General features: G+C 52.6%; 200 protein-coding genes, 3 tRNA genes, 1 other RNA gene and 2 pseudogenes (2 of these 206 cut by a window edge). 76 read left to right on the top strand and 130 right to left on the bottom strand.

The features are described from left to right. From NHAL_RS02730 to NHAL_RS02715, 4 genes are all read left to right on the top strand, one after another. On the top strand, positions 1–1100 hold the 3' portion of the coding sequence (locus NHAL_RS02730; protein ID WP_013031635.1) for a GldG family protein. The gene continues 289 nt to the left of window position 1, outside the view; only the last 1100 of its 1389 coding nucleotides appear in the window; the start codon falls outside the window, past its left edge; it ends in the stop codon at positions 1098–1100. 12 nt (positions 1101–1112) lie between these two features. Next, the gene (locus tag NHAL_RS02725; protein ID WP_013031634.1) at positions 1113–1997 is read left to right on the top strand and encodes a DUF4340 domain-containing protein; all 885 of its coding nucleotides are present in this window, start codon (positions 1113–1115) and stop codon (positions 1995–1997) included. Between the two features lie 29 nt (positions 1998–2026). Continuing rightward, the gene (gene mutM / locus NHAL_RS02720; RefSeq protein WP_013031633.1) at positions 2027–2842 is read left to right on the top strand and encodes a bifunctional DNA-formamidopyrimidine glycosylase/DNA-(apurinic or apyrimidinic site) lyase; all 816 of its coding nucleotides are present in this window, start codon (positions 2027–2029) and stop codon (positions 2840–2842) included. Positions 2843–3051: 209 nt separating this feature from the next. Continuing rightward, a complete protein-coding gene (locus tag NHAL_RS02715) occupies positions 3052–3246 on the top strand; it encodes a hypothetical protein (RefSeq protein WP_013031632.1) in 195 nt (64 codons plus the stop codon). Positions 3247–3289: 43 nt separating this feature from the next. Here NHAL_RS02715 and NHAL_RS02710 read toward each other — a convergent pair whose 3' ends face one another. The 18 genes from NHAL_RS02710 to ilvA form a co-directional block, all read right to left on the bottom strand. After that, a complete protein-coding gene (locus tag NHAL_RS02710; RefSeq protein ID WP_013031631.1) occupies positions 3290–3910 on the bottom strand; it encodes a DUF4124 domain-containing protein in 621 nt (206 codons plus the stop codon). A 192-nt stretch (positions 3911–4102) separates the two neighbouring features. Beyond that, positions 4103–5512 carry a glutamate--ammonia ligase gene (glnA, locus tag NHAL_RS02705; protein WP_013031630.1) on the bottom strand — a complete coding sequence of 470 codons (1410 nt, stop codon included), beginning with the start codon at positions 5510–5512 and terminating at the stop codon, positions 4103–4105. Between the two features lie 72 nt (positions 5513–5584). Beyond that, a complete protein-coding gene (locus NHAL_RS02700; protein WP_013031629.1) occupies positions 5585–5821 on the bottom strand; it encodes a sulfurtransferase TusA family protein in 237 nt (78 codons plus the stop codon). A 54-nt stretch (positions 5822–5875) separates the two neighbouring features. Next, positions 5876–6919 carry a tRNA (5-methylaminomethyl-2-thiouridylate)-methyltransferase gene (locus NHAL_RS02695; protein ID WP_013031628.1) on the bottom strand — a complete coding sequence of 348 codons (1044 nt, stop codon included), beginning with the start codon at positions 6917–6919 and terminating at the stop codon, positions 5876–5878. A gap of 20 nt (positions 6920–6939) precedes the next feature. Continuing rightward, positions 6940–8379, bottom strand: coding sequence for a metalloprotease TldD (tldD, locus tag NHAL_RS02690; protein ID WP_013031627.1), 1440 nt, complete (start codon positions 8377–8379; stop codon positions 6940–6942). A gap of 13 nt (positions 8380–8392) precedes the next feature. Next, positions 8393–8569, bottom strand: a complete 177-nt coding sequence (locus NHAL_RS20895) for a hypothetical protein (RefSeq protein ID WP_157862471.1) — start codon at positions 8567–8569, stop codon at positions 8393–8395. A 39-nt stretch (positions 8570–8608) separates the two neighbouring features. Beyond that, positions 8609–9436 carry a carbon-nitrogen hydrolase family protein gene (locus NHAL_RS02685; RefSeq protein WP_013031626.1) on the bottom strand — a complete coding sequence of 276 codons (828 nt, stop codon included), beginning with the start codon at positions 9434–9436 and terminating at the stop codon, positions 8609–8611. Positions 9437–9561: 125 nt separating this feature from the next. Beyond that, positions 9562–13422, bottom strand: coding sequence for a YhdP family protein (locus NHAL_RS02680; protein WP_013031625.1), 3861 nt, complete (start codon positions 13420–13422; stop codon positions 9562–9564). Between the two features lie 23 nt (positions 13423–13445). After that, positions 13446–14918, bottom strand: coding sequence for a ribonuclease G (gene rng, locus NHAL_RS02675; RefSeq protein WP_013031624.1), 1473 nt, complete (start codon positions 14916–14918; stop codon positions 13446–13448). After that, positions 14911–15519 carry a Maf family protein gene (locus tag NHAL_RS02670; protein ID WP_013031623.1) on the bottom strand — a complete coding sequence of 203 codons (609 nt, stop codon included), beginning with the start codon at positions 15517–15519 and terminating at the stop codon, positions 14911–14913. The genes rng and NHAL_RS02670 overlap by 8 nt, the downstream gene beginning before the upstream one ends. A gap of 108 nt (positions 15520–15627) precedes the next feature. Next, positions 15628–16101, bottom strand: coding sequence for a 23S rRNA (pseudouridine(1915)-N(3))-methyltransferase RlmH (gene rlmH / locus NHAL_RS02665; RefSeq protein ID WP_013031622.1), 474 nt, complete (start codon positions 16099–16101; stop codon positions 15628–15630). Between the two features lie 6 nt (positions 16102–16107). Next, positions 16108–16458 (bottom strand): ribosome silencing factor, encoded by a 351-nt coding sequence (gene rsfS / locus NHAL_RS02660; RefSeq protein WP_013031621.1) that lies wholly within the window; start codon positions 16456–16458, stop codon positions 16108–16110. After that, positions 16458–17159 carry a nicotinate-nucleotide adenylyltransferase gene (gene nadD / locus NHAL_RS02655; RefSeq protein WP_013031620.1) on the bottom strand — a complete coding sequence of 234 codons (702 nt, stop codon included), beginning with the start codon at positions 17157–17159 and terminating at the stop codon, positions 16458–16460. The genes rsfS and nadD overlap by 1 nt, the downstream gene beginning before the upstream one ends. Before the next feature lie 6 nt (positions 17160–17165). After that, the gene (locus NHAL_RS02650; protein WP_013031619.1) at positions 17166–18422 is read right to left on the bottom strand and encodes a glutamate-5-semialdehyde dehydrogenase; all 1257 of its coding nucleotides are present in this window, start codon (positions 18420–18422) and stop codon (positions 17166–17168) included. A gap of 70 nt (positions 18423–18492) precedes the next feature. Further along, a complete protein-coding gene (gene holA / locus NHAL_RS02645; RefSeq protein ID WP_013031618.1) occupies positions 18493–19548 on the bottom strand; it encodes a DNA polymerase III subunit delta in 1056 nt (351 codons plus the stop codon). Next, complete coding sequence (locus NHAL_RS02640; RefSeq protein WP_013031617.1) at positions 19545–20054, bottom strand: LPS-assembly lipoprotein LptE; 510 nt, start codon at positions 20052–20054, stop codon at positions 19545–19547. Before NHAL_RS02640 ends, holA begins: the two co-directional genes overlap by 4 nt. A gap of 19 nt (positions 20055–20073) precedes the next feature. Then, on the bottom strand, positions 20074–22533 hold the full coding sequence (gene leuS, locus NHAL_RS02635; protein WP_013031616.1) for a leucine--tRNA ligase: 2460 nt from the start codon (positions 22531–22533) through the stop codon (positions 20074–20076). A 72-nt stretch (positions 22534–22605) separates the two neighbouring features. Beyond that, a complete protein-coding gene (gene ilvA / locus NHAL_RS02630) occupies positions 22606–24135 on the bottom strand; it encodes a threonine ammonia-lyase, biosynthetic (RefSeq protein WP_013031615.1) in 1530 nt (509 codons plus the stop codon). Between the two features lie 100 nt (positions 24136–24235). Between ilvA and rpiA the strand changes: the two genes are divergently transcribed. Continuing rightward, positions 24236–24898 (top strand): ribose-5-phosphate isomerase RpiA, encoded by a 663-nt coding sequence (gene rpiA, locus NHAL_RS02625; protein WP_013031614.1) that lies wholly within the window; start codon positions 24236–24238, stop codon positions 24896–24898. 28 nt (positions 24899–24926) lie between these two features. Here rpiA and NHAL_RS02620 read toward each other — a convergent pair whose 3' ends face one another. Beyond that, positions 24927–25202: a PilZ domain-containing protein gene (locus NHAL_RS02620; RefSeq protein ID WP_013031613.1), complete on the bottom strand. Its 276-nt coding sequence runs from the start codon at positions 25200–25202 to the stop codon at positions 24927–24929. 147 nt (positions 25203–25349) lie between these two features. On the opposite strand from NHAL_RS02620, the gene NHAL_RS02615 reads away from it, so the two are divergent. Both NHAL_RS02615 and lolD read left to right on the top strand, forming a co-directional pair. After that, positions 25350–26597, top strand: a complete 1248-nt coding sequence (locus tag NHAL_RS02615; RefSeq protein ID WP_013031612.1) for a lipoprotein-releasing ABC transporter permease subunit — start codon at positions 25350–25352, stop codon at positions 26595–26597. Beyond that, a complete protein-coding gene (gene lolD, locus NHAL_RS02610; protein ID WP_013031611.1) occupies positions 26590–27291 on the top strand; it encodes a lipoprotein-releasing ABC transporter ATP-binding protein LolD in 702 nt (233 codons plus the stop codon). Before NHAL_RS02615 ends, lolD begins: the two co-directional genes overlap by 8 nt. A 13-nt stretch (positions 27292–27304) precedes the next feature. Here the strand turns inward: lolD and NHAL_RS02605 are convergent, their stop codons facing one another. Further along, positions 27305–27850 (bottom strand): DUF2062 domain-containing protein, encoded by a 546-nt coding sequence (locus tag NHAL_RS02605; protein ID WP_013031610.1) that lies wholly within the window; start codon positions 27848–27850, stop codon positions 27305–27307. A gap of 69 nt (positions 27851–27919) precedes the next feature. Here NHAL_RS02605 and NHAL_RS02600 point away from each other — a divergent pair, with 69 nt between their 5' ends. From NHAL_RS02600 to metF, 9 genes are all read left to right on the top strand, one after another. After that, positions 27920–30292 carry a DNA internalization-related competence protein ComEC/Rec2 gene (locus tag NHAL_RS02600; protein WP_013031609.1) on the top strand — a complete coding sequence of 791 codons (2373 nt, stop codon included), beginning with the start codon at positions 27920–27922 and terminating at the stop codon, positions 30290–30292. Positions 30293–30408: 116 nt separating this feature from the next. Beyond that, positions 30409–31044: a MotA/TolQ/ExbB proton channel family protein gene (locus tag NHAL_RS02595; protein WP_013031608.1), complete on the top strand. Its 636-nt coding sequence runs from the start codon at positions 30409–30411 to the stop codon at positions 31042–31044. 47 nt (positions 31045–31091) lie between these two features. Continuing rightward, a complete protein-coding gene (locus NHAL_RS02590; RefSeq protein ID WP_013031607.1) occupies positions 31092–31514 on the top strand; it encodes an ExbD/TolR family protein in 423 nt (140 codons plus the stop codon). 16 nt (positions 31515–31530) lie between these two features. Continuing rightward, a complete protein-coding gene (gene msbA / locus NHAL_RS02585; RefSeq protein WP_013031606.1) occupies positions 31531–33324 on the top strand; it encodes a lipid A export permease/ATP-binding protein MsbA in 1794 nt (597 codons plus the stop codon). Then, positions 33311–34327: a tetraacyldisaccharide 4'-kinase gene (gene lpxK / locus NHAL_RS02580; protein WP_013031605.1), complete on the top strand. Its 1017-nt coding sequence runs from the start codon at positions 33311–33313 to the stop codon at positions 34325–34327. Before msbA ends, lpxK begins: the two co-directional genes overlap by 14 nt. A gap of 3 nt (positions 34328–34330) precedes the next feature. After that, the gene (locus tag NHAL_RS02575) at positions 34331–34510 is read left to right on the top strand and encodes a Trm112 family protein (RefSeq protein ID WP_013031604.1); all 180 of its coding nucleotides are present in this window, start codon (positions 34331–34333) and stop codon (positions 34508–34510) included. Positions 34511–34820: 310 nt separating this feature from the next. Next, entirely contained in the window at positions 34821–36032 is a 1212-nt protein-coding gene (metK, locus tag NHAL_RS02570; RefSeq protein ID WP_041355357.1) for a methionine adenosyltransferase, read from the top strand. 80 nt (positions 36033–36112) lie between these two features. Next, positions 36113–37426, top strand: a complete 1314-nt coding sequence (gene ahcY / locus NHAL_RS02565; RefSeq protein ID WP_013031602.1) for an adenosylhomocysteinase — start codon at positions 36113–36115, stop codon at positions 37424–37426. 139 nt (positions 37427–37565) lie between these two features. Continuing rightward, positions 37566–38459 (top strand): methylenetetrahydrofolate reductase [NAD(P)H], encoded by an 894-nt coding sequence (gene metF, locus NHAL_RS02560; RefSeq protein ID WP_013031601.1) that lies wholly within the window; start codon positions 37566–37568, stop codon positions 38457–38459. Between the two features lie 20 nt (positions 38460–38479). On the opposite strand, the gene NHAL_RS02555 is transcribed toward metF, so the two are convergent. From NHAL_RS02555 to moaD, 3 genes are read right to left on the bottom strand one after another with little or no spacing between them, the layout of a single operon-like run. Next, positions 38480–41206, bottom strand: a complete 2727-nt coding sequence (locus tag NHAL_RS02555) for an EAL domain-containing protein (RefSeq protein ID WP_013031600.1) — start codon at positions 41204–41206, stop codon at positions 38480–38482. Positions 41207–41258: 52 nt separating this feature from the next. Further along, entirely contained in the window at positions 41259–41696 is a 438-nt protein-coding gene (locus NHAL_RS02550) for a molybdenum cofactor biosynthesis protein MoaE (RefSeq protein ID WP_013031599.1), read from the bottom strand. Continuing rightward, complete coding sequence (moaD, locus tag NHAL_RS02545) at positions 41693–41935, bottom strand: molybdopterin converting factor subunit 1 (RefSeq protein ID WP_013031598.1); 243 nt, start codon at positions 41933–41935, stop codon at positions 41693–41695. Before moaD ends, NHAL_RS02550 begins: the two co-directional genes overlap by 4 nt. A gap of 134 nt (positions 41936–42069) precedes the next feature. Here moaD and moaC point away from each other — a divergent pair, with 134 nt between their 5' ends. From moaC to NHAL_RS02510, 7 genes are all read left to right on the top strand, one after another. Next, positions 42070–42585 (top strand): cyclic pyranopterin monophosphate synthase MoaC, encoded by a 516-nt coding sequence (moaC, locus tag NHAL_RS02540; protein ID WP_013031597.1) that lies wholly within the window; start codon positions 42070–42072, stop codon positions 42583–42585. Between the two features lie 82 nt (positions 42586–42667). Next, complete coding sequence (gene flgA / locus NHAL_RS02535; RefSeq protein ID WP_238985419.1) at positions 42668–43399, top strand: flagellar basal body P-ring formation chaperone FlgA; 732 nt, start codon at positions 42668–42670, stop codon at positions 43397–43399. A gap of 71 nt (positions 43400–43470) precedes the next feature. Further along, positions 43471–43785 (top strand): flagellar biosynthesis anti-sigma factor FlgM, encoded by a 315-nt coding sequence (gene flgM, locus NHAL_RS02530; protein ID WP_013031595.1) that lies wholly within the window; start codon positions 43471–43473, stop codon positions 43783–43785. Positions 43786–43795: 10 nt separating this feature from the next. Beyond that, a complete protein-coding gene (locus tag NHAL_RS02525; protein WP_013031594.1) occupies positions 43796–44278 on the top strand; it encodes a flagellar protein FlgN in 483 nt (160 codons plus the stop codon). Between the two features lie 467 nt (positions 44279–44745). Next, positions 44746–44821: transfer RNA gene (locus tag NHAL_RS02520), tRNA-Ala, on the top strand. A 996-nt stretch (positions 44822–45817) separates the two neighbouring features. Further along, positions 45818–46129: a hypothetical protein gene (locus NHAL_RS02515; protein WP_013031593.1), complete on the top strand. Its 312-nt coding sequence runs from the start codon at positions 45818–45820 to the stop codon at positions 46127–46129. 166 nt (positions 46130–46295) lie between these two features. Continuing rightward, a tRNA-Arg gene (locus NHAL_RS02510) sits at positions 46296–46372 on the top strand. Positions 46373–46388: 16 nt separating this feature from the next. Here NHAL_RS02510 and NHAL_RS02505 read toward each other — a convergent pair. Next, positions 46389–46631, bottom strand: a complete 243-nt coding sequence (locus NHAL_RS02505) for a hypothetical protein (RefSeq protein ID WP_041354593.1) — start codon at positions 46629–46631, stop codon at positions 46389–46391. A gap of 86 nt (positions 46632–46717) precedes the next feature. On the opposite strand from NHAL_RS02505, the gene NHAL_RS19595 reads away from it, so the two are divergent. The 6 genes from NHAL_RS19595 (at position 46718) to sppA (ending at position 51673) form a co-directional block, all read left to right on the top strand. Continuing rightward, positions 46718–47119 carry a Uma2 family endonuclease gene (locus NHAL_RS19595; RefSeq protein WP_049780572.1) on the top strand — a complete coding sequence of 134 codons (402 nt, stop codon included), beginning with the start codon at positions 46718–46720 and terminating at the stop codon, positions 47117–47119. A gap of 189 nt (positions 47120–47308) precedes the next feature. Beyond that, complete coding sequence (locus NHAL_RS02495) at positions 47309–48013, top strand: ABC transporter permease (protein ID WP_013031592.1); 705 nt, start codon at positions 47309–47311, stop codon at positions 48011–48013. A 30-nt stretch (positions 48014–48043) separates the two neighbouring features. Continuing rightward, positions 48044–48742, top strand: a complete 699-nt coding sequence (locus tag NHAL_RS02490; RefSeq protein WP_203434352.1) for an ABC transporter ATP-binding protein — start codon at positions 48044–48046, stop codon at positions 48740–48742. After that, positions 48733–49560, top strand: coding sequence for an ABC transporter substrate-binding protein (locus NHAL_RS02485; protein ID WP_013031590.1), 828 nt, complete (start codon positions 48733–48735; stop codon positions 49558–49560). Before NHAL_RS02490 ends, NHAL_RS02485 begins: the two co-directional genes overlap by 10 nt. A 73-nt stretch (positions 49561–49633) precedes the next feature. Further along, a complete protein-coding gene (gene rluC, locus NHAL_RS02480; RefSeq protein ID WP_013031589.1) occupies positions 49634–50611 on the top strand; it encodes a 23S rRNA pseudouridine(955/2504/2580) synthase RluC in 978 nt (325 codons plus the stop codon). 84 nt (positions 50612–50695) lie between these two features. After that, positions 50696–51673: a signal peptide peptidase SppA gene (sppA, locus tag NHAL_RS02475; protein WP_013031588.1), complete on the top strand. Its 978-nt coding sequence runs from the start codon at positions 50696–50698 to the stop codon at positions 51671–51673. 150 nt (positions 51674–51823) lie between these two features. Here sppA and NHAL_RS02470 read toward each other — a convergent pair whose 3' ends face one another. Beyond that, positions 51824–53089: a 6-phosphofructokinase gene (locus NHAL_RS02470; RefSeq protein WP_013031587.1), complete on the bottom strand. Its 1266-nt coding sequence runs from the start codon at positions 53087–53089 to the stop codon at positions 51824–51826. Positions 53090–53355: 266 nt separating this feature from the next. Here NHAL_RS02470 and NHAL_RS02465 point away from each other — a divergent pair, with 266 nt between their 5' ends. The 3 genes from NHAL_RS02465 to NHAL_RS02455 are packed head-to-tail and all read left to right on the top strand — an operon-like array spanning position 53356 to position 55248. Beyond that, the gene (locus NHAL_RS02465) at positions 53356–54009 is read left to right on the top strand and encodes an adenylate kinase (RefSeq protein ID WP_013031586.1); all 654 of its coding nucleotides are present in this window, start codon (positions 53356–53358) and stop codon (positions 54007–54009) included. A gap of 10 nt (positions 54010–54019) precedes the next feature. Further along, positions 54020–54901 carry a PfkB family carbohydrate kinase gene (locus NHAL_RS02460; protein WP_013031585.1) on the top strand — a complete coding sequence of 294 codons (882 nt, stop codon included), beginning with the start codon at positions 54020–54022 and terminating at the stop codon, positions 54899–54901. Next, a complete protein-coding gene (locus NHAL_RS02455) occupies positions 54898–55248 on the top strand; it encodes a Rieske (2Fe-2S) protein (protein ID WP_041354591.1) in 351 nt (116 codons plus the stop codon). The genes NHAL_RS02460 and NHAL_RS02455 overlap by 4 nt, the downstream gene beginning before the upstream one ends. 15 nt (positions 55249–55263) lie before the next feature. On the opposite strand, the gene argJ is transcribed toward NHAL_RS02455, so the two are convergent. The 4 genes from argJ to NHAL_RS02435 form a co-directional block, all read right to left on the bottom strand. Beyond that, complete coding sequence (gene argJ / locus NHAL_RS02450; protein WP_013031583.1) at positions 55264–56481, bottom strand: bifunctional glutamate N-acetyltransferase/amino-acid acetyltransferase ArgJ; 1218 nt, start codon at positions 56479–56481, stop codon at positions 55264–55266. 56 nt (positions 56482–56537) lie between these two features. Next, on the bottom strand, positions 56538–56888 hold the full coding sequence (locus tag NHAL_RS02445; RefSeq protein ID WP_013031582.1) for a hypothetical protein: 351 nt from the start codon (positions 56886–56888) through the stop codon (positions 56538–56540). A 115-nt stretch (positions 56889–57003) separates the two neighbouring features. After that, a complete protein-coding gene (gene secA, locus NHAL_RS02440) occupies positions 57004–59730 on the bottom strand; it encodes a preprotein translocase subunit SecA (RefSeq protein ID WP_013031581.1) in 2727 nt (908 codons plus the stop codon). Positions 59731–59914: 184 nt separating this feature from the next. Further along, on the bottom strand, positions 59915–60778 hold the full coding sequence (locus NHAL_RS02435) for a M23 family metallopeptidase (protein ID WP_013031580.1): 864 nt from the start codon (positions 60776–60778) through the stop codon (positions 59915–59917). Positions 60779–60814: 36 nt separating this feature from the next. On the opposite strand from NHAL_RS02435, the gene NHAL_RS02430 reads away from it, so the two are divergent. Continuing rightward, on the top strand, positions 60815–61345 hold the full coding sequence (locus NHAL_RS02430; protein ID WP_013031579.1) for a DUF721 domain-containing protein: 531 nt from the start codon (positions 60815–60817) through the stop codon (positions 61343–61345). Positions 61346–61382: 37 nt separating this feature from the next. Here the strand turns inward: NHAL_RS02430 and lpxC are convergent, their stop codons facing one another. From lpxC to NHAL_RS02340, 19 genes are all read right to left on the bottom strand, one after another. Beyond that, positions 61383–62294: a UDP-3-O-acyl-N-acetylglucosamine deacetylase gene (lpxC, locus tag NHAL_RS02425; protein WP_013031578.1), complete on the bottom strand. Its 912-nt coding sequence runs from the start codon at positions 62292–62294 to the stop codon at positions 61383–61385. 134 nt (positions 62295–62428) lie between these two features. Continuing rightward, positions 62429–63586, bottom strand: a complete 1158-nt coding sequence (gene ftsZ / locus NHAL_RS02420; RefSeq protein ID WP_013031577.1) for a cell division protein FtsZ — start codon at positions 63584–63586, stop codon at positions 62429–62431. 64 nt (positions 63587–63650) lie between these two features. Beyond that, positions 63651–64886 (bottom strand): cell division protein FtsA, encoded by a 1236-nt coding sequence (gene ftsA / locus NHAL_RS02415; RefSeq protein WP_013031576.1) that lies wholly within the window; start codon positions 64884–64886, stop codon positions 63651–63653. Beyond that, the gene (locus NHAL_RS02410) at positions 64879–65679 is read right to left on the bottom strand and encodes a cell division protein FtsQ/DivIB (protein WP_013031575.1); all 801 of its coding nucleotides are present in this window, start codon (positions 65677–65679) and stop codon (positions 64879–64881) included. The genes ftsA and NHAL_RS02410 overlap by 8 nt, the downstream gene beginning before the upstream one ends. Then, positions 65669–66607, bottom strand: a complete 939-nt coding sequence (locus tag NHAL_RS02405; RefSeq protein WP_041354587.1) for a D-alanine--D-alanine ligase — start codon at positions 66605–66607, stop codon at positions 65669–65671. The genes NHAL_RS02410 and NHAL_RS02405 overlap by 11 nt, the downstream gene beginning before the upstream one ends. An 8-nt stretch (positions 66608–66615) precedes the next feature. Next, complete coding sequence (gene murB / locus NHAL_RS02400) at positions 66616–67512, bottom strand: UDP-N-acetylmuramate dehydrogenase (protein ID WP_013031573.1); 897 nt, start codon at positions 67510–67512, stop codon at positions 66616–66618. Next, on the bottom strand, positions 67512–68906 hold the full coding sequence (gene murC / locus NHAL_RS02395; protein WP_086009274.1) for a UDP-N-acetylmuramate--L-alanine ligase: 1395 nt from the start codon (positions 68904–68906) through the stop codon (positions 67512–67514). The genes murB and murC overlap by 1 nt, the downstream gene beginning before the upstream one ends. A gap of 28 nt (positions 68907–68934) precedes the next feature. Continuing rightward, a complete protein-coding gene (murG, locus tag NHAL_RS02390; RefSeq protein WP_013031571.1) occupies positions 68935–70017 on the bottom strand; it encodes an undecaprenyldiphospho-muramoylpentapeptide beta-N-acetylglucosaminyltransferase in 1083 nt (360 codons plus the stop codon). Beyond that, positions 70014–71177 carry a putative lipid II flippase FtsW gene (gene ftsW, locus NHAL_RS02385; protein WP_013031570.1) on the bottom strand — a complete coding sequence of 388 codons (1164 nt, stop codon included), beginning with the start codon at positions 71175–71177 and terminating at the stop codon, positions 70014–70016. Before ftsW ends, murG begins: the two co-directional genes overlap by 4 nt. Beyond that, positions 71174–72532, bottom strand: coding sequence for a UDP-N-acetylmuramoyl-L-alanine--D-glutamate ligase (gene murD / locus NHAL_RS02380; RefSeq protein WP_013031569.1), 1359 nt, complete (start codon positions 72530–72532; stop codon positions 71174–71176). Before murD ends, ftsW begins: the two co-directional genes overlap by 4 nt. 80 nt (positions 72533–72612) lie before the next feature. Further along, complete coding sequence (gene mraY, locus NHAL_RS02375; RefSeq protein ID WP_013031568.1) at positions 72613–73689, bottom strand: phospho-N-acetylmuramoyl-pentapeptide-transferase; 1077 nt, start codon at positions 73687–73689, stop codon at positions 72613–72615. A 4-nt stretch (positions 73690–73693) separates the two neighbouring features. Then, a complete protein-coding gene (locus tag NHAL_RS02370) occupies positions 73694–75058 on the bottom strand; it encodes a UDP-N-acetylmuramoyl-tripeptide--D-alanyl-D-alanine ligase (protein WP_041354585.1) in 1365 nt (454 codons plus the stop codon). Then, entirely contained in the window at positions 75058–76629 is a 1572-nt protein-coding gene (locus NHAL_RS02365; protein ID WP_013031566.1) for a UDP-N-acetylmuramoyl-L-alanyl-D-glutamate--2,6-diaminopimelate ligase, read from the bottom strand. The genes NHAL_RS02370 and NHAL_RS02365 overlap by 1 nt, the downstream gene beginning before the upstream one ends. An 8-nt stretch (positions 76630–76637) precedes the next feature. Continuing rightward, complete coding sequence (locus NHAL_RS02360) at positions 76638–78341, bottom strand: peptidoglycan D,D-transpeptidase FtsI family protein (RefSeq protein WP_013031565.1); 1704 nt, start codon at positions 78339–78341, stop codon at positions 76638–76640. Between the two features lie 4 nt (positions 78342–78345). Continuing rightward, on the bottom strand, positions 78346–78618 hold the full coding sequence (gene ftsL / locus NHAL_RS02355) for a cell division protein FtsL (RefSeq protein ID WP_013031564.1): 273 nt from the start codon (positions 78616–78618) through the stop codon (positions 78346–78348). Between the two features lie 16 nt (positions 78619–78634). Further along, the gene (rsmH, locus tag NHAL_RS02350; RefSeq protein ID WP_041354583.1) at positions 78635–79579 is read right to left on the bottom strand and encodes a 16S rRNA (cytosine(1402)-N(4))-methyltransferase RsmH; all 945 of its coding nucleotides are present in this window, start codon (positions 79577–79579) and stop codon (positions 78635–78637) included. Between the two features lie 18 nt (positions 79580–79597). Then, positions 79598–80047 (bottom strand): division/cell wall cluster transcriptional repressor MraZ, encoded by a 450-nt coding sequence (gene mraZ / locus NHAL_RS02345; RefSeq protein WP_013031562.1) that lies wholly within the window; start codon positions 80045–80047, stop codon positions 79598–79600. 220 nt (positions 80048–80267) lie between these two features. Then, positions 80268–80618: RNase P RNA component class A (gene rnpB, locus NHAL_RS19990), an RNA gene on the bottom strand. Between the two features lie 46 nt (positions 80619–80664). Then, on the bottom strand, positions 80665–81588 hold the full coding sequence (locus NHAL_RS02340; RefSeq protein ID WP_013031561.1) for a cation diffusion facilitator family transporter: 924 nt from the start codon (positions 81586–81588) through the stop codon (positions 80665–80667). A gap of 216 nt (positions 81589–81804) precedes the next feature. On the opposite strand from NHAL_RS02340, the gene NHAL_RS02335 reads away from it, so the two are divergent. The 3 genes from NHAL_RS02335 (at position 81805) to NHAL_RS02325 (ending at position 84438) form a co-directional block, all read left to right on the top strand. After that, the gene (locus NHAL_RS02335; RefSeq protein WP_013031560.1) at positions 81805–82125 is read left to right on the top strand and encodes a PepSY domain-containing protein; all 321 of its coding nucleotides are present in this window, start codon (positions 81805–81807) and stop codon (positions 82123–82125) included. Positions 82126–82310: 185 nt separating this feature from the next. Then, positions 82311–82982: a response regulator transcription factor gene (locus NHAL_RS02330; protein WP_013031559.1), complete on the top strand. Its 672-nt coding sequence runs from the start codon at positions 82311–82313 to the stop codon at positions 82980–82982. Further along, positions 82960–84438, top strand: a complete 1479-nt coding sequence (locus tag NHAL_RS02325) for a sensor histidine kinase (RefSeq protein WP_157862469.1) — start codon at positions 82960–82962, stop codon at positions 84436–84438. Before NHAL_RS02330 ends, NHAL_RS02325 begins: the two co-directional genes overlap by 23 nt. A gap of 1 nt (position 84439) precedes the next feature. Here the strand turns inward: NHAL_RS02325 and rsmI are convergent, their stop codons facing one another. Further along, complete coding sequence (gene rsmI / locus NHAL_RS02320; protein ID WP_013031557.1) at positions 84440–85297, bottom strand: 16S rRNA (cytidine(1402)-2'-O)-methyltransferase; 858 nt, start codon at positions 85295–85297, stop codon at positions 84440–84442. A gap of 114 nt (positions 85298–85411) precedes the next feature. On the opposite strand from rsmI, the gene NHAL_RS02315 reads away from it, so the two are divergent. The 11 genes from NHAL_RS02315 (at position 85412) to NHAL_RS02265 (ending at position 95517) form a co-directional block, all read left to right on the top strand. Further along, entirely contained in the window at positions 85412–87268 is a 1857-nt protein-coding gene (locus NHAL_RS02315) for a penicillin-binding protein activator (protein ID WP_238985418.1), read from the top strand. Then, a complete protein-coding gene (locus NHAL_RS02310; protein ID WP_013031555.1) occupies positions 87265–87636 on the top strand; it encodes a YraN family protein in 372 nt (123 codons plus the stop codon). Before NHAL_RS02315 ends, NHAL_RS02310 begins: the two co-directional genes overlap by 4 nt. 128 nt (positions 87637–87764) lie before the next feature. Next, positions 87765–88355 carry a phosphoheptose isomerase gene (locus NHAL_RS02305; protein ID WP_013031554.1) on the top strand — a complete coding sequence of 197 codons (591 nt, stop codon included), beginning with the start codon at positions 87765–87767 and terminating at the stop codon, positions 88353–88355. A gap of 3 nt (positions 88356–88358) precedes the next feature. Continuing rightward, positions 88359–88958: a division/outer membrane stress-associated lipid-binding lipoprotein gene (gene dolP / locus NHAL_RS02300; RefSeq protein ID WP_013031553.1), complete on the top strand. Its 600-nt coding sequence runs from the start codon at positions 88359–88361 to the stop codon at positions 88956–88958. Continuing rightward, positions 88951–90357 carry an FAD-binding oxidoreductase gene (locus tag NHAL_RS02295; protein WP_420804789.1) on the top strand — a complete coding sequence of 469 codons (1407 nt, stop codon included), beginning with the start codon at positions 88951–88953 and terminating at the stop codon, positions 90355–90357. Before dolP ends, NHAL_RS02295 begins: the two co-directional genes overlap by 8 nt. Before the next feature lie 273 nt (positions 90358–90630). Then, a complete protein-coding gene (locus NHAL_RS02290) occupies positions 90631–90933 on the top strand; it encodes a putative signal transducing protein (protein WP_013031551.1) in 303 nt (100 codons plus the stop codon). A gap of 104 nt (positions 90934–91037) precedes the next feature. Then, entirely contained in the window at positions 91038–92165 is a 1128-nt protein-coding gene (locus NHAL_RS02285; RefSeq protein ID WP_203434351.1) for an ABC transporter permease, read from the top strand. Position 92166: 1 nt separating this feature from the next. Beyond that, positions 92167–92952, top strand: coding sequence for an ABC transporter ATP-binding protein (locus NHAL_RS02280; RefSeq protein WP_013031549.1), 786 nt, complete (start codon positions 92167–92169; stop codon positions 92950–92952). Next, on the top strand, positions 92937–93941 hold the full coding sequence (locus tag NHAL_RS02275; RefSeq protein WP_013031548.1) for an MlaD family protein: 1005 nt from the start codon (positions 92937–92939) through the stop codon (positions 93939–93941). The genes NHAL_RS02280 and NHAL_RS02275 overlap by 16 nt, the downstream gene beginning before the upstream one ends. Before the next feature lie 3 nt (positions 93942–93944). After that, a complete protein-coding gene (locus NHAL_RS02270) occupies positions 93945–94571 on the top strand; it encodes an ABC-type transport auxiliary lipoprotein family protein (RefSeq protein WP_013031547.1) in 627 nt (208 codons plus the stop codon). A gap of 184 nt (positions 94572–94755) precedes the next feature. Continuing rightward, positions 94756–95517, top strand: coding sequence for a TIGR01458 family HAD-type hydrolase (locus tag NHAL_RS02265; RefSeq protein WP_013031546.1), 762 nt, complete (start codon positions 94756–94758; stop codon positions 95515–95517). 28 nt (positions 95518–95545) lie between these two features. On the opposite strand, the gene NHAL_RS02260 is transcribed toward NHAL_RS02265, so the two are convergent. Beyond that, positions 95546–96010, bottom strand: coding sequence for a hypothetical protein (locus NHAL_RS02260; RefSeq protein WP_013031545.1), 465 nt, complete (start codon positions 96008–96010; stop codon positions 95546–95548). Between the two features lie 164 nt (positions 96011–96174). On the opposite strand from NHAL_RS02260, the gene NHAL_RS02255 reads away from it, so the two are divergent. Both NHAL_RS02255 and NHAL_RS02250 read left to right on the top strand, forming a co-directional pair. Further along, entirely contained in the window at positions 96175–97464 is a 1290-nt protein-coding gene (locus NHAL_RS02255) for an amylo-alpha-1,6-glucosidase (RefSeq protein ID WP_013031544.1), read from the top strand. Between the two features lie 33 nt (positions 97465–97497). Further along, complete coding sequence (locus tag NHAL_RS02250; protein WP_013031543.1) at positions 97498–97743, top strand: aldehyde dehydrogenase family protein; 246 nt, start codon at positions 97498–97500, stop codon at positions 97741–97743. Positions 97744–97841: 98 nt separating this feature from the next. Here NHAL_RS02250 and NHAL_RS02245 read toward each other — a convergent pair whose 3' ends face one another. From NHAL_RS02245 to NHAL_RS02205, 9 genes are all read right to left on the bottom strand, one after another. Next, a complete protein-coding gene (locus NHAL_RS02245) occupies positions 97842–98129 on the bottom strand; it encodes a PilZ domain-containing protein (RefSeq protein WP_049780571.1) in 288 nt (95 codons plus the stop codon). Positions 98130–98271: 142 nt separating this feature from the next. Further along, positions 98272–98892, bottom strand: a complete 621-nt coding sequence (locus tag NHAL_RS02240) for a CDP-alcohol phosphatidyltransferase family protein (protein ID WP_013031541.1) — start codon at positions 98890–98892, stop codon at positions 98272–98274. 271 nt (positions 98893–99163) lie between these two features. Then, entirely contained in the window at positions 99164–100627 is a 1464-nt protein-coding gene (ubiD, locus tag NHAL_RS02235; protein ID WP_013031539.1) for a 4-hydroxy-3-polyprenylbenzoate decarboxylase, read from the bottom strand. Between the two features lie 40 nt (positions 100628–100667). After that, positions 100668–102479: a tetratricopeptide repeat protein gene (locus tag NHAL_RS02230; RefSeq protein ID WP_013031538.1), complete on the bottom strand. Its 1812-nt coding sequence runs from the start codon at positions 102477–102479 to the stop codon at positions 100668–100670. Positions 102480–102531: 52 nt separating this feature from the next. After that, positions 102532–103296 carry an exodeoxyribonuclease III gene (xth, locus tag NHAL_RS02225; RefSeq protein ID WP_041355339.1) on the bottom strand — a complete coding sequence of 255 codons (765 nt, stop codon included), beginning with the start codon at positions 103294–103296 and terminating at the stop codon, positions 102532–102534. Positions 103297–103304: 8 nt separating this feature from the next. After that, positions 103305–105344 carry an oligopeptidase A gene (gene prlC / locus NHAL_RS02220; RefSeq protein ID WP_013031536.1) on the bottom strand — a complete coding sequence of 680 codons (2040 nt, stop codon included), beginning with the start codon at positions 105342–105344 and terminating at the stop codon, positions 103305–103307. 71 nt (positions 105345–105415) lie between these two features. Beyond that, positions 105416–107470, bottom strand: coding sequence for a SpoIIE family protein phosphatase (locus NHAL_RS02215; protein ID WP_013031535.1), 2055 nt, complete (start codon positions 107468–107470; stop codon positions 105416–105418). A 356-nt stretch (positions 107471–107826) separates the two neighbouring features. Next, positions 107827–108102 (bottom strand): hypothetical protein, encoded by a 276-nt coding sequence (locus tag NHAL_RS02210; protein ID WP_013031534.1) that lies wholly within the window; start codon positions 108100–108102, stop codon positions 107827–107829. A gap of 229 nt (positions 108103–108331) precedes the next feature. Continuing rightward, a complete protein-coding gene (locus NHAL_RS02205) occupies positions 108332–109471 on the bottom strand; it encodes an IS4 family transposase (RefSeq protein ID WP_238985334.1) in 1140 nt (379 codons plus the stop codon). A gap of 380 nt (positions 109472–109851) precedes the next feature. Between NHAL_RS02205 and NHAL_RS20105 the strand changes: the two genes are divergently transcribed. Then, positions 109852–110211 (top strand): PP2C family protein-serine/threonine phosphatase, encoded by a 360-nt coding sequence (locus NHAL_RS20105; protein ID WP_238985539.1) that lies wholly within the window; start codon positions 109852–109854, stop codon positions 110209–110211. A 119-nt stretch (positions 110212–110330) separates the two neighbouring features. Here the strand turns inward: NHAL_RS20105 and NHAL_RS02195 are convergent, their stop codons facing one another. From NHAL_RS02195 to gspE, 11 genes are all read right to left on the bottom strand, one after another. Further along, the gene (locus NHAL_RS02195; RefSeq protein WP_013031532.1) at positions 110331–111206 is read right to left on the bottom strand and encodes a sterol desaturase family protein; all 876 of its coding nucleotides are present in this window, start codon (positions 111204–111206) and stop codon (positions 110331–110333) included. Positions 111207–111551: 345 nt separating this feature from the next. Next, entirely contained in the window at positions 111552–112334 is a 783-nt protein-coding gene (locus NHAL_RS02190) for a hypothetical protein (RefSeq protein WP_013031531.1), read from the bottom strand. Between the two features lie 46 nt (positions 112335–112380). Then, positions 112381–112839, bottom strand: a complete 459-nt coding sequence (locus NHAL_RS02185) for a hypothetical protein (protein WP_013031530.1) — start codon at positions 112837–112839, stop codon at positions 112381–112383. Positions 112840–113447: 608 nt separating this feature from the next. Next, entirely contained in the window at positions 113448–113918 is a 471-nt protein-coding gene (locus tag NHAL_RS02180; RefSeq protein ID WP_013031529.1) for an SRPBCC family protein, read from the bottom strand. 934 nt (positions 113919–114852) lie between these two features. Continuing rightward, positions 114853–116022 (bottom strand): glycosyltransferase, encoded by a 1170-nt coding sequence (locus NHAL_RS02175; RefSeq protein ID WP_013031528.1) that lies wholly within the window; start codon positions 116020–116022, stop codon positions 114853–114855. Positions 116023–116077: 55 nt separating this feature from the next. Next, positions 116078–117295 carry a hypothetical protein gene (locus NHAL_RS02170; RefSeq protein WP_013031527.1) on the bottom strand — a complete coding sequence of 406 codons (1218 nt, stop codon included), beginning with the start codon at positions 117293–117295 and terminating at the stop codon, positions 116078–116080. Positions 117296–117407: 112 nt separating this feature from the next. Further along, a complete protein-coding gene (locus NHAL_RS02165) occupies positions 117408–117851 on the bottom strand; it encodes a type IV pilus modification PilV family protein (protein ID WP_013031526.1) in 444 nt (147 codons plus the stop codon). Beyond that, a complete protein-coding gene (locus NHAL_RS02160) occupies positions 117844–118347 on the bottom strand; it encodes a GspH/FimT family pseudopilin (protein WP_049780700.1) in 504 nt (167 codons plus the stop codon). Before NHAL_RS02160 ends, NHAL_RS02165 begins: the two co-directional genes overlap by 8 nt. A gap of 75 nt (positions 118348–118422) precedes the next feature. Further along, positions 118423–118857 (bottom strand): type II secretion system major pseudopilin GspG, encoded by a 435-nt coding sequence (gene gspG, locus NHAL_RS02155; RefSeq protein ID WP_013031524.1) that lies wholly within the window; start codon positions 118855–118857, stop codon positions 118423–118425. Between the two features lie 15 nt (positions 118858–118872). Beyond that, entirely contained in the window at positions 118873–120105 is a 1233-nt protein-coding gene (locus tag NHAL_RS02150) for a type II secretion system F family protein (protein WP_013031523.1), read from the bottom strand. Positions 120106–120107: 2 nt separating this feature from the next. Beyond that, complete coding sequence (gene gspE / locus NHAL_RS02145; RefSeq protein ID WP_013031522.1) at positions 120108–121850, bottom strand: type II secretion system ATPase GspE; 1743 nt, start codon at positions 121848–121850, stop codon at positions 120108–120110. Positions 121851–122085: 235 nt separating this feature from the next. Here gspE and asd point away from each other — a divergent pair, with 235 nt between their 5' ends. Further along, positions 122086–123006, top strand: coding sequence for an archaetidylserine decarboxylase (gene asd / locus NHAL_RS02140; RefSeq protein ID WP_013031521.1), 921 nt, complete (start codon positions 122086–122088; stop codon positions 123004–123006). 174 nt (positions 123007–123180) lie between these two features. Then, entirely contained in the window at positions 123181–124764 is a 1584-nt protein-coding gene (locus NHAL_RS02135) for a multicopper oxidase family protein (RefSeq protein ID WP_013031520.1), read from the top strand. 167 nt (positions 124765–124931) lie between these two features. Here the strand turns inward: NHAL_RS02135 and rnr are convergent, their stop codons facing one another. Then, entirely contained in the window at positions 124932–127103 is a 2172-nt protein-coding gene (gene rnr, locus NHAL_RS02130; RefSeq protein ID WP_013031519.1) for a ribonuclease R, read from the bottom strand. 80 nt (positions 127104–127183) lie between these two features. Between rnr and NHAL_RS02125 the strand changes: the two genes are divergently transcribed. Further along, a tRNA-Leu gene (locus tag NHAL_RS02125) sits at positions 127184–127270 on the top strand. A gap of 379 nt (positions 127271–127649) precedes the next feature. Here the strand turns inward: NHAL_RS02125 and NHAL_RS02120 are convergent. Beyond that, a complete protein-coding gene (locus NHAL_RS02120; RefSeq protein WP_157862467.1) occupies positions 127650–127829 on the bottom strand; it encodes a hypothetical protein in 180 nt (59 codons plus the stop codon). Between the two features lie 318 nt (positions 127830–128147). Between NHAL_RS02120 and NHAL_RS19585 the strand changes: the two genes are divergently transcribed. Next, the gene (locus NHAL_RS19585; protein ID WP_049780569.1) at positions 128148–128657 is read left to right on the top strand and encodes an MBL fold metallo-hydrolase; all 510 of its coding nucleotides are present in this window, start codon (positions 128148–128150) and stop codon (positions 128655–128657) included. After that, positions 128635–129267, top strand: coding sequence for a class I SAM-dependent methyltransferase (locus NHAL_RS02105; RefSeq protein WP_013031517.1), 633 nt, complete (start codon positions 128635–128637; stop codon positions 129265–129267). Before NHAL_RS19585 ends, NHAL_RS02105 begins: the two co-directional genes overlap by 23 nt. Positions 129268–129359: 92 nt before the next feature. Here NHAL_RS02105 and NHAL_RS20100 read toward each other — a convergent pair whose 3' ends face one another. The 4 genes from NHAL_RS20100 to NHAL_RS02085 are packed head-to-tail and all read right to left on the bottom strand — an operon-like array spanning position 129360 to position 132404. Further along, positions 129360–130091 carry an MBL fold metallo-hydrolase gene (locus tag NHAL_RS20100; protein ID WP_083761432.1) on the bottom strand — a complete coding sequence of 244 codons (732 nt, stop codon included), beginning with the start codon at positions 130089–130091 and terminating at the stop codon, positions 129360–129362. Positions 130092–130137: 46 nt separating this feature from the next. Further along, positions 130138–131292, bottom strand: a complete 1155-nt coding sequence (locus tag NHAL_RS02095) for an RNA-guided endonuclease InsQ/TnpB family protein (RefSeq protein ID WP_013031515.1) — start codon at positions 131290–131292, stop codon at positions 130138–130140. Beyond that, positions 131270–131884 carry an IS607 family transposase gene (locus tag NHAL_RS02090; RefSeq protein WP_041355331.1) on the bottom strand — a complete coding sequence of 205 codons (615 nt, stop codon included), beginning with the start codon at positions 131882–131884 and terminating at the stop codon, positions 131270–131272. The genes NHAL_RS02095 and NHAL_RS02090 overlap by 23 nt, the downstream gene beginning before the upstream one ends. 31 nt (positions 131885–131915) lie before the next feature. Further along, positions 131916–132404: a ZIP family metal transporter gene (locus tag NHAL_RS02085; RefSeq protein WP_013031513.1), complete on the bottom strand. Its 489-nt coding sequence runs from the start codon at positions 132402–132404 to the stop codon at positions 131916–131918. Positions 132405–132510: 106 nt separating this feature from the next. On the opposite strand from NHAL_RS02085, the gene NHAL_RS02080 reads away from it, so the two are divergent. Together NHAL_RS02080 and NHAL_RS19575 are read left to right on the top strand one after the other, a co-directional pair. After that, a complete protein-coding gene (locus NHAL_RS02080) occupies positions 132511–133734 on the top strand; it encodes an IS256 family transposase (protein WP_013031487.1) in 1224 nt (407 codons plus the stop codon). Positions 133735–134057: 323 nt separating this feature from the next. After that, positions 134058–134888 carry a GGDEF domain-containing protein gene (locus tag NHAL_RS19575; RefSeq protein WP_049780568.1) on the top strand — a complete coding sequence of 277 codons (831 nt, stop codon included), beginning with the start codon at positions 134058–134060 and terminating at the stop codon, positions 134886–134888. Positions 134889–135042: 154 nt separating this feature from the next. On the opposite strand, the gene NHAL_RS02070 is transcribed toward NHAL_RS19575, so the two are convergent. From NHAL_RS02070 to NHAL_RS02060, 3 genes are all read right to left on the bottom strand, one after another. Further along, a complete protein-coding gene (locus NHAL_RS02070; RefSeq protein WP_013031511.1) occupies positions 135043–135471 on the bottom strand; it encodes a hypothetical protein in 429 nt (142 codons plus the stop codon). Positions 135472–135747: 276 nt separating this feature from the next. Further along, positions 135748–136032, bottom strand: a complete 285-nt coding sequence (locus NHAL_RS02065) for an HU family DNA-binding protein (RefSeq protein WP_013031510.1) — start codon at positions 136030–136032, stop codon at positions 135748–135750. Positions 136033–136649: 617 nt separating this feature from the next. Next, the gene (locus NHAL_RS02060; protein WP_013031509.1) at positions 136650–137807 is read right to left on the bottom strand and encodes an RNA-guided endonuclease InsQ/TnpB family protein; all 1158 of its coding nucleotides are present in this window, start codon (positions 137805–137807) and stop codon (positions 136650–136652) included. A gap of 241 nt (positions 137808–138048) precedes the next feature. Here NHAL_RS02060 and NHAL_RS02055 point away from each other — a divergent pair, with 241 nt between their 5' ends. Then, complete coding sequence (locus NHAL_RS02055) at positions 138049–141711, top strand: hydantoinase B/oxoprolinase family protein (protein ID WP_013031508.1); 3663 nt, start codon at positions 138049–138051, stop codon at positions 141709–141711. A 116-nt stretch (positions 141712–141827) separates the two neighbouring features. Beyond that, positions 141828–142289, top strand: a complete 462-nt coding sequence (locus NHAL_RS02050; RefSeq protein WP_013031507.1) for an RrF2 family transcriptional regulator — start codon at positions 141828–141830, stop codon at positions 142287–142289. Positions 142290–142366: 77 nt separating this feature from the next. Here NHAL_RS02050 and NHAL_RS02045 read toward each other — a convergent pair whose 3' ends face one another. The 7 genes from NHAL_RS02045 to NHAL_RS02015 all read right to left on the bottom strand — a co-directional run bounded on the left by NHAL_RS02045 (position 142367) and on the right by NHAL_RS02015 (position 149013). Further along, positions 142367–142975, bottom strand: a complete 609-nt coding sequence (locus NHAL_RS02045; RefSeq protein WP_013031506.1) for a hypothetical protein — start codon at positions 142973–142975, stop codon at positions 142367–142369. Beyond that, entirely contained in the window at positions 142965–143591 is a 627-nt protein-coding gene (locus NHAL_RS02040; RefSeq protein ID WP_013031505.1) for an SCO family protein, read from the bottom strand. The genes NHAL_RS02045 and NHAL_RS02040 overlap by 11 nt, the downstream gene beginning before the upstream one ends. Before the next feature lie 269 nt (positions 143592–143860). Then, entirely contained in the window at positions 143861–145336 is a 1476-nt protein-coding gene (locus tag NHAL_RS02035) for a cbb3-type cytochrome c oxidase subunit I (protein WP_013031504.1), read from the bottom strand. 40 nt (positions 145337–145376) lie between these two features. Then, a complete protein-coding gene (locus tag NHAL_RS02030) occupies positions 145377–145907 on the bottom strand; it encodes a cupredoxin domain-containing protein (RefSeq protein ID WP_013031503.1) in 531 nt (176 codons plus the stop codon). Positions 145908–145977: 70 nt separating this feature from the next. Continuing rightward, entirely contained in the window at positions 145978–146958 is a 981-nt protein-coding gene (locus NHAL_RS02025) for a hypothetical protein (protein WP_013031502.1), read from the bottom strand. Then, positions 146958–147512 (bottom strand): FMN-binding protein, encoded by a 555-nt coding sequence (locus NHAL_RS02020; RefSeq protein ID WP_238985417.1) that lies wholly within the window; start codon positions 147510–147512, stop codon positions 146958–146960. Before NHAL_RS02020 ends, NHAL_RS02025 begins: the two co-directional genes overlap by 1 nt. A 73-nt stretch (positions 147513–147585) precedes the next feature. Next, positions 147586–149013, bottom strand: coding sequence for a tropomyosin (locus tag NHAL_RS02015; protein ID WP_013031500.1), 1428 nt, complete (start codon positions 149011–149013; stop codon positions 147586–147588). Between the two features lie 485 nt (positions 149014–149498). On the opposite strand from NHAL_RS02015, the gene NHAL_RS02010 reads away from it, so the two are divergent. Continuing rightward, entirely contained in the window at positions 149499–149960 is a 462-nt protein-coding gene (locus tag NHAL_RS02010) for a DUF4124 domain-containing protein (RefSeq protein ID WP_013031499.1), read from the top strand. 88 nt (positions 149961–150048) lie between these two features. Here NHAL_RS02010 and NHAL_RS02005 read toward each other — a convergent pair whose 3' ends face one another. Then, the gene (locus NHAL_RS02005) at positions 150049–153897 is read right to left on the bottom strand and encodes a DUF3683 domain-containing protein (RefSeq protein ID WP_041355321.1); all 3849 of its coding nucleotides are present in this window, start codon (positions 153895–153897) and stop codon (positions 150049–150051) included. 328 nt (positions 153898–154225) lie between these two features. Between NHAL_RS02005 and NHAL_RS19570 the strand changes: the two genes are divergently transcribed. Continuing rightward, positions 154226–155155, top strand: a complete 930-nt coding sequence (locus NHAL_RS19570; RefSeq protein WP_083761350.1) for a DUF2914 domain-containing protein — start codon at positions 154226–154228, stop codon at positions 155153–155155. Between the two features lie 264 nt (positions 155156–155419). Here the strand turns inward: NHAL_RS19570 and NHAL_RS01995 are convergent, their stop codons facing one another. Further along, complete coding sequence (locus tag NHAL_RS01995) at positions 155420–158581, bottom strand: TIM-barrel domain-containing protein (RefSeq protein ID WP_013031496.1); 3162 nt, start codon at positions 158579–158581, stop codon at positions 155420–155422. Between the two features lie 169 nt (positions 158582–158750). Here NHAL_RS01995 and NHAL_RS01990 point away from each other — a divergent pair, with 169 nt between their 5' ends. Next, positions 158751–159152: a DoxX family protein gene (locus NHAL_RS01990; RefSeq protein ID WP_013031495.1), complete on the top strand. Its 402-nt coding sequence runs from the start codon at positions 158751–158753 to the stop codon at positions 159150–159152. 44 nt (positions 159153–159196) lie between these two features. Here NHAL_RS01990 and NHAL_RS01985 read toward each other — a convergent pair whose 3' ends face one another. Further along, positions 159197–160699: a R3H domain-containing nucleic acid-binding protein gene (locus NHAL_RS01985; protein ID WP_013031494.1), complete on the bottom strand. Its 1503-nt coding sequence runs from the start codon at positions 160697–160699 to the stop codon at positions 159197–159199. 221 nt (positions 160700–160920) lie between these two features. On the opposite strand from NHAL_RS01985, the gene NHAL_RS01980 reads away from it, so the two are divergent. The 3 genes from NHAL_RS01980 to NHAL_RS01970 all read left to right on the top strand — a co-directional run bounded on the left by NHAL_RS01980 (position 160921) and on the right by NHAL_RS01970 (position 166741). Further along, positions 160921–161229 (top strand): STAS domain-containing protein, encoded by a 309-nt coding sequence (locus NHAL_RS01980; RefSeq protein ID WP_238985416.1) that lies wholly within the window; start codon positions 160921–160923, stop codon positions 161227–161229. A 53-nt stretch (positions 161230–161282) separates the two neighbouring features. Beyond that, on the top strand, positions 161283–161708 hold the full coding sequence (locus NHAL_RS01975; protein WP_013031492.1) for an ATP-binding protein: 426 nt from the start codon (positions 161283–161285) through the stop codon (positions 161706–161708). A gap of 254 nt (positions 161709–161962) precedes the next feature. Continuing rightward, a complete protein-coding gene (locus NHAL_RS01970) occupies positions 161963–166741 on the top strand; it encodes an NAD-glutamate dehydrogenase (protein WP_013031491.1) in 4779 nt (1592 codons plus the stop codon). A 42-nt stretch (positions 166742–166783) separates the two neighbouring features. Here the strand turns inward: NHAL_RS01970 and NHAL_RS01965 are convergent, their stop codons facing one another. From NHAL_RS01965 to NHAL_RS01905, 12 genes are all read right to left on the bottom strand, one after another. Continuing rightward, positions 166784–168526 (bottom strand): hypothetical protein, encoded by a 1743-nt coding sequence (locus NHAL_RS01965; protein WP_013031490.1) that lies wholly within the window; start codon positions 168524–168526, stop codon positions 166784–166786. A 333-nt stretch (positions 168527–168859) separates the two neighbouring features. Beyond that, complete coding sequence (locus NHAL_RS01960) at positions 168860–170422, bottom strand: glycosyltransferase (RefSeq protein ID WP_013031489.1); 1563 nt, start codon at positions 170420–170422, stop codon at positions 168860–168862. A 909-nt stretch (positions 170423–171331) separates the two neighbouring features. Continuing rightward, on the bottom strand, positions 171332–172270 hold the full coding sequence (locus NHAL_RS01955) for a heparinase II/III family protein (protein WP_013031488.1): 939 nt from the start codon (positions 172268–172270) through the stop codon (positions 171332–171334). Further along, positions 172267–173490 (bottom strand): IS256 family transposase, encoded by a 1224-nt coding sequence (locus NHAL_RS01950; RefSeq protein WP_013031487.1) that lies wholly within the window; start codon positions 173488–173490, stop codon positions 172267–172269. The genes NHAL_RS01955 and NHAL_RS01950 overlap by 4 nt, the downstream gene beginning before the upstream one ends. A gap of 23 nt (positions 173491–173513) precedes the next feature. Beyond that, positions 173514–174539 (bottom strand): heparinase II/III family protein, encoded by a 1026-nt coding sequence (locus NHAL_RS01945; protein WP_013031486.1) that lies wholly within the window; start codon positions 174537–174539, stop codon positions 173514–173516. A 15-nt stretch (positions 174540–174554) separates the two neighbouring features. Continuing rightward, on the bottom strand, positions 174555–175610 hold the full coding sequence (gene pseI, locus NHAL_RS01940) for a pseudaminic acid synthase (RefSeq protein WP_013031485.1): 1056 nt from the start codon (positions 175608–175610) through the stop codon (positions 174555–174557). Positions 175611–175613: 3 nt separating this feature from the next. Beyond that, positions 175614–177122, bottom strand: coding sequence for a UDP-2,4-diacetamido-2,4,6-trideoxy-beta-L-altropyranose hydrolase (gene pseG / locus NHAL_RS01935; RefSeq protein ID WP_013031484.1), 1509 nt, complete (start codon positions 177120–177122; stop codon positions 175614–175616). Then, positions 177119–177844, bottom strand: coding sequence for a pseudaminic acid cytidylyltransferase (pseF, locus tag NHAL_RS01930; RefSeq protein ID WP_013031483.1), 726 nt, complete (start codon positions 177842–177844; stop codon positions 177119–177121). Before pseF ends, pseG begins: the two co-directional genes overlap by 4 nt. Continuing rightward, a complete protein-coding gene (gene pseC, locus NHAL_RS01925) occupies positions 177841–179001 on the bottom strand; it encodes a UDP-4-amino-4,6-dideoxy-N-acetyl-beta-L-altrosamine transaminase (protein ID WP_013031482.1) in 1161 nt (386 codons plus the stop codon). The genes pseF and pseC overlap by 4 nt, the downstream gene beginning before the upstream one ends. 321 nt (positions 179002–179322) lie before the next feature. After that, positions 179323–180225 (bottom strand): methyltransferase domain-containing protein, encoded by a 903-nt coding sequence (locus tag NHAL_RS01915; protein ID WP_013031480.1) that lies wholly within the window; start codon positions 180223–180225, stop codon positions 179323–179325. A gap of 33 nt (positions 180226–180258) precedes the next feature. Beyond that, positions 180259–181284 (bottom strand): UDP-N-acetylglucosamine 4,6-dehydratase (inverting), encoded by a 1026-nt coding sequence (gene pseB / locus NHAL_RS01910; protein ID WP_013031479.1) that lies wholly within the window; start codon positions 181282–181284, stop codon positions 180259–180261. 33 nt (positions 181285–181317) lie between these two features. Then, the gene (locus tag NHAL_RS01905; protein WP_013031478.1) at positions 181318–183993 is read right to left on the bottom strand and encodes a hypothetical protein; all 2676 of its coding nucleotides are present in this window, start codon (positions 183991–183993) and stop codon (positions 181318–181320) included. 29 nt (positions 183994–184022) lie between these two features. Here NHAL_RS01905 and NHAL_RS01900 point away from each other — a divergent pair, with 29 nt between their 5' ends. Next, on the top strand, positions 184023–184268 hold the full coding sequence (locus tag NHAL_RS01900; protein ID WP_013031477.1) for a hypothetical protein: 246 nt from the start codon (positions 184023–184025) through the stop codon (positions 184266–184268). Positions 184269–184441: 173 nt separating this feature from the next. On the opposite strand, the gene NHAL_RS22385 is transcribed toward NHAL_RS01900, so the two are convergent. Both NHAL_RS22385 and NHAL_RS22380 read right to left on the bottom strand, forming a co-directional pair. After that, positions 184442–184735, bottom strand: coding sequence for a transposase (locus NHAL_RS22385; protein WP_420804799.1), 294 nt, complete (start codon positions 184733–184735; stop codon positions 184442–184444). A 50-nt stretch (positions 184736–184785) separates the two neighbouring features. Then, positions 184786–185064, bottom strand: a pseudogene (locus NHAL_RS22380) (N-acetylneuraminate synthase family protein); the annotation flags it as partial. Positions 185065–185908: 844 nt separating this feature from the next. On the opposite strand from NHAL_RS22380, the gene NHAL_RS01885 reads away from it, so the two are divergent. Next, a complete protein-coding gene (locus NHAL_RS01885; protein ID WP_013031474.1) occupies positions 185909–186796 on the top strand; it encodes a hypothetical protein in 888 nt (295 codons plus the stop codon). On the opposite strand, the gene NHAL_RS01880 is transcribed toward NHAL_RS01885, so the two are convergent. The 12 genes and pseudogenes from NHAL_RS01880 to NHAL_RS01825 form a co-directional block, all read right to left on the bottom strand. Then, complete coding sequence (locus NHAL_RS01880; protein ID WP_238985415.1) at positions 186793–186963, bottom strand: DUF4372 domain-containing protein; 171 nt, start codon at positions 186961–186963, stop codon at positions 186793–186795. The two genes, NHAL_RS01885 and NHAL_RS01880, sit on opposite strands and share 4 nt — an antisense overlap. A 209-nt stretch (positions 186964–187172) precedes the next feature. After that, the gene (locus NHAL_RS01875; RefSeq protein ID WP_013031473.1) at positions 187173–187982 is read right to left on the bottom strand and encodes a class I SAM-dependent methyltransferase; all 810 of its coding nucleotides are present in this window, start codon (positions 187980–187982) and stop codon (positions 187173–187175) included. A gap of 100 nt (positions 187983–188082) precedes the next feature. Beyond that, positions 188083–193113: an FkbM family methyltransferase gene (locus NHAL_RS01870; protein ID WP_049780566.1), complete on the bottom strand. Its 5031-nt coding sequence runs from the start codon at positions 193111–193113 to the stop codon at positions 188083–188085. 249 nt (positions 193114–193362) lie between these two features. Then, a complete protein-coding gene (locus tag NHAL_RS01865) occupies positions 193363–194583 on the bottom strand; it encodes a glycosyltransferase (RefSeq protein ID WP_013031471.1) in 1221 nt (406 codons plus the stop codon). 13 nt (positions 194584–194596) lie between these two features. Then, positions 194597–195616, bottom strand: coding sequence for a glycosyltransferase family 4 protein (locus NHAL_RS01860; RefSeq protein WP_157862464.1), 1020 nt, complete (start codon positions 195614–195616; stop codon positions 194597–194599). A gap of 18 nt (positions 195617–195634) precedes the next feature. Next, complete coding sequence (locus NHAL_RS01855) at positions 195635–196360, bottom strand: class I SAM-dependent methyltransferase (protein ID WP_013031469.1); 726 nt, start codon at positions 196358–196360, stop codon at positions 195635–195637. Then, positions 196357–197622, bottom strand: a complete 1266-nt coding sequence (locus tag NHAL_RS01850) for a glycosyltransferase family 4 protein (protein WP_013031468.1) — start codon at positions 197620–197622, stop codon at positions 196357–196359. The genes NHAL_RS01855 and NHAL_RS01850 overlap by 4 nt, the downstream gene beginning before the upstream one ends. Beyond that, positions 197609–198565 (bottom strand): glycosyltransferase family 2 protein, encoded by a 957-nt coding sequence (locus NHAL_RS01845; protein WP_013031467.1) that lies wholly within the window; start codon positions 198563–198565, stop codon positions 197609–197611. Before NHAL_RS01845 ends, NHAL_RS01850 begins: the two co-directional genes overlap by 14 nt. Before the next feature lie 63 nt (positions 198566–198628). Continuing rightward, positions 198629–200005: an RNA-guided endonuclease IscB gene (gene iscB / locus NHAL_RS01840; RefSeq protein ID WP_013031466.1), complete on the bottom strand. Its 1377-nt coding sequence runs from the start codon at positions 200003–200005 to the stop codon at positions 198629–198631. Positions 200006–200348: 343 nt separating this feature from the next. After that, positions 200349–202577 (bottom strand): STT3 domain-containing protein, encoded by a 2229-nt coding sequence (locus NHAL_RS01835; protein ID WP_013031465.1) that lies wholly within the window; start codon positions 202575–202577, stop codon positions 200349–200351. Between the two features lie 134 nt (positions 202578–202711). Next, a pseudogene (locus NHAL_RS01830) lies at positions 202712–202969 on the bottom strand (zinc ribbon domain-containing protein); the annotation flags it as partial. A 124-nt stretch (positions 202970–203093) separates the two neighbouring features. Then, the gene (locus NHAL_RS01825; RefSeq protein WP_013031464.1) at positions 203094–205046 is read right to left on the bottom strand and encodes a PAS domain S-box protein; all 1953 of its coding nucleotides are present in this window, start codon (positions 205044–205046) and stop codon (positions 203094–203096) included. 146 nt (positions 205047–205192) lie between these two features. Between NHAL_RS01825 and NHAL_RS01820 the strand changes: the two genes are divergently transcribed. Together NHAL_RS01820 and NHAL_RS01815 are read left to right on the top strand one after the other, a co-directional pair. Further along, positions 205193–206401 carry a PQQ-dependent sugar dehydrogenase gene (locus tag NHAL_RS01820; protein WP_013031463.1) on the top strand — a complete coding sequence of 403 codons (1209 nt, stop codon included), beginning with the start codon at positions 205193–205195 and terminating at the stop codon, positions 206399–206401. A gap of 289 nt (positions 206402–206690) precedes the next feature. Further along, a complete protein-coding gene (locus NHAL_RS01815) occupies positions 206691–207854 on the top strand; it encodes an inositol-3-phosphate synthase (protein WP_013031462.1) in 1164 nt (387 codons plus the stop codon). A 269-nt stretch (positions 207855–208123) separates the two neighbouring features. Here the strand turns inward: NHAL_RS01815 and NHAL_RS01810 are convergent, their stop codons facing one another. Beyond that, the gene (locus NHAL_RS01810) at positions 208124–209281 is read right to left on the bottom strand and encodes an RNA-guided endonuclease InsQ/TnpB family protein (RefSeq protein ID WP_013031461.1); all 1158 of its coding nucleotides are present in this window, start codon (positions 209279–209281) and stop codon (positions 208124–208126) included. Positions 209282–209517: 236 nt separating this feature from the next. On the opposite strand from NHAL_RS01810, the gene NHAL_RS01805 reads away from it, so the two are divergent. Further along, the gene (locus NHAL_RS01805; protein ID WP_041354559.1) at positions 209518–210123 is read left to right on the top strand and encodes a CDP-alcohol phosphatidyltransferase family protein; all 606 of its coding nucleotides are present in this window, start codon (positions 209518–209520) and stop codon (positions 210121–210123) included. A 1-nt stretch (position 210124) separates the two neighbouring features. Here NHAL_RS01805 and NHAL_RS01800 read toward each other — a convergent pair whose 3' ends face one another. From NHAL_RS01800 to NHAL_RS01775, 6 genes are all read right to left on the bottom strand, one after another. Continuing rightward, positions 210125–211570 carry a pyridoxal phosphate-dependent decarboxylase family protein gene (locus NHAL_RS01800; RefSeq protein ID WP_013031459.1) on the bottom strand — a complete coding sequence of 482 codons (1446 nt, stop codon included), beginning with the start codon at positions 211568–211570 and terminating at the stop codon, positions 210125–210127. Between the two features lie 87 nt (positions 211571–211657). Further along, positions 211658–211840 (bottom strand): hypothetical protein, encoded by a 183-nt coding sequence (locus NHAL_RS01795; RefSeq protein ID WP_013031458.1) that lies wholly within the window; start codon positions 211838–211840, stop codon positions 211658–211660. Between the two features lie 79 nt (positions 211841–211919). Further along, complete coding sequence (locus NHAL_RS01790; protein ID WP_013031457.1) at positions 211920–212576, bottom strand: hypothetical protein; 657 nt, start codon at positions 212574–212576, stop codon at positions 211920–211922. Between the two features lie 8 nt (positions 212577–212584). After that, on the bottom strand, positions 212585–213208 hold the full coding sequence (locus tag NHAL_RS01785; protein WP_013031456.1) for a hypothetical protein: 624 nt from the start codon (positions 213206–213208) through the stop codon (positions 212585–212587). Between the two features lie 126 nt (positions 213209–213334). Further along, positions 213335–213784 (bottom strand): PAS sensor domain-containing protein, encoded by a 450-nt coding sequence (locus NHAL_RS01780; RefSeq protein WP_013031455.1) that lies wholly within the window; start codon positions 213782–213784, stop codon positions 213335–213337. Positions 213785–213882: 98 nt separating this feature from the next. Beyond that, positions 213883–214350, bottom strand: a complete 468-nt coding sequence (locus tag NHAL_RS01775; protein WP_013031454.1) for an SRPBCC family protein — start codon at positions 214348–214350, stop codon at positions 213883–213885. 336 nt (positions 214351–214686) lie between these two features. Here NHAL_RS01775 and NHAL_RS01770 point away from each other — a divergent pair, with 336 nt between their 5' ends. The 4 genes from NHAL_RS01770 (at position 214687) to NHAL_RS01755 (ending at position 220768) form a co-directional block, all read left to right on the top strand. Then, positions 214687–216873, top strand: coding sequence for a LysM peptidoglycan-binding domain-containing protein (locus NHAL_RS01770; protein WP_083761347.1), 2187 nt, complete (start codon positions 214687–214689; stop codon positions 216871–216873). A gap of 125 nt (positions 216874–216998) precedes the next feature. Continuing rightward, positions 216999–218456 (top strand): amidohydrolase family protein, encoded by a 1458-nt coding sequence (locus tag NHAL_RS01765; protein ID WP_013031452.1) that lies wholly within the window; start codon positions 216999–217001, stop codon positions 218454–218456. 19 nt (positions 218457–218475) lie between these two features. Continuing rightward, the gene (locus NHAL_RS01760; protein WP_013031451.1) at positions 218476–219522 is read left to right on the top strand and encodes an AAA family ATPase; all 1047 of its coding nucleotides are present in this window, start codon (positions 218476–218478) and stop codon (positions 219520–219522) included. Next, entirely contained in the window at positions 219512–220768 is a 1257-nt protein-coding gene (locus NHAL_RS01755) for a vWA domain-containing protein (protein ID WP_013031450.1), read from the top strand. The genes NHAL_RS01760 and NHAL_RS01755 overlap by 11 nt, the downstream gene beginning before the upstream one ends. An 85-nt stretch (positions 220769–220853) precedes the next feature. On the opposite strand, the gene dusA is transcribed toward NHAL_RS01755, so the two are convergent. Both dusA and NHAL_RS01745 read right to left on the bottom strand, forming a co-directional pair. Then, positions 220854–221876 carry a tRNA dihydrouridine(20/20a) synthase DusA gene (gene dusA / locus NHAL_RS01750; RefSeq protein WP_013031449.1) on the bottom strand — a complete coding sequence of 341 codons (1023 nt, stop codon included), beginning with the start codon at positions 221874–221876 and terminating at the stop codon, positions 220854–220856. A gap of 226 nt (positions 221877–222102) precedes the next feature. Further along, the gene (locus tag NHAL_RS01745; protein WP_013031448.1) at positions 222103–223260 is read right to left on the bottom strand and encodes an RNA-guided endonuclease InsQ/TnpB family protein; all 1158 of its coding nucleotides are present in this window, start codon (positions 223258–223260) and stop codon (positions 222103–222105) included. 267 nt (positions 223261–223527) lie between these two features. Here NHAL_RS01745 and NHAL_RS01740 point away from each other — a divergent pair, with 267 nt between their 5' ends. Next, complete coding sequence (locus tag NHAL_RS01740; RefSeq protein WP_013031447.1) at positions 223528–224640, top strand: Glu/Leu/Phe/Val family dehydrogenase; 1113 nt, start codon at positions 223528–223530, stop codon at positions 224638–224640. Positions 224641–224775: 135 nt separating this feature from the next. Here NHAL_RS01740 and NHAL_RS20885 read toward each other — a convergent pair whose 3' ends face one another. Continuing rightward, a complete protein-coding gene (locus NHAL_RS20885) occupies positions 224776–224997 on the bottom strand; it encodes a hypothetical protein (protein WP_013031446.1) in 222 nt (73 codons plus the stop codon). A gap of 550 nt (positions 224998–225547) precedes the next feature. On the opposite strand from NHAL_RS20885, the gene NHAL_RS01730 reads away from it, so the two are divergent. Then, positions 225548–226441, top strand: coding sequence for a formate/nitrite transporter family protein (locus tag NHAL_RS01730; protein ID WP_013031445.1), 894 nt, complete (start codon positions 225548–225550; stop codon positions 226439–226441). Between the two features lie 103 nt (positions 226442–226544). On the opposite strand, the gene NHAL_RS01725 is transcribed toward NHAL_RS01730, so the two are convergent. The 5 genes from NHAL_RS01725 to murA all read right to left on the bottom strand — a co-directional run. Continuing rightward, positions 226545–227303 (bottom strand): Nif3-like dinuclear metal center hexameric protein, encoded by a 759-nt coding sequence (locus tag NHAL_RS01725; protein WP_013031444.1) that lies wholly within the window; start codon positions 227301–227303, stop codon positions 226545–226547. 314 nt (positions 227304–227617) lie between these two features. Continuing rightward, positions 227618–228694 (bottom strand): histidinol-phosphate transaminase, encoded by a 1077-nt coding sequence (gene hisC / locus NHAL_RS01720; RefSeq protein ID WP_013031443.1) that lies wholly within the window; start codon positions 228692–228694, stop codon positions 227618–227620. 2 nt (positions 228695–228696) lie between these two features. After that, entirely contained in the window at positions 228697–229998 is a 1302-nt protein-coding gene (gene hisD, locus NHAL_RS01715; RefSeq protein WP_013031442.1) for a histidinol dehydrogenase, read from the bottom strand. Continuing rightward, the gene (hisG, locus tag NHAL_RS01710; protein WP_013031441.1) at positions 229991–230632 is read right to left on the bottom strand and encodes an ATP phosphoribosyltransferase; all 642 of its coding nucleotides are present in this window, start codon (positions 230630–230632) and stop codon (positions 229991–229993) included. Before hisG ends, hisD begins: the two co-directional genes overlap by 8 nt. Beyond that, positions 230625–230686, bottom strand: partial view of a UDP-N-acetylglucosamine 1-carboxyvinyltransferase gene (gene murA, locus NHAL_RS01705; RefSeq protein ID WP_013031440.1) — the final stretch only. Its footprint extends 1234 nt past the window's final position; the window shows 62 of its 1296 coding nt (coding positions 1235–1296); its start codon lies beyond the right edge, outside the window — the gene reads right to left on this strand; it ends in the stop codon at positions 230625–230627. Before murA ends, hisG begins: the two co-directional genes overlap by 8 nt.

Genomic DNA, 230686 nt, shown 5'->3' with positions numbered 1-230686 from the left:
AGTACATCAATCCGGAAACAGCCCCTGATCAAGTCCGAAAACTCGGGGTTGCCTCTGATACGGAAATAGTAATTAAAAAAGATGGCCGGCAGGAAAAGCTGCAGGATTTGTCCGAGGAAGGCTTAACCAATGCCCTAAACCGGGTTGCCCGTAGTGCGGGAACATTGATTGTTTTCCTGGAGGGCCATGGCGAACGTGGCCCTCAGGGGCGTGCCAATTTTGATCTCGGAAATTTTAGCCATCACCTACAAACCAAGGGCTTCCAGATCCAGTCACTAAATTTATCAACACAGCCTCAGCTCCCAGAGGATACCCAAGTCCTGGTCATAGCCAGCCCTCAGGTTGATCTCCTGCCTGGCGAGGTAACCTTGATCCAACGCTATGTTAACCATGGCGGCCATTTGCTTTGGCTCACCGAACCAGGCCCCCTCCATGGTCTAGACCCCTTGGTAGAAGAACTGGGTATCAAGATCCTAGCTGGGACGATCATCGATCCCAGCGCCCAATTGCTAATGGGCCGCGGCAACACCGCTTTTGCCTTAGTCCCAGAATATGGGGATCACCCCGTCAGTGAACGCCTTACTTCAGCCACGTTATTCCCCCAAGCTGCCGCACTGGAAGCCACAAAAAAGAGCAAATGGCAACCACAACCCATACTCTCTACCTTATCCCGAACCTGGCTCGAAACTTCCAGGCTGGATGGAGACATTGAATTTAATCAAGGGGAAGATGCCGTCGGTCCCTTTACCATCGGTTTTGCCTTAAGCCGAGAACATCCCTCCTCTCAACAGGAAGAGGCCAGGGAAGAGCAAAACAAATCTGGAAGCACGACTCAGCGAATAGCCATTATCAGCGATGGAGATTTTCTCTCCAATGCCTACCTGGGTACTGGCGCCAACCTGGACCTGGGCCTAAGCCTTATTAACTGGCTCGCCCATGAGGATCGCTTTATCACCATTCCAGCGCGAACGCGCCCAGACACCTCTCTCCAACTCTCTTCCATGGCCTCATGGATAATAGGCCTGGGATTTCTCTTGGTATTGCCCGTAATCTTGCTAGGAACAGGGTTGCTTATCTGGTGGCGACGCCGTCAACGCTAAAGCGCAACTCCTATGAATACACGCACCTTGCTTAATCTTGCCCTCGTGGCCATTGCCATCCTCCTAGGGTGGGTCGTCTTTTATAAGCCAGGCATCGCCCCTGAACCACCTTCCCCTCCATTGACCCCATTGGACCCCGAGCATATTCAGGCTATTCGTATAGCCCACAAGTTCCGCGAAGAGATTCAACTGGAGCGCAAGGAAGGAAACTGGTTCATTACCGCCCCCATCCAAGCACCTGCTAACAAAGCCATGGTTGAAACCCTATTAGGTATTGCTCAAACCCCCAGCCTCAGCCGCTATCCGATTGAAGACGTAGCGCTGGCCAACCTAGGTCTAGAACCCCCGGAAGCCCACTTGTCCCTGGATGGCGTAGCTATCGCCTTTGGTACTATTGAGCCCCTCAACCAGCGCCGTTATGCTTTGCGAGAAGACACCATTCACCTCATCAGTGACGACGCCTTTCAAACTGTCGCTTCAAGCACTGCCCGTTTTGTCGATCCAGCACTGCTCCCTGGCAATCACCCTATCACCCAAATTCGCCTCCCCCAGGTCACAGACTACGGGGGCAACCCAAAAGTCAGCCCTAAAGGCACCATCACCTTGCGCCGAAATCAGGACGGCTGGATTGCCGAGGGCAGCAGTGGCGAGGTAGCTAGCGAAGCAATTGCTAAATTGGTGGAGGCATGGCAACAGCATACCGCCCAACAAGTTAAACTAAAAGGAGACAGGGCAACCCTGGCAACTATAGAAATACGGCGAGAAGGGGTTCCCCCGGTCTACTTTGATCTCCAGGCGTCCCTGCCACGCCTCATCCTGGTGCGCTCAGATCTCGGAGTGCAATATCATCTATCTCCCCCCGCCTGGAATACCCTATTCCAATTGCCCCGGAAGTAGCTTAGAAAAACTATCAGCAGGCGAACCACGTGCCCGAATTGCCGGAGGTCGAGACCGTTCGTTGCGGCATTGAGCCCCACCTGGTAGGCTGCCAAGTACGCACAGTCATTGTCCGTGAACCGCGCTTGCGGTGGCCCGTACCCCTATCCTTATCCGAAAATCTTACGGGCCAATCTTTCTTAACCGTGCAACGCCGCGGTAAATACCTCCTTCTGAACTGTCCACGAGGCACCGTGCTCCTCCACCTTGGCATGTCGGGCAGTCTCCGCCTGGTACCAAGCAATTTACCACCCAAGAAACATGACCATCTCGATATCGTATTGAGCAATGGCCGCTGCTTACGCTTCAATGATCCCCGCCGATTTGGATCAGTCCTTTGGACCCAGGAGAATCCCTGGCGCCACCCCCTCTTGAAAACCCTAGGGCCGGAACCCCTGGATCCGTTGTTTGATGGCCCCTATCTTTTTAAACGATCTCGTCATCGGCAAGCCCCAGTCAAAGTTTTTATCATGAACCCTCGGGTAGTGGTCGGCATTGGCAATATCTATGCTAGCGAGGCACTGTTCCAAGCGGGGATCCATCCCCGACGGGCAGCGGGCCGTATCAGTTTGGCCCGCTACCAACGACTAGCCGAAGCTATCAAAACGGTGTTATATCAGGCCATCCAGGCAGGCGGAACAACGCTGCGGGATTTTGTAGCCAGCGATGGCAAACCCGGCTATTTTAGCCACCAACTCCAAATCTATGGCCGTACGGCCCATCCTTGTCCTACTTGTGGGAATCCCATCCACCTTGATCATATTGGTCAACGGGCCAGTTACTACTGCACCCAATGCCAGCATTGATTCGAGCCATCACGATATTCACATATTTTTCATGGGTCGCTCAGGCATAAAGGTAGATTATACCGCCAGTTATGGTAAGATTTTCCTCCTAAGCAGATAAAATCTATATATATCGTTGGCCTTATATTGTGAGTAAAAATATACTCACGAAACATCAACTCAAAACATTTGAAAGACGGACTGGAATTGCACCTTGGAAGTAAAAGCTTATGAGTGTACCTAAAATTCTTATTACTATCGCAGTTATCGTCGCCTTGATTAATCTCATCGGCTGGCTCACCAAACCCGATGATTATAGGCCTGCTCAAAATTATCGCGGTTCCCTTTCTCCCATGCAGCCTTATGCTCAACAGATAAACGACCAAGAAATTCTAGCGCTTGCTGCAAACCGATCAAAATCTTAAGGTCGGGTATCTCAAACAGAAGAAAGGCAGGCTAAGCTACAATCTAAGGAGTGGGCGCGCCGCCAGGATTGGGGGGACCAGGCATTTTGGGCATTTGTGGCGCCCGAGGTGCTCTTTGTACACCCCCTGGCTGGCCATTGTCGTCACCACGAAATAGTATGGATATGCGTCGCATATGAAAGGTGATGGCCTTGGAATGAGCCACTGAAGTCCCTGATGGACCAAGTAATTTTGCCTGTAGTGTATGGGTTCCCCGATCCACATTGGTCAGGGTATATTTGAGGCTGCTGCCTGTCTTACCTACTGGCTGACCGTCGAATAAAAGCTGGAGTGAATAGTTAGAATCGGCTTCAAGGGAGGGAGTGACCTGAAGAGCCACTTCAACCCTACCGGTATTTTCCCGCACGGTAGCATCGTCTTGGGGAGTGATGATGCTAACCTGGTAGGCAGTGGTTGCTTGCGCTTGAGTTTTAGTTTGACCGATCGTTTTCATTTTAGGTAGCGGTGGTGGCGTATATGTTTGCAGTGGCGTTACTTCCACTTCTGCGGCTCCTTCCCGCGGTTGATCGGAGTACTCAACCCGCCCATCCGGAGTGACATACTTGTAGATGCCAGCCGCTACAAGCGCCGGCATTAAACCAAACAATAAAAGAAGTGTTCGCATATTCAATAGCAAGCCAAAAAATAGAAGCCTGCCAATATATTCGGCAACAATCTAGTTTAGTTTAAAAGAATGGTTTATTTTTGCCTGGGCTAGCCCCACTGCTGCAAGCTTGAAAAGAAAGCCAATAGTGCTAAAAAAAAACGCCCCCTTTGCGGGGGCGTTTCCAATCTCCAAATAGTCAGCAGACTCATATTAAAGGCTGTAATACATATCAAACTCGATGGGATGAGTGGTCATCCGCAAGCGGGTAACATCGTCCATCTTTAGCGCAATATAAGCATCAATGGCATCATCAGTGAATACCCCTCCTCCCTTGAGAAAATCCCGATCCCGATCCAAGGCCTCCAGGGCCTGTTCAAGAGAAAAACAAACCGTCGGAATCTCTTTCATCTCCTCGGGGGGTAAGTCATAAAGATTCTTATCCATGGCATCACCAGGATGAATCTGATTTTGAATACCATCAAGCCCGGCCATTAGCATTGCGGTAAAGGCAAAATAGGGGTTAGCCGTTGAATCGGGAAACCGGACCTCTATCCGCCGTGCCTTAGGGCTGGTCACATAAGGCACCCGAATCGACGCAGAGCGATTCCGGGCAGAATAAGCCAACAATACCGGCGCTTCGAAACCCGGTACTAGGCGCTTATAGGAATTAGTCGACGCATTGGTAAAAGCATTAAGCGCCCGGGCATGTTTAATAATACCCCCAATATAGTACAGGGCAGTCTCGGATAGCCCCCCATACTTATCGCCAGCGAAAATATTTTGCCCCTCTTTGGCAAGGGACTGATGGGTATGCATGCCACTGCCATTATCCCCTACTAAGGGCTTAGGCATAAAGGTAGCGGTTTTGCCAAAAGAGTGGGCAACATTGAGCACCACATATTTAAGAATCTGGAGTTCATCGGCTCGCCGCACCAGGGTATTGAATTGGGTCCCAATCTCGCACTGCCCTGCCGTAGCCACTTCGTGATGATGCACCTCAACTGGCAATCCCATTTGCTCCATGATCAGGCACATGGTGGAACGAAGATCCTGGAGGGAATCAACCGGAGGCACGGGGAAATACCCCCCCTTGATGGTGGGCCGATGTCCAATGTTGCCTCTATCATAGACCCGCTCAGAATTCCAATGGGACTCTTCAGCATCAATCTTATAGAAAGCTCCGGAGATATCCGTCCCCCAACGCACATCATCCAACACGAAAAATTCAGGCTCTGGGCCAAAATAAGCCGTATCGGCAATACCCGTGGACTTCAAATAGGCTTCGGCACGCTTTGCAACAGACCGCGGATCCCGCTCATAGCCCTGGAGGGTCGTTGGCTCCACAATGTCGCAGCGGAGCACCAAGGTCTTCTCCTCCATGAAAGGATCGAGCACTGCCGTCTCTGGATCGGGCATCAGAATCATGTCCGATTCTTGAATCGCCTTCCAACCCGCAATGGAAGAACCATCAAACATCTTGCCCTCCCTGAAGGCCTCCTCATCCAAGCGGTAGGCAGGCATGGAAAGATGTTGTTCTTTCCCTCGGCTATCCGTAAAACGGAAATCAACAAATTTTATCTCCTCCTCCTTGATGGTTTTCAACACATCATCAACAGCCATCGAAGTCCCCTCCGGTCAAGATCTATTTAGGTTCAAAAATATCATAGTGCACCATGATAGTGCTTTCAGAATTTAATTTGCTGTTTTACCCACTTCCAAACGTACCACCACTTCCCGGTCACGTTCGGTCGCTTTAAGCACGCGATGGCCATTGACCCGGCACCATGCGGGAATATCGTTCAACGCCCCCGGATCGGTGCTTATGACCTCCAAAACATCCCCTGGTATCAGTTCCTTAACTTTTTGTTGGGTCCGAATCACAGGTAACGGGCAGAGTAAATGGCGAACATCCAATGTTTGCACGTTCATCAACATCTCCTCAGGGTGGCTAATCAAAAGCCAACTACAGCTTAATGAGCACAATCAGACATACCACTCTTTGGGTATATCTTCATTGGAGAGAGGCGCAACCTCCAAGGTCTGTGTCAATCCACTGGGACGGACGACTTTTACCTGTACTTGCTGCGCCTCTCGTCCTTGGCTAAAGCGGGCCACCAATTGGCCAGCCAGGATCATATCTTCTTCTTCCAGAGCACCATCAACCAACGTTAACGGCCCCTTGTGACTGACCGTCCGCAAGTGAATAAACTCTTTGGCATAGCCTTCCAAGTAATTACTTTCCCCCCCATCACGCGCCACAATAAGTTTAAAATGGGGGCGTGGCCGCAGATGTCGCCCGACTTTAAGCAACATAATATCGTCTAAATCGTAGTCTCGGGCACTACGGGCCTGCCATAAATCAGCCAACTTAGCCGAATAGTTCGCATCGGTCAGGAAACAGCAGCCACCCGCCGGCTGGGCGTAATCCTCAATCCCAAAACGGGCCACCAAAGCCATTTGCGGCTTACGCGAGCGCCCACTAAAATCATAAAGTTTATCCCGATCCACCCAACCTTCACGCTCCGGAAGGGTTGGCGGCAGATTCTTAGCGCAAAGAGGCCGCAATAATAAATCATGAGCCCCCGACTCTCGCGCCACAACCGGCATAGTGTCCGCCCGCTGAGACTTGGGCCGCTGGCCCACGACCTCGCCCGTGACGATAAAATCAAAGCCATTCTCTTTCATCCACGCCAACGCCTTAGTCACCATAAAGCACTTACAATCCAGGCAGGGATTAAGATGAGCCCCATAGCCATATTTTGGATTGAGCACAACATCCTTGTATTCATCGATAACCTCTACCATATGCAACTTGATCCCTAGTTGCTCAGCGGCCCATAAGGCATTATTGCGCTTAGCTCGCTTTTTATCCTTGTTTCGAATGGCGTGGGTATGACCTTCTACACAGAAACCAGTAAAAAAATTGATTCCTTCTACGTGGATACCCTGCTCCTGCATCACCTTGGCAGCAAGCATGGAATCTAGCCCTCCTGAAATCAGGGCTACGGCTTTACGCTGTTTTTCCATAACCTCTCTGTTGCTGACTTTTATATCGAAGTCCCACCTATGGTTAAACCATCAATCCGCAAGGTAGGCTGCCCCACACCGACAGGCACCCTTTGGCCTTCTTTGCCACAGGTTCCCACCCCCGGATCGAGCCTTAGATCATTGCCCACCATCGCCACTTGTGCCATCACCTCAGGCCCATTTCCAATTAAAGTCGCTCCCTTAACCGGGCAAGTGACCCTACCATTTTCAATGAGGTAGGCTTCACTGGTGGTAAAAACAAATTTTCCAGAGGTGATATCCACCTGGCCACCCCCAAAATTGACCGCATACAGTCCTTTCTCAACAGAGGCGATGATCTCACCCGGATCATGCTGTCCTGGCAGCAGGTAAGTATTGGTCATGCGCGGCATAGGCAAATGGGCATAGGACTGGCGGCGGCCATTACCGGTCGGTTGGGCGCTGCTAAGCCGGGCATTCAGTTTATCCTGCATATAGCCTCGAAGCACCCCATTCTCGATTAATAAGGTGCAGTGTGCCGGAGTGCCCTCATCATCAACCGTAAGCGAGCCGCGACGGTTAGCCAGGGTACCATCATCCACCACAGTACAATACTTTGAGGCTACTTTTTCCCCGATCCGCCCCGCGTACGTGGAACTGCCCTTACGGTTAAAATCTCCTTCCAAACCATGGCCTACGGCTTCGTGCAACAGCACTCCCGGCCAACCCGCCCCCAATACTACAGTCATGGTTCCAGCAGGCGCTTCCTTGGCCTCTAAGTTGATGAGGGCCTGGCGAGTAGCTTCGCGAGCATAACCCAAGGCCCGCTCCTGTTCCAGGAAATAATCGTAGCCCAAACGGGCACCACCTCCGGCACTGCCCTGCTCCCGCCGTCCTGATTGTTCCACAATAACACTGACGTTAAGCCTCACAAGGGGACGAATATCGGCCGCTAGGGTGCCATCGTTAGCGGCGATTAACACCACGTCCTGGGTTCCCAGCAGGCTGATCACCACCTGCTTGACCCGGGGATCTTGGCGCCGAGCTTCTTGATCAACTTGCTGCAACAAGGACACTTTATCCTCTGTGGATAAAGTGTCCAAAGGATCGATAGACGCATACAACTTTCTCTCCGGCTGAGCACGCCAAGCCTGGAGGCTTCCCTGGGCACCGTGATGGGCGATAGCACGGGCTGCAGCCGCAGCCTGAGTCAAAGCGGGTAATAACACTTCGTCAGAATAAGCAAATCCCGTCTTTTCTCCGCTGATGGCCCGTACGCCAACCCCTTGATCCCGGCTATGACTCCCCTCCTTGACAACCCCATCTTCTAACACCCAACTTTCCTGTCGACTCAATTGAAAGTAAAGGTCAGCGCTATCAACATGCCGACTCATCAATTGCCCTAGCACCCGTTCCAGGTCTGTCTCGCTAAGGCCAGCAGGCGCCAACAACAACGCCTTGGCCGTCTCCTTGAGTTCCATTTGACTCATCCTCCTAGAAACGGCAGTTGGGCGTGCCCAAGGGTGCGGTGAGCCTGCGGGATGGCAAGGTGCGACGACGCCGTGGGGCCATCCTCCACCAGGAGGAGCAACACCGCCAACCGGCCATCAGGCCCGTAGCCGCGCCACCTAAAGGGGGAAGCCGATCAGCGGCCAGAAAGTCAAAATTCATAGAACCTTTCCCGTGCTTCTAAGCAGTCAACTCCCGTTTCTAGGAGGATAACTTACAGCTCAGGCGTCGATGCTCGATAGTTGGAAAATTGCGGCGAGTGCTACGCAGCCGCTCCGGGTCCAACTCCGCGGTGATCACGCCAGAACCGCGGGGCAAACGGGCTAGCACGACACCCCAAGGGTCAACAATCATGCTATCCCCATGAGTGGTTCGCCCGCTGGCATGAAAACCTCCCTGACCCGCCGCCACCACATAGCATAGATTTTCAATCGCCCGTGCCCGCACTAAGGGCTCCCAGTGGGCCCGACCCGTCAATGCGGTAAAAGCCGATGGTAAAGCCAGGATTTCCATCCCTTGCTCCACTAAGCAACGAAACAACTCTGGGAAACGCAGATCATAACAAACAGCAAGCCCTATTTTGCCAAAGGGGGTATCGGCAACGACTACCTCCCGACCAGGCTCAATAGTCAGAGACTCACAGTATCTCTCTCCTCCACCGGGAAGAGAAACATCGAATAAATGAAGTTTATCGTAGCGTGCTACCCGCCGGCCACTGGCATCAAAGAGCAGGCATGCTGCGCGGACCTTGCCCGTTTCAGAAGCCCGCAATGGCACCGTACCCCCCACCAACCAGAGTTTATACCTAGCTGCCTGCTGCGCTAGGAAACTCTGAAGTGGACCTTCTCCCTCCTCCTCAACAATACTCAGCAGAGCATCATCCTTCTCTCCCATGAGGGCAAAATTTTCGGGGAGCACTACCAAATTTGCTCCTTCGGCAGCAGCTTGGGCAATAAGCCGCTCCACCTCGAGCAGGTTGGCCCCTACATTTGGCCCCGATGCCATTTGAATGGCCGCGACAAAACTCACACGCTCTCTCCTATTTATTTATATTTAATCCAATATGGGTAAGGAATATCTATGGATATGGGATAAGCACCGCAACCCCTAAGTTCCCACTCCAGTTAGATTTTCCCTCTCAACCTTGTTTTTTGCTAGTCGTCTTCTTGGGACGGGAGAAGTTTATTGACTCGGGACACGAGCGGTTTGGCCCAAGGGCCAGAAACCGTGTAATAATAAGTCAGCAGCTGTCCCACCTGAGTGCCGAACATCTTATCCACTAATTTATCCGCTAGCATAATGGCAGTACCGACTCCCAGGCCCACTGGCCCACCGGCCACCGCCCCAGCGAGAGGCAAACTTGAAAAGACATTGGGGGTTACCGCTATTATCTGGTCATAGTCTTGAGTTGCCAAGCCAATCCTTCCGCTTGCCTGGACCTGAGCAGTGGGGCCTTCCATAACCAATTGGTTGGAATAAGCATTCCCCTGACGGATGGCGAATGTACCCTGAATTCGGTCAAAGGCAAAGCCCTTACTAAAAATATCGCTGAAATCCAGTGCCAACCGCCGCGGAAGGGTTGAAACACTCAGTAGACCGAATAACCGTCCCGCTCCAGGCTCCACATTCAACAAACGGCCCTTGCCCACTGTCAACCGCATACTGCCGTCTAGCCGCTCAAGGTCGAATAAAGTGGGCGCGCCGGGCCAACCGGCGACAATCTCAACCTCCGTTTTTCCTCCAGCAATATTGGTTTGATAATTAAATTTAGTCAGTAATTGACCCAGATCCGGGCTATGGGCTTTGATATCCAAGTGGGACCATTGGGTCTCCCCGTGCACGGTCCAATCTCCACTGGCCCTAAGTTGCATAACCGGCGAGACCATTTCCAGCTCTTCTAGATGTAAGCCATTGGCATAGGGGCTGGCGTACACTTTAATCACGCCCAAATCATAATTGTTGTATTGGCACTGACGGCAGATCAGATCGAGCGCCGGCCACGACTGGGGATGGGCAAGTTGAAATTCACCCTCCAATGCCCTCGAATGTAAGTGCAAATAATCCAAATCAGCGGTTAAAGGTCCCTTCGAACCTTGAGCAGGTATCGTGATACTCCCTTTCAAAGAAGGCCCCGATACCTGAGTTTGCCAATGGGAGAGTTCCCGGTTGACCTTCACTGTGACCCCCCCAAAATGCCACCCAAACAGCTCCATCTGCTCCACTTGCAAGACCATGTGATCGGGCTGCACCAATTTACTGGAATCCCCTCGGGCAGTTTTCGTGAGTACTTTTCGCCAAGCATCTATTGAAAGTTGAGGCAGGGTGCCCACCAGCCAAATCCCCCGTTCAGGCAGGACAGGCGGACCATTTCCCACCCTTATCTTCCCTTTTAAAAGACGCAATGACTTCCCACTTCCTGTAATCTCGAACACCCCCTGTAGCCCATCGCCATAGGTGAGGGTGATTTGTTTTTTATCTCCATGGGTCCCACGAATCTCCCATAGCAACTTTTGCCCCTGGTCAGCTGGCTTTGCCAACGGCGGCGGCAAAGTCACCTCGATCCCCTTCAGCGCAGAACTCACCCGGACTGTGGTGACCTTGTCTCCACTCGTCTTAGCCTTTCGAAAGATGATATGGGCGGTAAAATCAGCAGCACCCTGAAACCAGGGGGACCAGGAGGGAAACCACTTCTCCGCAAGTCGTAGCGCTTCCAGGTGACCATTGAGACGCAACCGAACCTCTGCCTCCCCCTTCTGGTTAGATAAGCTGCGGAGATCGGCCTTAATCGGCTGTTCTAAGAACTGGGCAGCCAAGCCTTCCGAGTTAAGTCCCGCCTGAGTAAAAGACACGCTGCCGTTAATGGCAGTGAATGTTAAGAAAGGATGAACCCGCTGGCGCAAATGAGCATCTGCAAAAATTAATTCTCCATCCACTTCGGGCCGTTTTTTCTTTTTTCCTAGAGGCATCATCAACTTCAGCTTCAGGCGAGTATCACCGCTCAATTTTATTTCCTCAAGAAATCCTCCATATTTCTTCTGCAAGGGACTGTGCTGAATAAAACGCCTGGCATCTTCAGCATCTCCTTGGGCCCAACCTACCACTGTTAGCGGGATTGTCCTAGCGCCAAGATCAGCAATCCGAACCGCCGCCTCTGTCACTCGGGCATTGAACATCCGGCCTTCAGTCGCCTGGATAGTGATATGCCGACCATCGCTATGGAGATGAGCCTCCACCCCTTCCAATGCCGGCCACCCCCTAGCGTAGTTCAATGTAGGCCCCTGAATGTCCAAGTTCGTAGTAAACCGGCCCTGGTCCTGGGGGGGAGGAAAGCGATCCACGGGACCCTGGAAAACAAGACCGCCTTTCGCGCTCCCTCCCTTGGGAAAAGCTTGATTCAACCACCGTACTAAGCCAGGCTTCATATAGCGTGAAGGGAGATACTGAGATAATGCTGCGAGATCCAGTTTTTCCAACTCCACGGACAGGTCCAAATAGGGGCTATTGGCCTGGGGCGGCTCCTTAAGGCGCAGTGCGGCAGTCAAGGCCAGATCGGAGTTCCGCAATTGGATGTGGTCAGCAAGAACTCGCCAACCCGCCTTCTTCTGCAGCCAGGTGATTCGCCCCCCCAGACTATCCACCATCACCGGCTTCTCCAAGTCGTCACTGAAAAGCTGGACATGGCGACTATTAATATGCAGTTGCCCTTCGCCACCGATTAACTGCACATCAAAGGACAAGCCTTGGCAACCAGGCCAATGTTGCCAAGGTCGAACCCCAAATTGCGCTGTACTAGCAGAAAATTTCCAATTCTTTCCTTGCGCTTCCCCGAGCGGTAAAACCACCTTGACATCCCGCAGTTCTCCCACCGGTTGAACCTCTAGCAGCAAGAGACGCAATTGAGGATCTAGCTGGTCGCTGAGTTGAAAGAGAGCGGCAATATCCTGCAAACGAAGAAACGTAAACTGGCCTTGGAGCTTAAAGGTGGGTTCCCTTTCCATTCTGACCTGTAGCGCCGTGGCTGGCCATGCCTTGTCATTTCGGACTACCACTAACCGGGGGATCTTCAGAGACCATCCCTGTGCCAATGAATGATAGTGGGCCGTGCCGGCCAACTGCTGAAAAGCAATGGGGGGAGGGGCCTCTGCCCCTTGGGCCTTACCGACAATTTGCAGGCTCTTCCAATCAAACTTAACCACTGCCTGACGCAAAGCCGCCTTGCTCCAACGCAAACCCAATTCTAGATTACCCCTGCCCTGGGTGAAATACAGCCCATAAAGGAAGTCATGAGGGTACCAGGGAGCCAATTGTAGGCTTTCCCCCTTAAGGTGAAGGGTCCCTTTACTTTCGAAACCCCGGATGCTTCTGCCGGTAAATTTCGCCTTAATGGCAATTTCTCTACCAAATTCCTCCGGCAAGGTTGCTTTCCCCTCAACCTGATGAAGGTCTCCCTTATTCTTTAGCCACAACTCCTCCACTTTCAGGCTTAAGGGTTTTCTTTCCAAAGCGGGATCGAGCCAGCGGATATCCACATCCACCAGCGTCAACTGGGTGAGCTCAAGCAACCACGCTGGCAAACGGGGAGGATCGGGACAAGGGGCCTCAAGGCTTTGCAAGCCATGGACACGAACACACCCTTCTGGTTTCCGCTCAACGGTAAGCTGCCCTCCCATAATGGTCAGGTGCCGCGGCAACCATTCCCCTTCGATAAGGGAGCGATAGGGCGCGGTTCCCAGATAGGCTTCCCTGAAACTCAGCAACTGCTCCTCGGTTTTGGGGTCCAGAACCCGCACTTCGGTGAGCCGTAATTTAGGCTCAAGCCCCCGCCAACTCAGATCGATGTGCCCAATCTGAACCTCTCGCCCGAGGAAAGTGCTGAGCCAACGGGAGGCTGTGGCCGGCTCCTCTCCCACCGTTGCCCATAGTACCCACAACATCCCCACAATGGACACAGTACAGAATGCGAGTATCCCAAGGGAGAAATAAAACCAACGAAGGGAAAAACGGATAACAGCCATAAATGCCAGTTTTAGGTGAGCGGTTACATCATCACAACATCGAATTGCTCGCGCATATAGAGCAATTCTGCCTGGAATTTGATAGGCTTGCCGATAAAGGCCTCCAGTTCGGCCACACTGGCGGATTCCTCATCCATTAAGCGATCCACAACTTCTTGGGCAGCAATGACCAAGTACTGGCTTGCCTCGAATTGCCGGGCCTCTCGTAAAATCTCGCGCAGGATTTCGTAACAGACAGTCTCTACTGTTTTGACGGTCCCCCGACCGCCACAGGTAGGACAGGTCTCACAGAGGATTTGCTCCAGGCTCTCCCGGGTGCGCTTGCGGGTCATTTCCACTAATCCCAGGGAAGAAACCTCGCTGATATGAGTCTTGGCATGGTCCTTTTCCAATCCCTTTTCTAGAGCCCGCAATACCTGCCGCTTGTGATCCTCTTCCTCCATGTCAATAAAATCAATAATGATAATCCCACCCAGGTTGCGCAATCTCAGCTGCCTACAGATGGCTTGGGCCGCCTCCAGATTTGTCTTAAAAATGGTCTCCTCTAAATTACGGTGACCCACAAAGGCGCCCGTATTCACATCAATGGTCGTCATGGCCTCGGTCTGGTCGATAATAAGATAGCCACCCGACTTAAGTTGCACTTTGCGGCCTAAGGATTTTTGGATTTCATCCTCAATACCATAAAGATCAAAGATCGGGCGCTCTCCCTGATAATATTCCAGGGTAGCAAGCAGCTCAGGGACGAAATGCTCAGCAAAATCAACCAGTTTATGATAAGTTTCGCGGGAATCAACACGAACCCGCTCGACTCTCTCGTGGACAAGATCACGCATCGTCCGCATCACCAAAGACAAATCTTCATGAACGACGCGGCCGGCTTTAACGGTTTGGCTGCGCTCTTTAATAGTGCGCCAGAGTCGATGCAAAAATTCCATGTCCGTCTGGAGTTCGTCTGCAATGGCTCCCTCTGCTACCGTGCGAATGATATACCCCCCCTGGTCGTCTTCGAGCAATATGGAAGCCAATAAATTCTTAAGCCGCTGGCGTTCTTCTTCATCCTCAATTTTCAACGAAACCCCAATGCCAGACATCTCCGGCATATAGACCAAATACCGGGAAGCCACAGAGATCTGAGTCGTCAGGCGGGCCCCTTTGGTCCCAATGGGATCTTTAATCACTTGCACCAATACCTCTTGCCCTTCTGAGAGCAAAGAGGTAATGGAGGGGACCCCCACCTCACTCTCCAAATCTCCCATCTGGCCTGATGGTAATCGAATATCAGAAGCATGGAGGAAGGCCGCTCGCTCCAAACCAATATCCACGAAGGCGGCTTGCATACCAGGTAAAATGCGGCTCACTCGTCCCTTATAGATGCTGCCTACCCAACCCCGGCGACTACTTCGTTCAATATATAATTCCTGCACCACGCCATTTTCAACCACAGCGACCCGGGTCTCACTGGGCGTCACATTAATGAGAATCTCCTCACTCACCAGCGATTTCTTTCCTTGGTAGCAAACTTCTAAGTAATTCTCCCGTCTCGTACAAAGGCAATCCCATAACTCCAGAATAACTCCCTTCAAGATAAGAGATAAACAGCGCCGCCTGGCCTTGGATGGCATAGGCCCCAGCCTTATCCAGCCCTTCACCCGAGGCAAGATAGGCCTGGCGTTCCGCTTTGGTAAGCGGTTTGAAAGTCACGGTACTGACGCTTAATTGACATTGTATGCCGCCATCGATTAGGGCTACGGCTGTCAAAACCTGATGGCTGCGACCCGAGAGACGCGCTAGCATAGCCTCGGCATGAGCTTGATCGGTAGGTTTGCCCAGAATGTTATCATCGATGACCACCGCCGTATCAGCTCCCAAGACAGGCAACTGGTCTGGGGGCAATTGCTGTTTCCAGCCTGCTTGGGCTTTGGCCACCGCCAGACGACGAACATAACTCGCAGGCATCTCCCCCGGTTGAGGGCTTTCATCCACCCTGACATTGAGGCGTTTAAATTCAACCCCAATCTGAGTTAATAGGGCTTGGCGTCGCGGTGAAGCTGAGGCAAGCGCAATAGGAGGAAATGGGCAATATAAGATCTCCAAGGGTCCTCTCAAATATCTCTATCCCAAAATGCCAATAGGCCTTAAACGTTGAAAATTGTATTAGTCCCTTCACCCGGGAGAAAATTCATACTGGAAAAATTTTCAGGATCAGCTAGCTCGATGGTAGGGATGGTGATTAAGAAGACTGAAAGCGCGATAAATCTGCTCTGCCAAGATCACACGCACTAAGCCATGGGGAAGGGTAAGCGCAGACAGGGCCCACTTGCGTGTAGCCCGCTCTAAGCACAAGGGGGCTAAGCCATCTGGCCCGCCCACTAATAGGGCTACGTCCCGGCCTTCATTCATCCATGTCTGTAAGTGTTTGGCCACCTCTTCGGTAGTCCAGGATTCTCCGTGCTCATCACAAGCAATCACCTGACTGTTAGCAGGGATGGCGGCTAGCAAGCGGCGACATTCATCTTGCTGCCACTGAGTGGGATTCCCACTCTTACCACGCCGGGCAGTGGCCACTTCCACTAAATGAAGGGAACATTGTTGCGGCAGGCGCCGAGCATAATCCCGATAACCTTCTCCAATCCAGCTCGGCAGACGTTGCCCCACGGTAATCACATGGATATTCATTCCCGTTTATTGTTGTTCTTTAACCCCCGGAGAAGGGGAGACATTCCAGAGTTTTTCCAGGTTATAAAAAGCACGCACCTGGGGGAGCATAATATGGGCGACGACATCGCCCATATCCACTAACACCCATTCTCCATGCAGCTCGCCCTCCACACCCAAGGGGCGGTACCCTGCCGCCTTACACCTTTCAACGACTTCATTGGCTAATGCCTTGACTTGACGATTGGAGGCCCCACTAGCCACTACCATATAATCGACCACATCGGTAAGCTCTCGCACGTCTAAGACCTGGATATCGCGGCCCTTTAAGGCTTCTAGGGCGGTGACCACTAATTCTTTGAGCTCCACTGCTGACATTATTTCTCCGGCATAAAAAGGGGGGCAGAATACAAGCGTTTTTGTTGAATATCATCCCAAACAGCGTCAGGAAGAAGGTAGCGGGCGCTCCGTCCAGCCCCAATCAAAGTCCGAATGCGGGTGGCAGATATCTCCAACTGAGTGACTTCCAGAGGTAAGATTAATCCCCTAGGTTGTTGCGCCAATTGGGCTGGATCACAGATACAGCGCGATTCTAGAAAGTGCTTCAATTCACCCTCTTGAGGAAGGGGCTCACCCGGGCGTTTCATCACCAGAAGATGGGCCAGTTCCGTAAGCTCCGCCCACCGGTGCCATTTAGGCAGTCCCCGGAAAGCGTCCGTCCCCAAGATCAAACATAAAGGCACACTCCCCTGCTCCGCCCGTAATGAGGCCAGGGTATCCACCATATAAGAGGGACCGGGCCGGAGAAGCTCCCGATCATCCGCGAAAAATCTCGGCTCTCCGGCAATCGCAAGCTCAAGCATCGCTAAACGTTGCCCAGGACTGGCCGCCGGCACTTGGCGGTGGGGGGGTTGGCGGCAAGGAATAAACCGTATCTCGGCCAGGGGAAGCTGCTCAAGCAGTTCCAAAGCAGGACGCAGGTGGCCAAAATGGACAGGGTCAAAGGTACCGCCGAAGATGCCTATGGGGGCCGTAGGGTGAGGAGAGTTAGTGGCAAATGTTTTGGAATGCAGTGTCACAACATCTTATTCCCTGATATGGCCGTTCCCTAATACGATCCACTTCTGCGAAGTCAGCCCTTCCAGACCTACCGGCCCGCGGGCATGAAGTTTATCGGTGGAAATCCCAATTTCAGCACCCAGACCATATTCGAAGCCATCAGCAAAGCGGGTCGATGCATTTACCATCACCGAGCTGGAATCCACTTCCGTGAGAAAACGCCGGGCCTGGGTAAAGTCCTCAGTGACAATCGTTTCAGTATGATGGGACCCATAATGGGTAATATGCTCAATCGCCTCATCCAGCCCAGCCACCACCCGGATAGCAAGAATAGGGGCCAAATACTCAGTGTACCAGTCTTCCTCTGTGGCAGGCTTGACCTGTGGCAATAGGCCTTGGGTTTCCGAGCAGCCCCGCAGTTCCACCTCGGCGGTTCGGTAATGTTCCCCTAAAACCGGCAACACCTTGGCGGCAATCCCGCGGGCCACCAATAAAGTTTCCATGGCATTGCAAACCCCATAGCGCTGGCATTTTGCGTTCACCGCAATAGCCACCGCCTTGTCCAGATCGGCCCGTTCATCAATATAGACATGGCAGATCCCATCCAAGTGCTTAATGACGGGTAGCTTTGCTTCCCGGCTAATACGCTCAATCAGGCCCTTGCCTCCCCGCGGAACAATCACGTCCACATAGGCTTCCTGAGTAATCAGCTCACTGACGGCCGAGCGGTCGGTGGTTTCGACCACTTGCACCGCCTCCCGTGGTAATCCCGCCTGCTCCAGCCCCTGGTGGATACAACGGGCAATAGCTTGATTAGAATGGAGTGCCTCGGACCCCCCCCGAAGGATAACTGCATTCCCTGACTTTAAACATAGACCAGCGGCATCAGCGGTGACATTGGGGCGGGACTCATAAATGATCCCAATCACTCCAAGAGGAACCCGCATCCGCCCTACCTGGATACCCGAAGGCCGGTAGTTGAGGTCGCTAATCGCGCCCACTGGATCAGGCAGGGATGCAATCTGGCGCAATCCCTCGGCCATCGCCTTAATTCTTGCCTCTGTCAGCGTCAGTCGATCCAGCAAAGCCTCATCTAATCCTTTATTCCGGCCTACGGCTAAATCCTTACGATTGGCCTCATCCAAGGCCTGCCCTTCCGCCTCGAGAATAGAAGCCGCTTTTTCCAGGGCTCGGTTTTTGTCTGCGGTGCTGGCCCGGGTCAATATTCGGCTGACGTCACGGGCGCGGCGACCTAGGTTCTGCATGTAATCTTTGATGTCCATATTGATCTAACTACTTCTTAGACTAGTCACGTCTCTATGCGTTGAAGATGCCCCTTGACCAAAGGGGAAATTATGCCCTGTCTAGCTCATAGCCCAAGTTTCCCCGGCACGGAGGGAAGAGCTCAACTCCTGCAATAGCGATACATAATTGCAGAATTGCCTCCCACGGACGGCCCTTCGCCGCGCCCTTAATCATCCGGTCGATGTCGCTCAATCGCTGTAGGAAAATCCGCCAACGGTACGCTGCATGGCGGGACAGGGCCTGCTTGCTCAGGGCCTTGCGTCGCTCCCATACTCGCTCCTCTCTCAAGGCCTGATCTACCGGGGTTCCCTGGGCGCAAGCAGTGGCGACACGAACCAATCGCCGCAGTTCCCAAGCCAAGGCCCCCAAAACCACAGAGGGATCCACACCTTCGGCACGCAGCCCACGCCAGATCCGTGATATCCGAACCACATCGCCTGCTAACGCACTCTCTACAAGGCGAAATGCATCATAACGGGCACTGTCGGCAACGACCTCCTCTACCCCATGGATATCGATGGTCCCTTCCGGACACAACAAGGCCAACTTATCAATCTCTTGGGCACAAGCGAGCAGATTGCCTTCCAAGCGCTCCGCCAACGCGGTTACGGCCTCCGGCGTAGGATGCAGGTTTTTGCTCTGCATCCGGCGCTCAATCCACCGGGGCAGCAAAGAGGGATCGACTTTAAACACCTGGACCACAACCCCCGCTTGCTCAAGCAGGGAAAACCATGAACTCCCCTGGTGCCGGCGCTCCAATTTATTACTAATGATCAGCAAAAGGGTGTCCCGGCTTGGGTCTTTCCCATAAGCTTGCAACGCTTTAGCTCCAGGCTCCCCAACGCCCCCGCCCGACAAGCGTAACTCAAGAAGGCGACGGGAGGCGAACAAAGAGAGACTTTCGGTGGCCAGTTGCAATTGCCCCCAGTCAAACCCACGGTCAACATGCATCACCTCCCGCTCATTAAAGCCTTGAGAGCGGGCTTGGGCACGAATCAGATCAGCCGCTTCTTCTATTAGCAGCGGTTCATCGCCGAAGAGCAAGTAAATGGGAGCAATTTTACGCTCCAGATGGGCGGCGAGCTGTTCTAGCTTAACTCTCATCCATTCAGGGTGGGCGGTAACGCCTCTAAACGCCAGAGAATCTGCTGTACCATTTCTTCCTGCAAGACCTCCCGCAACAGAGCTTCTTGCTCTCCGGCTGAAAGCACACTGCGCTCGTCAAACTGATACTCCCTCATTAACTCCAGCTGCTGGGATGGTAGCAATATTTCCCCCTTAGGATTGGTGACTTGAAACTGCAATACATATTTAAGCGCATATTCTTGCACCTTACCCGTTGCTCCCACAGAAAGCACTTGCCGCTGCAACTGGTTGTAGGTCACGCTTAATATGGCGCTGGCTTCTGCAGGCACTGAGGTGACGGTAACCCCATAGGCCTCAAGGCTACGCTTAAGGCCGACTCCCAAATCACTGTAAGGCACCACTCCTTGCAGGTAGGTGCGTTCCAATAAGGGCGAAAGTTGAGTATCGCCACGCAGATGAAAACCACAGCCTGCCAGCAGCAATAGCGAGAATAAAGCGGCTCTCCCTAGCCATTGCCTAACCATAGCAGAAAAACTCAATGGCTTACCTGACAACCAGGTTGACAAGGCGATGGGGAACGAGAATCACCTTCCGTACCGTCTTCCCTTCAATAAACCGCTGCACATTCGGCTCACTTTGGGCCTGGGCCTCAATCACTTCCCGTGAGGCCTCTGCCGCTACCGTAATTTGCCCACGCCGCTTACCGTTGACTTGGACGACTAAATCAACCGTCTCCTTAACCAGGGCTGCGGGATCGGCTTCTGGCCAGGAGGCATCGATGACGGCCCCCTCATGTCCCAGTTCCCGCCATAGCCGGTGGCAAATGTGGGGGGTAATCGGCGACAGCAACAGCACCACGGTCTCTAGGGTCTCCTGACGTACCGCTTGTCCCTGAGGGGTATCGTCATCAAGCTTTGCCAGGGCATTCATCAACTCCATGACTGCCGCAATTGCGGTATTAAAGGTATAGCGCCGACCGATATCATCACTGGCCTTAACGATGGTTTCGTGGACCTTGGTCCGGAGAAGTTTTTGTTCAGCACTCAGAGTCTTAACCTCCAAGGGCGGGACTGATCCCTGCCTTTGAGCGACATGAGTGGCCACCATCCGCCAGAGTCGTTTAAGAAACCGGTGCGCGCCCTCCACGCCACTCTCGGACCACTCCAGCGACTGCTCCGGCGGCGCGGCAAACATGATAAACAAGCGCGCGGTGTCTGCTCCATATTGTTCAATAAGCGCCTGGGGGTCCACCGTATTGCCCTTGGACTTGGACATCTTAGCGCCGTCTTTGAGCACCATCCCTTGGGTTAGCAGATGGGTAAAAGGCTCATCGCCCCGCACCAAACCCATATCCCGCATCACCTTATGGAAAAAGCGCGCATAGAGCAGATGCAGCACCGCGTGTTCAATGCCGCCAATATACTGATCCACCGGAAGCCAATAATGGCCCCGCTCATCCACCATGGCAGCGTCATTATCTGGGCAACAGTAGCGGGCATAATACCAGGAGGACTCAAAAAAAGTATCGAAGGTATCCGTTTCCCGCTCAGCGTTTTCACCACACCGGGGACAGGTGGTCTGGTAAAACTCAGGCATCTGCTTGAGCGGTGAGCGGACTCCGTCGAAGCGGACCCCTTCAGGCAACACCACCGGCAGCTCTTCCTCGGGTACGGGTACCGCGCCACAGGAGGGACAATTGATCACCGGGATAGGGGCGCCCCAATAACGCTGGCGTGACACGCCCCAGTCCCGCAGCCGATAATTCACTACTCGCTGCCCCTTGCCCTGACCTTCCAAGTGCTGGGCAATGGCGGCAAACGCCTGCTCAAAATCAAGGCCGGTAAATTGGCCCGAGTTTATTAACACCCCTTTCTCTACAAAGGCCGCTTGTTCTAAATGACAAGCACTCTGATCATCCTGGGGGGCAATCACCTGTTGAATAGGCAGCCCATACACCTGGGCAAACTCGTAATCACGTTGGTCATGGGCAGGGACAGCCATCACCGCCCCGGTGCCATAGCTCATGAGAACAAAATTGGCGACCCAGATAGGTATCGTTTCCCCCGTAAGCGGATGAACCGCTTTAAGACCGGTATCCATGCCCTTTTTTTCCAAGGTTTCTAGAACCGCCTCAGAGGTGACCGTATGCTGGCACTCTTCGATGAAAGCCGCCAATGCCGGGTTAGTCTTCGCCGCTTCCCGGGCCAGGGAATGTTCTGCTGCCACTGAAACAAAGGTAACTCCCATCAAAGTATCAGGGCGGGTAGTGAAGACCAACAGGGGCGCTCTCCCCTCCACCTGGAACTGCACTTCCACCCCTTCGGAGCGGCCAATCCAGTTGCGCTGCATGGTCCGCACCTGCTCTGGCCAGCCGCTAAGTTGATCCAAACCGGTGAGCAATTCCTCCGCATAGGCCGTGATCTTCAAAAACCATTGGGGGATCTCGCGCCGCTCCACCACGGCGCCCGAACGCCAACCCCGACCATCGACAACTTGCTCATTAGCTAAAACAGTCTGATCAACGGGGTCCCAGTTAACCAGAGCCGTTTTTTTATAAACCAACCCCTTATCGAATAATTTCGTAAACAACCATTGTTCCCAATGGTAATAGGCAGGATGGCAGGTGGCTAATTCCCGGGACCAGTCATAGGCAAAACCTAACCGCTTCAACTGTCCCCGCATGTAGTCGATGTTTTGATAGGTCCATTGATCCGGTGGCACCCGATTTTGCATTGCCGCGTTCTCGGCGGGTAAACCGAAAGCATCCCAGCCCATGGGTTGGAGCACATTTTTCCCCCCCATGCGCTGATACCGGGCGATGACATCCCCAATGGTGTAATTCCGCACATGCCCCATGTGCAGTCGCCCGCTCGGATAGGGAAACATGGATAAGCAGTAGAATTTCTCCCGGGTCGAGTCTTCGATCACACGAAAGCTTTGGTGTTGTTCCCAATAGGCCTGAGCCTCGGCTTCAATCTGAGTAGCTTGGTAATGTTCTTCCATCGAGGTTTAATGAGTTCACTGACAAAATGACTTAAATCAAAGAGAAAACCGAGAATATCAAGCTCCAGCCACTCACCCGGTGGTCGACGGACCAAGAAACAATCGGTAAGCCGGATTATCGCTTTCCTCTTGGTAATCGTAAGCAAGTTCATCTAAAAAAGTCTGAAACTCCACTTTCTCAGCCGCAGGCACTTGAATGCCGACCAATATTCGGCCATAAGCCGCGCCATGATTGCGGTAATGGAACAAGCTGATATTCCAACGACTCCCCATGCAGGTTAAAAAACGCAACAGGGCGCCCGGGCGCTCGGGAAACTCGAACCGGTACAATACCTCATTCTCCAGCTTTGGCGCCCGCCCACCGACCATATAACGGATGTGGAGCTTAGCCATCTCATTGTCGGTCATATCGACCACAGCATAGTGCTTAGCGCGAAGTTCCTGAAGTAACCGATCCTTGGCATGGCCGCTGTCACACATCTGGACCCCTACAAACACATGGGCCTCGTTGGAATCAGCATAACGATAATTAAACTCGGTGATTCCCCGTTGACCAATCGCCTTACAAAATTCAAGGAAACTGCCCCGCTGCTCGGGAATGGTGACGCAAAATAAAGCTTCCCGCCGTTCCCCTAATTCGGCCCGTTCGGCCACATGGCGCAGACGATCGAAATTGATATTGGCCCCACTGTCAATCGCCACCAAACGCTGACCCTGTAGCCCTTCTCGCTCCACATACCGCTTTAATCCCGCCACCGCAAGGGCACCCGCCGGTTCCGCGATAGAGCGGGTATCCTCGAAAATATCCATAATAGCGGCACAAATGGCATCACTATCCACCAAAATCACCTCATCCACCGTCTCCCGGGCGATACGAAAAGGCTCCTTTCCTACCTGGCGGACAGCGGCCCCATCGGCAAAAATGCCCACATGGTCAAGCACAACCCGCTCTTTTGCTTGCAGGGCCTGATAAAGGCTCGGAGCATCGTCAGGTTCCACGCCGATAATACGGATTTCAGGTGAGAGGGCTTTGACATAAGCGGCCACCCCGGCAATAAGCCCCCCGCCACCGACGGGCACGAATAAGGCCTGCAATGGATCCGGGTGTTGACGCAAAATCTCCATCGCGATGGTTCCCTGTCCCGCGATGACCTCAGGATCGTCATAGGGATGGATAAAGGCACGCCCCTCGCCTTCGGCCAAAGCCAATGCATGTTGGCAGGCTTCATCATAAGTATCCCCCACCAGGTCGATCTCGGCCCCCAGATCACGCACGGCTTCAATCTTAATGGGCGGCGTCGTCCGAGGCATCACAATTCGAGCGCTAACCCCCAGTTTGCGGGCGGAAAGGGCAACCCCCTGGGCGTGATTCCCCGCCGAAGCGGCAATGACCCCTCGAAGGCGCGCCTCTTCTGACAGGTGAGTAAGCTTATTATGGGCACCCCGTAGTTTAAAGGAAAAAACCGGCTGGAGATCTTCCCGCTTCAACAACACAGCATTTTTTAATCGCAGGGAAAGGCGCCGCATGGGCTCCAGCGGTGTCTCCCTTGCGACCTCATAAACACGGGCCTTGAGAATACGTTCTAGGTAACTGTACAGCATTACTATACATTAACAACAATGAGCAACAGTGTCAGCGACTTCCCGTTTCACATATAATTAACACACGCGGGCGATGGACTATACAATAAGGAGCAGGACGATGAGTCCCGATGAAATGAAAAAGCTAGCGGCTAAAGCCGCCCTTGAGTATGTAGAACCTGGCGCTGTTATCGGTATTGGCACCGGTTCTACAGTCAATCACTTTATTGAACTGCTGGGGACGGTCAAAAGCAAGATTGATGGCGCTGTCTCCAGTTCTGAAGCTTCCACTGAGCGGCTTAAAGCCTTAAACATTCCCGTTTATGACTTGAATGCAGTAGGAGAAATCCCACTTTATGTCGATGGCGCCGATGAATCCAATCATTACCTGCAACTGATCAAAGGAGGCGGGGGCGCCCTCACCCGGGAGAAAATCATTGCCTCTGCCAGTAGAAAATTTGTCTGCATCGCAGACCAGTCAAAGTTGGTTGATATATTGGGCGATTTCCCTCTCCCGGTGGAAGTTATCCCTATGGCGCGAAGCCATATCGCACGGCAAATTGTCAAGCTTGGTGGAGAACCCGTTTACCGGGAAGGCTTTGTCACTGATAATGGCAACCAGATTCTGGATATCCACGGGCTTTCGATCATGGAGCCCGCAAAGCTGGAAGGGCAACTCAATAATATTCCAGGCGTTGTCACCAATGGCCTTTTCGCCATAGATCCGGCGGACGTGCTCATCCTGGGCACCCCAGAGGGCGCTAACACCGTTTACTCCAAATGAAATCAGTAAAGTGTCGCCCTTTTTGGAGCTAATTAAGAAACTTGAGGCCAAGTCCTCGGTTATCTTGACGAACGACTTCCGCCTTGAGTAGTGGCGGAGTTTCACCATCGGCAAGAGGATCTTTAAGTCGTACAGTCACCACTTGCCCTACCGGTGGGATAGCCTGACCATCAACGCGGAGCAGGATGCCACTATCGCTCAGATCGCGAGTTTTAAATACGAGCGGACCTGCCGTGGCGGGCGTCCATTCAACCTGAACCTCTACTGTAACCGGCAGGCGTTCTGATTTTCGCCTTTCGACCATAAACACTCCTTCAAATAGAGGCGGAGCAACTTTTTGAACTTCAGATTACTATATCGGCTATTTTCTGACGGCATAAACGACAAGAGTGCTGAGGCGCTTGTGCTTAGCGAAAAGAATTAGCGCTCAGAACTGGCATCATCATTGCGCATGTTTAAACCCCTACCCTTTTATATCGGCCTGCGCTATACGCGGGCTAAACGCCGTAGCCATTTCATCTCATTTATTTCCCTGACCTCTATGCTGGGCGTCTCCCTAGGGGTAGCGGCTTTAATTACCGTGCTCTCGGTAATGAATGGCTTTGAGAAGGAACTACGCACCCGCATCTTGGGAATGGTCTCCCATGTTATCGTCACCGGCCCCGACGGAACCCTTGGGAATTGGCAGGCACTCAAGGCCCAACTAGAAAAAGACTCCAGGCTTGTCGGCATAGCCCCTTTTGTAGAGGGGCAGGGTATGCTGACTCATCGCAGCCAAGTGCGAGGAACATTAGTACGTGGAATTCTGCCTCAGCAGGAAGATCAGGTTGCCGATATCCGCAGCAAGATGGTGGTAGGCAGCCTCGATGTCTTGCACCCTGGGAGCTTCCAAATCGTGTTGGGCATGGATTTGGCCCGTGCCCTTGGGGTCTTTGTCGGCGACAAGATTACCTTGGTCACGCCCCATGCGACCACTACTCCGGCAGGAGTCATCCCTCGCCTTAAGCGGCTTACGGTAGCGGGAGTCTTCCAAGTTGGAATGTATGAGTATGACAGCGCCCTTGCCGTTATGAACCTGGAGGATGCCGCCTTACTCTTTCGCATTCCGGGGAAAATCAGCGGGCTTCGTCTTAAGCTCGATAATTTATTCAAGGCCCCCTACGTTGCCCGTGAGCTGCGGGAAACTTTACCGGGCAGCTACCGGACAGCGGACTGGACTTACCAACATGCCAATTTTTTTCGTGCCTTGAAAACAGAAAAGACGGTCATGTTTGTCATTTTGTTTCTTATTGTGGCCGTTGCCGCCTTTAACATCGTCTCGACCTTAGTAATGGTAGTCACGGATAAGCAGGCGGACATCGCCATCCTCCGCACTTTGGGGGCCACACCCGCAAGTATTATGGGAATCTTTATGGTTCAGGGCACTGCCATCGGCTTTATCGGCACACTCCTGGGGATGATAGGGGGAATTGCCCTGGCCTTTAATGTAGAAACCGTAGTGCCCCAAATAGAAGCCTTGTTTGGCGTGCAATTCCTCCCTGCGGATGTCTATTATATTAGCGATCTTCCCTCAGAATTGAGCTGGCATGATGTGATTACCGTCTGCAGTACCGCCTTCCTACTTTGTGTCCTAGTGACTCTCTATCCCGCGTGGCGAGCTGCTCGTACTCAGCCTGCTGAGGCCCTGCGCTATGAATGACACCGAGAAAGCAGCGGTACTTTGCTGCCGTGATTTAGCCCGGAGTTTCACTGACGGCTACCTTTCTGTAGAGGTGCTGCGGGAGGTCAGTTTATCCATTGCCCCAGGGGAATGCGTGGCTATTGTCGGCGCTTCGGGCTCAGGCAAAAGCACCTTGCTCCACCTGCTAGGAGGTCTAGATCGCCCGACCCACGGCCAAGTTTGGGTTGCTGGTCAAAATCTAGCTCAACTCAGTGATACGGCGTGCGGCCAATTACGTAACCACGCCCTTGGTTTTGTCTATCAACTCCATCACTTACTACCTGAATTTACCGCTCTGGAAAATGTCGCTCTACCCCTGCTTATTGCCGGCGCTAAAACAACCCATGCCCAAGAGAAAGCCACAACACTGCTACAACGGGTTGGCCTAGAGGCACGACTTCATCACAAGCCGGGGGAACTTTCAGGGGGTGAGCGCCAGCGGGCCGCCGTAGCCCGGGCACTAGTGACCGATCCTCGCTGTGTGCTGGCCGACGAACCCACGGGCAACCTAGACCGGAAAAATGCTGAACAGGTCTTCAATCTCATGCTAAAGCTCAACAGCGATTTCAATACCGCGCTAGTAGTGGTGACCCATGATCCGCATTTAGCGGTGCAGATGGATCGGGCGCTCACCCTAGTAGACGGACGCTTAATGTCAGGATTATTACTCTAAGCGGGGTGTTACGTTAAGCACAACGCTTATCCCCCGGTTTCGGTATTATCTTGCGCCGTTTGCGTTCTTTCCAGCGCCGCCCCACCTCCATTCGCCATAAACCAAGGGTTAGCATCCCCCCTGTCAGGCCCACAACCAGGCCTACGACTAAACAACCCAGTAAAAACGGCTCCCAAATAGTCACCAACCGAGTCTGCAACCAATGCCAAGTCAATTCAAACGTCACCTCTTGGACTGAAATGCCTAACAACCAGGTCCCGACCTTGTAGGCAAAGAAAAATATGGGTCCCATTGTCAAGGGATTGGTGACCCAGACCATCAACACAGAAACGGGTAGATTCACCCGCGTCCATACCGCTGCGATGGCAGCCACCAACATCTGGCCAGGTAAGGGGAGAAAGGCAATAAATAGCCCGATGCTTACCGCCCCAGCCACTGAACGGCGGTTGAGGTGCCAAAGGTTGGGCACAGAGAGCCACTCCCCAAGATATTGCAACTGCTTATGCTCTTTGAGTCGGTGAGGGGGGGGTAAATAGCGTCTAAGAAATCGGCGTGGCATAACGTCATAAACTCTACGAAATTCGCATTACGTCCATTAATCTACGATTATGATCTGAATCCTAAAGGCATGGTGTTAAATATCCACGATCAGGATCCTCAACCCATAGTGTTAAATGCGCTCACCTTTCTTGCAGGGATAGTGATTCTGCAGCAATTGCCTCTGCTGCCGAATTCAAAATGGTCCTTACTCCTATGGGGATTCATTCCACTAGCTCTCTCCTACCAACGCCTGAGACCGGTGTTGCTGATTGCCACCGGCTTCCTCTGGGCCCTATTCCGGGCCCACCTATTACTCTCCCAGGAACTCCCTCCAGCATTAGAAGGGCAGGACGTTCTGCTTGAGGGTAGGGTAGTTTCCATCCCAGAAACCCAGGATCACAGCCTACGCTTTGCCTTTGCTATTGAGCGCTTAATTTTCAAAGGCCAACCACGGCACGCTCCCAAACGGGTACGCCTCAGTTGGTATCAAGATCCTCCTTCAGAACTTAGAGTGGGAGATCGCTGGCAGCTGATGGTCCGCCTCAAACGTCCCCGAGGGTTCATGAATCCGGGCGGCTTCGATTATGAAGGCTGGCTCTTCCGCCAAGGCTTTCGGGCTACGGGTTACGTCCGCTCGGCAACAGCCAATCGCTTTATCGAGTCCCACTGGTATCATTCTCCCATCGATCGAGTCCGTCAACATCTGCTTGAGCGTATGACCACCGTCCTTGCTGACAGCCCTCAACAAGGGCTCGTTCAAGCACTCACCTTGGGCGAGCGTGGCGGCATCACCCCCCCACAATGGCAAATCCTAGAGCGTACCGGAACCAATCATCTCGTCGCCATTTCGGGACTGCACATCGGTTTACTCGCAGGATTCGCCTATTTTTTGGGGCGGCGCCTATGGTCCCTGCGAGCAGCCAATACCCTAGCCTTGCCGGCCCATCAGGCGGCGGCTCTGGGGGCTATTATCAGCGCCCTATTCTACGCTGCTCTGGCCGGCTTCTCCATTCCTACCCAACGGGCCCTGATCATGGTCAGCGTGGTCATGTTGGCGGTATTAGTAAAACGCCCTGTCCGTGCCTCCCGTACCCTTGCACTGGCCCTGATATTGGTATTAATCTGGGACCCCCTCTCTGCTCTTGCCCCCGGTTTTTGGCTCTCCTTTGGCGCGGTGGCGGCACTGATGATGGGGATGACCGAATTTCGCCCTTTACCTTCCCCCCAAAGCGCGAGTTTTAACCCTGTCTCTCACCGCCTGGGGCGCCTTTGGCAAGAGTGGGGCAAAGCCCAATGGGTGGTCGCCTTAGGACTGGCCCCCCTGCTCCTCTACCAATTTCAACGTCTTTCCCTGGTGGCCCCGCTGACCAACCTGGTGGCTGTCCCCTGGATGGGGTTGCTCATCGTCCCACCCCTGCTTTTGGGCACCCTCTTATTGATTCCCTTTCCCCTGGTGGGGACAGCCCTCATCAACTTTGCCGACACTCTGCTGGCTCTGCTTTGGGGCTTGCTCAGCGGGTGCGCAACGCTTCCTATGGCCCAATGGGAACAATACCGTCCCCCTCTTTGGGTGCTCCCCCCCGCTATCCTCGGCAGCCTATTGCTGTTAGCCCCCCGGGGGCTACCCGGCCGCTGGCTGGGGCTGGTGGCACTCCTTGTCTTATTCCTCACCCCCCCACCACGTCCAGCCCATGGAACCCTGTGGTTTACGCTCCTCGACGTGGGACAGGGGCTCGCAGCAGTCGCCCGTACTCGCCACCATACCCTAGTCTTCGATGCTGGCCCCCGCTATAGCAGCCGATTTAATACGGGTGAAGCCGTCGTCGCCCCGTTTTTAAGCAGCCAAAATACCAGTGACATCGACACTCTCGTGGTCAGCCATGGAGATAATGATCATCTCGGAGGCGTAGCAGGCCTGCTACGCCATATCCCGGCGCAACAGATCTTGACCAGCGTTCCCGAACAACTACCCTGGGCTCACCCCAAGCCCTGCGTTCATGGCCAACACTGGCGCTGGGACGGCGTTGACTTCCAAATTCTCCATCCCCCAGCCACCCAAGGTCACGGCAATAATCATTCCTGCGTACTACGCATTACAAGTGGAGAACAACGCATCCTCATTGCCGCCGATATTGAGCGCTCTGCAGAACGAACCCTATTGGCGATGAATGCCGATGAACTTGCCGCGACGATTTTAGTCGTCCCCCATCACGGCAGCTTGACTTCTTCAAGCCCCGAATTTGTAGCGGCCGTCAATCCCGAGCACGCCCTGTTTGCGGTAGGCTACCGTAATCGTTGGGGCTTTCCTAAGCCGGCCATTGTACAACGTTATCTCGCCCATGGGGCAAAATCATGGAGCACTGCCCGCCACGGGGCCATTACCTTTCATTTAGGCAATGAACCCCTAGGAAAACCAGAGACTTTTAGGCAATCCAACCGCCATTACTGGACCGGAAACTAAAATTTATGGATTTGGGACTGCCTGCTGGTTGCAGTATTATTGAGGGAGCTTATGTAGGTACCGAGTAAGACTTCTGACTAAAACCCCCAACCACAGCAAAGGAATACTCATAAACCGTGCTTGAAATCATTAAAGCTGGCGGCTGGTTAATGTTACCGATCCTTGTCTGTTCCATCGTCGCCATTGGAATTATCATCGAACGTTTCTGGTCCCTGCGCCGGCAGCGGGTCGCCCCCAAACACCTCGTAGGCCAAATCTGGCAATGGCAATGCTGCAATCAACTCCATGAACTCCAAATTAAACGAGTGCGGGAAAACTCCCCCCTCGGTCGGATATTAGCTGCAGGGCTGGTGAACCGAAATCATTCCCGTGAAATTATGAAAGAGAGCATCGAAGATGTTGGCCGTCATGTCACCCTGGAATTAGAACGTTTCCTCAATACCTTGGGGACGATTGCGGCGATTACGCCATTGCTTGGCTTGCTGGGTACCGTCATTGGAATGATCAAAGTTTTCACCGTCATTAACACCCAGGGCGTTGGCAATCCGGCAGTGCTGGCAGGGGGAATCTCTGAGGCACTCATCACTACCGCCGCAGGCCTTGCAGTGGCCATCCCCAGCTTAATGTTTTACCGTTATTTTCGCGGCAAGGTCATGGCCTTGGTGGTAGACATGGAAGAGCAGGCAATCCAACTGGTGGAGGTCATGCATGGGGACCGGGAACTTGACCCGGTTGAAAATGCAGCCGCCTGAATATCTATTGAATCCTCTTTAGACGCAGAAACCTAGCTTGGAACATCATGAATATACACCCAACCTCCCATAATGAACCAGAAATCAATCTGACCCCGCTGATTGATGTGGTTTTCTTACTCCTTATTTTCTTCATGGTCTCAACCAGCTTTATCCACGAATCGGAGATGAAAGTAGATTTGCCTGAAGCCACCACCCGCCCCATGGAGCAACAGGGCCCCCCTATCCAGGTGACTATTGGCAAAGGGGGGAAGATTGCCATCAATGGAAAGCGTCTCCTTAACAACCAGTCTGCTACCCTCACGGCAGCGATAAAAGAGGCAGCAGGGGATCGTCAACATCCCCACGTGATTATTAGCGCTGACGCCAAAACCGACTACCAATCTGTGGTCACGGTCATGGACGTGGCTCAACAACTAGGGTTTGAACGCCTGAGCCTAGCCACTGCCCAACGTCGCAACGACCCCTAATTTCCTCTACATCCCCATGACGCTGACCCCCTCCTTGGAATCCGGGCTTACAGCTTATCGCCGTCTGCTCAGTTATGTCCGACCTTACCGCTGGATCTTCGCGGTCTCAGTCATCACCATGGCCGTCTACGCAGCCACCGAGACCGGCCTGGCAGCACTCATGAAGCCCTTGATGGACGGAAGCTTTGTGGAACGTGATCCGGCCACCATCAAACTTATTCCCCTTCTCTTAATTGGCCTATTTGTCATCCGTGGTATCGCCAATTTTATTACCAATTATGGCCTCAAGTGGGTCGCTCGCCGGGTCGTAAAGGACCTGCGGAAAGACATGTTCTGCCATCTTCTTACCCTGCCGGCCCGTTACTATGACCAAAATTCTTCTGGTCAACTCCTAGCAAAGCTCATTTATGATGTCGAGCAGGTTTCCAATGCAGCCACCGACGCCATCCTCACCATCGTCCGGGATTCCTTGACCATTCTGGGACTCCTCGCCTGGATGGTCTATTTGAATGGTCTGCTCACCCTCATCATTCTGGTGACCGTGCCTATTATTGCCCTCATTGTTTGGTGGATCAGTCACCGTTTCCGCCGGATTAGCCGAAAGATTCAAAATTCCATGGGTAATGTCAGCCAGGTGGCCCAAGAAGCGCTTGAAGGTCATCGGGAAGTCAAGATTTTTGGCGGGCAAACCTATGAAGCCGAACGTTTCGAGCAAGTTAATGAGCAAAACCGTCAACAAGCCATGAAAATGGTGGCCACTGATGCCATCAGCCAGCCGGTAGTTCAGTTCATTGCCGTGCTAGGATTGGCTGGAGTCATTCATCTCGCCACGCGCGAATCCATGCTCGCCCAAATCAGCATCGGCACCTTTATTTCCTTTGTCACCGCCATGATGATGCTGCTTGGCCCCGTTAAACGCCTCACCAAGATCAATGGGACTTTGCAGCGAGGCATTGCCGCAGCCCAAAGTATCTTCAGCCTATTGGGAGAGCCCCCTGAAACAAATGGTGGACAGCACGCACTGGGGCGCGCCCAAGGGGCAGTCCGCTTTGAGCAGTTGTCTTTCTGCTATGACGCCACCAAAGGCCCAGTGCTCGAAAATATCAGCTTGGAGATCATGCCCTGCCAAACCGTCGCTTTGGTAGGCCATTCAGGCAGTGGCAAATCCACTTTGGTGAACCTGCTCGCCCGTTTCTACGAGATTGATTCTGGGCGTATCTTTTTAGACGGGATTGATATCCAAGAACTCCCCCTCACGGAGCTACGTAGACAGATTGCCTTGGTCAACCAACAGATCGTCTTGTTTAACGACACCATCGCTCATAATATCGCCTATGGAAGCCACCGGCAAGTCAGCAAACAAGACATTATCCGCGCTGCTGAAGCTGCCCATGCCATGGAATTCATCAACCGCTTGCCTAAGGGTTTGGAAACCATCATTGGCGAGAATGGAGTCCTCCTTTCCGGAGGCCAACGGCAACGACTCGCCATTGCCCGGGCCTTGCTTAAGGATGCCCCCATCCTCATCTTAGACGAAGCCACCGCCTCCCTAGACACCGAGGCCGAACGGCATATCCAAGCGGCTTTAGAGACCCTGATGCGCCGCCGGACCACACTGGTCATCGCCCATCGACTGTCCACGGTGGAAAATGCCGATCAGATCATTGTGTTGCATCAAGGCCGGATTCTCGAACGGGGGACCCATCGCCAGCTTCTCGCCCAAGAGGGTCACTATGCCGAACTCTACCGCCTGCAATTCCACAATGGCAACGAACCCACCCTGCCCCTCGCCGCAAATGTTGGATTATAGATCTCTTATTCTCAACTATTGGTATAGCACTCACCCTACACGCTGGTTGCTCACCCCCCTCAGCGCTCTTTTCCAAATGGCGGTAAAAGGGCGTCAATGGGCCTATAGTCAAGGCCTGAGGGCTATCCAAATGCTCCCCGTACCCGTCCTGGTCATTGGCAATCTAACCTTAGGAGGGACAGGAAAAACGCCGCTCATCATTTGGTTAGCACAATTTCTCCGGCGCCACGGTTACCGGCCGGGACTTATCAGCCGCGGCTATGGGGGCCAAGCCCGAAATTATCCCCAGCGCGTCTATCCTGACAGCGACCCGCGTCTTGTCGGTGATGAAGCCATTCTCCTGGCCCGGCGCACTGCCTGTCCTCTCGTGGTGGGGCCCGATCGGGCCGCCGCTGCCCGGACCCTTTTAGCCCACGCTGGCTGTGATGTCTTGCTTTCAGACGACGGGTTGCAGCATTATGCCTTGGGCCGAGATATCGAGATCCTGGTGGTGGACGGAGCACGCCGTTTTGGTAACGGTCATTGTCTACCCGCTGGCCCCTTAAGAGAACCCCTAGATCGCCTGCAAACCGTGGATTTAGTGGTCACCAACGGTTTTCCTCAAGCGGGTGAATTTGCCATGCACTTACAGCTTCAAGCCGCTCGCCGCCTCACTGACGGCACCCCCTGTCCCCTAAAAAATTTTCGTCACTCCAAGGTACATGGAGTCGCCGGAATCGGAAATCCAGAACGCTTTTTTATTCAGTTACAAACCCAGGGTCTCACCGTTCAGCCACATCCTTTTCCGGACCACCACCGTTTCCAGCCTGATGACCTCACCTTTGAGGATCAGCAACCGGTACTCATGACAGAGAAAGATGCGGTAAAATGTACCTATTTTGCCCGCGACAACCATTGGTCTGTTCCCTTGGATGTTTCTCTGCCAACCTCCTTTGGCGATCAGGTGCTTGACTTACTGCAGCAGGCTTCTAGAAAAAAGCTAAACATAGAAACCACAGGATGATCCATGGATAAAAAATTACTTGAGATACTTGCTTGCCCAGTATGCAAAAGCTCCTTGGTCTATCAGAAAGCAAACCAGGAGCTCATCTGTAAGGCATGCCGTTTGGCCTACCCTATCCGGGATGACATTCCGGTCATGCTTGAAGAGGAAGCACGACAACTTGATCCTGAGGAGGAAGTCTAGCCTCTGCAGAAGAACTCAAGTAGCATTGGCAACTCAGAACTAGCGCTCCCTTAAAGAGGTGCCATACTCAAATATTCCAGGGGAGGGGCGTCCTCCCGCCTGAAGACAAAGGCGCAACAATAGCCTGCTAGAACCCAACAAAACGGTTGCTAGATTTAAGATCATGCTTATACTGCTAACTAATCAAATTAATTCATTACAGCACCGAAAAAGGCTTAATTAGACAGCAGCGCCACCTAACCCTCCCTTGTACTCTTACCTTAGTACCGCTAAAGTTTGCCAAAATCCAAAGAAGGGGATAAAGATGTCCATGAAGGAAACTAGACAATTTACTTCAGAATCGGTCTCCGAGGGTCACCCGGATAAAATCGCGGACCAAATCTCGGATGCGATCCTAGATGCCATCTTGGCCGAGGATAGGAAAGCACGGGTGGCCTGTGAGACTTTAGTGAAAACCGGCATGGTGCTGGTAGCAGGAGAAATCACCACCCAAGCCCAAGTGGACTATGAGAAAATCATCCGCGAACTTATCATCAAAATTGGCTACGACAGCTCAGAAATGGGGTTTGATGGGGCGACCTGTGCCGTGTTGAATGCCATCGGCAAGCAATCACCTGATATTGCCCAGGGCGTTGACCGAGAACTGGAAGAAGAGCAAGGTGCAGGCGACCAAGGGATGATGTTTGGCTATGCGAGCGATGAAACCGATGTTTTGATGCCCGCGCCCATTACCTATTCCCATCGCTTGGTGCAGCGCCAGGCCGAGGTACGGCGTAGCGGCGAATTGCCTTGGTTGCGTCCAGACGCTAAAAGCCAAGTCACCTTGCTTTATGAAGATGACATCCCGGTGGGAATCGATGCCATTGTCTTATCTACCCAGCATAGCCCCGAAATAAAGCAAACCACCTTGCGTGAGGCGGTTATCGAGACCATTATCAAACCCGTACTACCCGCCGAATGGCTGGCCCGCTGTAAGTCTGAAAACATCCATGTGAACCCGACCGGCAGTTTCGCTATCGGGGGACCCATGGGCGATTGCGGACTGACTGGACGTAAAATCATTGTCGATACTTATGGTGGAATGGCCCGCCATGGGGGAGGCGCTTTTTCAGGCAAAGATCCCTCCAAAGTAGACCGCTCTGCTGCCTATGCCGGCCGCTATGTCGCTAAAAATCTCGTGGCTGCGGGCTTGGCGGAGCGTTGCGAGGTTCAAATCTCATACGCCATCGGCGTCGCCGAACCCACCTCCGTGAGCGTCAATACCTTCGGTACTGGCAGAGTTGCAGAATCTCGTCTCGTCCAGTTGATCCGAGCACATTTTGATCTGCGACCCGCAGGTCTGCTACGGATGCTAGATCTGCTCCAGCCCATTTATCGAAAGACCGCGGCGTACGGCCACTTTGGCCGGGAAGAGCCCGAATTTACCTGGGAGCAAACCGATAAAGCCGAGGCACTGCGCGATGCAGCGGGCTTGGGCCCTGCTACCGCTGAAGTTGTCAATGTTCGCTCTGAAAGCCACTAATCCTGGAAATTCAAGGGAAATTTAGGCGGTAAATTTTAACTATCGGGCCATACCTGAACAAAACAAATCTGGGAGAATCTATGAGCACACAGACCGCAGAAAATCTGACCTCTGATTATAAGGTTGCAGATATCAGTCTTGCTGACTGGGGCCATAAAGAGATTGCCATTGCTGAAACCGAAATGCCTGGCCTCATGGCCCTGCGGGAAGAATACCAAGGGCAGAAACCCCTGGCTGGCGCCCGTATTGCTGGCTGCCTCCACATGACCATTCAAACGGCTGTTCTTATCGACACGCTAGTGGCCCTCGGCGCTGAAGTGCGTTGGTCCTCATGTAATATTTTTTCCACCCAAGACCACGCCGCCGCAGCCATCGCTGCCAAAGGGATTCCGGTCTTCGCATGGAAAGGAGAAACCGAAGAGGAATACTGGTGGTGCGTTGATCAAACCATCCACGGGCCCAATGGCTGGCAACCCAATATGCTGCTCGATGATGGGGGGGACCTCACCGCCGTCATGCATGAGCGATACCCCGAGATTTTAGAAGGAGTCCGTGGCCTTTCTGAGGAAACCACCACTGGCGTACACCGATTGTACGAAATGATGGAGCAGGGAACCCTGAAAGTCCCCGCCTTTAACGTCAACGATTCGGTCACCAAGTCTAAATTTGATAACCTTTATGGTTGTCGGGAATCTCTCCTTGACGGTATCAAGCGAGCAACCGACGTCATGATTGCGGGTAAAACCACGGTGATATTGGGATATGGCGATGTGGGCAAGGGATGCGCCCAATCCCTCCGTGGTCAAGGAGCCACGGTGTGGGTTACCGAGATTGATCCTATTTGTGCCCTCCAAGCAGCCATGGAAGGTTTTCGCGTTGTCACCATGGAAGAGGCGGCAAGCAAGGGGGATATTTTCATCACAGCCACCGGCAATTATCACGTGATCACCCACGAACATATGCAAGCGATGAAGAATCAGGCCATCGTTTGCAATATCGGTCACTTTGATAGCGAGATCGATGTGGCCAGCCTGCGGCAATATACCTGGGAAAACATTAAACCCCAAGTGGACCACATCATCTTCCCAGATGAGAAGCGTATCATCCTCCTCGCTGAGGGCCGATTAGTCAATTTGGGTTGCGCCACGGGTCATCCAAGCTTTGTCATGTCCAATTCATTTACCAACCAAGTCTTGGCCCAGATCGAATTATGGAACAATCCAGAAAAATATGGGAAGCAGGTTTATGTGCTACCGAAAAAACTGGACGAACAGGTCGCTCAGCTGCACCTAAAGAAGCTCGGTGCTCAATTAACCCCGCTTACCGAAGAACAGGCCAAATATATTGGCGTTCCAGTGGATGGACCCTATAAGCCGGACTATTATCGATATTAAGCTATTTTAAAGATATCTAAAGAAAATATAGGAAGGGAATCGCTCTCTAAGTAGGTGCAATACCCAAGCTAGCCGTCGGCGATTAGCTCAAGCCGTTGCGTCGCCGACGGTTATTTACTCCCACTTTCACCATGACATTATGCACTCTCAACGGAAATATCCTTTAACTTTTAGCTGTGAATTCTTCCCCCCTAAGGGTAATGAAGGCGCCTCTAAACTGCGTCGGACTCGAAAGAAACTTGCCCTACTCCATCCTCGTTACTACTCGGTGACTTTTGGGGCAGGTGGCTCTACCCGTGACCGAACCTTCGAGACGATTTTAGAAATCCAGGCAGAGGCCAAGAAAAGCGGCATTGACGCTGCCCCCCATCTCTCTTGTGTGGGCTCTACCCGTGGGAATATTCGAGAAATTCTAAAGGCTTACCAACAACATGGTGTCAAACGGCTGGTCACTCTCCGGGGCGATCTACCTTCTGGAATGGTTGATCCCGGAGATTTTCATTACGCCAACCAATTGGTGGAGTTCATTCGCGCTGAAACGGATGATTATTTCTACATTGAGGTGGCTGCTTATCCCGAGGTCCACCCCCAAGCGCGCTCTGCCCAGGCTGATCTTATGAATTTCAAACGCAAGGTCGAGGCAGGGGCTAATAGCGCGATTACCCAGTATTTCTACAATATCGACGCTTATCTCCGCTTTGTGGATCGCTGTGAAAGCGTAGGCATCGACCTCCCCATTGTTCCTGGGATCATGCCGATTAACAATTACGTGCAGTTAGCCCGCTTCTCCGACGCCTGCGGCGCAGAAATTCCGCGCTGGCTACGGAAACGATTGGAGGAGTTTCATGATCCGGCGGCCATGAGCGCCTTTGCTCTTGATGTCGTCAGTGATCTCTGTCATCGCTTGCTAGAGGCGGGTGCTCCAGGGTTGCATTTCTATACTTTAAACCGGGCAGGCCCTACCCTTGCCATCTGGGATAACTTAGGGTTGGAAGCTAAGCCTGCTGATCTACCTACTGCTGCCAAGACATAGATCTCCCGCGGGCATTCTTTCTACTCTTTATCAGCCCAAGGCGTTTTATGGAATGGCCGAGGGCCTCCAATAATAAGGCCTTGGACATAATCAACGCCAATGCCTCGTAGCTTCTCGAGGATAGCCTCATTTTCGACAAATTCAGCAATAGTCTTCAAACCCATCACTTTACCTACCTTATGAATGGCCTCCACCATGGCATAATCCACGGGATCATCCACCATGTCTTTGACGAAACTACCATCAATCTTTAGGTAATCGACCGGTAGGTTCTTTAAATAATTGAATGACGATAGGCCGCTGCCGAAGTCATCTAATGCGAAACGACATCCGATCTCCTTCAGTGCTCGAATAAACCGAATAGCACTATCAAAATTGGCCACCGCCGCCGTTTCCGTGATCTCAAAGCAAATCATCCGAGGGTTAACGGGGCTCCGTTGCAGTTGCTCAATCACAAACTTCAGAAACAATTCATCGCAGACCGACTGACCGGAAAGATTAATGCCTATCAGCGCTTGCCCTATGGAGTGCTCCTCCAAGGCAATGAAAGTGTTGCTGATTACCCACCGATCCAGGGCAGACATTAAGCGGTACCGCTCCGCAGCCGGGATAAAAGCCATAGGCGGAATAAGGCTTTCGTCTTCGCCTTTCATTCGCAATAACACCTCACCGTGGCAGAGATGCTCTTCCTTATTTAAGGCACGTATCGGCTGGTAATAAATCAGAAAGCGGCTTTCCTCAAAGGCCTGTTGGATACGGGCCACCCACTGCATTTCGCCATGGTGGCGCTCAACGATGCAGTCATCGAGGCGATAGGTGTGAATACGATCACGTCCTTGGTCCTTGGCCACGTAACAGGCTGTGTCTGCAGCACTCAGCACTTCTTCCAGTCCTCCACTGCCTCGAGCAAGGGGCACCAAACCGATGCTGACACCTAGCTGAAAGGTCTTTCCTTTCCAGTTAAAGCGAAAATCACGGATCAGAATCCGCAGACTCTCTGCAATCCCTTGGGCCTGGTCTAAATGGCATCCCAGCAGGAGTACACCAAACTCATCCCCCCCTAGCCGGCCCAGGCAGTCTGCCTCGCGGATTCGCTCCTGTAACAGGGTGGCCAGTTGACGAAGTAATTTATCGCCGGCTAAATGCCCACAAGTATCATTGACGACCTTAAATTGGTCCAAATCCAAATAACATAGGACATGGTGGGTATTGTTCTGGCAAACATCATCCAATGCCTGCCGCAACCGAACTTCAAATTCACGCCGGTTGATAAGACCAGTTAAAACATCATGAGTCGCTTGATAGCTGAGCTGGCTTGCAAGCGCTCGCAGGGGGGTGATATCCCGTAGTACCAGGACGGCACCAAAAATACGATCTTGGGAGTCACGGAGAGGCGCAATAGAGGTTTGAACAATTAATTCCTGATCCCGCGCGTCCTGCAATAAGGCGGTGCAAGAGCGACTCTCAACAGGCTCCTGCGCCAGCCAAGCCGCAATATCACGGATCACATGAGAGCGACTCTCTTCATCAAGAAGACAGGTGACCTTCTCCAGGGACTTGCCTTGGGCCTGACTTTGGGTAGTGCCAATAAGTTCTTCTGCTAATGGATTGAGATAATCAATCCGGCCTTGAGAATCAATAGTAATCACCGCATCAGCAATCGACTCCAGAGTCACCTGAGCCCGTTGATGGTCTAAAAACAAAGCTTCTTGCGCCCCCTGACTCACCAGGGTTTTCCGAAAGCGGATGAGAGTCTGGGCAAAGGCATCCGCAAAACTCATTGATAGCACTTCATCATCGAGAGTAAAGGTGCGGTGATTGCGTTTATCACAGAGATAAATCCGACCGATGATCTTCCCTTCATTGATGATAGGCGCCATAAGCAATGACTTCAGAGGAAAATCAGGAGGCAGAAAATCCACTAAATCTGGATGTGAATTCAGATCATCAATACGTAGCGCTTGCTCTAGCCGGGCTCCCAAGAACTCTTTACCCCCTGAGAGTTGAGTGATAAGTTCTGCTTTCTCCTCAGAAACACCAGAGAAAACAAAGGCCTCTAACTGACCCTCAGCATTCAGTGTAGTCGCCACAGCATATTCAGGCTGAATTAATGCCTGGAGGATATCCATTCCGCCTCGCAACAAATACTCCTCATCGGTCGCGTGAGCTAATAAATCCAATAATCTCTGCGAGACCTCGTAGAGATTGCTGTGTCGCGTCGATGTATTGAGAATTTCCGTCAAAAATTCCGTAACCGACAAGAATAAGGTCTCCTCCTGCTCACTCCAAAGGCAATTTTGCTGGCTCCGCTGCATCCCAAGCAACCAGGGCTCCCCCTGGTTAGGGTAAAGGGCCATCGCCATGAGGGCTTGAGAAGATAAGGGCTCCTGCTCTAGGAACTGGGCGGGAAGGGGAGAATCAACATTAAAAACGACCGGCGACCGGCTCGCTAAAGCTAAACGGAATAACCTTCCTGTAAACTCATCCACAGGGAGATTCCGATTCAAGGTTTGAACTTGAGGCAACCCTGGCTTTGAGCGTTGGCAACAAATACGATAACTCGTAGCAATGGAACTACAAGGATAAAGCAGCCACACCTGGTCGCAGTTAAAGAGGGAAAAGACAGAATCCACAGCAACAGCAAGTAGTCTGTCTATATCGGCGTGATCACTCGCGGCCTGGGCTATAGGGCGTAAAGCTTGGAGAATAGTTGGCCTCTTGGCCTTAACATCACTTCCCTGTTTCATCGCTTAGTGCCCAATAGCGCCCCGCCCCTATCAAAGAATATGCAAACCCATGCTAGGAGGAGGTATTGCTCTCGACCCAGCGGGTACCCGTTGCAAGCGTTTCCTTTTTCCAAAAAGGAGCGTTGGCTTTTAACTCCTCCACCAGATAATAACAGGCCTTGAAGGCAGCCGCCCGATGGGCAGACCAAACCACCACAAGCACGATGGGCTCGTTGGGCTGTAAATGGCCATAGCGATGAATAATAAGAGAGTCGAGAATAGGCCATTGACGTCTTGCCTCCTCGGTGAGCTTACCGAGGTATTTTTCAGTCATGCCGGGGTAATGTTCTAGCTCCATAGCTTGAACATTCTCCCCTTCATTGAAGTCCCTCATGGTGCCAATAAAGCAGGCAGTCGCGCCAAACCGCCCCGCCCGCTTTAAATAGGCTTGCTGGTAGTTAGCAACTTCTTGCCAAGGATCAAATGGAGCATTAATAATGTGAACAGTCACGGCCCACCCCCACCCGTCACCGGGGGAAAGAAAGCAACTTCGTCCCCGTCCCTTACTACCGTCTCAGCGCCAGCATATTCCATGTTTACGGCTATTAATACATTTTCTGAAATCGGTTGACCATCACCCACAAGAGTCCAAACCTCTGCCACCGTTATTGGCTCACTGAAGTCAATCTGACGTTCCGTACAACCCAAACGTTCGCGCAAGCTAGCAAAAAACTTGACTGTGATTGCCATGACTCATCACTCCACACCTTTATTAAGAGTAGGTAATATATTTTGTCCCAAGAATCACACCCTAATGAGATACTGAAATAAGTGCTAATCGGTACAAACTAGGTTATCAATCCCTCAACGATTGGATCTATTTAATGAAAAAACTATCACATTTGAATGAGTCCGGTGAGGCACATATGGTTGATGTGGGGAATAAAGCCATTACTCAGCGAGTTGCCATCGCTGAGGGCCGGATCCTAATGCAGCCTCAAACCCTGAATATGATTAATGAGGGCCATCATAAGAAAGGCGATGTTTTAGGCATTGCACGAATAGCTGGGATTATGGCGGCAAAAAAAACAGCCGACCTGATCCCCCTATGCCATCCCCTTGCACTCACCCGGGTCGCCATTGAGTTATTCCCCCATCCCGAAATCTCCGCCATTGACTGTCGGGCTACGGTAGAGACTAAGGGGCAAACCGGTGTGGAAATAGAAGCCTTAACCGCCGTCCAGATCACCCTTCTTACCCTCTATGACATGTGTAAGTCTGTGGATCGGGGGATGACCATGACGGATATCCGCCTAGTGGAGAAAACTGGCGGAAAATCGGGAGATTGGAAGAGTAGAGGCACGGCACGCCGTACCCCCACCCACGAAAAACCGAAATAACCGATTAAAAGATACCCCACGGGTGCCGATACGCTATTGTAGGGGCAGGGTGTACCATGCTCCTCTATAATCAATCAATCCATTGAAGTCAGAACTTGCCCGTAACCCTTTTATGCGCCTTCTCTATTGCTTATTTTGGCTTTTCTTAATGCTGCTCTCCCCTAGTCATAGCATGGCCAAGGATAAGCAATCCTTGGCTGAAATCCAGGAGATAGCTCGCAAATTTGTCCTCAAGCAGGCGAAAGCGTTACCGGGGAATATCGAAGTCACCCCAGGAGCATTAGATCGGCGCTTGCGCCTCCCGAAATGTTCTCATCCCTTAAAAGCTTTCTTCCCTAGTGGCAGCCGCCCCACAGGCAACACCACAGTGGGTGTCCGCTGTACTGGGGGCACACCCTGGACGGTGTATCTCTCTGTCAAAGTAGCCGTCTATGGTAAAGTAGTGGTTGCAACCCACCCACTAGTGCCTGGTTCCCCCCTAAGCCTTGCTGATATCCATCTGGAGCGCCGCAATCTAGAGCAACTAAGACAAGGTTATCTAAGGGACCCAGCGCAGGTGGCGGGTAAACGCCTCAAGCGACCCTTGGGCTTGGGGGCAGTCATTACTCCCGAGGTATTGGAAATTCCCAAACTCGTTCGGCGTGGGCAACAGGTCATTTTAATAGCCAAAGTCCCCGGGCTACAGGTCCACATGAAAGGCCAAGCTCTCGAAGATGCCGGCGCGGGAGAGCACATTCGTGTCAGGAACAATTCCTCCCAGCGTATTGTCGAAGGGACGGTAACGGCTGACGGTATAGTACAAGTGCAAATGTAATACCCGCAACCTTAAAGCTGAAACCTTAAACGCCGATAACAATGGGCAAAATATTTGAGGAGAAAGCCGAAATGTCCACAGAAATCAATGGACTATCAGGCTATAGTCATGCCCCCGTGCAAAAATCGCTAGAAACGGCTACTGCTGACCGCTCCAAGTCAGCGGAGGATTCTAGCGCCTTAAGTCATCAGACCGCGGAAACTATCACCTTGACTAACACGGCTGAACAACTTAGGGAGACGGAGGCATCTCTAGCCAGTGTATCCGTCGTAGATAATCAAAAGGTTGAGCAAATCAAACAATCAATCCAAGATGGCAGCTATCAAATCGATTCCGAGCGTATTGCGGACAAACTGATTGCCCTGGAACAGGCCTTGAATAAATAGTCATCCAAGCATGTCGGCGCAAGTTCTAATCAACCTTCTCCAAGAGGAGCTAAGCTGCCTTGAATGCCTGTGGCAAACATTGCAAGATGAACACCTTGCCCTACGCCAGAGGGAGGTGACCGACATGGAGGCCGCAGTCAACAAGAAACAAGACGCCATGATACGCCTGGAGGCTGTCTTTCAAGATCATGAAGAGCGACTTAGAATGTCCGGGCTGCCCTCCACCCCCGAGGGCATTAGCGCTTATGTCCAGGCCAGCACCTCCCAGGAGCAGGGGCAACTCTCAACACTTTGGGAGCAACGGCAAGAGCGGCTACAGCAATGCCGTGACCAAAATCAACTCAATGGCAGCCTGATAAACCGTAACCGTCACCAAGTTCTGCGGGCTCTAACAATACTGAGTGGACAGGAGCTAAAGTCTGCGGCTTATGGCCCTGGAGGTGATCTACTCCCCTCTGCCTCAGCACCCCGCTCCCTCCTGGGGCGGGTTTAAACTTAAAAACAATAAATAACTTTGAAGCCTTACATGGATGTTAGGCGACCCCCCAGCGAGGTCGCGAAGTGAAACGGCGCGCCGAGCGCGAGGGCTAAATAACCCGTTGCTCGCTGCGGTGCGTTTCGGTAACATCGACCCCAGGCTAGAGTGTGGTCTCAATAAGGAGACCTTGGAGTTGTTATCAGAAGACCGGCCATGATGTAAAATCCGACCGGCACATCCATTTTGGCTACCGCAAGGAGCGCGGGAAGTTAGGCCTGTCGAGGGGCACAGCCTCCCAACGATACCGCGCAAGAGCTGGGACAATAGGGGCTTCGATGAAGCAGGAAACGCGCAGAGGGCAACCGGGCAGGGCAGGAGCCCAGTCGGCAAAAGCAGATAAGCCGATAATTGTCACTCATAAGCAGCAAACTCCGAGAGATGACACTTCAAACTTTTCAGGGTAGAATTCAGTTTTAAGTCCTGGGGCCGTAGCTCAGCTGGGAGAGCGTCGCGTTCGCAATGCGAAGGTCGGGAGTTCGATCCTCCTCGGCTCCACCATCTTATCCCAACAAAATCCGAAAAAACTGATATCACCAAGGCTAACGCCTTATTCTCATCCAGAATGGCTCTAGCAAGCCTACTGCAGCCGACAATGTTGGCATCTAGAGGCCAGCCCCTTGTAAAAAATTTTTTATTTATCCCATAAAAAAAGGAACCACGCCCTTAGAGCGTGGTCTATGATATCGGAGCACAAAGGCCCTCGCCTGCCGGTTTTGCCTACCCATAGGGTAATAAGGCACTCAAAGTTGCTTTAAAAGCCCCGGCAAGCGGTGCCTTTTCTTTATTGTTTTTGTTATATTCATTATTTTGCGACGCAGACGCGGGAAGCCACAGTTCCACAACCTACTAATGTGGCTTTCCGTTTTTTTCTGCGCCATCATGAGCGCCTAGGGGTTATAGTAAGCACCTAAATACCCATGAATGTCAAGGTATTTAGTTCATAAATATTGCTGATGGCAATCTTCTCTGCAACGGTGGGCCGATAGAGGGACATTCCCATAGTCTCCACACCGCTTTTAGCACCGCTACTTGAAAGTCTAGCTGCATATCCCGCCTTAGCTCAGTCCAGGTTTCCTAGAGAGTGGCAACAATATCCCCACCTACCGCTTCCACCCCTCTGAGAAGTCTTTTCTCGCTCCCTTTGATGAACGTTTTTCCCTATCCCACAAACCCGGACCTCACTGACCCAAGCCCGGACCACAGCAACCACCGTCCATGACCCCTAGAGGTGTCTCGCTACTCCGACAAACAGAGCCTAAATGAGGTTGGTTTAAAACCCACTTTCAGGGGGAACAGACATAACACATAAAACTTCTTTTAACCACTAAATATCTAAAAATCATAAACTTAAGCAAAAGACAACCTCCCTAAACAAATATTGGCACAATTTATGTCTGTCTAAAAAATTCCATTAGCAGGAAAAACACAAGTATTCCACCGACTGAATCACAGAAATAAATTAAAGGACTTGTCTTTAGAATGGGAGGAGTTGAAATGTCAGTAGCTGCCACAACCCCCACCAAAACTCATACCATCGTTCTGACCATCCGGGACACGCTAGACTTTACCATGAGCCAAGATTCCTGGGAGGTCTCTACCCAGGGCCAGAAAATAAACTTTGTGGTTGATTTAGCAAACATGGAATCAATCAAAGATTCCGGTTATGACTTGCTATGGATGCTCAAGGAATGCGCCGATAGAGAACAAGCTGATATCAGTATAATTCACTGCACTCCCTGCCTTCATAAAGAATTATGCGAGCTAGGCCTGGATCAGTATTTCAGGATTGATGAAACCCAGGACTAATCGGTCTTAAAATAAGGCAGGCTCACTGATTACCCCTTCACTCCCTAAGCCTCATGGGGTAACATGAAAGCGAGTTTTTTGAAATGGAACGCATTGGGCTGAGGTTGGTTTGCAAAGAGAAGCGCATCAAACTCCCCCTGACTAAGTATCCAAAAATACCATTACTGCCCCGGTAGCTCAGCTGGATAGAGCATCCCCCTCCTAAGGGGAAGGTCATACGTTCGAATCGTATCCGGGGCGCCAATTTTAACCCTTTAAATCAATAGCTTGTACACTCTCCTTCCTTGTCCGAAACTTCTCTTTCACCAACAGCATGATCAGATCGTGACACACCTGCTGGCGGGTTTTTATCTGCCTTGAACTTAGCCGCCTTCCGGATCCAGTTCCTAAACGCCGCCTCCCAATTGCTGAACAGGGACCCCTTGGCCTGATGGTAATCGCGGAATTTCTCGCACTCCTGCGCCAGAAAATTAACCACCGTTTTTGCCAGATTAAGCGCCATGAAAATGATCCTGCGGTTAATAAGGGGTCATTGTTCTAGACAGCGAACTCACAGTCCCAGATATCGCAGGCTGGCGAAAAGAACGGATGCCATCGCCCCCGGTGGGACACAAGATCCAGGTCGTACCGGACTGGGTGTGTGAAATTTTCTCGCCATCCACGAAGAGCACCGATCGTGAGGAGAAGATGCCCTTGTACGCCCATTATGGGATCCAACTTGCTTGGCTGGTCGACCCGAAAACCAAGACGCTGGAGGCCTATGAACTTGTCAACAGCCAATGGCAGCCCTTAGGTCTTTTCCGCAACGATGATATTATCTCCGTAAAACCGTTCGATGCCATTGATATTCATGATCGTACTCTTCCAAAGGTTGATACCACCGTCTTTAGACGGTCAGTTTTAACTACGAGACTAAGCGGTGTATACTGTTGGCTTGGCGCGCGTATCCCACGTCGATGTCCAGCCTGCCAGACAGGCGTAAATAAATAACGAGGGATTGCTTTGCTTATCAGCTTAGCAACGGGCGCCCCTGTGGGGTAAGCCGTCCGTATGTGGGGTCTCTTGACTACCATAAATGACCGCTCCTTTTGGGGTTGGGTCTGAAAAAGCCACCTGCTTTAGCAGGTCGGTCGTTTACTTAGCGGATCATTGGGTATAACCGCGCTCGCCCATTCAGTGATGAACACCCTCGGTCTCGCCTTCCAGCAGGCGATCGACATGATTAGTCGCGGCGACCCGGAACTGGTGGAAATCGTTCTGCTGAGCCTGCGGGTAAGCCTAACGGCCACCTTGATCGCCAGCGGGATCGCGCTTCCCATCGGCGCCGCCACTGGGGTGGCCAAGTTCCCCGGTCGGCAGGTACTGATCGTAATATTCAATGCCTTGATGGGATTGCCGCCGGTGGTCATCGGATTGCTGGTGTACTTGCTGCTGTCACGCGCCGGGCCACTTGGCGACTACGGCCTGTTGTTTACGCCTACAGCGATGATCATTGCCCAGACCATTCTTATCGTGCCCATCGTCGCGGCCCTGTCGCGCCAAGTGATCGAGGACGCCTGGAGCGAATACTCGGAGCAACTCCGTTCCCTCGGCGCAGGTCTCACCCAGTCCGCGCTCACCCTGCTGTGGGACACCCGCTTCTCACTGGTGACCGTCGTGCTAGCAGGCTTTGGGCGTGCAGCGGCCGAAGTGGGCGCGGTGATGATTGTCGGCGGAAACATCGCCGGCGTGACCCGGGTCATGACCACCGCCATCGCGCTGGAAACCAGCAAGGGCGATCTGCCCCTGGCACTAGGTTTAGGCATCGTACTGATTTCCCTGGTGCTGCTGCTCAACGCCGTCGCCTACGGTGTCAAGCGAATCGCCCAGCGGCGGTACGGATAGGCCATGGGGTATCCAGGAACGCTACTGCCCTTGCAGCTCGACGGCGTGACCTTCACTGCCGGCGGCCGAACCATCCTCGAAGGCATCACCGCACGCATTGAAGCTGGGCCGCGAACTGTCATCTTGGGCCCCAATGGCGCGGGAAAAAGCGTGCTCATGCGCGTGTGCCACGGGCTACTGGCGCCCACGGCAGGTACGGTAAAATGGAACGTTCCCGACCGACCGGGCAGGCGCCGTCAGGCGATGGTGTTCCAGCGTCCAGTGATGCTACGGCGTTCCGCCTGGGATAATATCACCTATGCACTGAAACTCGCGGGGGTAGCGAGAAAGGACCGGGACCGGCGCGCTCAAGCAGCGCTGGAGCAGGTCGGACTGAGCCGTCTGGCCCAGAGCCAAGCGCGGGTGCTTTCCGTCGGCGAGCAGCAACGGCTGGCGCTAGCCCGGGCGTGGGCAATGCGACCGGAAGTGCTGTTTCTAGACGAGCCGACGGCGGGCCTCGATCCGACGGCGACGGGCGAAGTGCATCGGATCATCCAGGCGATTCACGATGCCGGCACCAAGATCGTTATGACAACCCACAACCTGGGTCTGGCAAAATATTGCGCCGACGAGATATTGTTTCTGAACGAAGGCCGGCTGCTGGAGCAGACGCCGGCCGAACGCTTTTTCACCCAACCGGCTTCGGCCAAAGCCCATGCCTTCCTTTGCGGAGAACTACTATGGCACTGACTGGAAAACTTCTCATCGCAGCGACGTTGCTTCTCTCCCTAACGACCAACGCAGCGGCTGCGGACAAGTTCATCACGGTGGCCTCGACCACCTCCGCTGAGAATTCAGGGCTGTTTAGGGAAATTCTTCCTCAATTCAAGCAGAAGACCGGCATCGCTGTGCGGGTGGTGGCCCAAGGGACGGGACAGGCACTGGACACCGGCCGGCGCTGTGACGCCGACGTGGTGTTCGTCCACGACCCGGCTTCGGAAGAGAAATTCGTCGCCGAAGGCCATGGCGTCAAACGCCACGGGGTAATGTACAATGATTTCGTCTTGGTGGGGCCGAAATCCGATCCGGCCGGTGTTGCCGGCGGCAAGGACATCACCATAGCGCTGAAGAAAATCGCCAATACTAAAACGCCGTTCGCCTCCCGCGGCGACAACAGCGGCACCCACAAGGCGGAGCGGCGCCTGTGGCAGGCGGCCGGAATAGATCTCGAAAAAGCCAAGGGTCCCTGGTACCGGGAGATGGGCTCCGGAATGGGCGCGACACTCAACACCGCAGCACAGATGAACGCCTACCTCCTTACCGATCGGGGAACTTGGCTTTCGTTCAAAAACCCTGTGGAGCTGGCAATTCTGGTGGAGGGGGATACGCGCCTATTCAATCCCTACAGCGTCATCCTGGTGAACCCTACGAAATGCCCCAATGTAAAAAAGGACCTGGGACAAGCGTTCATCGATTGGCTGGTATCACCCGAAGGTCAGAAGGCCATCGGCGCGTACCAGATCGGCGGCAAGCAGCTCTTCTTTCCTAACACGAATGCGAATAGCTGAATTGGGTTTGGAACGCCCCCTCTCACTTATCAACACTTAGGGGCAACTTAGCAAATCTGCGATAAACTTGGATATGAACAGCAAGGAACAATCATCGACGCCCCGCGTTCGCCTCGTGGAAATACAACTGGAACAGGCGGGCCAACGAATCGACAACTTTTTACTTTCCCAACTCAAGGGCGTTCCCAAGAGCCGAATCTACCGTTGCCTGCGCCGAGGAGAAGTTCGGGTCAATAAATCCCGTGTCGCTAGTAGTTACCGCCTAGAGCAGGGGGACCAAGTCAGAATTCCTCCACTGCGGGTGTCTCATCCCAGCGTTAAGGAACCCGTAGCCCCTTCCCTCTTGCACCTCATCGAGAGCAGCTTGTTATATGAGGATAAGCATTTGCTCATTCTCAACAAACCGGCTGGAATCGCGGTCCACAGTGGTAGCAGTATCAGCTATGGGGTTATCGAGACATTACGGCACCTGCGCCCAGAAGCCCCTTTTCTGGAGCTCGTCCATCGTTTAGACCGGGAAACCTCAGGTTGCCTGATGGTCGCCAAAACCCGAAGCACCTTGCTGGCACTCCAGTCGATGCAACGGGAACAACTCATCCATAAGCGCTACCTTGCCCTTGTCAAGGGACGCTGGCCAAGAAATATCGGACAAGTAAACTTGCCCCTGTTAAAAAATATCTTACAGTCTGGAGAACGAGTCGTTAAGGTGAGCGCCACCGGGAAACCGGCTGCCAGTCATTTCCACCCCAAACAGCTCTATAAGGAAGCGACGCTGATGGAGATCACTTTGGAAACCGGTCGCACCCATCAGATCCGGGTGCATGCCGCCCATCTCGGTCATCCCCTTGGGGGCGATGAAAAATATGGTGATCCCGCATTCAACAAGCGGCTACGAAATTTGGGACTGCGCCGGTTGTTTCTCCATGCTGACCAGCTAAGCTTTACACCGCCCGAAGGAAAAAAATTACTCAAGATAACCGCGCCACTGCCCGAGGAATTAAGCGCTGTACTAAAAGCATATGCCAACAAAATTTTAACCCAACAGCCTTAAACTAAAAGGTAGTAGGCCCCACAACCTGCCCTTTAGTAGCGCTGATCCGTTATTATTAGCCAGACCTTTGTTTATGGAGGCCCAATGTCAGAACAAGATCCTTCTACTACCGATCTCGACAAAAAACAGGAAACGCAGCTCAGTTGGGAACGAGAAGTCCTAGAACGTCTGGCTTTTAGCGCCCTCAAAGAGCAGCGGCGGGCACGTCGCTGGAATATCTTTTTTAAGATACTGTTTGCCGGTTATTTATTGGTATTCCTACTACTCTATCTCCCCAATGGGCTCAGCGCCCCCGGAATCACCACACCCCACACTGCCTTAGTAGAGGTTGATGGACTCATTAGCGCCGATTCCTTCGCTAGCGCCGAAAACATTAAAAAAGGATTGCAAACCGCCTTCGAGAGCGAACATAGCAGGGGGGTAATCCTACACATCAATAGTCCTGGCGGCAGCCCGGTACAAACAGGCCGTATCAATGATGAAATTCACCGCTTGCGTCAAGAGCACCCCAATATTCCTCTCTACGCTGTCATCAGCGATGTCTGTGCCTCTGGAGGATATTACATTGCCGTCGCCGCCGATCAAATTTACGCTGACAAAGCAAGTATCGTGGGTTCCATCGGCGCCCTGATCAATGGCTTCGGCTTCGTTGACGCCATGGAGAAACTGGGAGTGGAGCGGCGCCTATTCGCGGCGGGTGACTATAAAGGCTTTCTTGATCCCTTCTCCCCCATCAAAGAATCCGAAGCCCAGCATATCCAAAAAATGCTGGAAAACATCCATAAACAATTCATTCAGATCGTAAAGGATGGTCGCGGAGAGCGTCTCAAGGAGGATCCCTCCCTATTCAGCGGTCTAGTCTGGACGGGCGAACAGGCCCTTACTCTCGGCCTGATCGATGGCTTAGGAAGCAGCGACTATGTGGCCCGCGAGATCGTAGGCGCAGAAAAAATCGTTAACTACACTCCCAAGCCTGGATTTTTGGAACGCTTCTCAGCCCAGATCGGAGCCACCCTCATTGAGATGCTCTCCGACTTCAGCCTCGCTGCTAATATGAGATAGCCCGCAGGAACAGGGGGTAAAAGAAAAGAATACCCAGAGCCACTCTAACCTCAGGGAAAATACCCCAAAAAGAGTTTTCCCATCGAGGCGGTCCCAGTCTACCCGGAAGCTATTCCAAGCCCCGGTGTAGACTGGGGTAACCCTAACCCCTCAGCGTAAGGTGAAGGACTCCTTGAGTTTTTTCTCAACGGGAGCATTTTTGAGTTGGACGTAGACGGGCAACCCATTCTTGTAGGGGGGATAATCTTCACCCTGGATCAAGGGGGTAAGATAGCTCCGGGCCTCTTCTGTAATCCCGAAGCCTTCTGGGGTAATAAAGCTTCGGGGGAGATCTTTCTCCACATTAGCCACGTCCTTAAGGGGCGCTGAACCAATCTCCCACCGATAGGGATCAGAGGACTTTCGGATGATAGTCGGCATCACCGCATTTTCACCCCTGACCGCAAATTCTACCGCCGCCTTACCCACGGCATAGGCCTGTTCCACATCCACCTGGGAAGCAATATGCCGCGCTGCCCGCTGGAGATAGTCGGCGACAGCCCAGTGATACTTATAACCCAATTTTTCCCGCACTATCTGGGCAACCAAGGGGGCTAAACCACCAAGTTGAGCATGGCCAAAGGCATCCCGAGTCCCTGTTTCAGACAGAAATTGGCCTTCCTTATTGCGTACTCCTTCCGAGGCCACAATCACACAGTAGCCATAATCTTTGACACTGGCATCTACCTTTTGAAGGAATTGCTCCTGCTCAAAGGGGATCTCGGGAAACAGAATGATATGGGGCGCATCTCCTTCCTGCTCTGCCGCCACACCTCCCGCAGCGGCGATCCAGCCCGCATGGCGCCCCATGACCTCGAGGATGAAAACTTTGGTCGAAGTCCGCGCCATGGACGCCACATCCAAGGCCGCTTCCCGTACCGAGACCGCCACGTATTTCGCCACGGACCCAAACCCCGGACAATTATCAGTGATAGGCAAGTCATTATCTACGGTCTTGGGAACCCCAATACAGGTGATGGGATATCCCAGCTGATCGCCAAGTTGCGATACCTTATGGGCAGTATCCTGAGAGTCGCCGCCGCCATTGTAGAAGAAATAACCGATATCGTGGGCTTTGAACACTTCAATCAAACGCTCATATTCGGCCTTGTTCTCTTCAAGCCCTTTAAGCTTATAGCGGCAAGACCCAAAAGCGCCCCCTGGAGTATGCCGTAAAGCAGCAATGGCGCTATCACTTTCCTGGCTGGTGTCGATAAGGTCTTCGGTTAAAGCGCCAATAATGCCATTACGCCCCGCATAGACCTTTCCAATAACCTCCGAATGCTGTCGCGCGGTCTCAATGACACCGCAGGCAGAAGCGTTGATAACAGCGGTAACTCCACCCGATTGGGCATAAAATGCATTTTTTTTGGCCATACTATTCTCCATTATTGCTTAAGGAAAGAAAATTTTTACAAGGTTAAGGGGGTGGCAAACACTCACTACCCAGGGCACCCCTATTAGACCCAATGAGCCCTTGACCCCCATCGGGCTGCCGTAATACCAGGGCTAATTGACTCCCTTAGCTTAGCAAGGTAGCGTAACAGCCTTTCGAGCCCTAGCCCGAGTACAGCACCGGGATAGAATAGCAACGGATCACTTCGGTATACACTCGATATAGGTTATTTTGAGGCAAATTCATTATGAGAACAGTGTTACTTGGCGCCCCAGGTTCTGGAAAAGGCACCCAAGGCGAACTCCTATCCCAAAAATATGGGATTCCTCAAATCTCTACCGGAGATTTATTGCGTGCTGCTGTGGCTGCCGGTAGCGAGTTAGGGAAACAAGCCAAGGCGGCCATGGATGCGGGAAAATTAGTCTCTGATGAAATCGTTATCGGCATTATCCGTGAACGGCTCACTCAGCCTGACGCTGCTAAGGGCTATATTCTCGACGGGTTCCCCCGAAATTTGGCCCAGGCCCAAGCCCTTGATGAAATGCTCGCTGCGCTCGAGCAACCCTTACAGGCGGTAATCCTCCTTGATGTGGACTTCGAGGTACTCATGAAACGGCTGACAGGACGCCGCACCTGCCAGGTTTGTGGGGCCATCTATAATATTTATTTTTCACCACCCCAGGAGGACCAGCGTTGCGATAAATGTGGCAGCGACCAACTTATTCAACGCTCCGATGATAACGAAGAGACCATTGCCAATCGCTTACAAGTTTACCAGTCCCAAACCGCGCCGTTGGTGGACTATTATGAGGCTCAAGGCAAACTCCATAAGGTCAATGGAACAGACGAAGTCACAGAAGTTGCCAAGCACATTGGCCAAATCCTAGAAACCGCTATGTAATCACTGCCCTATGGCCAAAATGCTAGGCATTGGGATCGCCACTGTGGACATCATTAATACCGTTGAGGGTTATCCGGCGGAAAATGATGAAATCAGGGCTTTATCACAACGCCGCTGCCGGGGTGGAAATTGCGCCAATACCCTCACCGTCCTCCAACACTTAGGCCATGAGTGTATGTTTGCGGGAATCTTGGCAGAGGAACCGGACGGACAATTCATTACCCAGGAGTTAAAGCAACAGGGCATAAATACGGATAATTGCCGTATCGTAAAAGGAAAGACTCCCACCTCCTATGTCACCTTGAGCCGTGCTACCGGCAGCCGCACTATCGTCCACTATCGGGATCTCCCAGAATTTAGCTTTGCTGATTTTGCCAACATAGATCTCTCTCCCTTCGACTGGCTCCACTTTGAGGGCCGTAATGTGGCAGAAACCGCCCGGATGCTCGCCCTTGTCCGGGAACGATTTCCCTCCCTCCCCTGGTCGGTAGAGATTGAAAAGCCAAGACCCGGGATTGAAAGCCTTTTTGAGGGAGCCGCTGTTTTATTGTTTTCCCGCCACTATGTGACTTACCATGGCTACTCGGAGGCTCAAACTTTTCTTCAGAAATGGCACGCCACCTTACCTGACACCGAAAAAATTTGTGCTTGGGGGGAAGAAGGGGCCTATGCCATCGACGAGGAGGGGAAAATGCATCACGCACCGGCTTTTTTTCCCCCACAAGTGGTGGATACTCTGGGGGCGGGAGATACTTTTAACGCTGGCTTCCTTGACGCCCGTCTTCGCCACCGTTCCCTCTCTGAGAGCCTGACCTTCGGCTGCCAACTGGCCGGCCGCAAATGTGGCCAGCAGGGGTTCGATGGCCTAGGCTCAAGTGACTTGAAACCATGACCAGGACTTCCGCTATGTTTTTATGCCATCTGGAAGAACTGCCAGAATACGGCACCCGCGGCTTTGCTATCGGCCAGCAGGAAATATTCGTCATCCGCCAAGCCACCCAAATCTGGGCCTACATGAACCGCTGCCCCCATACTGGAGTAACCCTCAATTGGGTGCCCGATCAATTTCTCGATTGGGAAGGCCGATACGTCCAATGCGCCACCCATGGAGCTTTATTCCGATTTGAGGATGGCCTCTGTCTTGCCGGTCCCTGCCCTGGAACTCACTTAGAACCGGTGCCCCTTAGCCTGATAGGCGGTGAAATCTATCTCACCAACCCAGGAAAAATACGGTCCTAGGTATATTTTCCCTCATCAACTGCGATATTCGGCGTTAATCTTCACATAATCAAAGGACAGATCGCAGGTCCAGATTTGAGCGCAGAAATTCCCCCGCCCCAACTCCACCCCTATGGTGATTTCATCCCGCTCCATGACGGCTTGGCCTTGTTCCTCGGTGTAATCGGGATGGGGAACTCCCTTATCAATCACACAAACTTCGCTTAAATAAAGAGACACTCCCGTTATTTCAAGATCAGGCACCCCACTACGCCCGATGGCGGCTAGAATCCGGCCCCAATTGGGATCACTGGCAAAGCAGGCCGTTTTAACCAAAGGAGACTGGGCAATGGCATACGCCACTTGCTCACATTCTTGGACATTACCTCCACCGGCCACCTTAACGGCAATCAACTTGGTAGCGCCTTCCCCATCCCGAATAATGGCCTGGGCCAGGTGCAAGCAAACCTCGCTTACCGCCTGCTGCAAGGCGGCAAAATCTGGACCCTCGGCTGCCCTTATGGAAACCCCACTTTGCCCGGTGGCCATAAGGACGCAAGCATCATTGGTAGAGGTATCACCATCGACCGTAATGCGGTTAAAACTCTCCGCCACCGCCTTGGTCAAGCAAAGCTGCAAGACCTCCTTGGGAACCTGGGCATCGGTCGCCAGGAACGCTAGCATGGTGGCCATATCTGGCCGGATCATACCCGACCCCTTGGCAATTCCCGTGACCGTGACTGGGCGCCCCTGGCAAGTAAAGCTCACAGAGAGACCTTTAGGCACGGTATCCGTAGTCATTATGGCCCGAGCCGCCCCCTCCCACCCGGTCGGCGAGCGCGCTTCCCAAGCTTGGGGTAACGCGGTTCGAACAAGAGACACCGGCAGCGGTTCACCAATCACCCCGGTAGAAAAGGGAAGGACGGCCCTTGGCGCCACTCCAGCCAACTCAGCCAGGGTGGTGCAGCAAGCCTCAGCGTCCCTGAGGCCTTGAGCACCGGTACCTGCATTGGCATTGCCCGCATTAATCAGCAGCAGGCGTGGAGAATTCTCGGCCAAATGGCGACGGGCCACAACTACAGGTGCGGCGCAAAAAGCATTGCGGGTAAAAACAGCGGCACAGGTACTGCCCTCAATGGCCTCGATCACCGCCAAGTCGAGACGATCCCGATAGCGAATGCCAGCAGCCACGGTTCCCAGCTTAACGCCCGCTACCGGCAGCAATTCTGGCAAATGCTCAAGACCAACAGCCATCAGTTTTCTTCCTTTTGAAGCTTTTAAAGGAGAGAGTCCCCCTTCCCGCTATAGTATTAAGCTCGAGGGGAATTGAGGGCAACACTCTGGGATCGGGTCGCACGCAGCAGCGCAGCACAAATACAATGGGGCAACCCCAGCACCAGCAACAACGGAAAGACAATACCTGCTTTATTCGCACCAGAAAATGCCATTATGGCTGCAGGTAAAGCGGCACCAAGGGCAACCACAAGGGCCACTTTAAATTCCCGTTCCAGAGCAACCAGCCCTACAATAGCCCCACTCACGTAGGCCAGCAGAGGAAAAAAGAACGCAAAAACCCCCACTAGCCCGGCAACCAAAATTGCCGCCAGGGGATGCTGAATAATAAAGAAGATTATCTTACCGAACGTCAGTGGTAGCTTCACCCATGAGTGATCACCTCCAGAGACCAAGATAGATTGCCTGGCAAAATTAATATCAGGGCTTATACAAAAGGCCCGCAGTCGCCATACCTGCGAGGGCAAGCATCCAGTTTTCGCTTTAATTCAGTTTGCCGTGGCAATGCTTGTATTTCTTTCCTGAGCCGCAAGGGCAAGGCTCGTTACGACCAACTTTCCGACCTTCTCTAACATAGGGAGCTTTGGACTCGGATGCTTCGGATTCCGCCCTTGGGGCCTCCGCTTCGCCAGCGCCACCTGCCATCGCACTGGCAGCCGCATGCTGGTATTCTACCGCGCTGGTAGCACGGCGCTGATGTTCTACCGCTTCCACATCAGACTCGGTACGCACCTGTACTTTGGATAGGAGCGTAATCACATCATATTTGATCCGCTCCAACATCTCTTGAAACAATTCAAAGGCTTCGCGCTTGAACTCCTGCTTAGGGTTCTTTTGGGCATAACCGCGCAAATGAATGCCCTGGCGCAGATGATCCATCATGGCCAGATGCTCCTTCCACTGGGAATCCAGTACCTGCAGCATGGCGGCCTTTTCAAAGTGACGCAGCACTTCGGGGCTGACTAAACTCTCCTTTTCCTTATAGGCACTTTCCATCGCTTCAAGGATACGCTCACGCAAGGTCTCCTCATGAAGGTCTTCATCAGTTTTCAACCAGGCTGCAATATCAAGCTGAAGGCCAAATTCGCTTGCCAATGCTTCCTGCAATCCAGAAATATCCCACTGCTCGTCGATGCTTCCCGGGGGAATATACTGGCTGAACACCGAGCCGATCACGCTCTCGCGAATACCCTGGACCATCTCCGAAATATCGTCCGTCGCCATCAACTCGTTGCGTTGCTCATAGACCACTTTACGTTGGTCATTGGCCACATCATCGAACTCTAGCAATTGCTTACGAATATCGAAGTTATGGCCCTCAACTTTACGTTGCGCATTTTCGATAGCACGGGTGACCCAAGGATGCTCAATAGCCTCGCCTTCTTCCATGCCTAGCTTTTGCATCAAGCCGGAGATCCGTTCTGAGGCGAAAATACGCATCAAGTTATCTTCTAGTGACAGGTAAAAGCGGGTAGAACCCGGGTCTCCTTGGCGCCCGGAGCGTCCTCGAAGCTGATTATCAATACGGCGGGATTCATGGCGTTCAGTACCAATGATATGCAGTCCCCCAGCCGCGACAACCTCTTCGTGACGCTCCTGCCAAATCCGCCGCAGCTCTTCTCTCTTTGCTTTATCTGCATTCTCATCTAGCGCCGCTAATTCCGCTTCCAAGCTACCGCCAAGCACTATATCGGTACCGCGACCCGCCATGTTCGTGGCAATGGTAACCGTACCAGGCCGACCGGCCTGAGAAATAATTTGCGCCTCTTTTTCATGAAATTTAGCATTGAGCACTTGGTGCTCAATTTTCTCTTTTTTGAGTAATTTTGAAAGATGCTCGGAAGCCTCAATGGAAGTGGTCCCGACCAGGACCGGCTGACCACGGGAGCGGCAGTCCTTAATATCTTCAGAAATCGCTTGAAATTTTTCTTCTGTGGTCAAATAGACCTTATCCCCATGGTCAACCCGCACCATGGGAAGGTGGGTAGGGACGACCACCACTTCTAGGCCATAAATCTGCTGAAATTCGTAAGCCTCGGTATCCGCCGTCCCCGTCATCCCAGCCAATTTGTCATAGAGGCGAAAATAATTTTGGAAGGTAATCGAGGCCAGGGTCTGGTTCTCGCTTTGGATCGGCACGCCTTCTTTGGCCTCTACCGCTTGATGGAGACCTTCCGACCACCGTCGACCAGGCATGGTGCGGCCTGTAAACTCATCCACAATCACGACCTGATTATCCTTAATAATATAATCGACATCCCTGTGAAAGAGCACATGGGCCCGTAAGGCAGCATTTAGGTGATGCATCAAACCAATATTAGCGGCATCGTAGAGGCTTTCTCCTTCTTGCATTAAGCCCGATTCGAACATGATCCGCTCCACATGCTCGTGCCCCGCCTCAGTGAGATACACTTGGCGCACCTTTTCATCCACCGTGTAATCCCCCGGCCCCTCTTCCCCTTCTTGCTTGCTAAGTTGAGGGATAAAAGCATTGATGCGCCGATAAAGCTCGGAACTTTGCTCAGCAGCGCCGGAGATAATCAGCGGTGTGCGCGCCTCATCAATTAGAATAGAGTCCACCTCATCCACAATGGCATAGTGCATCTCCCGCTGCACCTTATCTTCCAAACTAAAGGCCATATTGTCGCGCAGGTAATCAAAGCCAAATTCGTTATTGGTCCCATAAGTGATGTCTGCGGCGTAGGCGGCTCTTCGGGCGACGGGATCCATGTTGGCAACGATAGCCCCCGTGGAAAGCCCTAGAAACTGGTATAGCGGTCCCATCCATTGGGCATCACGCTGGGCCAGGTAGTCGTTCACGGTCACCACATGAACGCCTTTACCAGGCAGGGCATTAAGGTAGGCAGCTAGGGTGGCAACGAGGGTCTTACCTTCACCGGTACGCATCTCAGCAATTTTGCCCTCGTGGAGTACCATGCCTCCCAAAAGCTGGACATCAAAGTGACGCATGTTGAGGACTCGCTTGCCTGCTTCTCGGACTACGGCAAAAGCCTCAGGAAGGAGGTCATCCAGATCTTCACCTTCCGCAAGCCGGTTCCGGAACTCGTTGGTTTTAGCCTGCAATTGTTCATCGCTAAGAGCAGCGATATCCTGCTCTAAGACATTAATCTGCGCCACAACTTTGTTCATGCTCCGCAACAAACGATCATTGCGGCTGCCAAATACCTTGCTGAGTAAATTCGTTACCATAACTATTGAGTGGAGTTGATCCTAGGATTGAAGATGGGTATTGAACTTCGATATTAAGTGGCAATGGGGCTTAACACTAACACCGGGCAAAAGAGTGGCCGAGAAACCGCCCTGTTACCCCCATCGTAAAAGTATTTAATTATAACAGACGAAAGAAGGAGGGCTGGTGGTCAATGCTAAAACCTTAACTCTCTTCGGCTGTCCCGACAAATCGGAGGGGATCGACGGTGCGCCCCTCATGTAAAACTTCAAGATGGACATGAGGGCCTGTTGAACGGCCGCTAGAGCCCATAGCTGCAATAGGTTGCCCTTTGACGATACTTTCCCCCACCTGCACCAGATTCTTCTGATTGTGGGCATAGCGAGTCACATAGCCGTTACCGTGATCGATTTCGACCATCTTTCCGTACCCGGAGCGTTCCCCCACCCAGGTCACAATGCCCGCTGCTACCGCCAGAATCTCCGTACCGGCCTTACTGGCAAAATCAACGCCATTATGGAATTCTCTCCGACCATTAAAAGGATCGGTACGATAACCATATTTAGAAGAGAGCCAACCCTGGCGTAAGGGGCGACCCGCCGGCAACGCCGCTTGTCGCATACCCCGTTCCACCAATACCGTCTCTAATAGGCTCAATTGCTGCCGACGATCCGCCACCGCTTGCTCTAATTGCCCCAGCCTCGCTAGAAAATCGTTTAATTTCAACCTTTCTTCTGTCCGGGGTAATTCCGGCCCCCCCATAGCGGGTGGATTGGTAAAATCAAATTCACCTTCCTCCAAGTCCGCATGCACGATAAGACGCTGTCCCAACGCATTCAGACGGACTAAATCTGCTTGAAGGTGTCCAACCCGTTGAGCCAGCGTACCAAGACCCTCTTCAGCCTGGTGCATGGTGGTCGATAACACTACTTGTTGCTGCTCCAGTGTCGCCTGCCAATTCTCGGCCAAGGTCTTCATCTGGGCCAGGGATTGTTGCTGTGCGACAAATTGTGTCTTTATACCTAGGCAGTAGGCCCCGTAGACTACCAATAATATGCATACCAACATCAAACATAGATATGCAGAGAGGGCGCCCCCCCCCAGATGAATACAATTGCGGCTTTTCGAGGCCTTGGGAAGGATGATAATCTCCATGATCTTATCTTTGGTATCAATCTAGGAATCCCCACTATGCAAGTTGCCCAACCAATTGGCAAGTTACTTGACACCACTGAAGGGAACTTGCAACGCTTACTTGCCCGAGCCAAAGCTTTACAACAGCTCACTTCTAAGATTCGCCAATGCCTCCCAGAAACCCTCTCCCCCCATTGCCTCGTCGCAAATATTCGAGATCACCGCCTCATTGTCCATACCGATACCGCAGCCCGGGCCAACCTCCTACGTTATTACACGCCGAGTATTATTAAATATCTACAACAATACCCAGAGTTTCGCAACCTTCGCAAAGTCACAATAAAGGTGCGTCCTCTCTACTGTCTCGCCCCTGCCTCCCAGGCACAACGCCCATTCCTCTCCCCTGGGAATGGAACCTTACTCCGCAATATAGCCAGCGGGATGAAGGATCCTCACCTCAAATCAGCTTTTTTGCGCTTGTCCCGTCGCGCCAATCCTTGAGAACTTCCCGGGAGTCATACGCCGAGGCAGCCCAGTTTTAGACTGCTGTTAAAGGACTTGTAAAAAGTATCGGCACAGCGGCCTCATCTTCAAAGGTAACCACCTCCCAGGCGGATTGGTCCGCCATCAGAGCACAAAGTAATTTGTTATTTAAGGCATGGCCAGATTTATAACCACTAAAAGCTCCGATCAGCGTATGGCCGAGAAGATATAGATCACCGATGGCATCTAAAATTTTATGGCGAGCAAATTCATCCTCATAACGCAAACCATCTTCGTTAATCACTCGATAATCATCCACCACCACAGCATTATTCAGGCTGCCCCCTAACGCCAGATTAGCCTCTCGTAAACGCTCGAGGTCTTTCATAAAGCCAAAGGTCCGGGCACGACTCACTTCTTTCACAAAAGAAGTCGAAGAAAAGTCCACCTCAACTCCCTGGGGACGGTCCTTAAATGCTGGGTGGTCGAAATCAATCACAAAAGAAACTTTAAAACCATCAAAAGGATCAAAGCGGGCCCACTTATCTTCTTCTTTCATAATGAGTGTTTTTTTGATCCGGATAAAGCGCTTGGGCGCCTCTTGGGTGGCGATTCCTGCGGACTGTATCAAAAACACAAAAGGGCCTGCGCTTCCATCCATGATAGGCACTTCAGAGGCATTAAGATCCACGTAAGCATTATCGATACCAAGGCCCGCAAAGGCCGATAGCAAGTGCTCCACGGTCGCAATCCGCACCCCTCCCTTGAGGAGGGTAGAAGAGAGGGTAGTATCCCCGACATTCTCCGCCCGAGCCTCTATTTCAATGGGAGGATCTAAATCAACTCGACGGAAGACAATACCGGTGTCCACTGCAGCCGGCCTTAGCGAGAGATAAACAGTATCGCCAGTATGTAACCCTACCCCGGTAGCGCGAATGACATTTTTGAGCGTGCGTTGTCTTATCATGGTAGATTATTTCCTTTAGCCGATAACCCGTTATTCTAGGGTCAAGCACTTGCCGGGGAGGTAGCGGAGGCCCCATACCCACGCGGGCCTACTCGTGGCGGTGTCCCCTATCAGACTTAAACTTGGTTGCTCCATCAATCAGCCTGTCGGCGCAAAAACGCCGGAACATCCAAATAATCCATACTGGTGTCACTGCCTGCCACCATGCGATCCCGCGACGAACCATGGCGGATCACCGTAGGCTTATCCAACATATGATAATCAATAGGTTCTTCTGACTCAGGTTGCTGGGAGGAACTCTGCACCAGGCTTACCGGCGCCTTCGCTTGGGTCTCTGGCTGCCCTAATCCTGTGGCCACGACAGTCACCCGCAATTCATTTTCCAGATCCGGATCAATCACAGTCCCTACCACAACAGTAGCATTTTCAGCAGCATATTCCTTAACCGTGCTACCCACCTCCTCAAACTCGCCAATGGACATACTCGGTCCACCCGTAATATTGACCAATACCCCACGGGCCCCCTTCAGGCTAATATCTTCCAGCAAAGGGCTGGCAACCGCTGCTTCAGCCGCCAAGCGCGCCCGTTCCTCTCCGGTGGCATTACCCGATCCCATCATGGCCATTCCCATTTCAGACATGACTGTGCGAACGTCAGCAAAATCGACGTTAATAAGTCCAGGCCGGGTAATGAGCTCGGCAATCCCCTGCACGGCACCTAGCAAAACATCATTAGCCGCCTTAAACGCATTTAACAGGCTAATACTCTTGCCCAGCACCGGCATCAGCTTCTCATTGGGGATAGTGATCAAGGAATCAACATACTCGGTTAATTCCTTGATTCCTTGATCCGCGATAGCTGCGCGCTTACGCCCCTCAAAGGAAAAAGGCCGAGTCACCACAGCAACCGTCAGGACTCCTAACTCTTTAGTCACCTGGGCCACCACGGGGACCCCGCCGGTCCCGGTACCGCCGCCCATACCAGCGGTGATAAAAACCATATCCGCGCCACTGACCACTTCCATGATCCGCTCCCGATCCTCTAGGGCAGCTTGGCGACCAATTTCTGGATCCGCTCCCGCTCCTAGACCCTTAGTAATATTGTTACCCAGTTGCAACACGGTGTGGGCGGCGCAATCCTTTAGAGCTTGAGCGTCCGTATTGGCAACAATGAAATCAACCCCTTCAATCTTGGTATCCACCATATGGCGAATAGCGTTGCCACCACCTCCGCCAACACCAATGACCTTGATCACCGCACTCTGGGTATATGAGTCCATCAATTCAAACATGGTCTATTCTCCTCATTATTTGGGTTTCTGCGATTGGTAAGCTGCTCTAAATTCCATTGTTTTTTTAAAAATTCCCCTGAAACCAGCCCCGCATCCGGTCCCATACCCCCCGAATGCTTCCCAGCGGTCGATTCCCTAGGCCCGGCGTGTAGCGATGGTGATGCCCAAAAAGTAAAAGCCCCACGCCAGTGGCATGAACGGGGTTCCTCACCACATCCGCTAATCCAGTCACATGCTGGGGCATGCCGAGTCGTACCGGGGTGTGAAAAACCTCCTCCGCTAACTCCGTTACCCCTTCCATTTTGGCGCTCCCTCCCGTCAACACGACTCCGGCGCCCAACAACTCCTCATACCCACTACGCTGTAGCTCTTCCAAAACGAGTTCCAACAGCTCCCTATAACGGGGCTCAACCACTCCGGCTAGCGTCTGGCGTGATAATCGCCGTGGGGGCCGGTCACCGACGCTGGGAACCTCGATGCTCTCATCGGAATGGGTCAATTGAGTGAGGGCACAGGCATATCTCAGCTTGATATCATCGGCATGCTGGGTCGGCGTCCGCAAAGCCACGGCAATATCATTCGTGACTTGATCGCCCGCAATCGGGATCACCGCCGTGTGGCGAATAGCCCCACCGACGAAAACCGCGATATCCGTGGTCCCTCCCCCAATATCCACTAAACACACGCCTAGTTCCTTCTCATCATCGGTAAGTACCGAATAACTAGAAGCTAACTGTTGCAAAATAATGTCATCCGCCTCCAGGCCACACCGGCGTACACACTTAATAATATTCTGGGCGGCACTCACCGCGCCGGCCACCAAATGCACCTTGGCCTCCAAACGAACGCCGGACATGCCGACCGGGTCCCGGATCCCTTCTTGGCTATCGATAATGAATTCTTGGGGCAACACATGGAGGATCTTCTGGTCAGCAGGAATAGCCACCGCCCTAGCCGCATCAATCACCCGTTCCACATCTTCCGTGGTCACCTCCTTATCACGGATGGCCACGATTCCATGGGAGTTGAGACTGCGGATGTGGCTACCGGCAATACCGGTAAAGACGGAGTGAATCTGGCAACCCGCCATCAACTCCGCTTCCTCCACCGCTCGCTGAATAGAGTGGACTGTAGAATCAATATTCACCACCACCCCTTTTTTCAATCCTCGGGAGGGGTGAGAGCCAATCCCTATCACCTCAATCTCACCTTCAGGGTGAGCCTCGGCCACGATAGCGGCCACCTTAGAGGTGCCGACATCCAGGCCAACAATTAAGTTTTTATCTCCACGCTTAGACATCGAATGCTGCCTCACGAACCCATGCTGGCGCCGTATCACCGCGCCAGGTCACTGCAAAACCATTCGTATAGCGCATATCCACTCGCCTTATATCCTCTCGATGTAACTGCAATAGGCGGGCATAGATCTGCTGAAATCGGGTCAGGCGTTGCTTGCTATGCGCCCGTCCCAAGATTAGCTCCACCCCGTCCTCGAAAACGATATGCCAGTCTCGCCGTTCTCCCATGGTGAGCTGGGCCACCTGCAACTCGAGGGCGCTCAGTTGTGCCTCTATCTCTCCCAAACGACTGACCAGTAACCGTTCACTCCCCAAAGGCCCTTGTAATTTTGGTAAACCCTTAGGAAAACTTTCCCGCGGCGGGGCAAAGATCTCACCCTCAACACTCACCAAGGCCTCCTCGCCCCAGTACGCCAACGGCACTTGCTCCTTAACTTCAATCCTCAAACTATCGGGCCAAACCCGCCGCACACCGGCCTGGGCTACCCAGGGCAACGCCTCCACTGCCGCCCGTATGGTCTCCAGATTCACACTAAAAAAACCGCCGCTCACATGAGGAGCCACCGCCTCATGTAATTTTTCTTGGGTCACCTGCTTAAACTGCCCCTCGATACTGACCTTGCGCAGGGGCAAAGTCTGGGGATCAGCAAGACGACTAATCCCCCAGGCGGCCGCCCCGACAAGGAACAACACCAATAAGCCTTGGCCCATTGCCCGCAAAGGTAACGCCGGGGCCGGCTGAGGACGGCTCGCCCCCTGCCGTATCCGGCGAGGCTTTCTTCTTCTAACGGCCATCTTGAGGCGCACTCCGTTCCAGGCTGCTCTCCAATATCTGCAGGACCAGTTGGTCAAACTCAATACCTGCCGCTTGAGCCGCCATGGGCACTAAACTATGGGCAGTCATCCCGGGTACCGTATTAACCTCAAGTAAACAGGGACGAGCCTGTGCATCGCACCTGAAATCCACTCGCCCCCAACCACTAGCTCCCAGGGCCTGAAAGGCTTGTAGGGCCAATGCCTGGAGGTGCTGCGCCTGCTCCTCGGACAATCCGCACGGACACAAATAACGGGTAGTATCCGTGAGGTATTTCGCTTCAAAATCATAAAAGATGCGGGGTGTTTCCAAACCAATAAGGGGCAAAGCCCGTCCTGTTAGGATAGCGGCCGTGTACTCTGCCCCTGGGAGCCACTGCTCAGCAATCACGGTCCCATCGAAGGCCATCGCCTCCCTATAAGCCGCTCTCAGCGCTTCGATGCTATCCACCTTCCTCATACCTAGACTTGAACCTTCCCGGGCCGGTTTAACCATCAGCGGCAATCCTAAGTTGGCCACCACCAACGCTAGATCGGTTCCCTCGTTTAGCACGGAAAAATCCGCAGTAGGCAACCCCATCCCCCGCCAAAGTTGCTTACTGCGAAGCTTATCCATAGCAAGCGCAGAGCCAAGCACTCCACTACCGGTATAGGGCAAACCTAAAGTCTCCAAAGCCCCTTGAATAACCCCGTCTTCCCCGCCGCGACCGTGAAGCGCAATAAAGGCCCGCTCAAACTGTCCTCTTGACAGCTGTTCTAACACCCTCTCACCTACATCGATTCCCTGGGCGTCAACTCCCTGCCTCAGGAGAGCTTCCAGGACGGCCGTCCCACTCTTGAGAGAAATCTCCCGCTCCGCGGAACGCCCCCCCATCAGCACCGCAACCTTGCCCCAATTTTCAGTGGCCATTCTCCTGGTCACGCCAGATCTCCCACCACGTGAACTTCCGGCACTAGGGTCACTCCCCTTCGCCGGGCCACGGTTTCAGCCACTAGTTGGATTAAATGCTCAATATCAGCAGCGGCAGCATCGCCGGTGTTCACGATAAAGTTGGCGTGCTTTTCCGAGACCTGAGCCCCACCAATAGAAACGCCTTTGAGCCCACAGGATTCAATCAATCGCCCCGCCTTATCATTGGGGGGATTACGGAAAACCGATCCCGCACAGGGCTGCTGAGTGGGCTGACAACTGTTGCGATGCCGCAACAGGTGCCGAATCTGCTGCTGCGCGGCCTGACTATCCCCTTGCGCCAGGCGCAACTCAGCAGCAATAAACCATTCTCCCTTTGGCCGATGAACTTCCCGGTATCCAACCTGATATTCCTGTGGCCGTCGCCGGTGGCGCCTGCCACCTACCCCTACGGTCTCTACCGCCGTCACCAATTCCCAAGTTTCGCGGCCAAAGGCGCCTGCGTTCATGGCTAATGCCCCCCCTACCGTTCCCGGAATGCCCGCCATGAACTCCGCCCCTCGCAACCCTTCACGGGCACAGAACTTGGCCAGTTTGGCACAGGGCACTCCCGCCTCAACCCATACTGTCGTGGCGCTGCGCCGCTCAATCCTATTCAAAGCGCCGGCGATGGCAATGACCGTACCCTCAATCCCGCCATCCCGAACCAGTAAATTACTCCCCAGGCCGAGCCAGGATAACGGCTCATCCTCCGGCAGGGAGCCCAGAAAGGCCATCAGATCATCCACATCCGCAGGGCGATACAGGCATCGCGCGGGTCCACCTACGCGCCAAGAGGTATACCCCCCCATGGACACTTGTTGCTGCAATTGGCCTCGAAAAGAAGCCCCATTGACCACTACCATTAGCGGCATCCTCCCAGGGAGGCGGATAAGCGCCTGGCTAGGGCACCGATATCACCAGCGCCTAAGGTCAATAGCACATCTCCTTCCTGCAAAACCCCTAACAACACTTCCTCAATGGTTTCCATATCCTCCACCCCAATAGGGTCCACGTGCCCATTGGCTCGAATTGCTTGCCCTAGGGTGCGGCTGTCAGCCCCCGCAATGGGCTCTTCTCCGGCAGGATAAACTTCAAGCAAAAGCAACACATCCGCCAGGGAAAGGGCTTCAATAAAATCTTCGAATAAGTCTCGAGTGCGGGTATAGCGATGGGGCTGAAACACCACCACTACCCGCCGGCCAGGCCAACCCGCATGGAGGGCTTCCAGCGTAGCGGTGAGTTCCCGGGGATGGTGCCCATAATCATCCACTAAAAGAACTCTTCCCCTTGGAGTAGCGATCTCCCCATAACATTGGAACCGACGCCCGATGCCAGAAAAACCTTCCAGGGCTCTTTGGATGGCAGCATCCTCGGCCCCGAGTTCATGAGCTACCACCATAGCCGCTAAGGCATTGAGGGCATTGTGGGCGCCAGGCAAATTCAACACCACCGTCAACCAGTTATCATTGCCGGGGCGAGCCACCCGAAATTGAGTCCGACCTTGGACATGTTTCAGTTCCCGTAGCCGGTAATCAGCGTCTTCACAAGTCCCGTAAGTCAATACAGGGCGCCCGATGTCCGGTAACAACTCCCGTAATACGGGGTCATTCAGGCAAACCACCGCCAAGCCATAGAAAGGCAAGTGATGCAAAAACTCCAGGAAAGCGGCTTTCAGCGCAGTAAAGTCTCCCCCGTAGGTGCCCATATGATCGGCATCCACGTTGGTGACGACCGCCAACAAGGGCTGTAAATGCAAAAAGGAGGCATCACTTTCATCTGCTTCCGCCACTAAATACTCACCACTGCCCAAGCGGCCATTGGCACCGATGCTATTGACCCGACCGCCGATGACAAAGGTGGGATCGAAGCCCCCTTCTCCAAGGATTCCAGCAATCAAGCTGGTAGTGGTGGTTTTGCCATGAGTCCCCGCCACCGCGATGCCATAGCGGAAACGCATCAGCTCTGCCAGCATTTCTGCCCTCGGCACCACGGGAATGAGCCGACGACGAGCAGCACTGACCTCTGGGTTGTCTTCACTGACGGCGCTTGAAACCACGACCACATCGCACCCTTCAATATGTTGGGGATCATGGCCAATCCTGACTTCCCCCCCCAAACTGATCAGCCGTTGAGTCAGCTGATTCTGACGCAAATCCGAGCCGGAAACCTGATAACCCAAGTTGAGCAGAACCTCAGCAATCCCTCCCATACCCACTCCGCCGATACCGACAAAATGAATCCGCCGGATCCGGCGCATCATCGGGGGGATGGGAGTCATCTGAGGTTCAACCACGAGCCACCTCCAAGCAACGCTCGGCGACCCGCCGGGCCGCGCCCACCCGATGAAGCTGACGGGCGATTTGAGCCATGGTCATGAGGGTAAAACGATCCCCCCCTAGGCGTTCAATTTCCCCCGCCAATCGTTGCGGGGTCACTTCTTTTTCCGGCAATAACAAGGCGGCCCCCGCATCAACCAGATAGTCCGCATTGGCGCGCTGATGGTCATCAATCGCCAAAGGGAACGGCACCAATAGGGAGCCAATCCCCGCTGCCATTAGCTCCGCTATGGTCAGAGCCCCGGCGCGGCACAGGACCAGATCAGCCCAGGCATAGGCCTCCGCCATTTCATCAATAAAAGGCACCAGTCGGGACTCCACTCCTGCCGCTCGATAGGCAGCAACCGCCTTTTCCCACTGCCGGGGACCACACTGATGCCAAACCTGGGGACGGGCCTCGGGGGGGAGCAAGGCCAGAGCCTGGGGAAGCATTTCATTTAATACCCGTGCGCCTTGGGACCCTCCCAGGACCAGTAGGCGAAAACGATCCCTTCGATCCTGGAAACGGGTTTGGGGTTCGGGAAGTGCCTCAATCCCTTCCCGGACTGGATTGCCGGTGCACTCGGCTTCCATAGCAGCGGGGAAGGTCCCGGGAAATGCTTCCATCACCCGGCAGGCTAAATGAGACAACAACCGGTTGGTCGTCCCTGCAATGGCATTTTGCTCATGAATCAGTAAGGGCCGCCCCAGTAACCAGGCCCCCAAACCCCCTGGCCCAGAAGCAAACCCCCCTAGCCCCAACACCACTGTGGGCTGCTGGCGGCGCAGGGCATTCAAAGCTTGAAATAAGGCAAGCAATAACTTGAACGGTGCCCTTAACCAATTAGCCCAGCCCTTGCCACGCAAACCACCGATTGAAATCCATTCCATGGGATAGCCTGCTTTGGGCACCAGCTCGGCTTCTAACCCCTGGTGTGTCCCCATCCAGACCACCTCTACCCCCCAGGCCCGGAGGGTATCCGCCACTGCCAAGGCGGGAAACACATGCCCCCCCGTGCCGCCAGCCATGATAAGTACCCGCGTCGCCCTCACTTAACGCTCCTCCGGGCAACTTTAGGGAACCGAGTCTCCAAATCCACCCGCAGGATAAGGGCCACTGCAACACAGGTGACAATGCTGCTACTGCCGCCGGCACTCATAAGGGGCAGAGTCAACCCTTTGGTGGGCAGGACTCCCATATTGACCCCCAAATTGATAAAAGCCTGTAGCCCTATCCAAATCCCCAGGCCATAAGCCAGATGGGCACCAAAAGTCCGGCCGGCTCGTTCTGCGGCACGACCAATGAGCAGAACTCGATAGATGAATACCACAAACAAAGCAATTACGGCCAAACTGCCCATCAACCCCAATTCCTCAGCCAAAACCGCATAGAGGAAATCAGTATGGGCCTCGGGTAAATAGAACAACTTCTGAATACTGTTGCCTAACCCCACGCCTAACCATTCGCCCCGACCAAAGGCAATTAAGGCCTGGGTCAACTGGTAGCCACTGTTGAGAGGATCGGCCCAGGGATCGAGGAAGGAGGTGAGTCGCTGCATCCGATAGGGAGAATACCAAGCCAAGGCAGCAAGACTCGCCCCCCCTAAGGCGGCGAGCAGTAAAAAATGCCAAAGGCGGGCGCCTCCCAGGAATAACATCCCTAACAGGGTGGCAAACAACACCACTACGGCACCAAAATCTGGCTCTAGCAGCAACAACAGCCCGGCCATGGCAAATACCCCAACCGGGAAAAGAAAACCCCTGATGGTACGCACCTCGGCACTACGGCGCACTAAGTACCCGGAGAGGTAAATCACCATAAACAATTTGGCCAACTCCGAAGGCTGCAACCTGATAGGCCCGAGAGCCAGCCACCGGCGACTGCCATTGACCTCTACCCCAATGCCCGGAATTAATGTCAACAACAACAATCCCAACCCCAGCAACAGCATTACCGGGCCTAACTTCTCCCAAAATGCCAACCGTATCCGCCAGACTCCAAAAGCCGTCACTAATCCCAACAATAGAAACAACCCCTGGCGCCAAAGATAATAGGTCGGTTGTCCAAAGCGGCTATCGGCGATGGCCACGGAAGCCGATCCCACCATCACCCAACCGAGCCCCATCAAAGCCACTGCGGCCCCTAGCAGGTAGAGATCGGGTTGTGGCGTGCTACCCCCAACGGCTTGCCGAGTAGAGAAGAAGCGGCTCATGACAAGTGCTCCTGAACGGCTTGTATAAAGGCCTGACCACGGGCCTCAAAACCGGAATACATGTCAAAACTGGCACACGCAGGGGACAACAGCACGCTATCACCCGGCTCGGCTAGGGCACTCGCTTTATTTACCGCTTCCCCCATATCATTCACCTGATAGAGGGGGACGCTATTTGCAAGCGCTGCCTCCAACCGGGGAGCATCTTGGCCCATTAAGACGACGGCCCTTGCCCGCCTAGATAAAGGTGCGCATAAAGGAGAAAAATCCGCGCCCTTGCCGACCCCCCCCGCAATGAGCACTAATTTACCTTGGCAGTGAAGTCCCTCAATTGCGGCCACCGTGGCCCCCACGTTAGTCCCCTTGGAATCGTTGTACCAATCCACTCCGTTTGCCTGGGCAACCCATTCACAACGATGGGGCAAACCCCGGAACTCCCGCAAAGCGGATAGCATCGCAAGCTGGGGCAACCCTGCTGCCTCCCCCAGGGCCAACGCCGCCAGGGCATTCGCTAAATTATGGCGTCCCACTAAGGGGAACTGCCGAGCGGGCAGTAATAATTCATGCCCCCGGGCCAGCCAGGTTTCACCCGCCCGCTCCCGCAGACCATATTCATCAGCAGCAGGCGCCCCCAAGGTAAACCGAAGGCAGTGTCGCTCCGGCTGGGCAAGACCTGCTACCTGGACATCATCGGCATTAATTACCATGGCTCCGGTACCGTGATAGACCCGCCCTTTAGCCTGGACATAGGCCTCAAGATTAGGATACCGATCCATATGATCAGGGCTGATATTGAGTATGCAGGCGGCGACGGCATTTAGCGTAGAGGTTGTCTCCAATTGAAAACTGGACAATTCCAACACATAGAGGTCTGGCACCGGCTTTTCCAATAATTCCAAGGCAGGGAGGCCCAGATTGCCGCCTGAGAGAACCTTTTTCCCAGCCTGGCGTGCCATCGCCTCAACGAGCACGGTTACCGTACTTTTACCATTGGAGCCTGTAATCGCGATCACCGGTGCCTGCGCCCAGTAGGCAAACAATTCAATATCCCCCAGCACCGGTATTCCTCTCGCTTGGGCAACTTGAATGGCGGGCTCACTGAGGGCTACCCCTGGGCTTATCACCAACCGTTCGGCCTGCTGCATCAGGGCAACCTCAAAATCACCTAACCGAACCGCTACTCCCGGAACCTGCTCCTGCAACGCAGCAAGCCCTGGCGGCGCCTCGCGACTGTCCACCACAGTCACAGAAAGGCCGCGGTTCGCTAAGAACCGAGCGCAAGATAACCCCGTTTTACCGAGGCCGACGATCACTGCGCTTGCTACCGTCCAGGGTGGTATGGGCTCATTCAGCATTTCATCGTCATACAAACGGATAAAGTTTTGGGATAGATCCTCTTCTAATTACTCAGCACTACTCCAATCACTCAATCGGACTAACGAATCTTCAGGGTGGCTAAACCAATCAACACTAAAATGACGGTAATAATCCAGAACCGAACAATGACCCGAGGCTCTGGCCAGCCCTTAATTTCAAAATGATGATGCAAAGGCGCCATGCGGAAAATACGCCGCCCCGTCAGCTTGTAAGAAACCACCTGCAAGATGACGGACACCGTCTCCACCACAAACACGCCTCCCATGATAAAAAGCACGAGTTCCTGCCGTACCAGCACTGCCAATATGCCCAAGGCAGCGCCTAAAGCTAATGCCCCCATATCCCCCATAAAGACCTGAGCTGGGTAGGCATTGAACCAGAGAAACCCCAATCCTGCGCCCACCAGGGCACCGCAAAACACGACTAATTCCCCTACCCCGGGGATATAGGGAATGGCCAAATAGTGGGCAAACCCACTATGCCCCGTCGCGTAAGCAAAAATTCCCAAGGCTCCCCCCACCAAAACGGTAGGCAACACCGCCAATCCATCTAAACCATCAGTGAGGTTGACTGCATTGCTACTGCCGACCACCACCAAGTAGGTCAGCAAGACATAATAGCCACCCAAATCCACCGCAACGTTCTTAAAGAAGGGAACAATCAATTCGGTCTCGGCCGATACCTGGGCAGTAAAATACAAAAACAGGGCGACTCCCAAGGCGATCACAGACTGCCAAAAATACTTGCGCCAGCCCGACAATCCCCGCGGGTTCTGGGAAACCAGCTTCTTATAGTCATCTATAAAGCCCACCCCCCCAAACAGGAGGGTCACGACTAACACCACCCACACGTAGCGGTTACTCAGGTCTGCCCACAGCAGCGTGGTCGCAGCAATAGCGACCAGGATAAGAGCCCCCCCCATGGTGGGCGTCCCCGCCTTACAAAGATGGGTAACCGGTCCATTGGCGCGCACGGGCTGGCCCACAAATTTCAGGCGACGGATCATGGCCGGGCCGACAACAAAAGAGATGATCAGCGCCGTTAATACCCCCAAGATGGCCCGCAGGGTCAAATATTGAAACACGTAGAAACCGCTATCAAAGCGGGCGAGATAGTCAGTCAAATACAACAACATCGCTCTAATCGTTATCCCTGTCGCTACCCAAGGCCGCGACTATTTGTTCCATGCGCATACATCGAGATCCCTTTACCAGCATAGTCACATTCGGGCGTTGCTCCTCTCGCAAAGCCGCGAGTAATGACTGCTGCTCGAAAAAATGCAGCGCCTCCTGGCCAAAAGCTTCCGCTGCCAAAGCACTCAAATGGCCCAGGGTATAAAGTCGATTCACACCCGCTGCTCGGGCTTGTTTTCCCATCATTCGATGCAATGGAGCAGCTTCCTCCCCTAGCTCGGCAAAATCTCCAAGCACCAGGAAGCGCTCCCCTGGAAATTCAGCCAACAGCTCCAGCGCTGCTTTAAGAGAGGCTGGATTGGCGTTGTAAGTATCATCCAGTAGGCGCATCCCCCCGGCTCCGCGACGGATCTGCAACCGCCCTGGAATCGAGGGCAAAGCCGCCAAAGCCGCGCTAATCTGATCCCGATCCAATCCCAAGGCAATCGCCACGGCGCTGGCCGCGAGGGCATTGAGGACGTTGTGCCGTCCGGGCAGGGATAACTGCACTGGGGTCTTACCTACCGGGGTCACTAGAGTGAAGCGACTGCCCTCAGAATGGGCTGCTAAATGATGGGCCGTCACCTCCGCTGACTGGGTCAATCCAAACCCTATCACTGGCAACTCACCCGCCAAGTCCCGCCAATAGCTAAAATGAGGATCATCGGCGTTAAGTACCGCCACGCCCCCCGGATTCACCCCCTGGAAAATCTCCCCCTTAGCTCGAGCCACCCCCTTGAGATCGCCAAACCCATCTAAATGGGCCGGCCCAGCATTAGTAATCAGGGCCACCTGGGGGCGCACCAAACAACTCAGATAGCCAATCTCGCTAGGCTGGTTAGCGCCCATTTCGATGACGGCAAAACGATGGCTTGGATCGAGTCCTAATAAAGTCAGGGGAACACCGATGTCATTGTTCAAATTGCCTTGGGTTGCCAGTACAGAGCCCGCCCCACCCAAGACCGAGGCTATCATTTCCTTTACCGTCGTCTTGCCGTTACTGCCGGTCACCGCAACGACGGGATGCTCAAAACGTTGGCGCCAATAGGTAGCCAACTGGCCTAGGGCGGTCCGAGCATCCGCAACCTCAACCTGGGGTAGGGAATCTTCTATGGTTTGTTCCAACAAAGCAGCACTAGCGCCCTTCTCTCGCGCTTGGGCAACAAAAGCATGGCCGTCAAAATTCTGCCCCTTTAACGCCACAAACAAGGCCCCTGGTGTCATGGAACGCGTATCGGTACTGACCCCCTGGGCCACCACATCCTCCCCCTGCAACCGTCCCTGGACTACCGGGGTAAGCTCCGCTAGGCCCATGGCAAACCCTCGCCCCATCAGCACAGCCCTCTCCTCCGCTGCTGCAACGCCTGCTGCGCTTGCTCCCGGTCGCTAAAGGGGCGCTGCTCGGTACCGACTTGCTGATATTCCTCGTGCCCTTTTCCCGCAATAAGCACGATATCCTTAGACCCTGCCAATTCCACGGCGCGACTGATCGCCTCAGCCCGGTCCCTGAGCTGGTACACCCTATCCGGCGCCTCCATGCCCGAAAGAATCTCAATAATAATTTGGCGGGGGTCCTCATCCCGGGGATTGTCGTCGGTCAGCATCACAAAATCAGCCCAACGTTCAGCCACTGCCCCCATCAAGGGACGTTTACCCCGATCCCGATTCCCCCCGCAACCGAAGACACACCATAACCGTGCCCCCGGCTCTAAGTGTGCCCGCAAAGAGCACAAAGCCTGCTCTAGGGCATCCGGGGTATGGGCATAGTCCACAACCAATAAAGGCTCCCCTGCCGCCCCCCCCATGGGCTCCATGCGTCCCGCAACTGCCTGGACTTGGGAAAGGCGCTGCAACGCCTCGGTAAACGGCATCCCCGTAGTCAATAAACCACCCAGGGCAGCAAGGAGGTTATAAGCGTTGAAGCGGCCCAGTAAGGGACAAATCAACTCGCCTTCCCCCCAGGGTCCTTGAATGTTCATAACGATGCCGCGGCGATCACAATGGAGTTCATTGACCCGAAGGCTGGCCTGGGGATTGGTCAATCCATAGCTGATAACGGTGACCTCGGCAGGAAGGTGGGCTAAAAACGCCTCCCCTGCGGTATCATCCACATTGATGACGGCATGGCGTAATCCAGGCTGCCCAAAGAGTCGAAACTTGGCAGCCCCATAGCGGGTCATATCGCCATGATAATCAAGATGCTCACGGCTTAAGTTGGTAAAGATAGCGGTATTAAAAATCACCCCATTGACCCGCCCTTGCTCCAGGGCGTGGGAGGTAACCTCCATCACCGCATAACGGCCCCCGGCAGCCCTCGTTACCGCCAATTGTTCCTGCACGGTCACGGCATCTGGAGTGGTCAGTTGGCTAGGTTTAAGGGCACCCATCAAGCCCACACCGAGGGTCCCTATTAGCCCGCAAGGAGCCTCCTGCTGGTGAAGGGCTTGGGCTAAAAAATGGCTGACGGAAGTCTTACCGTTGGTGCCCGTCACCCCCATGACACAGAGCTGTTGCGACGGCCGAAGGTAAAACCGATCAGCAATCACCCCCAGCCTAGCGCCCAAATCAGGCAGGGCAATTAGAGGGACATCTTGGGCTTGTAGCCCCGCGTGAACAACGGAGGAAAGGGGAATGATCGGATCATAGGCGACCGCCACAGCCCCCTTACCCACAGCGGCGCCGATATAGTCGTGGCCCGACTGCCGCGTTCCTCGGCAAGCAAAAAATAGCGTCCCTGGACCGACTCGGCGGCTATCTAGAGACAAGCGATTAATCCGCCGGTCCTGGGCTGTTCCGACAGACACCAGCCCCGCCAGCAAATCGCTTAACCAGCAACTCCGATCGCCAGACTCCGCCATTATCGTCCCCTGTCCTTCTTTTGCCGTTTCCTCCGCCGTTTCCATCCCTGCTCTTATCCCCTATTTTCCCGCTCCGCTAAACGCAGCGGATGCAAGTTGTCTGGCGCAATATTCAGTAACCGCATCGCCCCGACCATGACTCGAGAAAAAACAGGCGCCGCGACTTGTCCCCCATAGTAAATTTTCCCCTGAGGTTCATCGATGAGCACCACGGCGGCCAGACGTGGGCGGCTTGCGGGGATAAGGCCGGCAAATAGGGAGACATACCGCTCATCGGCATACCCTCCTCGAATCGCTTTCTTCACCGTGCCCGTCTTGCCCGCCACCCGGTAGCTGGGAACATGGGCTCGTTCTCCCGTCCCCCCCTCGCTCACCACCTCCTCTAGCATGGATAATAGGGCGGATACCGTACTCTCGGACCATACCTGGCGTCCGCCTGCGGCCTGTTCCCGATGAAGAAAACTGACTGGCTTTAACTCGCCTCCTGCTCCTAGCGCGGCATAGGCTCGCGCCAACTGTAATGTGGTCACCGAAAGACCGTAGCCAAAGGCCAGCGTGGCTTGCTCTATTTGGCGAAAAGAAAAGGGATCGGGCAAGTGACCTTCTGCTTCACCGGGAAAACCACTGGCTGTCGAGGCCCCTAGTCCCGCCTGGGCAAAACCCTGCCAGAGTCGCTGAGAGTCCAGACTAAGGGCAATTTTGCTTGCACCCACGTTACTTGATTTCTTAATAACAGTGCTGACATCCACGCGACCATAGTTGCGAATGTCACGAATAACGTGACGGCCTACACGGAAGTAACCGGGAGTAGTATCGATAGGAGTATGGGGATGGTATTTTCCTGACTCTAGCGCTACCCCTATGGTGAAAGGCTTGATGGTAGAACCGGGTTCAAACAAATCGGTGACCGCACGATTGCGATACAAATGGCTTTTCAACTGGGAACGATCATTGGGGTTATAAGAAGGCCGATTGACCATCGCCAAAACTTCGCCGGTGTCCACATCCAAAATCACCAACGAGCCAGCGCGGGCATTGTGGGTCCGAACTGCCGCTTTAAGCTCCCGATAGGCCAAATACTGGAGCCGCAAATCAATGCTTAAGCGCAAATCCTGCCCCGGTCGCGGGACTCTCAGGTTTTCCACATCCTCCACGACCCGCCCACGGCTGTCCCGAATTACCCGCTTTTTCCCAGGAACCCCTTGCAGGGTCTTGTCAAAAGCCAACTCTAAACCTTCTTGCCCCCGATCATCGATATTCGTAAACCCCACCACATGGGCCGCCACAGACCCGGCAGGATAATAACGCCGATATTCTGATTGGAGATTAACGCCGGGGATATCCAAGGCTTGTACTTGCCGGGCTACATTCGGCTCGACCCAACGCTTTAGGTAAACAAACTCCCGCTCTCCCCCTTCTTTTATTCGGCGACTCAGGTAAGCCGTAGAAACACCGACCGCTTTCGCTAAGGCCGGCCACCGTTCCCTAGCTTCGCGCAACAATTGGGGATTGAACCATACTGAAGCCACGGGCGTACTCACGGCCAAGGGTTCACCGTGGCGATCGGTAATCATGCCCCGATGGGCAGGGACTTCCACAACTCGAAGATGGCGGGCCTCACCCTCTCCCCGCAGGAAATCACGGTTGAATACTTGCAACTCGACCAGGCGCCAGGCAAGTCCTACTGCAGCCACGGCAAAAACAAGGCCGACCACCCCCAAGCGAGCGGGATAACCTTTATTGCGCCCTCGGCTCATCGTCTTATAGTTTGATAATCACGACTTCAGTCGGGCCCGGCACCACCATCTCAAGCCGTTCCCGAGCCAAGCGTTCTACCCGTCCTTGCCCAACTAAGGTGCTTTGTTCCAGCAGCAAGCGTCCCCACTCATCATCCAATCGGTCCCTTGCCTTATAAAGGCCTTGTAATTCCATAAACAATTTGCGGTTCTCATGTTTGACATAAACAACAGATACTCCCGAACCTAAGACCAATACCATCAATCCCCCCAATAGCAGCCACTGCAGCGATGTCATTAGAGCCTGCCCTCTGCTAATGGACCGGTTTTTCCGCCACCCGTAGTCGCGCGCTACGGGCCCGCGGATTTCGAGAAACTTCCTCGGGAGTCGGCCAAATCAGCTTACCCAGCACTTGCAAACTGGCCTGAAAATGGTCCTGCATCACCGGCAAATCTGGAGGTAAATCCTCCCCTCGAGACTTTTGCCTAAAGAAACGTTTGACCATTCGATCTTCCAAAGAATGGAAACTAATGACTACCAAACGCCCCTTTACGGCCAGGACAGTCACCGCCTGCTCAAGGGCAGCGCGTAACTCCTCCAACTCGTTGTTAATAAAAATACGTATTGCTTGGAAAGACCGGGTAGCAGGATGCCTGCCGGGTTCCCAGCTTGGATTGGCCTTGGCCACGACCTCAGCCAGTTGTTTCGTTCGAGTCAGGGGGTTGATTTCCCGGGCTTGAACAATAGCCCGGGCAATGCGCCGACAGAAACGTTCTTCTCCATAAGTTTTGAGAACCGCCGCGATCTCTTTTTCGGTCGCGCTAGCCAGCCATTCGGCTGCACTTTGTCCTACCGCCGGATTCATGCGCATATCCAAAGGTCCATCCTGCAGAAAACTAAAGCCTCGCTTGGCATTCTCAAGCTGAGGAGAGGAGACACCGAGATCAAACAACACCCCGTTTACCCTTTTCAGCCAACCCTGTTCTGCCACTACCCGTGCCAATTCCCCAATGGACGCCTGAACAATGGAAAAACGCCTATCCTGCTGGGCTAAAATACGACCTGCGGCAATCGCCTCGGGATCCTTGTCCACACCCAGCAGACGCCCCTCGCTGGATAATGCATCCAAGATCGCTTGGGCATGCCCACCACGGCCAAAAGTCGCATCCACATACAGGCCATCTCTGCGGATGGCCAAGGCCTGGATAACCTCCCGCAACAGCACGGGCTGATGGGTCAAGGTCTCCTTTTCATCCATCGGGGCCATTTTCTTGCCTCAAAGTGCTAGTAGAGCCAGTTCCCGGGCTAGCTCTTCCCCTGCTAACGTCTCCTCTTCTGCCATCTGCTGCTCCCAAACCCCGGTATCCCAAAGTTCGAACTTATTACCCTGTCCTACTAAGGTAATGTTCTTCTTAAGGTCTGCACGTACTCTTAACTCTGACGGCAACAGAATGCGGCCATGGCTATCGAGCTCACACTCCACCGAATGACCGATAAGTTGACGTTTGATATACCGGGCCTGACGATTGTGGGACGGCAGGGCAATCAATTTCTGCTCTACAGCTTCCCACTCGGGTAGGGGATATAACTGCAAACAGGGATCCAGTAAATCAATCGTCACCACGACTTTGCCATCGCAATAGGTCCCTAAACGCCGACGATGTTTAGCTGGTATGGACAACCGGCCTTTGGCATCCAGGTTGAGTGTGGTAATCCCTCGAAACAATGCCTGCCCCTTGAACGGGCCATTCACCCCACTTTGGCCCACTTCATCCCACCCAGCAACATAGTAGGGGTGCGCGCCACAGGGTGTCAACAGAGACTTAAGAGTTTCCTTTAAGTTTTCTCTATACAGATTAACAAATGCTTTTAAATCAAAACATTAAAGAGGAATGCTAGGAAAGAGGCTGAAGCTAGGTAAAAAGAAAATGGGAAAGAATGCGAAAGGGTTGAGACGACCGATAAGCCGGGTTCTGTCATGGACAGCCATTCATCTAGGATGCACGTCACCGTACATCTCAAGCGGCCTACCCGGGAACGGTGCGGGCCACACCTTGGTTCCTCTATTTGGCCTTGCTCCGAGTGGGGTTTACCCTGCCGCGGAATGTTGCCACCCGCGCGGTGCGCTCTTACCGCACCTTTTCACCCTTACCGGCACCCGCAGGCGCTTAGGCGGTATATTTTCTGCGGCACTTTCCGTAGGCTCACGCCTCCCAGGCGTTACCTGGCACCCTGCCCTGTGGAGCCCGGACTTTCCTCGCTATCCCAAGAGATAACGCGGCTGTCTAGTCGTCTCTAATTCATGATAGTCCTAAATATAGGGCGGGTTCTACATAATTATACTCAAAAATTAATCCTGCCTCCCGAATCCTCTTCGTTTTTGTCCATGGGGTCATGGTGAATAATAATCTCTGCTTGAGGAAAAATGTTAAGTACCTTCGCCTCCACCTCCTTCCCGATCTGGTGAGCCCGCTGCAAACTCAATTGTCCCTCCACACCTAAATGAAATTGAATGAATAAATCCTGACCAGCGGCCCGAGTCCGGAGATCATGGAAGTCAAGCACTTCAGGATGGGATAAGGCCAGTTGGGTAATCTGCGCTCGCTCTTCTTCCGGGAGCTCCCGGTCCATGAGCTGATTCAGGGAGTGGAAAATAATTTGCCAAGCATTCCGCAGAATATAGGCCGCAATAGCTAACGCAAATAAAGGATCGGCGAGAGACCAGCCCCAGAAGGTGCTTAATCCCAAGGCCACAATGACCCCTAGATTGACGAGCACATCCCCTGTGTAATGGAGCGAATCGGCACTAATAGCCAGGGAACCGGTCTTACGTATGACGATGCGCTGATAATAGACTAAAGCCAGCGTCAGGAGGATGGATACCCCCATTACGCCGATACCCAGGGCACCGTTTGTCACCGGCTGCGGCGCCCATAGCAACCTGATGGATTCCACGGCTAGAAAAAGAGCAGATCCCGTGATAAAGGCTGCCTGACCTAACCCGGCCAAGGGTTCAGCCTTGCCATGACCGAAACGATGCTCCCGATCAGCGGGTGTCAGTGCCGCACGCACCGCCAGTAAATTGATAAATGAAGCCGCTACATCTAGCACAGAATCAATCAAAGTAGAGAGCATGGCGACGGAACCTGTCACCCAGTAGGCCCCTAACTTAATCACAACGAGCACCATCGCCACCGCTACGGCGGCATAGGTGGCCTGCCGCATCATCCGGGTGCTGTCATGGTGTGCAACAACGGTTTCTGCCATAGGAATTGTCTTTTTCAGTTTGTTTTCAGCTTGAAAACTTATTCTCATTGTCATTTGCAACAATGAGGATGAAGCACAATATTATGAGACAACATAGAGAAATCAAAGCCATAGACCCATTAGTTCGCATTCTCATCGCCGCCTTTTATGGGGTATTAGGCCTTATTCTATTTAATTTATGCGCTAGTTGAACCCCCATGACTTTAGGAGGAAGCCATGATTAAGTATTTGAAAAATAGACTTTTATTGGTATCAGGAATCCTACTCCTAGGGACTCTCAATAACAGCCTGGCCGAGAATGAAAGTGACCAGGACCGTGCCCGCCAGCTTAGAGAAAATGAGGACATTCTGCCGCTAGAACGAATCCTAGAGCAAGCCAAAACGCAACACCGGGGACGCCTTATTGAAGCGGAGCTGGATCAAGAGGAAAATCGCTGGATCTATGGTGTAGAAATTCTGGATGAAAACGGTATAGTCTGGGATATGGACTACGATGCCACCACAGGCACGTTGCTTGAGACCGACCAGGAAAAATAACGCTAACGGCCAACTCCCAGCAAAAATCTTTAGATATTTTAGCACAATCAGGAGCAATCTTGTGCTAGGGTATTAAAAGAATACGCCAACACTTCTTTGCCAAGGGTGAAGTAAAACATAATGCGATAAACCCCCAGGCCGGAATATCTTCTCTACACAATGCTCTATTCTATATTAAGGTAGCAATGCGGGTATTGCTAGTCGAAGACGATAGGGAACTGCAAAAACGCTTGCATCGGGAACTGACCCAGCAAGGCTTTGTGGTGGATACGGCGGATAATGGGGTTGATGCGGAATTTCTCGGCTTCGAGGAACCCTACGAGGCGGTGATACTTGATTTGGGACTGCCCCAGCGCTCCGGCTTGGATGTCCTTCGCCACTGGCGCGACCATGATAACCGGGTCCCTGTATTAATATTAACCGCACGGGATGCCTGGCATGAAAAAGTGGAGGGTTTTAAGTGCGGAGCTGATGACTATCTTAGTAAACCCTTCCATACTGAAGAGCTACTTGCCCGCCTTCAAGCGCTCATCCGACGCAGCCAAAATCGCCCTCATCAATCCCAGTTGACCAGCCACAGCTTGACGCTGGATGAAGAGCGCCAGTGTGTCCATAAAGACGGCCACCTCATTGAGCTCACTGGCACGGAATTTCGCCTCCTGCGCTATTTTATGCTGCATCCCGGGCGTATCCTTTCCAAGAGTCGACTGACCGAGCAAGTTTATGCCTTGGATGCGGATAAAGACAGTAATGTCATGGAAGTCTACGTCAACCGATTACGCAAAAAAGTGGGCAGCGACCTCATTAAGACTCGACGAGGCCAAGGCTATATCTTTGGAGAAACAGAGCACTCATAAACCAGAGAGTATTTCCTCGGAAACCCCATCCACCACAGGGAAATATGGCTATTTCCGGCATTGGCTGAAAAGTTCCTTGCTGTTCCGACTCAATGCCGGACTAATGGCAAGCTTGCTGGTCGTTCTTGACCTGCAGTTAGCGGCGACCGAAGTTTACGCTAATTATTTAATGGAAAATTATGTCAAGAACCGCCTAATACAGGACAGCGAAAGCTTGCTTGCAGCGCTTTCAATTGCTCCGGATGGAGTCGCGACCTTAGATAAGGGGCATCTCCCACCGCATTTTTTGCGGCCATTTTCAGGCCATTATTACCGGATCACCATCACCGACCCTCTGGGCAGCATAGATCAACCGAATGACCCTCCTCTATCTTTATATTCCCGCTCTCTCTGGGATACGGATCTAAGTTTACCCTCCGTTGTGGTTGGCGAGTCCCTTCACTGGCGGATTCCTGGGCCCGAAGACCAGGATCTGCTGACCTTGGTAACCGGCTACTCTAAACAGAAGCATCGAATTGTCATCGCAGTAGCCGAGGATCTCTCTCCCCTTCACGCCGATGTGCAGTCCTTTCAAGTTCACTTTACCGTTATTTTTCTAGCGGGAATGGCGCTCCTGATCGGATTGCAGACCTGGTTGGTACGTGCCAGTACGCGCACCCTCGCCCAAACCCGAAACGATATTGTTCGGCTGGAGCGGGGGGAAATTGAACATATTAATGAAGATGTCCCCTCTGAAATCGCCCCCCTCGTACAAGAAGTCAACCGCCTGCTGCGCATCCTGCGCCAGCGATTAAAACGCTCCCGAAATGCCTTGGGGAATCTTGCCCACGCCCTCAAAACCCCACTGACCCAGTTGACACAACTGACTGACGATCCCAACCTCAGCAACCACCCTGCTCTGCAAGAGCGTTTCCAGCATCACATTCACACCCTAAGGTTTCTGATAGAGCGAGAGCTCAAGCGGGCTCGCCTTGCCGGTGGTGGTCTAACCCTACAACCAATGGATGTAGCCGAAGCAAGCCGAGACTTGATACCCGTCTTCCAAGCCCTTTACCGGGACAAAGGGGTGACCATCGATTCCCGATTGCCATCTTCAGTGCTTTTCAAAGGCGATCGGGAAGATCTGTTAGAGCTCTTAGGCAACCTGTTAGATAATGCTTGCAAGTGGGCCCATAGCCAAATTCGTCTAGGTGTCATGAATGCAAACACCTCAACCCTCACCCTAATCATTGAAGACGACGGTCCAGGTTGTACTTCAGAAACATTGGAGCACCTCACTCAGCGAGGACTGCGCTTGGACGAGGCAACCCCCGGCCATGGCCTAGGGCTTTCTATTGTGAAAGATATCGTCACCTCCTATGGAGGAGCCATTGATTTTGCCTTATCTTCCGATCTTGGCGGCCTTAAAGTTACTATCCAACTTCCCAATGATTTTAAATCAGCTGCTCTAAAGTAGCCTAATCCTCCTGAGGGGCACGCAACTCCAGTGCTAGCTGATAAAGGCGGTTTTTCTTAAACCCGGTAATTTTAGTAGCGAGGGCCACCGCTTGCTTCAAAGGTAAAGCGGTTACTAGGGGCAGCAATACCTTTAAGGCCTCTTGCCGGGGGGCATCTTGCTTTTTTTCCGCCCCATGCAGCAACAATACCAGTTCCCCTCGACCCGACTCCGGCGCCTGCTTTGCCCAGGTAAGAAGGGTAGAAAGGGAACCCCCACGGACCGTCTCATGGCGCTTAGTCAATTCCCGGGCGACCACCGCCTCCCTGTCCGGGCCAAATGTTTCCACCATCGCCTGGAGCGTTTGCGGTAAACGACGGGGCGCTTCGTAAAAGATCAGGGTGCGAGTTTCATCCACCAGTTGTTCTAATCGAGTCTGTCGCGCTTGACTTTTGGCTGGCAAAAAGCCCTCAAATACAAAGCGATCGGAGGGTAACCCGGCCACAGACAAAGCAGCGACTAAAGCGCAGGGGCCAGGCACAGAAACCACGGCTATGCCTGCTTGCCTTGCCTGCCGGACCACTCGGTAACCGGGATCGCTGATCAGCGGAGTCCCTGCGTCACTGATAAGGGCCACCGAAAGCCCCTCCTGGCAACGGCCAATCAAAAGTTCAGCCTGCTGCCGTTCGTTATATTCATGCAATGAGACCATTGCCGTGGTAATCCCGAAATGGCGCAATAAGCCCCCACTGTGGCGGGTATCCTCGGCAGCGATCAACTCTACCTCCTGCAAGGTCTCCTGAGCCCGGGGACTTAGGTCTCCCAAATTACCAATAGGGGTTGCCACCACATACAAAATACCCCATTTATCGGCCATCATAATGTGCTCTCTCTAGGCTACGCTACAGGTAGCGGTTAATATTATTCATTTTAAATGTATTTCATTATTCCTATGGTGATTTTTCCACGAAGAACAGGTCATTATCTTCCGCTAATGGGGTTTGCCATTATCCTTGGGCTTAGCGCCTGCGCACCCCCTTCCAAGGTACCCCCGAGGGCACCCTCGGCGCTTGCCCAAGCCGAAGCGCTGGCAGCCGAAGGACGCTACCTTGCTGCGGCCACAGAATACATCCGGCTAGCGGCTGAAACCCCACCGCCGCAACGCCAAGACTATCAATTACGCGCCGTTGCCGCTCTCCTCCAAGGCAATCAGTGGCAAGAAGCTCAAGAACTTCTTGAAAGCATTGCACCTGAGAGTTTGGCGCCGGCATTGAGCCTTCGCTACCGCCTTCTGGCTGCCCAACTAGCGGTGGCAAAAGGGGAAGCAAAACGGGCCTTGTCTCTCCTTAAGGACATCGAAGCCCTGGAACCAAGCTTAGAACAGCAAGCCACCCTCCACCGGCTTCGGGCAGAAGCCTATGAGCTTGCAGACAAACCCCTTGCCGCCGCCCATGAGCGGGTCCAGCTAGAACCCCTCCTCTCCGATGCCCAGGCTCTGCAGGAGAATCAGCGCGCCCTTTGGCGCGGCCTGATGGGTCTTTCTCCCGATACCTTTAAACGTCTGCGCAAAGAATCCCTCTCCAATACGCTCCGTGGATGGTTGGAGCTTGCTCAACTTTTTCAGCGCTACCCATTGGACCCCCTCGGCTTACAGCAAGCTATTGAGGATTGGCGGAAGCGCTACCCTGGGCATCCTGCCTCCCTGGCATTGCTCCAAGCCGAAATGCCCACCCTTCCTACCGCCCCTTACCAACCTACGACCATTGCCCTACTACTTCCCACTGAGGGGCGATTTGCGGCTTCTGCTGCAGCGGTACGAGATGGTTTTTTTGCCGCCTACTACAGTGATAACAGTGACTGGACTCCCGTCATTCGTTTTTATGGGGTCAAAATCGACTCTAAAAGCAGCAATAGCAATGCCTATAAGGTTTATCAACAAGCCCAGGCCGAAGGTGCCGATTTTGTGGTAGGACCGCTGACGAAACAGTCACTGGCACAACTTGCCGAAGTCGGTGATTTACCACTCCCCACCCTGGCCCTTAATTACCTAGAAAAATCCCATAAACCCGTGGGAGGCCTGTATCAATTGGCCTTGTCTCCAGAAAATGAAGCCCAAGGGGTGGCTGAGCGAGCCTGGCGCGACGGTCACCACAATGCCCTGGTTCTTATTCCAGATACCCAGTGGGGCCAGCGGGTAAGAGATGCTTTTACTGAACGTTGGGAAAAGCTGGGAGGCTCGCTATTGGAGGTTCAAGCTTATGATCCTGAAAAGGAAGACTACTCCTTTCTGATTCAACGTTTGCTCAACATTGATGAAAGCCAATCCCGCCATCGGGAACTTCGGGATTTGCTTGACCGTCAGCTGGCATTCGAACCCCAGCGGCGTCATGATGCTGATTTTGTCTTCCTTGCCGCCTTCCCGCGGCAGGCGCGCCTATTAATTCCTCAACTTCAATTTTATCGGGCAGAGGACCTGCCAGTCTACAGTTCTTCCCATATTTATACCGGTTCCCCGGATCCAGAGCGGGATCTGGATTTAAACGGGGTAATATTCAGTGACATTCCCTGGGTTCTCAATGGTAACATGCAAGACGAGCCGAGCTATCAGAACCTGGCCGCCGTTTACCCAGAGCATTTTGAGCGGTTGAAGCGTCTCTACGCCCTGGGTTCCGATGCTTATCGAATCATCCCTCATTTAAATGCCCTTTATCGGGTTCCGGATATGACTTTCGAGGGGGCTACAGGCAGACTGCGTATGGACGCTGAGCAGCGCTTGCGGCGTGAGTTGAACTGGGCTCAGTTTAAAAAAGGACGACCCCAACCTACGGCTAACCCTACCTCTCAACCATGACCCGAAGCTCTCGCCACGATCAGGGACAACAGGCAGAACAATTAGCCTGCCATTACCTTCAGACCCAGGGCCTGCGCCTGGCCCAACGCAATTATCGCTGCCGTCTCGGCGAGATCGATCTAGTCATGGAAGACGGAGAACATTTGGTCTTTGTTGAGGTACGCTGCCGCCGCAAGGGGCGCTTTGGGAGTGCCATAGATAGTATTACGCCCACTAAGCAGGCCCGCCTCATTGCAGCCGCACAACACTATTTACAACAAGCCGGAGGAACCCACAATAAGCCCTGCCGCTTTGATGTCGTCGGAATCACTCCTCTGCAGGGAAGCAATGACATTGTTTGGTTGCAGGATGCCTTTCGATTAGAGTAATCAGAAAAATCCAGGGCGGGTGCCGAAGGATAAGGGGTGATTGACTACCCCTTTATTTCATGGACGGAAAATAAACCTGTGCCCCCCAGACTAGCCCACAATACCTGACAACTTCCGCCAAGGCCATGATGAACGCCCGAGAACGCATTGAACAACATTTCTTCAACAGTGCCCAACTTAAATTATCAGCCATGAGCTCCCTAGCTCCCCCTATCGAGCGCGCTGTTCAACACCTATTGGACAGCCTCCAACACCGGCACAAAATCTTAAGTTGTGGTAATGGCGGTAGCGCTGCGGATGCTCAGCACTTTGCTTCGGAACTGATCAACCGCTTTGAGCGGGAACGTCCCGGTTTGCCTGCCATCGCCTTGACCACCGATACTTCTGCGATTACCTCTATTGCTAATGATTATCATTATGATATTGTTTTTGCTCGCCAGGTCGAAGCCTTAGGCAGTAAAGGGGACCTTCTGCTGGCGATAAGCACCAGTGGTCACTCCACCAATGTGGTTCGCGCAATCGAAGCAGCTCATACCCAGGAGATGAAGATCATTGCCTTGACGGGGGGCGACGGCGGTAAAATTGCGCCTTTACTGACAGCACAGGATGTGGAAATCCGCGTACCCGCCCACAATACCGCACGCATCCAGGAGGTACACTTGCTCGTGCTTCACTGTCTATGCGACCTACTTGATCACAGTCTGTGGCCGGAGAAATAATTCATGAAATCCTGTCTCACCGTTTTGCTCTTTTGTTTCGCATTACTTTTTCAAGGCTGTGCTGCCGTCGTCGCTACAGGGGTCGTCGCTGGGGCAGCAACCGGTATTTCTGCCGCTTACGACCGCCGCACTTTCAGTACCGTCATCGATGATCAAAGCATCGAGCTTAAGGCCAGTGCAACGCTTCGGAACGACCAGGTCCTCCATGACAGTGCTCATATCAATGTCACCAGTTATAATGGAATGGTGTTATTAACGGGGGAAGCCCCTAACCAGGAACTCAAAAAAAGAGCCACAGAACTTATCCAGCCGCTTCCCCATATCAAGCAAATCTATAATGAACTAGATATTCTGGCTCCCAGCTCCCTGGTATCCCGTTCTAACGACTCCTGGATCACCACCAAAGTCAAAACCAAAATAGCTGCTGAGAAAGGGCTTGACCCTACTCGAGTTAAAGTGGTTACCGAGCGGGGTACGGTTTACCTCATGGGGCTCGTCACCGCTCGTGAAGCTGAGCTAGCCACTACCGTGGCCAGCCATACCAAGGGGGTGCAACGGGTCGTCAAAATCTTTGAGTATTTACCCGAAACTGATCTTGAATAGCTCTCCTGTCACTCCCCAGGAATTTCTGACGAACCTTGTTCAGATCGTAGATGAACAGCGGGTTCGCTTCGATCCGGCTGACTGTTGGCCCTATGGCTATGACAATAGCCGCCGGCATGCCTTACCCCAATGGGTAGTTTTTGCCCTCACCCCTAAGGAAATCCGCGACATTATCCGCCTATGCAACCATGCCCGGGTCCCCCTTACTCCCCGAGGACGGGGCACCGGGACTACGGGAGCCACAGTTCCAATCAATGGTGGCCTAGTCCTTTCCTTAGAGCGCATGAATCGCATCCACCTTGTCGACCCCGCTAACCGAGCGATGGTCGTGGAACCTGGCGTGACCAACCAAGAGGTCCAAATGGCGGCCGAGCAACGGGGATTTTTCTGGCCTCCTGACCCGACCAGTGCGGCTTTCTGCACTGTGGGCGGCAATCTAGCTTACAATTCAGCAGGTCCACGGGCGGTAAAATATGGGACCCCCCGGGAAAACGTGCTTGGTCTTCGAGCCGTTACCGGTGCCGGAGAGGAGATTCGCTGCGGCGGCTATACCACTAAAGGAGTCGTCGGCTACGATCTCACCCGCCTTCTGATCGGCTCTGAAGGTACCCTTGCCATTATTACCGAGGCAACGCTCAAATTAACGCCCTTAGCCGAAGCGAAACAAACCCTCCGCGCCGCCTACCGGGATACAGAAAGCGCAGGGCAGGCAGTGGCGGCGCTGATGAGTCAACCGCTCACCCCCTGCGCACTGGAATTCATGGACCGCCAAGCCGTAACCTTAGCCCAAGCGCAAGGCGGCGCAACCTTGCCTGGGGGGACGGGCGCACTGCTCATGATTGAAGTGGATGGTCCTGCAGCAGCGATGGAAGAGGCCGTCACTCAACTCAAGAAAGCGGCTGACAATGCTGGACTCTTAGAGATTGTTGCCGCCCACACTCCCCAAGAGGTTGCCCAATTATGGTCCGCCCGCAAAGCCCTTTCGCCTGCTCTGCGGACCCTGGCGCCCAAAAAGATCAATGAAGATGTGGTGGTCCCCGTCTCCCATCTGCCTGCACTGATTGGGGGCCTCGAGCGCCTGGCTAGAGAATTTGCCATCACCATTGTCAATTTTGGCCATGCAGGTAATGGTAATATTCATGTTAATCTGTTGATCAATCCTGATGATCCTCTCGAGATGGAACGGGCGGGAAAATGTCTAGAACGGGTGTTTGAGTTGGTTTTAAGTCTCAATGGCTCCCTTTCTGGGGAACATGGAATAGGGTTGGAAAAGCGGGATTTCGTGGCTCGAGAGATCGATGCCACCACCCTAAACCTGATGGGACGCCTTAAGGCCCAATTCGATCCCCGAGGGATACTCAACCCGGAAAAGACGCTCCCCTTAAAATCATTGACTTAGGTTTTAATGATGGGTATCGATATTTTGGTCTATTGATGTTCAGCTAACTTGAATGCTAAGAAGCTGTTGGAAAATACCTTTATGGGTAGGGTGGGTTGAGCGTAGCGAAACCCACCGCTTCGCCGGGAGCACATTAGGACCTGCGAAGGATGCCCATAGGGAAGGGGCACATCACCGCTGTTCGTTGGTCCCCCTTTCCATGGTGCGCATCGCTGCGCTCTGCACACCCTACGCTGTCCTCAAAGTTTTCCAACAGCTTCTAAGGATGGGGCTTTGAAACTGATTTATAGTGCGCCCAATCTTTTGCTAGTGAGGCATTTCCAAAATTTATTGGAGTCCCACGGCATTGATTGTGTCATCAAAAATGAAAGCCTTAGCGGTGCAGCCGGTGAACTGCCTCCCACGGAATGTTGGCCAGAACTTTGGCTGACTGAGGAGAAACGCTACAGGGAGGCTTCCCGGCTTTTAAAGGGGGCTGAAGAAGATCAACGACCGTGGACTTGTCTCCATTGTGGCGAATTATTGGAAGGGCAGTTTGACCGGTGCTGGAATTGTGGCGAATATCGGGATGACTAAAACACTTTCTAAAATATTAGAGATTAAAGCCCTCAATTAGACAACTGCGCCATGGCCCTTTAGTGCTCTGATAAATCCCATGCTTTTCGATGGGCAATGCCACCATGAAACCTGAAACCGCCGCCAATCCTGCCCGTATCGAATACGATCCAGCTACCTCCACCTTACGTTGTTTGGGCACTTGGACCCTCTATGGCATCAGTCAGCTAGAACAAACCCTGCCTCTCTCCCAATCGCACCCTCCCGTGCACGCGGTAGATGCGAGCGGCATCACCCAAATGGATACAGGCGGCGCTTGGTTGTTGCAACGTCTCCTTGCCGATCTCGAGCAACAAACCCGGCCCATCCCCTGCAAAGGACTGGGACAGGAACAGCAGAAATTGTTGCGCCTCGTTCAAGGCGGCAGCACTAGCCAACAGCTCACCACCGCCCCCCCGCCTGGCATATTGGAGAGAATAGGCCGCTTGAGCTGGGCCCACGTGGAAGAGGCCTTATCATTTTTAGCGTTTATTGGGGAAACCCTCCTCTATTTCCTCCGCAGCATGGCCCACCCTTCCCGGATTCGCTGGCGCCCTTTCCTGAGTAACCTGCAAACTGCGGGAATCAATGCGCTTCCCATTGTGGGTCTTCTGATTTTTCTGGTGGGCGTCGTCCTTGCCTATCAGGGGGGTATCCAACTCCGCGCTTATGGCGCCAATATCTTTATTGTGGAGTTGGTCACCCTCACAATGGTTAGGGAGCTCGCCCCCCTGATGGCTGCCATCATTATTGCCGGCCGGACCGGTTCAGCTTTCACCGCCCAAATCGGGACCATGCAGGTCACCGAAGAGATCGATGCTCTACGCACCCTAGGTATCCCCCCCATGGAACAATTGGTCTTACCCAAGATTTTTGCACTGGTATTGGCCCTGCCCCTATTGACCGTATTTGCTGATATGGTGGGTATCTTTGGTGGAATGGTGATGTCCCAGGCCCTGTTGGAGGTGGAATTCCGGGAATTCGCCCAACGTATCCCGGAGGTGGTTCCCCTCTCCTCCTTTTTAATCGGGGTGGGAAAAGCTCCTGTCTTTGCCGTCATTATAGCGACCGTGGGGTGCTACCAAGGCTTCCGTGTGGGCGGCGGTGCCGAAAGCGTAGGCCGACATACGACTACCAGCGTGGTCCAGGCCATCTTTCTGGTGATTATTGCCGACGCTACGTTTTCCATCCTCTTTAGCTGGCTTGGAATCTAAGATGGCCAAGACCCAAAAAACCGTCATTCAAATCCAAAATCTGGAAACCCGTTTTGGCGAAGCATTGATCCACAAGAAGATTAGCTTGGAGGTCTACCGGGGCGAGATCTTTGCCATTGTAGGGGGAAGCGGCTCCGGCAAATCTACACTGCTGAGGGAAATTATCATGCTAACCTCGCCCTCGGCAGGCTCCATCCGGGTTTTCGGGGAAGAACTGAGAGAGCTGGATGAGGCCCGCGCGGCACGCCTTCAAGCCCGTTTTGGGGTGATGTTTCAGCAAGGAGCCCTCTTTAGCTCCTTCACGGTGTTGGAAAATGTTGCCCTCCCTCTAAAAGAACACACCCAGCTCTCCTCCCGGTTCATTACCGAACTGGCACTGCATAAAATTAAGTTGGTGGGCCTCCCCCTAGAAGCGGCATGCCGATATCCTCGAGAGCTTTCCGGCGGTATGATCAAACGAGTGGCCGTGGCACGGGCACTGGTGTTAGATCCAGAACTGTTATTTCTGGACGAACCCAGCGCTGGTTTAGATCCGGTAAGCGCTGCGGCCTTAGATGAACTCATCCTTGAGCTGAGGGCTTCCCTTGATCTCACTGTGGTGCTCGTTACCCATGATCTGGATTCTTTATGGCGGATCGCCGACCGGGCCGCATTTCTGGGAGAGAAAACACTTCTAGGCCTAGATACTGTGGCGGCACTGGCCCGCTCGGAACATCGCCTGCTCCAGGCCTACTTTAAGGGGCCTCGGGGTCGTACTGCCCAGGAGAGCGCATGGACACAAAAGTAAACTACATTTTAGTTGGCCTCTTTACCATCCTGCTGGCGACTGCCCTGACGGCTATAATTTTCTGGCTCAGCGCGGCGCCCGCAACCAAAAATTACCAAACCTACCTGGCTTATATGCGGGAATCGGTGGCCGGGCTTAACATGAATGCCGCGGTGAAATACCGGGGGGTGGACGTTGGACAAGTTGAGGCCATTGAACTGGATAAACAAAATCCTGAACGGGTCCGCCTAACCCTGGCTATCGAGCAAGGCACTCCCATCAAAGAAGACACCATCGCTATCCTGGCCTCCAATGGCCTCACCGGCATTGCCTATGTGGAACTGACGGGGGGAACTCAAGACTCCCCTACCCTCCAGGCGGAGAAAGGCCAATCGCATCCCGTGATCCAGACGGGACCTTCCCTGCTCATGCGGCTCGATACGGCACTCACCAAATTATTGACTGAACTGACAGGAGTGGCCGGGGACCTGAGCCGCATCGCCCAAAGCGTTAACACCGTACTCATCGAGCAAAACCAGCAAGCCCTTGCTGAAACCCTACGCAACACTGAACGTCTCAGCAAAGTCCTAGCGGATTTAGCGGCTAATCAAGAAAACCAGCAGGCGCTGAGAAAAACACTCCACAATACCGAGCACCTCACGGCACGCCTTGCAGGGCACGGATCCCAGCTAGAAACCGCAGTTGAAGACTTAGTGACCATTCTGGAAGCCGGGGCAAAAGCCAGCAAACAGCTTCCTATTCTGGTAGAACAAGCCTCGCGCAGTTTACGTCCCATCGAGAAAACAGCCGAGGGCTTGGAAACCTTGCTCCGGGACGGAGAGCAAGGGTTTCGACTATTCACTCAAAGTACCTTACCCCGCATCGATCAACTGCTAAATGACTTTGACCGTGTCACCCGCAACCTGGAACGCTTTAGCCAACAAGTGGAACAAAATCCTCGCACCCTATTATTTGGTTCTCCCCCTAATCAACTTGGACCAGGAGAATAACCCATGTTCTCCCCATCAAGGCGCCAACTACCCTACCGAGGGTTGTGCTTAATCATGGTCGTCATCCTTTCTAGCTGTACCTTGTCCCCAAAGCAGCCCGGTCCCGTTCGCACTTACCTCCTAGCGCCCCAACTTCCCCCCCAAACAACCGCTGCTCCCACCCCATTAACCTTGCTAGTCTCCACGCCCCAGGCGGCAGCCGGCTATGGCACCTCCCAGATCGCCTATACCCGCAAACCCTATGAGCTGGATTACTTTAGTCGCAACCAGTGGGTTGACACCCCGGAGCGTATGTTAAAGCCGATTCTCGTTAATGCCTTGGAGGCCAGCGGACATTTCCAAAGTATCGCCCCCGATGACACTCGGATACTGGCTGAACTAAGATTAGATACAGAAATCCTCCGTCTGGTACAAGATTTCTCAGGCCAGCCCAGCCAAAGTCACCTGGTGCTTCGTGCTCGACTCATTGACCTTGCCAAGGGGGAAGAAATTGCTAGTCAGACTTTTGAGGCCCGGGAACCTGCCCCTGAAGAGGGACCCTACGGCGGAGTCATCGCCCTAAACCGGGCTTTAGAGCGCATTCTTAGGGAGTTGGTGACCTTCTGCGCTCGGGCTTATTTGAAGCGCTAACCCGGACAATTCATGAGATCACCACAAAGTCACAAAGAAATCATAAACTTAGATGCATTAGAACAATTTACTTCATTAGAGATGAACATCTCCATTAGTCTCTCCCAACTGACTGAGGTTCCTTCACCTTCGTGTCCTTTGTGTCTTGGTGGTGAAAAATCCAGGCTAAGTATGAGGGCATGCAATGATTAAAGGCGTTCTGCTTGACTTAAGCGGTGTCCTTTATGTGGGTGAACAGATAGTACCTGGAGCACTCAAGGCACTGACGCGACTGAGGAAGTCCGGGTTACCGGTGCGCTATCTAACCAATACCTCCCGCAGTACGGGACGCACCATCCATAGCAAGCTCAGGGCTATGGGATTTGACATTTCAGTCGATGAAATTTTCACTGCACCCTTGGCGATTCGCCGTTATTTAGAAACCCATCAACTCCGCCCCTACCTGGTGATCCATCCCGACTTAACGCCGGAATTTGCCGATTTTCCCCAAACCGAACCCAACGCCGTGGTGCTCGGAGATGCCGGCCACGCCTTTACTTACCCCCGACTGAATGGGGCTTTCCGGGTGCTGCTTACTGGAGCGCCCTTGCTGGCGGTGGGAAATAATCGTTATTTCCAAGAAGCCGAGGGGTTAAGCTTGGATGCAGGTCCCTTCCTTAGAGCCCTGGAGTATGCCGCAAATGTTCAAGGGATCATCCTAGGCAAACCGGCAAAAGAATTTTTTCACAGTGCGGTGGAAAGTCTCGGGTGCCTCCCCCAGGAAACAGTCATGGTCGGCGATGATGCTAAAGCCGACGTGGAAGGGGCGCTGAAAGCAGGCCTCCAAGCCGTACTGGTGAAAACCGGCAAGTACCGTCCTGGCGACGAGGCCACTATCCAGCCGCCTGGCACCGTTCTCCAAAATAATATTGAAGAAGCCGTAGACTGGATTCTAAACCCTTCATAAAAATCCGCTATTCGGCTCTCTCCAGCCCCTATGGCGCAACACCACAGATTTGACCACTATAAGCCAGGGTCACTAGACCCTGATGGGTATCCGCCTCTCCGTGGTTCTTAAAGGTCCCTGTAGCTTCAGCAAACCTTCCCGTGCCCCCGGTCACCTTATATTGGGTACTCATGTGGTACACCCCACTCCTGCCAGGTATAGGAATCCACAGGGCTTTATCCCTGGTCTGAAGAGTATCGCGGCTTTCCGTCACAAAAATATGTTTTAGCTCCAAATCTACTCTGTCTTCGCCCTTTTCCTGCTTAGTAATGGTCGCCTGGGTGGCTCCTTGAAGGGAGCCGGTGACTGTGCCCAGCACAGAAGTGGGTCCAACGATGCTCCCGGCAATCGCCCCGCTAATAGAAATACAACGAGTCTCCTCAGCCCAACCCGGGGTAGCTATCCCAAAGGCGAGGCAGGCAAACCCAATGGTATAGAAGGCTAATCGCTTCATGTTATTTTTCCCCCGAAAATTTTTACTTTTAAAGCTTATGGAGTCATTTAAAATACAAAAATCAAGTATAGCCTTCGCCAAACCAAATTCTAGGCCCCCCTCACCTAACTTATCCGCAGACTCATGAAAGCGCCTATAAGGAAAAAATAAGGAGCGAAGACAGGATGCCACCTTTAAACCCGGAGCATCGCAGGACAGAAGATCTTCTAGAACAATGCTATCAATATTCCCTAGCACTGTTACGCCGTAACTCCGCCCCTGCGGGAATCATGGCATGTACACCTACTGAAAAAGCCTCCAATCGGCATTACACCGCAATCTTCGGACGAGATGCGGCCATCTGCACCTTGGGGTTAATCGCCTCGGGACAGCCTGACTTAATCGGAACTGCTGTTAATGGCCTGCTCACCCTAGCCAAGCATCAAGCGCCCAATGGTCAAATTCCCAAATATGTTAAACCGGACCTCAAGGAGGTGGATTTTTGGTACTCAGGCTGTATCGATGCCACCCTCTGGTGGCTAATCGCCCTGAACTATGTGGACCAACACCGGCCTGAAATCAAACTAGGAGAAGAACTCAACACGGCGGTGCAAAGGGCGCTTAACTGGCTCCTGTGCCAAGAGCATCAAACTTTTTTCCTACTACAGCAAAATGAAGCGAGTGACTGGGCAGACATTATGCCCAGATCAGGTTTTGTGCTATATACCAACGCTCTGTGGTTTTATGTCAAAAAACTCTACCAATTGCCCTGCCTAGAGCAGACTCACTATTATTTCAATGCCCTGTTTTTCCCCTTTCGGCAGCAGTTCATCAAACATCGCCGCGCCCGTCTTTTAGCCCATTATATTCGAAATAAATGCAACTCCCGGCAAACCTATCTTAGCTTCATAAACTTTTCCTTCTGGGGCGAGGAAATCGACGTGTTCGGCAACATCCTAGCGTTGCTACTCAACTTGCCTGAAGATTCACGATGGCGCAAAGAAATTCATGCTGCCCTCAGCAAGCTTGGTATCGATCATCCGTTTCCGGTGCGGGTAGTCGGGATACCCATCCACCAAGAAAATCCCCTCTGGCGCACTTATATGCAACGCCACCAACAGAATTATCCCTATCAATACCATAATGGGGGTATTTGGCCTTTTATTGGTAGCTTCTGGGTCCTACTCCTCGCCCGGTTAGGGATGGGGGGAAAGGCCAGAAAAACCCTGCTTAAGGTAGCAGCAAGCCATCAAGTCAATGAATGGCAATTCAACGAGTGGTTTCATGGCGAAACAGGAAAACCCATGGGCATGCCCGGCCAATCATGGAATGCAGCAATGTTTATCCTGAATTACCATATTTTGTATGGGGAAGCGGCCTCAAAAGGCAAAGGCCCATCAAATTTTGACGCCCATTTTCCTGAACGCTCTGTTCTTTCATCACGGCGCCGACTAAAATACAAGCCCTTAGCATAACCTGAAGAACTTCTATTACGAGGGCGTATAAACATGACCGATTATGTCCCCATAAACTGCAATTGTCATGATCACCTTGAAGCACTCGCCACGCTTAGCAAACGGTGCCGAATCGTTTACCAAACCGCTGATGGCAAAATCATTGAAACGCTGGATACAATTGCTGATATTTACACCAAGCATCAAGAGGAGTTTGCAGTGTTGGGTTCAGGCGAAACCATCCGCCTAGACACCCTCAAGGAGGTCGACGGGCAATCTATCGACAGTGGTTCCCATTAGAAGGAGCCCTACTGAACTGGGGACAGGCGTAACCAGGCCCATTAAAATTCAGCCGGACCCTAAATCGGAATTTCCTCACTCAGGAATGGGACCGAGAATCATTGCTGAAACATCAGCCCAATCCCTTCCTGAGAACGGTGCACCACCGTAGCGGATAGATGGTGCATCTTAATCAAGGAGTCTGCCGAGAGCACAAAAACCAATTTGATAATCCTATCTTCAGGAATTCGTAACGGCCCGACTTCGACAAATGCTCCCGTCACACTGAGATTGATCACCTGGCAACGCTGTGGCTGCTGTCCTGGCCAGGATAAATAAACCCTAACCCCAGCCCGCTTTCTCGGATTTCGGCGACGTTCTATTTTTTTGCTAAGAAAGCATGACATTTTCGATTTTACCCCCAGAGCAGTAAGCACCTTAGCACCCACAATCAACCAACTGCAACTCAGCCCAAAACCACTGACGCTTTGAAATTTATTATAGTGATTGCCGTTCCCATAAAACTATTACGCATAATTCGTGCCTAAGCTACATCTTATGGGGCTGAGTAAGGTATTGCCACCCTACCACAATAGCGATGATAGGCGTAATTAAGGTCGCTGCTAGGAGAAATAAAATTAAGCCATCTAACCAAGTAATCAGCGGTAGCAAATATAAGGTATCTTCAGGCTCAAAACCTGCAAAACCGGGTTGTTTCGTCGCTACCTTCCCAGACTGCTGCTCTATTTCGTTACGAAAATGAAAAATGATAGCGATGGCAATCCCTGCTACCCCGCCCATCAGGGGAGTCCATTCCCCCAGGTGGGAACTGGTGAGGCCCCAGCCAATACCAATGAATAAGCCAATGGTGGCCACCGCATCCGTCACCAGATCATAGAAATGACCTCCTCGGGATTGCTTACCACTCATGCGCGCCAATTCACCGTCGGTATGATCGAGAAAGGTAGACATCACCCACAACCAGGCAGCTAGGTTGAGCCATTCACCGCTCCCAAAACATAACGCCGCCCCAAGCCCTGTCACCAACCGCAAGGTTGTCAAATGGTTAGGTGTTACCCAACTGTTACAAAGTGGCCGAACGATTAAGGCGGCAAGGCGGGCATCCCACGGAGTATTGGTCATAACGTTTCTTAGATCAGTTTTTGACATCCACCTCTCCCTTTAAGGAAGAGGATTCCCTAGCGCGGACGCCCATGCCCGAGCGCATGGCCTCTGGAAAGCCACTTACTTCAACCCTGCCCCCGCTTAAAACTAGACAGGAGGAGATGTGCAGCAACAGCACAACCAACAAAGAACATTATACACGAACAGAACCGCCCTACATCCCCTCCCTGAAGGAAGGGGCTTTGGGCGGAGGATTAGTAAACAACAGGAAGTTCTTGGAGCGATTCAAGAACCCTCGCCCGAAGGGCGGGGAATGTCAGAAGCCTAAGCGATCCCATATCTCGTCAACTCGCCGCTTGACTGCTTCATCCATGACGATAGGCTGGCCCCATTCACGCTGGGTTTCACCCTTCCATTTATGGGTGGCATCAAAGCCGATCTTGGAACCGAGTCCCGAAACGGGAGAGGCAAAATCCAAATAATCAATGGGCGTATTTTCAATCATCACACAATCTCGTGCTGGATCCATGCGGGTCGTCATAGCCCAAATCACATCCTTCCAGTCCCTGGCATTGATATCCTGGTCTGTGACAATCACAAATTTGGTATACATAAATTGGCGAAGGAAAGACCAAACCCCCAACATAACCCGCTTCGCATGCCCAGGATATTGCTTCTTCATGGTCACCACGGCGAGCCGGTAAGAACAACCTTCAGGAGGCAAATAAAAATCCACAATCTCTGGAAACTGCTTTTGCAAAATAGGGGTAAATACCTCATTTAAGGCTACCCCCAAAATAGCAGGCTCATCGGGGGGACGCCCCGTATAGGTGCTGTGGTAAATAGGATCACGCCGATGGGTAAGACGCTCAATGGTAAATACGGGAAAACGTTCTACCTCGTTGTAGTACCCGGTATGATCGCCGAATGGACCTTCATCAGCGTCATCGCCTGGCTTTAAATAACCTTCTAACACGATCTCAGCGCTAGCAGGAACCTGCAACTCACTCCCCAGACAACGGGTCAGTTCGGTTTTAGACCCCCGCAACAATCCCGCAAAGGCATATTCCGACAAGGTATCCGGTACCGGAGTCACGGCGCCCAGGATAGTCGCCGGGTCTGCCCCTAAAGCGACCGCTATCGGAAAAGGTTCGCCGGGATGGGCCTGTTGCCAAGCTTGAAAATCCAGCGCCCCGCCACGGTGAGCCAGCCAACGCATGATGACCCGATTAGGACCCAACACTTGTTGGCGATAGATGCCCATATTCTGCCGTTCTTTATAGGGCCCTTTGGTCACCACCAATCCCCAGGTAATCAAAGGGGCAGCATCACCTGGCCAACAGGTCTGGATAGGCAGTCGACCTAAATCCACCTGGGAACCTTCAAGGACTACCTCTTGGCAAGGAGCGGAGCGCACGACTTTGGGCGCCATATCCAGTACTTTTTTAAAAATCGGGAGAGTTCGCCAGGCTTCCTTCATGCCCCGGGGCGGATCGGGCTCCTTAAGAAAAGCAAGGAGTTTGCCTACTTCCCGTAAGGCGGCCACCGAGTCCTCCCCCATGCCCAAGGCCACCCGCCGCGAGGTCCCAAATAAATTGCCAAGCACCGGCATCGAGGCGCCCTTGGGGCGCTCGAATAGCAAGGCCGGCCCCCCCGCATGGAGTACCCGATGGCAGATCTCGGTCATCTCCAGGTGGGGGTCAACCTCCACGGCAATCCGCTTCAGTTCCCCTTCTGCTTCTAGCTTGGTGATAAAATCACGCAGGTCTTTGTATTTCATGGAAGCGGAGTCTACCCGTGATTTGACAAATGGTCATCACCTAGGAGGGCTGGCTTTGGGCTGTACTCGAAACCTGCTCTACATCCTCTCCAAGGCAACTTAAGATAGCGTTTCGGTTCTTCTCTTCTAAGGCGGCGAAAAGTTCCAAAAGCCAGGCACGGTAAGGGCTTAACTGTTCAGCCTGAGCGATAAAGTATTTGCTACCTCCAAATGTCCACTCAAGGGAAAAATCCTCAGGCTGGTGGGCAATGGCTACACATAGGCCCTTGAATTTTTGTGGAACCACCGCCTTTTGATTCAAACCTAACAGCGCCGCAATCTCAAAAGCCTGTAGCGGAATCTTGATCTGGGGATCAAGCTCAGGGTTTGCCAAAAGCCTGGCAAAATGCTCAACAGCCTCGGCAAAACGACCGGTCGTGAAACACTGTTCCGCCAATTGGCTGTGGGCCTCCAGGTCTTCAGGATGAGAATTGAGCCATTGCTGGCTAAGGGAAAAAGCCTCCTCAAAAGCCAACAATTTCTCGTGGTAGAGCACACTGGCCGCATAGTAGGCCTCCCCATTATCGGGGGACACCTGGAGTAACCGGGCAAAGCTTGCCGCTGCCTCAGACCAGGTTTCAAGCGCTAAATGAGTCTGGGCTAAATGATATTGAGCTTGGATCCAATACCCGGGAAGAGTCTCAGGTGTCTGCACCTCCAATGCCCCCTGGTAAGAAGCTATTGCCTCTTCCAGCAGCCGCTGTCCAGCCTCTCCCCCTAACCGGACCCCTTGCTCCCCCAAAGCCGTCCCCAAATGGGTCTGGGTCCAAGCCCAATCCTGGGGCAGATGCCCCCGGGTTTGTACCTCTAACGCCTGCCGGTAGGCAATCACCGCCTCTTCTAGTAGCTGCCACCCGGCCTCCCCCTCTATCCGGACCCCTTGCTCCCCCAAAGCCGTCCCCAAATGGGTCTGGGTCCAGGCCCAATCCTGGGATAGCTCTCCCCGGGTCTGCACTTCCAATGCCCGCCGGTAAGAAGCTATTGCCTCCGCTAGCAGCTGCTGCCCTGCTTCTCCCTCCAGCCGGACCCCTTGCTCCCGCAAAGCCGTCCCCAAATGGGTTTGGGTTCGCGCCCAATCCTGGGGCAGATGCCCCTGAGTCTGGATCTCCAGTGCCCGCCGGTAGGCCGCTATGGCCTCCTCTAGCAGCCGCTGCCCCGCTTCTCCCCCCAGCCGGACCCCTTGCTCCCGTAAAGCCGTCCCCAAATGGGTCTGGGTCCAGGCCCAATCCTGGGGCAGATGCCTCCGGGTTTGTACCTCTAGCGCCTGCCGATAGGCCGCCACCGCCTTCTCTAACAGCCGCCACCCGGCCTCTCCCCCCAGCCGGACCCCTTGCTCCCGCAAAGCCGTCCCCAAATGGGTTTGGGTTCGCGCCCAATCCTGGAGCAAATGTTCCTGAGTCTGGACCTCCAATGCCCGCCGGTAGCTCTCCACCGCAGCCGAAAAATGATAATGCAGCGCTACTCCTTCAATTCGAATGCCCAGCTCATGGTATGCTTTTCCCACTTGGGTCACGACGACTGCCCATAAATGGGGAGTAAGCTCTCTCGATACATATTCCAATGCCCGCTCATACACTTCCAACGCCTGGCCAAAAGCATAATTATTGCTGTGGGCATCACCCGCAAGCCGAAAACTACTCACAGTTTCTTCCGTGAGCTGTTCCAATTCCTTGCGTACTTTGTTGAGTTGTTTCGCCTTTCTTTCCGCCGCTTCGCGAAGCAGCTCGCCGGCTCCGCCAAAGTTTTTTTGGCAAAGGCGATTTACCCAGGTTTTTAACTCTGCGCCTAGTTCGCTTTGATTTTGGGCACCCACGGAGGGAAGATAACTAAAAGGCTAATTTAAAGATGAAACTTCGCGAGTTACGTTAAGCAAAAGTTGCGATGACCGGGGCATGATCAGAGGGGCGCTTTAAACGGCGGGGTTCTTTATCAATAACGCACTCTGTACACTTTGGCACTAACTCTTTGCTAATTAAAATCAGATCAATACGCAATCCCCAATTTCGGCGAAAAGCCCCTCCTCGATAATCCCACCAACTAAAGGATTGCCCTTCCTGCTCAAACAAACGAAAGCTATCCTGGAACCCTAAATCGAGAATTTCCCCTAATGCTTCCCGCTCTGGAGTACTACACAGAATAGTCTCGTGCCAGATTTCAGGATTATGGACATCCCCGTCCCCTGGGGCCACGTTAAAATCACCCAAGACAATGAGCTTAGGATACTCAGCCAAAGCCTCCTGTAAATAGTCTTTTACCCGCGCCAACCAGTCTAACTTATAGGCATATTTTTCTGATCCCACTTCACTGCCGTTGGGAACATAGAGATTCAGCAAGCGAATATCACCCAGGCTAATTCCCAGAATACGCCGCTGGGGATCTTCCAAATTAGGGAGATCGGTCATGATATCCTGGGGTTCTTGGCGGCAAAGGATAGCGACCCCATTATAGGTTTTCTGGCCCGAATACGCTGCCCGATAACCCATATCCCCAAACGCCTCCTGGGGAAATTCGCCATCACTCAGTTTTGTTTCCTGCAGCGCCAAAATATCGGGCTGGTGAGCCTCTAGCCAATCCATCACCTGGGGCAGCCGCACCCGCAAGGAGTTGACATTCCAGGTGGCAATTTTCAGCTTAGGCATCAGGCGGCGAGACCACTATGGCGGAGCAGAGCATCAATGGTCGGCTCACGTCCCCGAAATTCGATAAACAATTCCATAGGCTCACGGGTCCCCCCCTGCTCTAAGATGCTCGCCATGAAAGCCCGCCCTGCTTGCTGGTTAAAAATTCCCTCTTCTTCGAAGCGGGAAAAAGCGTCTGCCGACAGCACTTCAGCCCACTTATAGCTATAGTAACCGGCGGCATAGCCACCCGCAAAAATATGGCTAAAGCTATGGGCAAAACGGTTAAAGGGCGGAGGTTTGACAACAGCGACCTGTTCCCGTACCTCTTGCAGTAACTCATCAATGGGGGCACCCTTAGCGGGCTCATATTCCAAGTGCAAACGAAAATCAAACAAGGCAAATTCTAACTGGCGCACCATCGTCATCCCCGAAAGGAAATTCTTAGCGGCCAACATGCGCTCAAATAATTCCTCAGGGAGAGGTTCATTGGTCTCAAAATGGCGGGCAATGAAGTCCAGCGCCTCTCGTTGCCAACACCAATTTTCCATGAACTGGCTAGGCAACTCCACTGCATCCCAGGGCACACCGCTAATCCCGGCCACACTAGGATAATCAATCTTGGTGAGCAGGTGATGCAATCCATGGCCAAACTCGTGAAACAAGGTGATCACCTCATTATGGGTGAACAGGGCTGGTTTACCACCCACCGGTGGAGTCAGGTTACAGGTTAAATAGGCCACTGGAATTTGGAGTTGCTCTCCCTGGCGCTTGCGGGACAAACAATCGTCCATCCATGCGCCTCCCCGCTTGTTGCTGCGGGCATAAAGATCAAGATAGAACTGCCCGCGCAGTTCCCCCTTATCATCGAAAATATCGAAAAAACGCACCTCGGGATGCCAAATATCCACATCCTTTCGTTCCTGAATCTCCAGGCCATAGAGTCGGTGCACAATGGTAAATAGCCCTTCCAACACCCGCGGGGCGGGGAAATAAGGCTTCAATTCCTCCTGGGAAATGGCGTATTTGTGCTGCCGCAATTTTTCCCCATAATAGGCCACATCCCAAACTTGCAGATCCTCAACGCCATACTGCTCTAGGGCAAAGGCTTTGATTTCGGCAAAATCCCTTTCGGCCACCCCCTTGGAGCGAGCGGCCAGATCGTTGAGAAAATCTAATACTTGTTGAGGGCTTCCGGCCATTTTGGTGGCTAGGGAGCGCTCGGCATGGTTGGCAAAACCCAGCAGTTGCGCCGCTTCATGGCGCAAGGCCAAGATTTCTTCCATCACTTGAGTATTATCCCAACGTCCCCCATGGGGGCCTTGATCCGAGGCGCGGGTGACAAAAGCAGTGTATATTTCTTCCCGCAGCGCCCGATCGTGGGCATAGGTTGTGACCGCAATATAGGAGGGCGCTTCCAAGGTCAACAACCAACCCTCCAGACCGGCTTGTTCCGCCGCCTGACGCGCTTGGGCCCGTGCCCCCTCAGGTAATCCTGCCAACGCTGCTTCATCCGTAAGGTGTTTACGCCAGGCCTGGGTCGCATCCAGCAGGTTTTCCTCAAACTTGGCGGTCAAACTGGCCAACCGCTGCTGGATGGCCTTGAAGCGAGCCTTCTTTTCCGCTGACAGGGTCACTCCCGAGAGCCGGAAATCGCGCAGGGCATTGGCAATAATCTTTTTCTGGGAGGTATCCAGTTTCGGATACTCGCCCCCTTCCGCGACAGCTTGAAAAGCCTGATACAGTCCCTCGTTTTGCCCCAATTCGGTAGTAAAATCACTGAGTTTAGGCAGACAAGCATTGTAGACCCGCCGCAGTTCATCACTATTGACCACGGCGTTCATATGGGAGACGGGAGACCAAACACGGTCAAGACGCTCCTGCATCTCTTCCAATGGCTGAATTAAAGTATCCCAGGTATACTCGGTGCGGCTAGCAAGTAGCTGCTCAACTAAAGCCCGTCCCTCCGCCAGCAAAATGTCCACCGCGGGTTCCACATGGGCAGGCTGAATCTTCGAAAATGGAGGTAGGCCCGTAAATTCAAGGAGTGGATTACTCATCTTGATCCCAACATAAAAGCTAAATTACTTTCTAAATCTTACCAAACACAGGCCCCGGTAAGAATAACTGCTTACAATATTTTCACCACCACCATGGTGACATCGTCCTCAAAGGTTTTTCTATGACAAAAAGCCTGCAACCGCTCGATAAGGGTGGTGATAATCTCCTGGGGCTCCGATCCCCTCTGATGATGCTGATTGAGCAAATCACAAAGACGATCAATCCCAAAGCATTCGCCTTTTTGATTCTCGGTCTCGATGATGCCATCGGTGTAAAGGAAAATCATATCCCCTTGCTGTAAGTTCACTAAACGTTCCTCGAAAACCACGTCTAGCTTCACACCTAGCACCAATCCATCCGCATCCAGTTGCCGACAAGTCTGTCCTTGGCGAAATAGCAACGGCGGAATATGACCCGCATTGGCATAGGCTAACTGACCTGTCACCGTATCGTAGCGCAGATAGCCCATGGTGATGAAATGATCAGAGCGATCCAAATCTTCGTAGAGGGCCTCATTGAGGCCAGACAGGGTATCCGCCACTGTTCTATGCAAATGAAATTGCGCCTTTAGAGCGCTACGCGTCTCCGCCATCAGTAACGCCGGCCCCACGGAATGCCCCGAAACATCCGCAATGACGATATCAATGGCCTCATCCTGCCACTGAAAGTAATCAAAATAATCCCCACCCACGTGGGTAGCGGGGAGGCAATAGCCCCTAATTTCTACCGTCGGCAATATCAAGGGGGCGGGAGGAAATAATGATTCTTGAATCTGCTGAGCGATCCGCATTTCATTACGGGACACTGCCAGCTTTACGCGTGCCCGCCGAATGGCCTCTTCCGCTTCTTTACGCTGGGTAAGATCGCGCAGGAAGCCGCTAAATACATAGCTATCCCCTACCTTTAGAGGCGACACGGTAAGCTCAACCGGGAATTCATAGCCATCCCGGTGCAGCCCGCTTAATTCAAGCCGCTTGCTTAGCACTGGCCCCTTGCCTGTCTTTAGAAACCGCCGCAACCCCTGCCGATGAGCTTCCCGATAGCGGGGAGGAATAATCGTATCCGCCAACGACGACCCCAGCACCTCGTTACGATTCCAGCCAAATATTTTTTCAGCCTGGGGATTCCAGTCGGTGATTAACTCATCGGCATCCATCAGGATAATGGCATCCAAAGCGTTCTGGATGATTAGCCGGGTCTGGGCTTCACTCTCCCGCAAGGCGGCCTCAACCCGTTTCCGCTCGGTGATGTCTTGCTGAATAGCCAAGAAGTGGGTGGGGTTGCTTGCGGCATTTCGAATCGGCGCAATAGTCTCCAAAGCCCAGTAAAGCTCCCCATTTTTTTTTCGGTCCTGGATTTCATCCCGCCATTCGCGGCCCGCAGTAATGGTTTCCCAAAGCCGCCGATATTGCTCAAGGGAAGTCTTTCCAGATTGCAAAAGGCGGGGGTTTTTACCGATCACTTCCTCAGCCTTATAACCGGTCAATCGCGTAAAGGCAGGATTCACGTATTCGATATTACCATTGAGATCGGTAATCAGAATGGCGTTAGGACTTTGCTCTAGTGCTCGGGAAAGCTTGAATACCAGTTCGTCGGCTTGCCGGGTCGCGGTAATATCTCGATCGATACCGCGCCATTTGAGCAAGCGGTGTTGGTCATCAAAGAGGGGCACAGCCGTTGATTCGGTGAAAATAAGATGCCCATCCCGGTGCTGATAACGACGCATGAGGCGCTGGAAACCTTCCTCCGTCTCGGCCCCTTCGCGCAATTTCAAACGTAGCGCCTGCTGATCTTCCGAGGGCACGAATTCGTCGTAGAACCGCCCGATCAACTCCCGCCACGGGTAACCCAAAATGGCATTGACACTGGCACTACAATAAATATAGCGCCCTTCAGCATCCTGCTCCCAAATCCACTCTCCCGTCATCGCGGCGATTTGATTAAAGCGCTCTTCACTTTCCTTGAGCGCCGCCTTAATGGCCGCTAATTCAGCCGATTGCTGGGCTAGGCGCTCTTCCAGGTTGGCAAACTGCTGGCGCAACGCCTGCTCAGTAGGCCTTCCTCTCGCCAACTTATGTTCTGCATCCGATTCGGTACGGATAGGGTCAACTTCTCGCTCGTTCATTACAATAGACACCGATCGAATTGCTCAACCAACACGGAAGCGGCAGTGGCATCCAGTTCGCCTACCTCTGGGGGAAAGCCGAGGTGCGAGCATAAGATCGATAACTCTATTGCCCTCCGCGCTCGCACCCCAAAAGATTGCCCTGCGGAAAATGGCTTGCTCAAGGTAGCCTAGGAGACTTACTTAAAATATTAATAAATGTTAAGTTCGCCGTATTTATGCCCTAAGACATCATTATAGGCACCCGAATGCCTGACCTTAGGATAAGAAAAATAGACAAAACCGATAAAGAGTAACTCCTTATGGGAGTCTGAGCAAGATAAGGGGAAGAAAAAATTTTATCCGCCAATCAAGCACTATGAAGACTGAATCTTGCAGGCCGCCAACCTAGCCCGCCACTCCTCCAGTACTTGTTTACGAATGACCTTATCATCAGCGCTAGCCAATAGTACTTCTTTAGGAATAGAGAGGGTTACCGTTTCCCACCCTTCTGTAATGGCACACTCCACTTTGACTTCCCAGTGGCTATTCCGTGGTTCAACCTCGAATAAATAGGCCTCTAATGCCAGCTCATCCAACAATTCGGCTACTGTATCCCGAGCTTTGACAAAATCGATAGTGCTTAAAGCCATCTCGTTGCTCCTAGGTCTCGTCCTATTTCACAACAGCTACTTCCCTACGATTGTAGAACTTTCCTTCTCGAAATAAACCACCCTCTTACAGCTATAGGATCTACCCCAGAATTGGTCTATATAAATAAAAAACGCGAAAAACCCAAGAGTTCTTCCTATGAAGGAAAAATTACCGTGCGTACAAGCTCCCCTCGGTGACCTGTAGGATAGACGCATAAATTGCCCTGTTTCATGGGGGGCATCCTTCATTTTCGATAGCATCGAAAACCTCACGGATACTTTGTTCACTTACGATTACCCTTACTTTTCGTCGAATCACTTGGCAGCCTAGATAGAATAGAGAGAGCACGCGCCGATGTTTTATCGAATTGGCCTGAAACTGATAATGTAATTGTTGCCGCTCTGTCAGCCAACCCACGGCCCAGGCCACCATGCCTGCCAAAGCCGCAATCAACAGCAACACCTCAATGCGGTGCGGGTCACGACTATAGGCCAGATTAAAACTGAAGCCATAGGCTGGACTTTTCAAATCCCGGAACCCTTCTTCAATCTGCATCCGCGTACGATAGAGTTTCACCACGCGCTTGGCCGATTGACGACCGCACAAGGAGCTGGCCAACAACCACGGCTCCTTCGCCGCCAGACGGTATTCGGCTATCGACTTGCCATGCCGACCCCGGGCTTTTCCTTTGAACAAATAGAACCTACTCTTTAACGGGTTCTTACGACACATCTCTACCGCTCCGAGTGCCTTCGCTCGGCCACTGGCTTGCGCCCATAATTCTCGGCAGGGCCGCCATTCCCGCTCCCCCACCGGTCGGTAGGATTTTCGCCCCCGGATCCGGCCTACGTAATCCCAGCCATAACTCACAATTTGCTTAAACCAGGGATTATGAAATCCGGCGTCCGTGATAATCACGGGCCGACTCGCCGCCGGTAACAACGCCTTGAGCGTCTTTAAAAAAGCTCGCTGCACGCGCTCATTCCCCTGCTGCGATTGCGCATGGACCGTCTCATACAGGGTCAACGCCCGTCCCGGCGCCACTAATGCCGCCCGCAATACATACAAGTCTGTGTTCGGTAGATGACTCCAATCTACCAGTATCCACGGCCGCCGTTTGTTTCCCACCAGCTGCTTGACTAACGCCTCATACACCGCTTTGCTTTGGGCTTGGACGTACTTATTCCCCATAAATCGGTCCGACCGCCGTATCCCACTGCGCTCTTGAATCGGTAACTTCAATGACCGACCCAGCTGGGTTACCGATAACCGCTTCGTCTCCAAGACCGTCTCCACCAACAACACCAACGTCCACAAGCGTTTTAAATGCATGATCTCCGACAACATCCGGTGTAAAATCTTCTTCACAGGCACGGGAACAACCTCTCTTCGGTTTTTAATCGTGACCCGTATGAGATCAGATGTCTCCGTGCCTGTCTACTCCTTCTATTCTTGCAACCGCTTGTTTCTTAATTAAACAATTCCCTTTTATCCGTCTATACCTCAGCTCGGTGACACATCTCGTACTATGACCCCAAGGTGATGGGCCGCTGAAAATATAATAGCATTGACTATCTTGTAGATTGACAATGAAACTAAATTCAAGACCCATAGCATACTTTCTTGTCCACTCACTACCCATAATCAAATACCAGTAGGTGTATTGCAAATTTTGAATAAGCGCAATAGAGAATTCGATCACTGGAATGAAATATTACTCAAGACTTTAAGCGCACAATAGGGAACTAATTTTTCTTTCTGCAGGACACGGCCCGGTTTTATTATTTCGAGCAAAAGGTATCCGAATACAGAAGTTACCCATCCATGGGCCACCTATTGGGGTCATCCCAGATCTCACTTATGAGGGGTGGGACCGGCTGCGCTTCAAGCAAGGGGATATGCTCATTGCGTTCACCGATGGTTTTTTCGAATGGACAAACCCAGAGAGACAACCTTTTGGCGTAGAGCAGATTTGTAAGATAATTAAGCGCTGCCCAACACTTTCTGCTGCTGAAATTATTCAGCAAATTCATAATGAACTTGTTTTATATGTAAGGAACGTCCCTCAAACGGATGATCTCACTGTATTAATTATTAAAAAGAATTAAAATCAACCATCAACAGGAGCCACTAATCTAGTGGACAAACAATGAGATGTAATCCCCAATCAGTAACTGGGTAATCTCACAAATAAAAGCTGCAAAGAGGTAGAACAACACCTCTCTAGTCAACGCTTACCTTTTGGAATCATATGAAAAATTCTTGCTATGCGACGTTCTGTAATAAAAGCAAGGCAAAAGAGTTGAACTAAATTATCTGCTTGAACTAACTCCAACCCAATTTTCTTTGGAACTAACTCTTTACGGGTACCAAACAAGCGATCCCATATCGATAAAACGATACCATAGTTACTGTCGTGCTCGCTTCTCAAAGTCGAGTGGTGAACCCGATGAAGAGTAGGCACGATAATAATTTTGGATAGCCATTTCTCGCCTTTAAACGATATATTGCTATGATGAAAGAGTACGAAAAGCGTTTTAGTGAGATCACACACTAGGACCACATAAGCATTAACTCCCACCACTATGACGAATAGACACTTGTAAATTACTTCTAAACATTGATCGAATACATGGAAACGAAAGCCAGTGCTGACATTAAGGCTTTTATCACTATGGTGAATTTTGTGAAATCGCCATAAAAACTCAAAGCGATGGCTAGCAACGTGCCACCCGTAAAGGGCAAGATCGAATAGCAAGAAAGACAGCAGCCATTTGAAAACACCATCATCAAGGTTACTTAACAGACCTAGGTGTGAATATTGCTGTGCAATTAAGAATAATGACGATATGGACACAAGGGTTAGGATCACATCGTTGAACAGGAACGCAGTAGTGTTTGTCGTAAGAGAAGCCCGAGCTATTTTTGTTGCGAATCGCCTATAGGGATGCACGACTTCCATTACCAACAGCAAAAAAAATACGCCAAACACCGTCATCATCAGAACATCTTCGATGCCCAATGAAGCGAACATAGACACCGCGGGCTCACCACTCTCAATGTGAGTGTTCACCGGCTGTAGGGAAGTAGCTGAGGCCGTCACTGTCCACCTCCTCGCGCTGACAGTAGCGTTACGACCTGCGATGCCTAGAGATTGGCACGCTTAGGAACGTAAGGATAAGGTTCTTTAAGAAGTACCGATAAGACCCCCTAGAAAGACCAGAGTTCCAAACTTATGCTATTTATACAGTAGGGCTAACAGCACCAGCACCCACCATCACAATAGGCTACTGTAAATTACTGATTAAAATAATATTCTCTGCGCATCCCCCTAAACGGCTAAAAGCCGAGCAGGGCAGTGGCAGATATTTAGGTTCTACCACTGCCCTATACACAAGCTCACTGATGCACAACTATGGGGGCCAAAACTTTGGATGGATATCCAAGGCTACTGGATGACCTGGGGGAGATCGTAGCCATCTCGAGCTAAGTACATCACTACACTTACGCTCCCATCGTCCTGCGGCTCATAAAGATAATTAATCTGAGGAAGTGCCTCACCCACCTGTAGAGGAAACTGGAGTTCAAATTCCTCAGCGATTGAGGCGTCATGATGATTGACTTCAACCCGACATAAAGTTGCTCGGCATTCCAAACTTTCTAAGTCAGTCTTTATCTGTTCACTATTCTCTAAATTTTGAGCGATAAGGTCGCTTGTCTGTGCCGACCATTGATAATCAATATTCTCTGACAGAAAAACACTATCTATAACCTCCATCTGTTTGTGGTCTTCATAGGCTTGTCGCTGAGTAGCAGCCACAATATCCTGCTCCGTAAGCGCCATCTCTCCAGGAGAATCTGCTACATCTTCTGTATTATTATAGTATTCGCTCATGGCAGAAGTATTTCCAACCTTCTGGTGCAGGGCTGCAACCTCTTCCTTGAGTCTAAAAAATTCCTTTTTCAGACCACTCGAGCCAATGCTTGATTTTTTCAAGGTGCTGAATTCTGCCTTCAGTAAGGAAACTTCTTCTTTCAAGGCTGCTAAGGTGGGAGCAATCCCACCTCCATAATCATTAGCTTGGTAGCTAGATTTTGCTATATCCGTTGAAGGCAGCGTATCATTTGAAGGTAACGCTACATCCTCTATATGACTGAACTTAGTAACATAGAAACTTAGAGATAATGCGGCAAGACTACCAGTAACAATCAGGAGGTGGGATGCTTTCATGAAGATTCTCCTTTATATCAGCAATATTAATGAAGTTGCGAACCAACTAACTTTTTTCACCTACCCAAATGGTCTTTAAAATACCTTTGGGCGGGAGGTAGCAATACATCGAATAGCTACCCCAATAGTTGTCGCTGGTAATTGCTGGAATTGAGAACCAACCGCTATTTGTGCGGCTACCCATTTTAGACTGACGTGTTGTCCCATTGCCATTTTTGCTAAACATCGAGCAACTAATCTTGCCGCTACCTGAGTAGTACAGCCATACCCGAGTAGTGCCCGTAGTTTTAGCGATTTCATCTACGATAACGGGACAGGAAACATAACGCCCGGAATTGGTATTATTTTTAATCCCATTATGTTGATGATTGAAATTACCAACCTGGCTACCATAGTAGTTATCACAGAAGCTACCGTTATAGGCATGCCCATTTTCAGCATATGCATTACCATAGAAGGCAAAAGATCCAAGGGCCGCAAGTGTGATCAAAGTAGTTGATTTCATCTCTCTTCTCCTTTTATCAAAATTAAATATCATTGAGCTCTTGACTCTGCAAAATGTGCCGTTTGCAGGTCTATCCATGTACAATCTTCAGGGATTATTTCATGGCACATCTGATGATGAGCAGGCTTCGTGCCAGTTTAATTATTAAACTTCTTTAAACATTATAAGTATTTGATTTTTTTAATTAAATATAAATAAAATTCCTGTCGTTCAAGGATTCCGTTTTTATTGCCGAGGTCATAGTTGTTGGTTTTTAGGAAACAAAAAAACCAAAGAGTCTTTAAAAAAGAAACACTACAAAGGGCTCATTATTTTCTCTGCCATTAGCTTTGAAGAAACATGGAAGCTCGCGATACCCCTCTAGCTCACACGGTATGAAAGTAAGAACAAAATTAGTCCTTGTGAGGGAACGGGGCTTTTTCCTAGGATTGAAAAGGCGAAGTCTTTATGTGGATTGGGCGTTAGATAGGTATTTAATATGAGGCTATTTATTTAATTAACATCGAATAACCCGGAAGGAAGCAGCAGGATACTGGATGTAGAATTTTTTCGTTGAAACAGTGGATTGTTTGAAACAAGAGTGTCCACGATTGCCAGGACACCTCGCATTAACGCTTGGCAGAACCTGAGGGCTCCGTTGCTTCTTCTTCGAGTAGTCCTTTTAGGTTATGCATCACTCTGTCTGCTCCTCCCCGGATAGCCGCCTCAATAAGCTTTTCAAATGGCCGCATAAAAAAATCAACCCTTAATAATTCGAAGGTAAACTTAACCTTTGTCGCTTGATCGAAAGATTCAAAATTGTAAATCACCCGAAAAGGGGTCTGGGCAGTGCCCTCACAGGAAAAACACCGATTAGGTTCAAATTGGGTGACGCGAAACCTAGACTCGGTGCGGCGCCCCTGATCATTCCTGATTTGCCTTCCCAGGGTATCTACTTTCACCGGTCCGTCAGAAAGCTTCTCTAGCTCTACGACTTCAGGGGACCATTTAGGATAATTCTGGAAAAAATTCACCGATATGAATTGGAACACATCATCGACGGGTCGAACTATCACGATGCTTGATTGGGCACTCACCATGCTAGGCCTCCACTTCGCTGTGTGATGGCGTTAATTTAGTTTCTTATATTCAAATTCGGCCCCGGATAGCATCATATGCCACCTTAGCAGGCCTGGATAGATATTCAATATGAGACTATTATCTAAATAATCAAAAAACTAATTAGCAGTGCCAATGGTAATACTAGAAAATTCTCTGGTAAAAAAAACAGCCCTTCCCTGGGCCATCAGAGGGCTAAATAGGCTGCAACGCCCTTTAACATAAGGGCACCTCTAAAAATTCAAAAACCCGGAGGCTTTTTTATTATAAGTGATTGATTTAATGAGCATCAAAATTTTAAAAAAGCAATTTTTAGAGGTGCCCATAAATAGATTTAGCAAATAGCACTACTGTTTATACAAAGCGAGCAGAATTTCCTGCTTAAAATTTCACTAAAAAATAGTTGTAGCTAGACCCTTACACTAGAAACATATCCCACTCACCTTAAGTACTAACATAGCAAAAACACTCAGATAAAGGTTGTGAAGAAGTAACCATAGTCAATGGGAATATTTTACATGGTTCTCGACTTTATCCATTTTTGAGGATGATTGAGGATAAACCCAAGGGTAATTAAACTGTCATCTCCTTACCCGGATTTGCAGCTTTTGATTTTCTGGCCCGGCTCGTAAATACTCCCGACCGATTTATTGTATGACGCGATTGCATCTAGATGCCGCGCTCTATGCGCCGACCCGGGCAGCCAGAATGACAATGTCGCCTTCTCACCCCGAAATGATAAAAATTTCCCGCTCTCTTTTCGAACGCCTGACCGACACGCTTTGTTATGCCACATATATGGATAAAGTCGAGCTTAACTTAGCTACTAGTTTTAAATCCTGCTATAGCTCGTATATGCACTACAAGACCTGACCCTTAATTCACTGACCCTTAATTCAGTTATCTTATGGTGCTCTATACACAGCGATACAGCTCCGCCGCTTTTTCCCCAATACGTTCGATTTGAAAATATTTACGAAAGCGTTGCTCGCCCGCCTTACCCAAAGATTCCCGTTTTTCGGAAGCGTACAATAAATCTCCCAGGGCTTGGGCCAAGCTAGCTGAGTCTTGAGGTGTGCATAGTTTTCCCGTTTCCTCATCAGCGACTACCCAGCCGACTCCCGAACCCTCAATTTTGCTGGCCACCACCGGCTTCCCAAACCGCATCGCTTCTAGCAGCACCACCCCAAAGGCTTCGGTCCGTTCGATGGAAGGCAAACAAAAGACATCGCAGGTCGCTAATAGCCCATTACGTTGGGCCTCCGTACAACTACCTTGCAAGGTAACTCGTTCTTCCAATGCGAGATGGGCAATTAGAGACCGCAGCTTTGCTTCACCCTCGCCGGTGCCAATAATCAACAAACGGGCTTCTGGCAAGGCTTTAATGGCATGCAGCAACACCTCATGTCCTTTGTAATAGGTCAAACGACCAATCGTCAGTACTCGCAAGCGCCCCTTGTCTCCCCAGAGATGATAAGCGGCCGCTTGCTCGGCCTCAGTGGGTTCCGGCAACCGGGCTGGGTCGAGGCCAAGGGGAATGACATGGCACTTGTCGCGCCAAGACCCTAGCGCCAAGCTGCTGTCAAGATAAGGAGGCGAGGTGGCGATGATAGCCGAAGCGCCTCCCAAGAGGCTTTGTTCAAAGGGACGGTAGACAGGATAAGCGAGGGCAAGGAGCCGGTCGTGGCGGGAGGCGACCACATCGGCATGCCAATGCACTATCCAGGGAATTCGCCGGGCCGCCGGCACCACCATGGCCCAAAAAGCGGAAGTATTGGGGAGGTGCAAGTGTAAGTAGTCCGGTTTGAATTGCCGGATGGTCCTTCGTAACCAGAAAGGGAACTGGGGGCTTACCGGGGCGTAAAGGAGACGGCCATGGCAGGGGGCGCGATAAACAGGAAAGGGCCATTGGACAGGGGAGGAATGATTTGAAAAACGCTGTTGGCACGGCGAGAGATGATCATGGACTAATGCCGCCACCTCAATGTCTTGCCTTTGCAAGGCGGGTAATAGATCCTGGAGAAAATACTCCATACCGCCTGCGAAAGGCGGAAAAAATTTTCCAATATGCAAAACACGCAACATGTCAAAAGCACTTTAATCTAGGTGGGAAGAGTCGCAGGTACCCGAAATGCCACGCCTACAACAATTGATACAGGGCGCCCATGGAAGCGGCATAAATCTTTTTTGCCGCCAACCCCTTCCTTTTGCCCTCCCGCCCTCGAAGAAGTTGCCGCTCTGGATCGAAGGTAAATTCAGGCGTGGCGCCGAGTATTAATAGGTAATCACCGGCTTGGGCATGGTCCTGTCTAGGTAAACCGGTGCCATAGTCATGGACATTGTAGGGCAACAGATGATAACGCACCCGAAGCCGGGTATAGTGATCTTCCGCCAAAGACTTTGCCGTCACCAAAAAAACACGCTGGGGAAGGGACGGCAAGTGGGTCTTGATCTCGGTGATGAATTTAAAGAGAAAACCATCTTCGGCGGCCAGATGTTTTTCCTCCCATCCCTTGCCGCCATAGCGGTCATAGGTTTGTTGCAACTGCTGCCAAAGGCCTGCTTGCCAGCGAAGATCCATCACCATCCATCCGAGTAAAAAGACAATGCCCACCACAGGCCAGTCCCAATGCCGGCCTCGAAAAAATCCCCAAAGGCCATAGCAAAATAGGCTAAGGCCCACCCAAGCCGCTGCCGCTAAAGTCGGTGGAACCAAGACATTAGCAGGCCCACTTTCGATGAAGTTAATGGAACGTTGGCTCCAGCCCTCGAAGGTGGTCCACTCAAACCAGACCATAGCCAGCAATGAGACTGCTGAAAGGGGTTTAAAGGCGAATTCTTTGATCACCACCGATTCAGAGGGCATCTTGCGAAAGGCCACACCAAATTCCACAATGGTTCCCTGCCACCCCGGATGATTGCCAAGTCTCATCATGGCATGCCCTTCCCCCTTCCAACGCAAGGGCAAAGAGATCACCTTCCCCCGTTCTGCGACCCTACGCCAGAAAAAAACAGGATCCATCTCTGGATGGCTTCCCTGCACTTGATATTGGAGAAAAGGGTATTTTTCTGTCGCAAGGGCAATCTTGCCCGAAGAGATGATGGCTTGGCCGCTGGCAGAAAGAGCTCGGACCTCTAATCCCTCCTCTACCCTAGCCCCTTCCCCTGCCATCAGTTGCAGGCTATGGCCTTGCCAAACTTTGGGCTGAACCTCAGGCGGCGCAAAATCTTTGTGATGATAGGCGAGAAAGCCACTAATAAGTAAAGCCCCACTGAGGGTCATTAATCCCAGTGCGATGAGCAGTCGGCGCCAGAAGGACATGGCAGGAGCCGTACTCAGTGAAAAAAAGCCAGCCAAAATCCATGGCCTCCCCCTCGACGGGGGAGGCCGGAGCGCACCGCGCGCCGGGTGGGGGTGTCTGATAAAATCATCATGCTTTCCTGACCCTATCTCCTCAACCACATGCTTTCTATTGTAGTTGGGATTGCGATTGTGACAGGGATCCCAAACGTAAAGTCTCAAGAACAACCCGGCGCTCCTTACCTCCCGTTTCCCAAAATACCTCCACTTTGACCGTGTAAGGTAACGCGGGTAAATTTACCGCATCATCAAAACCTTCACCGAGTCTTTTTTCTCGTTCTTCCTCGGGTTCTTCATAGGGAAGGATGGTCGTGCGCCAGGCATATTTCTCATCGAATTGTCCTTCTTCAATCCCCTCTAAATAAGGCGTTTCTACCCCAATGGTGGCAAGCTTGGACTCGGCTAAGGAGGTGGCGCGGGTATATTCTTCCGATAAGGTCGTCGTCCGCATGCCAGTGGAAAAAATCTGGAGCAACACCCCCAGTGAAATGCCCAAAATAGCAAAGGCCACCAACACTTCCAACAAGGAAAAACCGCGGTCGCGTTTAATCAAGGATGACCACCTGACCGGTCAGCCAATTGACATCAACCCCATATTGACTCTCGCCCTGGGCCAGGGTAATGCGTCCACCGGTGGAAGTGCCATCAGGAAAGAACCGGATTTTACCAATGCGCTCGGTTTCCAACTCCGAGCGGGCAGTGACAAGGGAAATCTCCATATTGTCCGGAATGGGATAGTGGCGCTTTCTACCCGTAATCATAAAACGCCGGCGTTCCAAATCCAGTATCAAGACGGCTTCCCGATGTTGAGTAATCGCTTGGCTGCGGACATATTTTAATGCTGCCGCCAGTTTTCGAGCGGTCCCCTTCAGCTCAGCACCGGAAACGCCTCCTTGCAAAAAAGGAGGCACTAAGGTCATCAGCACCGCCACGAGCGCCAAAACGACCAGCAACTCAATCAGAGTAAACGCGCTTTGGGGCTTAAACCGAGGAACTGCCGATAATGGGGGCCGCCCCTGCCGGGAGGGGGAGGGAGAATATCTAGTCATGGCCCATTGGTATGCCTCGCCCACACTACCCATAACGGCTCTCTCCCTCCCTACCAGAAACTCAGCGACTTGCTTTTATTTCCAGCTCACAATATCTTGATTTTCGCCTTCCCCCCCTTCGGCATTGTCAGCACCCAGGGAATAGATATCGAAAGCACCGTGTTCGCCGGGTGAACGATAATGATAGTCATACCCCCAAGGATCTGCCGGCACCTGGCTTTTCTTTAAATAGGGACCATTCCAACGGTTGGCCCCCGGAGGTGCTTCCACCAGGGCTTGGAGCCCTTCCTCGGTGGAAGGATAGCGCCCAACTTCCAGGCGGTAGAGATCAAGCGTAGCGGCCAGATCTTCAATCTGGAGACGGGCCGAGTCAGTCTTGGCACTGCCTAAATACTTCATCACCTGGGGACCAATTAACCCTGCCAACAACCCCAAGATGACAAGTACGACAAGTAATTCAATGAGAGTAAAACCGAAACTACCCGCATGCCTTAATCTCTTTCGTTGCATCAAAATCTCCTCGTTTTAAAAGGCCAATTCATTCACACTCAAAATAGCGACCAATATGGACATAATAATCCCGGCAATAATCACCCCCAGGCTCAGGATCAGGACCGGCTCCAATAAGGCCAATAGGCGCTTGATAGTGGACTCCACTTCGACATCATAAGTTTCAGCCACTTGACCTAGCATATCTTCCAACTGACCGGTTTCTTCACCCACCTTGATCATTTGCACCGCCATTTTTGGAAACAGGCCCGTCTCCAGCAAAGGATCCGCCATTCCATGCCCCTGGCGTAGCTCGTCAGCCACTTCATTGAGGGCCTCTGCCATCACCCGATTGCCCAAAGTATCTTTGATGATTGCCAGTGCCGACAACAAAGGCACCCCATTAAGCAGCAAGGTACTCAGGGTACGGGAAAGCCGCGCCATCTCCAGCTTGGCGATCAAATCGCCGGCCAGTGGCAACCGCAGCAGCCAACCGTCCCATCGATAGCGGTATTCCGGAACCTGGAGCTGATAGCGAAGCAACAATAGGACAGCCAAAAAACCCAGTAAAAGCGCCCACCAATAATTCTGGAGAAGATCCCCTGCCGCAATCACTATCTGGGTTGCCAGGGGCAAGGCTTTACCGGCATCTTCAAATAACTGTTGGAACTGGGGAACCACAAAGGCCAACAAGATAATTACGGAGAGCCCGGCAACCCCCACCAAAATGGCGGGATAGATGAGGGCCGAGGTAACGGCGTTTTTCAACGCCTTGGAACGTTCCATAAAATCGGCCAGCCGCCCCAGGATCACATCCAAGGCCCCGCCTGCCTCGCCTGCCCGGATCATGCTGATATAGAGAGGAGAAAAGGTCTCCCCCTGGGATTCCATGGCTTCCGCCAGGGAAGCTCCTCCCCGCACTTGCTCCTGAAGGCGGGTCAAAATTTCTCTAACGGGCCCCTCCTCCGCAATCTCTATCAAAGTACTAAAGGCCCTATCCAGGGGCAAGCCGGCACGAAGCAAGGTGGCTAATTCTCCCGTCACCACAGCCACATCGTTTTGGCGGACCGTTTTCTTACCCCCAAATAAGCCTTTACCAACCCGCTGACGGGATCGACCTCGCCCCCCAGCGGCGGCCTCTTCAATGCGAATGGGGATATAGCCCTGAGAATGCAGCCACTCGACCACATTCGCTTCGTGATCAGCCCGACGCTCCCCTTCCAGGATTTCCCCGCTCGAAGTCGTTGCCTTGTAATGGAAAGCGGCCATGATCAGGACTCCTGACTGACTCGGATCACCTCTTCAATGGTGGTGAGGCCGGATAGCGCCTTGAGAAGACCATCTTCATACATAATCCGCATGCCTTCTTTCTGGGCCTGGTCCTGGATATTTCCCGCATCGGCATGCTGGAGCACGAGACGACGAATAGGGTCACTCATGACCAAAAACTCCATAATCGCAGCCCGGCCATGATAACCAATGCCGTTACAGTGTTCACAGCCAACGGGGCGATACAACATTACCGGCTTCTCCTCGCTAAAACGGTGCAATTCCAGCTCCTCTATTATCTCGGGCATAGCCTCGTAAGGCTCGGCGCAATGCTTACAGAGGGTACGAACCAGGCGTTGCGCCAAAATACCATTAACGGTGGAGGTCAGAAGATAATCTTCCACGCCCATATCCAATAACCGGGTAACCCCGCCTGCGGCATCATTGGTATGGAGGGTAGAAAGGACCAAATGGCCCGTCAGGGCCGATTGAACGGCGATGCCAGCGGTTTCCCGATCCCGCATTTCACCGATCATGATGACATCCGGGTCCTGGCGCACGATAGACCGCAAGGCACCGGCAAAAGTGAGGCCAATCTGAGGCTTCACCTGAATTTGATTAATCCCTTCAAGCTGATATTCCACCGGGTCTTCCACGGTCACAATCTTTCGATCCGGGGTATTGAGCTTATGTAGGGCCGTGTAAAGGGTAGTACTTTTACCACTGCCGGTGGGACCGGTCACGATAATAATCCCATGGGGCATCTCTAATACCCGGAGAAACCGCTCTAAGGTGCTGCCTTGGAAACCCAAGGAATCAAAATCGAGCACCACACTCCCCTTATCTAGCAGCCGCAGTACTACACTTTCGCCATAGAGGGTCGGCACCGTGGAAACCCGCAAATCCAATTCCCGCCCTTGGATACGAAGCTGGATTCGTCCATCCTGAGGCAATCGCCGCTCAGCAATATTGAGCTTAGCCATAATCTTAAAGCGGGAAATCACGGCTGCCGTAGAGCGCGCCGGGGGAGCCTCCACATCTCGCAACACCCCATCAATCCGGTAGCGGACTCGAAGACTGTTCTCAAAAGGCTCGATATGGATATCGGAAGCCCGGGATTCCACCGCTCGCTGGATCAGTAAATTCACGAGGCGTACGACCGGGGCCTCGCTGGCCATATCCTTCAGATGTTGGACATCCGTCTCCGCCTCCTCGTCTGCCCCGAGATGCTCGACGATCTGCCCCATCGCCGATTTACCTCCTGCCTGACGTTCAAGGGCCGCTTCGATCTCCGAGGGTAAACCAACCCGCAGGCTTATGGGTTTGCCGTAGGCGAGGGCAATGGCCTCCTGGACATAACGATCGCTAGGATCGGCCATTGCTACCACCACTGCGTCCTCTTCCTCTAACACCGGCACCGCCCGGGATTCTTTGAGGAAGCGCAATGAAACCTGGCCATTTAGCCCTCCGCTATCATAATCGTTGGTTGCCAACAGGGGCAGATCAAGCAATGCGGAGAAGGCCTCTGCCATGTCCCGTTCAGAGACCAGCCCTAGTCTTATCAACATGACGGAAAGCCGCACACCTTCCTCCGCCGCCAAACGGCGAGCATGGCGAAATTCAGCTGCGCGCAGTTTGCTCCGGTCAATTAAATATTGACCCAGCTCCTCCTCAAAACTCTGGGGAACCGCCTCCTCTCCAGAAGTAGGCGTAATGGGAACCGTCTTTTCAAGTTGTTGCACCATCAAATTACAGTCTGTCCCTTGCTTGTCACCACGCCAAATAACGGCAAGATATTATTGTCTCTTATTACTTCGACGAGAAATAGCCAAAAAATACCCGATTAAAAATTCAATTCTACCATTTGCCATCCCCTGTCTATATTTCTCAGACTGCTCCAACTGGCCAAGGTTTTCTTCCCAGTGCCATAATGCTGATTCATTAAAACGGCCATTATGGTAATGACTAAGGATTAAATTTATGGCGAGTGCTGCCCAACACCGACTCAGAGACTGGCTTCTCAGCCTCTATCAATACTTACTGCCTCAACATACCCTGTCCCGGTTAATGTATCGCCTGACCCGGCACCGGATTGCCTGGCTAACGGGCCTCCAAATCCGCCTATTTGCTCGAATTTTTGGGGTCAACCTGGAAGAGGCAGAATCCTCCTCCCCCAAAGATTATCCCAATTTCAATGCTTTCTTCACTCGCGCCTTGGGCGAAGGCACACGGCCCATAGCAGGCCCAGCGGATGCAGTCGTTTCTCCGGTGGACGGACGTATCAGTCAACTCGGCCCCCTCACCGGTAACCGCTTGATCCAAGCCAAAGGCTGGAGTTACAGCCTGGTAGACCTACTCGGAGGTTCCGAAACCCGGGCCGCCCCCTTCCAAGACGGCCAATTTGCAACGCTTTATCTTTCCCCCAAGGATTACCATCGCATCCATATGCCCTTGTCAGGTTGCTTACGGGAAATGGTCTACTTGCCAGGCCGATTATTTTCGGTCAGCCCTAAAACCGTCAACGGCATTCCAAACCTCTTTGCCCGTAACGAACGGGTGGTCAGTATCTTTGAAACCGAAGCAGGTCCTCTGGCTATGGTGTTGGTTGGCGCCATTTTTGTCGGCAGTATCGAAACCGTATGGGCCGGCCAAATCACCCCGCCTTACCGGCACCAGCCCTGCCACTGGCTTTACGAGGGAGAAAAAGCCCTCCCCCTGGAAAAAGGTCAAGAAATGGGGCGCTTTAACATGGGCTCTACCGTCATCTTAATCTTACCTCCTGGGGTGATCCATTGGCAGTCCAGCTTGCAACCGGAATCGCGGATACTTATGGGACAAACCCTAGGCCAACTCACCACTACCGTCCAGGTAGATGCAGAAAGACAGCGGGCCAGTGCCTAAGAAGCGAAAAACAGCCCTACGAGCCGACAAGTAGCGTGCGCTGTGCGCACGAAGGAGGAATATACCGGCTGGAATTAGAGGCCAGGAAAATCAACCCTCAAACTTTCGCTGGGGTACTTATTCTTTAATTTATACTTAGCCAAGGAACAGCCATTTGGCCCCTCGGAGACACCAATGAATTCTTTCATCGATATTAAGCGGCGGAAATTCTTACAATATGCAGGAATCGGGACTGCGACCATGGCCCTGGCCCCAAATTGGCTATGGGCGGAAGCCAGTCCGAAAAACAATGCCTACCTGTTCTCAAACCCCGATGTAGAAATCGGGATGACTGCCCAGGTCACGGAAATCCCCATCTTATCGGGTCCGCCGACGGAAGTGTGGAAATTCTCGGCAAAATTGCTGAATGGCCCTGAGGGAACGGTGGAAGAAATTCCTGGTAGCTATCTAGGGCCGATTCTGCGCCTTCGGAAAGGGCAAAAGGTTCGCATTCACTTCCACAACAATGTTCCCGGTCCCTGTGTCGTCCATCAACATGGCCTCCATGTTCCAGAAAAATCCGATGGCCATCCCCATTATGCCATCGACTCAGGACAGACTTATAGCTACGATTTCCAGGTTCTCAACCGCGCCGGCACTTACTGGTATCACTCCCATACCCATCGAGTCACCGGACACCGGGTTTACTTTGGCCTCGCCGGCTTGCTGCTGGTCAGCGATGAGGAGGAACGCGCCCTCAACCTGCCCGGTGGCGACTACGAAATTCCCCTGGTTATCCAGGACCGCCAGTTCGGCAACCGGAATGAGCTCCATTATGTTCACGGGATGCACGATCGGATGACGGGCTTCCTCGGTGATCAGATTCTGGTCAACGGCTTTCCCGATTTTGAACTCCCGGTAGCCACTCGCGCCTACCGACTGCGGATACTCAACGGCTCCAATTCTCGAATCTACAAACTCGCTTGGAGCGATGGCACCCCTATGACCGTCATCGCCAGCGATGGAGGGCTGTTGGAAAAACCGGAGCGCTATCCCTATGTGACCCTCGCCCCCGCCGAGCGCGTCGAACTCTGGGTGGATTTCAGCGGACGCAAGGTAGGCTCCGAAATAAAGCTGCAAAGTCTTCCCTTCTCGGGGGCCACGCCCCGCATGGGCGGTGGCATGGGAAGAGGTCACGGCAGGGGAAGGCATGGCCATGGCAGCAGTGCCTTACCCAATGGCGCCGGCTTCTCCATCATGAAGGTCCGGATAGTACGCAAAGAAGAGGTAAATCAGAAATTGCCAGAGCGCCTGTCCACTATTCGGAGCCATCAGATACAAGAGGCGGAGAATCCCGACCACCCCCGAACCATCCGGCTCTCCATGCGGCCCCATTCACCCCGTCTCAATGGCCGTTCCTTCCGTATGACCGCCGTCGCCGACGAGGAAGTGTTCAAACTTAATTCCTTGCAGCTTATGGAGTTTGTCAATCGAGACCGACGGGCCCGCGGAATGATGATGGCCCATCCCATGCATATTCATGGACAACCTTTTCAAATCGTAAAACGGGAAGTATTACCGGGGTTCCAGCAAGATTATGCCACCCTCAGCGAGGGGTTCATCAGCAGCGGGTGGCGGGATACGGTCCTGGTCATGCCGGGAGAAAAAGTGACCCTGTTGAAGCCCTTTGAGGACTATGAAGGGCTGTTCTTATACCACTGCCATAACACGGAGCATGAAGACTTGGACATGATGCGCAATTTCCAAGTACGGGCCTAACTCCAATAATTCACGAGATCACCACAAAGGCACGAAGAACACAAAAAAACTTGAATATATCAAGATAGTCGGCTTTATTAGCAACGCGCAGCTCCATCAATCTTTCTTGGCTGACTAAGACCTCTTCCCCTTTGTGTCCTTGGTGTCTTGGTGGTGAAAAATCCAGACTAAGCCAATTCCAGATCGATCTTTTTCTCATCCAGATCGACCCGGACGACAGTGACCTGGACTTTATCGGCCAAACGGTAAACCTTGCGGGTGCGCTCTCCCAGGAGGCGGCGGCCCACAGGATCGAAATGGAAATAATCGTTGCCAAGGGCGGTGACATGGACCAGTCCTTCAACATAAATATTGCTAAGCTCCACAAATAGGCCAAAGGCAGTAACCCCGGTGATCAGACCGTCAAAGGACTCTCCCACTTTGTCCATCATATATTCGCACTTAAGCCAGTCCACGGCATCACGGGTCGCATCATCGGCGCGGCGCTCACTCATGGAACAATGCTCCCCCAGATTGGTCATCTCATCCTTGGTATAGAGGAACATTTTCGGGGATTTTTGCTCCAGCACGTGGCGAATAGCCCGGTGCACCAGCAAATCAGGATAGCGCCGTATGGGAGAGGTGAAGTGGGTATAGGCATCTAAGGCCAACCCAAAATGCCCATTATTTTCAGGGCTATAAATGGCTTGCTTAAAACTGCGCAGGACCACGGTCTGGATAAGGTGGGCATCTGGACGATCCTCAATGGACAGCAAGAAGCGAGCAAAATCTTTAGGGGCCGGGGAGGAGTCCCCGCCCCCCACCGCCAATCCCAACTCAGCGAGAAAGCTGTGTAAATCGGCCAATCTATCTTCTTCTGGCGGTTCGTGGACACGAAAAAGCGTGGGAACCTTATGCTTAGTCAGGAAGCGGGCTGCGGCAACATTGGCCAAGATCATAAACTCTTCAATCAGCCGATGGGCATCATTGCGCACCAAAGGCCGAATATCCTTAATCTTTTGGGTCTTATCAAAAACGATTTGGGTTTCGCCCATTTCAAAGTCTATGGCCCCGCGCCGGGTCCGGGCTTTGCGCAATGCCTGATAAAGGGCATACATGGTTTCAAGCCCTGGGAGCACGGCGTTATAGCGCTTACGCAGCCTCTCATCACCGTCCAACAGCATGGCCGCAACCTGGTTATAGGTTAACCGGGCCGCCGATCGCATCACTCCAGAATGAAAGCGAAAACCCTTTAACCCCCCCCGTGGACCGATCGCCATTTCACAGACCAAACACAGACGATCCACTTCAGGGTTGAGGGAACACAACCCATTGGACAACACTTCAGGCAACATGGGGATCACCCGGTTGGGGAAATAAACCGAGTTGCCCCGCTCCTCGGCCTCGGCCTCAAGGGCAGAAGAAGGCCGGACATAGGAGGAGACATCGGCAATCGCCACCCACAAGCGCCAACCCTGACCGTCCCGCTCCGCATAAACGGCATCATCAAAGTCCTGGGCATCCTCACCGTCAATGGTCACTAGGGGCAGATCCCGCAAATCCAAACGCTCCGCCTTAGCCTTCTTCGGAACCGTGGCTTTAAAAGCTTGGGCCTCAGCCAGCACTTCCTCGGGCCAGGCATGGAGTAGACCATAAGTTTGGATGGCAACATCCACCTCCATCCCGGGCGCCATGTGATCGCCAAGCACTTCCACAATTTTGCCCATGGGCTGGCGTTTAGCCGTGGGTTGCTCAGTGATCTCGGCAACCACAATTTGAGTGTCCTGGGCCCCCTTCTGATGCTCCGGAGGAATCAGAATATCTTGGTTGATGCGCTGATTGCTGGGCATCAAAAAGCCAAATTTATCCTCAGCGATAAAACGGCCCACCACCTGGTGGTTATTCCGCTCCAACACTTCCACCACGGCACCTTCACGGCGTCCACGTCGGTCGATCCCGATAACCTGAGCGACCGCACGATCGCCATGCAGGACAGTGCGCATCTGCCGGGCGGAAAGATAAAGATCTTCTCCCCCCTCGTCGGGCACCAGAAAACCGTAACCGTCCCGGTGGCCTATCACCCGCCCCCGCACTAGATCCATCTTATGGACCAACCCATAGGCCCGGCGGCGGTTACGCATCAGCTGACCGTCTCGCTCCATAGCGCGCAGACGGCGGCGAAAAGCCTCCCGCGTCTCCTCATCGCCCTCAAGCCCTAACTTTTTTATGAGCTCCTTACGGGTCATGGGCCTGCCTTGCCGTTCCAAACATTGAATGATGTATTCCCGGCTTGGGATAGGCTGCCCATACTTCTGGGCCTCACGGGCAAAATAGGGGTCTTTCTTTCTCCAGTTGCTCATTGACAAGTTATTTTAGGCTCGGTAAAGTTCGCGTTTGCTCGAAGGTGCCTATACTTAGGCACCGCTATAATTGTGTCTATGCCGAGGTGGCGGAATTGGTAGACGCGCATGGTTCAGGTCCATGTGGGGGAAACCCCATGGAGGTTCAAGTCCTCTCCTCGGCACCAGATTTACAAACCATAGCAGACCACCCTAGACCAAGCAAGGGGTTGTTCTAAAAGCTTTTTCCCCCAATCTGATTTTTTTTCCATCCCATCTTTTATAGTTTACATCTGTCGACCGGGACTCCGAAAATACTGATCCGGGATCAAGCCCCGCCTTCTTAACAAGATCAAGCTTGCCTTCGCTTATGGACAGTGAGGCAATAGTGCTCCCCACCCTGAAACCAGGCGCCGATAATCCCCCATTCATACTCTAAAGCCATGAACATTGTGATACGTCCATATCTTCCTGAATGCGCAGGCGAGTTCCATTGTGGGAGATCATGCCTTTCTGCGCTTAACGGTATTGCCAAGCTAGGCAATTAATTCATGTGTCCGGAATAGTCTAACTCATCTCGCGATCTTCAAGTTTCCGCATCAACACACCGCTCATAATGGAAAATCCAAGTAAATACAGACAAAGCACTAAAGTATAGGCCGTACCAAAGTAGTAAATCATGAGCGGAAGCAGAGGGAGCTTAACCGCACGGCTGTAGAGAAAAACAGCGGCCAGCGACGCGTCCATGCCTTTCTCCCGCAACTCTCGCATATGGTGACCGCCAGACTAGTCAATAACAGCATGCCTATGATGATGGGCAATAGATTAGCAAATGTCCGCGCTGTCTTCTTGAGGCTCCTTGTTAAGCGATGTCCTTGCATGTGTCAATCCTGGATTGTGTCTTATCTTGGGCTAAAATTAGAGTTAACGATGGTGAGAAAGATAACACAAATTCCTCCGTCTCCGGCATCGCCGGCGGCACAGATCTTCACGAAAATTGCCCACAAGATAGTTACGTCTTTGATGGGGTTCGAGACAACATAGCGGACTGGGGCGATATTTGCCATGTATGCGTACCCGTACAAAAGCATCGCGCTAACCCTGCTTTCAGGATGGGTATTACTTGTGACGCCAACCATTGTTACCTCGGGCGCTACGGAAAAGGCCGAACGGGATCAGCTTCGACTCCATGTCGTTTTCAATAACGTGCCCTATAAGACGGGTTTGGAGACCAGCTGGGGTTTTTCCTGTCTGATTGAGGGCTTGGCTAAGGCCGTTCTGTTTGACACGGGCGGCAATGGCAATATTTTACTCTCGAACATGCAACAGCTCGGCCTCAGCGCCGACGCAGTTGAGGCTGTCGTGCTTTCCCATAGCCATGGCGATCACACCGGCGGACTCGGCGCCTTTTTGGCACGCAATCCTGATGTCACCGTGTATATGCCTCAATCGTTCCCGGCATCATTCCAGCAACAGGTTTCATGCGGGTCACCACTGCACTGCCCGAAGACAATGTGCGCGTTGTTGCGACCCTGCGGGAGATGCTCTAATCATGCCAAGAACGACGCCCTTTGAGCTTCATCACCGGCGCTATGATGAATGGTTTATGCGTCACGCTGCGGCCTACCACTCGGAGTTACTGGCCGTCCGCACCCTGCTACCCTGGCGCGGTCTGGGCCTGTCCATCGGAGTCGGCACCGGACGCTTCGCCGCTCCGTTGGGCGTACAGACAGGCATCGACCCAACACACGAAGTGCTCGCTTACGCCTCAAAGAGGGGCGTTTCGGTAGTTCAGAGTATTGCTGAAGCACTGCCTTTTACGGATCACAGCTTTGACTATGCGCTGTGTGTCACCACCATCTGCTTCGTCGATGACGCCGGCGCGATGCTGCGGGAGGCGCACCGTGTCTTGAAATCCAGCGGCGCGCTGGTAATCGGTTTTATCGATCGCACCAGCGAACTGGGTCAACACTATCTGGCCCATCAGGCCGAGAATGTGTTCTATCGTGACGCAACCTTCTTCTCGGCAGCCGAAGTGGAACAACTACTGCACGATACAGGTTTCAGTGAGCCTGTTTGGGTGCAGACCTTGTCGAAGACGTTAGAGGAGACCCGGGAGATCGAACCCTTGCGCGCCGGTTATGGTGAGGGGGCCTTTGTCACGGTTAAAGTAAACCGGCCTTGAAGCATTCAGGCCGAAAACCATCGGGGGATCACTTTGGCACCCTGCTCTCACTGTCAGCAGGCGCACTTGTCTATAGGGGCGTCACATATTTATTACTCCAGAAGGTACTGGTCGGGATTCGCCCTACCTTCCGCATACGCCTCATGCCAGCCTTCTGGAACAGGCATTTGTGCATACAATTGCACCCTTTCGGCCTCTAGCAACCGCCTCGGTTGCCCCATGTAATCTGCAGCGCAATAGACCTTCTTACCTAGGGTTGTGGAAAGCGTATCCAACCAGATGGCCCCGTCCTCACTGCGCATCAAGTGATGGTCAAGGATGACAACCTCGATGTTTTGCGCCAAACGTACCGCCTTTTCCCAAGCGCGCTCACGCTCGGCGTTGGTTAATCGATCGAGATAGAGAGGCGGCCCGGCGGCCAACACGATATCTGGCCACCAGTTAATCACCTGATCTACGGTCGGATCATCCAATAGTTGGATGTCGGAGGCATGCACGAATACACGGGTCCCCACCTTAATCCGGGCCATCATCAAGGTACCCATCTTGCTGCCTGGCGCACCGTGGGGCACGGATCGGGAAAATGACAAGCCTCCTTCTGATCGCCCTTCCGCAACCTGCAGGTTCGTCCCCAATAGATCCGCCAAATCCTGAAAGCGTTTACTCATGTTGGCCGAGAGGTCGTTACCGGATTTGCTCCAACAACGCAATTCGCGAAAAGAATGTGGAAGCGCACGAACCGAGAGCTGATAGGGATTGGCGTCTACCAGAGGCACGTGATCACCGTGGAAATGGCTGAATACTACATCGGTCGCAGTGTTCAACACCGCTCATAAAAGTCTAGGATAATCTCTGAAAACCTAGCCTTATTCACACCGTCAACACCGACGCCGCTAGCGCGGTCTTACTCGACTCTTGTGTGCGTTTAACGTCTGGCTTGAGCGTGTCCCGACGATACTGATTTAAATTGATCGCGGCATTGAGATCGCGGTCTATGGTCAATCCGCAATCACACGCCAACGCTCTATCCGCTAGCGTGATGTCATGGAGTTGACCGCAACCTGAGCACATCTTGCTGGAGGGAAAAAACCTATCCACCCGTTCAACCGTGCAGCCACGAAGATAGGCTTTGTATTCGATAAACTGCCGCAACATAGCAAATCCTGCATCCACTATTGACCGGGCAAGTTTGCGGTTTTTAACCATGCCTTTGACGTTGAGATCTTCTAGGGCAATCCGGTCATAGCTTGCCGTGAGTTGATGGCTCAGCTCATGGAGCACGGCGCTCCTTTGTTTGGCTATCCGGTAGTGCAACTTCGCTAACCGCTGTTTGGCTATCGCTCGACGGTGGCTGCCTTTCTGCTTCCTGGATAGGTTTTTACTCAATCGCTTGAGCTTCTTAAGACTCCTCTTTAATTTGTTATTGGCTGGGAAAACTTGACCGTCCGAGGTCACGGCCAGTGATTTAACACCGAAATCAACGCCCACAGAAGGCGCTCTCTTTTGACTATAGTCTTTGTAGTCTTCCGTGTCCACCAAGATAGAGGCGAAGTATTTGCCCGCTCGCTTGCTGATAGTCACTTGCTTAGGCGTTCCCTCAAAGCGCAACCGCTGGCGCATTGGGATAAGAGTGCTCAGCTTTTCGATTCTCAGCTTGCGGCCCCTGACCTCAAATTTAGTCCGCTCACGTAGGGCGAAACTATCGTTAATATCCTTTTTCTTGAACTTTGGAAAACCAGGCTTCTCTCCCTTCTTCACCCGCCTAAAAAAGTGCTTAAAAGCATTGTCCAGATCATCAATGGCGTTACGCGTCACCCGGCTTGAGACTTCGTTATACCAGGGGAACTCAGGCCGAATAACCTTAATGTAGTGCTGATAAGCCGCCGCCTTGCTCCAATTATTCTCAGGCTTGAAGAAGTGCTCCAGCAGCTTGTTATAACAGTGTCGCCTTGAGCCACGCGCCTTATCTAAGTAAGCGGCTTGCTCAAGGGTGGGTCTTAATTCAATCTTGTGCGCCAGCAACATTTTTTAGCGCCTCTACCGTCTGCTGGTGTTTTCTGCTTCGGCTTCCATACAGCCGGGCTGAAAATACCGTGATGATCTCCAAAACATCTTGGGCGAGCTCTTCCTCAAAACTAGGCTGCTCACCTTTATGGATAATCACAATCTCAATGCCTTGAATTTCGCAGAGGGTAAAAACTAACTCTGCGCCAAACCTTAATAGCCGGTCTTTGTGAGTAATCACTAGCCGCCGCATCTTTCCCCGTAGAATAAGCTCAAGCAGCCTATTCAATCCTTTTTTTCGGTCATTCATCCCTGAGCCGAGATCTTTAATGACTTCAGCCTTCCATCCCTTGGCCGCGCAGTAAGCCTCTAGCATGGCGTGCTGACGCTCAAGCTCCTCCTTTTGATCATGGCTGCTGACACGAGCATAGCAAACTGTTGGGCTGCTCTCATCTGCCAGCCCTAGCAAATCTGCTACAGCGTAATAACGGGTTCCGCCTTTGGTTTTTCTGGCCGGTAACAGCTCCCCGGATGCCTCCCATTTTCTGAGGGTATCCGGGGTAGTGCCTAAGAGCTTTGCTGCCTCGCCAATTTTCACTAATCTCTTTTGCATTTTCATATATTAGAAGAGATTATAATAAATTTCAACGCTCAGTTAAATACCCCTTCTCCACGGGGGTGTTATGAATCGCGATCGCCAAGGCCACCAACACCCCCAGTGAGGGTGAGGCAATATAGGCGTTAGCCATAGCGAATCCCTCGGGCACATCGTGCAGGATAAGGCCGAAGGCCACCAGGTAGGCGGTCTTGAGCAACGCCTTGGGATACGCACCCCGCTCTTCTACCAGATGAGTGTGCGGGATCACCCAATGCAATACCGCTACAATCAGCATACCCAGCATAAAGGCCCTGGAGGCCGTACCTGTGCCTGCTTCGCCTATCGCCTCCGGCATCAGCTCGAGGAAGGACACCAACAGCATGATGCCGGCTGAGAACCCTATTCCTACGGCGATTGCCCGCTCATTCCTGCCAATATAGATCGCCAGTGCAACACCCAGCAGCGTGGTTAATACGGAGAGGGAGGCTAGCAGGAGAACGGCGATATAGGTGATGTATGGGAGCTCAGCGGGCATTGTTAAACGGGGGAACGCTCCACGCAATCTAATGCCCGGCTATACGGGGGTGTACAAATAACTGTGTAACTGGTGATCTGTAATTAACAACAAGGAGAAAGCACTGATGACCAGTATTGAAAAAAAGACCGATGAGTTGCTGGATGAACTTCTGAAGGAGTGCAATAGCCCGAAAGAGGTTCTGGGCGAGCATGGGTTATTGAAGCAGCTGAGCAAGCGCTTGGTGGAGCGGGTTTTGGAGGCTGAGCTGACTGAGCACCTAGGGTACGCGCCCCATGCTCAGGAAGGTCGGGGCAGTGGCAACAGCCGCAACGGCAAGAGCAAGAAGCGGGTTCAGAGCGAGGCGGGGCAATTGGAAATCGAGGTGCCACGGGACCGCAATGGGAATTTTGAGCCGCAATTGGTCAAGAAACGTCAGCGTCGGCTGGAGGGCTTTGATGAGAAGGTGCTAGCGCTGTATGCCCGGGGGCTCTCGACCCGAGAGATTGAGGCGCAGCTGGAAGAGCTCTATGGGGTGGAGGTCTCCCCGGCGCTGATTTCCCAGGTGACCGATGCGGTGTTGGAGGAGGTGCGGGCCTGGCAAAGCCGGCCCCTATCGGCCGTCTATCCCATCCTATATTTTGATGCCTTGTTTGTGAAATCACGCCAGGAGGGCATGGTGAAAACGAAAGCAGTGTACTTAGCCCTGGGGGTCAATCTAGAGGGAGAGAAAGAGCTGTTAGGGATGTGGATGAGTGAAAACGAAGGGGCTAAATTCTGGCTGTCGGTATTCAATGAGCTGAAAAACCGGGGGGTCGAGGATTGCTTTATTGCCTGCGTGGACGGGCTCAAGGGCCTGCCTGAGGCCATCGAGGCGGTGTTTCCACAGGCCCAGGTTCAGCTGTGCATCGTGCACAAGGTGCGCGGCTCGCTGAAGTATGTCCCCTGGAAACAGCGCCGGGCCGTGGCGGCCGACCTGCGGGCCATCTATGGCGCCGCGACCCTGGCCGAGGCCGAACAGGCCCTAGAGCGCTTCTCAGCGCGTTGGGATGAGACATATCCGGCCATCAGCCCCAGCTGGCGGGCCGATTGGTCACGGCTGACGGTCTTCTTTGATTACCCACCCCAGATCCGGCGAGCCATTTATACCACCAACGCCATCGAATCCTTGAACTATTCACTACGAAAAGTCTTGAAAAACCGGGGCGCTTTTCCCACGGATGAAGCCATTTTCAAGGTGCTCTATCTGGCCCTGAACAATATCACCAAAAAATGGACTCAACCCATTCGGGACTGGAAGGCCGCCCTCAATCAATTCGTCATCCTCTTCGCTGAGCGGATGCCCAAGTGAAAATTAGTTACACAAAAAACTTGACACCCTCGGCTATACGGTATCCGCGTCTCCGCCACGAGTCCCATCTGCCACTTCACAGATCCTGGCCCAAACAGGGCAATATGAGACTGAAATCACAGATTGCCGTTCCTTAGGGAGTAAAGCCATACCCCATCATCATATTAACTTTTGCAAATGGCTATTTATCGTCTATAAAAAACGACAATAGCCTTTTATTATTACCCTTATATTTTGCTTTGGCCATTACACCTTTAAATCAGAAAAATAGGAGCTTCCCCTTTCCTAGCGCTAGGCTGGAGAAAGAGAAGAAAATTTTTATATTGACCGGTATTCTCCTGACAGCCTTAATTTTTATCTTTGACTATCTCACACCGCCAGGTATCGCCAGCAGTATATCCTATATCGGCGTGGTGTTTATTGGACTTGCAGCACGTTCACCCTTAGCTCTGTTGCTGTTCGCTGGATTAAGTTCCCTGCTGATTGTATGCGGAGTATTGCTCTCCCCTGAGCCGCCAGCGCCCTTTAACACAGTGATGGTTAACTGCACCCTCACTCTCTTCGCTGTTTGGTTGACCGCAAGCTTCTGCTATCTCCACTTGCATTCGGTGTTGACCTTACAGCACCTGGCCCATCGTGACCAACTTACCGGGGTGTACAATCGGCATTACCTTATCGCTAAGGGTAGCGAGCAAATCAAAATGTGGCAGCGCTACCAAATGCCTTTTTCCCTCATCATCCTGGATATAGACTATTTCAAAAAAATCAATGACCAATACGGGCATGGGGCGGGCGATCAAGTCCTTAAACATATTGCAAAGTTATTGCAATCACAAACCCGTAATGTCGATACGATCTGCCGCTATGGCGGCGAGGAGTTTGTCATCTTACTGCCTATGGTGGACCTAGACGGGGCATTGGCAATGGCCCACCGTATCCAGCGAGCCCTTTCAAAAAGCAGTCTCCCCTGGGAAACGATGACTTTCAGGCCCACGGTGAGCATGGGGGTGGCCGAATTGGTGGATAAACGATGGGATCTTGACAAGCTTATCGCCGAAGCAGATATGGCCCTCTATCAGGCCAAGAGCTTAGGGCGCAACCAAATCATACCTATGTCCATGTCGAAGTTAGCCCGCATAAGCTCAGCCACCTAAAAGTGGGCTAAGAAACTGCTGGCCCCCCCTTTTCAGTTTCAGTAGGGGGTAAAACGTGTTAGCGCCGTACCACCAAAATTTAAAGGCTTAATGGTGGAGCCATTTTTCACGGCTGGAGCCCCCCCTCGCTGAAAGCAAGGTTTTTCAACAATCTCTAAGGCAAGGAACCAATCGGCCACCAAGAAAACAACTCCAACCGTTTTCTACCCTCAAGGACCTCCTCCTCGATTTTCCGGCCTTCTTCCTCCATGCTTCGGCCCTCACCGCTAAACGTTGAGTGGGCCCGGTAGATGACCTCTCCCTTATCATCAAAATGAGTTTCTTCTACGATAAAGGACACGAGGATCTTTGCCTCGGCAAGCTCGCGCCACCTCAACTTTATAATCTTGGCACTCCCCAGCACCCGTTTGCCCTCTTTGGGAGTGTGCGCCTCGGCCTGGGCATGGGAGGGAAAAGAAGGGAAATTTTCATACCGATAGGTTATCACCAGTTCAGGAAATTCAACTCCAGGGGAAGGGTCATCACTTGCCCAGACGCTTCCCATGGTGAAAAGTGCCAAACAAAATAAAATAAATTTCCCCATAACATCCCCCCAACAAATTAAGCTAAACAAAAAAATTATGGGCACCTTAGCAGGATAAATCTATCCTTCTCCCATCCTTTCTAAGTAATCTATAGGGGTTCCCATTTAGAGGAAGCGCCGTTGGGCTTGGGGCAAACATGACTAGGCTGCCAAGGGTAAGGGCTAGAGATAATTTTGAACCGATAAGACAGATAAAGACAAAGGGCGTGGTAAGCAGCAACAAGAATTAGACATTGCATAGATGAACCTTGCCCCACTACCACGCCTGGGACAAGATCACCGCTTCCGTTGTTGTACTGCTTCCTTGAGGGCTTTGCCAGGCTTAAAAACGGGCACATTCGTTGCCGGAATGGTAATCGTCTCCCCAGTCTGAGGATGCCGACCTGAACGGGCAGACCGCTTCTGTACTGAGAAAGAACCAAAACCGACCAAGCTGACCATCCCCTTTTCACCCAGAGTCTGCTCAATCGTCTGGAGCAGCGCATTCACGGCACGCTGGGCATCTGCTTGAGAAAGATTGGCCTCTGAGGCAACGAAGTTAACCAATTCAGTTTTATTCATAAAGCGTGCGCTCCTAAAGTTAAAGGTATTTTTATGCTCTATTATTCACTTCTCGGAAAATTGCACAGCCAGTTCTCAGATTCGACACAGGCTTAAGCCGACGGGTACCCGGGCGAGACAGGGCCTTAGCTTAAAAGAACTGGATGGGTTGCGGATATCTATACTTCAGCAAATTAACCCGAGAAGCCTTGTAGGCTTTCTTGATTTAGCTTTTTACCTGCCAGGCGCAGGTAATACCCCAACCGTCCACTTTGCCAGTAAATATCGCCAGAAACCAAGTCCCCCTGGTCCTGGCATCCAAGGGATTGGGATAATACACGACTCCCACCCCTAGGGTCACTGCTCAACCTAAGGAACTTCTGATGAATGCCGCTGATGAGCTGTAAACCCTAGGATAAAAAACAAGAATACCCCCAGTTGGAACCCTCTGCCTCCGCCCCCCGGATTTTCCTGGCTAAGGGTCCTCAAGGCTAGGATACAACTTGCTGATAATATAGCGCCCTTCTGACTCAATTGAAATTGATTGTTGGAGTTTCGCCATGACTGACTGCGGTTCGGTCCATCCTCACCTTGTCAGTCTGGAGAATTCGCGTTTCCTCGCGGTCCTCAGACGGTGGCTAGGCCACGGCCCTTGGGGTCTTCACCGCTCCACGCGCTTTATCGGTTTCGGCGCTCCCCGCCGTACCCAACATCAAAACATTTTTGGCCGCGTTGATATCGCGATCATGGCTGGTATTACAGTCCCGGCAAACCCACTCGCGAACTTTCAGCGGCATGGGCTCTTGAATAGTCCCGCACTCAGAGCACGTCTTGCTGGTGGGCACCCAACGGTCCACGATCAATACCTCGCGGCCATACATTGCTGCTTTGTACTCGATTTGTCGCCTGAGTTCGTACAGCCCGCAATCCGCGACGGCTTTACTCAGGCGGCGATTTCTCAACATCCCTTTGATATTCAAATCCTCAAGACAAATTACTGGGTTCTCGTTAATCAGCTTCGAGGATTGTTGGTTCAGAAAATCCCGGCGGCTATCCGCTATCCGGGCATGAATTCTGGCCACACGCTGTTGCTGCTGGCGGCGGCGGTTGGCGCCTTTACGCTTCTTGCTCAAGCGTCGCTGCGCCCGCTTCAATTGACGGGCATAGCGGTAGGTGTATTTGGGCGCACCCGACTTATACCCATCGGAAGTGATAACCACATCCTTAACCCCCACATCCACCCCAACAGCGTTCTTGCGGGCAGGCAGAGCGGCAATCTCCACCTCACAGGCCAGGCTGACAAAATAACGGCCAGCCGGGTCTTTACTGACCGTGACCATTTTGGGGATGCCCCCCATACGCTGAGACCACTTGAGCTTGAGCGTACCCAGCTTGGGCAGCTTCAACCGCTTGCTTTCGGCGTTGAAGTTCTTCGCCACATGGCGTTGGTCCAATTGATAGCGTACCGATTGGGTCTGATGGCGTTTCTTAAATCGGGGATACTTGCCCCGACCGGCGAAGAAGTTTTTAAACGCCCTATCTTGGTCCCTCAGTTTTTGGGTATGGCAACTGGCGGTGGCTTCGCTCAGCCAAGGGCATTCCGTTTGCTTCAGTACCGTCAATTGGCGGCTGAGGCTGATAGTGTTCAGCGACTCGCCCTGCGCTTGATACGCCTTCGTTCGCCTTTCCAATGCCCAATTCCACACATAGCGGGTATGGCCGAATTCAATGGCCAATTGCCGCTTTTGCGTGGGCGTAGGGTAAAACCTGAATTTGTAGGCCCGTTGCGTTACCACGCAGCCATCATGCCACAACTGTCGCCTATGGCAAAAGAGTACTCAAGGGCTGGCCAACTACGCAAAACGCGAATTCATGGCCAAACGCGAGTAATCGGCCCTCGCGCTCGACGCGCCGTTTCACTTCGCACTCTCGCTAGGGGGGCGTCGTGCATCCAGGCACTCCTTCAATGATGGCTAGAATCCAAACCCCCATATATCATAGAGGCTCACGTTAGCAACAGAAAAAAGCAGAAAGACCATGAAACAGGTCCAGGCACGCCGGGGCTGGCAATTTTGGATCGATCGGGGCGGCACTTTTACGGATATTGTGGCTAAAGCCCCTGATAACACCATCAAAACCCATAAGCTACTGTCCGAAAACCCTTCCCATTATCGGGATGCCGCCCTCCAGGGGATACGGGATCTACTCGGCCTAGGCCCCCAAGATCCTATTCCGGCAACAAGGATCGACTCAGTCAAAATGGGCACCACGGTAGCCACCAACGCACTGCTAGAGCGCCGGGGGGAACCTACCGTACTAGTGACAACCCAGGGATTTGGCGATGCTTTACGAATCGGCTATCAAAACCGCCCCCATCTCTTCGCACTCCACATTAAACTCCCTGAGATGCTTTATCAGCAGGTCATTGAAGTGGATGAACGTTATAGTGCGGGTGGTGAGGTGCTACAGCCCCTTAACCTAGATACCGTCCGCCAACAGCTACAGAGCTGCTATGACAGGGGCCTACGAAGCGTGGCTATCGTGTTCATGCATGCTTATCGCTATCCCCACCATGAACAGACCGTCGCCCGGATCGCGCGGGATATCGGCTTTACCCAAATCTCGACGAGCAGCGAAGTCAGTCCGCTGATGAAACTAGTCAGCCGTGGCGACACCACCTTGGTAGATGCCTACTTATCCCCCATCCTGCGCCGTTATGTGGACCATGTCGCCGCCGAGTTGGGCGACACTCGCCTGCTCTTCATGCAATCCAATGGGGGACTGACTGAAGCCCATTGCTTCCAGGGCAAAGACGCCATCTTGTCCGGCCCAGCCGGGGGGGTCGTCGGCATGGCCCGGACCTCGGAACTAGCCGATTTCCATCAGGTGATTGGATTTGATATGGGAGGGACCTCCACCGATGTCAGCCACTATGCCGGGGAGTATGAACGGGCTTTTGAAACTGAAGTGGCAGGGGTTCGGATACGAACCCCCATGATGCAGATCCATACCGTCGCTGCGGGGGGAGGCTCCATTCTCCATTTCGACGGTGCCCGTTATCGGGTGGGACCCGATTCTGCCGGGGCTCAGCCGGGACCGGCTTGCTACCGCAAGGGTGGGCCTTTGACAGTCACTGACTGCAACGTCATGCTGGGCAAACTCCAGCCCGAATTCTTTCCCAAAGTATTTGGCCCCCACGCCAATCAACCCTTGGATGAGGCCATTGTCCAGGAAAAATTCACCGCCCTAGCCGCTGAGATCAAAACGGCTACGGGAGATGACCGAACCCCGCTCCAAGTGGCGGAAGGTTTTCTTGCCATTGCGGTGGAAAACATGGCCAATGCCATCAAACGCATCTCTATTCAGCGGGGTTACGATGTTTCGGAATACGGATTGTGCTGTTTTGGAAGCGCGGCAGGGCAGCATGCGTGCCTGGTTGCCGATGCCTTAGGCATGAAACGGGCCCTCATCCATCCCTACGCGGGGCTGCTCTCTGCCTACGGGATGGGGCTTGCGGACTTACGGTCATTGCGGGAAATGGCCGTGGAAGCCCCCCTCAGGGAGGAACTCATGCCCACGTTGGCGGCAACCTTTGACCAGCTCATGGCACAAGGGGAACAGGAAATACTCGCCCAGGGCGTTGCTCAAGAATGCATCTCCTCGGTCCGCAAACTCCATGTGCGCTATCAGGGTACGGACACCGCCTTGTTAGTCAATTTCGATCACCAAACGGAAATTGCCGCGGAATTTGCAAAGGTCTATAAACAGGCCTTTGGTTTTCTGATGCCCGAGAAGCCGTTGATTGTGGAATCAGCTCAAATAGAGGTCATTGGCCGCAATCCATTATGGTCCGACCCCACTTCGTTCGAATCCCCTCCGCCGCGACAGGGAACCGTGCCGACGATAGCCACGGTCACGGCAACCCTGGGCGGGAAAACCCAAGACACCCCCATTTACCAGCGGGAGGCAATGCAACCCCATGACCGAGTCAGCGGCCCGGCCATCATCATTGAGACCAATAGCACCACCGTTGTGGAGCCTGGCTGGGAAGCAGAACTCACTCCCCGGCGGGATCTCGTTCTTACTCGAATGATACCGCTGCCTAAGCAGCTAGACATAGGGACCCAGGCTGATCCAGTGATGCTGGAAATTTTTAACAACCTATTCACATCCATCGCTGATCAAATGGGCGCAGTTCTCAAAAAAACCGCCTCCTCGGTCAACATCAAGGAACGTCTGGATTTCTCCTGCGCGATCTTCGATCAACAGGGGGATCTTGTCGCCAATGCCTTACATATTCCAGTCCACCTGGGATCCATGAGCGCCAGCATTAAAGCGGTGATTCGCGACCATAGGGAACATATTTCTCCCGGCGATGTTTTTATGCTCAACACACCCTACAACGGGGGGACTCATTTACCCGATGTGACGGTCGTGAAGCCGGTATTTGATAAGTCAGAAGCCCAGCTCCTCTTTTATGTCGCCGCACGGGGGCACCACGGAGATATTGGAGGCATTACGCCCGGCTCCATGCCCCCCTATAGCCAAACGATTGACCAGGAAGGGATCGTCATCGACAACGTTAAATTGCTCGAGGGAGGACGGTTTCTGGAACAGGAAGTCGTGGCCTTGCTCAGCAGCGGTCCCTATCCGGCCCGCAATATCCCACAGAATCTGGCGGACCTTAAAGCCCAAGTGGCTGCCTGTGAGAAAGGAGTGCAAGAACTTCGACGCATGGTAGATCATTTTGGACTTGAGGTGGTGCAGGCCTATATGAAGCACGTTCAAGATAATGCCGAAACCTCGGTGCGCCGCGTTCTCGAAACCCTCAAAGACGGCAGTTTCACCTACCCCATGGATGATGGCAGCAAGATTAAGGTGAGCATCCGCATCGAGGAGCCCTCCCCACAAGAGGGCATTCAGGCCCTTATCGATTTTTCCGGTACCAGCCCCCAGCATCTGGGGAACTTTAATGCCCCGGCTGCCGTGACCATGGCCGCTGTCATTTATGTCTTTCGTTGCTTGGTTAAAGCCGATATCCCCCTTAATGGAGGAATTTTTAAACCGCTAAAGATTGTTATCCCCGAACACTGTCTCTTAAACCCCTGCTACCCGGCGGCAGTGGCGGCGGGTAATGTGGAAACCTCCCAATATATTGTTGACGCCCTGTTGGGCGCTATGGGAGTAGTGGCGGCCTCCCAAGGAACCTGCAATAATTTCACTTTTGGGAATGAACAATATCAATATTATGAAACCATTTGTGGCGGCGCCGGCGCCGGTCCAAATTTCAAGGGTGCCGATGCAGTCCATACCCATATCACCAACACTCGCCTTACCGATCCGGAAATATTGGAATGGCGTTTCCCAGTCCTCTTAGAGTCATTTGAGATTCGCAAAGAATCTGCCGGCAACGGCCGATATCCAGGGGGGAATGGGACTGTGCGCCGGTTCCGTTTTCTGGAACCGATGACTGCCGCGATTATCTCCAGCCATCGGAAAATTCCCCCCTTTGGCATGGCAGGGGGGGAACCCGGCCAAGTGGGTCGAAACTGGATCGAACGTGTTGATGGCTCAGTAGTGGAACTATCTAGCTGCGGGCAAGCCCAAATGGGGATAGGGGATATCTTTATTATTGAGACTCCAGGCGGTGGCGGATTCGGCGCACCATTACACACCAGTGGCGCCACATCTAACGGATAGCTAAAATCAATTAAAGTAACTTATTGATTGATTCGACTTAAAACTATCCAAGATATAAACTGTATTTGTAATCTATAATTAAAAATAACTCATACGAGTTCTCATAAGGAGAGGCAATGCAACTGACACAATACACGGATTATTCGCTGCGGGTTTTGATTTATCTTAGCCTTCATGACGAGCAATTGGCTACAATTAGCGAAATCGCCAGCAGTTACAATATTTCCCGTAACCACCTGGGCAAGGTCGTCCATAATCTTGCAAACTTAGGGTATATTGATACGACTCGGGGCAAGGGCGGGGGCATGCGCCTGTCTCAGGCACCTGAGAAAATCAACCTAGGACGGATAGTGCAACAAACAGAGGGACGATTTGATGTGGCTGAATGTTTCAACACCACCCACAATACTTGCTCTATTTCCTCCTGCTGCCAATTAAAAGACGTCTTTTGGGAAGCACGGTGCGCATTTCTGGCGGTGTTGAATCGGTACACCTTGGCCGATGTAATCAAAAACAAGAACGAACTGCGCTCCTCGCTCCGGGTCGAATGGTTCCCACCCCGAGCCGCAGGTTATTAACCTTAGTACGCCCTTATTAGCAAAAAGCCACTAACCTAATATTGCAGTAGTTTTCTTGCAATATTAGGTTAGTTCGCTTATTTCTTTTCTGGTAATGAAGAGCTAGGCGCTAATAGCCGAGGTTTTCGCCACCTCACCCCAAATAAAATGCGCAGCGTCCAACTCGCGGCCCAAATACTCCCAAGAATGAGCAAAGCACGGCCAAGAATGCGTTGTTCCCCTAGCAAGTAGTTGGCACAAAGGCGGTCTGGAAGCACCATATACAGCCAACCTAAACGCATAAACATGGCCCAGAACTCTAGCTTCAACACGCCCTGGGCTATGGAACTTAGCTGGAACCAGCTCAAGTTAAGGGCGGTACCGATAAACAACGGCACCGTAATAAATTTAATCATTTCAAAGGCGGGTTCCGAAATAGCGGCATCCAGGGCGCGGGGCAACATCCAGTAAAGCACGGTCACAACGACCAAAACCATACCCGTGATGCCCCATCGGTTCCAGGGGGCGATTTTGCGCTTAAATTCTTCAGGAAGGGTCTGCCCCAACCACCACCCTAGGAACGCCAAAGCCGGTAACTGCACTAACATGTGGGTCACCATACTCAACTCCAAGGCGTACCGTAAAGGCGGCAGCGCGAGCACCCCCCACACCAAGCAGGGCAAATACCACCCCTGTCTAACCTTCATGGCTCTCTCCTTCAGCAAGGGCTATGGTCAGGTACTCTTGCAACTTTGGATATTCCTCCACCCCAAAAATAGCAACCAGCCGCCCCTGGGTATCAATCACATGGTAACCTGCAGAGTGAGTATAGCCGCCCATTTCATCGGGAATAACCGTCACCTTGAAAAAATCCAGAATTGCTTTTTTCTCCACAGGATGGGTCGGTCGCGCCGCTACCCACTGCTCCCCGTCACCGGAGAAATGGGAAAGATGGGTTCGAAGCCGCTCTGGCGTATCCTTTTCCGGGTCAAAGCTGATACTCAATAAATGCAGCTTCTCCTTCTCTAACGCTTCGCTAAATTCTTTCCGAAGACTTTGCATCCCGCTGCTCAATGTCAGACAAACACTGGGACAACTGGTGTAGATGAAATCTACTACCACATATTGCCCCTGCCAATTCCCCAAGGCGATTGCCTTAGCATCCTGATTCTCCAGTTGCCAATTGGGAACGGGTTTTGGATGTTCGCGCACCTCAAGACGACGCGCCTCTTCCGCGGTAAAAGCCCGGCCGCCATCGGTGCCAAACCAGAGGGTTGCCAGACCCGCCATTGCCAGGAGAGTGCTCAAAAACAGAGTTTTCATCTCTACAATCCTCCTTAAAACCTGGTTCAAATATTAGGCACCAGGGCAGTAGAATTTATCTGAACCCAACTCAAGGGAAGAGGTGCATTCAATAACACAGGATAATCGCTAATAATCTTAAAAACCAGAACCGATAAAGGCGGCACGCCTTCTCTATATATGAAAGCATGCCGCCCCCAGTGCCAACCTAAAAGGTTGTCGGTTCTGCTATTGCCATAAAGAGTCAACAACAGAGGTTTGTATCATCTCAAGTTCACTCGGGCTGCCTATTAGCTAGGTTCCGGTGCCCGTGGAAGCGCAGTCAGGGCACGCCAAGTAAATAGCAGAACCCCTAGGACGACTAAAATCGCCGCCAGCGTCCCCCAATGGGCCATCGGGATCCACTCGTCCATGTGAACTGCCCACCGACGGGGAATGCTGCTGGCACCACTAGCCAGGAAGGTGAAAGCCAACAACAAGCCACCCCCCAGGAAGCTGTAGAAACCAAGCCGATCCGCCATGGTGGTTCCCCCTTCCTTTGCTTCACCGAGAAGATGGTAGGCAAACCCAAAGATCATAGGCAATAGGCCTAGGAGCAGATAAAAGTGGAAATGGCCGGGCACCCACAAGGTGTTATGGAAAACACGGTTGACGGTCACCATGGCATCGATAATCGCCGGAATAACCCCTGCCGCCCAACCAAACATGGAGAGAAAGAGCAGTTTGGTGGTGGTATTCCATTGAATTCCAGAGCGGTACACGATCATCAAAGCACCATAGCCGGTGACCACCATGACGGGCACACCGCTACCATAGGAGAGCACTTGACCGACAATCAGCGCCCAGGGAGGCATGGCAAAGTCCATCATCAAGTGGTGAGGATAGACCGCCATCACCATGAAGACGATGGCTAACCAAGCGGCATAAAAGACTTTCGACGTTTTCCAAGGACGGCCAGTGTAACGGGGCAATAACTCATAAACCGCCGTCACTGAAGCGTAGATGGTCGCGTTGATAAACACGTGACCGAAGAAATAGATCAAATTCTTAATTAGCAGGGCATCGGGCTTGAACTCTGGATTATAGAGGTTCACCAGCATCATCACCAAAACTACGGCACCTGCTGCAATGCCCAGGAAATTAACAATGAGTACCATAGTCCCGGCCACCACCGTCGGCGGATGAGAAGTGTCTACCGGCTCCTTACCAAATAATTGCGGTAACCCCAGCGCCCGCCCAAAGCTGCCGTAACGAGCAAGAATGGCGCGGCCCACATCCAAATAGAGAATGAGGAAGCCCGTACCAATGACCAGTAACCCCAGCAGGAATGCCGCAGCAGCACCAGCAGACCAAGCGCCGAGAGAAATCCCCGGCAAGGGATACAAGAAAGTCCAGGCACCCCCGTATTTTCCGAGGAAAATCGAGCCTAGAATTAATACCACGCCAGTGAGAAAGATACCAAAATTGATCCAGAATATCTTGGTGCTTAACTGCACGTACTGGCGCAGGAAATACCACAGTACCCCGGTCGAGGCAATCCCCGCGGTACCCACCATGCCGGCTCCATGTACCGTCATGAACTGGTAAAACAGGTCTGGGCTAATCGTAAACATGTTGCCCTGGGCGGCACGCATTACCGCACCCGCCAGCATCATTAATAAGAAAACCAAGATCCCAACAATCAGGTGCGTTTTTACCGCAACCAGCGCGCCCTGGTTCTCTGCCTCACTATAACTTACTGTCCCACTTAATGTTGTTGTACTCATATATTATCTCCGCTATTCTCTCTCCCCGTGCTTTGCACACCTAGCTCGCTGCTTCTACATTCAACTCAGCTATCATGGCATGGTGCGCCAATCCGCAATACTCTAAGCAGAGAATGCGGTACTTACCCGGCTCATCAAAAGTATAAATCAGCTTATTGGTGTAGCCTGGCATGGCCTGGACCTGAGCCACTAGCGTTAAATCTTCGTCATAGATACCCAAACCGTGGTTGACATCGGCACCCGTTACTTGAAATGCCACGGGCTTACCGGCCACGACGGTATCGGTGCTCATGGTCCAGTACCATTGATGCCCACTGACATCAACTACCTGATAACCATCGCCGCTATACGCTTGGGCCTGAGGGGCGATAGGAAATGGCATGAGTGTGGCGAAAGTCACCACCACCCACAAACCAGCCAGAAAAAGGAACCACTTACCGCGAAAGCTATACCATTTTTTCTGGATGGGCGGATATTCCTCGGGTGTTTTAGAATTGCTGATCACATAGTAAAACACCGCCGCAAGCAACGCTACGCAAGCGAGTGTTATAAACCAAACAGTTGACTGCATTGTGCTTATCCTTTATCTCCTAGATTTACGTAGAACCCCAAAACTTATATTTGATATAGTTCTTTGTCAACTAAGGCAAGGGGATCACTTTAATGTATTCTCCCAGGGCTTCGCGACTGGACCCGACGACTATTCGAAGTTCGCCATCACTAGCCCGTTCTAGCTGGCCAACAACTTCAACCCATTCGCCGGTCTCGGCTTGCCCCACGTAAGTATGGGAGAAAGCCACTACCGTGTCTATCTCAGCATGCACCAAGCGATAGCGGGCGGGATAAGCAAAAGCTTCGCTTCCATCCTTGATCTGAGCCTGCAACTTTCTCTTACCTTGTTTATGAAAATACCGAGAATCCCCTTTAATTTCTTCGGGTCTTGAAACGAGCACAATATCGAATTTGGTCCCTTCCCAAACCGCCTTGTTATACTTACGCCGCTCATGCCATAGATATTCCTGAAAATCTAAGCTACACCCCCGCCGCTTATAAGTCTCACGCCAAAGAGTTTCATCGAGCGGGTCTAACTGCCCTTTGGTGAGCGCCTGCTTAATAATCCTTCGGGCTTGCTGAAAATTCTTCTGACCATACACCACCAAATCAATATCGGAACCCACCTGCTGGACGCCAATAAGCAATGAACCGGTAATGCCTAAATTTTGGGAATAAAGCCCTCCCGCCTCAAAGAGTTGAACCAGTCCCCTCACCTTCTCCTCAATCTCATCCCCCGAGGATGGGGTAAGAATTTCCGCCAACCTTAGCTGGGACTGATAGTGCCTAACCACCCTGGTTACAGGAACGCCATGGAGTCTGGCATCCAACCGGGGAGAGTCATAAAGATAGTAGGGGTAATGAGTTTCCAGTAGGCTATCCGCCTGTGGGGTATTGACCTTACGCCAACAGGCGCCTTTTTTCACATAGCGCAGTACGCCTAAGGCCCGCCCCTCTTCCTGATGGTGGGTGACTACGGAAAAGATCAACCCTTCCTGGGTCTCGACAAAATCACGCGGACGAATTTTGGCGGCATTGGAAGCTTGCCTTGAAGCAAGCCCACAACCCATCAGTCCGCTTTCTCTTTAATGGCAATTTGATAAATGGCAAGCACTTTACGGGCGCTGCTCGTTGCCGCCCGTGAACTCAGGGTGGCCCCCGTGATGCCCTGAATGCCGTAATTGAGATTGAGCTCGCTCAGTTGACGGCGGTAAAGCTGGGCGAACCAACGTTCTGGCGGCTGATACTCGGGGGGTTCATGGAAGGCAAGTACATGGATCTGATCCAATTCACCGGTGGGGGTCAGAATAATCAGCAAGGTCTCCGGTTTAGTACGCACCGTATGGGACTCAATCGCCGCATAGCCCAGAAGCTTGCCCTCATGGCGTCCCACATAAAAAGTAAACAACTTGGACTCGAGTTTGGTCCGGGCAAGTTGTTCAATTTTTGCCACTTGCTCTTCGGTAAGAAAAAGAGACTGCATCTCAACCTGGGCTTCTTCGCCAAAGGCCAGTTCCAAGGCCTCCTTCTTACCGTAATAAATCGTGCCCATGGCATTTGATGCCACCAGTACTCCCATCAATAGGATGAGAAGAGCACTCCTCCCCTGCTTAAACGTATTCATCGGTTCCATTATCAGTAAGGCAGGACCCGTGAATACGGGTCCTGCCCAAGGCTATATACATAATACTTCCAGGCTAGAAAATGAAACCGAGCCCCAGGTTAAATTCATCGGCGGGGCGGCCATCTTCGGCTTCGAAGTTGCGGTAGTCTGCCTTAATAACCACATTGGGAATAGGCTTATAGTTCACACCAAACTGGTAGATATCCCGATCAAAAGCACCATTATCCCTAAATCCCGATGGCGTGCTGGCAATGGTATCCAACTGCTCAAAACGGAAGAAGGGCGCCAGGTACTGGGTGGTTTCCGGCCAGATTAATGGCAGCACATTATAGGCCAGCTCGGTGTACCAGCCAAAATTGTTCTCGCCAACGGTTTCCCCTTTAGCGGCACTGAGCACTTCGGCATCATCAATACTGCCCCAAGCACCCAAGGCCCGGAACCACCAGCCCCGATATTGCCACTGAATATGGCCTTCATAGAGTTGAGTGAAGACATCCAGTTCTTCCCCCGCAAAGGTTTGATCTTGCCCCGAATTGCCCACATAGGCAGAACCCCCAAAGGAAAGCCCAGGCATTCCGGGAGGCGCGTAGTCCAAACGGCCCACAAAGGCTAAATCTTCCGCCAAGGCTTTGCTGCCGCTTTGACGGCCACCCCGGATACCGCTAGAGTCAAACCCTGAAGCATCCAGGCCATTAACCGCATAAGTGGTATAGGTCAAGCCTGGCCAAAGTTCACCAAAGAGACCTACCCCATTCTCCCGCCAAGTACTGGGAAGAATCCGCCGCTCAACCTCGGGACGGTTATTGCCGAAATAGAAAGGCGGTTCATGGATGGGGTTAAGGAACCCCATTGGGAGCAACACTAAACCGGCACGGATATTGGCCCGAGGATCCAGCAAGAAGTCCAAGGCGGCGAACTCGACGGAAACCGATCCTTCCTTACCGGTGGAAGCATGCTCAAATTCAATCTCACTATTAAAAAGTATCCGATCCGTGAACCTGTAGCCGGCATAGAGTACTAACCGCACAAAATCAGCATTATCCTCCTTGTCCCCATTCACAAAAGTTTGGTATCGACCTTCGCCATAACCGCCGATAGAAAGGCCCTTACCCACCTGGTAGACTTTGGAGGCCGCTGGCCCCAAACCATACATGCTCTTGTATTCGAATTCTTCGGGAATATAGAGCTCGGTCCGTAATTTCTCCACGGCTTCGGCGAGAACGTCGGTCTTACGTTCCAGTTCCTTGACCTGCTCTTTTGTCTGCCCGCCCTCGTCGGCGGTGGAGGTGGTTTCAGTGGCTTTTTCAGAAGCTTCCGATTGGGTCTCCTCCTCTAACCCTTGCGACTTAGCCTTAAGAGTTTCGATTTCCTTTTGTTGGGCCTGAATGATTTCCCACATTTCCTCCATGGTCTTCGGCATTTCAGCCGCCTGTAAAGGCAAACTCGCCACCAACGTGGCTGCCGTCAACCCCATTCCCAGCAAGCTATTTTTTTTTCTCACTAATCTTACCCTCCCTCGGGAACATTACAGCAGTAGATAAAAAAGATGGCATAGTAAACACAACATTATATAAAAGCGCAAATCATTATCATTAATTAACGCATTGGGCGCTTAATTAGCCTCACTACTACCACTAAAAATTAAACATAAGTTATTGAATTAAATTAATATTAAGTAACCACTGGGTATTTTGAAGCAAGGAGGAAGCGGCTATAAACCTGCTTTTCATCTACACAAAAAATCGCGGCCCCCAAGTCCCCTGATTTCGCAGACAATCGGATTTAGGTTCTGAATCCGGGCCAGACAAGTAGCGTGTACTGTACGCACGTTAAGAAAGTTTAATCGGCCTATCGCTATCGCTTGGAGCAGACAAGTAGCATGCGCCGTACGCACGCAGAGGCTATAGAAGACAACCTAAGTGCAGAATTGCCAAAAACGGCCGTTAATCTACTCAATCATTTCCTAATGCAGAGGAGTCGAAAGATATGGAAAAAAGGCGGGTTGTCATAGCGATCCTGGCAGGGGGCTGGGTGACCCTTTCCCAAGCCGGGGGGGTTTATAAGTGCATAGACGAACAGGGCCGAATCCACTACGCGGATCGGCCCTGCCGGGGCGTGGTTGCGCAAGAAACCGTGGAAATCAAATCCCGATCCTCATCCAACCCCCTCCTCTTGGAGAATGGGCGCCAGGCAAAACAAAAGGAGTTACTCCAAACCTGGCAAGAAGAACGGAAGCAAAAGCAACAGGCAGAAGAGGAAGCACGAAAACAAAAAGAACAGCGCAGCCGCAACTGCGCCGCCGCCAAAAGCCGACTTCATCTCATTGAAAGCGCTAGGCGTCTCTTTAAGATGGATGAAAACGGCGAACGCCATTATTACTCGGATTCCGAGCGTACCCAGAAACTCCAGGAAGCCCAGAAGCAAGTGAACAAATGGTGCTCCCCATAAGCCTCCCTGGGGGCGCAAAGCCCCGCGACCTCCCCTGCTTCGAGCAAAGGGAGTTGGAAATGCTCCCCCAGGGACTATCAAGGGCTGGTCACAATAATATCCGCTCGATTCCCCCGTAATTGGCTTTTTCAATAAAGGCCTGCTGCCATCCCTCGCCTAAGCGATTATTAGCCAACTCCACCACGATATAATCGGTCTCAACGCCGGTGGCCCCGGCATAACGTTCCAAACCCTGTTGACAGGCCGGACAGGAAGTCAGCATTTTCACCTGGCCTGAAGTGGCCACTTCTTGCCCTGTTAACTGCTTGACTCCTTTTTTGATCTCTTCTTCCTTGCGGAACCGAACCTGGGTAGCAATATCAGGGCGGGCGGTCGCAAAAGTCCCGGCTTCGCCACAGCAACGATCGGAGAGGGTGACCTGCTGGCCTACCAGGCGGGAAGTCACCTCCAGGGGGGCATAGGATTTCATGGGCGTGTGGCAGGGATCATGGTACATATAACGGACCCCACTGACCCCTTCCAAGGAGAGCCCTTTCTCCATGAGAAATTCATGGATATCCAGCAAACGGCACCCTGGAAAAATCTGCTCGAATTGATACTTCAAGAGCTGATCCATGCAAGTGCCGCAGGAAACGATCACCGTCTTGATATCCAAATAATTGAGGGTGTTGGCGACCCGATGAAACAAGACCTGATTAGCGGTGGAGATGGCTTGCCCCTTCTTGGTATCGCCGCTAGAGGTCTGGGGATAACCGCAACACAGATACCCCGGCGGTAGGACCGTCTGTACCCCCACCTCATAGAGCATGGCTAAAGTCGCCAACCCCACCTGACTGAAAAGCCGCTCGGAGCCACAGCCGGGAAAATAAAACACGGCCTCGGCATCTTCGCTGGCTTTATGAGGGTTGCGCAAAATAGGAATCAGTTTATCGTCTTCCACCCCTAGCATGGCGCGGGTGGTCTGGGTAGGCAGCCCTCCCGGCATAGGTTTGCGCATGAAGTGGACGACTTGGGCCCGTATGGGGGTTTTCCCGGTGGTGGGGAGTGGGCGCTTTTTACCGTTGCCCAACAACCTCAGACGCTTAGCCCACCCATGGGCCAGGCGCTGGCCCTTATAGCCCCACTCAATCATGGCCTTGCGCATCAACTTGATGGTGGCCGGATCGGTGACATTCAAAAAGGCCATGGAAGCCCAGGCCCCCACATTGGCCCGCCGCCGCCCATGGGCCTTGAGAATGGAGCGCATCTTGATAGTGACATCGCCAAAGTCGATGTTCACTGGACAAGGGCTTTCGCACTTATGGCAGATAGTGCAGTGGTCGGCCACATCATTCATCTCCCCAAAGTGGCGCACGGAAATGCCCCGCCGGGTTTGTTCCTCATAGAGGAAAGCCTCAATCAAAAGGCCGGTGGCCAGAATCTTATCCCGGGGAGAATACAGCAAATTGGCCCGGGGAACGTGGGTGGTACAGACGGGCTTGCACTTACCGCAACGGAGGCAGTCCTTGATGTCATTATTCAGATCCCCCAACTCACTGGCTTCCAAGATAAGGGCTTCTTGCTCCAACAAGCGCAGGGAGGGAGTGTAGGCCCGCTCCAATCCGGAGCCCGGCAACAACTTGCCCCGGTTGAAGGCTCCGGTGGGATCTACTTCCATTTTATAACGGGCAAAGGCCTCGATTTCCTCCCTCGCCATGAACTGCATCTTGGTAATACCGATGCCATGCTCCCCGGAAATCACGCCCCCCAATTGCCCTGCCAAGACCATTACCCGCTCCACGATCCGCTCCGCCTCCCGCATCATGGCGTAATCATTGGAGTTCACCGGAATATTGGTGTGGACGTTGCCATCCCCCGCATGCATATGGGTGGCCACGAACAAACGGCTGGAGCGGATTTTGGCATGGAGGCGATCCAACTGCTCCCGCAAGCGGGCAAATTCCAGGCCCCCAAAAATCTCTTTAAGGGGCTGTTCCACTTCCCGCCGGTAGGAGATTCGCAGATCCCGCCGCTGCAACAGATCAAAGAGGGTATCCCCGGACCGTAACCGCTCCCGCGCGCCTTCATCCAAGAGGGATTCCGCTTCCTGGGCGGAACCATCTATCTGCGTCAGGATGGCCTGCCAACGATCCCGGACTTCTCTCAATTGGGTCCGGGCAGCTTCCCTCTTGGCGGCAATAATGGTCTCGCTCTCGTCACTTGCCTGGTGTTCCAACTCACTGGGGTGGAGTTCCGGCGGGTCTGAATCCAAGTACGCCAACACCGCCTCAATCATGGTCAGCTTATTGCTCGTGGATTGTTCGATATTGATCCGCTCAATGCCGTCGTTGTAGTCCGCGAGCTTTTCCAGAGGAATGACCACATCTTCATTGATCTTAAAGGCATTGGTATGGGCGGCAATGGCCGCGGTCCGGTTCCGGGCGGCCCAAAACCGGGCTCGGGCTTCGGGACTGACCGCCACAAAACCTTCGCCATCGCGGCCATTGGCCATCCGCACTACTTGCGAAGCGGCTTTGGCCACGGCGTCTTCGTCGTCGCCGGCGACATCAATCAAAAGCACCATCTTGGGCAGCTCGCGCCGGGGCGCCTTGGTGGAATAGTCCACCGCCCGCACATAACGCTCATCCAGGTGCTCCATTCCCGCCAGGACCACGCCCTCGCACCCATCCAGGTAATCCTTGGTCTCTACAATGGCCGGCACCGCCTGGCGCAGATGGGTGCCGAAAAACTCCAGGCACACGGTACGGATGAACTTGGGCATCCGATGCAAAATAAAGACGCCGGAGGTAATCAGCCCATCGCAGCCCTCCTTTTGAATCCCCGGCAACCCTGCCAAAGTCTTCCCTGTCACATCTTTGCCTAATCCCGGCTTGCGAAACGCCTTTCCCGGAATCCGCAGCACCTCGGGCTCACCCCGGAGAGTGCGACCGTCGGCCTCATAACGGGTAATGCGAAACTCCGCGAATTCCACCTCATGGATTTTGCCAAGATTATGATTGAGCCGCTCCACCTCTAGCCATAAGCCCTCGGGAGTCACCAAGCGCCAAGACACCAAATTATCCAAAGTAGTCCCCCAAAGGACGGCCTTCTTCCCCCCCGCATTCATGGCAATGTTGCCGCCTATGGTGGAAGCATCCTGGGAGGTGGGGTCCACGGCAAAGGCCAAGCCCTTCGCCGCGGCCTGCTCCGAGACCCGCTTGGTAATGACCCCCGCCTCCGCCCGAAGGGTGGGCACTTGGCCCTCCACGCCGGGTAACCAGCGTTCTGTGACTTCACCCAAATCTTCCAGTTTTTCGGTATTGACCACCACACTGTCCGGGGTTAAGGGAACCGCCCCTCCGGTGTAACCGGTACCCCCTCCCCGGGGAATCACGGTCAATCCCAAATCGACGCAAGCCTTGATCACCGCGGCCATCTCCGCCTCGCTATCGGGGGTCACCACCGCCAGGGGCAACTCCACCCGCCAATCCGTGGCATCGGTCATGTGGGCCACCCGGGCATAGCCGTCAAAGTGGAGATTATGGCGGGCTGTGGTCCGGGCCAATCGGCGCCGCGCCTGCCGGTGCCGTTCCCTGAGATCCAGTAATTCCCGTTCGAATTTGAGCACCGCCTGACGGGCCTGTTCCACCAGGCGCAAAGCCAGCGCATTGCCCTCGGCGCGGGCCTGGATCTGATCCAGCCGATGGTGCAGCGCATGGCGGAGAGACTGCCAACGCTTACGATTCTCGATAAGATCCTCCTGAATGAAGGGATTGCGCGAGATCACCCACATATCCCCCAAGACTTCAAACAGCATCCGCGCCGAACGTCCGGTACGGCGTTGACCCCGCAACTCTTCGATGACCGTCCAGAGTTCTTCACCCAGGAAACGGATCACGATTTCGCGGTCAGAAAAGGAAGTGTAGTTATAGGGAATCTCACGTATCCGATCAGGCATATCCATAATCTTTATCTATCACCGAGGCTGGGAAAATCTGAGTAAAATAGTGAGTTATTTTAACATGCCAAGTGGGCTCTTTCCGGCGCCCTCTCGCGGTTTTTAATCTAAAATATCGGGGCTTTCGGCCCGCCCCATCAGGGCTCAAAATTTTGCCGGGGCGCTGAACGCCTGGATTTTTCACCACCAAGACACAAAGAACACGAAGATGATGAGGTCTTAGCAATGACCTTGCTACGAGGAGGCGCCAATAAACACTGTAGGCCGGATTAAGCGTCGCGTATCCGGCAAAACAATGCGGTGATCCCGTGAATTTACCGGGGTTAGCATGATGACCGAGACCAAACCTATGACAGAAAAAACCACGCCCCCCGGAAGACCCCTGGAAATACGAATTCGGATTACCTACCCAAGAGCGGCTCCGGAAAAAGCCTCCTCTCAAAACCAGGGGAAGGCTCTTGGAAAAGAATACTCTCCGTGGGTTGTCTCCCTTGTCCTGTTCTTCCTTATGGGAGGACTGTTGATCTTCCTCTACGCCCATTTCCAAGATCCGGCAGGAAAGCCAGGGTTAGTCCTAGAGCCCCAGATTGCCCCTGAAGGGAGTGGAAATTTAATCGCCCAAGAGGCGCCTTCATCCAACGGTCTTCATTCGCCACCCGAGGCCGTCGCCTCAGCCCCCTATAATAAAGAAGATTTTTTTCAAAAATTAGAAACTTTCCAAACAGAGCCTCCTAAGGAAACACTGCCCACTGTGACCCCTGCCCCGAAGAAGGCCCCCACAGAAACAAAATTAAAAGAAAGGGTAGAGGCCCGCGCCTCCCGCCAGGAGCAAAATCCCTCAATCCCAAAAACGCTTCCCCCGAGAACGGATAAACCTGGAACCATCTCGGAAGAAAAACAACCCCAACTCGCTTTAGTCGAGCCGGAAACAGGGATAATACGGGCCCAATTCACCACCGGCATAAAAAAGCGGGAACCCATCGATGAAGCAGGCCCAGTCATCCTGGCTAAAAAAGACTTAACGCGTCTCTACTACTTTACTGAAGTGAAAGGCATGGCGGGGGAAACCCTTATCCACCGCTGGGAACATGAAGGAGAGGTCATGGCTAAAGTTCGCTTCCCCATTGGCGGCGATCCATGGCGCACCTACTCTAGCAAATATCTTACCCCGGCCATGACGGGCCAGTGGCGGGTCGTAGTGACCGACTCAAAGAACACCCCCCTCCATGCCAGCCGCTTTGTTTATCGAAGCCCTTGAGAAAGATTTTTGTAAGTCTTCATAGAAAAAGCGGCAACGACCGAGCGGAGCAAAACCAGGGTTGTTTAATGCTGACCTGCACCATTTGTAGGGGCGGCTTTAGCCGCGCGTTGATCCCGAATGCGCTTGGCGGCTAAAGCCGCCCCTACCCTAATTTTCAATAGCAATAGTCCCTATTTCTCTCAGGGAGGGACACAAGCTAACAAGAAGCCCCTCAACCACTGCGCCACCGCAACGAACCCTAAAAAATGCTACCAAAAGACTTCAGAATCCGCCCCTTTGCTCCGCCTGGCCACGGTCCACGATATGATTGTCTCCCGGCTCCCACTGCACGACCTGGGGGGACTCTCCCTGTTCCTGGCGCTTGATGCACTTCCATTCAATGGGGGTCTCGGGGGGCAGATTGGGGATCCATCCAGTCCAGGTGGGATAAGGGCCATCCGGTTCCAGTTTGATGGCTTTGCCCGGTTCCCAAGCGCCTAGTTCATCCACATTGCCCACCACATAGACGCTGATGCCCGGCACCGTGTGACCATTCTCGCAGACGAAATGGAGAGGTTGCGCCGGAGCTTCCTGGAGGAAGTCGAAGCGGGGATGGGCCGGATCGGCTTCGTTGAAGGTGACTTCGTAAACTCCAGGACTACGGGCCGGGAAGTTGGGGCCATCCTGCTGGCCATCCTGCCCCCAGTTGACGGTCCATGCCCCATCGGCGGCAAATTTGTATTGTTCCTGATAGAGGGTGATACGACCCTGCCAGATCTTGCCTGTGCAGGAGGTCAAAGTCCGTTGGGGATCCGCCGGGTTCCAGCCATTCCCCTCCCCCGGCACGCTGATGGAGCGGTAGGTGCTGGTACAAGGTGGAGATTCTTTTAATTTGAAGGCAAATTGCCGGGACTGGTTGACAGGCAAGAGTCCGGATTTGGCCAGGACCCTCCCCTGGCTTCCCTTCATCCAGCCGGTCTCATGTTGCTGAAATTCAGTCAAGGAGGCCCGTTTTGGCAGTGGAGTCCCATTGAGCTGTACAGCTTCGGCCTCTTTCTCTGTGACCAGTTCAATGGTCACATTTCTGGAGCTAGGGGCACCGGCATAGGTGCCTTCCGCGGCGGCAACCATCACCGAAAGGACCTCCGCCCCCGTCCGCAACTGGGAAATCCGGGTGGTTCGGACCGCGCCCTCCTGATAAGCCAGGGTCTTACCGTCATCTTCAAAGAGGGTAAATTGGGTTTCTGCCCCTTCCTCGACCGGGAAAACCCGCACCTGAAGATTCGGGTCCATGGGGCCATCGCGACGCTCCCCGAGGGCATTGAGGATTTTCTCATCTACTGGCATCAGGGGAATGAGGGCTCCGGCCCGGGCATATAGGGGCAACCGGAGGACTCCATTCCGTTGCACCGGGACTTTAGGGAGCCACATTCCTGAACTGGCGATCTTCCGCCCGCTGTGCCAATCGAACCAGGTGCCCTGGGGGAGATACACATCCCGCTCCGTTTCTCCGTGCTCGGCCACCATGGCCGCCAAGAGATCGCGACCGATGAGCTTTTCATGACCCAGGCTGCGGACATTAGGGTCGCTTTGGTAATACATCACCAAGGGCGGCATGACCGGTTCACCGTAAAGATAGGCCCGATGGGCCAGGGAGTATAGATAAGGAATGAGGCGATAGCGGAGGCGGGTATTTTCCAGGTTGCTGTGGAGATCTCCGATTCGATCCGGGGCGGTTTCCTTACAATTGCAGAGATTCTCCACGTGGGGCCGGCCGGGGATATCGAACATCATCCCGTAGGCATACCACTGGGTGTACATCTCGTTAAGATCCCCCTCCAAATTTCGGTGAAAACCCCCGATATCCGCGCCGTAATAATCAATCCCCGAAAAGGACATGTGCATCTGATTGGCGGCATGAGCCGCTAGACTACTCAAACGGGAAGAGATGTCTCCGGACCACATGGCCGCCCCAAAGCGCTGAATACCCGCGGTGCCCGAGCGGGACATCATGAACGGCCGCTGCTGGACTTGGTGGCGCTGGTAACCCCGGTAAATTCCCCGTAACCAGCGGAAATTGAAAATATTGTGAGCATCGGCATGGCGGCCTGCCCCATACCCCGCCTCTGGACTAAAGAATTCTGGCTCCCCCAGGTCGGTCCAATGGCCGATTACCCCCGATTCAATCAATTTTTGCCGTTCGTCATCATGCCAGAAGCGAGCGCAACCCTCATCGGTGTAATCGATCATGCTGCCGCAACCAAAAAAACCACATAGAAAAACGGGCTCGGGACTGCCGGGGCGGTGCTTCACCAAACAGCCTTCTGCTTGGAGTTTTTGGTGCTCCGGGAGGGAAGCGCAGACATAGGCTTCTTCAATGAGCATAATCCCCACCTGGTGCTGATTCCGGAGGGTAGCCATGGTGTCTGCGGGGGCGGGAAAGGCTCCCCGGTCAAAATCCAGAGAGCCCATCCGGCATTCCCCGGTCACATCCGGGATTCCCCCGAACCATTGCAAATCCAGCACAAAGCCATCCAAGGGAAACTTATGGCTGCGCAGGGAATTCAGCTTTCCCATGAGTTCATCCCAATGATCGTAGCCATACTCGGATATCCAGAGGCCAAACATCCGTTTGGGGGGCACCGGCGGATGGCCCACCAAGTCCATATAATCCCGGCGCAGATCCAGAAGATCCGGGCCCGTCATCAGGTAAAACCGGATCACCTCCCCGAACATCTCCACCTGCCATTGGGAGTCGCCGCGAAAGTCCCAACGTTGCTTATAGGTGTTATCTAAAAAGAGGGCGTAATTTTCATAGCTCGCCCCATTGACCGCATAGAGGACCGGAATTTGGGTGTTGCCATTGGCCCCCCCGTTGAACCCGGCCATGACATTGCCAAACTCACCTCCTTCCCGAACCCGACCGTCCCAATCAATGTCACTGGTGCCCGGTTCCACAAATTGCTGCCCCAGGCCATAGACATCCAGCTCTGGGGTGCGGGTGAAGACCAATCCCTTAAACTCTTGATCCAGGTTCAAGGGATGAAAAGTGGTCAACACCTTATCGTTACGGGATCTATCGATGACCGTCACCAAAAGCGTACGGGGCTCAATCACAAGACGCACTTCCTGCGTTTCAATGACCGTGTCCCCTTCCTGATTAAATTGGGTGGGGCCAGTAAAATCCGTCCCACAGACCACCTCTGGGACGGCCTCTCCTTCCTGGCAAACCATGTCGGTGGTGATCAGAGGTTGGTCGGTCACTGGTCCTGCACCTGGGCCATATTCGAAATGCAAGAGGTCATCGTCTAACCACTCTACCAGGAGATAATTCCCCTCCGCTTCGAATTTGAGCCGCTGGACTTCAGCCAGCGCCAGGGAGGAACAACACAGGAGCAGGAGAGTAGCGGCGATTCGCCACCAAAGAGAGATAGAGGGGTTCACGGCCTTTTCCCTTCGTTGTCAGCAGTGGATTTTTTGCTTAGTGAAGAAAGTATAGGCTCCAAACCCAGGCAATGCTTTACCTGCTTTTTGCTAAACTAACGAAAGTAAATTCCAGAACAACTTCAAAGACCGTAGAGACAATTAGCAGAGCAAGGGGGACAAAACATTTATGGGTATGAGTTTGGGTACGGCCGATGATCTCGGTAAGCTGATTTTACGGCTCACGCTGGGCATTTTGATCCTCTTCCATGGGATCGGCAAAATCACCCATGGCATCAGTGGTATCGAAGAGATGGTGCAAGGGATCGGTCTGCCACCCTCCGCCGCCTATGGTGTTTACCTCGGCGAGATTGGCGGACCCCTCCTGTTATTGCTCGGCTGGTATGCCCGCGTTGGCGCCGGATTGATCGCCATCAACATGCTCTTTGCCATTTTTTTGGCTCACCGCCCGGAACTTCTCAATCTGACCCCCCAGGGCGGTTGGGCCTTGGAATTGCAGGGGATGTTTTTGTTGACCGCCCTGGCCTTGACTCTCACCGGTCCCGGCCGCTTTAGCCTCAACAATCGCTAACGACTGCACTGGGCGCGACCCTAGTGGGTGCTAGGGTAGCGCCCTCAAGTCGGATGGATGATCAAATGTCGTTGGGGCTCACTGCCCACGCTTTCTGCCGTGAGACGGTGGCGGGCGGCAAGGCGGTGCTGCAACTTCCGCATCGACGCCGGACGGGGTAATAAAGCCACCGTGACTCCCTCTTCCATCACTCGCTTGATAGCGGCTTCCGCCTCGCCCACGGCAGCATCCACCTCGTCCCTTGGCATCCCATGGAGGATGTTAAACACATTCTGCAATAGGCGCCGAATTTGAGCCGTGGTGTTCTTTTTTACCACGTAAAGGGGCAACTGGGTCGCTTGGAGTATCCGCCGTAAGCGGGCATCTTCAGCCCGGGAGCGGAGCGCCAATATGAAATCCGCTTGATCTGGACGCTTGACTGTCCGGGCCTCCAGACGCAAATCCCGGATGACCCGCTCTACCGTATCGCGGCTCAGGGCATAGGGATGAATCCGTACCCACCCTGTCTGGTTTATCGTCGATACTTGCCTAGGCGACTCCTGGGGAGGCGGTTCTTCAGGAAGGAAAACTACTTCCCCCTGGGGAGAGCGCCGTATGCCACCGGGGTCAAGGCCCCGCAGCAACTTATCTACGGCACCGGCCGTATCGGGATGGACGATTACCGCCTCCCGATCCACAATTTCTACCACCGCATCAAAGGTGGGGGGAGCCTTGCGCTCATTAATGGTCTTTTGAGTCCCCCGCAGCCGGGCCTCATCGTCACCTAGGGTAACGGTCTGAACTCCCCCCACCAAATCGGCTAAAGTGGGGTTCATCACCAGATTTTCTAAGGTATTGCCATGGGCGGTTCCAATGAGCTGCACCCCCCGTTCGGCAATGGTCCGGGCCGCCGTGGCCTCGGCCCCGGTCCCGATCTCGTCCACGATAATGACCTCCGGCATATGGTTTTCCACCGCCTCGATCATGACCCCATGCTGACGCTCGGGATGGGGCACTTGCATCCGGCGGGCACTGCCAATGGCCGGATGGGGAATATCGCCATCACCGGCGATTTCATTAGAGGTATCAATGATGATCACCCGCTTGCCGAATTCGTCGGCCAGCACCCGTGCGATTTCCCGTAAGCGGGTCGTTTTGCCCACCCCTGGCCGTCCCAGGAGCAGTAGGCTCGCCCCCCGCTCAATAAGATCCCGGATGGAATCAATCGTTCCCGTCACCGCCCGTCCTACTCGAAGGGTCAAGCCAATGATCTTTCCACGGCGGTTACGCAAACAGGAGATGCGGTGCAAAGTCCCCTCGATACCGGCCCGATTATCGGCACTAAACTCGCCGACTGAGGCGACCACCTGCTCTAAATCTGCGGGGCTCACAGGGTCTGCGGACAAATTAACCGTTTGCCCAGAAAAACGGGCCTGGGGCGAACGCCCCACATCCATGATAATTTCCAAAAGATGTTGCTGCGGCAGCCCCTGCAAGACGGTGCGGAGACTGCGGGGCAAAATCCCTATGAGCTGTTGTAAATCGTCAGTAGAGTTCTGCAAATTCAATGAATTACATTTAGTCTTGTCTTATTTTTGTGACCAATCCCCTTGGCTAAGGTTCCCACTTCCCAACACCTTGAGGCAAGGATCGATCCCGGCCTCCATCAGCGGATCAACAGCTCAGCATGACTCAGTATAATTTTCTATGATTTGACTATATAGTTATAGGGATCAGCCGCTTCTCCTTCCAGAGAATCTCAATGTAGAGAGGAGGCCCTTTTTCCAGCATGGAGATACCTATGAATCTGCACATGGAGAAAAGTAACGGGACAGTAGTCCTTTATATCAAGGAAAAACGCCTAGATGCCCACAACTCAGGAGAATTAAAAGACCGAATGCTAGAGCTAGGGGAAAATGGAAAAATTCACCTGGTGGTGGATTTAGCAGAGGTCCGGTTTATTGACAGTTCCGGCCTTGGCGCATTGCTCTCTGGCCATAAAAATACTAGCCTCCGGAATGGAAGCTTTAAATTGTGTGGTCTTCAATCCCAGGTGCAATCCATGTTCGAACTTACCCGTTTTGCACCGGGTCTTTGATATCTATCCTTCTGTTCAGGAAGCCCTCGGCAGCAACTAGCAGCGAGGTTGCCATGTGTAATGGGGATATTCAATTAGACATCGTGGTCCCAAATAAAACCTGCTATCTCGGTTTTATTGGAGAAATCGGCGAAAAAGTTGCTGAAGAGCTGGATCGCTATAGCGGTGACCGCAAAGCCCTCGCCTACCATCTTAATCTGGCCTTGACCGAAGCCCTAGTCAATGCGATTGAGCATGGGAATACGGGGGACAGTGAGCAAACCGTCCATGTCACCATTCAGGTTTTACCCGATCAATTATGCATCAAAGTTTATGACCACGGGCAGGGCTTTGACCTTGACCGGGTGAAAACGCCCGACCTAGAAGATCCTGGGGAACGGGGCCGCGGCATTTTTTTGATCAAGTCCATCATGGATTCTGTGAGCTACCATAAAATTAATGGAGGGAATGTGTTAGAAATGAGAAAAATTCTTGATTGAGCCCCTTAATCCTCAATCTCCCCTATCATGAAAAGCTGTTTTAAAAAATAGCAATTCCGTGCTGAGATCAGGCGAGGCGTGTTTAAAAAGCGTAGTGTATGCGCTCATACATGGGCATCGCAAAACGTGCCTCAACACCGTATCGGCGCTACTAAATATTTTTAAAACGGCTTCTGAAAGGGCTTTGCAATTCATGCCCTGATATAGTGAAATAGGGCAACAATCATAATACCCATATCTGCCGCCGTATTCTTATGAAAATTTTTGTGGAAGTCCGTGAATCCCAAGGCACCTACAGCGATTATGAACAAAAACTGATTGAAATTCATTCACTCTTAGATAAACAAAAAAAAATCCACGAAAAACGATTTCTTAAAACGCTCTCCAGTTTACTCATTACGCCTGACTCTTTTTTGCTCTCCGTTCCTAGCTACCGCCTCGCCCCCCTGATAACCCAATTTTTTACCATCATTGGCGCACGTGAAACCGAAATTGCAGCCCACTGCCTACCCTTCCCGGAGAAAACCGGCACCTTGGTGCTGATAAGTTCCCCCGATGCTTCCTATCTGATTGCTTCCCTCAAGGCCTTACAAGAATCGCAAGACTTAACCTTTGAAATAATGGCCCACCATGTCTTGATGATAAAACGCCAGGGCCAGGAAATTATTGATTTAAAGGCAGGCAGCGAATTAGGCCCCAAAGAATCATTGATTCTTCTGAAACTCGAAGAAACCGATAAAGAACATTTACAAAACTTTACGGCTTGTATTGAGAAAATATTCTCGCAAGCTTTAAACGTTCAAAGAAATAAAGAATCTCTGGCCGCCAAACTGAGTCAATTAGAACAGGCTTCGGTTTTTCAACCCTGGCGGAATTTCCTCGGCTGGATTCGAGAAGGTGCTTTTATTCCCTTTTCCTATCATTGTTTCATAGTCAACTCTCAAGCTGACGGAGAATTCCATCTCCAAGAAAATGAACGGTTGGGTTTGTCCCTTGATTCCTTGTTGGGTTCTTTAACCACAAAGGCAAACCTCTCTCCTTTACTGGCGATCTTAGGCCCTGAGGAGGTTCAGCGAGAATTCCCCGTACTCGTCCAGCAAACGGCAATAAAAAGCGCTCTTTATCGCTCCGAGCCCCTGGTTTATCTTGGATTTCAAGAGCCCTTAGAAAAAGGAAAACACAAGGAGCACGCTTTTATCGGCTTATTCTCTGAAACGGCGCTTGCAGGCACGGCGATGAATATCCCGGCGTTGCGGAACAAAGTGGAACAAAGCTTAAAACAGTTACACGTGCCTACCGCTGGTCATGAGTACGATAAGCTGATTGAGCTGTTCAATCTTTTCCCTAAGGTAGAGCTATTTTTTATGGGCGAGATACAATTGCAAATCATTGCCCGCTCCTTACTGTCCTTTCTCTATCGCTCTGACCTTGTCAAGCTGCTTATTCTTGCCAGTCCTAGCCCGACGAGAATTGCCACCCTCGTTCTTATCCCCCAAGATTTTTTTGATGAGTCCCATTTAAGCGACATTGAAGCCTACCTCTGTCGCGCCTTCACCGGAAGGCTTGAAAATTCCCAGGTCATCCGAGGAACCCGCAATCATTATGTAGGTTTGCACTTGACTTTCCTGCCCCAACAAAAGGAAGTCCATATTCCTATTAACCGGCTGGAAAATACGCTCTCCCAAATTGCCAAACCCTGGGATTATAAGCTCCAGTTATTGCTGCAACAGGCCATGGGAAAGGAACAGGGAGAAGTTTTATGGAATAAATACCGCAGGGGGTTTTCTCCGGAATATCGGGCACTCATCCCCCCCCAGGCGGCGCTGCAAGATATCAAGGGCCTAGAACACGTCTTGGAGACGGAGCAGCAATTCATCGATTTGTGGGACTCCCGTTACGAACTACCGAAGGAACATTATCGTCTTCAGTTTTATAGCTCCCGGGAAAGTTTTCTCGATGAGCTCATGCCCGTGCTGGAAAATTTGGGTTTAAGGGTGATCGATCAGGTTCGATTTGCCCTCAAGGTGGAAAATCGAGGGCTTTTTATTAAAAGCTTTTCTGTGAAAGTGACCAGAGACACAGCCAAACCCCTTTCTTCCCTGCGCGCCCCTCTTCTGGACGCTTTGACGGCTTTGTTTCGCGGCGAAGTCGATAATGATCCCCTGAATGAGCTACTGGTACTGACCGGGCTCTCCTGGAAGGAAATCGATATATTCCGTAGCTATCGGAATTATTACTTCCAACTGGGGACGCCTTTTACCCTCTCTCGCTTCCACCAGTCCCTCAGCCATAATCCCCAGGTGGCCTTGCTCCTATGCCGCTATTTTGAGGCCCGATTTCGTCCCGATCCCCGTTGGGAGGACCCGATGCGGCGGGAAGAAGAAGGACTGCTTCCCATCCGTCTGGAGCTGGCTACCGCCCTCAAGTCGGTCACCAATGTCAATGAAGACCGTATTCTGCGGACCTTGTTTAACCTCATTGATGCTACCGTGCGCACCAACTTCTACCGCAGGCAGACCCAAAAGGATTATTTCCTTGCTTTTAAAATTAGCAGCTTAGGCGTGATTGATATGCCCACCCCTAGGCCCATGTATGAAATCTACATCCACTCGGCGGCCATGGAAGGGATTCACCTGCGCGGTGGACACGTGGCCCGCGGCGGGCTGCGTTGGTCGGATCGCCCGGATGATTTTCGCACCGAGATCCTCGGGTTGATGCAGACTCAAATGATGAAAAATGCCCTTATCGTACCGGTGGGAGCTAAAGGAGGCTTTATCGTAAAACGTCCCTTTAGCACCCGTGAGGAAGGGGCCAGGCTGTCGAAACAGGCCTACATCACCTTCATTCAAGGGCTCCTCGACCTTACCGACAACCGGCAAGGGGACGCCATTGTCCGTCCGCCCAAAATCGTCGCCTATGACGAAGCCGACCCTTATCTGGTGGTTGCCGCCGATAAGGGCACGGCCCATCTCCCCGATACCGCCAATGAAGTGGCGAAGCAATATCATTTCTGGCTTGGCGACGCTTTCGCCAGTGGCGGCGCTTTTGGCTACCATCATAAAAAACTGGGGATCACCGCCCGGGGCGCCTGGGAGTGCGTGAAGCGGCATTTCCGTGAACTGGATCAGGATATTCAAACCCAACCCTTTACCGCGGTAGGCGTTGGCAGCATGGACGGGGATGTGTTCGGCAATGGCATGCTGCTCTCCCGTCAAACACGCTTGCGGGCCGCCTTTGGGGCCGCCCATATCTTTATTGATCCCGACCCAGACCCGGAAGTTTCCTATAAAGAGCGGAAACGATTATTTGAACTACCGGGGTCCTCCTGGGATGACTATGACAGAACCCTCATTTCCGAGGGAGGAGGAGTTTATTCCCGCCAGGACAAGGATATCCCCCTTTCCCCTCAGGTCCGCCAGTGGCTCAACACCCGGCACCGATTCATGGATGGCGAAGGACTGATTCGCTTGCTCCTCACCGCCCCGGCTGATCTCCTCTGGTTCGGCGGCATTGGCACCTATGTTAAGGCAAGCACGGAAAAGCATCTGGATGTGGGGGACCGGGCCAATGACTCGGTTCGGGTCGACGCCTCCCAAGTACAAGCCCGGGTCGTGGGTGAAGGGGCCAATCTGGGCTTTACCCAGAAGGGGCGTACCGAATACGCCCTGGGGGGTGGCCATATCAACACGGACGCTATCGATAACTCCGGGGGGGTGGATCTTTCCGACCATGAGGTGAACCTCAAAATCCTTTTTAATCATTTAAGGGAAAAAGGAATCATCACTTCCTGGGAAGAACAGAACCAGTGCCTGGAAAAGGTCAAGGAAGAAGTGTGCCAACAGGTGCTGGCAAACAACTACAGCCAGAGCCTATGCTTGTCCCTGGATCGGCAGCGCTGCCTACGGGACCTGGAACCTTTCATGGAGGTGGCGAATCGCCTAGAAAATGCAGGGTTGCTGGATCGTCTTGCCGATGCATTTCCCCACCACAAGGAAGTCCTGGCGCGACATGGTGAAGGTTTAACCCGCCCGGAGTTGGCGGTTTTAATGTCCTATAGCAAAATGCAACTTTACCAAATCCTATTAGAGCAGCCAGATTTTTTGTCTTCGCTATTTCTGCAAGAATTTGTCGTCCGTTATTTTCCACAGGCGATAACCGACCAGTTTGGTAACCAACTATACGATCATCCCCTCGCCAAGGAAATTACGGCCACCATCTTGTGCAACACGATTATTGATCACGCAGGCTGCACCTTTCTTACCTGGATAGAAGAATTAAAAGGTACCGCCATCACCACGCTTGTGGTCACTTATTTGACCTTTGATAAAGTGCTGGCAGGTGAGGCTCTGCGTGCCCAAATCTATGCATTAGATAACATTATTCCGAGCGCTCGCCAACATGCGCTGTTGTTACAGCTTGAGGATACTTTGGCCAGTTTCTGCCACTGGACGGTGAGTCAAGACAAACCCATTACCCCCCGTGAAGAAACCCTCTCCTCCCTCCATGATCACTTAGCACAGTATGAGCAACACCAAGAACAAAATTTATCCGAATCCGAGCGCCGGCTTTTTTCGGAAAAGCTCAAGGAGCTACAAGAAGAAGGTTTTACAGCAGCACTTGCTCGCCGCATTGCCCTTTGGGATCGTCTCACCGATTTTCCCCTCCTAGTCGATCTCGTCAATGAGTCGGGAGAAGAATTTACCACTGTGGTGAGCGCTTATGAAGGAGTCTCCAATTATTTAGGCTACCCGGATATCAAGGATCTACTGAGCCGGGTGCCGGTGCGTGACCGCTGGGAACGCAGAGCGCAAACCACCTTTAGGGAACGATTCAGGGCTTATCTAGCAACCTTGACTTTGGCAATACTCGCCACGCCGGATCGCAGCATGGCGACTTTTTTTGCTGCCCAAGATCGGCAACAAAAATTATTGAAGTACCAAAGACTGCTGGAAGAACTGCAGGAAACCTCGCCCACGGATCTGCTACCTTTTACAGTACTGAATAGCCAATTAGAGTCCCTAGTGCGAGCCTAAATCACCTTTATTTTGAGAGGGTAAAAACCGGCCACAAGCAAATCAGGCATCAAACATCTCTAGGGTAGGCTGAACCAAATCCAACGCCTCACCATAAAGCTGCAAGCTAATAGCCCGCTCAATGGCCGCTAAATACACTATTTTTTTTAGATCCAAAGCGGTAATATTGGCTGCATCCGAGCGGTGTTCTTGCAAATGGGCTGCAATTTCCTCTAAATCAAAAAAAACCTCCAAACTATTAGGAGTAATGTCGGAACAAACCGGTTCCAGAGCCATTCTATGCCAATGAAGAAACACCGGTTGTTCCTCTGCATCTAAAAACAAGTTGTTTTCCTTAAAAACATTATTGGTAATGAACAATGGCATTGTGCTAATAAAATCCGTGAAGATCTCAGAGCGTTCCACAAACCGTGCAATCCGGCCATATTCATCAGCATCCCGGCTAGCCAGAGACATTAGCGACAACTTGTTTTTATGCAAACGTTTTTCCAGAGTGGGAAAAGTCCGCTGTAACATACTCACGATCTGCCCATCAGGAATAAGGGACCATAATTTCAAACGCGCCGCTTTAAATCTGTGTTTAAATTCCCGCCGCTGAATACGCTTCAAAACCCCACCCTGCAACAATAAAAAGGGGGTACCGTGGTAACTGCCTTCATTAATAAGCTGCGGGGCCATCCCCTGCATCCCACTCGCCCCCCTCTCATACGCTAAACGCTCTTTTTGTAAAAGATTAAATTTATCCCCGGCATAGCATTTAAGCCAGTAACAGGCGTGCCCTTTTTCTCCCTCCGCCGATTCTAAAGAATAAACCGCCACTCCCATGATATTACAGTCCACCCAACGCCAACCCGCCACATCACCTTGACTTAAACCCGGCGCGGCAGTGGCGAAAAGGGCTTCTCGCCGCTCGGGTAAGAGCATTTTCTCAAAACTATGATGAATATGTTTACCCTGCGTATCCAAGTGCGCATAGGTAAAAAAAACCGTTTGAATTTTTGCTTTCTGCTGGACCAAAAATACCGCATCATTAATGGCCACCACCAGGCGCCGGAATATCTGTTGAGTCATCATTATCAGCAATATACCGATAATAAAGTTTAGACTGCTATCAATCAAAAACAGATAAAATAGAATGCCGAACCCAGTAAAGAAGTTTAGTGCCGAGACCCCATCAAGAATAACGGAACGATTACGTAAAAAGCGCATAAGCTTGGCGCTGTTCTCTGGTTCTTGATACTGTTGCCAGAGATAGGCGAAACCCGCATATTCAGCCACCACAAATACCAGCAACACCGAAAATACCCGCCACTCGAGGATTAACCCCAAAGCAAAGCCAAGGAACACCATAAAATAAGTGCCCCAAGTACGGGCCACCCTCAGGAAGACATCTTTTGCAAACAGCTCTTGCTGATGAAACAGGGCCACCTTTTTTGCACGACCCAGAATCTCCGTGGCCGCCGATACCCCCAGCCGATTCATCAGATAGCCCGTTAACAAAAACAGCAAATAAAAAACGAAAGCCCCAATCGCAAACCAGACGATGAATTCGTTTTTATTTTCCTCGGTAACGAAGGCTCGCAAATAGCGAGGCACCCCCTCAGAGCCAACCAAAATAATGACTTTCAAGGGCAGGAAGAAAGCCAGAACAATAGAAAGTTGATTCGTTAAAAACAACAAAACACCAAAAAAAAGCTTCAGCGCCGAGTTTATCCAAATCTTAATGGATAGCGCTCGAACCCAAGCCAGATAATCCAATGTTAAATTCAAGAATTTATTATTCATTGCATCAACGAATCCGAGAAAAGCTAAGAAGCTGTTGGAAAATTTTGATGACAGCGTAGGGTGTGCAGAGCGCAGCGATGCGCACCATGGAAAGGGGGACCAACAAACAGCGGCGAGGCCCCCCTTCCCTATGGGCATCCTTCGGAGGCCCCAATGCGCTCCCGGCGAATCGGTCGCTACGCTCAACCCACCCTACCCATAAAGATATTTTCCAACAGCTTCTTAGCCTTATATGTATGAGTTTATGTGCATATCCATCACCTATGTAGCCACAATACGACATTCCTTATCCCCTCACGCTTATCCTGTAGAATTACTGATTTTTAGAGGTGCTTAGGGTGCGGGGTTGGGCTCCAAAGGTCCCGGCGGCGGCTTGATAGGGGCATCCCCTGGCGCAGATTGCCGCTGGCCGATATCAGCTAGCTGCTCATACAGATCCACTAACTGTGCCGCACGTTCCTCCCAGGTGGGGACTTTCACTGGGCATCGCCCATCCCTATTAGTCTCCACCAACAAATCCAACCTATCGACTGAATCAAAATCTATTACCCTATAACCCTCGGGCAGCGTATTGCCCAGCGCAGTGGCCAGGGCATGGCTGATGAGCAGTGGGCGATGATGGGCAATAATTTCAAACGGCTTAATGGCAGGAACAAGGCGCGTGAGCATATCGTCACGGCGTGGCAGCGCAACCGCATCCATTGCTAAATAGTGCGCGGATACTTGATCAGGTGAAACCCGGCCAGCAAATACAACTTGTGTTGCTGTTTCCAGTGAGCCAACCAACTCGCGCAATACAAGCTCATGCTTGCCGCTTCCCACGATGAGTAAATAGGGCCTATGCTTTAGGGGTGTGCGCGCATGGGCGCGAATTAAAATATCAAGCCCTTCATACTCAACGATAGCGCCCAGGTAACCCATGACTTGAGCGTCGGCGGGAATACCATAATGCCGACGGACAGCCAACGCCGTCGATGCCTCATCTTTTTTTTCGACTGACGGGAGAAACGCAGCGTTACCCACCACGCTGATTTTATCGCCTGAAATACCACGCGCCATCAACCATTGCCGAAGACCGTCAGACAAGGTAATCACATGGTCAACTTGAGCACAGGCGCCGATTTCACGCTTCTCATAGTAGCGATAGTGTTCCGTATCGGCATAATCCGGATTTGCAAATGCACGGCTCAGATGCCATAGGCCCCTCACTTCATAGACGGATGGAATACCCAACGCACGGCCGGCCAATGCCGCTGCCCAACCGTTAAGGTAGTTGGATGCGGCATGAATAATGGAGACGTCGTTCTCCACTGCCAGGGCCTGTAGTCTTTCACCATAGACCTTAATATAACGGCTTTCGGGATGGCGGCGGGTCACCGGCGATTCCGGCGACAGGCGGAACCGTAGGCCCTGATAGTGGACTTCAGAAACCTTCGAGCGCTCGGCATGCTGCGCCAAATCCCAGGGATAGCCTGGGCGGATGGCCACCGTAGTATCAATCCCTTTTGACTGAACAGCGCCAATCAAACCGACGGAACGGGAGACATAGCCTGATGGATCGAATGGCCCGCAAGAATGGAGTGCATACAAGACCTTTCCATTGTAGGGTTTCCGGGGCAATTTAAAGGCTCGAGCCTCATGGCTATTATCGGCATTAAGAAATGCCGCCATATCCGCAAGGCGATCTCTCAACATAACGATATTGGAAAACCCATAGCAGCCTTTTTTGAGCAACGACAGTGGATAAAAGATATGGCCAAGTTCCGCTAACCATGCCGCTCGAAGGGGTGGCAAAACCCGTAAAACCTCGCTGATTCTTTTCTTAAGAGATTTGTTTTTTCCGTTTAGGATAGCGCCAATGACATACAGCCGTATTTTATTCGTTATTTTTCTCATGCCATTTTATTCGGGAAATGCCATAGCTGTCGAAACCGGATCAGCCCAATAACACCGGCCATTATGGTGCGGGAGACCCCAACGCCGATAGAAATGCGCAAGCGGGAACCTCCCACGTATTTTAATCGAGATTTGACGGCCTTCCCCAGAACCTTTAAGATCAGTCACTTACCTATCAGACACGGGCCTAACAAGGCTGAGAAGCCGTTGAAAAATTCTTTATAGGATGAATGGTGTACGGCAAAACTCACCTCTGATTGTAGATTTCCTTTTCCATCTCAAGGGTACCATCGCTACGCTCCGCACACCCTAAAAATAAAAACTCCCGCTCACGAAGGGGGGGTGGATGTGCGTAGCGAAACCCATCGCTGCTTGTTAATTCTCCTAAAATAAAGCATTTAGCCGCGAATTAACGCCTATGAACGCAAATATTTCAATAGCTTAAAGACAAGCAAGCGTTGGCCCGTCAGAAAATCATTCCAGGCCATTTTTTATAAGCGTTTATTCGCGTGCATTTGCGGCTAAAAATCGAATCTAGGTTGTTCCTCGTCTCTATTTTCCTTTCTCTCTGTCGGTAGGTTCTAGCGTAGAGCCGTAGGAGGAACGAAGCGAAACCCGCCACCGCTACCTACGAAGGTTTTCCAACAGCCTCCGGGCTAGAAATCACCTCCAGCCTATAAAAATTAGAATATCACAATGAATTTTACTCTTTCTTTGCCGTATGTTCTAAGTATTTTCTCGAAGATACTTTGCTATTCAAACTAAGAGCAGGAGGCCGTGAGCGTGTTAGCGATGACACTCAGAAAATATGGGAGGATCCAGCGCAGCGTTCTCAATGCACTTAACAAGACCTGACCCCATATTTCATGACCCCATATTTCCAAAATCCAGTTTCCAAAGTAGACGTGTTTAGTCCCTCTTAATCGAAAGTGGGCTCAGTCGAGCCGAGTCGATGCGCGGTAATTCCATCCGGCTGACCAGTGCCTGCACAGCCTCTCTGGCCTTATCCATCTCCTGATCGGAAAACCCAAATAAGGTGACCATGGTCGAATTGTTTTCTTGATGGGTGAACCCCAGGGCATAGCGCGGTTCCATTTGTCCGTAGGTTTGGGTAGTCCAGCCTTGAATGAAAGGTTCCTTCTGGCCACGGATCAGGAGGGTTTCTTCTGCCGGCGAGAGGTGTTCGATGTGCACCTTCATCCCGTCATTCCGAGTGGCCAGATAACGCCCATCGTCGGCAATCACCTCGATATCCGGGGTGAAATGAAACCATTGAGTATATGATCGCGGCCGGTCTGCACCCATGGAATCGATCACAGCCAGCCAACGGCCGGGCGCGTAGAGCAATGTCCGGTCGTGGGTGGTGGAAAGGTGTTTGTGGAAAAGACTGCCCCGCAGAAGAAAGGCGCCGTCCTGGCGCTGCACCTCCTGCAAAGCCGAACCGTAGGCGTCCGCTAAACGGGTGGAAAAGCTGCGTTTATCGATTTCCACGGTGTTGTGCGCACGGGTGGAAGCGACGTAATTGCGCCACTCATCGCTATTGTAGGAGTATTTTCCAGCATTGGTGAGAATGCGTCCGCCGCGGTCGTACCATTCGAAGCTCAAATCATCAGGCAACTTGTGTGCCGGCTCGTGGAAAGAGGCCATAAAGAACAACATGGAGGCCTGTTCCGGGGGAACGGCCCAGTCGCTGCGGACCATGGCGTAGCCGGTTTCCCGGAATTCCTGCAACCTATAACAGCTTTCCTTTCCGTGACTTGCACCTTCGCATTCTTGGTTTCCCGCTGGAAAGGTTAGATTGCGCTGCTTGGGCGAGGGTGTCAAGTTTTTTGTGTAACTAATTTTCACTTGGGCATCCGCTCAGCGAAGAGGATGACGAATTGATTGAGGGCGGCCTTCCAGTCCCGAATGGGTTGAGTCCATTTTTTGGTGATATTGTTCAGGGCCAGATAGAGCACCTTGAAAATGGCTTCATCCGTGGGAAAAGCGCCCCGGTTTTTCAAGACTTTTCGTAGTGAATAGTTCAATGATTCGATGGCGTTGGTGGTATAAATGGCTCGCCGGATCTGGGGTGGGTAATCAAAGAAGACCGTCAGCCGTGACCAATCGGCCCGCCAGCTGGGGCTGATGGCCGGATATGTCTCATCCCAACGCGCTGAGAAGCGCTCTAGGGCCTGTTCGGCCTCGGCCAGGGTCGCGGCGCCATAGATGGCCCGCAGGTCGGCCGCCACGGCCCGGCGCTGTTTCCAGGGGACATACTTCAGCGAGCCGCGCACCTTGTGCACGATGCACAGCTGAACCTGGGCCTGTGGAAACACCGCCTCGATGGCCTCAGGCAGGCCCTTGAGCCCGTCCACGCAGGCAATAAAGCAATCCTCGACCCCCCGGTTTTTCAGCTCATTGAATACCGACAGCCAGAATTTAGCCCCTTCGTTTTCACTCATCCACATCCCTAACAGCTCTTTCTCTCCCTCTAGATTGACCCCCAGGGCTAAGTACACTGCTTTCGTTTTCACCATGCCCTCCTGGCGTGATTTCACAAACAAGGCATCAAAATATAGGATGGGATAGACGGCCGATAGGGGCCGGCTTTGCCAGGCCCGCACCTCCTCCAACACCGCATCGGTCACCTGGGAAATCAGCGCCGGGGAGACCTCCACCCCATAGAGCTCTTCCAGCTGCGCCTCAATCTCTCGGGTCGAGAGCCCCCGGGCATACAGCGCTAGCACCTTCTCATCAAAGCCCTCCAGCCGACGCTGACGTTTCTTGACCAATTGCGGCTCAAAATTCCCATTGCGGTCCCGTGGCACCTCGATTTCCAATTGCCCCGCCTCGCTCTGAACCCGCTTCTTGCTCTTGCCGTTGCGGCTGTTGCCACTGCCCCGACCTTCCTGAGCATGGGGCGCGTACCCTAGGTGCTCAGTCAGCTCAGCCTCCAAAACCCGCTCCACCAAGCGCTTGCTCAGCTGCTTCAATAACCCATGCTCGCCCAGAACCTCTTTCGGGCTATTGCACTCCTTCAGAAGTTCATCCAGCAACTCATCGGTCTTTTTTTCAATACTGGTCATCAGTGCTTTCTCCTTGTTGTTAATTACAGATCACCAGTTACACAGTTATTTGTACACCCCCGCTTGGGCTCGGAATCGCCCACCGTCACCATGGTGCCATCAGGGTGTACCATCCAGAATCGGTTTTTTTCGACCTTGTCCATAAGTTCCCGGACGAAGGCGAACTGGTCGTACCAGCCGGTCCTGGTCATGCGCCTGACCGTGCTCAAGGCAAAGAAATGATATTCCGGAGCACCTTCCAGGTGCACGCCCTCGCTGCTGAATTGACGCAGGAGCAAGTCCCGCATCTCGCGCAAGACATATTTCTCATGGCCCTGGCAAGTATCCACATCCGGAAGGATCGAGCACAATGCCATCAGCCCGTGCAACTGGAACAACCCATGATTACCTCGGGAAAGCTCGGTTGGGTCGGTCAAACTCTGGGCGTGGGTGTGGGCAAGGTGCACCAATGTCTGCCAGGTCGGCAGGTCGCTTGCAACCTCCCCTTGCAAAACCCTGTCCAGGACATACGCCAATTTCATGGCCCGCAGGCCGACAGACATGTCATACCACTGAAAAGCACTGCGCCGGTTGCGACCGAAATGGTAATCCTGCCAGTCGGTCATGACCTTCAGCGCGTCCTGGAGGTATCTTTTATCCCCGGTGCGTTCCCACGCCACGATCATGGGGTCGATCATTCGCCAGGCATGCAGATGAAAACGCCAATTACGATCCTGAAAGGGGTCTGCGTTCCAATCTACGGGCAAGGTGAAGGGCCAGGGAGCAACATCCCGACCTGGCGGGACAAAGCCCGTTTCCCATAATTGCCCGGCTCTCTGGATCGGATCGCCACCAACAAATAAGGTGATATGCCGGGACGGCAGTGCTTCGTCATCGACCCTTTGCTTTGCAAGCACTTTCCAAACGGCTTCATCATGACAGGTCGCCATGTCTTGTTGATGTTGAATATGGCGACAAATAGGGCCATGTTCAGGGCCTGCGGCATTGGTCTCCTGCGCGCAGAAAACAATTGATAGAAAAATAATCAGGAATCCGTGTTTCCAGAGCATATCTTCGTTTCCGTATCAGCCGATAAAAGACCAATCCACCGGCGTCCCTTTGCTCACCACTTTGGTCACCTTCTTCCCCAGCAGAGTGTCATAATACTTCGGCGGCAAACCGTGTCCGGGGCGGATGCGGCGCAGGTTGGCCGGGGTGAGCACGTCACCGGGCTGGAGATCTGCGGCGATATACAGCGAGCGCCGGAATCCCGTAGATGCCATCTCGGTCTCCGTCGGCCCGTAACGCACCTCGCCTAGCGCCTGCCATCCACGCTCGGTTTCGGTCACCAGCGCCGCCATCTCTTCGGGCTCCAGGGAGAAGGCGCTGTCTACGCCACCGTCGGCCCGCCGCAAGGTGAAATGTTTTTCAATGACCCTTGCCCCCAGGGTCACTGCGGCCACGGCTGCACCCACACCCATGGTGTGGTCAGACAACCCTACTTCACAGCCGAACAACTCTCGTAGGTGCGGTATCGTACGCACATTGCTGCTTTCAGGGGGAGCTGGATATGTGCTGGTGCATTTGAGCAGGATCAGATCTTGGCAGCCAGCCTCGCGGGCGGCGCGCACCGTTTCATCTAGCTCGGCCACGGTGGCCATGCCGGTGGAGATAATCATCGGCTTGCCAGTAGCGGCGACCTTGCGGATCAGCGGAATGTCGGTGTTCTCGAAGGAGGCGATCTTGTAACAGGGGGCGTCCAGGGTTTCGAGAAAATCCACGGCTGTTTCGTCAAAGGGCGTACTGAAGGGGATCAACCCCAACTCGCCGGCACGGGCGAAAATCAACTCGTGCCATTCCCAGGGAGTGTAGGCCTGTTGATAGAGTTCATAAAGCGAACACCCTTTCCAAAGGGTGTTGGGGTCGTCAATGAAGAACTCGCCCTCGGCTAGATCCAGGGTCATGGTATCGGCGGTGTAGGTTTGCAGCTTGAGCCCATGGGCACCGGCTTGGGCGGCAGCTTCGACGATGGCCAACGCCCGCTCGAGGGACTGGTTATGGTTGCCGGAGAGTTCGGCGATGATAAAGGGGGGATAATCGCGACCGATCCAACGGTTCCCGATTTTGAATGAATTGCTCATCTTTCAATGCACTCGTTTAGTGTAGTGGGTCACTTCGACCTTATAGCCACTGTTTCGGAGCGAGCGATGGGACGGCAGGTTATCGCCTAGAACCTCTGCGCGAATCATGCGGATATCCCGCCGATGTTCGCTCAGCCACTGCTCGGCGCTAGCCAGAAGTTCAGTGCCAAACCCCCGCATATTCAGACCCGGTACAAGATAGACTGATATCTCGGCCGTATCAGTATCGATATCGAAGCGAACCACCCCAATGGGATGATGGTCATGAAAACCAATCAGCAATGGACGGTCCGGATTGGCAAGCACTGTTGCCAGCCAACGCCGGTGGTCAGTCCAAGCGATGGGTTCACTGGTTCGAGAGAACGCTCGATTTCCAGGATGATTACGCCAGGCGAACAGTGATGCGGCGTCATCGAAACGGGCTGGCCGCAAAGCCACACGATGACATCCAAGCTCGCGGATAACCCGGAACACTCCACGGCCATCCACCGCACCCATGCCCGCCTTGGATAAGCAGGTTCTCAGATAGGGATTTTCGAGCAATGCCTGGATGTGGCGTTCAAAAAACGAAACGGTGCCGACGTTATCAGTTGGCGCATACAACAAACCATGCTCGGCCGCTTCGTGTACCATCTGCCGCTGATTATCCGCCACACTGATCGCTAATGTCGGCAAGCCGAGGCAGCACCGTTCCCAGCTTGCCGAACCGGCTGCCCCGATTGCCAGATCGGCGCTCGCCATCAATTCGGCCATATGGGCCGTTTGAACATGACAGCGGTAGTCGTACCGCTGGCAATCTGCTTCAATGTCTACCCGTGCTGGATGCTGGGCGCCAATCACCACATCCACCTGAAAACGCTCATCACGCAGGTTGACCAAAGCTTGAATGGCCTTCCCGGTGAAATTGTCCGCATCCACACCACCAAAAAAAACTAGCACCTGCCTGACCGGTCCAGCGCGGGGTTTTACCTGCTGGCGCAGCCGGCCAAATTCATCACGCAATAACGCATAGCGGGGACCTAGCAAACACTGGCAATGGCTTGGTACTTTGCCTGTATAACGTGCCTCCATGTCCGCGTAAAGATTCTGGTCCAGCAATATATCACAATCATGCGAACGGTCCGCAATATCGTCGATCACCAGGATTCGCCTGGACGATTGACGTATGACCGACTCCCAACGAATATCTAAGGCGTAATGATCCACGATCAACCAATCCAAGGATGCACCGGCCAATGCCTGAAGTGTGTCGTCAGCATCTTGCGCCTGACGGGCGCCTAACCAACCGGAGTGAGCCAGCTCATCGGCAGAATCCGTGCATCCCTTTCCCGCGAGTCTCATCAGCGGATGGTTTTTCTGCTTTAGCAGTTCGGCAAGATGATCGGGAATGTGCCGGCAGATGAAGCGCGTCTCCCATCCCCGTGATTTGAGCACATCGGCGAGAGTCAGGCAACGCATCAGGTGACCAGTGCCGATTCGGGGAGAGGCATCGACGCGGAAAGCGACGTTCATGGGCCTTTATGTCCTTTATCTAAGGAAGCCACGGCCTGTCTTGAGATGCTGTCTCTCAGTAACTCGGCCCGCTGCCAATCGTCTTCGGTATCGATGTCCTGCACCCGCCAGCGGGGTATGACTAGCGGACAACTGTGCCGATCGAATAACCCCTTCTGTTCCAACCAAGCTTCGGACCACCCCCAATAGAACTGCCCGGCATCATGGAGAATCAAGGGCAAATCCTGCGAGCGGGTAGTGAAATGCTCCGGGAAGAGCATCTCAATGCCGCCCTGTGGATGGATACGGAAAGAGCGGAAGATCGGTGCTGCGTATTCGGTAGCGGTGAAGGTATAGGCCCAGTTGTCGGATTGCAGCAACTCCAGGCCTCGACCAATATCCTCGGCTCGCACGAAAGGAGCAGTGGCATAGAGGCAACAGACAGCCTCTATCGACCAACCCTGATCAAGCAGCCAGCGTGTGGCATGGGCAATCACTTCGGTGGTCCCAGTGTAGTCATCGGCCAGTTCCGCAGGCCGCCGGAACGGTACCTCAGCGCCGGCATCAACCGCGACCTGGGCGATCTCGTCGTCATCGGTCGAGACCACGATATGTTCAAACAAGCCCGAGGCCGCAGCCGTCTCGATTGACCAGACAATCATCGGCTTGCCGCCAAAGTCGCGGATATTCTTGCGCGGGATGCGCTTGCTGCCGCCACGGGCGGGGATAATTGCAATGTTCACGACTTTATCACCTCGAACAGCGCTTCGATCACCTGTGCTTGCTGCGCTTCGGTCAAGCCCGGATACAGGGGCAGGCTGATGGCTTCGGCATAGTAGCGTTCCGACTCGGGAAAGTCGGCGGGATGAAAACCCATCCGAGCATAGTAAGGCTGGCGGTAGACCGGGATGTAATGGAGGTTCACCCCAATGCCGGCTGCTCCCAAGGCTTCGACTACCTCGCGATGGGTCTTGCGGATTTGGTCGAGCTTCAACCGAATCACGTACAGGTGGAAACCGGAATAGCCATCCGGGTGCCGCCAGGGGATAATCATCGGCAGCTCGCGCAAGGCGTCGTCGTAACGCGCCGCCAACCCGTGACGCCGGACGACGAAGCCATCGAGCCGCTGCAACTGACTCAGACCCAACGCCGCCTGAAGCTCAGTCATCCGATAATTGAAACCAAGTTCGTGCTGCTGATAGTACCAGGGGCCGTCCGGGGGGTGAGTCATCTCCTCCGGGTCGCGGGTGATGCCGTGGCTGCGCAGCCGGGCCATGCGGCTGGCAAGTTCGGCGTTGTTAGTCAGCGCCATGCCCCCCTCGGCCGTGGTGATGATCTTGACCGGATGGAAACTGAATACGGTGATGTCGCTGTAGCGGCCGTTGCCGATCGGTTCCCCGCGATACCGCCCGCCGATGGCATGGGAGGCGTCCTCGATGGTCCGGAAACCGTACCGTTGTCCCAGGGCGTGAATGGCGGCCAAGTCACAGGGGTGTCCGGCCAGATGGACGAGGATCACTACCTTGGGCAACCGCCCTGCCCGGTCGGCCGCGACAAGCTTCCTTTCCAGCGCCCTAGGGCACAGGTTGTAGCTGCGCGGGTCGATGTCGACGAAATCGACCTCGGCGCCGCAGTAGCGCGCGCAGTTAGCCGAAGCGACGAAGGTGATCGGACTGGTCCAGACCCGATCGCCTGGTCCAACCCCAAGCGCCAGACAAGAGAGGTGCAGAGCGCTGGTGGCGGAGTGCGCCGCCACGGCATGCGCGGCGCCGCAGTATTCGGCCACCGCCCGCTCGAAACAGGGCACCACCGGGCCTTGGGTGAGAAAGTCCGAGCGCAGCACCTCGACGACAGCGTCGATGTCGGTTTGGGCGATGCTTTGGTGACCGTAGGGGATCATCGGAACAAATACTCTACATCCTTTGGGGTGACATGGCGGTGCGAAAGATTATTCAGAGCACGTCCTAACTTGCCTTGCATCATCCTTCTTGGGCGAATTTTAAACAGCCCAAAAATCTCTCGCAGAAAATGCAATTGCCGCATCCAATTCAGGAGTCTGTAAGCGGCGATGACATTATAGCCGTAGAAAGAACTGTTGAATTTATTATTTCTAATAGGAAACAGTTCTTTTTGAAGAAATGTAGAGGCTGTTTTGTGAAATCCAGCATGAAGAATTCTGCTCATTTGTCAATAACCCAAACTCGGCAAGTTCTACGGCCTTTTAGCCTGCCGATAGAACTTCATGATACTTGCTTGCAAAAACGCCGTTCTCGATTCTCAGACAAGGGATACCGCCGATTATGGGATACACTACCAAGGCTTCCGGACTAAATAACATATTCCCAATCTCGTCCAGTGGCGTTTTGAATTTAGGGCAAGCAAGAATATGCGAGGGTGACATCGTATCCTCCTCTTTCTTGATAATTGTGATTGCTGTCGGATTGAGCGGATTTGAAGAAAAGGGAAAAAGATCGTGCCTCAAGACATTAAAACCAAGGGATTCGGCTATACCTTTCAGATTTTTACAGTAACCATAGGAGTCCATTCTCTGTCTTGCTTCAGTCTCGGCAAGTTCATAACCAGGTTCAAGTAGAATAAGATATTTTTTAGTGATTCGAAACAACTCCTGCAAAATTGCCGATTCATTCCCTCCATTAGGCTCTATGGAGTGTGACGTATACACAAGTTCTATAGAGTTATCGGCAAAGGGGATGTGAAAGAGACTACCGGTACAGAGAGTTACATCATAAAAGCCTCGGCTTTGTAGCCATTGTCTCGCATATGCAACTCGAGACCAACTTAAGTCAAAGCCAAAGCTTTTGACATCTTTTTTTAGATGTTTCAGCACCCCTGAAAGCGTTGTCGCCTCACCAACGCCTGCTTCCAAGATTGACATCGGCTCCAACAAGGAATCAATGATATTGGCTATTTCATAGGTATAATTCATTTGGTACTCTGTCTTTTCCAAATCCTCCATCGCAGCAATATAACTTCCCGCCTGCAAGTCGTAGGCAATTTCAATGATTTCCACCGTGTTGCGTTTGAGCCCCTGCTCCTCACGTAGAAGTTGAGCGATATTCTTCCCTTGCTCATGCAGGGCTTTTAGGCGACGTGGTGTAAGCATGTTAGTGTTCTCTATTCAAATGATAACCCATCACTAGATTCCCCCATCCACATACACCCGGATCAATTCCCGCAACTGCTTCACCGTCAGAAACTCCTGGTTTGTGCCGCTATTGTATGCAAAACCCGGTTCAACCGAGTGGCAGCCGTTGCGCTCACAGTATTGGCGCCGGTTGTACTTTGCCGCCATGGGTAGAATGGCGAAGTAGCGACCGAGATCGACCGTATTGATGCTATCGCTGGCGGTAATCATCTCCTCATGGATTTTCTCACCCGGACGAATGCCGATAACCTTATGCTCGCAGTCCGGGCCGATGGCCATGGCCAGATCGGTGATCCGATAGCTGGGAATCTTGGGGACGAAAATCTCGCCGCCTTGGGCATTCTCAACGGCCCACAGCACCATATTGACGCCTTCCTGTAGGCTGATGTTGAAGCGGGTCATGCTCGGGTCGGTGATTGGCAGCACACCGGTCTTACGTCGCTCCAGAAAAAATGGAATCACCGAGCCGCGGCTGCCCATCACGTTGCCGTAGCGGACCACGGCAAAGCGGATGTCACGGTGGCCGCGGATGTTGTTAGCAGCGGTAAACAGCTTGTCGGCACAAAGTTTGGTTGCCCCGTATAGGTTAATCGGTGCGGCGGCCTTGTCGGTGGACAACGCGATGACCCGCTGGACGCCGGTATCCAAGGCGGCCTCGATGACATTCTGGGCGCCGAGTACGTTGGTCTTGATGGCCTCGAATGGATTGTATTCAGCGGCCGGCACCTGCTTAAGGGCGGCGGCGTGGATGACGGTGTCGATCCCCTCCATGGCCCGGCGCAACCGGTCGTAATCGCGTACATCGCCGATGAAATAGCGCAGCCCAGGATGATCCGAGGGGCTGAATTCCTGACTCATCTCGAACTGTTTGAGTTCGTCGCGGGAAAACACCACCAGACGCTCAATATCGGGATAGCGATCCAGAACCGACCTAACGAAAGCCCTACCGAACGAGCCGGTACCGCCGGTGATGAGAATGTGCTTTTCCGAGAGAAATGGATTTTCTATAGGATTCATCCTTGTGAAACCAGCCTATCCGGAGACGAAAGATTAATTTGGCGTAGCTTCCAAAAGAGTATCTAATTCTTTTAGAGATATTTTGACTAACTCTTCTTTGCTGCCTGGCGTTTGGGGGAAAACCATCTTCATGTTGGGAAAGAAAAGATCCGTGCCCTCGGGTTCTCGCGTCCTCCAGTTGCCGCCCGCGTTGGTTGCCGTATAGATTACGCTGGCTCCCGCTGCCGCCGCCAGCTCAGTGATTGTGGTACAAGGTCCTATGACGACATCCAAGGCCGAAGAAAGCGCGGCCAAGTCTTCCAGATCATTTTTCAAATCGAGATCCGGCCAACGGTTGAGCGCCTCCGGCCGTAATTTGCCAAGCAACCTGCGCTCGTCAGAAGATAGATCGTATTGCAAGTTGACAATTTCAATATCTTCACGAAGCAAGAGTTCTATCCAATCGATCAAGCGTGTATACTCATGCCATCGGCTCATGGTCATAAGGCCGCTTCGCCATGAAAATCCGATTTTAGGTTTAGCGCCTAGTGCGTGAATCCGCGCCCGCCATTTGTTCTTGAGCCGTGATCGAGGCCGGAGATAATGGGAGCTGTCTTTAAAGGAATCAACGCTCGGCCTTAGTGTGCGAAAAAACTCAATAATATTCAACACCAAATCATGATCTTCCGCAGCTTTATAGGCCTCATTATTCACCATACGAACGGCGGAATGGTTCGGCACATTGTTTCTTTCCAAAAAAATTGCCTCACTCGCTACTCCGCGATATTCAGTGACCGCTATAGTGCGAATGCCGGGAATACTATGCTCCAGTAGGGATGCTAATCTAGGGTCGCAAGTCACTGTAGTTTGGCGTGGCTGCAAATGGCGCAATAGATCCGGAAGAATAGAAAGCAATCTGATTTGATCACCCACGCCTCCAATGGAAAATACTAAAATTTTTCTCCCATTGATATGGTGATAAGTAGGGCCATCGGAGTGATATTTTTCTGAAAACGCCAGTTTTATGCCAATTGAATCTTGATTATCGGTTTTTATCTTCCAGGCCCTTGAAAAATTCTTTTCCGACAAACTAGCAAGATAACTTTGCCTAGTTGTCATTTTACCTACTCCAATAATTTTCTTGGAGGTTTTTGATGCTAAATCATTAAGGCCACATTTGTGCGTGGCTTCAAATCTCAAGGAAAGCAAATTTTGTGTTTTTTTATTTTCAGCGGCGCCGCTTAAAATAATTCCTTTATTGGACCAATACAACGATTCTGCATAACGGGCTTGGGAAAGGTAAGTGCTAGCAAGGGTTTCGCAGAGTCTTTGAGCAATACTCGGGTTTAATTCACCTACCTGCTCTGGCAAACCGCTTTGAAACAAAAAACTCAATGATCTATCACATAAACCCAGCGATGACATCATCTGAAATGCATTGATGATCTCAATGGGCTCTATAGCTTTCTCAGAGAATTTTAATGCGTGCTCCTCTAGCCTATCAAATATATTGAGATAACTATTCATTCTCAGCAGGCTATTAAAAATAGCCCAGTTGAAAGGATTTTTACTTAATAATTCGAATAATACCTCTTTTGCTTCTTCATTTCGGCCAAGTTGATTCAGTACATTGGCATATTGAAGAGAGCAATAGACGCTAGGGCTGTCAAGGGTAGAATAAATCGAGAAGACTTCATTGTAATTCCATGTCCGGATATATGTATCAATCAAGATCTCCTTGGCGATCGGATCATGGATGCCCATCCTCAAGGTTGCTTCTGTGGTGGAAATTGAATGCTGTATTGAATCTTTATTATCAGCATCGGCATATAATATGCTAGCTGCACGGATGACCAGCCATGCGGATAAAGTCGTGGTATCAATGTGGAGATTTTTTAGGCTGCTATTATTCACGACTTCTGCGATTGGGCACGTCAACTGATACAGGGCCGAGGCGACTGCCTTTCCCCAACGCACCTGTATTACGTACTTTGCCAGTTTTTCGCAAGTCGGTTCCGAACGTAGATCGATTAGTATACGAGCAGCCCGCATTTCCGCGGTTGTTTCCGGGTCAAGTTTGATGACTGGTTTAATCGGAACCAGGGACCCTTGCAATGCAGCCAGTAGAAACGCTCCCTCGGTGTCAGGAACTCCCTCCTTCAGCGACATTGCAGCCGCGCATATCTGCGCTTCCCGCAGCTTGCCAACCGCCCTGCTGAAGATCTTTTTATACTTGTCGGCATCCTTTTCATGCTGAACCGCATCAAGTACTGCCTGCCAACGCTCTATTGCTGTAGTCCAATTCCCCCGTGCCGTCGCCAGCTCCGCATACTCAGTCAGAGCCCTTGCATTGCCAGGCATAATTCCCAGGACTTCTTCCACCAAACCCTCGGTTTGGTCTAATATCCCTAGCCGACGCAATTGCATCGCCCGATTAATAAGCGCCTGATTGAGTCGGCGTCTGGCTTGCTTACCTATCTGGCTACTGGGATATGCATCATAAACCTGCCTCCAATGAAAAATCGCATTAGCCCAGTCCGCCTCTGAAGTTGCAGCTTCAGCCAACTGCATAAGTAAGTGGACATCATCCGAGTGTTGCTTCAATTGCTTGTTCGGGAAGATTTTGGATGCTTCTTGGTTTTCTTTATATTTTAATACGTTAACTACAAAAAATACTCTATTTAACGCCTTGGATAAAAAAAACACCCTATCCTTTTTTTTCGTCGTCATTATTGAACTCTTTATAACGGGTTCTGTTGATGATGTCTGAGACCATTTATGGAACCGGAAGCGAGCAAGTTCTCCAATCAATTTTCAGCACGGCCCGGGAACGAGAAGAACTCAAAGAAGCTTCGCGCCTTCGCGCTTTGCTGCAATTTCCTACCTACCCAGGCATCGATTACACCGCCGACTATAGCGGCATCCTGAGTCGGAAACTCAATGAGATTGTTGGGTTGCAAGAGATACCCCCTTACCTTGCTCTATATGCGACTATCAGTGTTTAGCGGACTCTTTATAGGCACCTCTAAAAATACCCCAAAATGACCGACATCAACTCTGCTTATTTTTTATGTGACTTGAATAGCGATTTCACTACTCGATGTTGTGTTTGAAGGTTATTTTGTGTTTCCATTTTAATATGTTATCCCTTATTCTGAGGGCCTATTGCCCAAATTTCTCATGCAGCGGACAGACATCTCCTGCAAAGGCTGGCACAACGCTTGAGGTTGTAGACGAGGTTCATCAATCCGATCTTGGTTTCGCCCCGTGCCAGGCCGATCACTCGGATGAATAGGCCCCCCATCTCCTTTTCTATCGACCCAAAGAGATGCTCAATGCGGGCACGTATTCGCGATTTTCTATGGTTGCTTTCTTGCGCTCGCTTGTTGAGCGACCGGTTGCGATAACCTTTCTTATGAACCTGGCTGCGGTAACCTGGAGATCTGCGGCGATGTACAGCGAACGACGGAATCCCGTAGATGCCGTCTCAGCCTCCGTCGGCCCGTAACGCACCTCGCCTAGCGCCTGCCAACCATGCTCGGTTTCAGTCACCAGCGCCGCCGTCTCTTCGGGCTCCAGAGAAAAGGCGCTGTCGACACCACCGTCGGCACGCCGCAAGGTGAAATGTTTTTCAATGACCGTTGCCCCCACAACCGCTGCCCAACCGTTAAGGTAGTTGAATGCGGCATGAATAATGGAGACGTCGTTCTCCACTGCCAAGGCCTGTAGTCTTTCACCATAGACCTTAATATAATAGCTTTCGGGATGGCAACTGGCGATTCCAGCGACAGGTGAAACCATAGGCCCTGATAGTGGACTTCAGAAACTTTCAAGCGCTCGGCATGTTGCGCCAAATCCCACGGATAGCCTGAGGGGTCGAATGGCCCGCAAGAATGGAGTGCATACAAAACCTTTCCATTGTAAGGTTTCCGGGACAATTTGAAGGTTCGAGCCTCATTGCTATTATCGGCATTAAGAAATCCCGCCATATCCGCAAGGCGATCTCTCAACATGGCGACATTGGAGAGCCCATAGCAACCTTTTTTGAGCAACGGCAGTGGATAAAGGATATGGCCAAGTTCCGCTAACCATGCCGCTCGAGGGGGTGGCAAAACCCGTAAAATCTCACTGATTCTTTTATTAAGAGATTTTGTTTTTTCCATTTAGGATAGCGCCAATGACATACAGCCGTATTTTATTCGAGAAATGCCATAGCTGTCGAAACCGGATCAGCCCCAGAACATCGGCCATTATAATGCGGGAGACCCCAACACCGATAGAAACGCGCAAGCGGGAACCTCCCACGTACTTTAGTCGAGATTTGACGACCTCCCCCAGCACTTTTCAAATCAGTCAGTTAGCTATCCGACACGAGCTTAACAAGGCTGAGCTAAAAATCACCTCCAGCCTATAAAAATTAGAGCATCACAATGAATTTTACTCTTTCTTCGTCGGATGTTCTAAGTATTTTCTCGAAGATACTTTGCTACTCAAAACAAGGACAGGAGGCCGTGAGCGTGGTTAGTAATGACACTCAGAAAATACAGGAGGATCCAGTACAGCATTCGCGATTCGTAATGCAATACCTGACCCCATTTTTCATTAAATAGGATATTAATTACAGTGAATAACGTGGAGCATATTTATGCGTGAGGTGGTATTCTATTGTGGAGCTCATAAAACTGCTTCTTCAATGATTAGAAAATTTTTACGGAAAAATGAAAATTTTCTAGAGGCTAAATGTGATATAAAAAGCTATGACAGGGAAGTTATAATAAACAGTGATTTCTTTAATGTAATAAGTAAACTATCCTCGTATCAAGAAGTTCAGAATTCTGAATGGAATAAAGGAAGAGATTCTTTTTTATCTTTTATGGATGCAGGTAACTATTCGAAGTATCTTTTTCATAATGAAGACTTTTTTACGGCGATGTTTTTTAATAATGTTGGTGCTATTTCCCGCTATTTGAGTTGGGTGGCAGAAGGAATGAACACCAAGGTTATAATATATGTTCGTAATCAAGTCGATTATATTGAGTCCTGGTACTTGCAGAAAATTCACACCGGGAATATTGTTTCATTTGATAAATATTTATCTCGGATAAATCTTAACGGTTTCTCTTGGACAAAAGTTTTAGACGCTATTGCTTCTAATTTTGGAAGAGAAAATGTTAATTGCATACCCTATGAGTCAATTCAGCATGGGTCAAAAGAATATCTGCAAAATTTCATATCTTTATTGACTGATAAAAATATCGATATATCGAATTATGATACAGAAGGTCAGAATCGGAGTTTCTCAGGAATTGCTGTAGATATGGCTGTTAATTTTTACCCTAGGTTAAACAGAAAAGAACAAAAAATTTTACGAAAATTTCTCCAAGAAAACTTTTCAACCAGAACTCATGAAAAGCCGATCCTTTTTTTACCTGAGGAACGAGATAATATAAAAAAAATTTATAGCAAAGACAATAAGATATTGTTTAAAAAATATATTTCAGGCTATGTTCAGGAGTCAAATTTTTACTTTTAGGGGGTAGTGCGTCCTAACAGCCATGCTGTTAGTAATGAAACAAATTGTGGCCAACGGGTCATCTTGCGTAGTTTCCAGCCCTCGTGGTGCTGATTTGCCAGAGTCTCAAATTCATGTCTCCGGATCAGTTTGAGTAACTGAAAAAATACGGTATTATGATGTGCCAAGACCTGAACTCCTTCTTTTTCTTCAATGAATTGTCGTGAATTCATTGTATCAAAACAAGTCGGTTTTCAGGCCTTTTTTGTTAATCCTTAGTGGGGTAGTAGTGATATTTTGTAAGTCTTGAGTCGTAGTAATTCTATGGTATTTGTTCAGCATATAATTTGTGCTGCTCTCTAAATATGTGGGAGGCTAATAATATGATACCTTTAATCTATACTCTTAACCGAGCAAAGCGGCAGGCTTCTTCAGGGACATAGTCGATTGCCTCTAACGTAAGATGCGCTTCTTGACTTATTTTATCAATATCATTATCCATAAAGTTGAATAACGCACTAGGATAATTCTTCCGAAGGGAATCAGCTGCCATAACCCGGCGATGGCCATCCACCAAAGCAGGTTCACAATGAAAATCCGCGATTATCACACCACCTGATTTTGTTAAATCACGGAGGAACCGAAGAATCCATAGAGAGTCATTATAATTATGATGAATAAAAAAGTTCCTCCCAAAAGAAGTATCAAACCTTTTAGACAAATGTTTGATAGACGATGGATCATAAAGATGGTGGTAATTACATTTTTTTTTCGGTGATGTTAGACGGGCAATATACAACGCAAAAAGTGAAATATCAATTCCAGTATAGCTCTTGGCAAACCTCCCAGAAATTCTACCAAAGATCCCAGGTCCACAACCCATCTCAAGAATGTCTCTATCTACTAGATCTGAACCATATGCCCAAACACGGCCCTTAATTTCTCTGAAAAATTTAGCGTGATATGTCTGCTCAGGAGAAAATTCCGATATTTTTGATGGAGAAACGGATAAAGCATAATTATTAGTATCCATGTCATAATAATAAAATGAGTAATCTTTTCCTAAGGAAAAGTATCGCATCCACTCCTTATCCCAATTTTCAGTTTCAATTTTAGAGTTTTTCTGAAATTCATCTGACAATACATAATTAAATCCATCATATTGCACACTAGGGGCGTACTTTTGATTCTGAATATTTTCATCCATCAGATTAAGGCCTCACTATTGAAAACATTTTGTTTAATATTCATACGAGTATGTAAATAACTCCGCACTCAACACTGCTTCAGTTGAGAATATTAGATCCCTATTCTAATATCCGTACTACATCACTGCGAATCAGTTCAAGCTCTTGATGGATGATCTTGTCCTGCGCAGTTTGCGCACGTACCCGTTCTGCCGAATTTCTCGACATGGCGGTAAATCGTTCTGGGTTGTTGATCAGCGCTTCAATCCCTGCGGCTATTTCCTCAGCAATCTCTGGCGCGGCAAGGATGCCGCAGTCGTCATCGACAAATTCCGGGATGGCGGCAATGCGATTAGTAACCGGCACTAGTCCAGAGGACATGGCTTCATCTCGGGATACACCCTGGCTGTCCCAACGAGTTGGGCAGAGAAACAGGCCATATTCCTTATGAAGTTGGGCAATTTCAAGCTGTGTCAGGAAACATCGCTCGACTACCACATTTTTCATGTCCTGTAAGGGCGCCAAGGTTTCCTCGAAAAGCTTGCCATCACCAATCAGCCGAAATTCTAGCTCGTCAAAAAAGGGCTTCTTGGCCAAAGTCAGAATGGCCGCAACGCTTAGTTCATTAGCATACTGTTTGGAGGCATAGGGGCGTATAGACAGAATTTTATTGCGCTGTTCTGGGTCTTTTTCTTGGTAAGTAAACAACTCGGTATTGATAGGGTTGTGAATAATCTGATACTGAGATTCTGGTAGGCGGAAGCCTAAATCTTCCATGACCTCCTCAGCAAAATGGCGGGAGACAAATACCAACCGCAGGTTGGCTGGCATGGGATTGAGGATCTCTTTCCAGAAGGCCATGCGCTTTTCGCTCTGAAGTTTGGCACGCTCCATCTGTTCATCTGTTTCCAGGTTGAACTTGCGGCGATACCAAGGGTGAATCTCCGCCCCATGCACCCAAACGATAATCTTGATCCGCTCCACATAATCTTGAAGCACTTCCCACATGTCGTGGTCGAGGAAATGAACCAACACTTGTTTATAACGGCCTGTTGCCAACAGGCGGTGCAGGGCTTCTTGGGAGCCGGTCGTGACATCCACATTCTGGAACTCATGGTAGGAGATCGTTTCACCTTTGCGCAGGCGGAAGACATCTACGGGAACGCCGTGCTCCTGATAGGCCCGCACCCGACTATGCACAAAACCGTTGCGGTAGAGATCATCATAGCGGGGGTAGTGGTTGGTCAGTAGCAGGATATCGGACCGACCCAGCAATTCGGCAGGTTCCAGGTCGCGGTGACCCAACAGGAGTTGTTTGAGGTAAGCCGTCCCGCCTGCGTACACCCGCAGTCCCAAACGGATGTAGGCGGTTTCCTGGGGGATGTCCACCACATGATTGCGATTGGGGGGATTGATCACATAGCTGATGCGCTGCTTTTCAGTATCCAGAAACAGCATGACCAGGCCCAGATTCAAGCCGGGGGCCATTTCCAGGTAGAAACGGAGTTCGTCTTTATTTGCGCCGGCGCTGAGTTCACTTGGGATAAAATCGATAGGGGCATAAAGATATTCATGCTTGCCATCGGCCAGGGTGGAGGTGATTTTCCAGCCCTGCTCGTCTAATTCCGTTTTGATGCCGTGGACATGTTGTTTGCCGAAATGCTCCGCCAGTTGCTGGGCCTCCAATACCGGGGCATCCGCCTCCTGATCGGCCAAGGGAGCAATAGCTTCGGCGCGTGCTAACAGTTGCTGGATGGGGATGCCGGTGTTAAGAGGCAGATCATCGACAGTGCGGGTAACGGTACTGGCGTGCTGCTCTGCTCCCCCCTCCTGGCAATAGTTGAAGGCGTCAATGGCGAGTTGGTTGGGTAGGGTATATTCCCATTGCTCCAGCCCGGCCAACCAGTCTTGCGCCTTGATTTGCCCGGCGGCTTCCACTGAGAGGGCCGCGCTGCGGGCTTTGAGGACTTTGGCTGGCCGGTAGGCCTGTTCCGCCTGATTCAGGGTGATCTGGCCGTCGTGCAGCCCATGGTATGCAGCCTTGCCAATGACTGCCGCCTGGCTATAACGGGTAGCCAGCACCATATCGAGCAAATAGTGGGGGCCGTAGTAGTCCTGGGGCAACATGCCGGTGATCCAGTCTGCCCCTTGCGCCAGGTCGGCCAGGGTTTTGCCCTCAAGCGCCGCTTCATCGAGAAGCCGGATTCGCTCATCGCTTCCGGGGAGCATGGTTTCCACCCGCGCCCGTTCTAGGGTGCTCCCCAAAACCAGCGTTAACGAGGACTCTACCCCCTGCTGGCGCTGGAAATGGGCGAGCAGGCGTTCCACATCGTCCGGACTGTTTGCCGGAGCAATCACGGTAACGCCGGGCAAGGGGTCGGTGATGCGCCGGCCCGTGACCTTACTCAGCACATAGGCCATCCGCTCGCCATAGGTATGCTCCAACATGACTTTCCGCAGCTCGGCCAGGCACAGGCGATCCCTATGGGTCCTGTCGTCCGCAAGCTGATGCAGGCGGCGCACCATCTCCCCACCGCTGTCGGTGGTAATGATCAGATCATTGAACAGCAGACGCAGGCCACGGGAAAAGTTGCTGACCGTGAGCGTGTTGCAGGCCAGCAACTCGAACACCCGCCTTGCAAACATCGTTTGAGACTGTTTGATGGAGTTCAAGTTAATGGCATAGCGGTAACCCTTATAGGCCTTGTCGATTTCCTCGAATGGCAGAGTGCCGACAATGTAGGGCTGGTAGGCGGCCGGGAACTGGTAGCGAGGGTCGTTCATACCGTAGTTGCGGTCGTAGATTTCCACCGGACGGAAATCAGGCAACTCGACAATGAAACTTTCCAGATCCCGCGTCCGCTCAGGGTAGCGGGCATAATAGGCGCCGGCAAAGCAGAAGGCGTCCTTGCGCTCATAGGTCTCAATGGGATTGTGAATGGCCGGCTGGCAAGCAAAGGGCAGCAGATAGACTCGTTCATGGCCCAGCGCCGCCTTATAGCGATGAATGCAATCGATATCGGTGGTGAAGACAAAATCGAACAGCTTGGCGGTATTCAAAAAGGTCTCGAAATGGACGGGATCTTCCTTGTTCCAGAATACGGTGGGGATGTGGTGCTCACGGCACCAAGCGACAATACCTTGTACTTCCTCGCTCTTGTGCCCGACCTTGCTACCCCAAAGTTTGTCCTTGCCGCGCCAAGCGGATTCGATGAAGAGGAGTTCAGGTTGACAGGCAACAAGCTCGGCCTGCCAGTGGGCAGGGGTAAGTTGATGCAATTCGCATTCTGGATTAAAGGAGTTGAAGGTAAAATCGTCCATGATGCTGGCGATTTTAAGCGGCTTGGCTTTATTAAGCTGCTGCACTTCCGTCAGTGAGGGGATAGTCCGGGACGGCTCGAACCGATCGACGGCATGCTGGCGTGTCGATCTGACGGGTAGCTTTTCAAGTTTTTTGGCTGGCGTCGCCAAACCGCCACTGCCCGAAGGTCGATTATTTCTTTTTCTTTGACGTTGCGCCCGCAAGAACTTGATACCTTGACGGCCAACACGCCATAAGGAAACAGGCAATCTAGCCAAGCCTTGCCATGATCTCACAGCAGAGACGAGTGACGAGCCAAGCTGAAAGCTCACAGTATTATTGAGCGCAGTGAGACGACTCTCAAGTTTTTCCTTCTGCAAACGAAGATCGTTGACTTGCCGCGACAGTCTCAGGAAATCGCGTTGCTGCTGGCGATTAAGCTCGGTGGCGGCGGACAGCTTTTGTTTCAGCAAAGGGATTTGATCGTCTGCTTCGCAGTACTTCTCATCAGCTTGTGTAAGCCTCCTCTTCACCGCTTCAAGCTCACTGGCTTTCGCCGCCAACTCTCCACGGTAATGGGTTACTTCCTCCTTGCGCTGAGTCTGCTCTTGATGAAGGGCTTGGGTTGCTTGGTCCAGCTCGGACTGTAACTGCGATAGCTTTTGCTTCAATAAGGGGACTTGCCGACCAGTGACCTCGAGATACTTTTCATTGGCTTGGGTAAGCATTCCCTCCACCGCTTCAAGCTCGCGGGCTTTCGCCGCCAACTCTCCACGGTAATGGGTTACTTCCTCCTTGCGCTGAGTCTGCTCTTGATGAAGGGCTTGGGTTGCTTGGTCCAACTCAGACTGTAACTGCGATAGCTTTTGCTTCAATAAGGGGACTTGCTGACCGGTGACCTCGCGATACTTCTCATTGGCTTGGGTAAGCATTCCCTTCACCGATTCGAGTTCGCTGGCTTTTGCTCTCAATTCTCCTTTTATTAACGCCATTCTTTCGTTGGCGTCACGATACTTATGATTTGCATCCTCCAGCTTTTTTCGCAACGCCACCAACTTCTGTTCAGCCTGGTACGTGTCAAGCACCTGCTTGAACTGCAAACGGGAAATCCTGTGTTGCAAATCCACTGCTTCATTGGGCAAGAACAAATGCGTCGGCGTCGCATTGAACGTATCCCAATAGCCGTAGTCGAGCGTATCGAGCCAGTTGGCAACGGCTCGGAAACTGTTTTCGGTTTGGCACTCAACATAGAGCAAGGGGCGATCCTTGCGAAGTAAGGTCTCACCGCCCTGAAGAACGAGCAACTCCATCCCCTCAACATCAATCTTAAGCGCCTTGACGGGCATCTCAACGGGCACGCTGTCAAGGGGGATGATCTGGATGTTTCCTGAACCAAGTTCGATGCTTTGCCCCCCTAAATTGTCGGGCATCTCCTTCAAGAAATGGCCCTGGGTATTGGCCTTGCCGAGCCCGACAACCCGAACCGAAACGCTATCAACTAAACCATTTATCTCAATGCTTGAAAGCAAGGCCCCAGCTAAGGACTGATTGGGTTCAAAGGCAATCACCTTGCAGCCCACAACTGCCGCAAGATAAAGGGTATGGTTTCCAACGTGTGCTCCGACATCCAACACCAAATCGCCCTTTTCCAACCGCTGCCGCATATCCTCCAGCATTTGCAGTTCGTAAGGTTTTTTTTCCGTGCTGATCCTCTTCTGGATATAATCGGTTTCGGCATTCGGCAAACTAATCCGATAGCGATCTTCGCCGACCGAGATCGTCACGACACCGGACGAGTCAACCGCGGTATTAGCGTCTGGAGTTTCCCTATCAAGCGTAGTTAAAGCCATCTCATATTCCCCCAATAAAAGCACCGCAGAAATCCAGGAGATTTTTCTCGAAGGGCGCTTGCGTAGACTTAAATTCTTTCTTTGTGCGCAACCAACACTCTGTTATTGCAGTTCCCCCAACGGCGCACCCAATCCAAAAGAAGGCAGTCCCCTCATTCCTGGGGCGCGCCATCTGCCGGCTTGTAGGGGCGGTTGAGCAGCGCGAAACCGGCCGCATTCTTCTCAAAATTTTTGCCGAGATACTTAACATCAACGCGACAAACACTGGCCTGTCTCAGTATCGGTATCGGCAAAGGCACTTTGGAGGACTTGGGCGAGCTTACGCGTCAGATCGGCGCGCGAGTACCCGTCAACCACGGCATCGGCTGCGGATGCTTTACTGTCAAAAAGCCTACGTAATGATACCCGGATTCGTTCTTCGGTGTGTGGCGTCTCGCAGATCGTTACCCTGGGGTTCGAGCCGAACTCATGGGCGATGATGGAATCCTTCGGCACGAGGCATAAGGAGGGTTTACCAAGCGCCAGGTAGTCAAATATCTTCGTGCCCATGCCGTAGATCACACCATTGGTGACCAGACCGTAGTCGGCGCCGGCAATAAGATCGAGCACACGGTTATAGTGCATGAAGCCGAGACTGGTCACTTGAGAGGACATATTAAGCTGGGCCGCCAGCTCTGCCACCTCCTGGTGCTCCGCCCCTACATAAAGAAAACACGCCTCCGGGAACTCTCGAAGCACAGTGAGAAACAGGGTTGCGGCAACGGGGGTATATTCCAGGAACTTGCCTGCGAGCACGATCGTTTTGGGAAGAGCGGTCACCTTCCTGGGCTCAACCTCGGCAAAATCCTCCGGGTCGTAGCCGTTGTTTATGGTTTGAAACTTATGCTGATAAGCGGGAAAAGTCGCGGCGTAATCTTCTTTGAGCACCCGACTGGCAAAAACGACCTTGGTGGCGTATCGGATTCCCACCCATTCGATGGATTGCTTGATTAGGCGCTCGACTCGAAAACTTAGAGACCTGGCCCGGGGAGACGACACATGACTATCGTAGCCGTCGTATAGGCTCCAGAAATCACGGAAGTCTAGTACGCTTGGAATACCGAGAACCCTGGTAATGAAGGCCGTCGACACGAAAGGATGGAAAGGGCTGCCGCAAAGGTAGACGACATCGAAACGTCGACGCTCGCGATAGGCTTGGTAGCAGACATAAAGGGGATAAAGCAGCTTGACGAACAAGGTGGAGCCCGGAAATTTTAAAAAGCGGATGCGCCGCACCTCCATCCTTTCGACTTCTTGAGGCAACTCAGAAAGCGCCTTACCGCGATAATAACGGGGATCTACGGTCAGCACCGTGGGCCGCCACCCATTCTTCGGCAGATACTTACAGAATTTAGTGGCCCGCATCCCGCTGATCCCGGCAAAGGGCGGAAAATAGTAGGAAGCAACAAGAATATTACGATAATTCGGCATGCAGAACTTCCGCTCAGGTGGCATTTGCTCTGACGAGAGATTCGCAAAGACGGACATACTCCCCAATCATCCCATCCAAATCAAAATGTTCAACAGTCCAAGCCCTTGCGGCCCGTCCCATGTCCATGCGACGTTGTTTATCACGCGCCAATGTTCGGATGGCTGAAACAAAGGCGCCGACATCATCGACCGGGCAGAGCACCCCGGTCAACCCATCCTGGACAACCTCAGGAAGTGACGACACGCGGGTTGCCACCACGGGTGTGCCACAGGCCATGGCCTCGGCGGCCGCATAGCCGAACCCCTCCAAGCGGGTGGGGAACAGCAGCACATCGGCCCGCCGGTAGGCCTGACGGACCTGCTCATGATCCAGAGATCCGAGGTTACGGGCGTTCTTCAACCCCGCCAGGGTCCGGGTCGTGCGCAATCCTGCGGCGTACTCCAATTCAAAACCTTCGCCTAGGGCGTCCATGATGGGGGGAAGCAGGTCAACCCCCTTGCGCCGGGTGAGATTGCCGACAAATAACAGGCGAAAAGGTCTGCTCGCGGCGGGCGCGTTTTTTTCCTTGGGTGGCGTAAAGAAATGGGTATCGATACCGTTGAGGATGACCCTCGGCTTTGGGTTGCCCAAGATACGGTGATGTGCATTCGCCGCGTACTGGCTGACCGCCACCTGGACCTCCGAAGCCCGATGGCTCGAGTGCTCAAAATAGCGAACGAGGCTCTGGTGGAAGACCCCCTGGGCAAAGCTGCGGTAGGGGCGCAGTGCCGGATCGAGCACGAAGAGGTGCTCGACGGTGACCAACTTAATCCCTGGGCGCTTGAATGCCAATCCATTCCAGGTATTGGTCAGCGTGAGATCGGTGCCTGGAGGCGGGACGGCCTTGCGCAACAGCCAGGGGACATATTGCAGGTGGTGGGCAAAGGGCTGTTCCACCGCATCGATACCCCGCTTCCGCAAGCCTTTCGCGAGGATATGGGTGAACACGTCGGAACCGCCGCCCCCTTGGGTGTAGGGTAACCAGACCTTCAATTTCCTCCCATTAATCATTCATGGGTACCGAGCTAGGTAGAGATGGGAAGGCAAGAGCACCCGCAACGGCAACGCCCAAAACCTTGGGTGCTTGCACAACCAGCGCTTCAACCCCGGACCCGTTTCGATGTCGCCAACCGCCTTGATGCCCTCGAAGCTCACCTCCCGCGTCCTGTACCCGGCCCCATGCAACAGTGCTTCCAGCTCGGCATGAGTGGGTGGATGGCAGTCATATCGTTGCCCACGCCCGGTGATACGCACATAGGTATCCCGCAGTGAGGGCGGCAGCCAGCTAAGCAGCGGCAACTTGAAATGGGGTTCGATTAAGGCCCAGCGATTTGGCACGGCCAGGTACAACCAGCCAGCCGGACGCAGCACCCGCTGAATCTCGCGCAAGTGAGCCGCCTGCGCCTTGGGATCGCCAACATGCTCCAGCACATGGTTGGACACGCAGATATCGAAGCTATCGTCATCGAAAGGGAGCGCCGTATCGCTCACCAGTCGAAAATCAAACCCGTCACACACCTGGCGCTGATCGATGATATCCACCGCCGAGACAGCCCCACCAGCACCCACCCGTGAAGCCAAAAAAGAGGCGATGTATCCTGCCCCGGCGCCGATTTCGAGCACGCAAGCCCCCTGCAAGTCGGTGACCTGTGAAAGCAATCGCCCGATCTTCATCGCTTTGCGAACACGCGAGTCGGAATCAAGCGCGGCATGGGACTGGGGTTTGGCATCAATCATGTCGGGTATTTTTCCCCCTGGCCCGACAGAGCCATAAACAGCTCCGAGAAGGCTTGGGCCGACGCCTCGCGACTGAATCGCCCCAGCACATTGGCACGCGCAGTTTTGACCAGGCGCGCAGCGAACTGGGGGTCCGTGGCAAGTCTCTTCACCGCAGCGGCGATCTGTTGCGGCGCGCCCTCGTCCACCAACAGCCCGGTGACGCCGTCTGCAACCGAATCAACCACGCCGCCCAACCGCGTCCCGATCACGGGTACGCCGGCCACCATGGCCTCGAGCAAGGTAAGTCCTTGCGCCTCCACCCAGCCATTGGCGGCGCGGCGTGAAGGGCCGACGAACACGTCAGCCGCCGCCATATAGTGCCTGACCTCATCCGGTTGCACCCAACCGCTGAAATGCACGTGGGCCCCAAGCCCCGATGAGGCGGCATAAGCCTCCAACTCAGGGCGATCTTGGCCCTCGCCCACCACCAGGGCGCGCACCTCCGGGAAAGCGGCGCGCAGTAAACCGACCCCATCGATCAGATCTCGTACGCCTTTCTCTTCAACCACGCGTCCGACAAAGACCAGCAGTGGACCTTCGCCCTGGCGATGGCGGGCGCGGATCTCGGCGACAGGGGCGATGTCGCGGGCAACGACATTGCTGGAAACCCCCATGGGGACACGCTGGATCGGCGTGCCGCCGGGATCAAGCTCGCGCACCGCGGCCTCCGTGACCGAGCTGTTGACGGTGATCCTATCGGCATGATGGAGGCTGAAGCGCTTGAACCGCATCATCAGGGGACTGCGCAGAGCGAATACGTCGCCGCCATGGACGGTGATCACGTGGGGGATGCGCCGGGACCGCGCCGCCAGCACGCCGGTGAAGCCCTGGGGCAGTATCCAGTGGGAGTGGACCAGGTTGTATTGGCGGGTGAACAGACGGCCCATGAGCGCAGCCCATTCGGCGGCCACCAACAGGGGCAGTTTGAGTAAGTTGCCGCGGTGTTTGCGTAAGTTGATCAGGGCGCCCCCCTGGTAGCACACCGTCTGCTGGGTTTCTGGCCATAGATATCGGAAGCGCTCGACCCGCACCCCCTCCATGGTCTCGGTCACAGCGCAGCCAGGCGCGTGTGGCGCCAAAATATCCACCTCCCAACCGAGCGCTTGCAGATCTTGCGCCAAGTGGAGAACGAAGGGCGTGGTGCTGTCGCCGGACCAGCGCGGAAAGTTCGAGGTAACGCAAAGGATACGCCTCAGGCGTGGAGTATTAGTCGTCGCCACGCTTTTGCTCGAGTTCCATCCGCCGCACCCGCTCCAGCGTCATCTCCAACAGTTGCCGGTTGATGGAAATCAGCTCGGCCACCAGTCCCACCAAATAGGCCAGAAACCCCATCATCAAGAACACGCCACCGAGCACCAAGGACTGGATGTGTCCTTCACTTTGCCCGATCAGATAGAAATAGAGAAAACGAACGATGGGAATCGCCCCCAGCACCGACAGGACCGTGCCGATGAAGAAAAACGCCCGCAGCGGTTGGTACATAGCGTACGTCCGCAACATGGTCCACATCGAGTTCTGAACAAAGGCGGGGATGCTCTGAAACAGGCGGGACTCCCGATTCTTGGGGTTGGTGCGTACCGGTACCGAGGTGACGACCATCTGGCGCTTGCCGGCCTGGATGATGCTCTCAATGGTGTAGCTGAAGGAGGTGACGATATTGAGGCGGATGGCCGTTTCCCGGGAGAAGGCCCGAAACCCGCTGACGGCGTCCGGCACATAAATGCCGGCAAGCCTACGCACCACGGCGCTGCCTAGCCATTGCAGAAATTTCTTGCCGATGGAGAAGTGGTCGATTTTGGCGGTCTCCCGATCGCCCACCACCATATCCGCGCGGCCCTCCAGGATAGGCTGGATCAGTTTCGGAATATCCTGCCCCACGTACTGGTTGTCCCCGTCGGTGTTGACGATGATGTCGGCGCCGGCCTTCAAGGCGGCGTCGATGCCCCGGCGGAAGGTCCTGGCCAGGCCGATATTGTGGTTGTTATGGAGGATATGGTCTACCCCTAGGGACTCGGCCACCGCCGCGGTTCGGTCGCTGCTGCCGTCATCGATGACCAGGATCTCCACCACATCCACGCCCGCTATCTCCCTCGGGATGTCGGCGATGGTCTCCGGCAGGGTTTGTTCTTCGTTGTAACAGGGAATTTGAACGATGAGTTTCATCAAATTGCGCGGGATACTCCACCCATAATCTTTGATTTGGGTGGAGAGGGATAGCGCCCGCCGTCAGGCGGCTTCTCCCGCATCCTCCTGTTGTGTGCTCGCTATCTGAGTGTCAATGACATAACCATAACCATAACCATCGCATCGATGCAGGGTGCGGCAATATTGATAGCTAATACCCTGAGTTACGATCCTCTGGCTGGTAATGTTAAAAAAACCACTGCTGCGTACCGCCACCCGACCGATATAGTGACCTGCCTTTTTACCTGTTGGTACTCGGGCCTCTACAATGTCTCCGGTTCGGAAACCCTGCACCGTTCGAGCTGCTTTGGCACTGGTACGCGGAAATCCATATTTGTCCATACGACACTGCTGCCGCGCTCCATGTCCCTTGGCTGAAACCTGTAGATACCCTGAGCACTCCAGGCGTACCTGCTGGCCCTGCTCGCCTACACAGGCGGCATCAATCCAATGTGCTTTGGGGTAACCTTGCAGGGTGCGGTTTCGTTTGGTTTGACCGCCACTGCAAAAGCGGATATCCGGTATCAGTTGCTTGATGACACGTCCCACGGCATAGCGGGTGGCATTGACCGCTGCGGCATCTTTCAGGGTCGGACGGTGCCCTTTGAGAATTGCTCGCATGGCAAGGCTGCGTTGCTGCTCTAATTTGTTTTTACGCTTCCTGCAGGCATCCGCCCAGGCTTGAGGGTGAAGGTTGTTTTTGTGCTGGTTGCAGGTGCGGCAGGCAACCACCAGATTGCCCACTCGATCAGTACCGCCCAGGCTTTTTGGCAAGATATGTTCGATCTCCAGGATAGAGTCTTTAGATAAGCCATGGCAATAAGCACAGGTGTGTTGATGGCGGGCCAGCAGATATTCCCGCAATTCAAATCCGTACAGGGTTCCCTGTTGATACTCAATACCAGTTATATCCGGGTTTTCCAGCAACTGTAGATCAAACCGCGCAATCTCAACGTTTGCTGAGCAGATCGGGGCCAATCGTACCAATCGTTCTGCCCAGGTCTCGGTATTATCAACCCGAGAAAGCAAGGAGGGGGGTAGCCAGCCTTTAGGGCGGCTACGGTTGAGAAAACGGGGTTGGCGATAACGGGTATTGCGGTTTCTGCGTGAACGTCGAACGCCTCGGCGAGAGTCCAGAGATTCTTTAATTTGCCGGCCCCGATGCTCAAGTTGCATCGCAAAGATACAGACAGTGCCGGAGTTAAATTGCGCATTCAGGGAGATGCCTGTGGTTTTTGAGCCGGGGTCAACCGTCAAGGAAATGGGTTGCGTTGTGCCACCTGCTCGCTCCTTTAAAATAATGGTGAATGGATAACAGCGAAACACAGCGGCTTTGCCCTCGCGCAACAGCTTGCGTGCCCGAGCCGGTTGGCAAGGCATCAAGGGTTGTCTGTTTTTGTCGAGTACGAAAACGCCCATCGGTTTCTCCGTTGACTAAAATCTGGCAGTTACCTGCCGCTCGACTAATGCCGGTAACGTGAGCCTCGCTAAAGACAAAGCGGGTTGTTAAGAACGCCACCTTCGCGGTTTACCCCTCGCCGCAGCATGATAACGCTCCACAGAGCCTGGAACTGGCTCGCGCATTCCAGGGTGTGATCGCCGCTCTGTCGTAGTGCCCAAAGCACTCAAGCTGGTCAACTGGCCTGCTTTTACAAGCCCCCACTAGATCGCTTTGCGATTAGGGGGGGTAGTTGACAGTGATCTATTGCGGAGCAAGGCTGCCGGGGCTTCAGCCATGTGTTTATACGCGGAGCGGCGAGGGCTAGCCTCCTCGCCCCTCCCCCTTGGCCAGCCCCGCCTCGACCCGAGCCGCCATTTCGGCAGTCAGCTCCTCGCCACGGACCTCCCAGATTTGGTAGAACGAGGGCATCATGGCGCGCAGGGTAAAGTAGCGATTATCATAGGCGAGATCAACGAACAACCGAGGCAACAGGGCATCCGCTACCGCACGGGAGGCCACCGCCCCATAGTTAGCCACTTGATTGACTGACAATACCAAGTCGGCATTGGGATTCAGCCCCATCCTTAACAACCGCTTCCCATCATGCATCCGCACCTGCTGCAAGGGAGCTGTCCTCTCCCCCCAAGTCATGGTGGCGCCATTCAAGTCAAGCACCATCTGCTTGCCCTTCACCTCGGCGATTAACCGTTCCCCCTCGCGCTGGTATCCCCTAAAGGGGAGGTATGTATGGTCGTCCCCGACTTCCACTTGACGATTGAGGTCCCATTTACCCAGTTTAAACCACGGCGTTCGCGCTAGGTGGTGATCGAGGTACAGCATGACTGGCGGCGCCTCTGCCGGAAAAAAATATTCAATCACCTCGCGTGCTTTTGCAAGCTCACCGCCCATTTTCGGTATCAATTGGCGATACGACTCTTCGGGCCCGACGATGAACATGCGTTGGATGACTTCCAACCCCTCAGCCCAAGACTTTTTATCCCCCCCAAAGAGATGCCTGGCCCGCTGCATGCCGGCATAACCCCGGGTAACATAAAACTGCATCCAGTTGGCGGCAAGGCGCGGATTATTTTTAGCCAAGGGGAGATGAAGCACCCACTGGAGCCGCCCCGAGTGAAAAACCCCATCCGCGACGACTCCCCGCCGCGCATAGTAGTGCAACGGATTACCATGCCCCCACATTGCCCATACAACGGCATTCGGTGCACTCAACTCCCCGAGCTGGATCATCGCTTCCATATCGATTGGGTAGCGCCGCGGAACCAGGTTGTTGCCCCCTTGGGCATGAGCCACGGCGCCCCACAGGGTCACCCCCAGCAAGGGCACGGTCACCAGGGTGCGATAGGATCGTTGGGACAACAACACCCAAAAGAACGCCACCGCAATTCCCACACCCACACCAAACACGGGAGCGCCAAATATATTGAAACGATAACCGGTCGCACTCAATGCGGTGACGATAACTAGGGATGCCATCACCATCACCGCCCTATAGGCACGCCAAACCAGCAATGCATAACCGATGACCATCATTGCCAACCCGAACCAGCCGCCCGGTACCCACGAGAGAAATTGGTCCCAGCCCGTCGCCTGCTGCTCGGAGACCGCCTGCCCGGTCTCCGGGAAGATCCAACCGGTTTGCTCAGCAATATAGGTAAAAAGCCCCTGAACCATTTGAAACTGGGCCACGGGGTTGAGAACCTGCCAACCGGCAATGGCCACCGCGCCCACCAACCCCAGAAGCACAAGGGCGGCCACGGTGACCAGCTCCCACCCCCGGGGTAAATGGAAAAGCAAAGTGGCAAGACCAGGCAGCACCCATAGGCCGAAAACAATGTGGGGCACCGTATTCCACCACCACAGAAACAAGACCAACACCAAGCTGTACAACACCCAGGCGATGATGCGCTGGCGCTGATCCCGCGCCAATGCAGCACGCAGCGCCAGGGCGGCTGCCAAGGCCGAAAAGACCACATTGAGTGAATCCGTATCAAACCAGCCGATGGAGGAGCGAAAAACAAAATAGGGGGAAGCCGCCGCGGCCGCGGCCGCCGCCAATCCCGCTATCCGTCGCGTGGACGGAGAGGGTGTAGACCAGACTAAGGTAGCAAACAGGGATCCCAGCATGTAGACCGGAAGGACAATCAAGGCCCCCAAAAACGGCGGCAGGACAATGGCTATCCATTCCGGGGCCGCCCCCGTCAACTTTTGCAATCCCGCCAACATCACCGCCAACAAAGGCGCAGTGGGAGGACGCTCCGCACCCTGGGGGACGTGCCGGGTAGGCAAGTCCGATTCGTAAGTCCCTTCCAGTAGATCGCGGCCTAAATCAAGGTAAATGTAGGAATCGACCGTCAGCATCAACGGCCGCGGAGGATCACCAAACAAGGTCCGTTCGGGATTATCGAGCCAGAACGATAAATTGTCGAAGCGCAGAGTGAAAGCAAACAGAAAGATGAGCGCCAATCCCACCGCCAAACCGAGTCGACTAGCTAACGCCCTATCGACCCGCGATTCCCATTTCCCTATCACCGCTCCCCCCCTAAATCACCAGAAATATCCACTATACCCGAACTTGGAGTTTCGCCATGACTGACTACGGTTCGGTCCATCCTCACCTTGTCAGCCTGGAGAATTCGCGTTTCCTCGCGGTCCTCAGGCGGTGGCTAGGCCACGGCCCTTGGGGTCTTTACCGCTCCACGCGCTTTATTGGTTCCGGCGCTCCCCGCCGTACCCAAATTCAAAACATTTTTGGCCGCGTTAATGTCCCGGTCATGAACAGCCCCACAATCGCACCTCCATTCCCGGATTTTGAGCGGCAGGGATTCTTGCACTGTGCCGCACTCAGAGCACGTCTTGCTGGTGGGCGCCCAACGGTCCACGATAAATACTTCTCGGCCATACCATTTGGCCTTATATTCAATATTCAGTGCCCGGCACACAATACACAGCATCGCGGCTTAATGTCCAGAGCAAGCGCGGTCGGCAGTCAATCCGGCTGACCAAAGCCGCATGGTCGTGTTTTAAATGGGGAGAGTTGAGCAAATGTCAGATTGTTTTTAAGACCACCATCGTCACATCATCTTTGAAAGTCTTGCTTTCACAGAAATCCTGTAAATTTTTTACCACGACCTTAATGAGATCTTGGGGAGCAAGGTGCCGATTGGTCATAAGTATCTTACATAAACGCTTGATACCAAAAAATTCGCCCTGCTTACTCTCTGCTTCTATGATGCCATCCGTATAAAGGAACATAATGTCCCCTTTTTCCAAAAAGGTTCTCTTCTCCTCAAAGGAAACCTCTTTTTTAACCCCAAAAATCAACCCGTCCGCCTCGAGCTTGGTGCATCTTGCTCCGTCACCACGTAATAGCAGAGGGGGGTTATGGCCGGCACTGGCATAATTGATTTCTCCCGTCCCAATATGGTATTGCATATAGAACATCGTAATGAAGTGATCAGCCCGATTTAAATCTTCATAAAGTGAGTCATTCAAAGCCGCCAGGGTATTGGCAGCAGTAAATTTTGATCGAATTTGCGCTTTCAATGCGCTGCGGGTTTCGACCATAAACAGGGCAGGTCCCACGGAATGTCCGGAAACATCAGCAATGGCCACATCCACTCTGTGATCAGGCCGATGGTAATAATCAAAATAGTCTCCTCCCACTTGGGAGGCGGGCAGGCAATAACCGACAACCTCAACTTCGGGTAGAATCAAAGGCTCCGTGGGCAGCAAAGATTCTTGGATCTGCCGTGCGATCCTCAATTCATTGCGTGCCACCGCGAGACTTATTTGAGACCGTCGGATCAATTCCTGGGCTTCAAGCTGTTGGGTAATGTCTCGATCCACCCCCAGCCACTTGATAATTCGGCCTTGCTCATCAAGAATGGGTTCACCACTGGACTCCGCAAAAACCTCATGGCCATCCTTGTGGAGATAGTGACTGATGAAGCGGAAGAACCGTTTCTCATCTGGACTCTTACAGACCCCACTCTCCTGGGCCTCCGGGGTAAAAAACTCACAGTAATGCTTGCCAAGCATTTCCTTGGGTTCATACCCCAGTATTTCCTTAACTGCTCCACTGCAATAGGTAAAATGTCCCGAGGGATCTTGTTCCCATATCCATTCGCCGGTCATCCTGGCCACCTGGCGAAACCTTTCTTCGCTCTCCTGAAGGGCCTGTTCAATCTGTTTACGCTCGGAAATATCCTCCCCAATAGCGAGAAAATGGGTAATTTCACCTTGGGGATTCTTAATAGGTGAAATATGTTCCCGGACCCAATAAATTTCCCCATTCTTTTTTTTGTCTTGTATCTCTCCTTGCCATTCACCTCCTGAAGTAATGCTTTCCCAGAGTCGCTGATATTCTTCAATAGGGGTTTTCCCTGATTGCAAGATTCGCGGATTTTTCCCAATAACCTCTTCTTTGGGGTAACCGGTCAATTCCGTAAATTTAGCATTGACATACTTAATATTGCCTACAGTATCTGTAATGGTGACCGCAACCGGGCTCTGCTCCAGGGCACGGGATAGCCACAACAGCTTTTCCTCTCTTTGTTTGCGCCGGGTAATATCGCGAGCAATGGTCGCGGCTCCCACAATATGGCCCTGGTTATCCTTGATGGGTGAAATAGTAAGAGAAACATAAATTTTCCTGCCGTCCTTCCGCACGCGCACTGTCTCGAACTGTTTAATGCGCTCGCCGCGCCGAATGTGCTGAAGAATTTGCGGTATCTCATCATGTCGATCGGGAGGCACAAGAATAGCAATGGATTGACCGCAAATTTCCTCGGCGGTATAGCCATATATTTGTTCGGCAGCGGCATTCCAACTAATAATAGTGCCATCGAGTGTCTTACTGATAATGGCATCTTCGGAAGACTCGACAATCGCTGCTAACCTCTGGGCCGCCGTATCACGCTGCTTATCGGTGGCCAAGTCAGAATTCTGCTCATCCTTATCCTGATTTGCCGGCACTTCGGTGTCTTCTCCGATTAACATCAATCCAATCTCCTAAAATTCCAAGCTTATTTTTTACCGCCAAAACCCGTCCCTCCCTCTACCCAAGGAAAAGCATCACTAACATGGATCAAATAGGGATTTAAAGGTATATTGCCAAAATAACTGTAGTGGACAGCCATAAAAGAATGAAGGTTTTCCTTCGCTTGCTTGCTTACCTGCTGCTCGCCGGTATCGCTCTCTGGTTGCTTCTGCCGGAGCGCTTTGCCGTCAACGTGCCGATCCGGCTGTTTGGCTGGGGGAGGCCTTCCATCGAAGTCCTTCATGATCGACTGCAATTGCCCGATGGATTTTCAATCGAGATTTACGCCCGGGATCTTCCAAGTGCCCGCATGTTGCGATTTACTCCCCAGGGCGACCTTCTCGTTAGCCTACCGGAGGCCGGAGACATCGTCCTACTTGAGCGCGATGCCAATAAGGACCACCAGCCTGATGGCCGCCATACGCTGCTCACCGATCTTTATCGACCTCACGGGATTGATCTCCAGGGGGGTTGGCTCTATGTGGCCGAAACGGATGCCGTGGGCCGCATTCGCTTTGATGCAGCGGCGCGTACCGTTCGCGGCAAATACCAGCGCATCGCCCAACTCCCTAGTGGCGGCGGGCATTGGACACGCACCTTGGGCTTTGGTCCGGATGGCTGGCTATATGTTTCCGTGGGTTCGAGCTGCAATGCCTGCGAAGAGACAGACCCACGGCGGGCAGCGCTGCTCCGTTTTCCCCCGGAAGGCGGCAAGGAGGAAATCTTCGCCACGGGCTTGAGAAATACCGTTGGCTTCGACTGGCACCCTGGCACCCACAAGCTCTACGGCACCGATAATGGCCGTGACCTTTTAGGGGATGATTTTCCTCCTGATGAGCTGAATCGGATAGAACAGGGCAAATTTTACGGCTGGCCCTACGCCAATGGCGATAAAGTCCCCGATCCTACTTTTGGGCCAGGTCATCAGGAGGCTGTTGAAAAGAGTGTAGCGCCCGTATATCACTTTGCGGCTCATACGGCGCCCCTAGGCATCACTTTCTTGCACGGCAAGCAGCTTCCCCCCACCTACCAGGAGTCAGCTTTGGTGGCCCTCCACGGCTCCTGGAACCGGACCCAAAAACAGGGGTACGAAGTGGTCTCTTTACACTTTCATCAAACAGGGGAGATCACTGAACGCAAATTCATCACTGGCTTTGAAGCCAACGAAGAGGTCATTGGGCGTCCCGTGGATGTGGCTGAGGGTCCCGACGGTGCCATCTATATCTCCGATGATTTCACAGGTAGTATTTACCGTGTGATCTATAAGGAAAAAGTGGCCCAGTTAAATAGATTGAAGCAATCCATAAAAAATTAGTACTCACCCGGAGTGAGTTTCTTCAATAAACCCATACCAATTTGAGTTTCCCAAACAGGAGAAGTTTCTATAATGATTAAATATGCTCCAATTAATTTATTAATTAATATTGGGCAAACTCCAAACTACCTATAGACCGCCTACAACTATCTCGGTCGATGTAACCCCCTCCAGTCCAGTGGGGCCCTCTCGACCTGCTATTTCTGCACCAAACGCAGGCGCGAGACAATACTAATAAATAGTTTGGGATGGGGGTCCGCCTCATTGCATTAATGGAGGTTGATACTCAATGAGCAAAATTAAGATCGCTATTACGGGCATAGGCAATTGTGCAAGTTCATTGTTGCAAGGATTTTACTATTACGGGGATAAAAAAGCAGAAGACGCCATTGGATTGATGCATTGGTCGATCGGAGGCTATAAGCCATCGGACATTGAAGTAGTGGCAGCCTTTGACATCGACGGCCGTAAGGTGGGCAAAGATGTTGCCGAGGCCATCTTTGCCGAACCCAACTGCACGGCGGTATTCTGCCCGAATATTCCCCAAACCGGCGTCACGGTCCAAATGGGAAAAATCCTTGATGGCTTCTCAGAACACATGCGGGATTACGATCCCAAACATACCTTTATTCTCGCTGATGATCCTGAACCTACCCAGGAAAAAGTCGTACAAATTTTACGGGAATCAGGAGCGGAAATCTTACTTAACTATTTGCCGGTAGGCTCGGAACAAGCGACCCATTTCTATGCAGAATGCGCCCTCGAAGCAGGCATCGCACTGATCAATAATATTCCTGTCTTTATCGCCAGCAATCCCACATGGGCCAAACGCTTTGAGGAGAAAAATATTCCCCTTATCGGAGACGATATTAAAGCCCAAATGGGGGCCACCATCACCCACCGTGCCTTGACTGATCTCTTTAGAAAACGCGGTGTCAAACTAGAGCGAACCTATCAGCTTAACACCGGCGGCAATACGGATTTTCTTAATATGTTGAACCGCCACCGCCTAGTCTCTAAGAAGGAATCCAAAACAGAAGCCATACAGGCGGTTACCAACCAACGCCTGGATCCAGAAAATATCCATGTGGGTCCCAGCGATTACGTCGCTTGGCAGAAAGACAATAAACTGTGCTTCATCCGCATGGAAGGCAAATTATTCGGAGACGTGCCCATGAACCTAGAACTGCGTCTTTCGGTCGAGGATTCTCCCAACTCAGCAGGGGTTGCCGTGGATGCCATCCGATTTGTTAAGCTAGCCCTGGAACGTGGGCAAGGGGGCGTATTGTATGCCCCTTCAGCCTATCTCTGTAAACATCCCCCAAGACAGTACACCGATGATGAAGCTTACCGCATGACTGAAGCCTTCATCGACAATAAATTGGTAGAATCCCCCGAGCCACGCAGGCATCGCCAGGAAGAAGATAAATCCCCCGCAGCGTCCCGAAGATAAGAAACATCTTGGCATGGGAAAACAGCGTATCCGCCCCGGCAAAAAAGCCGGGGCGGATACGCTATTAGAATAGCCACAGCAGTAGCGCACGAATACTTATAAGCATTCTGGTCGTGTTTTAAATAGGGAGAATTTAGCATAGGTATCGTCGGGACACGCTCAAGCCAACGGTGTGAATTTGGAGTTTCGCCATGACTGACTGCGGTTCGGTCCCTCCTCCCCTTGTCAGCCTGGAGAATTCGCGTTTCTCAGCAGTCCTCGGGCGGTGGCTAGGCCACGGCCCTTGGGGTCTTCACCGCTCCACGCGCTTTATCGGTTCCGGCGCTCCCCGCCGTACCCAACATCAAAACATTCTTGGCCGCGTTAATATCCCGGTCGTGCTCCGTTCCACAGTCCGGGCATTCCCACTCGCGAACTTTGAGCGGCATGGACTCTTGAATAGTCCCGCACTCAGAGCACCTCTTGCTGGTGGGCGCCCAACGGTCCACGATCAATACCTCGCGGCCATACCATTTGGCCTTGCACTCGATTTGTCGCCTGAGTTCGTACAGCCCGCAATCCGCGACGGCTTTACTCAGGCGGCGATTTCTCAACATCCCTTTGATATTCAAATCCTCAAGACAAATTACTTGGTTCTCGTTAATCAGCTTCGAGGATTGTTGGTTCAGAAAATCCCGGCGGCTATCCGTTATCCGGGCATGAATTCGGGCCACCCGTTGCTGTTGCCGGCGGCGACGCTGAGATCCTTTCTTCTTTTTGTTCAAGCGACGCTGAGCCTTTTTCAATTGCCGTGCGTACTGGTAAGTGTATTTAGGCGCGCCGGACTTATCCCCGCTAGAGGTCACCACCACATCCTTAACCCCCACATCCACCCCAACAGCGTTCTTGCGGGCAGGCAGAGCGGCAATCTCCACCTCACAGGCCATGCTGACAAAATAACGGCCAGCGGGGTCTTTACTGACCGTCACCATTTTGGGGATACCCATCATCCTGCGAGACCATTTCAGCTTAAGCGCCCCAAGCTTTGGCAGCTTCAACAACTTGCTTTCGGCGTTGAAATTCTTCGCCACATGGCGCTGGTCCAATTGATAGCGTACCGATTGGGTCTGATGGCGTCTCTTAAAGCGGGGATACTTGCCCCGACCGGCGAAGAAGTTTTTAAACGCCCTATCTTGGTCCCTCAGTTTTTGGGTATGGCAACTGGCGGTGGCTTCGCTCAGCCAAGGGCATTCCGTTTGCTTCAGTACCGTCAATTGGCGGCTGAGGCTGATAGTGTTCAGCGACTCGCCCTGCGCTTTATACGCCTTCGTTCGCCTTTCCAATGCCCAATTCCACACATAGCGGGTATGGCCGAATTCAATGGCCAATTGCCGCTTTTGCGTGGGCGTAGGGTAAAACCTGAATTTGTAGGCCCGTTGCGTTACCACGCAGCCATCATGCCACAACTGTCGCCTATGGCAAAAGAGTACTCAAGGGCTGGCCAACTACGCAAAACGCGAATTCATGGCCAAACGCGAGTAATCGGCCCTCGCGCTCGACGCGCCGTTTCACTTCGCACTCTCGCTAGGGGGGCGTCGTGCATCCAGGCACTCCTTCAAGGCTAGGTTTTCTGAGATTATCCTAGACTTTTATGAGCGGATATCATAAGCAGAGGATAGCTGAAGTGGTTGAAAATTTACGCACTATCGTACAGCAACATTTGCGCCAAATTATAGCACCGGTCGTGGGCCTACTAGCCCGCTCCCGGTTGTCTCCCAATCAAATTAGTATCGCCGGCTTTGTCCTCGCCCTAATTGCCATGGGAATCTTGATGGCCGGTTATCCCGTGGCCGCCGGTATTCTATTCCTGTTAGGGAGCAGCTTTGATATTCTGGATGGTGCCTTAGCCCGGTTGGAGAAAAAAATCACTCCCTTTGGCGCATTTCTTGATTCCACCCTGGATCGAATCAGCGAAGGGGCGATGTTGATGGCCATCGCCTACCGCTTAGCCCTGGAAGGACAAGCCGCCGCGGTGGCTGGCGTTGTATTGGCCATGCTGGGGGGGATGCTCACCAGTTATACCCGGGCCCGTGCAGAAGCTTTAGGCATCACCTGCGCCATCGGCTGGGTAAGCCGCCCCGAACGGGTCATCATCATGGGAGCCGGTTTAATTTTTGACCTGCTCATCGAAGCGATTTACCTGCTTGCGGTTCTCAGTCTATGGACAGCCGGTCAGCGCTTCCTCCATGTCTCCAGCACCCTTCGCCATCCTAATTCCAGCAACCCATAGGCTAAAACCGCTTTCTGGCCTCGGCAAGCGCCGCCAGGATAAGGTCGAGCCCTTCGTTTAATATGGCTTCATGGGTACGCAAATGGAGGATACAGATTCTCAAGAAATAGCGGCCATTGATCTCCGTTCCCGTGATCATGATACGGCGAGATCGATTAATGCGTTCCAGCAATGCTTGGTTGCGGCGATTTTCTTCCTCCCTAGTAATCCCTTCAAACCGTTGCCGAAAAGCAAACAGGGAAAGTTCGGGGGGAGCGGCAATTTCCACATCGGGCTCCAGGGAAAGCCGCTGCCAGGCCTGGACCGCCAAACGGCGCTTCTCCCCCAGGGCCTGACGAAAAGCCGCCACCCCATGGAGCTTAAAAGGTAGCCAAAGGCGCAAGCCCCGCCATTCACGGGAAAGCTCCGGAGAAAGCTCACAAAAGTCCAAATGCTTATCATCTTCCTGGGACGCCGGGAGGTAAGCTCCCGAGGCGCTAAACGCCCGCCGCAGATTCGACATATCCGGCAGGAGTAGAGCCCCGGTCCCATAGGCCAGAAAGAGCCCCTTGTGGGGATCCATCGCAATAGAATCCGCCCGCTCCATCCCTTTAAATAGGGGTTGCAGCTCCGGTAACATTCGAAAGCCGGCCCCATAGGCTCCATCCACATGAAACCAAAGATCGTGCTGTGCCGCTATGTCGGCAAGCTCAGCCAGCGGATCCATGGCGCCCGTATTTACCGTCCCAGCGGTGCCACAAATAAAGAAGGGCAACCGACCCTCCTTGCGATCCCGGCGCACCGCCTCTTCAAGCCGATCAGCCCGGAGGCGAAACCGTGTATCCACTGGGATTGGCCGTAAATTCCTGGTGGGAATACCGGCCACCCGAGCGGCTTTGATCACCGCATGGTGCACTTCACTAGAATAGTAAACAGTCCCCTCAAGAAGGTGATCCCCCAGGTATTTCTCTCTGGCAGCGACCAGGGCAATCAGGGTTGACATGGAGGCCCCGGAGGTCAAAACCCCCAGCGAGCCTTGCGGCAGTCCCATCAATTCTGCCAACCAACGAAGAAACTGGGTTTCCAACTCAACGGCAGCAGGCGCGGCGGCCCACTTGCCTGTGTAGCGATTGACGGTAGCGGCAATCAACTCCCCCAGGGCCGAGGAAAACAACCCCCCTCCCGGGACATAGGCGAGATAGCCCGGGCTGGCTGAATTGAAGGCCACCGGGATCACTTGCTCAAAAATGAAATCGAGCAGCTCCCCTGGGGCGCTGGGGGTTTCGGGTATCGGCTCCCGCAGCCAGGAGGCTTGGGGGTCAAAGTCGCCGGCAGCCTGGGCGGGTTGCTGATCTACTGTTGCAACAAAGGCGGCCAACCGCTGGCCCACTTCATCAAGGAGCTGTTGAAGGTGGGCCGGGGAAGGATCTAAGGCGGATAATGTCTCGTCTGTAGTGGGAGGATTCATGGGCTCTCCAATATTAACCCCATGATTATCTCCATTTTCCCTCTAATATGCCATTCTCACCGATGAGAAAATAACGCCTCCCCTTTATTAATACAAGATGCGGCGCGTTTCCAACCAATACATCCGATCCCAGGAGGTTGGAGCGCGCAAAAGCGCCTCCCAAGCTCGCTTGGGATCATCCATCCAGGCGCTATACCCATATTCGCAACTCTTCCGATCGCGCCAACAAAGGCGGTATTTTATTTGCAATTGATTATCTTGCCCCCACATCTCACATTCCTCCGCTGTGGCTCTCCATGAATGTCAAGAGGCCGTGATTTTTAGTTACTCAACGGAGAATATGCAAAATTCAAACCACTCGAATATGACGGATCTTATGGCTTTGAGGCATTCGATAAAAACGCCGTAATTCATTGACTAAATATGAATTTTTAGGAATAAGTGAATACTTCTCCTCAAGCACACCGCAATAGCGGGCAGCAAGACGGTTGGCTTCTCGGTACCGCTGCTGTTGGACATTATCAAGTCCATCACGTAGGCGTGTTTCTTCAAAAAGCACACGCCTTAGTAATCGCATATCGACTATTCCCCGTTGATGATAAACCAATGCTGCAGTCAGTACGCACTTATCAATTTCAGCTTGGAGTTCGAGTTCTAATTGCGTCACTGTGCGCTCAAAACCCGCATTCCAAGCAAGATAAAGAAAATGACTTACTCCTTCAAGGGCAAACCAAAATTCTGCCAGATTGCCATCATGAAGCAATTCTGTGGGATTATCACGCCCCAGTTGGTCAAGTAGTTCCTGATCGAGATATAAAGCGAGATCAAGATTATCCTCACCCTGCCGAATCAAGAGCGATTCCATCGAAGGGGTTTGCCCGCTTCCAGAAGCCTCCGTGAGTTCAACCACTATAGCCGGGTCTGTAACTAGGAAATCTTCTACCCGACAGTAGGTGCGAACATCATAAATATGCTCAAGCTGGGCTTGAAGGGCATTCAAATCCACAATTGCCTCTAATGGACCGGTCCAAAATGTTGTGGGTTAACACCAAAGCCTCTTAGTTTACGTTCAAGGCGGGGGCTGCCCGTCTTTGCCCATAATTCATAGAGTTCAAAAATATCCTGCTCGCTTGAACCGAAAGCATTTTCACCGACTTCCGCCAACACATCCACGAACTGCACAAATTGTTGGGAGAGCTGTCGGAAAATCGTCGCTAGGGCTTGCTCTCTTGGGTTTCGGCCCTTAGCGTCATAAAGATAAGCGTAGGCGCTCCCCCCCATGGCGATGTAGTAGTCCACATCCACCAACCGTCGATGAAAGTAGCCGGAAAAAAGCCCAGAAATAAACAACGCCACATCGCCTAAACGTTGCAGTATAAGTTTACGTTCACTCTGGGAGGCGGCCTCCACCGCAAATCCATACAGTTCCGCCAAGGGCCGTAGGACAGGCCCTTCCTGGGTATAGTCAAAAACTTTTTCTGAACGGGAGAAATCAGTGAGGAGATTAACCAAATAAAAAATTGTTGCTTCATCCGCTTTCACATGCTGATTTTCAATCGCATCTTGTACGGAATCATAAAAAAAGGGCCGTAACCCGGAGCGAGTTACCAATTCTGAGTGCCGACGATTTTCGCCCATAGGAGCACTTCCTAGTTTTTAAATCCCTATAATTTCCACCCCAAAAAAACTGCCTCGTCAATAAAAAATTTTTTTAATATCAGCACTTAACAATGTCTGCTGCTAAACCATGAGCGCCTATGATTTTTAAGTTTTCTCTCCCAAGAGCTGGCGAAGTTTTTCTATTTCCTGCTCTGCAAGGACTTGCTTTGTCACATCATATTGTATCCCTAAAAAATAAAGCAGGTTGCCATCTTGATCGAATACCGGATTGACGGCGAGGTGATTGTAAAAAAGCTCGCCATTTTTTTTGTAATTTCTTATGTCCACCTCAATGGGAACCCGATTTTGAATAGCTTCTCTGAGACGTTTGACTTCCTCCTGATCCCTATCGTTACCTTGCAAGAAACGACAATTCTTACCGAGAATTTCCTCTTTTTTATAGCCGGTTATTTTTTCAAAGGCTTCATTGACATACACAAGAGGGTTATCTTCCTGATCGGGATCAGTTAATGAAACTCCGTTTACACAGGAATCCAAGATTTGCGATAAAACCCGAGGTATAAGCCCCTCATCTTTTTCAACGATAAATGACATCGCTTTTCTCCTCTTTCCGAAACGAGTACTTCGCCGCCCCGGAATGGCTCTCTGATAATGGTATTGGCCTTCCCAGGCCTAAGGACAACCCATAAAATTTATTTGGCAGAACCTGAAGGCCCTGTGGCTTCTTCTTCGAGCAGTCCCTTCAAATTGTGCACTACTCTGTCCGCTCCTCCCCGGATAGCCGCCTCAATAAGCTTTTCAAATGGCCGCATAAAAAAATCAATCTTTAATAATTCGAAGGTAAATTTAACCTTTGTCGCTTGGTCGAGAGATTCAAAATTGTAAATCACCCGAAAAGGGGTCTGGGCAGTGCCCTCACAGGAAAAACACTGATTAGGTTCGAATCGGGTGACGCGAAATGTCGACTCGGTGCGGCGCCCCTGATCGTTCCTGACTTGCCTTCCCAGGGTGCCCACTTTTACCGGTCCGTCAGAAAGCTTCTCTAGCTCTACGACCTCAGGAGACCATTTAGGATAATTCTGGAAAAAATTTACCGATATAAATTGGAATACATCATCGACGGGTCGAACTATCACGATGCTTGATTGGGCACTCACCATGCTCAGGCCTCCACTTCACTATGTGATGGCAGTCATTCAGTTCTTATGTTCAAATTCGGCCCCGGATAGCGTCACCTGCCACCTTAGCAGGCCTGGCGACATATCCCTATGTATCGCAGTTGTTGCTAACCCACATTCTATGAGACGTCAATCTATATCTATAAACTTAGTAGAAATTTAATAAAAACCAAGATCATCCGGGCAGCCCTACTACTGATGATAGTTGAAGCTTATCAATATTTTCTAGGAAACAATCGACTTTTTACCCATTTTTTCTTACCCTTCAAATACCGCTTAACCTACCGCGCTCGCGGACGAAATAAGAACTAACAATATATGCCGGAGCAGAAAAACATGCCTTATCCCTTTGCTGTGATTTTTATGATCGCCTTGCTCTCTCTAGCCAGCCCGGTCTCGGCTAAGTCATGGGATTTGTTCCCCCGGCCGCCGGAGCTGACCCAGGATATCCGTTTCTGGACCCGGGTCTATACCGAAATCGATAATGACCAGGGATTTATCCATGATAATCGCTACCTTAATGTGGTTTATGAAACGACCCCGGTGCCCGCCAACCTGGACTGGAAAACTGCTAAAAAGCGCATTCAGGACCGCCGGCAACATTACCAAGGAATCTTGCTTCGACTCGCCAAAGGCAAACGCCAGAATCTCACTACAGAAGAACGGCGGGTACTCAAACTTTGGCCCCAAAACGTAAGCAACCAAACCCTCCATGCCGCCGCCGCCAGGATTCGTTTCCAGCGGGGACAGGCCAATCGGTTTCGCCAAGGCCTCATCCGCGCTGGCGCCTATAAACCTTTTATCTTCAACACCCTGAATTCCCTAGATTTACCGCGGGAACTAGCAGTTTTGCCTCACGTGGAGTCCTCATTCAATCCGGCCGCCCATTCCCATGCCGGCGCAGCCGGGCTGTGGCAGTTTACCCGCCCCACCGGACGGCGTTTTTTGCGCATTGACCAGGTGGTGGACGAGCGCCTCGATCCCTTCAAGGCCACCGTAGCCGCTGCTCGATTGCTCCAACATAACTATAAAGTTACCGGCAGCTGGCCCTTGGCCATCACGGCTTACAATCACGGAGCCGCCGGGATGCGCCGGGCCAAGGAGCAAGTGGGAACCTCGGATATCGTGGCTATCCGGCAACGCTATAAAAGCCCTACCTTTGGCTTTGCCTCGCGCAATTTCTATGTGGCCTTTCTTGCCGCCTTGGACGTAGATAGCCAGGCAAGGCGCTATTTCGGCCCCCTTCAGCCCCACAAGCCGGAAAAAAGCGAGGTCATAGCGCTTCCGGACTTTGTTCCCGTCAAAGCTCTGCAACGGGCGCTGAGACTGGATCAAACCACGCTCAAACAGAGCAACCCTGCCCTGGGTTCTCCCGTTTGGGAGGGACATAAATACGTGCCCCGAGGCTATGAGTTGCGTGTCCCCTGTGTCCCCTCCTGTCGCCGGGTCAAAACAATCGCCGCCTTGGCCCCCTGGGAACGATTTGAAAGGCAAGTGCCGGACCGTTTTCATAAGGTTCAAGGGGGACAAACCCTGTCCCATATCGCCCAGCGCTACCGCATTAAGCTCCGCCAGCTAGTGGAACTGAATGGGCTTTCCAACCGTCACCATATTCGGGTCGGTCAAGTTCTGCAGTTGCCTTTACCCGCTGATGGCTTGCCCACTGGGCATTATACGGTGCAGCGCGGCGACACCCTATCCGGGATTGCTCGCCGTTTCGGCATTACCGAACAGGCCCTGCTGAAAATCAATGGCATTACCAATAAACACCGGATTTATGCCGGCCAAAATCTACGGCTGGCCTCTTCTTCCTCAGAGGCTCGGAGAAATCAGGTCTCTTCGCGGGGGAAAGAGCACCGGACCAGGGCAAAGACAACCTCGGTGGTATTGAGAGAAGAAACCACCCCAACCAAGGCTGGAACTCTCCAGAAAGCCGCCATGGTCACCCCAGGGGGAGGGAGCTGCGAACCCTTGCTACCCCCAGAGTGCGACCCGGCCCTATCTGCTGATCCCAGTAACTATACTGTGACCAAAGATGGCACCATTGAGGTTCAAGCGACCGAAACCCTCGGCCACTATGCTCATTGGCTAGAATTGAGTACCCAGCAATTGCGCAATATCAATGGCTTGCCTGTTGGCCGCTCGGTGATCATGGGGCAGCGGCTCAAGCTAGACTTCTCCCATATCACGACTAAGACTTTCGAGGCCCGACGCCGAACCTACCATCGCGGTTTGCAAGAGACTTTCTTCGAGCGCTACCGTATCATAGGCACCGAAGAACATGTGGTACAGCAAGGGGAATCCCTCTGGGTCCTGGCCCAGCAAAAATATCAAGTTCCCCTTTGGCTATTGCGCCAATATAACCCGGATTTAGATTTCAGTGCCGTAGTTGCAGGCACGCGAGTAGTCATCCCCCGGCTAGCACGGCGCGAGGAAAAATCTCTACCCATGGCCTCAGTGGAAATAAAAGGAAAATTGCTTTCAGCATCCCGGAGAGAGGGTTAAATCACTCCTGGGGACAACTTCCTGTTCTATATTTTTAGGCGTGATTTGCAGCCCTCAGCTATCTTTTTAAGGTAGAACTTTTGGCGCTTGCCGTTAAGAGCCCCTATCTCAGCGAGGAGCAGCCTATGCCTATAAAAGAAAGTTTTGATCCGGAGGGTTTACGGTTACCTATCAAGCTCGACAGCACCTCAAACGGTGAGTTTATGCCCTATCCCCTGGGCGCTCCAGCCCGAGCCGCAAGGAAACTGGCCCACCAACGAGCGACCCTCTGCGGCCAAAAAGCCGGGCTCTCCCGCCGAAGTTTTCTCAAATCCCTGGGCGGTGCCGCAGCCACCCTATTGGCAATGAACGAAGCCTATGCTTATTTTGGGAAAAATGGAGGAGGGTTTGAGATTCCTGCCGAGGCCGTTTTTGAGCCGGCGGCAGCGCAAGCCAGCATCGGCGGCAATGAATTTATCTTCGATATCCAAGGCCACCATGTAAACCCCCAGGGGGCCTGGCGTCGTCTCACCAACCGCTGGACTTATATCCTGCGATTTTTTCCCCAATCCCGCTGCGGCGATGGGGCCATTGAATGTTTCTCAGCAGAGCACTTCATCCGCGAAGTATTTCTAGACAGCGACACCGATATGGCGGTCCTCTCCTCGGTTCCAGCGGCCCCCGAAGATAACCCCCTATCCACCGAGGAAGCCGCGGCCACTCGGGCGCTAGTGGAAGCGATGGAAGGAGACTATCGCCTGCTCATTCATGGCCTGGTACACCCTAACCTGCCGGGGGCCATCGAAGACATGGCTCAACAAAAAGAAGAGCATCAGGTTGCCGCCTGGAAAACCTATACCCAATGGGGGCCTGAAGGTAAGGGATACTGGCTGGACGACGAACAATACGGGATTCCCTTTATCGAGCGAGCACGGGAATTGGGAGTCAAATTGATCTGCGTCCATAAAGGGATTCCCCTATTCAATTTGCCTTATGCCTATTCCACCTGCCGCGATATTGGCGTAGTCGCCCGCCGCTACCCGGACGTTAACTTTATTGTGTATCATTCGGGATTCGAGCCTCGGCATACCGAGGGACCTTACGATCCGGACAATGTGGATGGCGGGGTAGATACCCTCATCCAGTCCCTGCAAGAGAATGACATCCCCCCTAACAGCAATGTCTATGCTGAACTGGGCACCACCTGGCGAATGGTCATGCAAGATCCCAATCAGGCAGCCCATTTGCTGGGCAAGCTGTTCAAATATGTAGGCGAGAATAATGTCCTCTGGGGCACCGACTCCATCTGGTATGGGAGCCCTCAAGACCAGATCCAGGCCTTTCGCGCCTTTCAAATCTCACCCCAATTTCGCGACAGTTATGGCTATCCGGAAATCACCCCGGCGCTACGAACCAAGGTTTTTGGATTAAATGCAGCCAAACCTTACGGACTGGCGCCCCATGAAATCAAAAAGCGCAATACCCAAGACCGGGTAGCCCGGATCAAGCAAGACTACCTCCAAGACCCCGAGCCTAGTTTTTTGACCAATGGACCCAAAACCCGGCGTGAATTCTTGCAGTTTCATCGCTTGAATAGCAGTTAAGCAACCCTTAGGATTCCCTATGCGTCCTTCACATATTACCGCTATCCTCAAGCGAGAATTCGCTGCGGTCCGCTGCGGCCAACATACCCCCGTTATGCTCTGGGGACCACCGGGGGTGGGTAAATCCCAGATCCTTTCCCAGGTCGCGGAGAGTTTTGACGTTCCGCTTATTGATCTCCGCTTATCGCAGCTAGAACCGACAGACCTGCGGGGCATCCCCTTCCGAGTTGATCAGTGGGTGGAATGGGCAATCCCCGCTATGCTGCCCAACCAAAGACGCCATGGACCTGAAGGGATTCTGTTCCTGGATGAATTAACCTCAGCGCCCCCTACGGTTTCCGCCGCGGCTTACCAACTCATTCTCGATCGTCATTTGGGAGAATATACTGTACCAGAGGGCTGGGCTATTGTGGCGGCGGGCAATCGCCATGGGGATCGAGGCATTACGTATGCTTTACCTGCCCCCCTCGCTAATCGCTTTACTCACTATGAAATCGAACCCCATTTGGGAGATTGGGTCACCTGGGCCAGTCATCAGGGTATCGACCAGCGCTTGATTGGTTTTTTACTGTACCGGCCTGAATTGCTGTTCGAGATCGAACCTAATCAAACTCCCCTCGCCTTCCCTACTCCTCGCTCCTGGGAATATGCTCATCGGGCCTTACAAAAATTTGCTGATGCTCCAGAATTGTTGCTGGAGGCTCTGCAAGCCTGTGTGGGTCCTAAGGCCGGCCTGGAATTCAAGACTTTTATTGACAACATGGCGCGAATGCCCGATGTAGAAGCCATATTACGGGGAGAGGAAGTTGCCATCCCGGAGGAGCTGGATCTCCAATATGGAGTTGCCGCAACCCTGGTGCGGCGGGCGGTGGATGCGATGGAGACCCACGAGGCACACCGTATCTATGGGCATATTCTGGATTATGCCACCCGGCTGCCGGAACGGGAGATGGGGGTGATGCTGGTCACTGAAATGTTCCGGACCATTGGCCGCCCCCTCTTGGCTCATCCTGGATTTACTAAATGGGCGCGACAGGTCTCCGATCTGATGCTCTATGAACGATAATCGCAGTTCCCAAGAAACCAAACTCCGCACTAAGCTCAGCGCCGCTCGGACGCGCCTGGTGGTGGAACGGCCTTTTCTGGGCGCTTTGATTTTGCATCTCCCCTTACAGGAAGCAAGCCCCGAATGGTGTGGCAGCACCGCCACTGATGCCCGGGCTATCTACTACAACCCCGCTTATGTGGAATGGCTTTCCTTCGAGCAGCTCCAGTTCATTTTGGCCCACGAGGCCCTCCACTGCGCTTTATGTCACTTTGCTCGCCGAGGCCGCCGGAACCTAGGCCGTTGGAATGCGGCCTGTGATTATGCGGTTAATCAATTACTGATTCGAGAAGGACTACAGCCCCCGCCTGGGGTATTACTTAATCAAGACTACCGTGGCCTCAGCGCCGAAGAAATCTATCCCCTCATTCCCTCCGGAGCAAAACTGCAAACCGTCGATTACCATGCCTATGAAAACGAACCTTCCCTGTCCGACACCCCCGTTGATTTCAATACTGCCAGTAAAGGTTGGAGTATCCACGGCTCACAGCAGCCAGACAAACCTTCTAAGGGCAACCTTTTGTTTCCCTCCACCCAAGCCCCCCCTTCAACATCACCTCCGCCCTTAACCGAAGCGGAGCGGGAACAACTCAACCGCCTCTGGCAACAGCGGACCACGAGCCTTGCCCAACAAGCCTTACAGGCCGGCAAGCTAAGCGCCCCCCTGCAACGACTCATTGGCAGCCTAGGGCAACCCCAACTCCCTTGGCGGCAATTACTCGCCCAATACCTAAGCGCTGCCGCGCGGAATGATTACAGCTTTACCCGGCCCTCTCGCCGCGAAGGTTCAGCGATTTTGCCTCGCCTCGCTTCCCAGCAAATAGAGTTGGTGATTGTGCTAGATACCAGCGGCTCCATCCACGATGAACAATTACAGAGCTTTCTTACCGAGGTCAGCGCCCTAAAGGGCCAACTTCGGGCCCGCGTGACCCTCCACGCCTGCGATGCCGACCTTTGTGAACAAGGTCCCTGGATCTATGAACCCTGGGAGGCGCTGACACTGCCAGAGAGTTTACCCGGCGGTGGTGATACCAATTTTCGTCCCCCCTTTGACTGGGTGGAACAAGCAGGCTTCTACCCGGACACCCTGCTTTACTTTACCGATGCCCGAGGCCCATTCCCCGAAGTAGAACCTCCTTATCCGGTCATCTGGCTCGTGAAGGGCAAAGCCCAAGTGCCATGGGGGCGGCGAATACAGCTTAATTGAAAAATCCACTTAGGCATGAAAAACTGCAAGAAAGCCCTTGCCAGTAAACCAGTAAATAATAAGGAGAATAAAAGGCAAATTTTTATCATCCAAAGCCTTGCGGCACCCGTCGCAAGGCTTCCCGGATGACCTCTATCCCCGCGCCAGGCCGGTGAGCATTTTCACTTAAATAACGGCGCCAGGCCCGTGCCCCCGGCTGGCCCTGGAACAGCCCCAGAATATGGCGGGTGATACGGCTCAAGTAAATGCCTTGGGCCAATTGTTCCTCCACATAGGGCAAAAAAGCCTCCATAATCCCATGGCGGGTAGGCAAGGGATGAAAATCCCCATAGAAATACCGGTCGACTTGGGCAAGAAGGTAAGGGTTATGGTAGGCCGCCCGGCCGATCATGATTCCATCCAGTAATGTTAACTGCTCCTGGGCCTCCTCCAAGGTCGCAATCCCCCCATTGATTACCACTTCCAAATGGGGGAAATCCTGTTTGATAGCCCGCACGACTTCATAACGTAAAGGGGGTTTTTCCCGATTTTCCTTGGGGCTCAGACCTTGCAGCCAGGCCTTGCGGGCATGGAGGATAAAAGTCCGACAACCTGCCTGCGACACCGTATTGATGAACCGGGTCAAAGCCTCATAGGAATCCTGTTCATCAACCCCAATCCGGGTCTTGACCGTTACCGGAAGTTGGACCGTTTGGGCCATGGCCGCAACGCACTCGGCAACCAATTCGGGCTCCATCATCAGACAGGCCCCAAAGCGTCCGGACTGCACCCGGTCGCTGGGACAGCCCACATTAAGATTGACCTCATCAAATCCGTGGTCCTCAGCCAGACGGGCACAAAAGGCCAATTCTTCAGGGTTGCTGCCCCCCAATTGCACAGCCAGGGGATGCTCCGTTGGGTGATAGGCGAGGAAGCGTTCCCGATCCCCATGAATAAGCGCTCCCGTGGTCACCATCTCGGTATAGAGCAAGGCGTGATGGGAAATCAGGCGGAGAAAATAACGGCAATGACGATCAGTCCATTCCATCATCGGCGCAATGGACACCCTACGAGATAAATAAGCGGGGGCAAAGGTATTGGAAAAAAAGCGACGGCTAGCCGTTTTCATATCGCCAAGTTTAACATCCTTCGACCCTGTCCACTCCGCCTCCAGCTAAATTGGACTAAGATTAATATAAATAAAACATCAAGCAATATATCTCCCAGGATGGCTATCAACCCCCCTAAAGTGAGCAAGCCTTATTTGGAGTTTCGCCATGACTGACTGCGGTTCGGTCCATCCTCACCTTGTCAGTCTGGAGAATTCGCGTTTCCTCGCGGTCCTCAGACGGTGGCTAGGCCACGGCCCTTGGGGTCTTCACCGCTCCACGCGCTTTATCGGTTTCGGCGCTCCCCGCCGTACCCCACCTCAACACATTTTTGGCCGCGTTGATATCCCGGTCGTGCTCCGTTCCACAGTCCGGGCATTCCCACTCGCGAACTTTGAGCGGCATGGACTCTTGAATAGTCCCGCACTCAGAGCACCTCTTGCTGGTGGGCGCCCAACGGTCCACGATCAATACCTCGCGGCCATACCATTTGGCCTTGCACTCGATTTGTCGCCTGAGTTCGTACAGCCCGCAATCCGCGACGGCTTTACTCAGGCGGCGATTTCTCAACATCCCTTTGATATTCAAATCCTCAAGACAAATTACTTGGTTCTCGTTAATCAGCTTCGAGGATTGTTGGTTCAGAAAATCCCGGCGGCTATCCGCTATCCGGGCATGAATTCTGGCCACCCGTTGCTGTTGCCGGCGGCGACGCTGAGATCCTTTCTTCTTTTTGCTCAAGCGACGCTGAGCCTTTTTCAATTGCCGTGCGTACTGGTAAGTGTATTTAGGCGCGCCGGACTTATCCCCGCTAGAGGTCACCACCACATCCTTAACCCCCACATCCACCCCAACAGCGTTCTTGCGGGCAGGCAGAGCGGCAATCTCCACCTCACAGGCCATGCTGACAAAATAACGGCCAGCGGGGTCTTTACTGACCGTGACCATTTTGGGGATGCCCCCCATACGCTGAGACCACTTGAGCTTGAGCGTACCCAGCTTGGGCAGCTTCAACAACTTGCTTTCGGCGTTGAAATTCTTCGCCACATGGCGTTGGTCCAATTGATAGCGTACCGATTGGGTCTGATGGCGTCTCTTAAAGCGGGGATACTTGCCCCGACCGGCGAAGAAGTTTTTAAACGCCCTATCTTGGTCCCTCAGTTTTTGGGTATGGCAACTGGCGGTGGCTTCGCTCAGCCAAGGGCATTCCGTTTGCTTCAGTACCGTCAATTGGCGGCTAAGACGGATAGTGTTCAGCGACTCGCCCTGCGCTTTATACGCCTTCGTTCGCCTTTCCAACGCCCAATTCCACACATAGCGGGCATGGCCGAATTCAATGGCCAATTGCCGCTTTTGCGTGGGCGTAGGGTAAAACCTGAATTTGTAGGCCCGTTGCGTTACCATGCAGCCATCATGCCACAACTGTCGCCTATGGCAAAAGAATACTCAAGGGCTGGCCAACTACGCGAAACGCGAATTCATGGCGAAACGAAAGTAATGTGGCCCTCGCGCTCACCGCGTAGCAAGCTTCGCACTCTCGCTGGGGGGGCGTCGTGCGTCCAGGCACTCCTTCAAGGACTCCGACGCTTGGCTTCTGATTCTCAATATCCTTTACCCACAGCCCGGCGGGCGCTGTGGGATCTCTAACAACTGACCGCAAAGGAGGACTCTGTGGAAAATGTATTTAAATTTGCTGACGAACTCGGGCCGCTAAAAGTTATCCATGTTTATGAGCCCTCCATTGACCTCAAGGGCATTTTAGTCATTGATAATGTCGCCACAGGGCCATCTATCGGTGGTGTCCGCCTAGCCCCGGATGTCAGCACCAAAGAATGTTTCCGCTTAGCCCGCGCCATGACTCTCAAGAACGCCGCGGCGGAACTTCCCCATGGAGGCGGTAAGGCCGTGCTTTTTGGCGATCCCAAGATGCCAAAATCAGACAAAGAGCGCCTCATCCGCGCTTTTGCTTGTTCCCTCCGGGAAGCCGAGCAATATATCTTTGCTCCCGACATGGGCACGGATGAGGAGTCTATGGCCTGGGTTAAAGATGAAATCGGCCGAGTCGTGGGGCTGCCCCGGGAACTAGGCGGCATTCCCCTTGATGAAATAGGCGCCACCGGTTGGGGGATTAGTCATGTGGTTGATGTGGCGCTCCGATTCTGCGATTTCGAGCTGGCAGGAGCGCGAATAGTGGTGCAAGGCTTTGGGGCAGTGGGATACCATGCGGCCCGTTTTCTCACCGACAAGGGGGCCGTCCTGGTGGGGGCGGCTGATTCCCACGGAACCATTCACCGTCCCGGCGGCTTAAATGTGGAGACCCTCTCGACACTCAAGCAGCAGGGTAAAAGCGTTGTGGATTATCCGGAAGGAGAAAGACTAGAGCGGGAGTCGATAATCGATATCCCCTGTGATATTTGGATTCCAGCGGCCCGTCCCGATGTGATCCGGGAGGATAATGTGCAACGGCTAAAAACAAAGCTGGTCATCGAAGGTGCCAATATCCCGGCCACACTGGAAGCAGAAAAATACTTGCACGCCCATGGGGTCCTATGCGTTCCCGACTTTATCGCCAATGCCGGGGGGGTGATCTGCGCCGCCATGGAATACCAAGGGGCCAATGAAAGTTTGGTCTTTCAAGCCATTGAAGAGAAGTTGCGGCGCAATACCGAAGCGGTGCTCAAAGAAGCTAAAAATCAGCAGAAATTGCCCCGGGAAGCGGCCGTTGATCTGGCCTCGCGGCGGGTAAGAAAAACCATGGGATTGCGGCGCTGGTCGTTATTTTAATCCCTGCCGCCACAACCAAAACCATCGACTCCGCCGGCTGGTTGCATTCTGGCGACTTAGGCATCATGGATGAAAATGGCTATCTTAAAATTACCGGTGCTAAATTCTCCCCATTTAAAACACGACCGAAAAGACCTATAGCTCCAGTTCCGGCCTTTCAACCTGGGCCCGAAGCCTTTTCACCATATCCTCCGCAATTTCGACTGCATTCTCCAACTCCTCTGAAAGAGCCTCTCTTATTATTAGGGCCAACTCATCGAATTGCCTATCGCTGATCTGTTGCCGGGCTTGCTCACTCAACAATTCCTTAAAAGCTTCGACTGCTTTTTCAGCTATTTCTTGATGCCGATTGGTCATTCCCCATTCTCCTTATTAATTGATGATAAATACCTATATACCTATATACCTAGAAACAGCAGTTGACCGCTTAGACGCAAATGAATAGTTCCTCCTAAACTCCAATTCAAGATCATTGCTTGCTGCAAGCACTGACTTGAGGCAAAATACCCCCCCAAAATATGGCAGATATTTTATTCCTGTGAAGATTTGACGCTGATGTGGCCTGCAAGCCTTGGTTTCACTCTCAGGCTTGCCTTATTAAGCCATCGTCGATCTGTCCGCCATCCCACCGAGCGTGCCTGAAGTAGAGAGCGCCCGAGACCTTCTCGCCGAGCGCTAGTGAGGAAGGTTGGGCAACTCCCCATTGATTGCTACCACATCTGCGGCATAGCAAAATCACTCGTTGATGACTAAAGATGCATCCTTATGGCAACGCCTTTTCAACATTTTTTCAGCATCTTTAGGAGCATTTTAGGCCCACAAAGGGACCAAAAACCTGCAATATTAATATTAAAGAGCAGTCCATGTGACGGCACAATTTAGAAATAATGAGGAGGCTAATAACGCCATGAGTAACACCATGAGCGAAACTGATAAGTCAAACCCCCAGGGTAATCCGGCAGCTAATCATTCAGTCGCTGGGACGACCCCCGCAAAATCCAGCGACTTTGTGATGTTGGATGCTGTCCCCCCCGCACAGATGGGGCGAGATCTGGTCGAAGATGCGGTTAAAAAAGATAAATTTGCTACCTCCCACATCCTCATCCGAGGCTTTTTATGCACGCCCTTTTTGGCCTATGCCACTGCCCTTTCAGCCTTATTGGTCACTCAGGGATGGCCTAGCGCGGCCGCCGGCCTCATCTTTCCGGTCGGCTATGTCATGCTCGCCACCCTCGGCCTCGAGATGGCCACTGGAAGCTTTTCGGTCATGCCCATCGGAATGTACGCGGGTCGGGTTAAAGCCTGGAGAGTCGTCCGTAACTGGAGCTGGACCCTGCTGGGGAATCTCCTGGGGGGGCTTTTCTTTGCCTGGTTACTCTGGTTCTCTCTGACCAAAGGTGGCTCTGTTGCGCCTTCAGGAGTACTCACCACCCTGGCCCATTTAGCGGAAAAAAAGGCTTCCTATGTGGATTATGGAGCCATAGGATGGCTAGCTGCCGTGGGAATGGGGGTGCTCTGTAACTGGTTGGTTAGCTTAGGCCCCGTCTTTGCCAAAGCTGCTCGTAGCGTTCCGGGAAAGGTGATGCTGATATGGCTACCCATTTCCACTTTCTTTGCCCTAGGCTTTGAGCACACCGTCGTCAATATGTTCGTTTTCCCTGTGGGTATCCTCTCTGGCGCCGAAGTCACCATCTATGACTGGTGGATGTGGAATCAGATTCCCGTGACCATCGGCAATATCCTGGGCGCATTGGTTTTTAACGCCACCCTTTGGTATTACACCCATAGCATCAATCCATAAAAGGCACGAGGGTTCAGAATACCATCCGGAGCAAAATGACAGGGAAGTCCCCTTGCTCCATCTCCATTAAGGGCACTCATTTACGCCTCTAGCCTAAAAACGTCTAAGCCGGGTTATCAATATCAATGAATTGATGTTCCAAGTCGAATTTTTCAGCCAGATGCCGCCCCAGGGCCTGGACGCCATAGCGTTCAGTGGCATGGTGACCGCAGGCAAAAAAATCAATTCCCTGTTCCCTGGCGCTATGCACTGTCGGCTCCGAGACTTCCCCGGTAAGATAAGCATCTAATCCTTTCTCAGCCGCTTGCTCGATATATCCCTGAGCTCCCCCCGTACACCAACCCACGGTATAAATATCCCCCTTGTGAGCCGGAACATAAAGGGGTTTACGACCTAACCGTTCGGCAATATAACGCGCCCATGCTTCCCCTTTCATAGGGGTAGGCAAGCACCCATACATCCCGATGGTGATACCGCCTGCTTCGATAAATTGTCCTTTGACTTCAAGGTTCAAAACCCGGGCCAATTGGGCATTGTTGCCCAATTCAAAATGAGCATCTAAGGGTAAATGATATGCCAACAAACTGATATCATTGGCCAACAGAATTTTAAGACGCCGACGCTTCATTCCAATAATGGGCGCAGCTTCTCCCTTCCAAAAGTAACCATGGTGAACCAGTAAGGCGTCAGCCCCGGCAACCGCAGCCGCTTCGAGCAGTGCCTGGCAGGCGGTGACACCACTGACCAATCGCCGCACTTCCGGTTTACCTTCTACTTGCAGGCCGTTAGGGCAATAGTCAGAGGCTCTCGCCACCTGCAACAAATCGTCTAGATAAACAAGAATTTCACGCAAGCTTGCCATATCATTCAACTTGATCCCTTAGTATTATTTTGCCGGATACGCAACGCTTAATCCGGCCTACGGGCTGTTTCGTAGCGCCTCCTAGGTCATTCCGAAACGGAGAGGCTTAGCCTCCTCTTCATTTACTCAATTCTCCCCATTTAAAACACGACCGGAGTCCATGTAACAATTTATAAGATTTCCCCTTTGACTTAGACCTAAAGCGCTTGGGGCTAACGTCACTAGGCACGCTGTCAATTCGCCCCTGGGTAGCTTAGTGGTGGAAAAATGCAGGCAAATAAGCCGCCTCTGTCCAGGCGACAAATAACAACACACTATAAGGCGGCGGCCAAGGCCTCTAGAAAGGCGTGATTTTCTTCTGCTGTCCCTATGGTTACCCGCAAACAGTCAGCCAGCGGACCTCCTTGACCAGAAAGGTTCTTGATCAACACCCCTTGGGCTTTGATCTCTGCAAAAATTGCATCGGCCCGCCCGGGTGGGGTACGAAAAAGAATGAAATTAGCGTCGCTTGGGTACACTTGGACTTCCGGTAACCGTTGCAAGGCCTTCTGCAACCGGGCTCGGTCATTGCAGATGAGCCTCGCTTGTTCCTCCAACTCCCCCGGTTGCTCCAAAACAAATTCGGCGCTGACTTGGGTCAACTGGTTGATATTATAAGGTAACCGGATTTTCTCTAACTCCTCAATCCAAGCCGGGCTTCCCGCTAGCACCCCTAATCGGAGACCGGCCAGGCCAATCTTAGAGAGCGTTCGCATGACCAAAAGGTGATCATAGTCCCCCAGTTGCGGCATGAAAGTTTCATCCGCAAACACCGTATAGGCTTCATCCACGATCACCAGCCCTGGGGCAGCTTCGATAATCGCTCGCACTGCCTCGGCGGAGAAAAGATTGCCGGTTGGATTATTAGGATAAGCGACAAAAACGACGGCCGGCTCTTGTTCCTGAATGGCCTGCAACATCGCCGATAGATCCAAAGAAAAGTCCTCCCGGAGAGGAACTCCCTGATACCGCAACCCTAACATGGTTGCAATCTGCCGGTACATCACGAAGGTAGGTTCAGGAGCAATCACGGCCCGCCCTGGACCCACCACGGCCATCAGCACCATCTGGATCAACTCATCGGAACCATTTCCTAGAATGATCTCCCTCCCCTCTGGCACTGCCATGTACTGCCGAAGACGGGCCTTGAGACGACGGGCTTCCGGATCCGGATAACGGTTGACACTGACCTCCCGCAGCCGCTCCAACCAAGCCTCTATCAGTTCCGATGACCAAGTATAGGGGTTTTCCATGGCATCCAGCTTAATCAAATCCTCTGCATCGGCAACCGAATAGGCAGAGAGTTGCTGTACCTCAGGGCGGATCCATTGGGCAATCCGGTTTTTTGCCATTGTTACCTTTTTAAGCGGTATTCTGCCGAACGGGCATGGGCGGTCAACCCTTCACCGCGAGCCAACACTGAAGCCACCTGTCCCAGAGTTTGACCACCCTGGGGCGAACACTGAATCAGACTGGAGCGTTTCTGGAAATCATACACCCCCAAAGGTGAACTAAAACGAGCGGTCTGCGAGGTAGGTAACACATGGTTAGGGCCGGCGCAATAATCCCCGAGGGCTTCAGCAGTGTATCGCCCCATAAAAATAGCTCCCGCATGACGGACACGGGGAACCCACGCTTGGGGATCTTCCACCGAGAGTTCCAGGTGCTCAGGGGCGATAAAGTTAACCACTTCCAAAGCCTGGTCCATATTCTGCGCCTCAATCAGAATGCCGCGGGAATTCAAGGAAGTCGCAATCACCTCATGCCGCTCCAGGGTGGGCAACAACCGCGCCATGGCCTCCACCACTTTATCCAAAAAAGCATCGTCGGTGGAAAGTAAAATTGCTTGGGCGTCCTCATCATGTTCAGCCTGGGAGAACAAATCCATGGCAATCCACTCTGGATCGGTTTTTCCATCACAGAGCACTAAAATCTCAGAAGGGCCGGCAATCATATCAATGCCTACCTGACCAAAAACCATCCTCTTGGCAGCGGCCACATAAATATTGCCAGGGCCGACGATCTTATCAACCCGAGGGATACTTTCCGTACCAAAGGCCAAAGCGGCGACTGCCTGAGCCCCCCCCATGGCAAACACCCGATCCACCCCGGCAACAGCCGCTGCCGCTAGCACCAGATCGTTGACTTCTCCCCTGGGAGTGGGCACCACCATAATCAGCTCCGAAACCCCCGCCACCTTTGCAGGTAAGGCGTTCATCAGGACTGAGGAGGGATAAGTCGCCTTGCCACCAGGCACATAAAGCCCCACTCGATCCAGGGGATTCACCTGTTGACCCAGGACAGTGCCGTCGGGCTCAGTATAACTCCAGGATTCCTGCTTTTGATGACGGTGATAGGCGGTGATCCGCTCAGCCGCCGCCTCCAGGGCTTCTCGCTGCTCCCGGGGAATAGCGGCCAACGCCGTTTGCAGACGGGAGAGGGGAATTTCAAGCTCGGCAACAGCAGCCACCTCTAGGCGGTCGAAACGCTGGGTGTACTCCAATAGCGCCCCGTCCCCTCGGGAACGAATCCCCTGAAGGATCTCGCCCACGGTGGCCATCACCGCCTCATCCGCCACCCCTTCCCAAGTTAAGCGCTGCTTCAAACGGGACCAAAAATCTCCCTGGGTGGTGTTTAGACGAGCGATATCAACCATGCAGTTTCTCCACAGCTTCAGCCATCAAGCGAGTAAATTTCTTGACCGGCTGGTGCCTCATTTTCATTGAAGCCTTGTTGATCACCAGACGGGAACTGATATCGGCAATATGTTCCAAGGGAACTAAGCCATTGGCCCTAAGCGTACTGCCCGTATCTACTAAATCGACAATGCGATCAGCAAGTCCTACTAATGGCGCTAACTCCATGGAACCGTAGAGTTTGATGACCTCCACCTGCTCACCCCGCTCTGCATAAAAGCGGCGGGTACTACGCACATATTTAGTGGCAATTCGCAGATGCCCCGCTCTAGGGGTCATCTCGGATTTGCCAGCCACCATCATACGGCAATGGGCAATTCGCAAATCGAGGGGTTCATATAAACCATCCCCCGGATGCTCCAATAAAACATCCTTACCGGCTACCCCAAAATCAGCGGCACCATACTCAACATAGGTAGGGACATCAGCCGCCCGGATAATCACCAGCTTAAGATCCTCCCGATTAGTATCGAGCACCAACTTACGGCTGGTTTTCGGATCTTCCCGAGGGTAAATATCAGCAGAGGCCAGTAAGGGCAACGTTTCTTCAAAGATTCGCCCCTTGGAAATTGCTAACTTGAGTGGTTCAGCCATAAGCAGCGTAGGCCTCGCTGAAAACATGACTCGGGACACGGCGAATCTTGGCGC

It is taken from the genome of Nitrosococcus halophilus Nc 4 (assembly GCF_000024725.1).
Lineage (GTDB): Bacteria > Pseudomonadota > Gammaproteobacteria > Nitrosococcales > Nitrosococcaceae > Nitrosococcus > Nitrosococcus halophilus.
The sequence above is the reverse complement of the archived record's forward strand: the minus strand, read 5'-3'. Positions and strand labels throughout refer to the sequence as shown.

What these genes read in the sequence shown, in the direction of transcription:
- NHAL_RS01945 (WP_013031486.1), bottom strand. Translation starts at nt 174,539, where the DNA reads ATGCTCTGGAAACACGGATTCCTGATTATTTTTCTATCAATTGTTTTC.
- NHAL_RS02210 (WP_013031534.1), bottom strand. Translation starts at nt 108,102, where the DNA reads ATGGCTTTAAGCACTATCGATTTTGTCAAAGCTCGGGATACAGTAGCC.
- NHAL_RS02455 (WP_041354591.1), top strand. Translation starts at nt 54,898, where the DNA reads ATGACCAGGACTTCCGCTATGTTTTTATGCCATCTGGAAGAACTGCCA.
- NHAL_RS02725 (WP_013031634.1), top strand. Translation starts at nt 1,113, where the DNA reads ATGAATACACGCACCTTGCTTAATCTTGCCCTCGTGGCCATTGCCATC.
- NHAL_RS02620 (WP_013031613.1), bottom strand. Translation starts at nt 25,202, where the DNA reads ATGGTCGAAAGGCGAAAATCAGAACGCCTGCCGGTTACAGTAGAGGTT.
- NHAL_RS02330 (WP_013031559.1), top strand. Translation starts at nt 82,311, where the DNA reads ATGCGGGTATTGCTAGTCGAAGACGATAGGGAACTGCAAAAACGCTTG.
- NHAL_RS01855 (WP_013031469.1), bottom strand. Translation starts at nt 196,360, where the DNA reads ATGATTGATGCCAAACCCCAGTCCCATGCCGCGCTTGATTCCGACTCG.
- glnA (WP_013031630.1), bottom strand. Translation starts at nt 5,512, where the DNA reads ATGGCTGTTGATGATGTGTTGAAAACCATCAAGGAGGAGGAGATAAAA.
- ubiD (WP_013031539.1), bottom strand. Translation starts at nt 100,627, where the DNA reads ATGAAATACAAAGACCTGCGTGATTTTATCACCAAGCTAGAAGCAGAA.
- NHAL_RS02555 (WP_013031600.1), bottom strand. Translation starts at nt 41,206, where the DNA reads ATGAAACAGGGAAGTGATGTTAAGGCCAAGAGGCCAACTATTCTCCAA.
- dolP (WP_013031553.1), top strand. Translation starts at nt 88,359, where the DNA reads ATGAAATCCTGTCTCACCGTTTTGCTCTTTTGTTTCGCATTACTTTTT.
- tldD (WP_013031627.1), bottom strand. Translation starts at nt 8,379, where the DNA reads ATGGAACTCAAGGAGACGGCCAAGGCGTTGTTGTTGGCGCCTGCTGGC.
- rsfS (WP_013031621.1), bottom strand. Translation starts at nt 16,458, where the DNA reads ATGTCAGCAGTGGAGCTCAAAGAATTAGTGGTCACCGCCCTAGAAGCC.
- NHAL_RS02275 (WP_013031548.1), top strand. Translation starts at nt 92,937, where the DNA reads ATGGACACAAAAGTAAACTACATTTTAGTTGGCCTCTTTACCATCCTG.
- NHAL_RS02245 (WP_049780571.1), bottom strand. Translation starts at nt 98,129, where the DNA reads ATGTCATGCTTTCTTAGCAAAAAAATAGAACGTCGCCGAAATCCGAGA.
- murB (WP_013031573.1), bottom strand. Translation starts at nt 67,512, where the DNA reads ATGGTAGTGGTCAATGGGGCTTCTTTTCGAGGCCAATTGCAGCAACAA.
- NHAL_RS02600 (WP_013031609.1), top strand. Translation starts at nt 27,920, where the DNA reads ATGGTGTTAAATATCCACGATCAGGATCCTCAACCCATAGTGTTAAAT.
- NHAL_RS01775 (WP_013031454.1), bottom strand. Translation starts at nt 214,350, where the DNA reads ATGGTGAGTGCCCAATCAAGCATCGTGATAGTTCGACCCGTCGATGAT.
- NHAL_RS02010 (WP_013031499.1), top strand. Translation starts at nt 149,499, where the DNA reads ATGGAAAAAAGGCGGGTTGTCATAGCGATCCTGGCAGGGGGCTGGGTG.
- NHAL_RS02410 (WP_013031575.1), bottom strand. Translation starts at nt 65,679, where the DNA reads ATGGCCGTTAGAAGAAGAAAGCCTCGCCGGATACGGCAGGGGGCGAGC.
- NHAL_RS02470 (WP_013031587.1), bottom strand. Translation starts at nt 53,089, where the DNA reads ATGGCCAAAAAAAATGCATTTTATGCCCAATCGGGTGGAGTTACCGCT.
- NHAL_RS02310 (WP_013031555.1), top strand. Translation starts at nt 87,265, where the DNA reads ATGACCCGAAGCTCTCGCCACGATCAGGGACAACAGGCAGAACAATTA.
- prlC (WP_013031536.1), bottom strand. Translation starts at nt 105,344, where the DNA reads ATGAGTAATCCACTCCTTGAATTTACGGGCCTACCTCCATTTTCGAAG.
- NHAL_RS02270 (WP_013031547.1), top strand. Translation starts at nt 93,945, where the DNA reads ATGTTCTCCCCATCAAGGCGCCAACTACCCTACCGAGGGTTGTGCTTA.
- NHAL_RS02005 (WP_041355321.1), bottom strand. Translation starts at nt 153,897, where the DNA reads ATGCCTGATCGGATACGTGAGATTCCCTATAACTACACTTCCTTTTCT.
- NHAL_RS01900 (WP_013031477.1), top strand. Translation starts at nt 184,023, where the DNA reads ATGATGTCTGAGACCATTTATGGAACCGGAAGCGAGCAAGTTCTCCAA.
- NHAL_RS02575 (WP_013031604.1), top strand. Translation starts at nt 34,331, where the DNA reads ATGGATAAAAAATTACTTGAGATACTTGCTTGCCCAGTATGCAAAAGC.
- NHAL_RS01970 (WP_013031491.1), top strand. Translation starts at nt 161,963, where the DNA reads ATGAAAATTTTTGTGGAAGTCCGTGAATCCCAAGGCACCTACAGCGAT.
- NHAL_RS02515 (WP_013031593.1), top strand. Translation starts at nt 45,818, where the DNA reads ATGTCAGTAGCTGCCACAACCCCCACCAAAACTCATACCATCGTTCTG.
- NHAL_RS02285 (WP_203434351.1), top strand. Translation starts at nt 91,038, where the DNA reads ATGAAACCTGAAACCGCCGCCAATCCTGCCCGTATCGAATACGATCCA.
- ahcY (WP_013031602.1), top strand. Translation starts at nt 36,113, where the DNA reads ATGAGCACACAGACCGCAGAAAATCTGACCTCTGATTATAAGGTTGCA.
- NHAL_RS02710 (WP_013031631.1), bottom strand. Translation starts at nt 3,910, where the DNA reads ATGCGAACACTTCTTTTATTGTTTGGTTTAATGCCGGCGCTTGTAGCG.
- ftsA (WP_013031576.1), bottom strand. Translation starts at nt 64,886, where the DNA reads ATGTCTAAGCGTGGAGATAAAAACTTAATTGTTGGCCTGGATGTCGGC.
- NHAL_RS02065 (WP_013031510.1), bottom strand. Translation starts at nt 136,032, where the DNA reads ATGAATAAAACTGAATTGGTTAACTTCGTTGCCTCAGAGGCCAATCTT.
- NHAL_RS01960 (WP_013031489.1), bottom strand. Translation starts at nt 170,422, where the DNA reads ATGAGAAAAATAACGAATAAAATACGGCTGTATGTCATTGGCGCTATC.
- ftsL (WP_013031564.1), bottom strand. Translation starts at nt 78,618, where the DNA reads ATGACATCGCTGCAGTGGCTGCTATTGGGGGGATTGATGGTATTGGTC.
- iscB (WP_013031466.1), bottom strand. Translation starts at nt 200,005, where the DNA reads ATGGGCGTTTTCGTACTCGACAAAAACAGACAACCCTTGATGCCTTGC.
- msbA (WP_013031606.1), top strand. Translation starts at nt 31,531, where the DNA reads ATGACGCTGACCCCCTCCTTGGAATCCGGGCTTACAGCTTATCGCCGT.
- NHAL_RS02185 (WP_013031530.1), bottom strand. Translation starts at nt 112,839, where the DNA reads ATGAAATCAACTACTTTGATCACACTTGCGGCCCTTGGATCTTTTGCC.
- pseB (WP_013031479.1), bottom strand. Translation starts at nt 181,284, where the DNA reads ATGAATCCTATAGAAAATCCATTTCTCTCGGAAAAGCACATTCTCATC.
- NHAL_RS02605 (WP_013031610.1), bottom strand. Translation starts at nt 27,850, where the DNA reads ATGCCACGCCGATTTCTTAGACGCTATTTACCCCCCCCTCACCGACTC.
- NHAL_RS01730 (WP_013031445.1), top strand. Translation starts at nt 225,548, where the DNA reads ATGAGTAACACCATGAGCGAAACTGATAAGTCAAACCCCCAGGGTAAT.
- NHAL_RS01915 (WP_013031480.1), bottom strand. Translation starts at nt 180,225, where the DNA reads ATGCTTACACCACGTCGCCTAAAAGCCCTGCATGAGCAAGGGAAGAAT.
- NHAL_RS02640 (WP_013031617.1), bottom strand. Translation starts at nt 20,054, where the DNA reads ATGGTTAGGCAATGGCTAGGGAGAGCCGCTTTATTCTCGCTATTGCTG.
- pseC (WP_013031482.1), bottom strand. Translation starts at nt 179,001, where the DNA reads ATGATCCCCTACGGTCACCAAAGCATCGCCCAAACCGACATCGACGCT.
- asd (WP_013031521.1), top strand. Translation starts at nt 122,086, where the DNA reads ATGGCGAGTGCTGCCCAACACCGACTCAGAGACTGGCTTCTCAGCCTC.
- rsmH (WP_041354583.1), bottom strand. Translation starts at nt 79,579, where the DNA reads ATGGATGAAAAGGAGACCTTGACCCATCAGCCCGTGCTGTTGCGGGAG.
- NHAL_RS02365 (WP_013031566.1), bottom strand. Translation starts at nt 76,629, where the DNA reads ATGGAAACGGCGGAGGAAACGGCAAAAGAAGGACAGGGGACGATAATG.
- NHAL_RS01780 (WP_013031455.1), bottom strand. Translation starts at nt 213,784, where the DNA reads ATGTCATTTATCGTTGAAAAAGATGAGGGGCTTATACCTCGGGTTTTA.
- NHAL_RS02650 (WP_013031619.1), bottom strand. Translation starts at nt 18,422, where the DNA reads ATGGACATCAAAGATTACATGCAGAACCTAGGTCGCCGCGCCCGTGAC.
- NHAL_RS01755 (WP_013031450.1), top strand. Translation starts at nt 219,512, where the DNA reads ATGAACGATAATCGCAGTTCCCAAGAAACCAAACTCCGCACTAAGCTC.
- NHAL_RS02465 (WP_013031586.1), top strand. Translation starts at nt 53,356, where the DNA reads ATGAGAACAGTGTTACTTGGCGCCCCAGGTTCTGGAAAAGGCACCCAA.
- mraY (WP_013031568.1), bottom strand. Translation starts at nt 73,689, where the DNA reads ATGTTGTTGTATTTGACTGACTATCTCGCCCGCTTTGATAGCGGTTTC.
- NHAL_RS02030 (WP_013031503.1), bottom strand. Translation starts at nt 145,907, where the DNA reads ATGCAGTCAACTGTTTGGTTTATAACACTCGCTTGCGTAGCGTTGCTT.
- NHAL_RS02305 (WP_013031554.1), top strand. Translation starts at nt 87,765, where the DNA reads ATGAACGCCCGAGAACGCATTGAACAACATTTCTTCAACAGTGCCCAA.
- NHAL_RS02035 (WP_013031504.1), bottom strand. Translation starts at nt 145,336, where the DNA reads ATGAGTACAACAACATTAAGTGGGACAGTAAGTTATAGTGAGGCAGAG.
- NHAL_RS01725 (WP_013031444.1), bottom strand. Translation starts at nt 227,303, where the DNA reads ATGGCAAGCTTGCGTGAAATTCTTGTTTATCTAGACGATTTGTTGCAG.
- lolD (WP_013031611.1), top strand. Translation starts at nt 26,590, where the DNA reads ATGAATGACACCGAGAAAGCAGCGGTACTTTGCTGCCGTGATTTAGCC.
- ftsZ (WP_013031577.1), bottom strand. Translation starts at nt 63,586, where the DNA reads ATGTTTGAATTGATGGACTCATATACCCAGAGTGCGGTGATCAAGGTC.
- NHAL_RS02460 (WP_013031585.1), top strand. Translation starts at nt 54,020, where the DNA reads ATGGCCAAAATGCTAGGCATTGGGATCGCCACTGTGGACATCATTAAT.
- NHAL_RS02435 (WP_013031580.1), bottom strand. Translation starts at nt 60,778, where the DNA reads ATGTTGGTATGCATATTATTGGTAGTCTACGGGGCCTACTGCCTAGGT.
- NHAL_RS01865 (WP_013031471.1), bottom strand. Translation starts at nt 194,583, where the DNA reads ATGCCGAATTATCGTAATATTCTTGTTGCTTCCTACTATTTTCCGCCC.
- holA (WP_013031618.1), bottom strand. Translation starts at nt 19,548, where the DNA reads ATGAGAGTTAAGCTAGAACAGCTCGCCGCCCATCTGGAGCGTAAAATT.
- NHAL_RS02240 (WP_013031541.1), bottom strand. Translation starts at nt 98,892, where the DNA reads ATGTCAAAAACTGATCTAAGAAACGTTATGACCAATACTCCGTGGGAT.
- NHAL_RS02695 (WP_013031628.1), bottom strand. Translation starts at nt 6,919, where the DNA reads ATGGAAAAACAGCGTAAAGCCGTAGCCCTGATTTCAGGAGGGCTAGAT.
- NHAL_RS02715 (WP_013031632.1), top strand. Translation starts at nt 3,052, where the DNA reads ATGAGTGTACCTAAAATTCTTATTACTATCGCAGTTATCGTCGCCTTG.
- NHAL_RS02055 (WP_013031508.1), top strand. Translation starts at nt 138,049, where the DNA reads ATGAAACAGGTCCAGGCACGCCGGGGCTGGCAATTTTGGATCGATCGG.
- NHAL_RS01885 (WP_013031474.1), top strand. Translation starts at nt 185,909, where the DNA reads ATGCGTGAGGTGGTATTCTATTGTGGAGCTCATAAAACTGCTTCTTCA.
- gspE (WP_013031522.1), bottom strand. Translation starts at nt 121,850, where the DNA reads ATGGTGCAACAACTTGAAAAGACGGTTCCCATTACGCCTACTTCTGGA.
- rluC (WP_013031589.1), top strand. Translation starts at nt 49,634, where the DNA reads ATGAACAGCAAGGAACAATCATCGACGCCCCGCGTTCGCCTCGTGGAA.
- NHAL_RS01760 (WP_013031451.1), top strand. Translation starts at nt 218,476, where the DNA reads ATGCGTCCTTCACATATTACCGCTATCCTCAAGCGAGAATTCGCTGCG.
- NHAL_RS01980 (WP_238985416.1), top strand. Translation starts at nt 160,921, where the DNA reads ATGGAGATACCTATGAATCTGCACATGGAGAAAAGTAACGGGACAGTA.
- NHAL_RS02525 (WP_013031594.1), top strand. Translation starts at nt 43,796, where the DNA reads ATGTCGGCGCAAGTTCTAATCAACCTTCTCCAAGAGGAGCTAAGCTGC.
- NHAL_RS02405 (WP_041354587.1), bottom strand. Translation starts at nt 66,607, where the DNA reads ATGGCCACTGAAAATTGGGGCAAGGTTGCGGTGCTGATGGGGGGGCGT.
- NHAL_RS01905 (WP_013031478.1), bottom strand. Translation starts at nt 183,993, where the DNA reads ATGACGACGAAAAAAAAGGATAGGGTGTTTTTTTTATCCAAGGCGTTA.
- NHAL_RS02615 (WP_013031612.1), top strand. Translation starts at nt 25,350, where the DNA reads ATGTTTAAACCCCTACCCTTTTATATCGGCCTGCGCTATACGCGGGCT.
- NHAL_RS02255 (WP_013031544.1), top strand. Translation starts at nt 96,175, where the DNA reads ATGCCACCTTTAAACCCGGAGCATCGCAGGACAGAAGATCTTCTAGAA.
- NHAL_RS02080 (WP_013031487.1), top strand. Translation starts at nt 132,511, where the DNA reads ATGACCAGTATTGAAAAAAAGACCGATGAGTTGCTGGATGAACTTCTG.
- NHAL_RS01825 (WP_013031464.1), bottom strand. Translation starts at nt 205,046, where the DNA reads ATGTTAATCGGAGAAGACACCGAAGTGCCGGCAAATCAGGATAAGGAT.
- NHAL_RS20885 (WP_013031446.1), bottom strand. Translation starts at nt 224,997, where the DNA reads ATGACCAATCGGCATCAAGAAATAGCTGAAAAAGCAGTCGAAGCTTTT.
- NHAL_RS02045 (WP_013031506.1), bottom strand. Translation starts at nt 142,975, where the DNA reads ATGAAGGTTAGACAGGGGTGGTATTTGCCCTGCTTGGTGTGGGGGGTG.
- NHAL_RS01875 (WP_013031473.1), bottom strand. Translation starts at nt 187,982, where the DNA reads ATGGATGAAAATATTCAGAATCAAAAGTACGCCCCTAGTGTGCAATAT.
- NHAL_RS01770 (WP_083761347.1), top strand. Translation starts at nt 214,687, where the DNA reads ATGCCGGAGCAGAAAAACATGCCTTATCCCTTTGCTGTGATTTTTATG.
- dusA (WP_013031449.1), bottom strand. Translation starts at nt 221,876, where the DNA reads ATGAAAACGGCTAGCCGTCGCTTTTTTTCCAATACCTTTGCCCCCGCT.
- NHAL_RS01950 (WP_013031487.1), bottom strand. Translation starts at nt 173,490, where the DNA reads ATGACCAGTATTGAAAAAAAGACCGATGAGTTGCTGGATGAACTTCTG.
- NHAL_RS02160 (WP_049780700.1), bottom strand. Translation starts at nt 118,347, where the DNA reads ATGACTAGATATTCTCCCTCCCCCTCCCGGCAGGGGCGGCCCCCATTA.
- moaC (WP_013031597.1), top strand. Translation starts at nt 42,070, where the DNA reads ATGAAAAAACTATCACATTTGAATGAGTCCGGTGAGGCACATATGGTT.
- NHAL_RS01815 (WP_013031462.1), top strand. Translation starts at nt 206,691, where the DNA reads ATGAGCAAAATTAAGATCGCTATTACGGGCATAGGCAATTGTGCAAGT.
- NHAL_RS02070 (WP_013031511.1), bottom strand. Translation starts at nt 135,471, where the DNA reads ATGGGGAAATTTATTTTATTTTGTTTGGCACTTTTCACCATGGGAAGC.
- sppA (WP_013031588.1), top strand. Translation starts at nt 50,696, where the DNA reads ATGTCAGAACAAGATCCTTCTACTACCGATCTCGACAAAAAACAGGAA.
- NHAL_RS20895 (WP_157862471.1), bottom strand. Translation starts at nt 8,569, where the DNA reads ATGAATTTTGACTTTCTGGCCGCTGATCGGCTTCCCCCTTTAGGTGGC.
- NHAL_RS02150 (WP_013031523.1), bottom strand. Translation starts at nt 120,105, where the DNA reads ATGGCCGCTTTCCATTACAAGGCAACGACTTCGAGCGGGGAAATCCTG.
- NHAL_RS01785 (WP_013031456.1), bottom strand. Translation starts at nt 213,208, where the DNA reads ATGGGCGAAAATCGTCGGCACTCAGAATTGGTAACTCGCTCCGGGTTA.
- NHAL_RS02020 (WP_238985417.1), bottom strand. Translation starts at nt 147,512, where the DNA reads ATGAATACGTTTAAGCAGGGGAGGAGTGCTCTTCTCATCCTATTGATG.
- NHAL_RS01870 (WP_049780566.1), bottom strand. Translation starts at nt 193,113, where the DNA reads ATGGCTTTAACTACGCTTGATAGGGAAACTCCAGACGCTAATACCGCG.
- lpxK (WP_013031605.1), top strand. Translation starts at nt 33,311, where the DNA reads ATGTTGGATTATAGATCTCTTATTCTCAACTATTGGTATAGCACTCAC.
- metK (WP_041355357.1), top strand. Translation starts at nt 34,821, where the DNA reads ATGAAGGAAACTAGACAATTTACTTCAGAATCGGTCTCCGAGGGTCAC.
- NHAL_RS02495 (WP_013031592.1), top strand. Translation starts at nt 47,309, where the DNA reads ATGAACACCCTCGGTCTCGCCTTCCAGCAGGCGATCGACATGATTAGT.
- pseG (WP_013031484.1), bottom strand. Translation starts at nt 177,122, where the DNA reads ATGAACGTCGCTTTCCGCGTCGATGCCTCTCCCCGAATCGGCACTGGT.
- NHAL_RS01795 (WP_013031458.1), bottom strand. Translation starts at nt 211,840, where the DNA reads ATGTGGGGGCAAGATAATCAATTGCAAATAAAATACCGCCTTTGTTGG.
- NHAL_RS02280 (WP_013031549.1), top strand. Translation starts at nt 92,167, where the DNA reads ATGGCCAAGACCCAAAAAACCGTCATTCAAATCCAAAATCTGGAAACC.
- NHAL_RS02040 (WP_013031505.1), bottom strand. Translation starts at nt 143,591, where the DNA reads ATGAAAACTCTGTTTTTGAGCACTCTCCTGGCAATGGCGGGTCTGGCA.
- rsmI (WP_013031557.1), bottom strand. Translation starts at nt 85,297, where the DNA reads ATGATGGCCGATAAATGGGGTATTTTGTATGTGGTGGCAACCCCTATT.
- gspG (WP_013031524.1), bottom strand. Translation starts at nt 118,857, where the DNA reads ATGCAACGAAAGAGATTAAGGCATGCGGGTAGTTTCGGTTTTACTCTC.
- NHAL_RS01745 (WP_013031448.1), bottom strand. Translation starts at nt 223,260, where the DNA reads ATGGTAACGCAACGGGCCTACAAATTCAGGTTTTACCCTACGCCCACG.
- NHAL_RS01845 (WP_013031467.1), bottom strand. Translation starts at nt 198,565, where the DNA reads ATGAAACTCATCGTTCAAATTCCCTGTTACAACGAAGAACAAACCCTG.
- NHAL_RS02050 (WP_013031507.1), top strand. Translation starts at nt 141,828, where the DNA reads ATGCAACTGACACAATACACGGATTATTCGCTGCGGGTTTTGATTTAT.
- NHAL_RS02335 (WP_013031560.1), top strand. Translation starts at nt 81,805, where the DNA reads ATGATTAAGTATTTGAAAAATAGACTTTTATTGGTATCAGGAATCCTA.
- hisC (WP_013031443.1), bottom strand. Translation starts at nt 228,694, where the DNA reads ATGGCAAAAAACCGGATTGCCCAATGGATCCGCCCTGAGGTACAGCAA.
- pseI (WP_013031485.1), bottom strand. Translation starts at nt 175,610, where the DNA reads ATGAGCAATTCATTCAAAATCGGGAACCGTTGGATCGGTCGCGATTAT.
- NHAL_RS19595 (WP_049780572.1), top strand. Translation starts at nt 46,718, where the DNA reads ATGCCATCGCCCCCGGTGGGACACAAGATCCAGGTCGTACCGGACTGG.
- rnr (WP_013031519.1), bottom strand. Translation starts at nt 127,103, where the DNA reads ATGAGCAACTGGAGAAAGAAAGACCCCTATTTTGCCCGTGAGGCCCAG.
- NHAL_RS02260 (WP_013031545.1), bottom strand. Translation starts at nt 96,010, where the DNA reads ATGAAGCGATTAGCCTTCTATACCATTGGGTTTGCCTGCCTCGCCTTT.
- NHAL_RS01800 (WP_013031459.1), bottom strand. Translation starts at nt 211,570, where the DNA reads ATGAATCCTCCCACTACAGACGAGACATTATCCGCCTTAGATCCTTCC.
- NHAL_RS01965 (WP_013031490.1), bottom strand. Translation starts at nt 168,526, where the DNA reads ATGAATAATAAATTCTTGAATTTAACATTGGATTATCTGGCTTGGGTT.
- ilvA (WP_013031615.1), bottom strand. Translation starts at nt 24,135, where the DNA reads ATGCTGTACAGTTACCTAGAACGTATTCTCAAGGCCCGTGTTTATGAG.
- NHAL_RS02505 (WP_041354593.1), bottom strand. Translation starts at nt 46,631, where the DNA reads ATGGCGCTTAATCTGGCAAAAACGGTGGTTAATTTTCTGGCGCAGGAG.
- NHAL_RS19585 (WP_049780569.1), top strand. Translation starts at nt 128,148, where the DNA reads ATGTATGCGTACCCGTACAAAAGCATCGCGCTAACCCTGCTTTCAGGA.
- NHAL_RS02120 (WP_157862467.1), bottom strand. Translation starts at nt 127,829, where the DNA reads ATGGACGCGTCGCTGGCCGCTGTTTTTCTCTACAGCCGTGCGGTTAAG.
- NHAL_RS01820 (WP_013031463.1), top strand. Translation starts at nt 205,193, where the DNA reads ATGAAGGTTTTCCTTCGCTTGCTTGCTTACCTGCTGCTCGCCGGTATC.
- murC (WP_086009274.1), bottom strand. Translation starts at nt 68,906, where the DNA reads ATGCGCCGGATCCGGCGGATTCATTTTGTCGGTATCGGCGGAGTGGGT.
- ftsW (WP_013031570.1), bottom strand. Translation starts at nt 71,177, where the DNA reads ATGAGCCGCTTCTTCTCTACTCGGCAAGCCGTTGGGGGTAGCACGCCA.
- NHAL_RS02215 (WP_013031535.1), bottom strand. Translation starts at nt 107,470, where the DNA reads ATGAACGAGCGAGAAGTTGACCCTATCCGTACCGAATCGGATGCAGAA.
- NHAL_RS02095 (WP_013031515.1), bottom strand. Translation starts at nt 131,292, where the DNA reads ATGTTGCTGGCGCACAAGATTGAATTAAGACCCACCCTTGAGCAAGCC.
- murD (WP_013031569.1), bottom strand. Translation starts at nt 72,532, where the DNA reads ATGCTGAATGAGCCCATACCACCCTGGACGGTAGCAAGCGCAGTGATC.
- NHAL_RS02590 (WP_013031607.1), top strand. Translation starts at nt 31,092, where the DNA reads ATGAATATACACCCAACCTCCCATAATGAACCAGAAATCAATCTGACC.
- NHAL_RS02085 (WP_013031513.1), bottom strand. Translation starts at nt 132,404, where the DNA reads ATGCCCGCTGAGCTCCCATACATCACCTATATCGCCGTTCTCCTGCTA.
- NHAL_RS01990 (WP_013031495.1), top strand. Translation starts at nt 158,751, where the DNA reads ATGGGTATGAGTTTGGGTACGGCCGATGATCTCGGTAAGCTGATTTTA.
- NHAL_RS02700 (WP_013031629.1), bottom strand. Translation starts at nt 5,821, where the DNA reads ATGAACGTGCAAACATTGGATGTTCGCCATTTACTCTGCCCGTTACCT.
- NHAL_RS02265 (WP_013031546.1), top strand. Translation starts at nt 94,756, where the DNA reads ATGATTAAAGGCGTTCTGCTTGACTTAAGCGGTGTCCTTTATGTGGGT.
- NHAL_RS01975 (WP_013031492.1), top strand. Translation starts at nt 161,283, where the DNA reads ATGTGTAATGGGGATATTCAATTAGACATCGTGGTCCCAAATAAAACC.
- moaD (WP_013031598.1), bottom strand. Translation starts at nt 41,935, where the DNA reads ATGGCAATCACAGTCAAGTTTTTTGCTAGCTTGCGCGAACGTTTGGGT.
- NHAL_RS02370 (WP_041354585.1), bottom strand. Translation starts at nt 75,058, where the DNA reads ATGGGGCGAGGGTTTGCCATGGGCCTAGCGGAGCTTACCCCGGTAGTC.
- flgM (WP_013031595.1), top strand. Translation starts at nt 43,471, where the DNA reads ATGTCCACAGAAATCAATGGACTATCAGGCTATAGTCATGCCCCCGTG.
- NHAL_RS02250 (WP_013031543.1), top strand. Translation starts at nt 97,498, where the DNA reads ATGACCGATTATGTCCCCATAAACTGCAATTGTCATGATCACCTTGAA.
- NHAL_RS02190 (WP_013031531.1), bottom strand. Translation starts at nt 112,334, where the DNA reads ATGAAAGCATCCCACCTCCTGATTGTTACTGGTAGTCTTGCCGCATTA.
- NHAL_RS02090 (WP_041355331.1), bottom strand. Translation starts at nt 131,884, where the DNA reads ATGCAAAAGAGATTAGTGAAAATTGGCGAGGCAGCAAAGCTCTTAGGC.
- NHAL_RS02025 (WP_013031502.1), bottom strand. Translation starts at nt 146,958, where the DNA reads ATGGGTTGTGGGCTTGCTTCAAGGCAAGCTTCCAATGCCGCCAAAATT.
- hisD (WP_013031442.1), bottom strand. Translation starts at nt 229,998, where the DNA reads ATGGTTGATATCGCTCGTCTAAACACCACCCAGGGAGATTTTTGGTCC.
- NHAL_RS19570 (WP_083761350.1), top strand. Translation starts at nt 154,226, where the DNA reads ATGATGACCGAGACCAAACCTATGACAGAAAAAACCACGCCCCCCGGA.
- metF (WP_013031601.1), top strand. Translation starts at nt 37,566, where the DNA reads ATGCACTCTCAACGGAAATATCCTTTAACTTTTAGCTGTGAATTCTTC.
- NHAL_RS02175 (WP_013031528.1), bottom strand. Translation starts at nt 116,022, where the DNA reads ATGTTGCGTGTTTTGCATATTGGAAAATTTTTTCCGCCTTTCGCAGGC.
- rlmH (WP_013031622.1), bottom strand. Translation starts at nt 16,101, where the DNA reads ATGAATATCCATGTGATTACCGTGGGGCAACGTCTGCCGAGCTGGATT.
- NHAL_RS02340 (WP_013031561.1), bottom strand. Translation starts at nt 81,588, where the DNA reads ATGGCAGAAACCGTTGTTGCACACCATGACAGCACCCGGATGATGCGG.
- NHAL_RS02680 (WP_013031625.1), bottom strand. Translation starts at nt 13,422, where the DNA reads ATGGCTGTTATCCGTTTTTCCCTTCGTTGGTTTTATTTCTCCCTTGGG.
- NHAL_RS02430 (WP_013031579.1), top strand. Translation starts at nt 60,815, where the DNA reads ATGAATACAATTGCGGCTTTTCGAGGCCTTGGGAAGGATGATAATCTC.
- NHAL_RS02105 (WP_013031517.1), top strand. Translation starts at nt 128,635, where the DNA reads ATGCCAAGAACGACGCCCTTTGAGCTTCATCACCGGCGCTATGATGAA.
- lpxC (WP_013031578.1), bottom strand. Translation starts at nt 62,294, where the DNA reads ATGATAAGACAACGCACGCTCAAAAATGTCATTCGCGCTACCGGGGTA.
- secA (WP_013031581.1), bottom strand. Translation starts at nt 59,730, where the DNA reads ATGGTAACGAATTTACTCAGCAAGGTATTTGGCAGCCGCAATGATCGT.
- NHAL_RS02135 (WP_013031520.1), top strand. Translation starts at nt 123,181, where the DNA reads ATGAATTCTTTCATCGATATTAAGCGGCGGAAATTCTTACAATATGCA.
- NHAL_RS01765 (WP_013031452.1), top strand. Translation starts at nt 216,999, where the DNA reads ATGCCTATAAAAGAAAGTTTTGATCCGGAGGGTTTACGGTTACCTATC.
- leuS (WP_013031616.1), bottom strand. Translation starts at nt 22,533, where the DNA reads ATGGAAGAACATTACCAAGCTACTCAGATTGAAGCCGAGGCTCAGGCC.
- hisG (WP_013031441.1), bottom strand. Translation starts at nt 230,632, where the DNA reads ATGGCTGAACCACTCAAGTTAGCAATTTCCAAGGGGCGAATCTTTGAA.
- argJ (WP_013031583.1), bottom strand. Translation starts at nt 56,481, where the DNA reads ATGGCTGTTGGTCTTGAGCATTTGCCAGAATTGCTGCCGGTAGCGGGC.
- NHAL_RS02360 (WP_013031565.1), bottom strand. Translation starts at nt 78,341, where the DNA reads ATGAGCCGAGGGCGCAATAAAGGTTATCCCGCTCGCTTGGGGGTGGTC.
- rpiA (WP_013031614.1), top strand. Translation starts at nt 24,236, where the DNA reads ATGAGTCCCGATGAAATGAAAAAGCTAGCGGCTAAAGCCGCCCTTGAG.
- NHAL_RS02180 (WP_013031529.1), bottom strand. Translation starts at nt 113,918, where the DNA reads ATGGTGAGTGCCCAATCAAGCATCGTGATAGTTCGACCCGTCGATGAT.
- NHAL_RS02315 (WP_238985418.1), top strand. Translation starts at nt 85,412, where the DNA reads ATGGGGTTTGCCATTATCCTTGGGCTTAGCGCCTGCGCACCCCCTTCC.
- NHAL_RS02485 (WP_013031590.1), top strand. Translation starts at nt 48,733, where the DNA reads ATGGCACTGACTGGAAAACTTCTCATCGCAGCGACGTTGCTTCTCTCC.